Origin of the sequence: Pseudomonas graminis (assembly GCF_001705435.1) — a bacterium.
GTDB lineage: Bacteria > Pseudomonadota > Gammaproteobacteria > Pseudomonadales > Pseudomonadaceae > Aquipseudomonas > Aquipseudomonas graminis_B.
On the sequence record NZ_MDEN01000069.1, the window covers coordinates 1 to 226,225 of the forward strand.

Below are 226,225 nucleotides of genomic sequence, written 5' to 3' on the forward strand. Positions count from 1 at the left end.
TAGAGCGTTGGAACCACCTGATCCCATCCCGAACTCAGCAGTGAAACGATGCATCGCCGATGGTAGTGTGGGGTTTCTCCATGTGAGAGTAGGTCATCGTCAAGATTAAATTCCAAAACCCCATTTGCGAAAGCAGATGGGGTTTTGTTTTTGCGTGCGAAAAAGTTTCAGGCTGTACCAACAGCCAACAGCCAACAGCCAACAGTCGGCCAACTCACGCCCATAAAAAAGCCCCGCATCACTGCAGGGCTTTCTACTACCTGGCGACTTAGTTACTCGCTGAGCGTTTCAGTGGCTGGGGTTACTTTCACCGGAGCAACCTCGTCACGACGCTGAATGTATTTCCAGTCCGCCTCGTCGATGTAGATCCCGGCAGGCCCACTGCCGCCTTCAAGGTCAATCGCCACATGGGCCGAGACTTGGGGCTTAACGCTCGCCAGAATGGGGACAAAGCCCAGCTGCAAGCTTGTTTCCAGCAGTGCTGCCTGGTTTCTTTCATCGATGTCAGCGGCTTCGTCGAGGTAGTAGGGCAGACGAATTCGCCCGGCCTGCTCGCGATCCATGAGGTGCAGCAAGAGGTACATGTTGGTCAGTGCCTTGATGGTCATGGTCGTGCCGTTGGACGCGGCGCCATCAATGTCGGTGTGGATAACCGGCTGGCTGTTGACCTTGGTGATCTCGAATGCAAGTTCAAACAAGTCTTTCAGACCGAGCTGGTTGTGGTTAGCCGCAACCAGGCGTGCCAGATACTCCTTGGCCTCCTCGTTCTTGTTGTCCTGCTCGGCGCTCTGGCTCAGATCGAACACCGACAGTGTTTCGCCCTCTTCGTACTGACCGGCGCTGTGAATGATCTGGTCGATGTGCTTGAGTGCTTCCTTGTTCGGCGCGAGAACAATGCGGAAGCTCTCCAGGTTGGAAACCTGCCGGCGATTGATCTCTCGATTGAATAACGCCAATTGGTGCTCGAGGCTGTCGTAGTCGCTGCGGATGTTGCGTAGCGTCCGCGCGATGTCGGTCACAGCAGCACGCCGCGCCTTCCCCAAGGTAAGGGCCTCATCAGTGCGGTGAGCATAAGCGTTGATCAGCAATTGCAGACGTCGCTCCATGTCGTCTTCGCTGTCGAACTTCGCAACGCCTTTCAAACGAACCTGCGCGTACAGTGCTTCGATCTGACCATCGCAGCGCAAGAGGCCCTGCCAGCTGTCTTGGTAGTCATTGAGCAGCGGCAGCAAGTTCTCCAGCGAGTCATCCACCGGCTCCATGAACGGCGTACCGAAGGGCAGATCGGCGGGGAGCAGCTGTCGACGACGCAGCGCGTCATCCAGCGTGCGTTGCTTGGATTCGAGATCGCCGATCTGACGACCGATCAGCTGCAGCTTGGCTGACAGCTGTTGAACACGCTCGGTGAAAGCATCACTGGCGCGTTTGAGTTCGTCTTGCGCCGCTTCCATCTGAGCCAACTGCTCAAGCTTCTCGCCCTCTTCTGCGCTCAAGGTCTGAGCGCGGCGGAAGTCTTCGAGCGCTTTCTGCGCATCCAGCACTTGCTGGTACAACGCCTCGGTCTGGGTTTTGCTGGCCGCGCGGTCGGCCGCGACGGCTTGTTGAGTCTTGAGTTGCTTGAGCTCCTTCTCCAGGCGCTCCTTCTGATCGCGCAGCGCGGCGCGATCGGCCAGCGCCTGGAGGGCAGGGGGCTCGATGTTCGACAGATTGACCGTCAGGCCGGGTACTTCGAAGCGCTCGCCCTTGAAACCATCGAGAATCGCTTCGAGGGATTTGACCCACGCGTCGCCATCATCCAGCGCGATGCCTTGCTCGCCCAGTGGCAAGCTGAACAGCGCGCTGTTGAACAGGCGCATGAGGCGCTCGACATCAGGTTGCGAGAACTCTTCGCGCAGGCGGGCATAGCTGTTGTTGTCCGCATGATCGAGCTGTTGCTTCACTGACTTCAGACGTTTTTCCAGATCACGAAGACGCTCATCCAGATCCTCGGCGCTGAATTGGCGCGACTGCGCAAGGGCACCGGCCAGTTCATCATGAGCATCTTTTGCAGCCAGTAGCTGCTGTTCCAGACTCCTGACGTCGTCGACCAGCGCGAAGCGGTTCTTCAGGACCGCCAGTTCGCCGATCCAGCGCTGGATGTTGCTGATTTCGCGCTCCAGCCGCATCAGCTCTTGCGTGCCGCCGCGCTGATCGTTCTGCAGCGAATCCTGTTCGTTACGGTAGTGCTCGCTCTGGATGACCAGCTCTTCTTTGCGCGCATTGGAGTAGTCCTGCCATGTGCCCAGCAACGAGTCGAGCAATGGCGACAGGCGATGCAGCTTGCCCCGCAGGATGTCGCGCTGTCTGACGCCATTGGCCAACGCTTCGACCAGCGGCCCGGCGAGCACCAGGGCGTTGTAGTCTTGCTCCATGCGTCGTACGTCACGGAACGCTTCTTCGCACGCTGCTATGTAATCGACGCTGCCGGAACGCAGGCTGTGCTCGAAGGCGTCGAGGAACAGCTGCTTGAGTTTGGCAGCAGTGATCTCGCGCATGTGCAGCAAGTTGATGAACAGTGCGCGGAAGGTCTTCAGGCTCTGTTCACTGGTCGAGCGCAGGGGAATCAGCGTCAGGTCCAGCGGAATCGACGTGTGGCCACCGACCAGCAAACGGCGCAGTTCATCGGGCTTCAGCTCATAGGCTTTCAGGCCCTGGCTTTCCAGATTGGCAAACAGCTCCTTCTGGCGCAGGCAGGTGTCGTTCTTCTGGTAGTGAGCCAAGTCCAGTTTGCCGGCATAGGCGAAGAACTGGTGACCGAAACCGCCGCCCGGGCCGCGACCGACCACGCCAATCACATGGGGGCCGTGGGGCAGGGAGACCTCGACGAGGATGTAGCTGGTATCAGAGGCGAAATAGAAGCGGCGCGATTGATCAAGGCTGTATTTGCCGAAGCTCATGTCCGACATGCGCGCGAGAATCGGGAACTGCAAAGCGTTGATCGACGCACTCTTGCCCAAGTTGTTCGCGCCGTAGACCGACAGCGGATGCTCCAGTGGGAACAACCCGAGGCTGTAACCGGCCGTGTTCAGCAGCGCGAAACGGCGTATGCCGTAGCGTTCCTGGCTCATGCGTCATGCTCCTGTTCTTCAGCGATCGCCCGGGCTAGCGCTTGCTCTTCGGTTTCTGCGGGTTCATCGAATTCGGTGAGGTCCAGCGGATCGTCGGTTTCCAGCAGTCGCTCATCGCTGTCATCGTCGATCAACACCGGGGCTGGCAACGGCAGTGCGCTATGCAAGCTGGCCGCCAGATCACGGTCTTGCTGTACGGACAGGCAGACGTCGAGGAAGCGATGCATGGGCGGCAGGAAGCGATAGATACCGACTTCTTCTGCGGCGAATCCCAGCTGGGTCATGCGGCGCATGATTTTTTCTTCCAGCTCTTCCTGGGTCTGTACTTCAGCTTGCAGGAACAGATCGCGGTACTTTTCCAGCAGCGAGGGCAGCTCGTCACGGCCCAGGCTGCCGCCATCGAGCACAGCGACCGGGTCGCGGCCCTGATCGGCCAGGTGCTCGACGAGGATGAACGTGAACAGCGCCAGACGTTGGGCCGTTTTGTTGACCTGGGCGGCCGCCAGATCAGGCACGAAGTAGTAGAAACCACGGGTGTCGCAGACCAGTTCGAAGCCCAAGGCCTTGAACAGGCCACGGTACTGGTCCTGCAGATTGGACAGCTGCGCGTACAGTTCGGGGTCGCGGCGGCTGACGTGGTAGCCCTTGAACAGCTCGCGGAAGATCGGCGCCAGCTGGGTCATTTCGGATAGATCAAGATGCATGGGCGGTGCCCTCGGAATTCTCTGGGGTGGCGTCTTTGCTCGAGAGCAGGGCGAAGGAGCGCAGGCTGACGCGGTGCTCCCGGGTCAGGTATTCGCGGCGCTCCAGGCGCTCGCGCTTGAAGCGTTTGTCCCGCGACAGGCGCGAAAACCAGTACAGCAATTCGTCAGTTGCACCGGTGGGCTCCTGTTCCAAAAGCCAGACCATCAGATCCGGCATTGGCAGGGCGTCTTCGCAGCGCTCCACCATCTCTTTGACCGTACGCGGCGCGCGCGGCGACTCGCCGTTTCGGGTGATGTTGGCCTTGGGGAACCGCGCGGGCTTGGGCTCGAAGCGCGCCAGCGCATACACGTACGCTTCAACCTGATTGGCACTGCCGAGGAAGGTGCTTTGCGGGCGGGTGAACATTGGCATCGCTGCTTGCGGCACAGCGTCCAGGCCTCGTCGACGAATCGCCGACAGCGCGAGTGCCGCGCCGCGGGTCACGGCATTGTGGCGACGGGCCTCCTCACGCAGCGGCAACAGAAGCTCACGTGCATGGCGCAAAGTCAGTTGCGCGCTGGTCTGCATTTCGAGAATGCGCGCGTGGGTGCGCAGCAGCATGTCGTCGTCCACCAGATGACCGAGCCGCTGCTGGTCGGTGAGCATGCGCAGCAGCACGTTCTCGACCTTGCGCACGCCCTGTTCGAAGGCGCCATCGGCGTTCACCAACTGGATCATCGGCTCGACGTATTCATCCCAGGTCGCCAGCACTTCCGCGTAACGCTGACGCAGTGGGATCTGCCGGTCGCTGGTCTTGGCACGTTCGGCCACGGCCACCAGCGCCTGCTCATCGTTGGCGAGCTTCTTCAGTACATCGCGCACGCGCATGTCGAGCAGGCGCAGTTGCCGGGCCAGGTCACTGGCGTCGCGGGCGTCGAAGGCTTCCTGTATGTAGCCGGCCAGCCGTTCGAGGTGGCGCAGGTACGCTTCGATTTCCAGGCACAAGCCCAGCCGATGCTCGCGACGCAGGTACGACAGGAAGTCGTGGATCTGCGCGTTCAGCTCAAAACGGTTCGGGCTTTTCGCCACCGGGACCAGAATGTCGAGCCGAATCCAGACGTCCAGCAGAGTGGTGATGTCCTGGGGCGTGCTCTCCAGTTGCTGGGCCGCCAGCTGCAAGCGCAGTTCGCTCAGGCTCAGAGTGCCTTGGTCGAAATGCTCGCAGAGTGGCTCGAGAAGCGCCCAGTGCTCGGCAAGGGCGCGCAGGACGCGCTTAGGTTCGATCATCGGATGGTCGCTGACTGGCAAATAAAAGCGGCGATTGTACTGCATCGCCGGGATCGTTTTTCACCCTCAGTCGATCAACAGCGGCGGGAAGCGATGAAGGCCTGTAGAATCTCCCGCCTGACTTTATCCACAGGTAGCTGACCTTTGCTCAACGAGCCTCGCCGTCGCGCTTATCTGACCGCCATGCAGGTGGTCAGCTGGCTGCCGCGCACTGAATTGCCTTTCGCCGCGCCGTCGCGTCCCGAGCTGCTTGCGCCCGTACCGCAGATTGAGGAGGCGCCTGCGCCGGTGGTTCAGGCGGATGCGCCTCGCGCGCCGGATCGCGATTCGCCCTCCGTCGCGCCGACACCCGTTGTGCGTACCGTCGAGCGGCCGAAGATCGATATACCCCGCCCATCCAGTGCGCCCAAGCCAAAGCCTGTGCACGAAGAAGAGGCCGCACCGGTCGTGGTCAAAGCGCCTGTAGCGCCGCCGCCACGGTTTGCCCTGCAACTGCTGCGCGCCGGGAGTTGCCTGTTGCTGGTGGAGTTGGTGACCGGCGAGCCGTTTCAGAGCCGCGACCCTTCCTATCTGTTGCTCAAAGACATGCTGCGCGCCGCCGGTTTGCCGGACAGCCCGCAGATCATCGGCGAGCCTGTGCGCTGGCCGCTGTTGGTGCGCGGGCAAATGGATCAAGGTCCGGAAGCGGCGCGCGATTTCGTCCAGGGTTTTCTGTACGCCCGGGTCGAAGAACAACCCTGCACCTGCCTGTGGCTGATCGGACTTCCGGCGCTGCGCTTTGCGGCTGAAACGGATGCGGAATCCTTCAATCTCGAACTCCAGGTTGACGGCCTGGGCTTGGCCTGGGCGCTGCCAGGTCTGGAACTATTGATGGACGAGCCGCAGCGCAAGGCCGAAGTGTGGCGCTCCATGCGTCAGTTGATGGGCCGTTGGAAGACCGTAGATGAATGATGCAGTAACGTTTCGCCGAATGACCGAAGCTGACCTCGATGCCGTCCTGAAGATCGAATACGCCGCATTCAGCCATCCCTGGACGCGGGGCATTTACCTTGATGCGCTGAAGTCATACGAAGTCTGGCTGATGTTCGAAGGCAGTCAACAAGTGGGGCACGGGGTGATCAACGTGATCATCGATGAAGCGCACTTGCTCAATATCACCGTCAAGCCGGAGAGTCAGGGGCGCGGCCTGGGGCTGGTGCTGCTTGAGCAACTGATGAAGCGCGCCTATGAGATGAATGGTCGGGAATGCTTTCTTGAGCTGCGTGACAGTAACCGATCGGCCTACCGTCTATACGAACGTTATGGGTTCAACGAAATAGGCCGACGTCGGGACTATTACCCTGCAGTGGGCGGACGTGAAGACGCAATCGTCATGGCCTGCACGCTGTTCGAAGAGTAGGTGGCCTTCATGGGGCGAACCGGGTTCGCTCCCACGAGACTGAAGACGCTGATCAGACGCCAGGCTTGCCGTCCAGCGGATCAAGAATGGCCATTTCTTCCTCGTCCAGGCCATCGCCACCGCCAATGTCATCTTCATCGACGATGCTCAGGTCCAGATCAGCCGGGCCACCTTCGCCAGCTTCACGAGACGATCGTGCGCCGTCCTCCCGGATCAGTGTTTCCGGGCTCATGTCGTCGTCGGTCGGGTTGTGATCATCGGTGGAGGCACCGGTCAGCCCGGCTTCACGTACGCGTTCATCAGGGATCAAGGTCTCAAGCTCATCTTCAGGAATAACGTCGCCAATGCGCCCGCTCGGCTCATTGTTGTCGTTGAAGTTGAGCTCCTCCATCGATCCCATGCGGTCTTCGTTGTCATCGATGGGCTCAGGTTGAGTGGCATCGAATGGACGGCGTGAATCGTTCATGGCAAATCCTCAATAATGTCGGGCCTAATGGGTGGACCGGACGACATGGCGAAGATTCCATTCAGTTCCTGATCGGTGCCGCACATCGGTCGATCACTGCGCGTGACTCGAAGCGCCGAGCCCCAGTCATAGCTGAGCATCATTTCCGAGGCATCAACGCATGAACGAACTACAAGACTTGATCGACAACAACGAACGTTGGGCTGCCGCCATCAAGGAAGAAGACCCCGAGTTCTTTGCCAAGCTGGCACGCCAGCAGACGCCAGAATTCCTATGGATCGGTTGTTCGGACGCCCGTGTACCCGCCAATGAAATCGTCGGCATGTTGCCGGGCGATCTGTTCGTGCACCGCAACGTGGCCAACGTCGTGCTGCACACCGACCTCAATTGCCTGTCCGTGATTCAGTACGCCGTCGATGTGCTCAAGGTCAAACACATCCTCGTCACCGGTCACTACGGTTGCGGCGGCGTGCGCGCCTCGATGCAGGATCGCCAGTTCGGCCTGATCGATGGCTGGCTGCGCACCATTCGCGATCTGTACTACGAAAACCGTGAGCTGCTGGCAAAACTGCCGACGGAAGAAGAACAAGTCGACCGGCTGTGCGAGCTGAACGTGATTCAGCAGGTCGCCAACGTCGGCCACACCAGCATTGTGCAAAACGCCTGGCATCGCGGGCAGAAGTTGTCGGTCCACGGCTGCATCTACGGCATCAAGGATGGGCGCTGGAAGAGTCTGAACGCGACCATCAGCGGCCCGGAGCAATTGCCGCCGCAGTATCGTCTGCGTCCGCAGGGAGAGTGATCGGGTAGGGCAAGCGTCCATCCAATGGTAGGAGTGAGCTTGCTCGCGATAGCGTTAGTCAGGCTCATCTATGTGAGTTGAAGACAACGCGAGCAAGCTCACTCCTAGGATCGATGCGTTAAAGCTGAGCGCTCTTCATCTGGGGCAGCGGCTTCTGCAGCTGCTTGATCTGCCGCGACACCTCGCCTGTCCGGCACTTCGCTGCCGCCTGATCCGGCGTCAACTTGCGGACCGTGGTGAAGAACAACTTGCAGGTTTCAACCTTGTTGGTCACCTGCCAGTGGGTCGTGCACTGGTTCAACAGCGCCGCCGGGTCGGTCGTTGGTTTTTGGCCCATGCCCGCTTGCCAGCACGCCGCGCTCAGGTCTTGGCCCATGACCTTCAAACCGGCTTCATCCGCCTTGGCTTCGTCCCCGCCGTAATTGCTTTTGTCCGCTGCATTCCAGATATAGCTCGGGTGATTCGAACCCAGCACCGCGACGCTTTGCCCGCCAGCCGGGCTGATGCTCGCCAGACCTAACACCGGAACCGTCACGTTGTACTGCTGCTTGAGCCAGGCGCGTACCGGCGCACCGAACGCGACCATTGGCAGCGATGAGCCCGCCGCGCTTTGCGTCAGCTGCTTGACCATGTTCGTCTGGTAATCGGTAAAGTAGCTGTAAACGTTTTCGAGGTCCTTACCGGCGTTGGAGGGCGCAGCAATGGGCGCGATGTCGATGATGGTCTGATAGGCCGGCGTCTGCTCTTTGGGAATCCCGTTATCCGTCAGCAGCTCGGACCAGCGGTCGGTCGTGGCCGAGAACAGATAGTCCTGGGCCTGAGTCAGCGAGTAGTCCGGAGGGAAATGCAGCAGCTCGACGCTCTTGCGATTTTCCAGCGCCATGCCCAGCGGCAGAAACAGATACCAGTTGTAGGCAAATTTGTTATCGGCGTTGAGTTTGCTTGCGCCGGCGTAGGCCAGGTCGCCGGCGTCGAGCAGCGCTGAAAGTGGTTTGTCGTAGCCTTCCGGCACCCCGCTGATGTCGGCGTAGATCACGTCGTTGTCGTTGTGTACCGCAACCTTGGCCGCGCCGTACCCGTCACGCTGCACACTTTGTGTGAGGTAGTGCTCGACGGTCTGTTCGAGCGTCCAGTTTCGGAAGCAGATGACATTGCAGTTATTCGGGTAGGCAAACAGGTGTGTGACGCGTTCCTTGCTCCCCAGTTTTACGCTGACTTCAGCCTGGGCGGTGATGCTCAGCGTCAATGCGGTCAGGGCGATGCTCAATACGGCTGTTTTTTTCATGCTCATGTCCTTGTTGGCGTAGACACCCCTCTGCGTGGGTGGTGTTTCGATCATGAAACACTTGGACAGGGCTGGGAATGGGCAGCGGCGGTTGCGGCGGATTTATATTCGAAGGCACGCCTGTAACGCGGCGTGCCAGAACTGGCCCACTGTTCTGCCAGCCGTCCAGGGCCCGCATTACTCTGGCGAGTGGCTCACAACACAAACCGCTGAACCATCGTGTTCAGGTCGGTTGCCAGCATCGACAGCGCATTGCTCGCCACCGTGGTTTGCTGAGCGCCCGACGCCGATTGCGTCGACAGGTCACGAATGCTGCTCAGGTTGCGATCAACTTCGTTAGCCACTTGCGCCTGTTGTTCGGCGGCGCTGGCGATCAGCATGTTCCGGTCGCTGATGGTCGAGGTTGCGCTGATGATGACGGTCAGTGCGTGACCAGTGGCAGCGGCTTGCTCCAGGGTTAGATTGGCCTGGGCCGCGGTGACGCGTAACGTTTGCGCGGTTTCCTGAGTGCTTTTCTGCACATCGTTGATCAGGGTCTCGATCTCGGTGGTCGACGCGCTGGTGCGTTGGGCGAGTGAGCGGACTTCATCAGCCACCACCGCGAACCCGCGGCCCGCTTCACCCGCCCGTGCGGCTTCGATGGCGGCATTCAGTGCAAGCAGGTTGGTCTGGTTGGCGATCGCCCGGATGACCTCGAGAATCTTGCTGATGCTCAGCGTGCGCTCGGCGAGACCGTCGGCCTGGTGAGAGGAATCAAGAACGTTGTCGGTCAGCTCCTTGATCGAATCGATGGTGCCGGTCAGGCGCATACGCCCTTCGGCGGCCGCTTCGTTGGACGCCTTCGATTCGCTCGACGTGCTGCTGGCATTGTCGGCGACTTCCCCGGCAGCCTGACTCATCTGGTTCACGGCAACTGCCGCCTGCTCGATCTCATCGCTCTGCAGTTGCAGGTTTTTGGCACTGGCATCGGCAATCGCCCCCATCTCTTGGACGGACTGGCTTAGCTGGCGAGCTGCGGCATAAATCTGATCGATCGTGCCGTGCAGATTGGCGCGCATCAGGCCCAGGGTTTTCAGCAATTGAGCCGTTTCATCCTTGCCTTCCGGAATCGGCTGCGGGCTCAGATCGCCTTGGGCAATGGTGCTGGCAATGTGCAGCGACTGACGCAGGGGGCGGATGATGCTCAGGCTGAGCCGCCATGCGAGTAACAAGGTGAGCACCAGCGCCACCACGATGGCGCTGACGGCGATGATTCGGGTCTGCTGGAACCGCGCGCCGGCCGCTTCGACGGTGCCCGCCGCACTTTGCTTGTTCAGCTCGCGCAGCAATTGCACCTGCATGTCCATCAGGTCGCCCTGCAGGCTCAGCGTGGTGTTGAGCAGCATGCGCGCGTCGTCGAGTTTGCGTTGCTCGATCAAAGCGATTTCGTCGTGCAGCCCCGGCATGAAAGCGCCATAGGCGTCTTGAAGGGCCTTGATGGAGTCTCGCTCGGTGCTGTCGGTGGCGTGGGCAAGATAATCGGCGAAGCCTTTTTCGACTTCGTTCTTCAGCTGCTCGACGTTGATTTTGCTGGTCACTACCGCGCCGGGGTCGTCGGCATTGGCGATCAGCCTGGCGCTCTCGCCACGCAGCTTGATCAGGTCGATGGCGATCGCGTCGGCCATGGCAATACTGGGCAGCGATCCACTCTCAACCGTTTCACCCTGATCGCGGATGCTCTGCATCTGCAAAAGGCAGAACACACCAAGCGCCACCAGCAACAGCGCGGTCACCCCGAAGCACAGCACCAACCGCTGGGTAATCCTGAAACGACGCAGGAAAGCAGGCCTGGAAGAAGGACGGACCACACGACGCAATAACCTTTTCACTGCCACCCATCCCATCGACGAAAACACCGGAGAGATGGTTATAGAGGTGTTCCGTGATGTCTTTGTGACATTGTTGGAGATGTTTCTGAATTGTTGCGGTACGGTCAGATGCTGGAGGCCAGCGTGACGTCAGCAGGGATACGAGTGGGCATTGTCAGCGCTGATTGTGGGATACGTCTTTGCAAGCCTCGGCGGCCTTGCTCCGTTATTTGCTGTACATACAATAATTCAATGCAGATAATCTTCGACATTGCAAAACGCGACATCACCTTTCTGAAGCGTGGCCTCGACTTTGGGGATGCCGGCTTGGTATTCGCCGGCAGGCATTTGACCCTCGAAGATTGCCGGCAGGACTACGGGGAAACCCGATATATCACGGTTGGAGTGTTGTCAGAACGTATGGTTGTCCTGGTCTGGACACCGCGCGGCGCGGCTCGCCGTATCATTTCCATGAGAAAGGCCAATGAGCGTGAACAAACCCTCTACCGGCACCGACTGGGTTGATCCCGGCGATGCACCCGAATTGTCAGATGCATACTTCGATCATGCTGATGAATATGTGGGTGACCAATTGGTCAAGCGTGGCCGACCACGTTCTGTGATTGTGCGGGAGCGAATTACCATTCGCCTGGAGCACGACGTGGTGGAGCAGTTCCGGGCATCAGGACCCGGCTGGCAAACGCGTATGAATGCTGCACTGGTCGACTGGCTAAAAACCCATGAGCCGTCCGAAATATCGCTATGACCTTCCACGCACCCTACGCACCAATCTCTTCCATAAACTCCCGCAAGAACCGCTCGGCCCGTGCATGCCTGACCTGCGCCATGTTGCGCCCCGCGGCCGTTTGAAAGCCCTGCGCCAAGGTGAAGATCTTGGTTGTGAAGTGATCGACGGCGAAGCGTTTGTCGTCCAGATCGCGCTGTTGCGCCTGCGGATCGACCGGGTCGTAGAGGTGGCTGCCCATGCGCCCGGACACGTAGAACAGCCGCGCCACACCGACCATGCCAAGGGCGTCGAGACGGTCGGCGTCTTGCAGGATCTTCGCTTCCAGCGAGGTGGGCGTGATGTTGGCCGAATAGCTGTGGCACTCGATGGCGTGGGCGACGGCCTGGGTCCGCTCTTCGTCCCAGCCCATTTCTGCGAGCAGTTCGGTCGCCTTCGCCGCGGCCAGGCGTGAGGCGCTTGAGCGAAAGGGCGAGTTCTTTTCCACGGAGACGCAGTCGTGGAGCAGGGTGGCGGCGAGCAGGATCTGGTGATCGCCTCCCTCCGTGTCACGAATGGCGCAGACGTTGCTCCAGACCCGGTGCAGATGGGATACGTCGTGGGAGCCGTCGAGCCTCTCTGCCACGGTGTGGGGAATCAGGAGGTCGGCGAGGGGCTGAAAAGGCGCGAAGGAGAGGGCGGTCATGGATCATCCTGTCGATGTCGGCGAACGGGGCGCCAGCATACAGATTGACCCGCATCAGCGCTGCCGGTTCGCTGAGCCGGGTTGCTGATCCCTGCCACGCACGTCGCGCAGCAGAGATCAGTCAGCCGTTGCGACGTTGCATCACTGACCTTTCATGGCCGCCGCCAGCTTGTCCACGTTGTAGCGAAACATCGTCACATAGGTGGCCGCCGGGCCGTCGGCCGGTGACAGCGATTCCACATACAGCTCGCCGCCCGGGTGTGCGCCGCTGGCTTTGGCGATCTGTTGCACCAGGCGCGGGTCGCCAGAGTTCTCGAAGAAGTAGGCGCTGACGTGCTCCTGCTTGATCTGATTAATCAGCTTGCCGACGTCAGCCGCCGAGGCCTCGGTTTCAGTGGAAAAGCCCAGCGGTGAGAGGAAGGTCACGCCGTAGGCATCGCCGAAATAGCCGAAGGCGTCGTGGGACGTGAGCACCTTGCGCTGTGCGACCGGGATAGTGCTGATCTGCGCGCGGGCGTAGGCGTCCATGTCCTGGAGTTGGGCGATGTATTTCTCACCGTTGGCTTGGTAATCGGCGGCATTTTCAGGATCGGCTTTCTGCAGGGCCTTGATGATGTTTCTCACGTAAACGACGCCGTTTACCGCGCTGTTCCAGGCATGGGGGTCGGTGATCTTCTTGCCGTCTTCTTCCATGCTGCGGGTCATGATCCCGTCAGACAGCACGACGGGTTGGCCTTTGTAGCCGGAGGCGGTGATCAGCCGATCCAGCCAACCCTCCAGATGCAACCCGCTGACGAACACGACGTCGGCTTTTTTCAGTGCCTGGGCGTCATTGGGCGTGGGCTCGTAGACATGAGGGTCGCCATTGGGCCCGATGAGCGAGGTCACGTGCACGTGATCGCCACCGACGTTGTGCACCATATCGGCGATAACGGTGAACGAAGCGACAGTCTCCAGGGTTTTTGCCTGGGCGAAGTTGGCCAGGCCCGACAACGCCAGCGCGGCGGTCAGAAGCGTAAAACGTTTCATGGTGGTTTCCTTGCGGTAAGAGGACGATCAGCCGGACAGATGAACCCTCGGGAACAGTCGGCGTACAAAACCGCTGCGTCCAAAGAACAGTGAGAACCCGTAAAAGGCGCTGGCGGTGAGCACGATGGCCGGGCCCGACGCAACGCTGGCGTGGTAGGAAACGATCAGCCCGATGAAGCCCGAAAGCGTCGCCACTGCGGTCGAAACCACGATCATGCCGGTGAGCGAGCGAGCCCAGAATCGTGCGACCGTGGCGGGCAGCATCATCATGCCGACGGCCATCAGCGTGCCCAACGCCTGAAACCCCGCCACCAGATTGAGCACCACCAGCAGCAGAAACAGCACGTGATACAGCGAACCTCGACCGCCCACTGCGCGCAGGAAACCCGGGTCGAAGCATTCGAGGATCAACGGGCGATAGATCAGCGCCAGCAGAATCAAGGTGAACGAGGCGATGCCGCCGACCATGAAAATCGCCTGATCGTCGATCGCCAGGATGGTGCCGAACAGCACATGAAGCAGGTCAACGTTGGAGCCGTGCAGGGAAACGATCAGCACGCCGGCAGCCAGCGACGTCAGGTAAAAGCTGGCGAAGCTGGCGTCTTCACGCAATGTTGTGTAACGGCTCACCAACCCCGATAGCAACGCAACGGCGAGGCCTGCGATCAGGCCGCCAAAGCCCATCGCCGGGAGTGACAACCCCGCAAACAGAAAACCCACGGCGGCACCCGGCAAGACCGCGTGACTCATGGCGTCGCCCACCAGGCTCATGCGGCGAAGCATCAGCAGCACGCCGACCGGGCCGGAGCCGATGCCCAGCGCCAGGCACGCCACCAAAGCGCGGCGCATGAAACCAAAATCGACAAAGGGCTGGATCAACAGGCTATAGAGCGTCACAGGGTTTGCTCCGCATCGGCGTCGCACGGCTGCGCGTCAGGGTTCCAGTGCTCGGCCATGTTCTTGGCGCGGCGCAGGTTTTCGTCGTTGAGGATGTCGGCGGTGTCGCCCCAGGCAATGATTTCCCGGGCCAGCAGCAGCGTGCTCGGGAAGTGCTGACGCACCTGCTCGATGTCATGCAGGACGGCGATGACGGTGCGCCCTTGGCCGTGCCAAGTGCGGATCAATTCCAGCAAGTCCCGCGTGGTGCGTGCATCGATGGCGGTGAAGGGCTCGTCGAGCAGAATCACCGAAGCGTTCTGTAATAACAGCCGGGCGAACAGCACGCGCTGAAACTGCCCCGACGACAGCGAGCTGATGCTGCGTTGCTCGAATCCCGCCAAACCCACGGCACCCAGCGCCTCCTTGGCCTGTTGAGCGTGCTGGCGCGTGGCGCCGCGGAACGCGCCGATGCTGCGCCAGGCGCCCATCATCACGGTGTCGGCCACGCTGAGCGGAAAGCTGCGGTCGATCTCGGCGGCTTGGGGCAGATAACCGATGTGCCGCGTTGCCAACTGGTTGCGCTCGACGCGCCCGACCGCGGGTTTGAGCGTGCCGGCGATGGCTTTGATCAGCGTGGACTTACCGGCGCCGTTGGGGCCGACGATCGCCGTCAGGCTGCCCGCCGCGAATCGGCCGTTGGCGTGATGCACCGCTGGCCGGCGTTCGTAGGTCAGTGTCAGGTCGTGGAGGTCGATGGCAGCGCTCATGGAATCGCTACCGCCCAGGTAACGCCGATCCACAGCACGACCAGCACGGCGAGGGAAATCATCACGCGCTTGCTGGCCGATTGAGCCAGTGCGGACGTTGCAAGGGAGGGAGGAAGCCGGGGATCGCGTTTCACAACAAGGACTGCCTGAAATAATTTGTTATAGTATTACATCACCTTTAGCGTGATCTGCAAAGTGTGATTAGGGTGAAGTTCAGGGAGGCGACAGTTTCCATCGCGCTGGGGAGGGTGGCGTTTCCCCAGCACGAGAAACCCTGTAGTTTTCGATGACTTTTCTCTTTGCCAGGATGATTGCCATGACTGTTTCTCACCGGCGTCCGGTACCCCTCGCCAAATGCTACCGCTTGCTCAACCACGGTCCGACGGTCTTGATCAGCGCTGCCCACGACGGGCAACGCAACATCATGGCGGCAGCGTGGGCGATGCCGCTGGATTTCCAGCCGCCGAAAGTCACGGTTGTGCTGGATAAGTCCGTCTGGACGCGGCAGTTGCTCGAGGGCTCCGGGACGTTTGTAATCAACGTGCCGACCCTCAGCCAGATCGATATTGTTGAAACGGTTGGCTCGACCTCAGGGCTGGACATCTCCCATGAGCAAGGCCTGGATAAATTCAAAGCGTATGGACTGGAGACCTTCGCGGGCTCCCACGTTGAAGCGCCGCTGCTGGAAGGTTGCGCAGGCTGGCTGGAGTGCAGATTGATTCCCGAGCCACATAATCAGAGCGCCCACGACCTGTTCATCGGCGAAGTGGTTGCGGCGTGGGCGGATGAACGCGTGTTCTCCGAAGGGCACTGGCATTTCGAGGGGCATGACGCGCTGCGCACCCTTCACCATGTGGCGGGCGGGCATTTTCTGGTAATCGGTGATGGGGTGGACGGCAAGGTGCTGCAGCGATCCGCTGACTGACCCACGCCCGGCTTGGAAGCGCGCGCCCCGGATTGGAAGGCGCGCGGTGAAGCAGCTTCAGTGGCCGGCGTTGATGCCGCTCAGTCCTTTGACAGCTCGCCGTTGACCAGGCGCCAGGCCTTCAGCGGATTACTGGATTTCAACGCAGGTGGCAGCAGCGAGTCCGGCACGTTCTGGTAACACACGGGACGCAGGAAACGATCAATGGCCGTTGCGCCCACCGAAGTGCTGCGGCTGTCGGAGGTTGCCGGGAACGGGCCGCCATGGACCATTGAATAGCTCACTTCGACGCCGGTCGGAAAGTCATTGAACAGAATCCGTCCCGCCTTGCGTTCCAGGATCGGCAGCAGCGACTGAGCAGTCGCTTCGTCGCCGTCGTCGAACTGCAACGTCACGGTCAGTTGCCCATCGAAGCTGGCAGCCACTTTCTGCAGATCGGCGACGTCGGAGCAGACGATCAGCAGCGCGCTTGGGCCGAAGTTCTCGTCCTCCAGCGCGGGGTTGGCGAGGAACGTGGCTGAGTCGGTGCGGAACAAGGCCGGGCGGGCCTGGAATGAACCGTCGGCCTCCTGACCTTCAGCCACCAGCGTCACGCCGGATGCGCTGTGCAGGTTATTCAGGCCGTTGCAGTAAGCGCCGTGGATGTTCGGCGTCAGCATGGTGGTCGGCAGCTTGTCAGACAGCGCCTTGGCCGAGGCCGACACGAATGTTTCCAGCGCGTCGCTTTCCAGTGCCAGCAGGATGCCCGGGTTGGTACAGAACTGCCCGGCGCCCATGACCAGCGACTCGACAAACCCCTTGGCGATGGTTTCGGCGCGGGCCAGCAAGGCAGCCGGCAGCAGGAACACCGGGTTGATGCTGCTCATCTCGGCATACACCGGGATCGGCACCGGACGGGCCTGGGCGGCCGCCACTAGCGCCAAACCACCACGACGCGAGCCAGTGAAGCCCACTGCTTGAATCAAGGGATGACTGACCAGCGCCTGGCCGACAGCAATGTCCTTGTCGATCAGCAGTGAGAACACGCCTTCCGGCATGCCGGTGTCGCGCGCCGCTTTCTGGATCACGCGTCCCACCAGTTCGCTGGTGCCCAAGTGGGCCGGGTGCGCCTTGACGATGACCGGGCAACCGGCCGCCAACGCAGAAGCGGTATCGCCGCCGGCAACCGAGAAGGCAAGGGGGAAGTTGCTCGCACCGAACACCGCCACCGGACCAAGACCGATGCGCCGCAGACGCAGGTCGGCGCGCGGCAGTGGTTGGCGCTCCGGCATCGCAGTGTCGACCACGGCACCGTGCCAGCGTCCGTCACGCAGCAGACTGGCAAACAGTTTCAGCTGATTGACCGTGCGCATCCGCTCGCCTTCCAGGCGTGGCTTGGGCAGGCCGCTTTCGACATGAACGCGCTCGGTCAGCACATCGCCCAGATCCACAAGGCCTTGGGCGATGGCTTCAAGGAAGCTGGCGCGCTGGTCGTCACTCAGTTGCCGATAACGGTCGAATGACGCTTCGGCCAGTTCACACGCAGCGTTTACATCCTCCAGCGTGCTGGCACCAAACGACGGCGTCAGGGGTTCACCGGTGGCGGCGGCGAGGGCGAAAACTTCTCCGCCCTGACCTTGTACAGCGCGTTGTCCGATGATCGTTTCACCAAGAATCTGCATTGCTCAACACCTCTCGAGGGCGGCGACCGCCAGTGGGTACCGCTGTGGCCAGCCATTGAGGTTACATCATGGCGCTGCGATCGCCACCGGTGCGGGTGTTGAGCTTGCTGTTGAGCTTATGGACGCGCCTATGGCTGCAGCTTATTGCTGAACGGCGCTGAATCCCTCAAACGCAGTTTGCTGCTGGATCGCGCTGACAATGTTCTTGCGCGTGGCCGGCTGCTGGTTGCCGTCCTTGTCCACGAACACTTCGCTCTGCAGCTCGGCGTCATCGCCTTCACCGATGAACGAGAAGCCGAGGAATTCAAAGGCTTCGCGGTCCGCGTTGGCTTTCGAGCGCGGCGTGCGCAGGGGCAGGGTGACGCTGGCGCCGTCCTTGCAGATGACGAAAACCTCGGCTTCCTTCTTCGGCCGCGCCGCTTTGCTCTTGCCGCCGCTCGGGTTGCTGACCGCTTGATGCGTCTGATTGAGCACCTTCAACGCCAGGCTGTAGACGAGCTCCTGAAAACTCGGGTCGTCTTTATAGCTGGAGAGAATCCGGCTGATCGGAAACTTCGCGCTCAGGTCTTCGAGCGCGGCCATGTCGGCGGCTTCGGCGTCCTTGAGCTGCTTAAGCTGACCCATCAGCTCGTAGGCCTGGTCATCATCGAATCGGTCATGGGCGGCGCGTATGGCCAAGCGCAGATCGCGAATCTGGTCGCTTTCCTTGGCGCTCTGGAATGCGTCCAGCACCATCTCGCTGATGGTTTTGGCCTGTGGCACATGTTGTGAAAGGTTGATGGCTTCTTCGTAGGCTTGCTTCGACGACACGGCGTTTGCCGCCGGATCGGTATGGGAATCAGACATTGAACATCCACTGCTTCGTTAACTGGGGTTGAGGCGCGAAAAGCTCGGGGCGTTTCGAGGGGCGTAATCTATTGGACGAGGGCGCCGTTGTCACGGATTGCCGTCTTTGCCCGGACCGCAGGGCGATTGGCGTTGGATGCGCGCAGACTACGGAATCAAAAAGCCCGGCAATTGCCGGGCTAGTCTTACACGCAGGTGCCACCTTTATGGTGTGAGCCCGTCCCGCCTGTTGGATGCGTCCCTTTCGGACACGCCGACGCGGAAAGTGAAACGATTGAAAGCAGAGCGACCAGTCCAGCGATAGCGATCTTTTTCATATTGCCTCCGTGCACTGCGAGATGCAGTACAGGGCTATCGGCGATTTGGGATCCCGCCTTAGGCACAGAACGCCAGAAACAACAAAGCCCGCACAAGGCGGGCTTTGTTGAGGTACTTGGTGGCTACACAGGGACTTGAACCCCGGACCCCAGCATTATGAATGCTATGCTCTAACCAACTGAGCTATGTAGCCAAGTGGCGCGCATTATTCGCTCAGATCACATATGTGTCAAGCGTCTCTTTGAAAAAATTTATCCACACGATCAATCGGTTAGCCTCCCGGCTCTTCTACCATTTTCTCATCCCTGCACGCTGGTGACAGTTTCACTCCTTGGGCTGAGTGCTTTCGCCCCACTTTCGCGCACTCAGCGTGCACTGTCCTCGATCTCGTGCCCGGTTTGATGGCCTCGTGCTATCGGTCCGGTTCTTGCTTATGCCTGCCGCAACGCTGCCGTTATAGAACTAGGTGGCTGGGGATTTCGATAAGTCTGAGTGCGGCCCTCGTTCAAAAGATGGGCGGTTATCGTTTTTAAAACACAGACATGGCATTTTGCCGGTAAAAATGTAAGGCAGCGCAGCGATGATTATTCGTCGCGCAGCGTCTGTCGGTGAGGAGTGGTTGGCTATGCAGAGTCTTTTGTCGCCAGGCATCCGCCTGCTCGGACGTCTCGGGTTCGCGCGCAAGTTTCAGGTGCTCTTCTTTCTGTTCATCTTGCCGCTCGCGGGCAGCCTGTGGATGATCGGCCAGGATTACCGCAGCAAGCTGGAGGTGATTTCTCAGGAGCAAGCCGGTGTGCGCCAGCTCATGGCACTCGATGCGCTGGATGTGCAACTGACAGCACAGCGCAACCGCGCCGCGCGCTGGAAGGCTGCCGACATTCTTCGTGATCCGACGCCGGCCGCGAAGGCAGCCATGAACGCGCTGGATGCCGCCAACCCTGACCTGACCCGCACCCTGGCGTCCCTGGGCGATGAACTCAAGGCACAGAACGCCAGCGCGGACATCATGACGCGGTATCAAGCGCTGCAGGCCTCGGTCAAAGGCATGGATTCGGAATCTCTGCGCAGCGTCGGCTGGTGGCCGGACGGCTACGATCGTTTTACCTCTGCCCTTACGGCGCTGCAGAGTCTGCGTGAACAGATCGCCATGGACAGCGGCTTGATCCTTGATCCCTGGCTTGAAACCTACTTGCTGATGCAAATCGCCACACAGCAGGCGCCGGAACTGGTCGAGCGAGTAGGGCGGATGGCGAGTATCGGCCAGTCGTCGATCGCATCAGGGCAGTTCTCGTTGCAGAGCCGTCTTCAGATGCGCGACCTGCGCAGTCGCATCGGTGACGCCCGTGATCAACTGGTCAAAGCCGTGAGCTCGCTGAAATCGAAAGCGTACCCGGGCATGGAGGTCTGGACGCGTCAGTATGAAGACAGTCTTCAGCGCCTTGATAACGAATTGAAAGTGCTCGACGACGGCGTGTTCGGCGGCAGCATCAAGCTCGACCCTGCTGCGTTCGAGCGCAGCGTCGACAGTGTCAGCGATGGATTGGCGGCCTTACGCAAGCAATCGCTCTCATCATTGACCAGCCGGCTCGATTATTACCATGAGCAGTCCACTCTGCAGTTCGTGCCGATCGCTGCGATTTTCAGCATTCTAGCGCTCGCGGCGCTGTATCTCTTCATGTGCCTCCAGGCATCGATCCAGCGCAGCGCCAAGGGCATAACGACCCTGGCCGAGTCGCTGCGTGACGGCAATCTGTGCGTCGAGGTCGCCGTTCAGGGGCGTGACGAACTCGCAGCCATCAGCACCGCCCTCAACGTCGCGGTGGTGCAACTGCGCACCAGTCTCTTGGGTGTCAACCACGAAACCCAGCAACTGGGCTCTGCGGTGCTGACCCTCAATGCGCAGTCAGGCAGCACGCTCAACGAAGTTGAAGATCAACAACAGCAGATCAGCCAGATCGCCGCTGCGGCCACCGAGCTGGCCGCGACGTCCATGGGGGTTGCCCGCAGTTGCGAAGCCGCATCCGGCAGCGCCCAGGCCACCCGACGCATCGCCGAAGACAGCAGCCGCGACAGTCAGCGCACCACGGCGAGTATCCAGCAACTGAACCAGAAGTTGACCGACACTGCTAATGCGTTGAGCAAGGTCAGTGAGCAGGGGCAGCAGATCCAGTCCGTGGTGGACACCATTCGCGGCATCGCCGAACAGACCAACCTGCTGGCGCTCAATGCTGCCATTGAAGCGGCGCGTGCGGGCGAGCAAGGCCGTGGCTTCGCCGTGGTCGCTGACGAGGTGCGCAGTTTGTCCCAGCGGACACAGGCTTCCACCGCGCAAATTGCCGGGACCGTGGACAGCCTGCGGTCGACCGTCAGCCAGGCCGTTAGCCTGATGGAGGCGGCGTGTGGTCAGGCGGTGAGTGACGCGCAGTCGGTGACCGGCTTGGGCGAGCGGCTGGAAGAGATCGCCAGCGCGGTGCAGATCGTTACTGACACGCTGGCGCAGATCGCCACCGCAGTCGAAGAGCAGGCCGCGACGGCGGACGAGGTTAGCGGCAATATTCAGCAGGTGGATCAGGCCGCTGGCCGCTTGCTTGACGGTGCGCGTGCGGTAAATCACGCCGCAGACACCCTGACCAAAGGCAGCCGGGCCTTGAGCGACAACACCGCGAGATTCCGGTTGGGGTAAGCCGCGCAGGCGAAGCGTGAGGGTGATCGGCCTGCGATTGCATGCGCGCAATCATGCCGCACCCTGCGCCGTGGGTTGAAAGAAGAACGGCTGGCGACGTATAAGATTCGTCGCCTTCTCATCGTCTTCTGATACCCATCGCCGTAGGGGATTTCTCCATGACCGACAGCAGTGCCGCAGGTGCGGCGGTTTATTCGCCCCTGACGTTAGCGTTGTACGACGCCTGGGTGTTGGGCATTTCCAATCGGTATGCCTGGCGCTGCCCAACCGATGAGGTGCTTTTGCCGTTCTTCCGCGCCAATGTGCGTGCCCACCATCTGGATATCGGCGTCGGCACGGGTTATTACCTGGCGAAAGCCAAGCTGCCGCCGAACACCCGCATCACCCTCATGGACCTCAATCCAAGCAGCCTCGCCGCCGCTAAAAGCAGGATCGGCCGGCCAGACACGCACACCCTTCAGCATGACGTAATGACGCCGATCCCGGGCAACGAACGCTTCGACTCGATATCGCTGTTTTACCTGCTGCACTGCCTGCCAGGCCCGACGGATGCCAAGGCGGCGATCTTCGCTCAGCTCAAGCACAACCTGAACCCGGACGGCGTTTTGTTTGGCGCAACGATTCTAGGGGACGAGGCGGGGCACGACGGCTTCGGTCGCAAGCTGATGGCGGTCTACAACAAGAAAGGCATTTTCGGAAATAGCGGGGACACTCAGGCCGGCTTCGAAGTGCATTTGCGGACGCACTTTCGCGAGGTCACGCTGAAGCGCGAAGGCGTGGTGCTGCTGTTTCGCGTAGCGCAGCCGATTGTCTGAGTTGCACTAAAACCACAAAGCCCGCGGATCACTGAGTGATACGCGGGCTTTGACGTTCAACGAGGTTCGTGGAGGTCCACGAGGGCGTTAGACGTTGAAGCGGAAGTGCAGAACGTCGCCGTCCTTGACGATGTAATCCTTACCTTCCAGACGCCATTTGCCCGCTTCCTTGGCACCGGCTTCACCCTTGTACTGGATGAAGTCGTTGTAGGCGACGCACTCGGCGCGGATGAAGCCTTTTTCGAAGTCGGTGTGGATCACGCCGGCGGCCTGTGGCGCGGTGGCGCCGACACGGACTGTCCATGCACGCACTTCTTCGACGCCGGCAGTGAAGTAGGTCTGCAGGTGCAGCATTTCGTATCCGGCACGGATCACGCGGTTCAGACCAGGTTCTTCAAGGCCCAGAGCCTCCAGGAACATGTCCTTTTCTTCGCCGTCGTCGAGTTCGGCGATTTCCGCTTCGATCTTGTTGCAGACCGGCACCAGCATGGCGCCTTCTTCTTCGGCGATCGCGCGAACCACGTCAAGGTGAGGGTTGTTCTCGAAACCGTCTTCAGCGACGTTGGCGATGTACATGACCGGTTTGGTGGTCAGCAGATGGAAGCCCTTGATGACGGCTTTCTCATCGGCGCTCATGCTCTTCATCAGGCTGCGCGCGGGTTTGCCCAGCGTGAAGTGAGCGATGAGTTGCTCCAGCAGGCCTTTCTGGACCACTGCGTCCTTGTCGCCGCCCTTGGCATTGCGCGTGACTTTCTGCAGTTGCTTCTCGCAGCTGTCGAGGTCAGCAAAAATCAGTTCCAGGTCGATGATCTCGATGTCGCGCTTCGGGTCGACGCTGTTGGAGACGTGAATCACGTTCTCGTCTTCGAAGCAGCGCACCACGTGAGCAATGGCGTCGGTCTCGCGGATATTGGCGAGGAACTTGTTGCCCAGGCCTTCACCTTTGGATGCACCGGCTACCAGCCCGGCGATGTCGACGAACTCCATGGTGGTCGGCAGGATGCGCTTCGGGTTGACGATGTCGGCCAGGGCCTGCAGGCGCGGGTCCGGCATGGGCACGATGCCTGTGTTCGGTTCGATGGTGCAGAAGGGAAAGTTCTCCGCCGCGATACCGGATTTGGTCAGGGCGTTGAACAGGGTGGACTTGCCGACGTTGGGCAGGCCGACGATGCCGCAGTTGAATCCCATGGTGTTTCCCCTCGAGTGATGTCAGGCCTTCTGGCTGTGCAGGACGCGCATCGCCTTGGCGAAGTCGCCAGCGAGTACATCCGGCAGCACGCCGAGGGCAAAGTCGATGCTGGCATCCAGTTTTTCCTGCTCGGCGCGTGGCGCTCGACCCAGGACGAAGTTGGACACCAGACTGGCGTCGCCCGGGTGGCCGATGCCAAGCCGCAGGCGGTGGAAGCCGTTCTGGTTGCCGAGCTGCGCAATAATGTCGCGCAACCCGTTATGCCCGCCGTGCCCGCCACCCAGTTTGAGTTTGGTGACGCCCGGAGGCAGGTCGAGTTCGTCGTGGGCCACCAGAATGGCTTGCGGAGGAATCCGGAAGAAACCCGCCAGAGCTGCCACGGACTGGCCGCTGCGGTTCATGTAGGTGGTGGGGATCAGCAGACGAACGTCTTGGCCCTGATGACTGAATTTAGCCGTCAGGCCGAAATATTTGCGGTCAGCGGTCAGATTGACACGCTGTGCGCTGGCAATGCGCTCAACGAAAAGAGCCCCTGCGTTATGCCGGGTCTGTTCGTATTCGGGGCCTGGATTTCCCAGGCCGACGATCAGTTGGATGGCGGTCACGTCAGGGGCTCTTCCTTGGGTCGAGTGTGATGATGGCGAGCATCATCACGGGTTCAACCGGCTAGCGAGTAATAATTACTCTGCTTCGCCTTCTGCGGTGCCTTCTTCTTCGTCCTGGACGATGCGAGGAGCGTGGACGTTAGCGATGTCCAGGTCCTTGCCGTGCGCCAGAGCAACGAATTCAACACCTTTAGGTGCTTTAACGTCGGACAGGTGAACGTTGTCGCCGATTTCCAGAGCGCCCAGGTCAACTTCGATGAACTCAGGCAGGTCTTTCGGCAGGCAGGTCACTTCCAGCTCGGTGGTGGTGTGCGAGATCTCGCCGCCTTTCTTGACCGGTGCTTCTTCGTTGATGAAGTGCACTGGAACGATAGCGGTCAGTTTCTGGCCAGCCACGACGCGGATGAAGTCAGCGTGCATGATGAACTGCTTGGCAGGGTGACGCTGCATCGCTTTAACGATGACGTTCTGCTTGGCGCCAGCAATGTTCAGCTCGATAACGTGGCTGTAGGCAGCTTCGTTTTCGAACATTTTTGCCAGTTCTTTGGCTTCGATGGTGATCGAAGTTGCTTCCTGGCCACCACCGTAAACAACGGCTGGGACGGAGGCGGCGAGACGACGCAGGCGGCGGCTCGCACCTTTCCCCAGGTCAGTACGCGCTTGGGCGTTCAGAGTAAATTCGTTCATTTTGCATCTCCAATATAGCCATGACCGAGCGGCGTTTGCGACCAGCGCCAGACACGGTATGGGCAAAAAAGCCCCGCCCCGGCATTGAGTGTCGGGGCGGGGCGCTTTTCGTCAACGGATGGTTCGGCAGGGCAGGGCCCTTATCGGAACATCGCGCTGATCGATTCTTCATTGCTGATGCGACGCATCGCCTCAGCGACTACCGGTGCGATATCCAGTTGACGGATACGGTCACAGGCCTGTGCTGCAGCGGACAACGGGATGGTGTTCGTCACCACCAGTTCGTCCAGCACGGAATTTTCGATGTTCTCGATTGCACGGCCCGACAGAACAGGGTGTGTGCAATACGCGAAAACCTTGGCAGCGCCGTGTTCTTTCAGCGCCTTGGCCGCGTGGCACAAGGTGCCGGCGGTATCGACCATGTCGTCGACGAGAATACAGGTACGGCCTTCGACATCACCGATGATGTGCATCACTTCGGAGTGGTTGGCCTTCTCGCGGCGCTTGTCGATGATGCCCAGATCGACGCCCAGGGACTTGGCAACAGCACGTGCACGCACGACGCCGCCGATATCCGGGGAGACAATCATCAGGTTTTCGAAGCGTTGGTCTTCGATGTCATCCACCAGAACCGGGGAGCCGTAGATGTTATCTACCGGAATATCGAAGAAGCCTTGAATCTGGTCGGCGTGCAGGTCGACAGTCAGCACACGGTCGATACCGACGACGGTGAGCATGTCCGCAACCACTTTAGCGCTGATAGCCACACGGGCGGAACGCGGACGGCGATCCTGGCGGGCATAACCAAAGTAAGGGATTACAGCAGTGATACGAGTGGCCGAGGAGCGACGGAAGGCGTCAGCCATCACGACGAGTTCCATCAGGTTATCGTTGGTCGGAGCGCAGGTCGGCTGGATAATGAAGACGTCTTTACCGCGAACGTTTTCATTGATCTCAGCGGTAATCTCACCGTCGGAAAACTTTCCAACAGAGATGTCACCGAGAGGGATATGCAGCTGACGTACGACACGCCGAGCCAGATCGGGGTTGGCGTTCCCCGTAAAGACCATCATCTTGGACACGCGCAGTACCTGGAGGCTTAGGGTATGCCTGGATGACTATAGGAAAATGGCAGGGGCGGCTGGATTCGAACCAACGCATGGCAGGATCAAAACCTGCTGCCTTACCGCTTGGCGACGCCCCTGTATCTGTTGCACGAGTGCCTGGCACTCGGTTCCTTTTAGAGCAGCGTTTGTAACTTCCGGTGCAACATCGAGATGTTTGCGCCTTTTGCTACAAACCCCGTAAGGGTCTCTGTAAGAAGGGCCGAGACTTTATCAGCTTCAGCTTTGCTTGGGAAGGCCCCAAACACACAACTTCCAGTTCCGGTTAATTTTGCTTCGGTAAATTTACCTAGCAAATTCAAAGCGTTACCAACTTCTGGATACCGCCTCGTTACAACCGGTAAGCAGTCGTTTCGACTGTTTCCCTTGGGAACGGGGCGCACTTTAATGGGCGGAGTGTCACGTGTCAACAGCGGATCTGAAAAAATTTCTGCTGTACTTACAGATACTTGCGGCACCAGCACCAGATACCAAGGTTCTTCGGGGGTTACGGGGGTCAGTATCTCGCCGATGCCCTCGGCAAAAGCGGCATGTCCACGCACGAAAACCGGCACGTCTGCCCCAAGCTTGAGGCCCAGCGCCGCTAGCCGATCTTCATCCCAGCCAAGCTGCCAGAGATGATTCAGGCCGAGCAATGTCGTTGCCGCATCGGAGCTTCCGCCGCCAATGCCGCCACCCATGGGCAGGACTTTTTTCAGCCAGATATCAACGCCAAGCGAGCAACCGGATTGCTCTTTGAGGGCGCGAGCCGCTCTGACGATCAGATTACTGTCGTGGGGGACGTCGGCGATTTCCGTCTGAAGGCGCACCTCTCCGTCGTTCCGAAGCGCGAAACTGAGCTCATCGCCGTGATCGAGAAACTGAAACAACGTCTGCAGTTCGTGATAACCGTCAGCGCGGCGCCCGGTGATGTGCAGCATCAGATTCAGTTTGGCAGGGGCGGGCAGTGTCAGTCGTGGTTGCGACATGCTCATTGGCCCAGTTTGCGAGGTTGCCAGTCCTTGATGACCAGCGTGACGTCCAGGTCCTGCCCGTGCAGCTTCATGCGTTCAGGCAGCCAGAAACCGTTCTGCTGGGTGTAGCTCAGGTATTCGATCTGCCAGCCATCCTGCGCCAGGCTGGACAAGCGACTGTCACCGTCGAGCGTCAGGCTGCTTTTACTGTCCGGGGCGGGCAAGCCGCGCACCCACCAGACCAGATGGGACACCGGCAGTTTCCAGCCCAGTTGGTCCTTGAGCAGGGTTTCCGGATCCGGCGCGTCGTAGCGGCCCTGATTGGCCACTTCCAGTGAGACTGCGCCAGGGCGACCGGTCAAGCGGGCAGCACCGCGACCCAGCGGGCCGGACAAGCGAATGTCGTAGTAATCCTGGCGTTGCAGCCAGAACAGCGTGCCGCTGCCGGAATCCTTTGGTGCGCGGATGCCAACCTTGCCGTTGATCTGCCAGCCATCAAGGCTGCTGAGTTGTTCCTTGTTCGCACGCCATTGACTGGCGTCGCCCTTGCCTTGTACGGCTTCGCGGGAGGACATGCCGGCACAGCCAGCGAGCAGGGCGATCAGACTGAATACGAGTACGTGGCGCAATTGCATAAATTCAAAGAGTCTCGGCGCCGGTCAGGCGTTTGATGGTGCTGCGCAGGACCGGGCTGTCAGGTTGTTGTTCAAGGGCCTTGGCCCACACTTTGCGGGCTTCACGCTGCTCGCCTTTGGCCCAGAGGACTTCGCCCAGGTGCGCAGCGACTTCGTGGTCCGGAAAACGCTCCAGCGCCTGGCGCAGCAGACGTTCGGCCTCATCCAGATTGCCCAGGCGGTAATTGACCCAGCCGAGGCTGTCGAGCACCGCCGGGTCTTCCGGATTGATCTTGTGCGCGCGCTCGATCAGTTCCTTGGCTTCGGCGTAGCGCGTCGTACGATCCGAGAGCGTGTAGCCCAGCGCGTTCAGCGCCATGGCGTTATCCGGCTCGCGTTTGAGAATCGCCCGAAGGTCGCTCTCCATCTGTTTCAGATCGTTGCGCTTCTCCGCCAGCATCGAGCGGGTGTAAAGCAGATTCAGATCGTCCGGGTACTGCTTGAGCGCCTGGCTCAACACTTGCCAGGCGCGATCACTCTGGTTGTTGTTGGCCAGGGTCTCGGCTTCGACCAGAAAAAGCTGAATGGCGTAGTCGGGTTGGTCGGCGCGGGCCTGAGCCAGCCGCTTCGAGGCTTCGGCGCTGTTGCCGTTGCTCATGAGGATATCGGCCTGACGCAGTTGCGCAGGCAGGAAGTCATTGCCGGGGCCCACCTGAGCGTATTCGGCCAGCGCCGTCTGTGGGTCGCTGCGCTCTTCGTAAATGCGACCGAGGTTGACGTGGGCTGAGTCGACGTGACTGCCGCGGGCGACGAGGTCTTCGAGGTAACCCTGCGCTTCGTCCCATGCCTTGTTTTCCAGGCACACGAGGGCAAGGGAATAGCGCAACTCGTCGTCATCCGGGTACTGCTGGACCAGGCTGGAGAACTGCACTTTGGCGTCTTCCATGCGGTTCTGTTCCACCAGCATGCGCGCATAAGTCAGGCGCAGACGCTTGTCGTCCGGGTATTTCTTGATGCTTTTTTCCAGCAGCGGGATCGCTTCCTTGCCGCGGTCCATGCTTTGCAGCAAGCGAGCACGCAGCAGGATCGGCGCCACTTCGCCTTCGCCCGGCGGGTTGTCTTCGAGCAGTTTCAGGGAGGCGGCACTGTCGCCTTCCTGCTGAAGGAGCAACGCCTTGCCGAAGATCAGCTGGCCGTTTTTCGGGTACTTCATCAGCAGGCGATCAAAGCTGGTGATCAGCCCTTTGCGCGTATTGGAATCGGTTTCCGACGCCGACAGCGCGAGAAAATCAAAATGCGTATCGCCCTGTCCCTGAAGGACTTTCTCCATATAGCGCATGGAGTCGTCGTAGCGCCCGGCCCGCGCCAGCTGGATCGCTGCCGCGCGCTGTGCCTCGAGATTGCTCGGATCGTTTTTCGCCCAGATCATCGATGTGTCGAGGGCCGCCTGATCGGCGCCCAGATACTCGGCGATGCGGAAGGCACGCTCGGAAATCCCTGGATCCTGTGTCTGAATCGCCTGGGTCACATAGTTGTCCAGCGCGATGTCGAAACGGTTGCGCTGGCCGGCAAGTTCGGCTGTCAGCAGGCTGACGACGGTTTCCTGAGTAAACGAGCCGTACACCTGAGGTTTGGCATCGGGTGCGGGCGGCGCTTCTTTCGCCGGAGCGGAGGGCTCCGTAGAAACGGAGGCCGTAGACTGGCAGCCACTCAGAGCGACAAGGGCAAGGAACAGCGCGGAGGATTTATTCATATAGAAGAGGGGCGGCTTACCTGCGGTTTGGAAGCATCATGACACAAGGCCGGGAGCAAACCCACAGCCCGCGCGAAATCTGGATACGCTCAATCTACAGCCTGCGCGCGGACATTTTGTCGCAGGCCGGACGCGGTGATACGCAATCTGTATAGGGACAATAGCGGGCTGCGGACGTTCTGAATGTATTGCGGTGGTTGTCCTCCCTCTATCGAAGTAGGACAATTGCCGGCTTCACGTCACCATCAGCGACCTTGAATGGCCTTTCTTGCTCTGGGTATCAACCATAAGACTGCATCAGTCGATGTCCGCGAGCGCGTGGCATTTACGCCTGAACAGCTGGTTGAGGCGCTGCAGCAGCTTTGCCGCCTGACCCGAAGCCGGGAAGCGGCCATTCTCTCCACCTGCAATCGCAGCGAACTGTATATCGAGCAGGATCAGCTGACCGCCGAAGCCGTGTTGCGCTGGCTGGCGGATTATCACCACCTGAATGTCGATGAGCTGCGCGCCAGTGCCTATGTGCATGAAGACGACGCGGCGGTGCGGCACATGATGCGCGTGGCGTCGGGGCTGGATTCGCTGGTGCTCGGCGAGCCGCAGATCCTTGGTCAGATGAAATCGGCATATGCCGTGGCACGGGAGGCCGGCACGGTTGGGCCGTTGCTCGGGCGACTGTTTCAGGCCACCTTCAGCGCTGCCAAGCAGGTGCGCACCGACACAGCCATCGGCGAGAACCCGGTCTCCGTCGCTTTTGCCGCCGTCAGCCTGGCCAAGCAGATTTTCAGCGACCTGCAGCGCAGTCAGGCGTTGCTGATCGGGGCAGGGGAGACCATCACTCTGGTCGCGCGTCACCTGCACGATCTCGGGGTCAAGCGTATCGTCGTTGCCAACCGCACCCTCGAACGCGCGAATATTCTCGCCGAGCAGTTCGGTGCCCACGCGGTGCTGTTGGCCGACATTCCGGCCGAGCTGGTCAACAGCGACATTGTCATCAGTTCCACGGCCAGCCAGTTGCCGATTCTGGGCAAGGGCGCCGTTGAAAGTGCGCTGAAACTGCGCAAGCACAAGCCGATCTTCATGGTCGACATCGCCGTGCCGCGCGACATCGAGCCTGAGGTCGGCGAGCTCGACGACGTCTACCTCTATACCGTGGACGATCTGCACGAAGTCGTCGCCGAAAACCTCAAGAGCCGTCAGGGCGCGGCGCAGGCGGCCGAAGAACTGGTCAGCGTGGGCGTCGACGATTTCATGTCGCGGCTGCGCGAACTGGCGGCGGTCGACGTGCTCAAGGCGTATCGTCAGCAGAGCGAACGCCTGCGTGACGAAGAACTGCAAAAGGCCCAGCGCATGCTCGCCAATGGCAGCAACGCCGAAGACGTGTTAATGGCGCTGGCACGGGGCCTGACGAATAAATTGATGCACGCCCCCAGCGTGCAACTAAAAAAGCTGTCCGCTGAAGGCCGCGTCGATGCGCTGGCCATGGCCCAGGAACTTTTTGCCCTCAACGAGGGCTCCACGGATAAATCCCCGCAATGAAAGCTTCACTGCTTAATAAGCTGGACGTGCTCAGCGACCGTTTCGAGGAATTGACCGCGCTGCTCGGCGATGGCGAAGTCATCTCTGATCAAACCAAATTTCGCGCGTACTCCCGCGAGTACGCCGAAGTCGAGCCAGTGATTCAGGTGTACCGGCAACTGCAGAAAGTGCAGGCCGACCTCGAAGGCGCGCAGGCGCTGCTCAAGGACAGCGATCCCGACATGCGCGAAATGGCAGTCGAAGAGGTGCGCGATGCCAAGGATCAGTTGCTGGTGCTTGAGGCTGATCTGCAGAAAATGCTGCTGCCCAAAGACCCGAACGATGGCCGCAACGTGTTTCTGGAAATCCGCGCCGGCACCGGCGGCGACGAAGCAGCGATTTTCGCCGGCGACCTGTTCCGCATGTATTCCCGCTATGCCGAGCGACGTGGATGGCGTGTCGAGATCCTGTCCGAGAACATTGGCGAACATGGCGGCTACAAGGAAGTCATCGCGCGGGTCGAGGGCGAGCATGTCTACGGCAAGCTGAAATTCGAGTCGGGTGTGCATCGTGTTCAGCGCGTCCCGGAAACCGAATCCCAGGGCCGAATTCACACCTCCGCGTGTACGGTGGCTGTGTTGCCAGAGCCTGACGAACAGCAGACCATCGAGATCAACCCTTCCGACTTGCGCGTTGACACCTATCGCTCATCCGGCGCCGGTGGTCAGCACGTCAACAAGACCGATTCGGCCATCCGCATCACGCACTTGCCGTCCGGCATTGTGGTGGAGTGTCAGGAAGAACGGTCGCAGCACAAGAACCGCGCGCGGGCCATGTCCTGGCTGTCGGCCAAGCTCAACGATCAGCAGACCGCTGCGGCGGCCAACGCTATCGCCAGCGAGCGCAAATTGCTGGTAGGTTCCGGGGATCGCTCGGAACGCATTCGTACATACAATTTTCCACAGGGGCGAGTCACGGATCACCGCGTGAACCTGACGCTCTATTCCCTTGATGAAGTTCTGGCCGGCGGGGTCGATGCAGTGATAGAACCGTTACTTGCCGAGTATCAGGCAGATCAACTTGCGGCACTGGGTGATTAAATGACCATCATCGCCAGCTTGTTAAGAAGCGCCGAGCTGCCGGACTCTCCGACAGCGCGTCTGGATGCAGAATTGTTGCTGGCCGCTGCCCTGGGCAAGCCGCGCAGTTTTCTCCACACTTGGCCCGAGCGTATTGTCAGCACCGAAGCGGCGCATGCCTTCGACGGCTATCTCAAGCGTCGACGGACCGGCGAACCCGTCGCGTACATCCTGGGCCTGCAAGGGTTCTGGAATATCGACCTGGAAGTCGCGCCCCATACGCTGATCCCGCGGCCTGAAACCGAGATGCTGGTGGAAACCGCGCTGGAGCTTTTGCCCGGTGCGATTCCCCACACGCTGCTCGATCTCGGCACTGGCACCGGCGCCATCGCGCTTTCGCTGGCCAAGGATCGTCCGCAGTGGAACGTCACGGCGGTGGATCGCGTTGAAGAGGCGGTCGAGCTTGCCGAGCGCAATCGTCAGCGCCTGCACCTCGATAACGCCAAGGTCTTGCACAGCCACTGGTTCAGTGCTGTCGAGGGTCAGCGTTTTGACCTGATCCTAAGCAACCCGCCTTATATTGCCTCCAACGATCCGCACCTGGTCGAAGGTGACGTGCGCTTCGAGCCAAGCAGCGCGCTGGTCTCCGGCACCGATGGCCTGGATGATCTGCGTCTGATTGTGTCGCAAGCGCCCGCGCACCTTGAAGCCGGTGGCTGGCTGTTGCTGGAGCATGGCTACGATCAAGGCGCAGCAGTGCGCGAGCTGTTGCTTGAGCACGGGTTCGAAGAGATCAAGACCCGCCGCGATCTGGGCGACCACGAACGCATCACCTTCGGGCGGGTGCCGTGCTGACGGACGAGGAGCTGCTGCGCTACAGCCGGCAGATCCTTCTGCAACAAGTCGACATCGACGGTCAACTGCGCCTCAAGCAGAGCCGCGTGCTGATCGTCGGCCTCGGCGGACTGGGTTCGCCGGCAGCGTTGTATCTGGCGGCGGCCGGCGTCGGAGAGTTGCATCTGGCGGATTTCGACAGCGTCGATCTGACCAACCTGCAACGCCAGATCATTCATGACACCCCGAGCGTGGGCTTAAGCAAAGTCGATTCAGCCATCACCCGGCTGACCGCCATCAATCCACAGATCACACTGGTCGCCCATCGCGCGGCCCTTGATGTCGACTCACTGGCGGCAGCCGTTGCCGGGGTCGATCTGGTCCTGGACTGCTCGGACAATTTCTCGACGCGCGAGGCGGTCAATGCGGCCTGCGTCGCCGCGTGCAAGCCATTGGTCAGCGGCGCTGCGATCCGCCTCGAAGCGCAACTGTCGGTATTCGACCCGCGCCGTCCGGAGAGTCCTTGCTACCACTGCCTGTACGGGCACGGCAGCGAGACCGAACTGACCTGCAGCGAAGCCGGCGTGATCGGCCCGTTGGTAGGGTTGGTGGGCAGTTTGCAGGCCCTTGAGGCCCTCAAGCTGCTGGCCGGCTTTGGCGAACCAATGGTGGGGCGACTGCTGCTGATCGATGCCATGAGCACGCGATTCCGCGAATTGAAAGTCAAACGCGATCCTGGCTGCAGCGTCTGCGGTACCGGGCTCCGAGCTGCCGCCGAGCATGAATAGAGACAGCGATGCCCCGGTGGCGGTGTTCGATTCCGGCGTCGGCGGGTTGTCGGTGCTGGCGGAAATACAGCAGTTGCTGCCACGGGAATCGTTGCTCTACGTCGCCGACTGCGGCCACATCCCCTACGGCGAGAAAACCCCCGAATTCATTCGCGAACGTTGCGCGACGATTGCCGAGTTCTTCCAGCTTCAGCGCGCCAAGGCGCTGGTGATCGCCTGCAATACGGCGACGGTGGCGGGCATCGCTGACTTGCGCGCCCGCTATCCTGACTGGCCGCTGGTGGGAATGGAGCCGGCGGTCAAACCTGCGGCCGCAGCGACACGAACCGGTGTCGTGGGTGTGCTGGCGACCACGGGCACCTTGCAAAGCGCCAAGTTTGCCGCATTGCTCGATCGCTTCGCGGCAGACGTGCACGTCATCACGCAGCCTTGTCCGGGACTGGTCGAGTTGATCGAGACGGGCGATCTGGTCAGCCCAACGATTCGCCAGCTGCTGCAGGGTTACGTCGCGCCGCTACTCGCCGCGGGCTGCGACACCATCATTCTGGGCTGCACCCATTACCCGTTTCTCAAGCCGTTGCTGCGGGAAATGATCCCGGCGTCCATTACGCTCATCGATACCGGCGCCGCTGTAGCCCGGCAGTTGCAGCGGTTATTGGGTGAGCGCGAGCTGCTGGCGAGCGGTCATCCTCGGACTGCCCAGTTCTGGACGACCGGCGATCCAGAAGATTTCAGAAACGTCCTACGCGTGCTTTGTAACAACTCCGACAATGTGCGAAGCTTCGTTTCGTGAAAAAAACGTGAATCGCTTCGTCTGTGGGTGAACTAAAGTTCAGCCGCCGGCTTCTACAGCACTTCTGTCGATATAAAAAATTTCTAACTGCTTTCGAAAATAGGATGTTTCAGATGAAGCGACTGTTTTGTTTGGCTGCGATTGCGGCTGCTTTGTTGGGGCAAAGCGCAATTGCACAAGCTGATGGGGTCGAGTTTTCCGTAGGACAGACTGGCGAATCCACCATGACTTATCGTCTGGGCGCGCAGTTTGATTGGGATAAAAGCTGGTGGCAAACCGGTGTTGGTCGCCTGACCGGCTACTGGAGCGGTGCCTATACATACTGGGAAGGCGACAAGAATTCCAGTAATAACAGCCTGTCTTTTTCCCCGGTATTCGTTTATGAGTTCTCGGGTGAGAGCGTCAAGCCGTACATTGAGGCCGGTATCGGCGCCGCTGTATTCCAGCGCACCGAAGTGGAAGGCAACAAACTGGGCAGCGCGTTCCAGTTTGAAGACCGTCTGGGTTTTGGTCTGCGCTTCGCGGGCGGACATGAAGTTGGCCTGCGCGCCACTCACTACTCCAACGGCGGCATGACCACCAACAACGACGGTATCGAGAGCTACGCGATTCACTACACGATGCCGTTCTAAGCGTTTGATTGCGTATTGCGCGAGCGGTTTAACCGCACCTGCAACGTACCACCCGCTTCCTCCCGGCTGAGGCCGGTCCTACTGAAAAATCACCTCGTAGGACCGGCTTTGGCCGGGAATGTATCAGCCAACGCGGCTGGTGCAGGCGAACATCAACCCCCAGGCTTCCTGCTTGTCGCGACCATCACAAATAGGCCGTCGCAATCCCTTCTCTTTCGGCAATGCACTCCGGCGCACCCATTTCGAATTCCCTGCAAATCAACGGCCGACGGTCGTAGATCGTGCACATCATCGTGTCGCGATCCAGCGCTGCGCACCATCCATCGTCCAGGCGCAGCATGACTTCGCCGCCCCAGTCATCGGTGTCAATGTACCGCTCGGGCACGCCGGTGTCGGTGATCAGCATGACTTCCAGCTGACAGCAGCAGGCCGCACAGGTGGAACACGTGATAGCGGGTTCGGCAGGGAGTTGAAGCGAAGGGATCACAGTCGTCATGGGCGGCAGTTTAAATCACCGCGCAGCGGACGGCTAACCGGTGTGACGAATGCTCACCCATTCTCCTGCGTCTCGGCCTTGCGCTGGGGCAGCGACTTGAACGCTTGCAGCGCGCGTTCGCGGCTGGCTTTCAAATCGACGATGGGCGCGGGGTAACTTTCCACGCCGAACAGCCCGCCCTGAGCGGTGGGTTTATGGATGTCGCGCTTGTTCAACTCAGCCAGTTCAGGCACCCACTGCTTGATGAATCGACCTTCCGGGTCAAAGCGCTCCGACTGACTTTGCGGATTGAAGATCCGGAAGTAAGGCGACGCGTCGGTGCCGGTTGATGAACTCCATTGCCAGCCGCCATTGTTCGACGCGAGATCGCCGTCGATCAGGTGCTGCATGAAATAGCGTTCACCTTCACGCCAGTCGATCAGCAGATTCTTGGTCAGGAACATCGCCGAGATCATCCGCAGGCGATTGTGCATCCAGCCAGTTTCAAGCAACTGACGCATGGCTGCATCGACAATCGGCAGACCCGTACGGCCCTGTTGCCAGGCTTCCAGATCCTCCGGCGAATGGCGCCATTTCAGCGCTTCGGTTTCCGGCCGGAAGGCGCGATGACGGGAGACACGGGGAAAGCCTACGAGCACATGCTTGTAGAACTCACGCCAGAGCAGCTCGTTGATCCAGGTCACCGAACCCGAATTGCCGGTTTCAAACTCCCCATTGTTGCTGCGCAGCGCCGAATGCAGACACTGGCGGGGCGAAATCACACCGGCCGCCAGGTACGCAGACAGCTGGCTGGTGCCAGGCTTGGCAGGAAAGTCGCGCTCTTGATCGTAGTAATGCACTTGCTCGTCGGTGAAGTTGTGCAGGCGATCACGCGCCTCGTCCTCACCGGCAGGCCAGAGGGAGCGCAGGCTTTCGGTCGGCGCGGCGAAACCCTTGACCGCGTCCGGCACGACATCGCTTTTGATGGACAGCTTCTGCTGTGCCTTGGGCAATGCAACCAGCGCTGGCATGGAGTAATGCAAGCGGGCGTAACAGACCTTGCGAAATTGCGTGAAGACCTTGAAGTAACCGCCGCTTTTGGTCAGCACGCTGCCCGGCTGAAAAAACAGCTGGTCGAGGTGGCGATGAAACAGAATGCCCGCGCCGTCGAGTGCGCTCTCCACCTCACGATCACGTTTGGTCTCGTTGATGCCGTACTCGTCGTTGACGTGCACGCTGTCGACCCCGTGTTGCTGACACAAGGTAAGGATCGCCTTGGGTGCCTGCGCCCACGTGTCTGCCTGGACCATCAGCAGAGGGACGTTCAGCGCCGCAAGTGCCTTGCTTAACTCGCGGAGGTTGCGCAGCCAGAAATCGACTTTGCATGGGGCATCGTCATGGCTCTGCCACTGGCCCGGGCTGATCATGTACACGGCCAGAGTCGGGCCCTGCTCCATGGCAGCGCTCAGCGCGGTGTTGTCGTGCACACGCAGATCGCTGCGCAGCCATATCAATTGCATGGTTATTCCTTAGAGAAGCCCCAGCCGCTGCAACGCGGCCTGGGCGGTCAAAGGGTCTTCGGCGAGGGAGAGGCCGGAGACTTCAGCCTCGGCTGCGGATAATTCCGTCGAATGAATGCGCACCGCGGGCCCGACGATCAACTTCGGGCACTCGATGTTGTGCAGCAGACGAGGCAAGTGGCCGACATTCAGTGATTTGCTGGAATACAACAGCACTGCGCGTGGCTTGAGGTATTCGCAGGCCAGGGCGAGTTCGCCGGCGGGCAAAGGCCAGTCGAACACTTCAACCGGGCAATCGGCACTGCTGAGCAGCCACGCGGTCAGCCACAAATGCGGTTCGAGCGGCAGATCGGACTGGTTGACCAGCAGCAAGGGCGCGCCGCTGACCTGACGATTGTTGTGATACAGCCGGGCGCCGAACTTGCTGCGCAGCCACGAGTAGAAAAACACCCGCTCCAGCTGCGCGCCGAACTGGCCCTGCCAGCGCTGCTCGAGGGACGCCAGCAACGGCAGTAACAGTTGTTCACAGAGCGTGCGCGGTGGATACAGCGACATCGCGCGGTTGAGCGAATCATCCAGGCGTCGCTCGGCCAGGGCGCCGATGGCGTCCTGAAGGGTCTGGCGAAGAATGTCCCAATCGTTCTCGACACTCGGCGCGGGTGCCTGCTGATCATCGATCAGTTGCTTGACCTGACTGACCGACACGCCGCGGTTCAGCCACGTAAGAATGGTCAGCACGCGGTCGACATGCTCGTGGCTGTAGAGCCGGTGGCCCTTGGGCGTGCGGTGGGGAACGATAAGGCCGTAGCGGCGTTCCCAGGCGCGCAATGTCACAGCGTTTACGCCGGTCAGGCGGGCGATTTCGCGAATCGGCAGCCAGCCGTTTTCAAACGCGCTCGCGGGGTCCTGCGGGTCGCCTTCCGGCAGTTGTTGCTCATTAGGGGTCATGGTCAAATCGCGTTGCGCAGACTGAGGTTTTCCGGATGCGGCTGCAGATACACCTGCAGTGCAATGTACGGGTCGGGGTGTCGACGGAAATGGTGTTTGAGCAGCGTCAGCGGTACAACCAGCGGCACGATGCCCTGGTGGTACTGATTGATGAGGCCCTGGATTTCTTTCTTGTCGGACGCACTGAGTGTCTGGCGCAGATAGCCGCACAGATGCTGCAATACGTTGGTATGGGTGCGCCGTGTCGCCGGTTTCTTGAGCGCGCTCATCAACTGACTGAAATAGCGCGGGGCGATCTCGGCCGGGTCATTTCGGCCCATGGTGCCCAGCAGATTCCCCAGCGTCTTGTACTGGATGGGGTCGTTGGCCATCAGCTGGTATTTATAGCGGGCATGAAACTCGGTAAGCGCGCGGCGAGTGATGCCGTTTTTCAGTAGCGTCTGCCAGGCGGCATAGGCAAACACACGGGTAATGAAGTTCTCCCGTAGGACCGGATCGTTCAAGCGACCGTCTTCTTCCACCGGCAGATCAGGGTGGCGTGCGCAAAACGCCTGGGCATAAATGCCGCGTCCGCCGGTTTCAAACGGCACGCCGTTGTCGCGGTAAACCTTCACGCGCTCCAGGCCGCACGACGGCGATTTCTGCATGAAGATGTAGCCGCAGATGTCGGACATCTCGGTGGCCATGTGTTCGCCGTAATCAGCCAGTTGCTCGGTCACGTTCATGGCGTGGTGAACACTGCCGACCGCTTGGGGATGCTCCGGGTCACCCACCAAACGGATGGCTTCGCGAGGAATGCCCATGCCGATGGCGACTTCGGGGCACGCGGGCACGAAATCGAAATATTCAGTGAGGGCTCGGGTCAGAAGGTGAGATTCCTTATGCCCGCCGTTGAACCTGACCTCCACACCCATCAGGCAGGCGCTGACGCCCAACTTGGGTTTGGAGGCTTGATCTGATGAATGATCGAGTACAGCAGACATGGACAAACCCTCGATGGACTTCTTATACAGATTCGTTTCTCTGTACAACATTTGCCCATGATAGGTTTGTGGCAGTGCAAGTCAAATAATTTGTACAAGATCGCGGAATGAAACGACAAGATGCGGGGATTTAGCTGCAATTGCGGGGTGGTGGGACGATTTGGAGGGGATTATTTCCAGCCCATCTTCCAGCTCTGGTCATTTTGCAGCGTCTGCCAAGGCAGCTTCTGGCTGCGTTTGGTCATCACCGCCTGCAGCTCAATCTCCAGCACTGTGCCTTCTTCATCACAAAAAAGTTCGGTGACCAGAAAGTGCTTCTCACGATGTTGAGGGGATGCTGCCGTCCACTTCGACAGCAGCAGCTTGCGCGGATTGAGTCGATTCATTTGAGGTGTTCCAGCAAACGCCGTGCGGCTTCCTGGCCGCTCAGCCATGCGCCCTCGACACGGCCTGACAGGCACCAGTCGCCGCAGACGTAAAGGCCCAGATCCGCATCCGACAACGCGCCGACTTCGCGCCCGCCAGCCGGTCTTGCGTACAGCCAGCGGTGGGCAAGGGTGAACGCCGGGGCCGGCATTGCGCAATTCATCAGCTCGGCAAATGCGCCGTGCAACTGATCGATGACCTCTTCTTTGGGCATGTCGACATGCTGACGGCTCCAGGCGCTGGTGGCGTGCAAAATCCACGTATCCATCTGGCTGTCGCGTCCGGGCTTGCTGCGGTTGCGGGCCAGCCAGTCGATGGCGCTGTCCTGCACGAAGCAGCCTTCAAGTGGCGTATCCAGCGGGGTGTCGAAGGCCAGCGCGACGGCCCAGGTCGGCTCCATTTTCACGCCCGCCACAACGCTTGCCAGTTTCGGTGCGTCGGCCAGCAGGGTAGTGGCCTGGGGCGCGGGAATGGCGATGACGACATGACTGAACGGGCCATGGCTTTGGCCGTCGGCATCCAGCAGATTCCAGTGTTGTTCGCCACGAAAGACTTCGGTGATGCGGCAGGAAAACGTCACCGGCAGGTCGCCGAGCATGGCCCGGGTGATTGCACTCATGCGCGGCGCGCCGACCCAGCGCACTTGCTCATCGGGCGACAGGCTGAGTTTTCCACCATGAAAGTTGTAAAGCAGCGGCTTCCACTCGGCCACGTGGCCCTCGGCCTGCCACTGCTGCACGGCGGCGGCAAAGCGGCGATCGCGGGCGGTGAAGTACTGCGCACCCATGTCCAGTGCGCCGGCATCGCTGCGTTTGCTGGACATGCGGCCGCCACTGCCGCGGCTCTTGTCGAAGAGATGAATGCTATGCCCGGCGGCTTGCAGCGCCTGGGCGGCGGAGAGTCCGGCGATGCCGGTACCGATGATTGCAATGGGGACAGTCATAGGGGCCTCGTTACCTTGTCTGCACAGACTACGCCTCAGGCAAAAGCTGTACAATGCCGTTTTTCGGTATAAGTTGTCGCCCTGCAGAGGCAGGACGCGGACCTTCCAAGGGCTCGCTGACAAGTCTGACGCTTTGCTGCAATCGTTCAACTGCACGATCGGGCTGCCCTAAAGAACAGCGGTGGAGTGGAGCGCCGTAACTTGACCTAAAGTTGAGTGATCATTCCGCGCACGAGCTCATGGCTTGTGAAGAAATAGACTCCGCAATTGCGATGAACGCCACGTAAGGAACTCAGTCATGCACATCTTGCTGACCGGCGGTACAGGCTTGATAGGGCGTCGTTTGTGTAAACACTGGCTCGCGCAGGGCCATCAACTGACGGTTTTGAGTCGCAAACCCGAGGAAGTGGAGCGGCTATGCGGCGCCAGTGTTCGCGGGATTGCACACTTCGATGACATCGGCAGTCAGCACGTCGATGCGGTGGTCAATCTGGCCGGCGCGCCCATCGCGGATCGCCCGTGGACCCGCAAACGGAAAATACTGCTGTGGGACAGTCGCATTACCCTCACCGAGCAATTGGTCACCTGGCTTGAACGCCGCGACCAGAAACCCGGCGTGTTGATTTCCGGTTCCGCCGTTGGTTGGTATGGCGATGGCGGTGAGCGCGAACTCGACGAAGACGCGCAACCGGTCAGCGAGGATTTCGCCAGTCGCCTGTGCATTGCCTGGGAAGAAACCGCGCAACGTGCAGAAACGCTGGGCATTCGCGTGGTGCTGGTGCGCACCGGTCTGGTATTGGCCGACGAAGGCGGCATGCTGCAACGCCTGCTGCCGCCCTTCAAGATGGGCATGGGCGGGCCGATCGGCAACGGACGCCAGTGGATGCCGTGGGTTCACATCGAGGATCAAATCGCCCTGATTGATTTTCTGATGAACCGGGATGACGCACGAGGTCCATATAATGCCTGCGCGCCGTCACCGGCTCGCAATCGGGATTTTGCCAAGACGCTTGCGTCCGTGCTGCACCGACCATCATTCATGCCGATGCCGGCCGTAGCACTTCGCTTATTGCTGGGCGAGCTGTCAATCCTGCTGCTGGGCGGTCAACGCGCTCGGCCAGACCGTCTGCAAGAGGCGGGTTTCACTTTCCGATTCACTGATCTGCGCGCAGCCCTGGAAAATCTTCTGGGCCGCCACTGACATCAAGGTGTTGCATGACCGATCACGCTTTATTGCTGGTTAACCTGGGCTCACCGGCGTCCACGTCGGTCGCTGACGTGCGCCGCTACCTCAATCAGTTCCTGATGGACCCTTACGTTATTGACGTGCCGTGGCCAGTGCGTCGCTTGATCGTCTCGCTGATTCTGATCAAGCGCCCGGAGCAGTCGGCCCATGCGTACGCGTCAATCTGGTGGGACGAGGGTTCGCCGCTGGTGGTGCTGAGCAAGCGACTTCAGCAGGCCATGGTCAAGGAATGGAAACACGGCCCGGTCGAACTGGCGATGCGTTACGGCGAGCCCTCGATCGAGACCGTGCTCACGCGCCTGGCAGCCCAGGGCATCAAAAAGGTCACCCTGGCGCCGCTGTATCCACAGTTCGCCGACAGCACAGTGACCACGGTGATTGAAGAAGCCAAACGCGTCGTCAGTGACAAAAAGTTGAATTTCGACTTCTCGCTGCTGACACCGTTCTTCAATCAGCAGGAATACCTCGACGCGTTGGTGGCCAGTGTGCGACCGCATTTGCAGCAGGAATACGATCATCTGTTGCTGAGTTTTCACGGCTTGCCCGAGCGGCATCTCACCAAGCTCGACCCGACGGGCAATCACTGTTTCAAAAGCGGCAACTGCTGCGAAACAGCGTCGCCCGATGTCCTGGCGGTCTGCTACCGCGCGCAGTGCATGCGCTCAGCGGCAGAGTTCGCCAAGCTGATGGGGATTGCCGATGGCAAGTGGTCGGTGTCGTTTCAGTCGCGCCTGGGCCGTGCGAAGTGGATCGAACCCTACACCGAACCGCATCTGGAGGAGCTTGCTGCTCAAGGCGTGAAGCGACTGCTGGTCATGTGCCCGGCGTTTGTCGCGGACTGCATCGAAACGCTGGAAGAAATTGGTGATCGCGGGGCTGAAGTGTTCAGGGAAGCCGGGGGCGAGGAGCTGGTGCTTATTCCATGCCTCAATGACGACCCGAACTGGGCGAAGGCGCTGAATACATTGTGCGAAAAGGCACCGGCGATGGTGGTGTAATAACCTGAAATTAGGTGTTGTGTTCATTCCCCGTGGGAGCGACCGGGGTGGCGTTCCACCTTGCTCGCGAATGCGTCTGCTCAAGCGGCATTGATGAACCTGATGCGCCGCCTTCGTGAGCAAGCTGGTGTACGCCGCAAATCTAAGCTACTCCCACAGAATCCCAGAAAAAGGGGGCATCACGTGAATGATGCCCCCTTTTCATAACGCTGTAGAACTACGGCAGCTGATCATCCAGGTGCTTGTTCTTCCACGCGTCATTGCCCGGCAGGATCAGGTTCAGCACGATGGCCGTGACGGCGCACAGCGCGATGCCTTTCATGCCGAAATCATCAGGGCCGTTGCCGGTGCCGATCAGCACGCCGCCAATGCCGAACACCAGCGTGACGGACACGATCACCAGATTGCGCGCTTCGGCCAGATCAACCTTGTGGCGGATCAGCGTGTTCATGCCCACCGCCGCGATCGAGCCGAACAGCAGGCACAGAATCCCGCCCATGACCGGCACCGGAATGCTTTGCAGCAACGCGCCGAACTTGCCAATGAACGCCAGGGTAATGGCGAAGATTGCCGCCCAGGTCATGATCTTCGGGTTGTAGTTTTTAGTGAGCATCACCGCGCCGGTGACTTCGGCGTAGGTGGTGTTGGGCGGGCCACCGAAGGCGCCGGCCACGGTGGTCGCGATGCCGTCACCCAGCAATGTCCGGTGCAGGCCGGGCTTCTTCAGATAATCACGGCCCGTCACGCTGCCCACTGCAATCACGCCACCGATGTGCTCAATGGCCGGAGCCAGTGCCACCGGCACGATGAACAGGATGGCCTGCCAGTTGAATTCCGGCGCCGTGAAGTGCGGCAAGGCCAGCCAGGGTGCGGCGGCGATCTTCGCTACATCGACCACGCCGAAATAGAACGACAGCGCAAAACCCACCAGTACGCCCGAGATGATCGGCACCAGGCGAAAGATGCCTTTGCCGAACACCGCGACGATCAACGTCGTCAGCAGCGCCGCCATCGAAATGATGATGGCGGTGTTGTATGGGATGAGCTCAGCGGCTCCATCACCCGTCCGGCCCATCGCCATGTTGGCGGCAATGGGTGCCATCGCCAGACCGATGGAAATGATCACCGGGCCAATCACCACCGGCGGCAGCAGGCGGTCGATAAAACCGGTGCCTTTGACCTTCACGGCCAGGCCAAGGAAGGTGTAGACAAAGCCCGCTGCCATCACGCCGCCCATGGTCGCAGCAAGACCGAACTGGCCCTTGGCGAGGATGATCGGGGTAATGAACGCAAAGCTCGACGCAAGGAAGACCGGCACCTGACGGCCTGTCACCACCTGGAAGCACAAGGTGCCCACACCCGCCGTGAACAGCGCCACGTTGGGGTCGAGGCCAGTGATCAGTGGCATCAATACCAGCGCGCCGAATGCCACGAACAGCATCTGCGCGCCCGACAAGATCGTGCGCCAGAGTGGATCGTTGAACTCATCCGGCTTCATCAGGCGTCCTTCTGCTTGGTGCCGAAAATCTTGTCGCCGGCGTCGCCCAGGCCCGGAATGATGTAGCCGTGTTCGTTCAGTTGCTGATCGATGGACGCGGTATAGATGTTGACGTCCGGGTGGGCCTTCTCGACCGTGGCGATGCCTTCCGGCGCAGCCACCAGGACCATCGCGCGAATGTCGCGGCAACCGGCTTTTTTCAGCAGGTCGATGGTGGCAACCATGGAGGAACCGGTGGCGAGCATCGGGTCGATGATCAGCGCCAGACGCTGGTCGATCTCGGGAGCGAGCTTTTCCAGATACGTGTGGGCTTCGAGGGTTTCTTCATTGCGCGCGACGCCCACGGCACTGACCTTGGCGCCCGGGATCAGGCTGAGGACGCCTTCAAGCATGCCGATGCCGGCCCGCAGGATGGGCACCACGGTGATCTTCTTGCCGGCGATCTTCTCGACCTGAACCGTGCCGGCCCAACCCTGAATCTCGTAGGTTTCCAGCGGCAGATCCTTGGTCGCTTCGTACGTCAGCAGCGCGCCGACTTCCTGAGCCAGTTCACGAAAATTCTTGGTGCTGATATCGGCACGGCGCATCAGGCCGAGCTTGTGGCGGATCAGCGGATGGCGGATCTCACGAATGGGCATAGGGGAAAGGCTCCAGCGGGCGGGCAAAAAAAACGGCTTAGATTAATCTATTCAGCTGTAACTTGTCCTTACGGTTAGGTTCGGGCGCCGACATTTCTGGAACGGCAGTGCAACATTAGTCCAGAAACACTTGCCCTGATGTCGGCGGATGCGTACCTTTGCCCGCTTTTCCTTACACAGCCCCCTTGGAGAGCGTCATGTCCGCTGATCTCGAGCATATCCGTCAAGTCATGCGCGAGGCTGACTGCCTTTACAACGAGGCCGAAGTCGAGGCCTCCATCGCCCGCGTCGGCGAGCAAATCAATGGCGTGCTGGCCGACCGTAACCCGGTGGTATTTTGCGTCATGAATGGTGGCCTGATCTTCGCCGGCAAGCTGCTCACTCATCTGAATTTCCCGCTGGAAGCGTCCTACCTGCACGCCACCCGCTACCGCAACGAAACCAGCGGCGGTGACCTGTTCTGGAAAGCCAAGCCCGAAGTCTCGTTCATCGATCGCGATGTGCTGATCATTGACGACATCCTCGACGAAGGTCATACCCTCGGCGCGATCATCGACTTCTGCAAACATGCCGGCGCGCGCGCTGTTCACACCGCGGTGCTGATCGACAAGGACCACGACCGCAAAGCGCGTCCTGACCTGAAAGCCGATTTCGTCGGCCTGCCTTGCATCGACCGCTACATCTTCGGTTACGGTATGGACTACAAGGGCTACTGGCGCAACGCGGCCGGGATCTATGCCGTCAAAGGCATGTAAGACAAGCATCATCATAGTGTCGGGGTGAGCTTGCTCGCTCCACAAATGCCACAGTCAACAAAGATTTCGGGTGTTGCAGGGACCGGAGAGTGTGGAGGGGCGGCATGACTCCGCATGCTAGAGTGCCCCCCACTTTTTCGGGAGGCGCCCATGACGTTATCGTTTCGAAGTACCGCTGCGTTTATGTTGCTGTTGACGCTGCCACTCCCCGCCTTCTCTGAACCCATGCACGCGCAATACCTGCCGCCGGACGAGTTGTCCGTGCGCGAGGGCGAACCCGAGCAGCAGCAATTGCTGCAGATCACCGAGTATTCGGTGGTAGTCGGCAGCCAGCGGCAGTCGAATCAGCAGCCGATCCCGGTCACTTCACCGCTGATCCTGCGCCTCAAAGGCAAACCCATGAACAAGGGGGCGACCATTGCCGACGTGCTGATCCACTTCGACGGCGAAAGCAAAAGCCTGAAAAAACCGACCTACGACGAACCTTCGCGCACGCTGACGCTGTATTACCCGGCAACGCAATACCGCGTGCTCGTGGATTTGCTGCGTAACGAAAAGGTCTACTGCCAGTTCCTCAGCTATGCCAACGGTCACGTCTGGGCTGACCTGCACACCGGCAGCGTACGCGCGCGTTGAGCCCGCGGCCGGGCGGGGGGTAAACTGCCCGCCCGTGATATGTCCCGCAAGTCAGTTGGAGTCAGCAATGCGTAAAGATAAGAAGCAGGTGATTGGCGATGAAATCGGCGACGCCCAGATCAAGCTGTTCCTCGATTTCGAACCGGTCGACGCCACTTCGCCTTCGCTGCACAAGCTGATCAAGGCCTACCGTGGCCTGCGCGTCGACGACTTCGGGCGTTTTCTGACGTTCTTCAAGGAAGCCGGTTACGACCTCGACGGCAAAGACGAGCACGGCGATGACTTCGTTACGCTGATCAAGGATCAACGCAACGCCGAGGAATACATTGAGCTGATCAAGAACGCTAAAGGCTGAATCATGCAATTCCCGGGCGCCATCCTCCGGCGCCCAATGCTCCCCTCCGGTTATTCAGCAGGTTCCTGCTTCCAGCCCGTCACTACATAATCGAAAGACCCTTCCTACCGCAGCCTTCGGCGTTTGCGACTACCGAAAGCCGTGCGTCAAACCATAATCAGACCTGTGACACCGTTCACAAGGACGCGAGCAGGACGCTCGCCTTAATGATTGGAAAGGGAATTCATGACATGCAAACGATAGGAAATTACGTCACTCGCAGTATCGCCGTCATCACCATGATGGTTGCGGCAGTATCCGCTCAGGCGGCTTATCCCAGCAAAATCCAGCTCAACATCGAAATGTGGAATCAGTCTGGCACCGACCTCGCGCTGGTATGGGCCAGTTGGGCGTCGGCCAATGCCGATTACACCGGCTATGGCTTTTCGGCTGACGCACCCACCGCGTCTGTGTCCATCCCGCTGAAGAATCCGCGCAATGATGCAGCGAGCTTCCGCGTGAGCGGGGAGGGCAAAGTCTGTGAGTTCAGGGCGGCCCACTCAGTGACGTTCAGTTGGGTCTCGATCACGCCGGCGCCGGAGAAATCTGCAACGGGCACATCAATCGGGAAGGTCCCAGCCGAGTGCATTGCCTCGGTAATCAAAGGCACGAACTCGATGCAGGCCTATTCCGTCAGATTCGTGATGAAGTGATGTTCAAGCCGCAAAATTGCTTTGCGGCTACAGCCGATCCGGCCTAATGAAAAAAACAAAACCCCGCCTGATGTGGGGGGGTTTTGTTTTACAGCTTTCTTAGAGCAGGCCAGCGATCAGGCGAACGTTGCCGCTGCGCTGTTCTGCGCCAGATCCAGACTGGCGTCGCTCTGGGCACTGACGCGCTGATAAAGCTGCGCATCGGTTTCCAGTGCCTTTTCACGCGCCGGGAAGATCTCGTTCAGCTTGGCGGCCCACTCGGTGCGGGCTTTGTCCGGGAAGCAGCGCTCGATCAGATCCAGCATGATCGAGACGGTCACTGAAGCGCCTGGCGAGGCGCCCAGCAGTGCGGCGAGGGAACCGTCCTTCGCCGACACCAACTCGGTACCGAACTGCAAGACGCCGCCTTTTTTCGGGTCTTTCTTGATGATCTGTACGCGCTGGCCGGCCACTTCCAGACGCCAGTCTTCGGCTTTGGCTTCCGGGTAGAAACGGCGCAGTGCATCGAGCCGCTGCTCCATCGACTGCCGCACTTCGCTGATCAGGTATTTGGTCAGGTCCATGTTGTCGCGGGCCACCGCCAGCATCGGCGCGATGTTGGCCGCGCGGATCGACAGCGGCAGGTCCATGAGCGAACCGTGCTTGAGGAACTTGGTGGTAAAACCGGCGTACGGGCCGAACAGCAGGGAGGTCTTGCCGTCAACGACGCGGGTGTCCAGGTGCGGCACCGACATCGGCGGCGAACCCACCGCCGCCTGGCTGTACACCTTGGCCTGGTGGCGCTTGACCACTTCAGGGTTGTCGCAGCGCAGCCACTGGCCGCTCACCGGGAAGCCGCCGAAACCCTTGCCTTCCTCGATGCCGGACATCTGCAGCAATGGCAGCGCTGCACCGCCCGCGCCCAGAAACACGAATTTGGCGTCGATGTCACGGGTGCTGCCGTTGTTCACGTCTTTGATGGTGACGGTCCAGCCGTCGCCCTTGCGGCTCAGATCGGTAACCCGTTTGCAGTATTTGACCTGCGCATCGGGTGCGCTGGCCAGATGCTTGAGCAGCAGGTTGGTCAGGTTGCCGAAGTTGACGTCGGTGCCGTGCATGACCCGGGTCGCTGCGATAGGCTCATCGACAGGACGGCCAGGTATCATCAGCGGCATCCACTCGGCCAGTCTGGCTTTGTCTTCGGTGTATTCCATGGAGGAGAAGGCGTGGTGGGTACGCAGGGCTTCGTAACGCTTTTTCAGGTACGCCATGCCCTTTTCACCCTGAACGAAACTCAGGTGCGGAACCGGCGTGATGAACGAGCGCGATGAGCCAAACGTGCCTTTGCGGGCCAGGTAGGCCCAGAACTGCTTCGAGACCTCGAACTGGGTGTTGATGTGAATCGCTTTTTTGGTATCGATCGAGCCATCGGCCGCTTCCGGCGTGTAGTTCAGCTCGCACAGCCCGGCGTGGCCGGTGCCCGCGTTGTTCCAGGGGTTGGAGCTCTCTGCAGCACCGGAATCCATCAGCTCGACGACTTCAACCTTGAGGTTCGGGTCCAGCTCTTTGAGCAGTACGGCGAGGGTGGCACTCATGATGCCTGCCCCGACCAGCACTACGTCGACTGCTTCGTTATACGCCATTAACGCGTCTCCAAAATCTGCAGCACCAAATTGACGGCATGCGTTCCCGTGGTCAGTCGCCAGGTTCGGGCGGCGCGGTGTTCGCGCAGTGCCTCGTTCAACCTGGCCGGGATCGCCATGTCCGATTCTTCGCAATTTTTTGCATCTTCAGCGGACGCCACCGAACGAGCCTGGTTGATGCTTTTATGAGGCAAGCATGAACGCATTTTTCGGCCCGTGCAGCCATTCGACTATCGTCAAGGCGTCCGGTTGTGCAACCAAATCCGTAGCGGACAGGCTTCAGGCTCTTTTGACGGAGACTGCGTTGCGGTCGGTCCTTTGCAAGGGGGCTGGGTCAGACGCTAACGGTGCATTTACAAACGCGAAACTATTCATTTGCTTGCCACACTCTTGTGAAGTTGTGAAAACCCGTTTTTTTCACGCTCTTTTGGAGACGCGAACCTCAAAAAGGGCTGCGCGATGGCAGCTCTGGCAGATCAGGTTCATACGCGATGTGAGGCAAGGACTGGCGCAGGACGATCGAATGGATCGACGATCCGGCGTCTGCGCCGCGGCCACATCGGGCTGCACATGTCTGTGTGGAAGGCTCTCTGTGGGCGGTACGGAGGAGTCGACAGTGGTTATCGACGATGCTGCGAGGCCCGATCAGGAGACGTCCTTATAATCGGGGGAAGATTATAGCGATGAAACGGGCAGAAATGATCCAGGAAAAATGACTTTTATTCGGCTTTTGGTCAGATGCTGAGCATATGCCGGGCGGTAATCGCACGTGACCGGGAAGTCACGCGGGCGCTCGCAGGGAGCGGGCGCTGCAGCCAGCACAGGTTTGCCTCGTGGACTTCGACCCAGCCCTGACCGCAAGGCGTTTCGGCGCAGTGCTTGAACGCCAGGCAGATGCCGTGGGTGTCCAGACGTGCATAGTGGCGATGACGGCGGCGCAGCGAGAACAACGACCAAAGAAAGTCCATGGCAGGACTCCTTGCTGGAGAGTTGAAAAAAGTATGGCCGCCAGGCATGACACCGCTGTGACGTTGCGATTGCGCAATTGTGTTCATTTTGACCGCGGGAGCATTCCTGCCTGGCCGGAACCGCTGCAATGGCACTTTGTCGTATGTTTACCCTAGTGAGCGGCCTTGGGAGGTCGCTATACTGCGGCACATTTTGTGCCTTGGCCCATGGAGAAATGAGCATGTTGCGTCGCGTTCTGTTCGGTTTGCTTGCCGCTGGCAGTCTGACCCTGGCGGGCTGTGCCCACAGCCCGCAATCCCTCACCCCGGAACCCAAGCTGAACGCTCAACTGGCTCCGGTCGGTCACGGCCAGCAAGTGGTCGTGCGCGTGGTTGACGGTCGTCAGTCGCAGCAGCTTGGCACCCGTGGTGGCCTGTACCCGGAAACCAGTTCGATCACTGTCAACGGTCAGCAGTTGCTGCCAAGGTTGCAGGCTCAGGCTGAAGCAGGTGTGCGGTTGCTCGGTTTCACGCCCGTGCCGAACGGCAGTGGCCCGCAGTTGACCGTCACCCTGGCTGACCTGAAGTATCAGTCGCCGAAAGAAGGCCTGTACGTCACCGAAGCCAACATCAGTTCCACGTTCCGCGCTGACGTTCAGAATGGCGGTCGTAACTACAGCGGCCGTTATGCGGCTTCGATGGATCAACGTTTCGGCATGGCGCCAAACGAAGAGACCAATACCAAGCTGATCAGCGACGTGCTCAGCGACGCCCTGACTCGCCTGTTCCAGGATCAGACCATTGGCCGCACCCTCGGCCAATAAGCTCAACGCCTGATGCTGATAAACAAAAAGCCCCGGTTTCGCGAGAAGCCGGGGCTTTTGTTCATTCAGCGGGAGGGCACTCGGGATCTTCATCGCGGCGCATTCAAGCCGCCTGATAGAAATCCAGAAAACTGAAACCGGTTTGAAGATCCACTTCCGGCAGGTCGTTGTGCGCATGGCCGCCGAGGGCGCAATACACCAGCCAGTGCCTGTCCTGGACGTTGAACGCCAGCGCGTCGATCAATGCTTCCTGTTCGTCGCTGGGGGCGATGAGGTAAAGGCGGTCCTGGTTGTGGGCGTGCAGCATGACGCTCTCCGTGGCGGTGGGTCGGTTTGAGGTCCCACACAGTGCCCGGTTCAGGTGACGTTAAGGTGACAGCGATTAGTGTGAGCGGCAGATCCAAACCGAGTCTGCGGCGCCCAAGAACCAGGCGCCATCGAGGCACCATGTCGCTTATCCATCACGCCCCCGGCATCGCCATCAACCTCTGCGCCTTGCTCGCTGCCGGTCCCGGCATCTGGCTGCTCCATACCACCCGCACTCGCGAGCAGCGGGAGATGGCCCACTTGCACCACCTCACCGAGCAAGCCCCGATCGACGAGCCCATGCACCTGATGGATGTGCCCACCTTGCGCATGATCCGCCTGAGCTATCGGTTCGGCACGGCGTGCCTGGCGTTCGCGCTGTTGCTGTCGTGGGTGAGCACCAAGCTTTGATCGCTTAAAAAGCCAGCGTCACCCGCGCATTCAACGTCTGATCCGACGCATCGTTGCTCACCTGTCCGTTGTAGCTCAGCCCGACACTCAGCGTGTCGCTCAAGCCCAGATCGACACCTGCACCAAGGACCGCTGCGCTGCGGGCAATCGGTGCGCCGGAGAGTTCGAAAGTGTCGCCGCCGCTGAAGGCCGCACGGCTTTCTGGCGTCACGTCGCCGTAGGCTCGACGCCAGCCCAGTGTCGCGTTGGGTTTGATCGCGACGGTGCCAGCGTTCAACCGCGTGGCGGCACGCAGGCCGAGGGTGCTGAAGGTGATGTCGTTGTCCTGAGACTTGTTTTCCAGCCTGATCGCGTTGCTGTTCTCATCGAAGGAATCCGTGTCCAGTCGCACATGGGCGAGGTTGGCGAAGGGTTCAACCTGCGCGTTGCCCAGTTCGATGGCGTAACCCAGTTCGCCAAATACCTGATTGGTCGCTGCGTTGTAATCTTCCTTGAAACGCTCGGAAGCACCCGGCAAGTCCAGCGTGCGCTTGGCCGTCAGCTCGTGCCAAGTGCGTACCGCGCCGAGGCGCAGGCCCAGTTGGCCCCACTTGGCGCCCGCATAGACGCCCAGATGGTAGTTGTCGCTGTCAGTGGAACCGGAGGCATGGCGCAGGTCGAAGCTGCTGTTGCTGAAACCGGCCAGCGCACCCACGCGCCAGGTCTCGTCGAGCGGCACGTCAGCGCCGAACAACAAGCCGCTGGTGTGCGTATCGAGGCCCGAAACGTCACCGGTGCTGTCGGTTTTGCCGGTCGCGCCGATGGCCTGAGTCCACACCACGCCACGGGAATCATCTCCGGCGAGGGTCTGCGTCGTGCCGCGAAGTGCCGGTGCCGACTGCGTTTGCTGCAAGCGATCGTTCACCGCATTGCGCACCAGGCGGCTGTCTTCGATCAGCGCGGACTGGGTCGACGCATGCAGCTCATTGGACAGCGCCTTGAACGTGGCCTGCGCGGTCGACGCGTCGTCCTGCACCACCTGACCCCAGAGCGCGTTGCCAGCCCCTGCGCTGTCCAGCCCTTGCGCGACGGCTCTGGCATTGCGGGTCGTCGCCAGGCTGGCGAAGGTCTGTGCGTTGCGGTCCAGCGTCAGTCCGACATCGGTTGCCGTGTAGTTCAGCGTCGGGGTGAGAAACGCGAAGTTCGTTTGCACATTGGCAAATGCACCGCTGACGCCGCCGGCGGCCGAGAGAATCGAGTAACGGCTTGCGGCCACCCAGTTACCGCCCTCAACCAGCGACAGCGTACTGTTATTGAGGGTTGCACGGCCGCTGGCGACGATGCGGTCGGCTTTGCCGTTGGCGTCCGATTCGACCTGGTAGACCGAGCCCTGAGCAAGGTTCACGTCACCATTGACGTTGAGCTGCCCGACCGAATTACCCGGTGCCACCACGCCGCCCTGAGCGACATTGATGCCGCCGACCGTGCCATTGCCGCCCAACGTTGCGCCTTGCTGCACGCTGACGATGGAGTTGCCCAGATTGCCATTGACCGCCAGCCGACCCGCTTGCACCGTCGTTGCGCCGGACAGGCTGTTGTTCCCGGTCAGGTCCAGCGAGCCAACGCCCCGTTTGATCAACGCCCCGTTGCCCGCCAGGGTGCTGGCAAGGGTGTCGTTGGTCGACTGATCGAGTACCAGCGTCGCGTTGTCGGTGATCGTTCCGCTGCCGAATGCCTTGGCATGGCCGGTCAGCACGCCACCGTTGATCACCGTGCCGCCCGAGTACGTGTTGTCGCCCGTCAGGATCAGATTGCCGCTGCCGTTCTTGATCAGCCCGCCGCTGCCGCTGATGTCGTTGCGCCAGGCGTCGATGGCGTTATAGCCGCCGAGGCTGGCGTCCATGTTGACCGTGACGTTGGAGTTGAACGCCGCATAACCATCGCCCGCTGCGTACAGGTTCAGACGGCCGTAGCCCCCTGACTGATCGATCACCGCGTACCCGGACGTAATCTCGGTGGTTGCCAGAATCTCGCGGCGCTGACTGGCGTCCAGGTACGGGAAGCGGGTTTCCAGCAACACTTCGGCGTTGGTCGGCACCACGGCGGCCAGGTTGGTCGGGCCCACCGGATCGAAGCCATAGGTCATGCGCGAGGTGAACAGCGCCTTGTCCTGAGCGTGTTGAGACCTGCGATCGGTCGCCGGGTCGATGGTCGCCATGCAGTTTTTGACGTCACCGCCGCACTGCGCCGTGAAATAGCTCAGTGCCTGTGCGCGAGCATCGGCGCGCAGTTGGGCGTTGGCGGGGTTGGAGAGGTTATCGATGGCGAAATAGGTTGCGGTGATGCGCCCGCCCATCACGTCGAACGGCGAATGCATGCCGGCCTCAATGCGGTTGTCGCCAATTTCCGAGGCGCGCAGCATCAACTCGCTGAAACGCTCGGGAATCGCGTAGGCCAGGGCGTATGAAGACAGGTACGCGGCGTTGGTATGGCCGCTGGGGAATCCCGAGTCGCTGGCCGGCGTGGTGCTTTCTGCCGGGCGCAGGGAGGGCGCCACCACGAAGGCCAGACTCTGGCCGTCGAGACTTTGCCGCCACGGTCGCGGATACAAATAGTGGGATTTGGCGGGCGTGGTCGAGGCATCGTTGCGCACAGCGCTGACCAGGTCGACGACTTTGCCCAGTGCCGAAGACGAACTGCCTGCGCCGTTGCCTTTGTCGTCGTACTTGACGGTTTTGTTGCTGTCGTCGAACTGGGTGATGGTCGTGAAGGCTCCAGCGCCCGCTTTGTAGGCAGCGCTCAACGAGCCGAGGCCGCTGATTGCGCTATAGCTCTGGTCACGACGGTCATCGAAGTAGGCGGCGGTTTCCTGGGCGAGGGTGCGGGTGTTGGCGCGGTCGACCACGATTTGCAGGTTGCGCCGTAGCAGACTCTGACCCAGGGCGGTGGGTGTGCCCGTGTCCCAGGTCGCACCGGTCGTCCACAGCGTGTCGAATCCGGAAAGCAGGTCGACACCGTTGATGGCGTCGTCTCCCGCACGGCTCGCTGCCTGAACCGACACGGCGAGCAACGAAAGTACCAGGGAAGACACCATTACATGGGCAACCGGTTTGCTGGATCGCATAGCGTACGCCTTCACTCGTTTGGATAGGCGACGACCCTAGCAAGCCAGTCTTACGCTTGAGTGTGTCAGCGGTGACACATTTGTGAAGGCGGGGATCGACCACCAACGGAGGCGCACAACGAAAAACGGCGCCCTGAGAGCGCCGTTTATTCGTGGAAGGGAAGGCGGCCTTAAAGTGGCAAACCGGCCTTCACGCGGTACTGATTGCGTACCGGCATGGCGTATTGCTGAATCAGAAACGGACGGTGCTCGGCGGGGCAGCCATTGAGGCGGCGCTGCCATTCATCCTCCGCACGCTCCAGCTCGTCCGCCGGGAACACCTCGGCGGCCTTCGGCACCTTGAGTTCGGGGTCGGCGTCGGCCCACTGCGCGTACGCCAGGTAATGCACCGGGAACAGCCGATAGCCGCCGAGGATCTGCCGATCCATTTCGATGGCCAGCAATTTGGTGTCCTCGAACAGCTCGGTGATCGGCGGGGCAAAGTTCACGTGCACGCGGCCTTTGTAGCCGGTGATCCCCAGCGCAATGCTGACGTCGTCCTCGCCCGGCACTTTAGTGTAACTGCCGGTGGTGGCGCGGATGTACAGCTCCCGCGCCTTGGCGTGATCGCACGGATCGTACTCATAGCTGATCGACACCGGCGTCAGGTTCAACGACTGAATGACCTCGCCAAACGGCTCGTCCTTGCGGCTCATGTGGAACATCTTGAGGATGGCCGATTCGGTGCGGTCGTCGCCGTCTTTGGCGCGGCCCTCAGCCTGGGCGATCCAGATCGACTGGCAGTCATTGCGGATCGAATGATTGATGTACGCCGACAGCAACTGGTAGGCGGCCATCTTCTCCCGTCGCCCGATGATCGAGCGGTGCACGATGAAGCTCTTGTTCAGGCGCATCAGGTCGCTGACGAAGGGCTTTTGCAGAAGGTTGTCGCCAATGGCAATGCGTGGGGTTGGCAGGCCCGCGTGGTAGACCGCGTAGTTGACAAAAGCCGGGTCCATCACGATGTCGCGGTGGTTGGCCAGAAACAGGTACGCCACCCCCGACTTGAACTGCTCGACGCCGGTGTAGGTCACACCGTCAGTGGCGCGTTCGATGGTGTGGTCGACGTAATGCTCGACCTTGTCCTGCAAGGCCGCGACGGTATCGATACCGGCGAACTGGCGACGCAGCTTGCGCGCGATGGCCGGCTGCAGAATCCAGCCGAGGGAGCTGGCCAGACGCGGAAATCGGAAATGCGTGAGGATCGCGAGGAACGCCTTGTCACCCAGCAGCCGATCAAGCACGGCTTTTACTTCGGTGTCGTCGTACGGTCGGATGGCATCGAATTCGCCCATCATGCTCTCTTGTCGGAAACGGCTAAGGTAAAGGAGGTCGAGTCCGGTTGCAGCAGCGAGTCACGACAACACAGGCGTGGTGCCTGGGCGGCGGCCGCGCAACAAGGCGGCTTCGCTCAAGATGGCGACTCAGGCTGATGCCCGGATGCTGAGGAATAAAGCTCGACCCGCAAACAAGTCGGCGATTATACGCAAAACTGGGCCCGGAGACTGCGATGCAGGAAATACAGGATTACGACTGCCCTTATTGTGGCGAACCGGTGGAGGCGGTGCTGGATCTGTCCGGTGGCGATCAGACCTACATTGAGGATTGCCCCGTCTGCTGCCGGCCGATCGTCTTCAGTCTGCAGACCGATGGGGAAGACTGGTCGCTGAACGTGCGCAGCGAGAACGAGTGATGCGCAAGATTTATGAGCCCGAGCACCTCATGGAAGGCGAGCTGCTGCAGGCCATGCTGGCCAGTGAAGGCATCGAGTCCCACATCACCGGGCGTCATCTGTTGGGCGCGGTCGGGGATTTGCCGGCGTTCGGGTTACTGGGCCTGACGGTCGCTGACGACCAGGCCGAGCAGGCACGTCTGTTGATCACCGAGTACAATGCCGCCTTTCCGCTGCCCGGTGACGAGCCGGACAGCTACCCCGATGTGTTGCTGTGCTGAATCCGGTTCGCGCACGCCTCATTCGCTTTCAAAAAGAGTTGTGCTGAACCCATGTGTGGACGCTATGCGCTGTTTCGTTGGTCGCCTGCCTTTGCGGCCTTGCCCGGATTTCCGAGCGACCAGCAAGCGCAGTGGAATATTTCTCCTGCTGCCTCTGTCTTGATGGTCCGGGCAACGTCGGGCGAGGTCGAGGAGGACGCCGAGCGAGGGCGGGAGGTGGCGAGGGCACGCTGGGGGCTGACGCCGCCCTGGTTGACCGATATGTCGCGCACACCCGCCCACGCCCGCGCTGAAACCGTGGCCGAGCAACCGATGTTCAAGCAGGCCTTTCGGGAGCGACGCTGCCTGCTCCCGGCCAACGGCTTCTATGAATGGCGCGGCAGCGTGCGCAAACGGCCGTTCTGGCTAACGCCGGCCGAAGGATCGACGCTGTATTTTGCGGCGATCTGGGAAGCCTATCCCGTGGAAGGCCACACCTACCTGAGCGTTGCCGTGGTCACGCAGTCGGCCATGAACCAGCGCCGACCGTTGATTCTCGACGAGGAAGGTCAGCGCGCCTGGCTTGATCCGGACTGCCCGCTGATCACCTTGCAATCATTGCTCGCCGCCCCGCAGACGCAACTGCGCGAACGGCCTCTGGCCAATCTGGTGAATGATCCGAAGCTCAACGCCCCGGAATGCCTGACGCCGTTGTAGTGCTGTCTCTACCGAAGTGAATCGCGATCCGGATATTTCTTTCCTGTTACACGCCTGGGTTTTCTTGCGCCTTTTCGCATGGCAGACGGCTGGCATCTGGTGCTCGGCGTGCGTATTGCCTAGGATGGCGCGATTGTTTCAATGGAGATACGAAATGCGCGGGATTTTTGCTCTTTGTGGTGTGACGGCAGCTTTGTTGATCGCCGGGTGTCAGGCGGTCAATACCACCACCGGCGATTCGGTGGGTGTCGAGCGCAAGCAATACATGTTCAGCATGCTGTCGACTGACGAAGTCAACAAGATGTACGCCCAGTCGTATCAGCAGACGGTCAGCGAAGCCACGTCCAAAGGCGTGCTCGACAACGGCAGCGCCGAGGGCAAGCGCGTGCAGGCCATCGCTAAGCGGCTGATTGCTCAGGCGCCGAAATTGCGGCCCGACGCGGCGCAGTGGCAGTGGGATGTAAACCTGATCAAAAGCGATGAGCTGAACGCCAACTGCGGTCCCGGCGGCAAAATCATCGTGTACAGCGGCCTGATCGATACGTTGAAGCTCAGCGATGACGAACTGGCGGCGGTCATGGGCCACGAAATCGCCCACGCTTTGCGTGAACACGGTCGTGAAGCCATGTCCAAGGCCTACGGTGTGCAGATGGCGAAGCAGGGCGCCGGTGCCTTATTGGGGTTGGGGCAGGACAGTCTGGCGTTGGCCGACACCGTGGTCGACTACAGCCTCACACTGCCGAACAGCCGCGCGAATGAAAACGAAGCGGACTTGCTGGGCCTCGAACTGGCGGCTCGCGCCGGTTACAACCCGAATGCCGCGATCACGCTGTGGCAGAAGATGGAAGCTCAGGGCGGCGCGTCGCAGCCTGAATTCATGAGCACCCACCCGGCCTCGTCGAACCGGATCGCCTCGTTGCAGGCAGCGATCCCGAAAGTGATGCCGCTGTATCAGCAGGCCCCGAAGGGCTGATCAGCGCCAGATCCCTCTGGCAGACACGTTGTCATGTGGGAGCGAGCGTGCTCGCGAAGAGGTCGGGACATTCGCTGCATCTCAGCGCCTGGAACGCCGTCTTCGTGAGCAAGCTCACTCCCACATGGATTGAGCTTGCTGCACGACAGCGCGGCGTCCAGATGTCGGGAAGTCTCCCACTGGCTTTCTAGATCGTGGATCGGCCTACACCCAGCCGCTGATCTGCATCGCCTTGTACACCGCAACGATCGCCAGAATGAAAAATGCCCCTGCTGCCAGACGACGAATCAGCGTCAGCGGCAGTTTCTCCGCAGCGAAATTACCCGCCAGCACTACCGGCACGTTGGCCAGCAACATGCCCAGCGTCGTGCCCAGGATCACCAGCCACAAGCTTGGGTACTGCGCCGCCAGCATGACGGTCGCGATCTGCGTCTTGTCGCCGATTTCCGCGATGAAAAACGCGATCAGCGTGGTCAGGAAGGGGCCGTACTTGCGCCCGGTACTGGCTTCATCGTCGTCCAGCTTGTCCGGAACCAGCGTCCACAGCGCGGTGGCGGTGAAGCTGGCGGCCAGGATCCAGTGCAGAACGGCGTCTGAAAGGTAGCTGCTGAACCATGCGCCAACGGCACCGGCTGCGGCGTGGTTGGCCAGCGTGGCGGCGACAATCCCGGCGATGATGGGCCAGGGTTTGCGGAAGCGAGCGGCGAGCACGAGTGCGAGGAGTTGGGTCTTGTCACCGATTTCAGCCAGTGCGACGACGGTGGTGGGGACCAACAGGGATTCCAGCATCAGGGTTTTCCTAAGGGGCGGGTCAACACGGCTATGACACGTACAACCTCCCCGCCCCGGGTCAGGATGTTCGTGTCATAGGTCTTGTCAAACCACCGATCCGTCTGAGCGGATCTGGGGTCGCACGCACCATGGTCTGAGGACCAAGTATGTTGATGCGTGCCGGACGAGCATGGCGCTCGTGGGAGACTACTCCCCTAGGACGGAGCGGATTCTGCCTACACGTCTCGTGTTCGGCAAGCGCTAATTATCACGCACGTTTCGCGCGGTAAATCCGAAAACCCTGGCCCTCGGCCATGATCGCGCAAGGCCCCAGATGCGACTCGATGATCGGCTGATAGCGCAGGAAGCTATTGGCAACCAAGCGCAGTTCACCACCTTTTCTCAGATGTTCCCGTGCTTTTTTCAGCAGATTCTCGGTCGCGGCGTAGTCGGTATGCACGCCGGTATGAAACGGCGGATTGGTCAGAATCACGTCCAGGTCGTGCGGCGCGGCGTCGATTCCGTTGCCCGTCAGCACGTCGGCTTCGAGGCCATTGGCAGCCAGGGTCATGCGGCTGCTGGCAGTGGCGAACGCGTCGACATCCAGCATCGTCACTGTCGTTTCGGGGTAACGGCGTTTCACCGCCGCACCGAGAACGCCCGCGCCACAGCCGAAGTCCAGCAGATGGCCGGCGGGAAGCCGGTCGATGTTTTCCAGCAACAGAGCCGAACCCCGGTCCAGGCGGCCGTGGCTGAACACGCCTGGCAAACTCACCACCTTTAGCGCGCCGCCTTCGATTTCAATGTCGAAGCGTTTAGCCAGGCTGTCGAGTTCAACGGCTGGCGGAGGCGTTTCGACGGTGACTTGCCAGAGCTGGCAATGACGCGCGCTATCGAGCTTGCGCGTGCGCCCGAACGGGCTCAGCTGGCGGGCCGCGGCTTCAATGCCACCGCGTTTTTCGCCCACCAGAAACAGCTCACGTCCGGCCAGACGCGAAGCGAGCGCGTTAATGAGGTAATCAGCGAGGTCGCGGGCCTTGGGCAAAAACAGCACCGCAGCGTCAAAGGGTTCGGCCGGTGCTTCGGTGCCGAAGTGCACGCGCTCGGGAAACCGCGTACCGAGGGTGTCGAAGTCGCCAGCGTGCCAGCTCCAGCCACGTGCATTGGGCAGCGTGCCCAGCAAGTCGTCGGCGGGGAGGCCGGTCAGCAACAAGGAGCCCTGAAACAAATCGGCCTGCCGGAGTAACACTTCACTGCGCGGGTCCATGGTCGGCTCCTTAAAAAAAAGGGCGAAGTTTAACAGGCCTGCCGCGCCGCGCACGTGCCCTGTGCAACGGAGTGGCGGGCCTGCAAAGCGCTGCGTGTCAGCTCACGACCCGAACGGGTTCGCCTGCATAAAACGCCAAAGCGTTTTCGTTGATCTGGCCGACGATGCGCTGCCGCGCTTCCTGACTGCCCCAGGCGCTGTGGGGCGTGATGATCAATCGCGGAATATCGCCCGACAGCAGCGGATTGCCGTTGACCGGTGGCTCGACCGTCAGCACGTCGGTGGCCGCGCCGCCGAGATGACCGTTGCGCAGGGCATCGGCCAGTGCCGGCTCGTTGATCAAGCCACCCCGCGCGGTATTGACGATGAAGGCTTTGGGTTTGAGCAAGCTCAGCTCGTGGGCGCCAATCATGTCCCGGGTGTGCTCGTTGAGTGGGCAATGCAGGGTGAGGGCGTCGACCTGTGGCAGCAGCTCATTCAGTGGCACGCGATCAGGGCGGGCAGGACGACCGGGAATCTGACCCGACAGCACGCGCATACCGAAGGCTTCCGCCAGCTTCGCGACGGCGCCGCCCAGTTCGCCATGGCCCAGTAGCCCCAGTGTCTTGCCTTCCAGCTCGACGATGGGGAAGTCCAGCAAGCAGAACTGCTTCGATTTTTGCCACTGGCCCTGTTGAATCGCTTTTTGATAGTCAGGCAAGCGGGTGGCCATCGCCAGCAGCAACATCATTGCGTGTTGAGCTACGGAAGGCGTGCCATAGCCCTGACAATTGCTCACCACCACACCGTGTTTACGCGCGGCATCGAGGTCGACGTTGTTGACGCCGGTTGCGGTCACCAGCACCAGTTTCAGATTCGGGCAGGCGGCGAACGTGTCGGCATCGATCATGATCTTGTTGGAAATGGCCACGTCGGCGTCCTTCAAGCGCTCGGCCACCTGATCGGCCGTGGTGCTCGCGTGCAGCACCAGTTCGCTGAAGGTTTCACGCCACGGCGCGAGGTCGAGATCCCCCAGATCCAGAGAGGTGTGATCCAGGAAAACTGCTCGGCGTTGACTGGGCATCAGCTGTACCTTTTGCTCGGTGGGTGGGAAGCGTAATGTGACGAGCCTACCAGAGCCTGCCGCTCGCCATAACGCCTGGAGAACTTCAATGTACTGGCCCGAATTCTTAACCGTTGCGCTGATCCACCTGCTGGCCGTCGCCAGTCCTGGGCCGGACTTCGCGGTCGTGGTGCGCGAGAGCGTGACCCACGGGCGAAAGGCCGGCACCTACACCGCCATGGGTGTGGGCACCGCGATTTTCCTGCACGTCGGCTATTCGCTGCTGGGGATTGGCTTGATCGTTTCGCAATCCATCGTCCTGTTCAATGCCTTGAAATGGGCGGCAGCGGCTTACCTGATTTACATCGGCATCAAAGCACTGCGCGCCAAACCTGCCAGCGCATCGGATGCGCCCGTGGACATCGCCAAAGGCGAGCGCACCGCGCGCGGCGCCTTCACGGCCGGGTTCGTCACCAACGGCCTGAACCCGAAAGCGACGCTGTTTTTTCTGTCGCTGTTCACCGTCGTGATCAACCCGCACACGCCGATGTTGGTTCAGGCGGGCTACGGGGTTTACCTGGCATTCGCGACCGGCGCGTGGTTTTGCCTGGTGGCACGCCTGTTCAGCCAGCCCCGGGTGCGCGCGGGCTTTGCGCGGATGGGTCACTGGTTTGATCGGGCGATGGGTGCGGTATTGGTGGCGCTGGGTTTGAAGCTGGCGTTGACGGAAATGCATTGATTTTGGGTTTAGTGAAGTACCACAGTTAAAGGAATTAGATTGGGTACTACCTCCTTTAGACGGCAGGGATGAGTAAATGGATTTTCTAACCGATGTTCCCAGTTGGGACGATATAGCGCGTAATCTTGAGGAAAAGTTCAGCCATTTAAACCAGTCTTTAGATCAGGGCTGGGAAAGCACGCTTGGTCGTTGGGATGGTTTCACTCAACGCGTGAGCAACTAGGCCACTCTGGCCTACGGCAGTGTTGGCGGAAACCGCATCGAATCGGTCAGGTCGGCGATGGCCAAGTCCTATCCCATTGTCCAACTAGACCTCACGCGCAAATGGGCATCCATTAACATCGCCGATATCCTGCCTACCTTGCTGCAATTGGTCAAAGAGGTCGCCATGATCATGGGCGGCAGCGTAGCTGTAGGGGCCATTGCCGGTGGGGCGGCTGGATCGCTCGCCTTTGGGGCGGGTGCGTTACCGGGAGCTGTAGTGGGTGGCGGCATAGGCGCGCAAGTCGGCAACTTGATTCTGTTGGGGATGGGACTTTCAGCCATCGCCGATTATTTCTATCAAGGGCTACCTCCTTGTCTTGCAAGCATTTATGAGGGCATCGTCACCGCATGGACCGCTGAGGACGGTGTCAGACCTGCAGGCCTTGATCCTACAGGCGCATCCGCATGGATAGTTGACGAGCGTATAGACGCAGCAGCGAGAAAACTTGCCAGCGGTCAGGAGCAGTTGGTAATGCTGTTGCTGACAGCCATTGTTACTTATATCTCTAGAGGACAGATTAAGGCTGGAGTCGTGGGCAGTCTGGACGGCATTGCCGCGCGCAGCGCAAAACTTCAAGCAGACATGACTAACAAAGAGGTTGCTGGTTGGTTAGCTCGGAATGAACGAGGTTTGCTGGCACTTCCTGAATTGCGAGTAAGCGAACCAATGCCACTGGCTAAAAAAGAACTAGAACCCAGGGTTTCGAAGCAGCCACAAAGACCAGAAATAAACTCAAAAGAGCAAGAAACCGGTGTCCCGATACAGCCAGAAAGACCAAAAGCAAATAAAAGAGAGGACGAACAACATCCTAATGGGAATCCCGTTTTAGGTGTATTGGAAGACAGTGTATTCGCACAAAAAATGTCTAAGCCGGCCAAGGAGTTTAGCGACAAAGGAAAAGATATTTATTCTGAGGCTGCCGGGCATTCTATAATAACCGTGGCCGATCTTACGAGCGCTTTGGAAAAAGGTACTATTACCCCTCGCCAAGTACCTTTAGACTACGTTATTATCGACGGCCACAACGTAATAGCGAACACCCGGAGTTTAACAGCGCTTATAAGTGCTGGGATACCCAAAAGTCAATGGTATGGGGCTAATAAAACAGGAGTCATAGCTTACGATGATGTAACCTTTGATGAGCTTGTCAAAGCACAGCTTAGAAAAAATTACAACGGTTCCGTACTTGATGCCAGGAGATGATAGCTTATGAAACTCTTACAGCCCCAAAAGCTTTTGGATCTCGATACCGTTTTGCCTTCAGATGGTGAAGATTATGTTGAGATGTCTTGGGTCGATAACTCGCTCACACTTAACATCTATTACGATCCGGAGCTTCCCGGTATCGTGCGGGCAAAAAAAGCCTTTGTCTTTTTGTCGCCTAGCTATTTCGTAAAGACACCGTTCCCGGGGCATAGCTTTTTTAGTTGCCCTGACGACCGGGATTTATCGTTGCTGAGCTGTTTGGTGGAGTACAAAAGCTCAGAAATGCTGGATATCGCGAATAAGCCCCCCGGCTTGCCTAGATACCGGCATTTTCGGGTATACCTACACTCTGTAGGGGCGGCACTCCACATCGTTGCGCAGTCATTTGAAGTTATAGACTAGTCTTGAGAGGAAGCCACTCCGCAGGGACTTTATCGATTAGCCACACTGCGTTTTCGGCCTTATAAAACTTGAAGCCCATTTCATGCATTCGAAGGGCTTCAATTTTCAGGACAACTGGCTTGCCATAGCGAAGCCCTACGGAATGTGCAGTTTCTGGGCTTTCCGACAAGTGCACATGATGACGTACTCCCGGACTGAGTCCTTTCTCATAGATTGATTCCAAGAATCTGGTGGCCGTACCATGGTAGAGGAGTGTGGGCGGTATCATCTGCGTGTGTTGAAGATTTACTGTGCGAGTTGAATGACCTTGCGCGGCTCGGATAAGTTGTCGGCTTTCTGAAATAATAAATCTTTTCTTCTCGCTTTCGTTAACCACCTTTTCCAACAGGTCTCGGTCAATAACGCGATTATTTCTCGAGGCGCACAGGATTAGCGCATCGATATCGGCCCATCCATCTGAATCCAGCTCCAAGCCGATGGCTTCTGGTTCATGCCTTAAGACATAACTTAAAAACTTGCTGGTTTCGTCAAGTAATTTCTTGTCCACACCGATTCCTCATAATGGCCAGCATTAAACGTGAAAGCTAAAGCTTCATCCGAAGAAAATCAATCCTGACCTCTGCTGTATCGTTATTCAGCAACGTTGGAACATTCTTGAGCGGTTAGGTATTCCAATGACACCTTTCTTATGATCTCGGCGGCACCGAAAAAATTCTTTATATCGGTCCAGAATTTCCTAGGCCAAGTTGGTTTTTTTTAGGCACCTCAGACCAACAATTCATCCCTTCGGCTGATCCGATCGACGCGCCCAGGCCCTACAGTGCATATTTTCAAGCCCGCACCTGCACCGTGAAAAGGGATTCCTATGCTGCACACCCGCGTGATTCCGCCCGCCGAAGGGGCGTACCCGTACCCTCTGTTGATCAAGCGACTGCTGCTGTCCGGCGTGCGCTACGAAAAGACCCGTGAGATCGTTTACCGGGACCATTCGCGCTATTCGTATCAAATGCTCAACGAGCGCATCTGCCGGCTGGCCGGTGCGCTGACCGCGGCGGGGGTCAAGGCGGGTGACACCGTGGCGGTGATGGATTGGGACAGCCATCGTTACCTGGAATGCATGTTTGCCATTCCAATGATTGGTGCGGTGGTGCATACCATCAACGTGAGGCTGTCGCCCGAGCAGATCCTGTTCACCATGAACCACGCTGAAGACAAGCTGGTGCTGGTCAACAGCGAGTTTGTGCCCCTCTACAACGCCATCGCCGGGCAACTGACGACGGTGGAAAAAACACTGTTACTGACCGATACCGATGGCGCTACCACCGACCTGCCCAACCTGGTCGGTGAGTACGAAGCGTTGCTGGCCGCGGCGAGTCCGCATTATCAGTTCGAGGATTTCGACGAGAACTCGGTGGCGACCACGTTCTACACCACCGGCACCACGGGCAACCCAAAGGGGGTGTATTTCACCCATCGCCAGCTCGTGCTGCACACCTTGGCCGTTGCGACGATCATGGGCAGCGTCGAAGGCATCCTTGGCGGCGACAAGGTTTACATGCCGATCACGCCGATGTTCCACGTTCATGCGTGGGGCGTGCCGTATGCCGCCACCATGCTGGGCGTCAAGCAGGTGTACCCCGGCCGCTACGACCCCGAGTTGCTTGTGGCGCTGTGGCAAAAGGAGAAGGTCACGTTCTCGCACTGCGTGCCCACCATTATGCAGATGGTGCTCAACGCCAAAGCCGCCCAGGACATGGATTTCACCGGCTGGCACATCATCATCGGCGGCAGCTCGCTCAATCGTTCGCTGTACGAAGCGGCCAAGGCCAAGGGCATTCAGCTGTCTGCGGCCTACGGCATGTCCGAGACCGGGCCGTTGGTGTCGGTTGCGCACTTGAACGACGACCTGATGGCCGCCAGTGAAGACGAACGCACCACGTACCGAATCAAGGCCGGGGCGCCGGGCGTGCTGGTCGAGGCAGCGATTGTCGATGGCGAGGGCAACTTTCTGCCATCCGACGGCGAGACCCAGGGCGAACTGGTGCTGCGTGCGCCGTGGCTGAGCGAAGGGTATTACCGCGAGCCGGAGAAGGGCGCCGAACTGTGGGCCGGCGGCTGGCTGCACACCGGTGACGTGGCGACGCTGGACAGCATGGGCGGGATCGACATTCGCGACCGCATCAAAGATGTCATCAAGACGGGGGGCGAGTGGGTGTCTTCGCTGCAGCTGGAGGATCTCTGCAGTCGCCATCCCGGTGTCCGTGAAGTGGCTGTGGTCGGCATCGCTGATCCGCAGTGGGGCGAGCGCCCGTTTGCGCTGTTGGTCGCCCGCGAGGGTCACGTTCTGGATGCCAAGATCCTGAAAGAACACCTCAAGCCGTTTGTGGAACAGGGGCACATTAACAAGTGGGCGATTCCGAGCCAGATCGCCCTTGTTACCGAAATTCCCAAGACCAGTGTCGGCAAGCTCGACAAGAAGCAGATCCGCCAGAACATCCTCGAATGGCAGGGCAGCAACAGCGCTTTCCTCTCCACGCTCTGACGCTTTCCTTCGCGGCCATTTTCATCGTTCATTGCTTTGAAAATGTGCCGCGAAGGCTCTACTCCGGCGTCTTCCTTGCCAATTCTTCTTTTTCAGCCATGCTCCCCCTGCGATGTGATTGGCCACTCTGGCGTCGGCGTGCCAGAGGTGTTGGCGCTGTAAATCACACTTTAGAGGGATCAAGCAGCAGCACCTGCTGGCTATAGTCGGCAGTAGGTTGGTACCGGAGAAAAGCGCATCGATCGTTTCGCAGTTGATTGGCTGCCCGATCAGCGTTGACACCAGGCACTGCGGCCCGTCCGCCTGAGTCGTTTCCGGAAGCACCCACTGCCATAAAAATAAAAGCACATGGAGTAGCGTCGATGACATCAGCTAACCAGTTCTGGCGCCGGGCTAAATTGCCCTTGGCCGTCAGCCTCGCTTCCACGCTCGCCGGCCCTGCATTCGGCGTCAGTTTCAATATCGGAGAAATCGAAGGCAACTTCGACTCGTCGCTCTCAGTAGGGGCAAGCTGGTCCACCCAGAATGCCAACAAGAACCTGATCGGCTCCAACAACGGCGGTCACGGTCTTTCGCAAACCTCCGACGACGGTCACTTGAACTTCAAAAGCGGAGAAACGTTTTCGAAGATCTTCAAGGGCATTCACGATCTCGAACTGAAGTACGGCGACACCGGTGTGTTCCTGCGGGGCAAGTATTGGTACGACTTCGAGCTCAAGGACGAAGGCCGCGACTTCAAGGACATCAGCGATTCCGGCCGCAAAGAGGGCGCCAAGTCTTCAGGTTTCGAGCTGCTCGACGCTTTCGTCTATCACAACTATTCCATTGCCGATGAGCCGGGTTCGGTGCGTCTGGGCAAGCAAGTCGTCAGTTGGGGTGAAAGTACCTTCATCCAGGGCGGCATCAACAGCATCAACCCGGTCGACGTGTCCGCGTTCCGGCGTCCTGGCTCGGAAATCAAGGAAGGCCTGATTCCGGTCAACATGTTCTACCTGTCGCAAAGCCTGACCGAAAACCTGTCGGCAGAAGGCTTTTACCAGTTGGAATGGGACCAGACCGTCGTCGACAACTGCGGCACCTTCTTCTCGCAACCGGACGTCATCGCGGACGGCTGCAACAGCAACCTTGCCGTGCTGCGCACCCGCGACAGCCTCAATTCGGCTCTGCCAGCCGCGTTGCGTGGCCCCGTTCAAAGAACGCTGGCAGCGCGCGGCGTGAGTTTCGGCAGCCCTGACGAGGGCGCCGTGGTTGCCCGCGGCCCTGATCGCGATGCCCGGGACAGCGGCCAGTACGGCCTGGCCATGCACTATAACTTCGAGCCGCTGGACACCGAGTTCGGCGCTTATTACATGAATTACCACAGCCGTCTGCCGATCTTCAGCGGCAAGGGCGGGCCGGCGAGCGCCTACAGCGCAGCGGGTCTGGTGGGCGGTCTGGCGGCCAATGGCGTTCCTCGGGGTGTTGCTGCGGCCCTCGCGCCAACCCTGTTGCCCGTCGTGGTCGCCGGCAACTCCAGTTACTACGTTGAATACCCGGAAGACATCCACCTGTTCGGCCTGAGCTTCTCCACCACCTTGCCCACCGGCACGGCGTGGAGCGGTGAACTGAGCTACCGCCCGAACGCACCGGTGCAGTTGAACACCACCGACATTCTGTATTCCGGCCTGTCGCCGCTGAACTCGAACGTGTCGCTGCTGCAGGGCGCACCCGGCCAGGACCAGAAAGGCTATCGCCGCAAGGAAATCAGCCAGGCGCAGACCACTTTCACGCACTTCTTCGACCAAGTGATGGGCGCCGAACGTCTGACCGTGGTGGGTGAGGTCGGCTGGACCCATGTCGGCGGTCTGGAAAGCACCTCGAAACTGCGTTATGGCCGCGACCCGAGCTATGGCCCTGGCCCACTGCCGGGTGGTCAGTGCCAGACCCTCAACGCCAGCACCCTGGGCGCTGCCGCGCAGAACAACCTCAGCCGCTACTGCGAAAACGATGGCTTCACCACCACCGATTCGTGGGGTTACCGCGCCCGCGCCATCTGGGATTACAACAACGTCTTCGCCGGTGTGAACCTGCGCCCGAGCGTGGCCTGGTCCCACGACGTCGACGGCTACTCGCCGGGTCCTGGCGGCAACTTCGAGGAAGGTCGCAAGGCCGTGAGTCTGGGCCTCGACGCCGAGTACCAGAACACCTACACCGCCAACCTTTCCTACACCAACTTCTTCGACGGCAAGTACACCACCGTGGACGACCGCGACTTCGTAGCACTCAGCTTCGGCATGAACTTCTAAGGACAATAATGAAAATGAAAATCACGAAGGGTCTGTTGCATGTGGGCGTGTTGGGGCTGTCGTTGCTGGCGACCAGCGTGATGGCGGCGGTGTCCGACGCCGAAGCCGCCAAGCTGGGCACCACGCTGACGCCAATGGGCGCGGAGAAAGCCGGCAACGCTGCCAACACCATCCCGGCCTGGAGCCCGATGCCGACCAACGCGGGCGCGGTGGACGACAAAGGTTTCCTGGCCAACCCATACGCCAGTGAAAAAGCGCAGTTCACCATCACGGCGCAGAACGTGGATCAGTACAAGGACAAACTTGCCCCGGGCCAGTACGCGATGTTCAAGCGCTACCCGGACACCTACAAAATGCCGGTTTACCCGTCCCACCGTGGCGCCACTGTGCCGGCTGACGTGTTCGCTGCGATCAAGAACAACGCCACCAGGACCAAGCTGGTGGGCGGCGGTAACGGCCTGGAGAATTTCGAGACCGCGGTGCCGTTCCCGATCCCGAAAGACGGCCTCGAGGTGATCTGGAACCACATCACCCGTTATCGTGGCGGCAGCGTCTCGCGTCTGGTCACCCAGGCCACGCCGCAGACCAACGGCTCGTTCAACCCGGTGTACTTCCACGATGAGTTCGTCTTTCGCGACAAGATGAAGGATTTCGATCCAAAGAATCCGGGCAACATCCTGTTCTATTTCAAGCAGGAAGTGACGGCGCCAGCGCGTCTGGCAGGCTCGGTGCTGCTGGTGCACGAAACCCTCGATCAGGTCAAAGAGCCGCGTGCGGCGTGGGTCTACAACGCCGGGCAGCGTCGTGTACGCCGTGCGCCGCAAGTGTCCTATGACGGGCCGGGCACCGCCGCCGACGGCCTGCGTACTTCCGACAACCTCGACATGTTCAACGGCGCGCCTGATCGGTACGACTGGAAGCTGATCGGCAAACAAGAGATGTACATCGCGTCCGACAGCTACAAGCTCGACGATCCGAAATTGAAATACGCCGACATCATCAAGGCCGGCCACATCAATCAGGACCTGGCGCGCTATGAACTGCGTCGGGTCTGGCACGTGACCGCCACGCTGAAAGAAGGCCAGCGCCATATCTACGCCAAACGTGACTTTTTCATCGACGAAGACACCTGGCAGGCAGCGGTCATCGATCACTACGACGGTCGTGGTCAACTGTGGCGCGTGGCTGAAGCCCACGCCGAAAACTACTACGACAAGCAAGTGCCGTGGTACGCCCTCGAAGCCCTGTACGACTTGCAATCAGGTCGCTACCTGGCGCTGGGCATGAAGAACGAAGAGAAGAGGGCGTATGACTTCGGCTTCACCGCCACTGCCAGCGACTTCTCGCCCAACGCGCTGCGCCAGGAAGGCGTGCGCTAACGGCTGACCGTACAAGCGGAGAGCGTGCAATGTTGATCACAGCTACAGCGCACTGAAGTCCTCCGCTGTCTTACCCTATGGCTGATCCCCATGGAGCAGAAAGGAAACACTCCGAGCGATCGGGGTGTTTTTTTGCCCGCGCTGACAGAGTCCCGCCTTCAGGCGACCTGCGCAGCGATCCTTTGCCACATGCCGCATTCCCCCGACGGCGCCGAACGTACCTCCCCGGACATATAAACCAACATTCGCCCTGTTGATGGGATACGTTTTCTTACAGTCTTTCGTCTAACAATGTTCAAAAGGTTCCCCATAGCCGCTAGTCTCCCGACATCTGAACGCCGAACAACAAGCACTCCAACAAGAGCCGGCCATGACTGATCTGTCGCGTTTGCAAGGATTCGCAAATCACGCCGTCACTGCGTTGGAAGGCCGTTTCTTCCGTCCGCCATTGCCTGAAGGTTATGTATCGAGACCTCGATTGTGCGAGCGGCTGAGTGCGGGTCTGTCCGGGCGCCTCTTGTTGGTCAGCGCGCCGGCCGGGTTCGGTAAAAGCTCACTGGCGGTGGAGTTCTGCGAGAGCCTGCCCGATCAGTGGCAGAACCTCTGGCTGGGTCTGAGCCACCGGGACAGCGACCCGGGCCGTTTTCTCGAACGTCTTCTCTGCGGTCTCCAGCAGTTTTTCCCCCAACTCGGCGCCCAGGCGCTCGGCCTTCTGAAGATGCGTCAGCGTCACCAGCCGTTTGCCTTCGAAGAGTGGCTGGACGGTTTGCTGGACGAACTGGCGATGCACCTGATGCTGAGCAAACCGCTGCTGCTGGTGCTCGACGACTATCACTTGGTGCAGGGCCCCGTGCTGGATCGCTGCCTGCAATTTCTGCTCAATCATCTGCCTGCGGGCATGAACATCATGGTCACCAGCCGGCAGAGGCCGAACTGGCACCTGGCGCGGCTGCGGCTGTCCCGTCAATTGCTGGAGTTGTCCGAGCAGGACCTGCGTCTGACCGACGACGAGTCGCTTGCGGTGCTGGATCCGCAGCGCCATGGCTTGAGCGATGAAGCACTGCACGCCTTGCTGCAACGCAGTGAAGGTTGGGTGGCCGGCCTGCGATTCTGGCTGCTGGCGGCCAACGAAGCGGGGAGTAACGCGCTGACCCAAGGGCTCAACGGCGGGGAAGGGCTGATCCGTGATTACCTGCTCGAAGAGGTCATTGATTGCTTGCCTGCCGACGTTCAGGCCTTTCTCTATGAAACCGCGTGTCTGGAGCGCTTCAGCGGCGCCCTGTGCAATGCCGCACGTGACAGTCATGACAGCGATGAGATGCTTGGGTACCTGCAAGCCCATCAGGTGTTTCTGGTCCCGCTGGACGAGCATGGCCGCTGGTTTCGCTATCACCATTTGTTTTCTGACCTGCTGCGCGCGCGCGCCGGACCCAGTGTCACACCGCAACAACGGCGCGTGCACCTGAATGCCTGCCGCTGGTTCAGCGACCAGGGGCTGCTCGACGAAGCCATTGAGCAGGCGTTGCGCGCGGGACATCTGGATGTGGCGGCCAATCTGGTGCAGAACCTGTCCGAAGAACAACTGCTTGCCGAGCAAAACGTCGGCATGCTGCTGCGCTGGAAAATGGACTTGCCCGACAGCCTGCTGGTCAGCACGCCGCGTTTGATCGTGCTGTACGCCTGGGCCCTGGGCCTGGCGTGTCAGCTGGACGCAGCCGAGGAACTGGGCAACCACCTCAGTCGATTCCTGCCGGCCCCTTCCGCGACCGCGCAAAATTCAATGCTGGCCCAGTGGCTGGCGCTCAGCGGGATCATCGCCCGAGGCCGCGGCGACAGTGAAACGGCCCGACGTTATTGCAGCGAAGCGTTGGTCAGTCTGCCGCCCAAGCGGTACGGTCAGCGTTTGCTGTGCCTGTCGACGCTGGCGAATCTGGCCATCGCCGATGGAGATTTATGGCGCGCCCGGGCGCTGAACCGTGACGCCCTGGAGTTGGCGCAACGGGTGGCCAATCCGTTGTTTGAAGCACTGGCGCACTACGACCGGGCCCGCACGTTGCAGGCCCGTGGCGAAACGCTTCGCTCGATGGAGGAGGTGCGCCAGGGCTTAAGACGTTTGAACGGCCTGTCTTCACAAAAGTTATACGCGGTGCGCGCGCGACTGACGTTGTACGAAGGTTATCTGCTGGTGCAGTGCCTTCAACCGGAGGCAGGCCGTGAGCGCTTGAGCGCCGGACTCGCCGAGGCGCGCGCCTGCCGTGACATCAGCGTGCTGATCGGCCACTGCGTGATTGCCGGAATGGAGGGGCGCGAAGGACGCTACGCCGAAGCCTTCGCCGAGCTGGCCGAGGCCGAGCGGCTGATGCACATCTGGGACGTACCGCCGGTTTATTACCTGGCAATGATCACCCTCGCGAAATGCGAGCTGTGGCTGGCCCAGGGCCGTATCGACCTGGCCGACGCCTGGCTGCTGCGACTGGGACAGACCTATGGCGGCAATCAACCTGCCGCCGCCCCCGAATGCTCGCCGCAACTGCCTCAACAGATCGAAACGCTGCGGGCGGTTCTTGACCACGTTCAGGGCCGTACCGAAGAGGCGATGGCGCGGCTGCTCAGTCTGGTTGAGTACGCCCGGCGGATCGGCGCAGGACTGCTCGGACTCAATGCGCTGAGTCAGCGCATCCTGTTGTTGCTCGACACATCACGCGGGCCCGAGGCAGATGAGCTGTTTCAACAGAGCCTTCTGCTCGCCTCGGGCGGTGCGGTTCTGCCCTTCCAGCGCCTGATTCGTGGTCATCCCGACTGGCTGCGCGAGCAACTGCACAAACGCCCCCCATGCCGGCTGGTCGATTACCTGCTTCAGCAACTGCCTGAAGCTGCTCCCGGTCAGAGGCTGCCTTGCCTGCGCGTCACCCCTGAACCGCTCGGCTGCAACGGCGGCGACCACCTCAGCGCCCGAGAACTCAGCGTGCTGCAGTTGATCGCGCAAGGCTGTTCCAATCAGGAGATCAGCGAGCGCTTGTTCATTTCCCTGCACACCGTCAAAACCCACGCCAGCCACATCAACGGCAAGCTGGGCGTCGAGCGACGCACGCAAGCAGTGGCCCGGGCGCAAGAGCTAGGACTGCTGGGCTGAGCGATCGGCACTTAAATATCCTTTTCTTTCAAATACTACCCATTTTAGGCATTTAATTGCCTTTTATGCGCTCAGGCCCTAAGGTTTAGGCATTAAATTGCCGAGCGCCCTGTCATGCAGTTGACCCTCCAACTCTACCTGTCGGGACGATGGCACGATGCGATGCGTTTCGACATCGAGAAGCCAGAGTCAGGGCAGAACAGCCCGTGCAGCTTTGCGTATGAGCAGGCATTTCTAATTGACCACCTCGATGCGCTTGATCGTCCCACCTCGCCATCCGTAAGCGCTCGAATTCCACTGGGCTGGGATTTGTTCAGAACGGCGGGGCTGCCGGCGTTTTTGCATGACATCGTTCCCGCGGGAGCGGCACGCCGTTTCCTGCTGGCGCGTCTGGCAGTGCCTGAAGGCGAAAACACCCCGGCCGATCTGGTGCTCTTGCAGCGCTGCACCCCTGCGCCCGTCGGGCATCTGCGCATCAAGGAATCGTTCGAAGCTTTGCCCAAGGCCAGCAGCATCGGTTTTGACCGGGGTGAGGTCGTTGCTCGGGACAGCCGCTTTTTCGAATACGCGTATGAACAAGGCGCAGCCGTAGGGGGTGCGACGGGAGCGGGCGGCGAGGCGCCCAAGCTGTTGCTGGCCGAGGACACCGCAGGACTCATGCACCCTGATGCAACGCTCGCCGACAGCGAAGTCCGTCAACACTGGTTCGTGAAATTCTGTCGCAACAAAGGCAACGAGACGGATCGCACCATTCTCAGAAGCGAGTTCTGCTATTACCAGGCCCTCCAACGCATCGGTGAATACACCGTTCCCTGTGATGGCATGAGCCTTGAAGAGGCCCGCAAGCCCAGCCTGTGGATGAAACGCTTCGACCGCAGCGTCGATGAACAGGGCGTGCGCCGGCTGGCTGTCGAATCGGTGTACTCGCTCGCCGACATCACCCGCCCCGGCGCGTACATGACGCACGTGCAAGCCGTCGCCGCGCTGGCTAACGCCTGGTCGGCGAATGCTCAGCAGGGGGGCATCCCTCAAATGGTTGCCGAGTACGTAAGGCGCGACCTGATCAATCAGATTCTGGGAAACAGCGACAACCATGGGCGCAACACGTCGATCCTGCGCGATGAACAGCGACTCGCTCTGGCGCCGATTTACGACCTGGCGCCTATGGTCATGGACGACGAAGGCGTGACGCGCACCACCAAATGGCCTGACCCCATCGAACGCGCCGGCGAAGTGGACTGGCGTGAGGCCTGCCAGGCGTTATCCCCATGGGCCGACCCCGACGAATTGTTTGAGGGCCTCAGAACCGATGCCGAACGCCTGCGGGCATTGCCTGATTTGCTGAATGAAATGGGCTTGCCGCAAAAGACCTTGAATCATCCACGGATCAGGCTGGGGCAGCTGGATGCAACGCTCAAGGGATGGGGCCTGCGATGAACGACGACATACGCCAGCGCGGCATCATCCTCGACGAACTTCGGGAGCAGCTTTTGGACGGGACCGTTTCGATGGGCGCTGCCGTCAAACGGCTGCGGACCGAAATCACGGGATTGCGCCAGGAACAGTTCGCGCGCATGTGCAAAATCTCGTTGCGCACGCTGCGCCAGATCGAGCAGGACGAGGGGAATCCGACGGTGCAGACCCTCAACGCGGTGTTCAGACCCTTCGGCATGCAGGTCGGCATTATCCCGTTGCGACCCAGGCCGGCGGCGACCAGCCTTTGATGCATGATCGGCCCGACGGCACACTCAGGCGGCGGGCTGACCCGCCCACATGCTGACCACGTCCAGAAGGCCCCAGTCTTCAGCCAGTTCGAACTTGAGGATGCCATCGCTTACCGAGGGGCAGGCGAGGTTGATGACGTGCGGCTCGAAGGGCATGCGGGTCCGGGTAGACAGAAAAACCTTCACTTTCGGGTGCAGCAGGGACTTTTCATCCTGCTCGACCACCACGCCCAGACGCTCGCTTTTCAAACGAACCAACGCGCCCACGGGGTAGATACCGACGGTCTTGACGAAGTGCTGGAATACCGTCGCATCGAAGTGGCCTTTCCAGGATGCCATCTCGCGAACCGAATGCGCGGCGTCCCAGCCTTTCTTGTAGGGCCGGTCCGAAGTCACCGCGTCATAGACGTCACAGATAGCGCCCATTTTCGCCAGCAGACTGATCTCGTCACTTTTCAGCCCGTGGGGATAACCGCTTCCGTCGATTTTTTCGTGATGATGCAGGCACACGTCCATCACCAGTCGGGTCACCCGCTCGCAGCCCTGGAGGATTTCCAGACCGGCCTGCGGATGGTGCTTCATGACTTCGTATTCTTCGTAGGTGAGGCGATCAGGCTTATTGAGAATGGCCGAGTCGATCATCATTTTGCCGACGTCATGCATCAGCCCGGCGACGCCGGCTTCACGCACCTGATCCTCGTCCAGCTCCATCTGCCGCGCGAGCGCAACCATCAATGCGCACACCGCCACCGAGTGCATGTAGGTGTACTCATCGGTCGTCTTCAAGCGCGACAGGCTGATGAGTGCGTGGGGGTGGCGCATCACGGACGTGGCAATTTCCTCCACCAACAGATCGACGTCTTCGGTGTTCATCGCCCGGCCCATGCGGGCATCGCTGAACATGGTCATCACTAGCGCTTTCGCGCGCCCACAAATCAGGCGCGCGCGGGCCAGTTCCATTTCCAGGCTGCACGGCGCAGTTTCGGATGGGTCGGGACACTCAGGGAAGATCTGTTCGGCTGGCGAGCTGTCGGCAGGGCTTTTGCCAAGATGGGTATCGATCCAGACTTCACGGGTCGACGCCTGAATGTGCCGCAACACCGCGTCGTCGCTGAGTTCGCGTTCGACGTGCGCGGTCCAGAACGGATCGTTGATCCGGGGGCGGCAGAACTCGTGGATGTACATGCCCAGCGTGAGGTCGGAAACGGGGATTTTTCTTAGCATAGAGTCAGCTCTTGCGCGGTTATACAGCGCTGCCTTACCTGAAAGTGAGAGCGATCTTTGTTGAGTGCTTCATCACTGCGCTTTCCAGTACTTGCGCATTGCCAGTATAGGAAAGCGCTGGAGAAATTAAACCCTGTTAAATTTTGAGTGCATTAGGGTGGCGCTGCCATAAACGCATCTGCATCAATGATTTATGTAGATTCTGGGCAACCACCAAGGTTCGGATCAGTCAATAAATACGATGAACAGCATGTCAAAAACGCACCTAAATATTTGCTTTTGTGAGTAAAGTAATGCGGCCTTTGGTCGTGCACTGGCGGTTCAGCCCGCGTTAAGGAATTTTTGACGGGGTGCATGCTCTAATTGCTCAAATCGTCGGCCTTTATGTTTGGCCGTAGAAAAGCAAAACAGGAGCTCTCCTTGATGTTGACCTTTCGCCGTTTGATCATTGCTGCCACCGCACTGACCGTGCTTTCCGGATGCGCAACGCAGAACCCATACGACAATCAGGGGCAGGCGCAGAACTCCGGCGGCATGAGCAAGACCGCCAAGTACGGCGGCCTGGGTGCATTGGCCGGCGCCGTCGCCGGTGCTGCCATCGATCACAACAACCGTGGCAAAGGTGCGCTGATTGGCGCTGCCGTAGCAGGCGCGGCATCTGCCGGTTACGGCTACTACGCCGACAAGCAGGAAGCTGCACTGCGCGCCAGCATGGCCAACACCGGCGTTGAAGTTCAACGTCAGGGCGACAACATCAAGCTGGTGATGCCGGGCAACATCACGTTTGCCACTGATTCGTCGGCCATTGCCAGCAGCTTCTACTCGCCACTGAATAACCTGGCCGGTTCGCTGAAGCAGTACAACCAGAACATGATTGAGATCGTCGGCTACACCGACAGCACCGGCAGCCGTCAGCACAACATGGACCTGTCGCAGCAGCGCGCCCAGAGCGTCGCGACCTACCTGACCTCCCAAGGGGTTGATGCGGCTCACCTGTCGGTGCGCGGTGCCGGTCCTGATTCGCCGATCGCCAGCAACGCCGACGTCAACGGTCGCGCCCAGAACCGCCGTGTTGAGGTCAACCTCAAGCCGATTCCTGGCCAGCAATACCAACAGCAGCAATAAACGCGTGACGTGAAACCAAAAACCCCGGCCAGTGAGCCGGGGTTTTTGTTTGTGGTTTACAAGCGTTCAGCCTGGATACCGCTCATGCATCTGCGCGAGCAACGCGTCCTTGTCTTCCCATAGCCGATTGATCCACTGCTGAAACTCCAGGCGGTAGGCATCGTCCTGGTCGTAGCTTTTGCCAATGAACTGCGGCGGGATCTGCACTTCTTCGAAATGCGCGACCACTTCGCGCACGTTGCCGCAGAGCAAGTCCCAATACCCTGGCCGACCGGCCGGGTAATGAATGGTCACGTTGACGATGGATTCCAGCTGCTCGCCCATGGCGTCCAGCACAAAGGCGATGCCGCCTGCCTTCGGTTTCAACAGATAACGGAATGGCGAGTTCTGCTGTGCGTGCTTGGCTTCGGTGAAGCGCGTGCCTTCGACGAAGTTGAAAATGCCCACCGGATTGTTGCGAAACTTCGCACAGGTGCGGCGGGTGGTGGCGAGGTCCTTGCCTTTCTTTTCCGGGTGCTTGGCCAGATAAGCCTTGCTGTAGCGCTTCATGAACGGAAAGCCCAGCGCCCACCAGGCGAGGCCAATCACCGGCACCCAGATCAGCTCCTGCTTGAGGAAGAACTTGAGCGGGCGGATGCGCCGGTTGAGCACGTACTGCAGCACCATGATGTCAACCCAGCTCTGGTGATTGCTCGTCACCAGGTACGAGTGCTGATAGTCCAGCCTGTCCAGCCCACTCAGGTGCCAGCGGGTGTGACCGATCACGTCCATCCAGACGTTGTTATTGCTGATCCACGCTTCGTGGATGTGGCTCATCAGCCAGTCGGTCACCTTTTGCGCGGCCGGGAAGGGCAGGCATAGCTTGAAGATGGCAACGACGAACAGCGGCGTGCAGCAGAGAATTGTGTTGAGCGCCAACAGCAACGAGGCGATGACGCCGCGCAAAGGGGCGGGCAGGAAATCCATGTGAATCGAACTCCGGGGGGCAGTCGGCCGCCGGTGGGTCCCGGCGGGGTTATTGTGGGCAAGCGATATTGCAGCGCAATGTTATTGCGGCAACGTGGCCGCCTGAATCGCCGTCAGTGCAATGGTATAGACGATGTCGTCGACCTGAGCGCCGCGCGGCAGATCATTGACCGGCTTGCGCAGGCCTTGCAGCATCGGGCCGAGGCTTACGCAGTCCGCACTGCGCTGCACCGCTTTGTACGTCGTGTTGCCGGTGTTCAGGTCCGGAAACACGAATACATTGGCGCGACCCGCCACCGGGCTGTCCGGCGCCAGTTGCCGGGCGACGTGCTCGTTGGCGGCGGCATCGTATTGCAAAGGCCCGTCGATCAACAAACCACGCTGGGTCTCGCGCGCCAGTTGCGTGGCCTCTCGTACCTTTTCCACTTCTTCGCCGCTGGCGGAATTGCCGCTGGAGTAGCTGATCATCGCCACCCGCGGTGACAGGCCGAACGCCACGGCCGAATCCGCGCTCTGCACGGCGATCTCCGCCAGCTCGGTGGCGGTCGGGTGCGGGTTCATGATGCAGTCGCCGTACACCAGCACCTGCTCCGGAAACAGCATGAAAAACACCGATGAAACGAGGGTGCAGCCTGGCGCCGTCTTGATCAGCTGCAAGGCAGGCCGAATGGTGTTGGCGGTCGAATGGATCACCCCCGACACCAGCCCGTCTACTTCGTCGAGGGCCAGCATCATGGTGCCGATCACCACCGGATCCTCCAGTTGCTGCTCGGCCATCGGCGCATTGAGGTTTTTGCTGCGGCGCAGATCCACCATCGGCCCGACATAGCGCTCGCGGATCTGATCCGGATCGAGAATCTCCAACCCCGGCGGCAGTTCGATGCCATGGGCTCGCGCGACGGCGTTCACTTCTTCGGGCTTGGCCAGCAGCACGCAGCGGGCAATGCCGCGGGCCTGACAAATGGCCGCCGCTTGCACGGTCAATGGCTCTGCGCCTTCGGGCAGCACAATACGTTTGTTTGCCGCCTGGGCGCGCTGGATCAGTTGATAGCGGAACACTGCGGGCGACAGGCGCATCTCACGCGGCGTGCCGCAGCGCTGATGCAGCCAGTTGGCATCGAGGTGGCTGGCGACGAAATCGGTGATGATCTCCGCGCGTTCGCGGTCATCGATGGGGATTTCCTTGTTCAGCTGATTGAGCTGCGTCGCGGTCTCGTAGGAACCGGTGCTCACCGACAGGACCGGCAACCCGGCCTGCAGTGCGCCTCGGCACAGGTCCATGATGCGCGGATCGGGCAGGGTGTCGCTGGTCAGCAGCAGTCCGGCCAACGGCACGCCGTTCAGCGTCGCCAGGCTCACGGCCAGAATGATGTCATCACGATCCCCCGGTGTGACCACCAGCACGCCCGGCTTGAGCAGTTGCAGCGTGTTGAGCACCGTGCGGGCGCAGATGATGATCTTCGACATGCGCCGCTGTTCGTAATCGCCGGCGTTGATCACTTGCGCACCGAGCAGGTCGGCGACGTCACGGGTGCGCGGTGCGTTCAGGTCTGCCTGAAACGGAATGCAGCCGAGCAGGCGGAAATCACCGCTGCGCAGCAGTGGCGAGTGCTCCTTGAGCCGTGCCGAGAAGGCTTCCATGCTCTCGTCGGTGCGGACCTTGTTGAGGATCACACCGAGCACCTTCGGATCTTTCGGGCCGCCGAACATCTGCGCCTGCAGCTCCACGCGGCCGGAAAGCTCGGTCAGCACTTCGTTTTCCGGGGCCGATACGAGAATGACTTCCGCGTCCAGCGCCTTGGCCATGTGCAGGTTGACCCGCGCCGCGTAGCTGGCGCTGCGTGTCGGGACCATGCCTTCTACGATCAGCACGTCGCGGCCAATCGAGGCCTCTTGATACAGCTGGATGATTTCTTCCAGCAGCTCGTCGAGCTGGCCTTCGCCGAGCATGCGCTCGACGTGGCTCAACCCCAATGGCTTGGGCGGCTTGAGGCCGTGAGTGCGGGCGATCAGTTCAGTCGAGCGTTCGGGGCCCACGTCCCCGGGATGAGGCTGAGCGATCGGCTTGAAAAAACCAACCTTGAGCCCGGCACGCTCCAGGGTGCGCACCAGCCCCAGGCTGATGGACGTCAGGCCCACACCAAAATCTGTGGGCGCGATAAAGAAAGTCTGCATGCGGGCTTCTCGAAAATGAGCAGTGCAAGGGTCATGGCGCTATGAATTCAGCCATCGGACCGGATAAACCAGGACGCTGTTCAGTCGCAGCGTCTCAAGGGGGCCCAAGGTTATCGTTATCTGACCCCGACGCGCACCAGCCGCAGTGAAAGGACTGGCCGATTGTTGCCTGGCGCTGCGCCGGATCAAGCACCCAGGACCGGGATTGCCAAGGCGGGTCGTGGCGCAAATGCTGGGTGTGACCGCAGGACAGTTCAACCACCCAATGACCGTACTCGTCCTGAACAAAGCCGGTAATGATTGAATGGGGGGAGGGAGCTCTAGGGGATTCCAATCGGGGCCGTCCGTCTGAGTTGCGTTCGCTTTCGCGCGACTGCTTGGTTAGACTTGGCCGCTCATATCTATTTGCAAAAGGTCTCGCCCCATGCCGATCGCCGCCAACAAGGCTGTCTCCATCGACTATACCCTGACCAATGACGCTGGTGAGGTCATCGACAGTTCTGCCGGCGGCGCGCCGCTGGTTTACCTGCAAGGTGCAGGCAATATCATCCCGGGTCTGGAAAAGGCACTGGATGGCAAGGAAGTCGGCGACGAACTGAAAGTGGCCATCGAGCCTGAAGACGCGTACGGCGAATACTCCGCCGAACTGGTCAGCACCCTGAACCGCAGCATGTTCGAAGGTGTCGACGAACTGGAAGTCGGCATGCAGTTCCATGCCTCCGCTCCGGACGGCCAGATGCAGATCGTGACCATCCGTGATCTGGACGGCGACGACGTCACCGTCGACGGCAACCACCCACTGGCCGGTCAGCGCTTGAACTTCGATGTGAAGATCGTCGACATCCGCGATGCCAGCGAAGAAGAAGTGGCCCACGGTCACGTGCACGGCGAAGGTGGTCATCACCACTGATTGTCCTGCTAAGCTGAGTGAGCTGGCCAGGCGTCCTCGCGGTCTTGTGAAAACATTTGTTTTTGCAGTCTGACAGGGCGCCTTTTTCGGCCAAGGGTTTCTAGGGGAGTCGTCATGAGTGTATTTCACGAGCTGAAGTTGAAGGCTCTGGATGGCCAGGAGCTACCCCTCGCGCCGCTCAAGGGCAAAGTGGTTCTGGTGGTCAACGTCGCGTCAAAATGTGGCCTGACCCCGCAATACGCCGGGCTGGAAACCCTGTACCAGAAGTACAAGGATCAAGGCTTCAGCGTTCTCGGGTTGCCGTGCAATCAGTTCGCTGGTCAGGAGCCCGGTACTCAGGAAGAGATTCAGGCGTTCTGTTCGCTGAACTACGGCGTGACCTTTCCGCTGGGCGACAAGCTGGACGTCAACGGACCGCACCGGCATCGGCTGTACCAAATGCTCGCAGGCGAAGGCGCCGAGTTTCCCGGGGACATCACCTGGAATTTCGAGAAGTTTCTCGTCGGCAAGGATGGCCGCGTTCTGGCACGCTTCTCCCCAAGTACACTCCCGGATGACGCCAAGGTGGTGAGCGCGATCGAGAAGGCGCTGCCCTAGTATTTCGCTTTGCTGCGCGTCTTCTGAGCCTTAATCACTCCAGTCAATAGTGCTTCGTATCCCCTGCGCTTCGGCTCATTCTGTATGACCTTCATCATATTTCCAGAATGCCGAGGACGCCTGCATGCCTGCTCAAGCCTTGTTCAAACCCTTCCATATGGGCAGCCTCGAGTTGCCGACGCGCATCGTCATGGCGCCGATGACCCGCTCGTTTTCACCCGGCGGCGTACCCAATTCCAACGTCATCGAGTACTACCGTCGTCGTGCGTCTGCGGGCGTTGGTTTGATCATCACCGAAGGCACCACGGTCGGGCACAAGGCTTCAAATGGCTACCCCAACGTGCCGCAGTTCTTCGGCGACGCGGCGCTGGAGGGGTGGCGCAAAGTGGTGGAAGCGGTTCATGCAGAAGGCGGCAAGATTGTGCCGCAACTCTGGCACGTGGGCGCTGTGCGTCGGCTGGGCACTGAGCCGGATGGCACGGTGCCGGCCTATGGCCCGACCGAGAAGCTCAAGGACGGCAACGTTGTCGTTCATGGCATGAGCAAGCAAGACATCGACGAGGTCATCGCGGCGTTCGCCCAGGCGGCGAAAGACGCCAAGGCCATCGGCATGGACGGCGTCGAGATCCATGGCGCCCATGGCTATCTGGTCGATCAGTTCTTCTGGGAAGGCACCAATCAGCGCACCGACGAGTACGGCGGAGACCTCGCGCACCGCTCACGCTTTGCCATCGAACTGATCCAGGCCGTACGAGCAGCAGTGGGCCCGGATTATCCGATCATCTTTCGTTACTCGCAGTGGAAACAGCAGGATTACAGCGCACGGCTGGTGCAAACGGTGGAAGAGCTCGACGCCTTCCTCAAGCCCCTTTCCGACGCAGGCGTCGACATTTTCCACTGCTCGACACGGCGTTTCTGGGAGCCTGAGTTCGAAGGCTCCGACCTGAACCTGGCCGGATGGACGCGCAAGCTCACCGGTAAACCGACCATCACGGTGGGCAGTGTCGGACTGGACGGCGAGTTTCTGCAGTTCATGGTCAACACCGACAAAGTCGCTCAGCCCGCGAGCCTGGAAAACCTGCTCAAGCGTCTGGGTGACGAGGAGTTCGATCTCGTCGCAGTCGGCCGTGCGCTGCTGGTCGACCCGGACTGGGCCATGAAAGTGAAGGAAGGCCGCGAGCACGACATCCTGCCGTTCAGCCGCGAAGCCCTGGGCCGATTGGAGTGAAGGAAAGGGACTAGTGAAGGAAAGAAGTGCAAGAAAAGGGACTGCAAGAAAAGGGACTGATTTATTTACAGCGCTTCACCGTAAATTAATCTGTCCCTGACTGCACACATCGCTGGGTCGCTACTGTCCCGTTCACACCCCCAAAACAACTCCATCCCGCGTCTCGCTCGCAGCGCGCAAATAAGTCTCGAATGAGTCGATAATCCCGGCCCATCCCTGACGACTCGCGTGTTGCCGGGCATTCAGCCTGACCCGACGCAAGGTTTCTTCATCTTCCAGCATCCAGCGTGCGGCGTCGATGAACCCTTCCTCATCCCCGGGCATCGCCACCGCGCCATTGTGGCCGTGGCGAATATGTTGGGCCGCTGCGGCTTCGTCATAGGCGACCACCCCCAGCCCTGACGCCAACGCTTCCAGCACGACGTTGCCGAAGGTTTCAGTCAGGCTCGGGAACAGAAACAGATCACTCGACGCATAGTGCGCCGCCAGCGCATCACCGCGCTGGGTGCCGCAGAAGATGGCGTTCGGGAGCTGACGTTGCAGCGTCGGCCTGACCGGTCCGTCGCCGACAATCACCAGGCGCAGGTTTTTCTCGGGATAGGTGCTCACCAGTCCGTCAAAGGTGATTTTCAGCAGCGCCAGGTTTTTCTCCGCCGCCAGCCGTCCCACATGCAGGACTGCCGTATCGCCCGGTTCAAGGCCCCAGCTTTCACGTAGCGCACTCGAACGCTTCGACGGGTGAAACAACTGGCAATCAACGCCCCGGGACAGCAACTCCAAGCGCTCGAAGCCTCGGCGTTCGAGTTCGGTTTTCTGCGTGAAGCTGGGCACCAGGGTGGCGTTGGAGCGGTTGTGAAACCAGCGCAGGTAGGTCGTCAGCAGGCGCGTGACGAAGCTCAGCCCGTACTGCCGGGTGTATTGCTGGAAGTTGGTGTGAAAACCGCTGACGATGGCAATCCCCAGTCGCCGTGCGGCACGCAGCGCCGACAGCCCCAACGGGCCTTCCGTGGCGATATACAGCACGTCCGGACGATTGCGCTGCCATCGACGCAGGAGTTTGTGCATCGACGACTGCCCCCACTGCAACCCGGGATACCCCGGAATCGGCCAGCCACGGCACAACATCAAATCCTCCCCGGCCGCGCGCAGCTCGTCCTCGCTTTGCCGTGGCCGAATCACCTCAACCCGATGCCCCCGCAGGCGCAGACCGTCGCACAAACGGCTGAGCGTGTTGGCCACGCCGTTTATTTCCGGGGCATAGGTTTCGGTGATCAGGGTAATGCGCAGGGATTTACTCATGACATCAGTTTCTGAGGGGGTCGTTGCGCTTGTGTGGCGGTTCAGTGATGGATTTGTGACTGCAAATGACTGGCCGGGATTTGAAATTGGCGTCGCTCGAACCTGACCGATTTGAGAGCGACATCCGACCCGGTCAGGTTCGAATAAGACTGCGGTGACACGGGACGCGTCAGCCACCAACAGCGAAGGGCACAAGCCTCGACTCGCCGGTGCGTTCAAAGGCAGCCGGTTCTGGCACGTAATGGGTCTGCACCGGGTTCAGGCTGGTCAGTTGCAGGCGCGAACGGGGTTCTGCGGGCCTGGCAAGGTTCGCGGATTCAGCTTTGAGGGTGTTCGAAACGAACGGCTGAGTCGCCTGCGCCAGTGCCTGCATGAACGCAGGGGCATGGGGTTCCGGCTTCTTCTGTCGGGCCATTACAAAGGACGCAGGACTGACAGTGGTTTTGATCAGGGTGTTCAGTGGGGTTGAATCCATGGGCATATAACTCCTGCTGATGAACACGCCGGGCGATCGAACGCGGCGGCAAATGCTCGCCCGGAGTGGGCATGCCCATGGTTAAACAGGAAGGCTGTGGGACGTGGCGAATACTGTCGTAGGAATCGTCCTGATTTTCTCAAGGTTGATTAAAAGAGTGTTTCCGCCTTTAGCATGCGTCGCCTCACTTCTGGAGGAAACACTGTGTCCGAGCAATTCAACGCGCCACCTGTTGCCGATTTGACGGCTTTGCCTACAAGCGGCCCGCCGTTTTATACCGTGTCGCTGGTCAAGCTGACGGTGATGATGTTCATCACTTGCGGGTTGTATGGGCTCTACTGGTATTACAAAAACTGGTCGCGGTACAAAGCGTATTCGGCGAAACCGATCTGGCCGGTCCCGCGCGCCATTTTCGGACTGATTTATATGCCGTTCATGTTTGGCAAGGTTGACGCTTTGCTGAAAGAGAAAGGGCAGCGGGGGATGCCTTATTGGGGCACGCTTGCGGCAGGTATGATTCTTCTGGCACTCGCCCCGTCACTTGTTGTGTTCGTCCACAACATCGCAACAGGTTCGAAAGGCGTCGCTTCGGCAGGCCTTGGGCTTATCCCGCTAGGGATATCCGTCATTTCGACGTTCGCACAGTTCCTGATCATGCTCAGAGTGCAGTCGTTCATTAACCAGCTGAACCGCGACGCCGAGGGTAACTGCAAGTGTGGTTCTACCTTCGGTGAAGGTGTATGGGCGATGCTGGGCTTAATGTGCTGGGTCGTTGTGATAATCATCGTTGTCATGATTGAAGCTATCAGAATGTATTTTTCCAGCCGTGGCCTTTAGCCAGATGAGCGAGTGGCTACACTGATAGAACCCCTGCGTCTCACACAAAAAAGGCCTCACTCGAGGCCTTTTCTCTGCATCAGCGAATGCGCTCCGCCAGCGTCTCCGCACCACGCTCCCTCACCCAGAACAACGTCGCTCCTGCCACCGCCGCCGGCATCATCAGGATGTTGACCACCGGTATCAGCAGCACCAGATAAACAATCCCACCGAAACTCATGCTTTGCCACCGTTTGGCACGCAGCCAGGCGAGCATGTCTTGCCAGCTCATTTTGTGGTTATCGGCGGGGTAGTCGATGTATTGGATAGCCATCATCCACACGCCGAACATCAGCCACAGCGGCGCGGCGACAAGGTTCACCACGGGGATCCACGAAAGGATGAACAGGCCAATGGCGCGGGGCAGGAAGTAGCCCAGTTTGCGCATTTCCCGGCTCAGGGTGCGCGGCACCATTTCCACCAGCTCACCCCAGCTGAAGGCAGGAAAATCGTCCGTCCCGCGCAACACCACTTCCACCTTCTCGGCGAGAAATCCATTGAACGGCGCGGCGATGATGTTGGCGATCATGGTGAAGGTGAAGAACACCATCAGCGCCACAAGCACCACGAACAAAGGCCACAGGATGTAGTTGAGAAAGCTGAGCCAGCCGGGGAGGGTCGGCATGAAGGAGTCAACCCAGAGCCTGAATTCGTGGCCGGCGAAGTAGATCATGGCGCTGAACAGCACCAGATTAATAACCAATGGCAGCAGGACGAATAAACGCAGGCCGGGGCTAAGGACCAGTTTCAGGCCTTCGCGCAGGTATTGAGGGCCAGACAGGACGGGTGCAGGCATGTGTGCCTCCAGGCAGTGATATCGCGCCGACCTTACCGGCTTTGCGACGAGGGCGGAAGCGCCGCTGCAGGTGCGACATTCGCTGAAACAATCGTGCAGCGATAAAGTCTATGCAGGACTGCATGTGCAAAGCGGAGGACGCACATAGGGCTGGCCTATGAGCTGGATTGTGAAACGATATTTCCTTAATCTTCTCCGCCCCGATAAGCTTGCGGCCAACTTTCACCGTTGCTGTGCCCCGAGTGGCAGCTTCTCGTTTTCAGGATCGGCGGGCGCCCCGTGTAGCCACAGGCCCCGTCAGTCCCAACCCTCTCAACCGGTACGCCGGTTCAGACCCAGTGACTCCGACCACGCGTAACGATGGCCGGTCAATAGGAGTGTGTCATGTCTGATGTACGTCATTCGCGAGTGATTATTCTCGGCTCCGGCCCTGCCGGTTACAGCGCTGCAGTCTATGCCGCGCGCGCCAACCTCAAGCCGTTGCTGATCACCGGGATGCAGGCGGGCGGTCAATTGACCACCACCACCGAAGTCGACAACTGGCCGGGCGACCCCCATGGCCTGACCGGCCCGGCCTTGATGGAGCGTATGCGTGAACACGCCGAGCGTTTCGAGACCGAGATTGTGTTCGATCACATCAATGCAGTGGATCTGGCGGGCAAACCGTTCAGCCTGAAAGGGGACAACGCCACTTACACCTGCGACGCGCTGATCATCGCCACCGGCGCCAGCGCCCGTTATCTGGGTCTGCCGTCCGAAGAAGCGTTCATGGGCAAAGGTGTGTCGGCCTGCGCGACCTGCGATGGTTTCTTCTATCGCAACAAGCCGGTCGCCGTGGTCGGCGGTGGCAACACGGCCGTCGAGGAAGCCCTGTACTTGGCCAACATCGCCAGCAAGGTCACCCTGGTTCACCGTCGCGATACCTTCCGCGCCGAGAAGATCCTGATCGACAAACTGCATGCACGTGTTGCCGAGGGCAAGATCGAGCTCAAACTCAACGCCACCCTGGACGAAGTGCTGGGCGACAACATGGGCGTGACCGGTGCGCGCTTGAAGAACAATGACGGCACCCATTCAGAAGTGACCGTCGACGGCGTATTCATCGCCATCGGCCATACGCCGAATACCAGCTTGTTTGACGGTCAGTTGGCGTTGAAAGACGGCTACATGGTCGTTCAAGGCGGTCGCGAAGGTAATGCGACCGCCACCAGCGTTGACGGTGTTTTCGCGGCCGGCGACGTGGCGGATCATGTCTACCGTCAGGCAATCACCTCGGCTGGCGCAGGCTGCATGGCTGCACTGGACGTTGAGCGCTACCTGGACGGCCTGGCGAACGTTTCGTTCTGACCTGACCTCCAGTTGCAAAAAAACCGGCTCATTGAGCCGGTTTTTTTATGTCGGGCAAACGGCCCCATCAGCGTCGAGCGCGCGGTCAGGCCTTGGGCTTGAGCGGCTCGGCCGAGAACTTCACACCGGCCAGCCCGTTGGCAATCAGCGCGCGGATGTTGCCGTGGTCCGAACCGTCCGGTGTATCGAGCACAGAACGGTAGTGCTCGCCAAAAGCCAGAAGTGCTTCTTCATCGCTCAGGCCTTCCAGCAGCGCCAGGCCGAGGGTCTTGCACGAACCTTCGTTCTGGCCAGCGGCGTTTTCCACCGGGCCGTTGCTGAACGCCTGAGGCTGATAGTCGTAATGCGCGGCGATGAAGGCCAGGGTGTCTGCGAACAGATGATTGCCGCTGGCGAGGCTGGCGCGCAGGCCGGGCAGGTCAGTCATGCTTGGGTTCCTTGGCGAACGCAGCTTGCTGCTCGGTGCTGGCTTCTTTCTGGTACGTGGATTTCCACTCGCTGTACGGCATGCCGTAAACCACTTCGCGGGCGTCATCGAGCGTGATGTCGATGTGCTTCTCGTCGGCCTCGGCCTTGTACCACTTGGACAGACAGTTGCGACAGAAACCGGCGAGGTTCATCAGGTCGATGTTCTGCACGTCCTTGCGGCTGTCCAGGTGCGCAACCAGACGGCGGAAAGCGGCGGCTTCGAGTTCAAGACGTTGTTGCTCGGTCATGGTGTGCTCTGTGGGAAGTAAAGATGGGCGGATGATAAGAGTGGCAGGCAGGCCGGGCAAGCGTGGGCCTTCACCGGCGAGCGAAGGACTCAGCGGGCTGCCGCCAGAGTGATCGACACCGACTCGGCGAAACGCAGCGCGTGGGGCTTGTCCACTTCGACTTCGGCGTATTGCACCGCCTCATGGGTCATCACCAGGTCGAGCACTTCCTGGGTCAGGCGCTCAAGCAGTGCAAAGCGGTTGCTTTCCACGTGCTGGATGATGGCCTTGGTGATGGTCCGGTAGTTCAGCGCGTGATCAATGTCGTTGTCGCGCACCGCTTCCTGCGCCGCGTACAGGATCGTCAGGTTGATCAGCACGTCCTGCTTGTTGAGAATTTCGGCTTCGTTGATGCCGATAAACGTACGCAGGCACAGGTCTTTGACCCTGATGCGTGCGGTGCCGGGTTCGAGTCTTGCCATGGACTACTTGCTCCGTCCGATCAATTGCAGAAATTCCATGCGGGTCGTGGTCGACTCGCGGAAGGCGCCGAGCATCACCGAGGTGTTCATGGTCGAGTTCTGTTTTTCAACGCCGCGCATCATCATGCACATGTGCTGAGCCTCGATCACCACGGCCACGCCTGCGGCCTTGGTCACGTCCTGAATCGCATCGGCGATCTGCCGAGTGAGGTTTTCCTGAATCTGCAGGCGCCGCGCGAACATATCGACGATGCGCGCGATTTTCGACAGGCCAAGGACTTTCCCGGTGGGGATATACGCGACGTGGGCCTTGCCAATGAAGGGCAGCAGGTGATGCTCGCACAGCGAATACAGTTCGATGTCTTTGACGATCACCATCTCGTCGCTCGCGGAGGCAAACAACGCGCCGTTGACGATCCTTTCCAGTGTCTGCTCGTAGCCATGACACAGGTACTGCATGGCTTTGGCCGCGCGCTTGGGCGTATCCAGCAGGCCTTCTCGTTCAGGATCTTCACCCAGTCCGACGAGGATTTCACGGTAATGCTGTGGCAGTGACAGGGTCATCAATGGTTCCTCGGGGCGGCTTACTTGACGTGCCGTCCGCCGTTTACGGTCAGAGTGGTGCCGGTGACGTAGGGGTTATCCAGCAGATAGCGCAGGCTCTGGTAAATCACCTCGGCGCCGGGTTCGATCCCCAGTGCCGATTTTTCCAGCGTGCGCGCGCGGTATGCCGCATCGTCGTCGGGTTGAAACATCAGCATGGCCGGGGCAATGCCGTTGACCTTGATATGGGGCGCGTATCGGGCTGCGAAGGACAGGGTCAGATTTTCCAGCCCCGCCTTGCTGGCACTGTAAGCGATGTGCTTGCTGCTGCCCTTGCGGGTAACATCGTCGCTGATGTGAATAATGTCGGCCGTCTCCGAGCGCCGCAACAGCTCGGCGCAGTGCAGATTGATGAGATAAGGCGTCAGCATGTGGACGTTGAACATTTGCATGAAAACATCCGCCTCGTCCCCCGGCGTTTCGGCCAGCCAGTCGGACGCGTTGTGCACGATGGCCCTCAGGCTGTCGGTCTGCTCTTTGAGCCGGGCGATGAAGTCCAGCACGCTCGTCTCCGACGAAAAATCAGCCTGAAGTATCACCGCGCCCAGCGCCTTCAAGCGTTGCACGCCCGGCCGCTCACTGCGGTAGGTGATGATCACCGGCTGGCCTTCCGCCAACAGACGCTCGGCGCAATGCAGGCCGACGCGCTGGCTGGCGCCAGTGATCAAGACAGGGGCAGGGGAGCAGGCCATGGTCGTCACGCATTCATCAACGGGGGAGAGAGGTCGGGCGAGTCGGTGCTGAATGGCGAACAGTGGATGCTCGCGTGCACCATCGAAAACGACCGTGGGGCAAAGTTACCCCAACGGTCGGTTCTTGTACAACACCGACAGGGCTGTACATGTTTTTGAAGCGGCGCCACGCCGGGCAACTGCATCGCAGGTCGGCGGCGTCCAGATCGGGAAAGCGTTTGTCGCTGAGCGCTAGCGGGTAGATGCCGGCTCTGTTCCGCTGACCTGAGCAGGCACGTTGCTGTGCAGCCACCCCGCCAGAAGATGGGTCGAGAGCGGAATGAACCAGAACACCATCAGCGGCGTGAGGATCAACGTGCTGATCATGATGCGCGGGAACAGCTCCAGCTGACCGAGCAGTGGCCCCAGCACGAAGTTGAAGATCAGCGACACCGGAAAGAACGCCAGCCAGATGGCAACGGCTTGCTTCCAGCGCGGCGGACGCTGACCAGCGGCGCCGAACCAGCCGTCGATGCCGCTCACCCGGTGAACAGAATTCTTGGCAAACAATCCACTGCCGCGCACCAACCAGGAGCGTCGGGAGGCAGAATGCTCCCAAGCGTGCATGGTAGCTTCATCGGCGAAGCGGAAAATAATCTGGAATTCGTCATCCCCGGGCGGAGGAGCGAGCACACCTGACCCTAGATAGCCGGGGAAGTCTGTAGCGAGTTGTTCGCCTTCATGCAGCCAGGCAATCAGTTCCTGATAGCGGCCATGGGCGACGCGACGGGCAACCATCAGCGTGACGGGTGAGGTAGACATTGTGTATCTCCGATAAACAAGTGAACTTCCCGGGTAGGGAAATCACATGACAGGTCGCCGGGGTGGTGGCGATGCGTCAGCTTCACTGGGAAAAGCAAGCAAGGATTATTCCTGAAACCTGCGATAAAGCCAGAGGTGTTGGTCGGACGGAAGAGGGTGCCGGGAGGGATCGCCTGATCAGGCAATCCTAGAGGTGCATCGAGGGGTGAATCTTGCGGTGTTCCTGAAGGATGTACTGACGCAGACGTTCAGTGTCTTCTTTACTGTTCTGGCTCAACCGATACGCCGCAAGACCATGATGGTTCAGGCGTTCGAAGTTGCCACGCAGGGCGATGGGCGCATAGCCCTGAGGCGTGAACCACGCGGCGAATGACTTCGGCGGTTTGGTCTGCTTGCGCATCTCCAGCAGGATGCCTTTGAACGAGATTTCATGAACCCAGAGTGCGGTGAGCGAGCCCTTTGCGGTCTCCAGCGGAATCGGCTCAGGCAGGATCAGACGCCATGGGCGAATGCGCGGGCCTTCCTCGAAGATGCTTGGCGCACCCAGCTCCAGATGCAGCGCGTGAAACTCGTCTTCGACCAGATGCAGCGGGAAGGTCATTTGCTGATTATCGAACTGGGCCTGAATCGTGACTTGCTCATGGGCAGCGAGACGGGTCAGCAGATCTTGAATCTGCACGCCGCCGTTAACCACCAGACTGCTGGATTTGTCTCGCAAATTCAGCGTGGGGTTGTGCTGCATGTTCTGGATGAACTCCAGTTCATCCGGCGTGAGGATATTGTCGCGCTGCATGGCCAAGCTCGAATAACCGGTTATTGAGAGAGCAGACAGATGGTTCGCATGTTGGTTGCGACCGTTCGTCAGTTGCAGGATGTTACTCCTTCAGGATTTTCATCTCCAGCCGAGCGTGTGCCCGTTGATCATTTAACTCGAGGCTTTTCCACTCGGCGTGCCGTGGATCTGCGGCGACGATCTGAACGTGAACTGCTTGAGAGTATAGGACAGGGGATGACCGACATCGTTGAAAACCATTTGCATCAGCGGTGCTCTGATCACCTGGCGCTCCTATCAGGCATCATCGCGCCGCGCTGGGGCATAATGCCGCACGATTTTACCCGTCACAGGATTAACCCATGAAAGTCGCGATTATTGCGGGCTCGGTGTATGGCTCGGCTGAAGAGGTCGCCCGCCACGCCCAACAGATCATCAAGGATGCAGGGCACGAGGTGCTGTTCAATCCGCGCGCTGCCCTTGTCGATCTGCAGGCCTTTGCACCCCAGGCTCTGCTGGCAGTGAGCTCCACCACCGGAATGGGCGAGCTGCCGGACAACATTCAGCCGCTCTATCACCAGATCCGTGATGTACTGCCTGCTGGATGGCGCGGGCTGCCTGGCGGCGTCATCGCCCTGGGCGACGCGAGTTATGGCGACACGTTTTGTGCAGGCGGCGAGTTGATGCGCGAGCTGTTCGGCGAACTGGGGATCCGCGAGGTGCAGGAAATGCTGCGACTCGATGCCAGCGAAACCGTGACCCCGGAAAGCGATGCCGAGCCGTGGCTGGCGGAGTTCATTGGCCGGCTTGATAGCTGAATAGCTGAATGGCGCGCCCATGCCCCGTCTCTGCCGAGGCATGACAGAGCCATCCCCCGGCGTTATCGACCACCATTCAGCGTGTCCCCTGTTGATTGTGACCCGGCGCCGAGTCGTTGACACTCGACGACCATCACGCCCGCGTCTGCTGCCCTTCATGGCTCCTGATGAGTCAGGGGCCGTGGGCGCAGAGCCGGCTTCATCATCGGGGAGAGCAGCATGAGCGAGTCCGTACGTTTCGAAGACAAAGTGGTAATCGTCACCGGTGCGGGCGGCGGGTTGGGAAGAGCCCACGCATTGTTGTTCGCGAAACACGGCGCGCGGGTGATCGTCAACGACCTCGGCGGTTCGGCCCATGGCGAAGGGGCCAATGCCTCGGCGGCGGATCGGGTGGTCGCGGAAATCCGTGAAGCGGGCGGCGAAGCGGTTGCCAATCATGATTCGGTCACCGACGGCGACAAGATCGTCCAGAACGCTCTGGATGCCTTCGGCCGCGTCGACGTCGTGGTCAACAACGCCGGCATTCTGCGCGACAAAAGCTTCGCCAAAATGGAAGACGCCGACTGGGATCTGGTTTACCGCGTCCACGTCGAAGGCGCCTACAAAGTCACCCGCGCAGCCTGGCCCCATCTCCGGGATCAGGGCTACGGCCGCATCATCTTCACCTCGTCCACTTCCGGCATTTACGGCAACTTCGGTCAGGCCAACTACGGCATGGCCAAGCTCGGCCTATATGGTTTGACGCGCACGCTCGCGGTTGAAGGGCGCAAGAACAACATCCTCGTCAACGCCATCGCCCCCACCGGCGGCACACGCATGACCGAAGGCCTGATCCCCGCCAGCGTGTTCGAGCTGCTCAAGCCTGAACTGGTCAGCCCACTCGTGGTGTACCTGGGCAGCGAGCAGTGTCAGGACAGCGCCGGCCTGTATGAAGTAGGCGGCGGCTGGATCGGCAAGGTCCGCTGGGAGCGCAGCCTGGGCGCCGGATTCGACCCGCACGCAGGCTTTTCGCCGGAAGACGTCGCGGCGCAATGGCAAACCATCAGTGACTTCAGCGATGCGGTGCATCCGGCTGACAACGTCGAAGCGCTCAAGGAAATGATGGCCAATCTGCAGAGATTTGCCTAATCAGGCTTTGATCAATAAGCGGCCAGTTCGGCGATCGAACTGGCCGTTTTTGTAGGAAGGTTATTTGCCGCGACGTAGGAACGGTCTCTGAATGAGGCAATGATTCCGTCTTCACTTTTTCAGCCTAAACCCCGCCCCCAGTCGCCCGACATGCCTGAGGATCAACCGATTTTCAGGAGGTTTTATGATTGGCAATTTGAGTAAGGTGCAAGAGCGGCTGAGGGTATACAGCGCTGTCCCGGACAAGCAATTTAACGTGCGCTCCGGCCTCAACCCTCAAGAGGAAGCGGTGAAGCAGAAAGTACGTCAGTACTGGGCGGACAAGAGCATTCCTGATGTTAAAAAGCTGGAGGGCTTGAACATCAATCTGGCTGGATTTGATCCGCGTAAGACCAGTAACCGGCAGTTGAGGGATATCGGCGCTCTACTGGCCGAGCAAGGAATTATTGATGGAGACCTTATTGGCACTATGGGCGGCATCAATGTCGAGTTCGATGCGCTGGGAAAAGAAATCAATATCGACAAGGAGGTCAATGCGTACGAATTTTTTACCGACCACTTCGTTCGACTGCAGGGCGCTATCAAGCAAGGCAATGAGATGGCGAAAGGCGCCGTGGTGGATTTGAACACTGCGGTTTCTGTGCTGATGGCGCTGGAGGAGCATGCTAAGCGACCTCGCGAGCGTTCATTGGTGAATATTCGCGCCTGAGGATATGAGTTCGGGCTTGGGGCACCACTAGAGTGCCCCAAGCTTTCAGCTGTTACATGGGGACGACGTAACTCCCTGAGTAACTGGTCGGCACAGGACTTTGTACGTTGTCGATTACCAGTCGAAATGTGCCAGCGCCGAACAAGCCTGACGGGTCGTACGTTTTACCAGTCACCGAAGACCAACTGCCAGCTTGAAGCTGTTGGACGAACACAGGGACTTGTCCTGAAGCGCCGGTCACATTGAAGTGATGGGAAGTTGTCCCGCATGTGACCGTGTACGGACCATAGATCACCTGTTGCTCACCTGGGTTTACGGTGCCGGCCGGTATAGCGCCCGAAATTTTCGTGCAGAAATTCATCGTGCTTGCAATAGGTTGCGCTGCAGTTACACCAGCAAGCGACGCCAGGCTTGCCGCCAGGATCAGTGAAGTCATTTTTTTCTTGAACATGTTAGAGCTCCATTAGCCATTTATTGTTGGGTATCGTCGCGCGGTGTCTCCACCTCGCCGATGACTAATGTTTAAACAGAACGTTGCGTAGGAATGTCGCTAGATATGCTGTGGGATTTTTCTGAGCTTTGTTTTTGAGCGGAAGGATGGACCCTCAAGCATAAAAGGCTTCCGGAAATCGTTACTGACCCCAAAGCAAAAAAAAGCCGCTGCAATCGCAGCGGCCAAATAAGACGTTGAATCCAGGAGCTTCAAAACACAACGTCGGTGACGACGATTGAGCTCCCCCTTCCTTTGCCACGGTTGGCAGAGGGTGAGGGACTGCTCGGATGGCGCGAAGGTTAAGGGGTTTGCTGTAAGCGAAAAAGCGCAGTTTGTGACAAGCAGTGTTACCGCCGCAGCAACAGTAGGACGGCACCACAAAAAGGCGCTGTTCAACTTTATTTCCTGCACAACGGGTCGGCGCCTGTCGCTCATCTCAATCAATAGTTATTCCATCGTTCTGCGACTCAGCGGGTTAGATGACAGCTCATTTGGACTGTTCACGTTTTTCACACTTTGGCTGGATGCCTGGGTGGCGTGGATGGTTATCCTGGAGCTGTAAAGATGACTCATCGTTCTGTTGAAAACAGTGCCCGCCAGAATGCGGGCTCCCTGCTCGATCATGCAAAAAGCGAAGGCGAGCTGTCGGCGTCGATCGTCGAGCAACTGCGCCAAGCCCCCACCTTGCAGGAGGCAGCGAGGCAGATGCTGGTCGACGCCCTTGCTCGAAGCACCCGGTTTCCAAACCCTGACGCGCTGTTCATTCACAGGAAAAACACGGCCGGGTTCGATCCGCAGCCGCTTGCGCTGACTCAGGCGCTGCTGCACGCCTTTATCGGGGACCGCGCGTACCTCGACGATAAACAGGCCGTGGTGTCCACCCGTCGAGATTCTGCTCATCCTGCTCACGCCTTGCCGGGCTGGGACATCGAAGCCATCAGGACGCTGTTTCCGAGCCTGCTGAGCAAGCTGCCGGGTTTCTTCAAGTTCAGTCTCGACGAGTACTGGACCTTCGAGGAGCAGACCTTCACGCCCATTCCCGGCGAGGACGCTGTGACGGGTACGCGCGATGTTGTGCTGGAGAAGCTGCAGTCCTGGGTTTTCCACCATGCCATCCAGTTGGCCGTCGGCGAACGTGAGCTGGACGGGGCGGACCGGACTCGGCTGCGACAGGTGGTTGACGATGTTGATTGCAAAGGTCGTTATGCCGTGTCGTTGCGCACATCGGAAGGCGCTGCGCTTCCGCTGATCGGCGCTTTTGTGGCAACCGCTGAAAATACCGACAGCTCGTCCCTGGCTGCCGATGGAAACAGCTCACCCGTGTTCCTCATGACCCCGGCGGGCGGGGTGGAAAAGTTCGCCACGCTTGGGGCGATGGAGGCGTCTCTGTATCACCGCCTTGGCGAAGAGGACTCACGCGAACTCTTGGCGGGTTACCTCTCGCTCGAACACCAGTTGCTGATCGCCGAGGCCGCCCCGGGCTCGGTGCAGCTGAGTTACTCGCTGCTGAACGATACGCCCGCTGCGCGCTTTATCGCGAGCTTGCAAGAGAAGCAGATCAACGACTTCGATCACCTCAGTGCCCAGGCATCGCTGAGCGGTGGCGACTCGCAGGCACTGCTGCGGATGTTCGACGACGTCAGCCGCCTGGATGATCTGGAGCAGGCCCTGAATGTTCGCTATCTGGCTCTGCTGGCATTCGTGCAGGAGCGCAGCCTGCCGGATTGGCTCACGTCCGCCCCTGCTGCTGACCGTCAGCGCTATGACGCGCTCGCGCAAGAGCAGGCGCGTTGTGAGGAGGGTGTGCAGGCGCAACTGGTTGGCACCGAAACGGCTGAAATCTATGCGCGTCGAGAAATCGCCGCCTACCTCATGAAGCACTTGGGCTATACGTTCGATCCTTCCAGCCTGAGGATCAATCTACCGGATGAAATGTCCTTCTCTGATGAGCCGCTGAGAACCGTTTACACGAATACATTGCTTGGCTTTGCCCTCGAAGGCATGCCCGAGGTCGAGCTTCGCCTGGGGCCGAGTATTGAGATTGACCCCGCGTACTCCCATCTGCGCCTGAATTTCGATTTTGTCTGCCGTTTGGTGCGAGACCTCGATTTGAAGCGGCGCTACGGGCTCGAGTTGGAGCGCCGCTACCGCGAGCAGGACACCCTGAAAGCCCTGAGTGCCTTGCGCGCGAGCGATATCGCATTGAGTGCCTGCGCGGCAACGCTTCAAGGGCATCTGTCGGAACGCGGCCAGGCGCTGATTGAGCGCGTGCAGGCCAATCTAGGCAGAGACAGCACGTTGAAAATCGGAGCCTTGTACCTCAAGGGCGGCAACCGGAGGCTCGAGGATGTGGTTGTTCTGCGTGAGATCCGCGGCAAGGATGAATTCTATGTGCTTTATGCGCCCGGCCACCCGAGCGGCCGCGATCTGTTCGATTTCTCCACCTGGCGTGAATTGTCGTTTGAAATCCGCAGTTGGCTGGCGACCCCACAGGGCGCGCAGTACTTGCTGGATCAAACGGTCGTCAACCCGGATCATCACGTCGTCCCTTATATCGCGAGAGTTCAGTTGGTGCCCTCGGAGTGGACTGCCGACAGCGTGCAGTTCATCTCCATCAATGGCTCCTTCCTTACGGATGCACTGTCGGGCCTGAGTTATTACAAGATCGAGCAAATTCTGGCGCGGGATCCGAGTGTGTCCAGTGCGCGGATGCAGCACGTTACCGATCAGCAGCGGACCGCGCAGGTGTTGCTGGACCACCGGATTGAGGCACTGAATGCCGCTTACGACAAATTCGGCATCACGCCTTGGCGTGAAGCGGCCAGGCGTGAATGCGAACGCTTGATCACTGCGCACTTGAGGGCCTCCGGCATACCGGGAAGTATCGACCCGGATACCGTGTTCTGCGATCTGGAGAACGCAACGGCTGAGGGCCAGCCCGATTTTGGCCGCTATACCACGCTCAAGTGCCTGACAGATCTGTTCATGGTGGGTTACTCGGAGGAAGAGTACGCCTTTCACCCCGCCGCCACGTTGCACTCATCCATCGGCCAGGACCTTTCCGCACTTTCCGGCGCAATCGTTGACAGCATGATCCGCGGCTCAAATTACGCGGATGAGTACCTGACGCAGCTGCGCCGACATACCTGGAGCATTTCCAATTCCCCGCCCAAGACGATCGTCGCCTTGTTCTCCCGCAAGACTCATTACCAGATGCGCCGTGACGCGCTGGACGAATATGTCGCCGGGCGCCTTGCGCTCGATCAGTACAACTGGCTCGTACGGATGATTGCAGGGCTGGATGGCAGCATTGTCGGGAATACGGTGGAGACTCCGGGAACGTTTCATCGATTGGTGATGGAGCACAAGACACTTGTCGATATCTACCTCTTCAAACCGGACGCCACCCACGCCCGCTTTGGGACGCTGGCCTACACGCCTGACGCGCCTGATGGTCATCTGTTTCGTCAGGAGGACGACATTGTTCGCTCGATGTCGCGCCCTGGCATGAACCGGTATTACTACGACCGCGCGAACTTCAGGGCTCAGGGCACCATCGGCCCATTGCTGCAAAAACTTGAACAGTCGCCCATGGTGGGGAACACGTTCTACAAGGTCGCTCACTCAGTGCCGTCGGTCAGGAACTTCGAAGATCTGCACGACTTCATCGTGACCCACTTGATGGTGGACATTGATGCTCAGACCGAGAGTGTCAATGAGCGGCGCTTGCTCAAGACGTACAACTTTGTTCGCAAATACGGCGGCTATGTTGCAAATCTGAACCCGAAAACCAAAGCGGTGTGGACAGCCCTGCACGCGACGGTCGATCTGTTTCGGGGCATTTACGCCTACCAGGACGGCAACCATGAACGCGCGAAACGCTACTTCATCGATGCTGCGAAGGGCGCCTACAAAACCGCCAAGCAAGTCCGCAAGATCCGTAAGGCGGAGAAATTGAAGCGCCTGGGCAAGACGTCAAAGCCGTCGTCGGTTGGGCTGCCGCAGTTCCGATGATCAATGCAGCGCACCCATTCCGGGGAGCTGAACCAGACATTGAGTGAGCCGCACCCGTTGAACCGGGTCAGCACTCAACATCAACGCATGCTCCAGGTCGAAACGTTCGGCCTGGGGCAGTCCAGATGCTGGTACAGGCTGGCACGGGCGAGGTAATCGCTGGTGCTGGTCTGGCCCAGTTCTATCACTCGATTGGCGCTCTTGACTGAGGCAAGCCCGTCAGCAGTCGCAGCAGCGCAAACCAAACGTTGATTCAGGCGCTAACAATACAGCGTTGAGTGACTGCTTCAGCCATTAAGAAAAATCAGTCATTCATCAGACTTCAAACCCTCAACTTTGAATGCGCCCATCGATGTTTTCGGGGGCCGCAGACGGCTGGATTTCCGCTTTGCACTCTGACATCGCAACAGTAGGAGAAGACTCCAGTCAGTCGAATACGGTGTTCATTTCCTGCGAACTGCGTCCTTCCAGCCTGATTAGCCAAGCAATATGTACCGCTTACCAAGCTGAGCAAACGTCAGAAAATAGCCCGGTCGAACCGCTTACGTTGTACCCATTGGCCGGATGCCGGTGGGCGTGACGGTTCTTTATCGGAGCTGTATCCATGAATGATTTATCTGCTGCAATTCCCTTCAATAACCAAGGTGCGCTTCAGCAGCACGCCACCACCCGGCACTTTCTCGCCTTTACCACGGCGTGCTCGCAATGCACCTCGGTACTGGACAAGCTCCCCTCGCTTCGTGATGTCGCTTTTGACCGCCTTTCAAGCTTTCTGCGCGGGAATGTATCAGTGTGGAACCCGGACATTATTTTTCTGAACACCGCGTCCGCGTCCGGAGCGGTGCAAAGTTCGCGTTCACTTACTGATGCCCTGATTCAGGCGATGACGCAAGGGGCTAGCGCCTTCGATCAAGATTCCCAACGCCTGTATTACCGCCACGACAGCACCGAGGTGCAGCACCTGGTGGCAGAAAAAGATTTCTCCACGATCAAAAGTATTTTTGGCCAAGTGCTGGCGATGTTTCCCGGGGCTTATCACGCGGCGCTTGGCTGGGCATGGGACAGCCGTGAGCATTCCCCGGCGGGCGGCAATAGTGCGGCGCGCCACGAAATCGTCAGTGCGCATCATCATTCGGCGCTCAAGCACGACATTGAGTTTCAGGTTATTGAGCAGCGACTCAACGACGAGGAAAAAAAACGCCTGCTGCATGCATTGAGTCACCAACCCACTGGCGGGCTTTTCAAGATATCCCTGCGTCTGTCGCGCGAAATGACAGCACCGCTGCTCTCGGTCTTCGCGGTCGCGCGGGATGAACAGGCGGTCGATGTCCGCCACGCCTCCGGACCCTGTTATCTGGTCATGGCCGCAGGCGGAGTTGAGCGGTATGAGTCTTTTTCTGAGCTCAACAGCCAGCTGGCTCGGCGACTGTCCTGGCCATCGGGTAAGGAGCCGTTGCTGAAAAACCTTTATTTATCGGATCTTGCGGGATTGCCCGAAAATCACGTTTTCGGCAACGACGATCTTGAATACGAGCCTTGTATCGAGCCACTGCTGCACTGCCATGTTCAGGGACTTCGTAACAAGCAGGCCATGGACTTCGAGTTTCTGGTGCAACAGGCCAGAGCGAACAGCGAGGGCAATCACACCTTTTTGAAAAAAGTCAGTGAAGTGCAGGTGTGTGCTCATATTGATGAAGGGATGGGGCACCGATTCAGGAGCCTTTCCATTCGTGCCGAGGATCTCACTCAGCCTCAATGGCTTAAATACGCGGCCCCCGAGAAGCGCGAGCACTATGCGAACCTCAATAACCAATTCAGCGAACGCAATCGTGCAGTTGATGCGCTGTTTGAGGGGCTGGAATCGTTGGAAGTATTTGCCCGTCATGAGATTGATCGCTATGTGCGCAGGCATCTGGGCTATTCGATCGACGCGCAGCAAATAATGATCAGCGTGCCGGATGAGTTTGACCTTCAGGGCGGCACTTTTTCGGCGAACCACCGCAAGTCGCTGCTTGATTTCGCGATGCATGGCCTGCCGGCAGTTTCAGGTCCCGGCAAGGTGATCGTCCCTGCTGCGTATTCAAATCCTGCGTTTACATTCGAGTTTGTGAAAACAATGCTTGATGAGCTGGATGTGCAGCGCCGTTACCTGCAGCAGCTCAGGGCGCAGTTTACCCATGAGGAGACCTTGCGAGCCCTGACCCACAGGCGAGACGCCGCGTTGGCGCTGAGTGCTTGGGCTGCTGTGCTGCAAGGCCATCTGATGGACGACCGAAGCCAGGACCTCATCCATCTGGTGCGCGCCGACATTATTCAAGACGGTGCAGTGATGACGCTGGGCAGCCTGAAACTGGCTGTCAACGGCATGCGCTTCAAAGATCTGCTGGTGTTCCGTAAGCAGGATGCGGCAGGCGACGATCATTACGTTCTTTACGCACCCGGTGCGCCAGGCGGCCAGGATATGTTCGGGTTCAGCTCGTGGCGCCAGTTGTCCTTTGAAGTCGGCAGCTGGCTGGCGACCGATGCGGGCGGCAATTATGTGCAAGACCAGACGGCTTTAACCGCCGAGGCTGACCATTCCGATTTTCTGGAAAAAGTTCGTCTCAAGGGCACGTTGTGGGGTGAGTCCAGTATCGTTTTCCATGAGCTGGAAGGGGACAACTTCGAAGATCGTCTCTCAGATGCAATTCGTCATAAGGTCGACCGGACGCTGACTCGGGATGATGCTGATTTGTTGGGGTTCACCATGGAAACTGCTTATGCGAACCGTGGCGCCCTTGCATTGCTTGATCATCGGGTCAGCGAACTGAACAAGGCGTTTGTGCACACAACGCAGGCGATGGTGTCTTTCGAGCAATTCGCCAGGAGCGAAGGCAGCAAGCTGCTCAATGATTACATTGCCAGCCAAGGCATCAACGAGCGCGTCGATACCGATACGATCTTCGTGGATCTGGAGAACGCTGCGTACGTCGCGAATCCGGACTTCAGTGCGTACACGGGGCTGAGGTCCTTGACCAGCCTGTTCATGGAAGGGTTTTCCGACCAGTACGCTTTTACTCCTGCGGCGCCGATGTACTCCTCGGTAGGGCAGGACCTCAGGGCGCTGCCCTTGTACTTCGTCCAACGAGTGGACAAATCGTTGCGGGAAGCGGCGTTGGGTGAGCGTTACATCCAGTGGATCAGGAGAGAGTTCCTGGACACCTCTCACGAGCAGTATCGCTATCGCAGGGCTTTATTTGGCAGGCGTCTGCAGTTCGATATGCGCTCAGCTGCGATGCGAGAATTTTTGAAAGGCAATTTATCCACTGCGCAATATCAATGGTTGGTGCCATTGATTGTTTCGCTGGATAAGCAGGTGCTCGACAAAAACGAGGGGCTGCAACGCCGTATCAGCCGCAGCAGCGCTTCAATGTTCCGCTTTGCCGGTTACATTGTTCAAGGCGTTTATATGCTCCGGGATTTCAGCTCCTCGGATGGCGACTTCAATCTGTTATATACCCCTGATGCTCCCGATGGCGTCAGCTTCCGAAAGGTGACCGACTACGTGCAACTTATGCGCTCGCCTGCCATGCGCCACTATTACTACCTTCGTGTTCCCTACAAAGGACAGCCGAGTGTGGGGTCTCGTTTCGACGCCATGGACCGCAATCTCCCGGTGCAGTGGGTCCGCGTTGAAAACAGGGAGCACCAGAATACCGATCGAATCACTGACATCCATGAACTTTACAACGAACAAATCAGTCGCATCATTGCCGATGTCGATGCTCAGACCAAAAGCCGGACGAAGCGCTGGCTCGAGAAGGTTTATTCGGTTGTAAGGTTACTCGGCTCCGTGCTGCTGATGCCGTTTCCCGGTGGAGCGCTTGCATGGACAGTGCTTCACACCGCCATCGATATACAACGAGGCTTGCTCGCCTATCACGACGGAGACCGCGCGACCGCGTCCTGGTTTTTTGGATCTGCTGTCTTTGGATCAATACTGGGAGGCACCGGCGTCAAGACAGTCCTGACTCATGATAAGGCACTGGTCATCAAAGTCGGTCAGTGGGCGGTAAAAAAACTGGCAGCCCAGACCGTTTAATGGATGGCGCGCCCACTCGGCAGAGACTGCAGACGCTGCGTCAGGCGCAACTTCTGCAACGGGTCATCACTCAACATCAACGCATGCTCCAGGTCGAAACGTTCGGCCTGGGGGCAGTCCAGATGCTGGTACAGGCTGGCACGGGCGAGGTAATCGCTGGTGCTGGCCTGGCCCAGTTCCATCACGCGGGTTGCGTCTTTAAGTGCCGCGAGCAAATCATCGTTTAACTGATGCAGATAGCGCAGGTTTCGCGAGAGGCGTTGAAGCATGGCTGCAGGCGTCGCGGTTTTCATGTGCTCAGCCTTGAGCGGCATGTCCGCGCCGAACTGACGCAGGAGCAACTCACGGCAGTCCTTGGGGTAGAGCCTGCGTCCGCCGCATGGGTCCAGGGTATGGTCGGCGCTGGGCACCCGCAGCAGAAAATGCCCCGGGAAGTTCACGCCTTCGAGGGGAATCTCCAGTCGCTTCGCTATTTCCAGCGCAACCAGCGCCAGCCCCAGCGGCTGGCCGCGATGACGTTCAAGCACTTTGTGAATCAAGGCAGCCTGGGGTTTGGGCTGAGCGGCATCGTCTTGCTGGAACCCCAGCGTCGCCAGTTGCCGAAGCAAGGGCTGGGCAAGCTCGGCGACCGGCAATAAAGGTAATGCCGCACTGACACTGCGCTCCAGCGCGGCGAGCTGATCGCGAATAACCTTAACATCAACTTCCCCGTCGTGCTCCGCAGCGATCCATACCGCAGCGTCGAATGTGGAGGGCGGGTTCCGTTCTAGACAGGCAATGCATTGCTGGCGCGGATTCATCGACTTCTCCGGCAGGATAAGACGGCTGAGAAGAACTAAAGGATGACTCTGTTTTAGCCTTGGCCGCTGCCTTCGTCCAGCGTTGATTCATCGCGCGTGGCCAACAGCAGTCCGTCGTCCGGATCCGCTCGGCCCGACCTTCTTTTTTTCATTCAGCGCCTATACTCGCCAGTACGAAAAAGGGGAGCAGTGCCCATGTTCGCTCTCATGCAAAGCTCACGCGTGCAATCACTGCACATGATGGTTGAGCCGCGCACCGGCCTGAAAGCGGTGATCGCGATCCACAGCAGCCAGAAAGGTCCGGCGATGGGGGGCTGTCGCTACCTCTCCTACCCAAACGAAGAGAGCGCCATCGAGGACGCCATCCAGCTGGCAAGGAACATGAGCTACAAAGCCGTGCTCGCCGGATTGTCATTGGGCGGTGGAACGGCCGTGATCATGCGCCCGGCCCACGTGCCTGATCGCGCTGCCCTGTTCGAGGCGTTCGGACGGTTCGTGCAGACCCTTGACGGACGTTATGTCACGGCCATGGACAGTGGCACTTCCAGAGAGGACATGGACTGCATAGCCCAATCCACTCAGCATGTCACCGGCACCACGGCGGTCGGCGACTCTTCTGCGCACACCGCATTGGGTTTGTACGCGGGGATTCGGACCACGGCCATGGCCAGGCTGGGCAGCGATAACCTTGAAGGTTTGCGCGTGGCCATTCAGGGATTGGGGCATGTGGGTTATGCGCTCGCGGAACAGCTCCATGGGGCGGGCGCCGAGTTGTTGGTCGCAGATCTGGACAGCGGCAAGGTGCAACTCGCCATGGAGCAATTGGGCGCCAAGCCGATTGCCAGCGAAGCGTTGCTCAGCACGCCTTGCGACATCCTTGCGCCGTGCGGGCTGGGCGGCGTACTCAACAGCCACAGTGTCACCAAGTTGCGCTGCGCCGCCGTCGCGGGTGGCGCCAATAACCAGCTGAGCTGTGCCGCGATCGCCGACCAACTGGAAGCCCGCGGCATTCTGTATGCCCCGGATTACGTGATCAATTCCGGTGGCCTGATCTATGTCGCACTGCATCATCAGGGGCAAAGCCCGGGCAACATCACCGCGCATCTGTCTCAGATCGGCACGCGGCTGACCGAGGTGTTCGCCCATGCGCAAGCTGAAAAGCGCTCACCCGCGCGGGTGGCGGATGAGCTGGCAGAACGGCTGCTGGACATGGAGTGAATCGCCTTCGTGGCAAATCTGCCTCAACTGGCTGAAGCCAAAGTCGCTGGGCTGATTACTCAGCCTGCTCCGCCGCGGGTGCCAGCTCGTTGAGGGCAAGGGCGTTGCTCTTGAAAGCGGCAGCGAAGACGGCGCGGTTCTTCGCCATGAAAATACTCGCGTCTTCAGCGTGTTTTTCGGAGAGCCCGGCGACGTTCTTCATCAGCACATCGGTGAGCAGCTCTGCCAGTTCCAGCATCTGATCATGGGCATCGGCGAGTTTGCGGTCCACGAACGTAGTCTCCAAATCACGGGTACTGCGGTAAAGGGTTTCAACAGCCATTGTTGGCCTCGTCGTCATTTCCAGAGTTGTAAGGGATCAGCCCGGGCGCTCAACGCTTCGGCCGACGGATGATGCAAAGACAGCGTGCTCCGTCTTTTTACTGTGTATTTATACAGTGCGCAGCATAGGTGAATCGCCTCGGCTTGGGTAGGGGGTGAGCGCTCACTTTTTTTACCAGGCGCAGCCTTGCGACATCTGGTCACGTTCTCAACCTTAGCCGATGGCCCTATTAATGCTTGCCTACAACCAGGCTGCGCACGGGCAAATCGTCATGCGCGCGGCGCATCATCCCGTCCGGATCACCCAAGGAAGTACATCGTGAACATCAACGCGGCCAACGCCCTGCGTCGACAGATCCACCGCTGCGCTCAATCGCAGCGCTCGTTATGAACACTTTTGTTTTGGTCAGGGGAGGTGAGGGATGGCTGGTGTGAGATGGGCAGATCGAATGCGGGCGAAGCTTCACGGCGGCGCCAACAGCCTGGGTAATCTGGCCGTTGAAGCGTTTCACTATCTGGCGCTGTTCGGTATTGGGGCGGTCACCGCATACGCCGCTATAAAAGCGTTCATCGGCATGCTCGGGCAGGACTACATCGCGGTGGACGATATTCTGCTGTTGTTCATCTACCTCGAACTGGGCGCGATGGTCGGCATCTATTTCAAGACCAACCACATGCCGCTGCGCTTCTTGCTCTACATCGGGGTGACCGCTTTGATTCGCTTGCTGATCAGCGACGTGTCGCATCACAAAGCGCCGGATTTGGGGATTATTTATGTGTGCGGCGGCGTGCTGTTGCTGGCCTTCTCGATTTTGGTGGTGAGGTATTCCTCGTCGAGGTATCCGTCGGTGCAGGAGAAAGTGGAGTAGGGATGGGATGAGTCCTTATTGTTTAGGACTCATCTACCGTTTGCCCGGCATAGGTCTTGGCTTTTGGTATGTATGCGGTTAGCAGCCAACGCCGAGAAGTCACGGTACGTTTCCGCAGCGTTCATATCGGTCCACGATTGCCCGGATATAGCTCTTTTACATTCTTGCCTTTTTAGCAATTTCTTCTACCATTTTGAGCATGTCACGGCCTTCGATAAGTTCTATATAGAAATTGCTATACGCTCCAGAGAGATCACGATATTTTCGGAGGTTTGATTCATCCATAATTCGATGACCTGGTATGTCTCGTGCTTCGACCTGGGTATTAATCTCACCTCGCTCGGCGGCCGATATTAAAGGCTCCATATGCTCATACAACGCGAGTGCTGCCGGTTCCTTTTCTTTATACCGTTCTAATTGCTTGCGTAACTCGATTGCGGTCTGTTTCAGCGCTAGTATGTCCATACTGATTCCTAATTGTCGATTTCGCCAATGAGCTTTGCTGCGGACCATTCTTGCCGATTAGGCACTAAATATTGTGCCGCCCCGCCTGTTCTGGTGATTCTCCCGCCGAATTCCACTGTCGGTGCAACCGTGCTCTTGAAAACTTCGGTGGGCTGCAGTGGCGTAATTTCAAACACGTGATATCTAGCATTTTCACTCGTAACCGGTAAGCCGAGTGCATCCGCTAGAGTTTTATCGGATTTAGCCGCCGCTTGCAATTCTTCCATTGTGGTGAAGAATGGTGAGTAGGCAGAGACGCTTTCTTCTGTCACAGGTACGATTTTCACAAGCGGTGTTGTAATGCTGGTGGTGACCGGTACGGTACTTCCTGAGGCTACATGACTGATGGCTCTTTCCAAAATATCTGGAAATGGTAACTCAGGGTCTGCCTTTGCGATTTTAGCTATATATTTTTGTCCGTCAACGCTTTGCAGATAATCACGGACCTGCTGGTTACTTAAGCCCTTTGGCTCAAGTGTCTTCACAGAGTTTCGTTTATGCTCGACTGACACGAACTCTGGGTCTTGCTTGGCGTAAAAGTCACGCATTTTACTTTCCCGCGCCAGCTGCTCGACTGAAGTGACCCCCCTGATCTGTAATTCAGGATGTCCCAAAAGGTTCTCTTCGTTTTTTGTGAGCCATTCAACGATTGGTTTGCTGGAAACATCTGCTCGTAGCTTGGCACTCCTCGTCGCGATACTTTCCAAGCTGTTGAATACACCCGCTCTCATCTCCCCACGGGTCAGATAGGTGACAATCGCCATGAGCAACAGCAGCACCAACTGCTCTTGCCCTTGGGCCAGCAGCCGAGCTGCGCGCTCTATGCGGTCTTGGATCATCGCAGCGGAACCGCCAGTGGGGTCAAGGCCTGGATCTTTCAAGCCGTCTTCAGCTTGCCACGCAGTGCATAGCCCTTCGTATATCGTCGATAGGCATGGCCCGATACCTGCCGAGAAATAACCAGCGATTGCATATAACCCAAGCGCTGCCATGATCAAGTTTCCGACCTGCAACCCTACACTTGCGCCGATTGCCGCACCGGGCAAGGCTCAGCACCTAAAGCAAGTGAGCCGGCTGCGCCACCCATCGCAGCTCCCATCATTACGCTGCCGCCCACGATCATCACAACTTCCTGCAACAGCTTAATCAACTCCGGCAGAATTTCCTCAATATTGATCGACGCCCATTTGCGCCGAATGTTCATCTGCATGATGGGGGAGGATAAGTCCAGCGCGTGGCGAACATTATCGATCCTATGCCCACTCACGTATCCGTAGGCTTGAGTTGCGCCGTTACTGATGCGGCGGGTGAAGCCGTTCCAGCCGTCATCAACGCCCTGATTCAGCTCACTGAATTTTTGGTCGAGGTTTCGCTCGATGTCGCCCCAGCCAGGTAAATTAGCGAAAAAATCCATTTAGCGGTTAGGTCTCCATTGTTGGGCGGCATTTACGCCCAGATGGTGGCCCGACAGGACCACGGCATGCCGCTAATTTAGGACTACAGCCGCAAGAAGACAACTGAGAGTGGATTCTATCCTTCGCCATTAGCGCTACGACCAGTGATGCTTCAAGCAGTTGGTAGGTTGTTGCTGCAGCGGCGACCGAGATACTTTGCAAGATGGGATGGTCGTTCGGTACGAACTTGCCTCTCCCTTGTAATCGCCGCTTGCAATCAGCGAGCTGTTTTACGATGAGCTATCCACCAGCGAATCCAAAAAAAATGCCCCGTCTCAACGGGGCATCTTCATGTGCAAAGAACGGTCAGTTCACCCACACCCCAACGTGGTAATGCCAGCCATCGCCTCGACTTTCCCAGTACGGATGTTGATAACGATAGCCAGGCCGTACCGCTTCCCAGTGGCCGTGTTCGGCGACGTAGCGGTTGCCGTTCCAGCGCCAGTAGCCGCGGGACCAGACATAGCCCGGGCGCGGAGCCGGTTCTTCTTCGACCACGCGCACGGGCGGCGCTTGTGGGGCGACGACTTCGACGTATTCGGCGCGGGGCGCGGGTCGGTCGACCACTCGGCGTTCGTGCACCACTCTTTCTTCCACGCAGCCGGTCGCGAGCGCCAGCGCGCCAATCAGCGCTATGTATCGTAGAGACATATCGTCACCTCAGACTTGTCCAGACTCTGCTGCTCGCCGTTGTTGTGTAACGGGGCAGCCGGCTTGCTACAGGTTTGTTGCTACAGGTTTGTTGTAGCAGGTGCTTTCTGTCTGAGGGCTGAATCGGCGGGCATTACAGGGACGTTGGCGATCGTCGGCGGGGGACGGAGCGGGTTGAGAATGATGCCGCGAAAAGACTGCGCTGGAGAGGCAATCACTATCGCCTCATGCCCTGCGCATCAAAAAATCAGAGGCCGGCAGTCAACTGCGGACGGCCGAGGAAGCGGGTTCGGGTAGGCGGAGGCGAGAGTTGTTTGAGGTCGCCATCCGTCATGGCCGCCAGGATCTTGATGGCGCTATGGCCTTGTTCGATGGCGATGCCGAACTGGATGCTTTCGATCAAACGGCGCAGCCGCTTGGGCGAGTTGCGTTGCTCGGCACTGATCAGCCGTTTGGCGACCACACCTGACTCATTCGACAGCGTCAGCATGATGGTCCCGTCGAGGCCCTGGATACTCAGGTTGACCCGGTAGTCGGGATGGAAGGCGTCGGTGATCAGTTGAAAAGGGTTATCCATGGCCTGTTACCTGTTAACGATCTGCATGAATTGACTGGGGGTGAATCCCTTTAGTTCTCGAAGCCGATCAACGGTTAATGATTCCTGCCCTGGCCGCGCTCGCTGAAATCGCGGTGATTTCCATCAGTGGTCCGTTGAAACGTCGTCGTATTGAGCGAGTCACTGCGTCCGAGGCCAGCAGGCCTGCGGCGTGCAGGTGAGGTGTAAGCTCGACGATACAAAGCTTGCAGGGTTTGGGCCACAACGGACGAAAGGTGTAAATGGTCCCGATCGCTGGACCCAAGGGCCCGGAAACGAGAAGCAGGTCATGGTTTCAGCGTCCGTCTTGTACTGGCCAAGGGCTTGGCCCATTCCCGCTCGGCACCATTTGCGCGCCTCATGCGTTCTTTGTGTGCGAAAGGTCGGCCACTTGAATCGGCCACCCGTTTAGCGCGGCTCACCATTCAAGCGCTGGTTGCCTAATGACGGCGCAAAAAAAAGGGCGGGCCCGTTTCCAGGCTCGCCCCTCTTTCAATCGCTCAGTGTTTCATAGCTGCTGCATCAGCCGTGCAACGCTTCGTCCTTCTCGAGAAATTCTTCTTCGAGCAACGCGTCAGCACTGACCGGCTCGTCATCCAGATCGCTTTCAATCACCGGAGCCGCGCCGCGTTTGTTGCCGCGCAGTTTTCCAAAAAGATGTTCCAGGGCGTGGTCCAGTTTGACCGCTGCGCCATCCACTGCCTGATCGATCGAATCGGCCTTGTGGGTCACAGAAATGGGTTGGTGTCCTTTTGGCCGGGCTTCCATCTGGCAGCGGATGTCATGCGGGCCTGGCTTGTCGCCGTTTTCGTCGTTGATGTGGACCTCAACGCGGGTCAGATCCTCTTCGTATCGTTCGAGCGTAGTTTCAACCGTGGTTCGTACCCACTCCTCCAGACGGACGCTGTTTTCGATGTGGTTATCGCTGTTGACCTGGATTTGCATAGTTCTTCCCTTACTTTGGCTTGCTCGGGAGAGTCTGGACGAGGTGTTTTTCGTCTGCCCTCATTCACAGTGTTGGCGCCGATCCCCGAACAATTCAACCCCTTGGAACCGAGAATATATTTCGCGAAAGGGGGAACTCGACCGGCAAGTCCAGTTTTGCTGGGCCGCGCCTTTTTGGGGGCAACCTTCGGCCGCTGCAGATTTGTTGCGAGATTCGTCGGACATCTTTTGCGCATGAGAATATTTATCATTAATATCGCGCCTCGCATCCTCCCCCAGCCCGTGCCTGAATCATGATCGATCCGCCTCCTTCCTTGAACTCAGCGTGCCAGGACCTCGACCACGAGACTCCGAAGGCTGCACGCGCGCGGTTTCTGGAGGTGTTTCTGTCCCAGCGTCCGCAAATGGAGGCGCTGGTCAGCCGAAGGGTGGGTTGTCGGGCGACGGCGGCGGATCTGGTGCAGGACTTGTTTCTCAGGTTCTGGCGACGTCCGCTGGTGCAGGTCGAGGAGCTCAACACCTACCTGCTGCGCTGTGCTGGCAATATCGCCATTGACCATCTGCGCAATGAAAGCACCCGCGCCCGGCTCAGCGATGAGCGGCTGCCGGAATCGCACTGGACCGAGACTGACGAACCCCAGGCTGCGCTGGAAGCGAGCAACGATCTGCGCCACATCGAAGCGGCGTTGCGCGGATTGCCGGAGAAAACCCGGCAGATTTTCCTGCTCAACCGAATCCACGGGCGCAAGTACGCTGAAATTGCCAAGGCCATGTGCCTTTCGCAGAGTGCCGTGGAGAAACACATGATGCGCGCCCTGCAGGTCTGCAAGGCGAGCATCAATCAGGACGTCACTCGGGTTGCGCCGCTTGCCGGGAAATCCGGGGGCATACGCCGATGAATGCCGTTCCTGATCCGACTGCCCATCCCCATACCATGGCTCTGAATTGGCTCAGTGTGTTGCACAACCAGCCGACGATTGCCGATCAGGCGCGCTTCAGCCGCTGGTTGCACGCTGATCCGGCTCATGCCGAAGCGTACGCCCAGGCTCAGGTCGTGTGGGAACTGAGCGAAGAGCCTGCCGCCACACTGGCCGGCGAAGACGCCGCCGCACTCAATGCCTTGCTGCGGAAAATGGACGCACCCAAGCCGCGCAGGCTGCCGCGCTGGGGAGCGGCGCTGGCGATGGCGGCGTGTCTGGTGCTGATGATCAGCGCGGGGCTGGGCTGGAATCCCCAGCGCTGGGCAGAGGACTTAAATGCCGATTACGTGTCGGCGCCGGGGCAGGTCCGGACGTTGATCCTGTCAGACGGGTCGCAGGTAACGATGGACGCCGACAGCGCAATCGCCGTGCATTTTGGCGACGGAGAGCGGCACGTCGAGTTGCGCCGTGGCGCCGCATTCTTTCAAGTTACCCACACCGGCGAGCCGTTTGTGGTCGATGGCGGACGCGGCGAAACCCGGGTGCTGGGCACGCAATTCGAAGTACGGCTGCAGCCGCCTGGTGCGCAAGTCACTGTGCTGTCGGGACGTGTCGGGGTCAAAGCGGCCGCCGATGCCCCGCAGCAGATCCTGACGGCAGGTCAGCGGGTCCGTTATGACCGTGAGCGAACCGGCGCTCCGCAGTCTGTCGACAGCGAAAGCCAGTTGGCCTGGCGTCAGGGCTGGCTCAATTACGCCCGCGCCCCCCTCGCTGATGTGATCAGCGACCTGAACCGTTATTACCCGGGCCGGATCATTTTGCTCAACGACCAACTGGCCGCGAAGACCATCAGCGGCAGCTTCCCGAGCCGCGATCCGCAGGCCGTGCTGGCGGCGTTGAAGTCCGTCGTGGGTTTTAAGCAATACGAAGCGCTCGGGCGGATCATTGTGATCCGTTGATCGCAGGCGAGCTGTTGAGGTGTATCGCATTCAAACGGGGTGACCGATGTGAGAAGTGGGTTTGGCTTTTCGGTGGTAGCGGTCTGGAGCGCCTGCGCTCAGGCAGCCGCGCCGGCCTACGACTTTTCGATTCCGGCCAAACCGCTGTCCCAGTCGCTCAGGGATTTCAGTCGAGTCACAGGGCAGGGGGTTATTTACACCCAGGACGTGCCTTACGCGGTGGATGCCCCGGCATTGATGGGCTCGTTCAGTGCGGAACAGGCGTTACGTATTCTGCTGGGCACGTCTGGCCTCACATTCCGCCGTGCCACAGACGACACCTTCACGCTGCAATCCCGCCCCGTCGAGGGTGCGGTCACCCTTGGCGCGACGCAGATCGACTCCACTCTCAGTGCCGTTTACAGCTATCAGCCGCCTGCAGTGACATCGGTGATGCGCAGCGCGACACCGCGCCTTGAAACCCCGCAGGCGGTCAGCGTTGTTCCGGCGCAGGTGTTGAGGGATCAGGCGCCGCGCAATCTCGACGATGTGCTGGCGAACGTGAGTGGCGTAACCCAGGGCAACACCCTCGGCAGCACACAGGACACGCTGATGAAGCGGGGTTTTGGCGAGAATCGCGACGGTTCGATCATGCGCGACGGGATGCCGGTGGTCCAGGGCCGCAACCTCAATGTCACCGCCGAGCGCGTCGAAGTTCTCAAGGGGCCGGCGTCGCTGTTGTATGGCATTCAGGACCCCGGCGGGGTGATCAACGTGGTCAGCAAGCGTCCGCAGTTACAGTCGGCCAACTCGCTGACGGCACGGGGTTCAAGCTACGGCGCAGGCAAAAACGGCAGCGGCGGAACGTTCGATAGCACCGGCGCGATTGATGGCGCTGAAGGGGCGTCCACCGGGCTGGCATACCGCTTGATCGTCGACCACGAAGACGAAGATTACTGGCGCAATTACGGCGTACACCGTGAATCGCTGATCGCCCCATCGCTCGCCTGGTATGGCGATGACACCGAAGTGCTGGCGTCCTACGAACACCGGGAATTTCTCTCGCCGTTTGATCGCGGCACGGCAATCGATCCTCGCACAAACCGTCCGTTGAACATCCCCGCGACCCGGCGTCTGGACGAGCCCTTCAACACAATGGAAGGGCGCTCGGACCTGTATCGATTCGAGGTCGATCACACCTTCGACGACACCTGGAGAGGCCACCTCGGTTACAGCTACAACCGCGAGACCTACGACGCCAGTCAGGTGCGCGTGACCGCCGTCGATCCGGCCACCGGCACGCTGACCCGCTCCATCGACGGGACCGGCAACGCCCTGAGCACCGATCGCTTCACCACGCTCACGTTGAGCGGCGACACCTCGCTGGCGGGCTTGCGGCACGAGGTGCTAATGGGCGTCGACGACGAATACCGCAAAGTCGCGCGCGGTGAGCTGATCCGCCAGAAAAGCCAGAGCACGTTCAGCTACGTGAATCCGGTGTATGGCCAGGAAGCGGAGGGCACTCAGGTCAGTGCGGCGGACAGCCATCAGCTCGATATCCTGCGCAGCGACTCGGTGTTTGCTCAGGACTCCGTGCACCTCACCGATCGCTGGATTTTCGTCGCGGGCGCGCGTTATCAAGTCTTCGATCAGCAGGCTGGCAAAGGCTCGCCGTTCACGCGCAATACCGATTTGAACGGGCAAAAGTGGATTCCCCGAGCGGGCCTCGTTTACCGCTACAGCGATGAGCTTTCGTTGTATGGCAGTTACACCGAGGCGTTCAAGCCCAACTCCAGCATCGCTACGCTGGCGGGGGGCACCGTGCTGGATTCGGCGACGTTGCCCGAAGAATCGAAAGCGTGGGAGCTGGGCGCCAAGTGGGATTCCTCAGATGGCATCAGTGCGACGCTGGCGCTGTTCGACATCAGAAAGCGCAACGTGCTGGTGGCGAATTTCGACTCGCTGACGGCGAACACGGTGTACACCACGGCGGGTCAGGTGCGCTCGCGGGGTGTGGAGCTGGACGTGAGCGGGCAGCTGTCAGATCGCTGGAGTCTGATTGGCGGCTATGCTTTCACCGATGCCTGGGTGGTTGATGACCCGACCCTGAAGGGCAACCGCTTACAGAACGTACCCCGGCACAGCGGCTCGGTTTCGGCGGTGTATGACTTTGGCGCGGTGCTGGGCGCGGATCGGCTGCGGACGGGAGCTGGCGCCCATTACATCGGCGAACGCCCGGGCAATCCGGACAATGATTTTGATCTGCCCGGCTACACCGTCGCCGATGCCTTCGTGACTTACGAAACCCGTCTGGACGGGCAGAAAGTGAAGTTTCAGCTGAACGTGAAAAACCTCTTTGATCGCACCTACTACAGCTCGGCGGTGAGCCGTTATTTCGTGTCCCTGGGGGATTCGCGGCAGGTGGTGATGGCGACGACGCTGGAGTTTTAACGCGACTCAAACGCAGCCCGGTATTCGCCCGCCGTCGCGCCGACTGACTGCTTGAACCGGTTGCTGAAATGGCTGGCACTGGCGAAGCCGCATTCCAGGGCAATCTCGCCAAACGGCTTGCGGGTCGAGCGCAGCAGTTCGCGGGCTCGGTTGAGGCGTCGGGCGAGCAGGTATTGATGGGGCGGCAGGCCGAAGCTTTCGCGGAACATCCGCGCGAAGTGGTATTCCGACAACGCGCACATGCCCGCCAATTGCCCGAGGCTTAAGGGCTCGGCCATGTTCAGCTCAATGAAGTCCACCAAATGCCGTCGCAGGTGCGGCGCCAGTCCGCCTTTCAAGCGCAACCCTTCACGCAGCCCGACCTGGCGCAGAACCATGTGGTCGAGCAGCTCATGGGCCAGGCTGCTGGTGAGCATGCGCTCGCCGGGCTCTCGCCAATCCATGCGGATCAGGCGATGAAAACGCTCGGCCTGCAGCGGATCATCCAGAAACGTGTGCTCCTGCAACGCCAACTGGCGTGGCTCGCGATCCAGCAGCGTGACGCAGTTGAGGGCGAACTGTTCGGGGCTGATATACAAATGCGCCAGACGGATTTCACCGTTCACCACCCAGGAGGACTGATGGCCGGCGGGCAGCGTGCAGATCTTGTCCGGAGCGCCTTTCTTGCCCGGCTGATCGCGGCGGAATGTTCCCGTGCCGCCGTCGATGTAGCACGACAGCGTGTGGTGCGTCGGCGCGTGGTAGTTCTGCGCGTCATGACGGTTGTTCCACAGCGCCGCCATCACCCCGTCGCCCAGAGGCGCGCACTTCTCCAGCTGCGCGTGGGGCGAGCTGTTCAGGGATTGAAAGACCTGGATGGTTTCGAGTGACGACATGGGGACTCCTCTGCGCCTCGCATCCTACTCCGAGCGCTGCCCCCTGCCAGCGGGGTGACGATCAAATGCGCAAGTTTCTGCAAGTGAGGGCAGACCCGCGCCGCCAGACTGAGGCCTCACTGGGGAGCTCGACATGAACATCACGCTGTATCTGCTGACCGTTTTAATCTGGGGCACGACCTGGATCGCCTTGAAACTGCAACTGGGCGAGGTCGCCATCCCGGTGTCGATCGTCTACCGCTTTGGCCTCGCGGCGCTCATCCTCTTCGCCTTGTTGCTAGGGACCGGGAAACTGCAGAAGGTCAATCGCCGCGGGCAGCTCATCTGCCTGGCGCAGGGGCTGTGCCTGTTCTGCGTAAATTTCATGTGCTTCTACACCGCCAGCCAGTGGATTCCGACCGGTCTGGTGGCGGTGGTGTTTTCCACTGCGACATTGTGGAACGCGCTCAACGCCCGAATCTTCTTCAAGCAGCAAATCGCGCGCAACGTCGTGTTGGGCGGCACGCTGGGGCTGATGGGGCTGGCGTGCCTGTTCTGGCCGGAATTGGCCGGGCACAGCGCCAGCCGCGAGACCTTGATCGGTCTAGCGCTGACCCTGCTCGGCACGCTGTGTTTCTCTGCGGGAAACATGCTCTCCAGCCTGCAACAGAAGGCCGGCCTGCGTCCGCTGACCACCAATGCCTACGGCATGCTGTATGGCGCGACGATGCTGTGCGTGTATTGCCTGCTGAGCGGCACGCCGTTCGGGTTTGAGTGGAACGCGCGGTACATCGGCTCGCTGTTGTATCTGGTGGTGCCGGGATCGGTGATTGGCTTTACCGCCTATCTCACCCTGGTCGGCCGCATGGGCCCGGAGCGCGCGGCGTATTGCACGGTGCTGTTCCCGGTGGTGGCGTTGAATGTATCGGCGTTCGCCGAAGGCTATCAATGGACCGCCCCCGCGCTGATGGGGCTGGTGTTGGTGATGGCGGGGAACGTGCTGGTGTTCAGGAAGCCCAGGGTGATTGTGCCTGTGGGGGCGAAGCTGGCTTAAGGCGGGCTGAAACCTTTGATTGTTCCCACTGGGACCGTGGGAACGATCGTCACAGTGAGCTCAGCCCTTCCACACCTGCGCATTCACCAGGTCCTGCGGCTTCTCGCCCAACAGCGCGGCGCGCAGGTTGGCGTAGGCGCGGTCGGCCATGGCCTGACGGGTTTCGTCAGTCGCCGAGCCGATGTGAGGCAGCGTTACCGCATTGCTCAGCGCAAACAGCGGCGATTCAGCCAACGGCTCTTTCTCGTAGACATCCAGGCCGGCGCCGCGAATCGTGCCGTCCTGCAGCGCCTTGATCAGCGCCGGCTCGTCGACGATCGGGCCGCGCGCGATGTTGACCAGAATCGCGCTCTTCTTCATCAGCGATAGCTCACGGGTGCTGATCATGTGCTGGGTCTTTTCGCTGAGCGGCACCACCAGGCAGACGAAATCCGACTCGGCCAGCAACTGATCCAGCGTACGGAATTGCGCGCCCAATTCCTGCTCGATGGCGGTCTTGCGGCTGTTGCCGCTGTACAGGACCGGCATGTTGAAGCCCAGACGACCCCGCCGTGCGACTGCCGCGCCGATATTGCCCATGCCCACGATACCCAGCGTCTTGCCGTAGACATCGGTGCCAAAGTGCGGCGCCTCGATGCTGCGTTTCCAGTTGCCAGCCTTGGTGTAGGCGTCCAGTTCGGCGACGCGGCGGGCGCTGCTCATGATCAGCGAGAAGCCCAGGTCGGCGGTGCTTTCCGTCAGCACGTCGGGGGTGTTGGTCAGCATGACGCCGCGTTCGGTGAGGTAGTCGACGTCGTAGTTGTCGTAACCGACCGAAATGCTCGACACCACTTCCAGCTGCTTTGCATTCTCCAGTTGTTCGCGCCCCAGCTTGCGGCCAGCGCCGATCATGCCGTGGCTGTGGGGCAGGGCTTCGTTGAACTGCGCGTTCAGATCACCCTTTTTCGGGTCGGGGATGATCACGTTGAAGTCTTGCTGCAGGCGCTCGGCCATTTCCGGAGACACGCGGCTGAAGGCAAGGACGGTCTTTTTCATCGGATAGCTTCTCTCGGCAGTTCAGAAGGGCATTGCGTAGCACGCTAACATTCTTGCCGAGGGATTGGCAGGCTTCCGCCGTTGCGCTCACGTGATGACTAAACCGTCTCCGGCAACACATGGGTCTGCAGGTCCGCTTCGTGGGCCGCCATGATTTCCGGCAGCGAGCCGCGCAGGTACTCCACCCATGTTTTGATCTTCGCATCCAGATACTGCCGCGATGGGTAGATGGCGTACAGGTTCAGCTCGTGGGAGCGGTACTGCGGCAACACCCGCACCAGCGTGCCATTGCGCAGGCCTTCGATGGCCGAGTAGATCGGCAGAATCCCGATGCCCATGCCGCTGCTGATCGCCGCCTGCATGGCGTCGGCCGAATTCACCAGAAACGGCGAGTTGCCGATGGTCACGGTTTCCTGGCCTTCGGGGCCGTCGAAGGCCCACTTTTCCAGCGGGAACACCGGGCTGACCAGGCGCAGGCAGGCATGATTGAGCAAATCAGCCGGCCGGTGGGCCATGCCGAACGCCTTGATGTAGGCGGGCGAGGCGCAAACGATGCTGTAGGTGATGCCCAGTCGCTGGGAGACGAAGCCCGAATCCGGCAGCTCGCTGGCGAGCACGATGGACACGTCGTACCCCTCTTCGAGCAGGTCCGGGACGCGGTTGGTCATGGTCAGGTCGAACGAGACGTCCGGGTGATTGCGCCGGTAGCGGGCAATCGCGTCGATGACGTAATGCTGGCCCACACCGGTCATTGAATGGACTTTCAGCTGCCCGGCCGGACGCGCATGGGCGTCGCTGGCTTCGGCTTCCGCCTCTTCGACGTAACCGAGAATCTGCTCGCAGCGCAGCAGGTAACGCTTGCCCGCTTCAGTCAGGGCGATGCGTCGCGTGGTGCGGTTGAGGAGCCGGGTCTGCAGGTGGGCTTCGAGGTTGGAGACAGCGCGCGAAACGTTTGCGGTGGTAGTGTCCAGTTGAGCGGCGGCAGCGGTGAAGCTGCCCGCTTGCGCCACGCAAGTGAAGGCGCGCATGTTTTGCAGAGTGTCCATTGGCCGTTCTCAGATGAGATAGCAAATTGTGACATGAAGTAACTGATTCATGTCAGCCATACCAAAGGATTATCTCCGGTTCCGTAACAAAGATTCGCAGAAGTCCCGGCTTATCGCCGGGCTAGAGGCCCCCTAGAATCGCCGCATCATCGATTCCCCCTCCATTCAGGTAATTGCAGCAGTGCCGCGTCGTCTCGTCAGAGGGCTCAAATCCCTCAGTGTGTGCGCTTTAACGTTACTCATCAGCGGCTGCATCGGAACTGGCGGAATCGCCCCACAAGGCACAGCGTTGTCGCCCGACGCGCTGGCCACCGACGACGCCATCAAGGTGGCCGACAAAGACGCCCACTGGCCGGCTGGTCAGTGGTGGCGTGCCTATGGCGACGAACAACTCAATCGCTGGATCAAACTGGCCGCCATGGGCAGCCCCAGCCTGGCGATCGCTGCCGCGCGAGTGCGTCAGGCCAAGGCCATGGCGGGCATCGCGGAGTCGGCGGAATCCCTGCACGTCTCCGGCGACAGCAGCCTGAAACGGCACAACTGGCCGACGGATCAGTTCTACGGCCCGGGTGAGCTGTCGAACACCAGCACGTGGGACAACAACGCTTCGCTGGGCCTGAGTTATTCCCTTGACCTGTGGGGCCAGGAAAGCAATCACTCCGAACAGGCGCTGGACATGGCGCACCTGAGCGCGGCGCAGGAGCGTCAGGCGCAGCTGGAATTGCAGGACAACATCGTCCGCGCCTACATCCAGCTGTCGCTCAACTACGCCCAGCGCGACATCGCCGAAGCGACCCTCGCGCAACAGCAGCAGATCGTTGATCTGGCCCAGCGTCGTCTGAACGGCGGCATCGGCACCCATTTTGAAGTCAGCCAGGCGCAAACCCCGCTGCCCGAAACCCATCGTCAGATTGACGCCCTGGACGAGGCGATTGCCCTGAGCCGCAATCAGATCGCGGCGCTGGCGGGCAAAGGACCGGGCGAAGGCGCACGTCTGCAGCGGCCGACGCTGTCACTGAACGCGGCGTTGACGTTGCCCTCCGCGCTGCCCGCCGAATTGCTGGGGCAGCGTCCGGATGTGGTCGCCAGCCGCTGGCGAGTGGCGGCGCAGGCGCGAGGCATCGATGTGGCCCATGCCGGCTTCTATCCGAACGTTGATCTGATGGGCAGCCTTGGTTACATGGCCACCGGCGGCGGCATGCTGGAATTCCTCGCCGGCAAGAAATTCAACTACAGCGTGGGCCCGGCGATCACCTTGCCGATCTTCGACGGCGGACGTTTGCGTTCGGCGCTGGGCGTGGCGTCAGCGGGCTATGACGAAGCTGTCGCGCAGTACAACCAGACCCTGGTGATGGCGCTGAAGAGCATCTCCGATCAACTGATTCGTCGTGAGTCGATGGACAAGCAACAGCAGTTCGCCGATCAATCAGTGGCCGCCGCGCAGAAAACCTACGACATCGCGATGGTTGCCTATAAACGCGGCCTGACCGATTACCTCAATGTGCTCAACGCGCAGACGTTGTTGTTCCATCAACAGCAGCTGCAGCAACACGTCCAGGCTGAGCGCCTGACGGTGCATGCTGAGCTGGTGGTGGCGCTGGGCGGCGGGTTGATGGCCGGCAATGATTCCCCCGCACCGGCAAAGACCGCCGTGCCGAAAACGCCGGCGTCGCTGGCGGTGTTTGATCAATGAAACGCTCCGGCAGGGCCTGGCGATGAACGCCGCTTTTAACTGGCTCAAATCACTGGAGTGGCGTCGCGGCCTCAACGATTGGGCGCGCAGCGATGGCGTGACGTGGATCTACATCAGCAAGGTGCTGACTGCGGCATTCCTGACCTACTGGATCGCCATGCGCCTGGAGCTGCCGCAGCCGCGCACGGCCATGATCACTGTGTTCATCGTGATGCAGCCCCAGAGCGGTCAGGTGTTCGCCAAGAGTTTCTACCGCTTGCTCGGCACGCTCGCCGGCTCCGTGGTCATGGTCACGCTGATGGCGCTGTTCGCGCAAAACAGCGAGCTGTTTCTCGGCAGTCTGGCGATCTGGGTCGGCTTCTGCTGCGCTGGGGCCGCGCGCTATCGCAACTTCCGCGCCTACGGTTTTGTGCTGGCCGGCTACACCGCCGCGATGACCGGGCTGCCAGCGCTCGCTCACCCGGACACCTCGTTTATGGCCGCCATGTGGCGGGTGCTGGAAATCTCCCTCGGCATCGTCTGCTCGACACTGGTCAGCGCCGCGATCCTGCCGCAAAGCGCCGGCGCGGCGATGCGCAACACCTTGTATCAGCGCTTTGGCACCTTCGCTCAGTTCGTCATCACCGGCCTGCGCGGCGAGAGCGATCCGGCGTCGTTCGAGGCCAGTAACGTGCGCTTCATCGCCGATGCCGTAGGGCTCGAAGGCCTACGCGCGGTCACCGTGTTCGAAGACCCGCACATGCGCCGCCGCAACGGTCGATTGAATCGCCTGAACAGCGAATTCATGACCATCACCACGCGCTTCAACGCCCTGCATCAGTTGCTCGAACGCCTCCGTCGGCGGGGCGTGACGCCAGCTGTTCAGGCCATCGAGCCTGGCCTGAATGCGCTGACTGGATTGCTGGAGCCCTTTGCCGGGCGCGCGCTGACCAACGCCGACGCCGCACTGCTCGCCAATCGGTTGAGCGTGTACAAGGCCGACCTGCCCGAACGCGTGCGCAGCCTGCGGGCCGAGTTCGTCAAGACCGAGCCCAGCGACGCCGACCTGCTGGATTTCCACACCGCTTACGAATTGCTGTACCGCTTCGTCGACGACATGCACGACTACGCCCAGACCCATGCGTCTTTGGCCGATCACCGCCATGCGCGGGAGAAATGGGTCGAGCCCTTCGTGTCCACCACCAGTTGGCTGTCTTCGCTGGCCTCCGGCGTGCGCGCGACCTTTATTCTCGCGGTCATGTCGGTGTACTGGGTGGCCACGGCCTGGCCGAGCGGCGCGTCGATGACCCTGGTGTCCGCCGCCACGGTGGCGCTTTCCGCGACGACATCGAACCCGAGGCGCATGTCGTTTCAGATGGCGTGCGGGACCTTTCTGGGTGCGCTGCTGGGGTTTTTCATCACCTTTTTCGTGCTGCCGCGCATCGATGGTTTTCCGCTGTTGTGCATGGTGCTGGCGCCGGTGTTCGTGTTCGGCACGTTCCTGACCACGAGGCCGCAGTGGGTGGGATATGGTCTGGGGCTGCTGATTTTCTTCAGCATCGGTTCGGCGCCGGACAACCTCACGGTCTACAACCCCTATGCGTTCATCAATGACTACATCGCCATGGTCCTTGGCATGCTGTTGTGTGCGGCGGCGGGGGCGATCATTCTGCCGCCGAACAGTCGCTGGCTGTGGCAGCGGCTGGAAGGCAACCTGCGCCGACAAGTGAGTTTCGCCATCAGCGCGCCACTGCGCGGGATTCGTTCCAGTTTCGAAAGCCGCACCCGCGATCTGATGCATCAGGCCTACGGCCTGGCCGCCGGTAAGCCCGAGGTGCAACGCAACCTGCTGCGCTGGATGTTCGTGGTGCTGGAGATCGGCCACGCGATCATCGAGCTGCGCCGCGAGCAGGCCATTCTGCCGGTGCACCCGAGTTACGCCGAGTGGCAGCCCTGGCGGCAGGCGATTCGCGCCATGGGCCGCTCGTTGATTCGTCTGTTCATCCAGCCCGATCCCCACAATCTGGCGCGCAGCCTGTCGGCCGTCGATCACGCCATCATCTGCGTGCAGAACACCGACGAGCCCTTTGCTCCGCACTTCGACACCTCGGCGTTGCGCCGGGTGAAAAGCTACCTGCACTTCATCCGCACCTGCCTGCTGGACCCGCAATCGCCGCTGGCGGGCGTTCCGTCAGAGCCGGCGTCTGTGGCCTCGCCGCAAGGACAACTCAATGCCTCGTGAACTCGCCTTCCACGGCGTTTACATGCCGACCGTGACCGTCATGTTTCTGGTCGCCATGGTGCTTTCCTGGGCGCTGGACCGGTTCATGTCCGGCCTCGACCTCTACCGTTTCTTCTGGCATCCGGCGCTGCTGCGTCTGAGCCTGTTCAGCTGCATTTTCGGCGCCATGGCGCTCACTGTTTACCGTTGAGGCACGTTGGTTGAGATGAAAAAGCTCTTCAGTCTGATCGCGACTTTGTTGATTCTGGCCCTGGCCATCTGGATCGGCCGGCTGCTGTGGATTCACTACATGGACACGCCCTGGACCCGCGACGGCCGGGTGCGCGCCGACGTGATCAACGTCGCCGCCGATGTCAGCGGCGTGGTGATCGATGTGCCGGTGAAGGACAACCAGCCAGTGAAAAAAGGCGACCTGTTGATGCAGATCGACCCTGAGCATTATCAGCTGGCAGTGAAGCAGGCCGAGGCCATGGTGGCGTCGCGCAAGGCCACGTGGGAGATGCGCAAGGTCAACGCCAATCGACGCAAGGACATGGACGCCCTGGTGATCTCCGCCGAAAGCCGCGAGGACGCCAGCAATATCGCCACCTCTGCCCAGGCGGATTATCAACTGGCGGTCGCGCAGCTTGAAGCTGCGCAATTGAACCTGCAACGCACCAAGGTGCTGGCCGCGGTAGACGGCTACGTCACCAACCTCAACGTGCATCGCGGCGACTACGCGCGCATCGGCGAAGCGAAGATGGCCGTCGTCGACAGGAACTCGTTCTGGGTGTATGGCTTCTTCGAAGAGACCAAGCTGCCCCACGTCAGGATTGGCGATCCGGCGGACATGCAGTTGATGAGCGGCGAGGTGATGAAGGGCCACGTCGAAAGCATCGCTCGCGCTATCTACGACCGCGACAACCCGGAGAGTCGCGAGCTCATCGCCGACGTCAACCCGACCTTCAACTGGGTACGACTGGCGCAGCGCGTGCCCGTGCGCATCCACCTGGATCAGGTGCCGGAAGGGGTGGTGCTGGCGGCGGGGATTACATGTACGGTGATTGTGAATCCCGAAACGCAAGATTCAACGCGATAGCACGTTGAGCTGCGCGGTACGCCAGATGTGTCACGCCGGAGGATGTAGGAGCGTGGCTTATCCCGCGACCTGTTGCGCAGCGACAGTAATAACAGTGATTGCGGTGCATCAGTTATAACCGGGGCGCTTGGTCTTGCTGCCGCTTCGCGCCAGTTCGCGGGACAAGCCACGCTCCTACAGAAGCCGGCGGTGGCAGTCAGTATTTTTTATCCAGCTTGAAGCGCTTGCTCAGAATCCACTCCAGCAAGGCCTTGGGCAGCAGCCGTTCCATGAGTGGCAGCGCGCGGCTGCCGTTGCCGGAGCGCAACAGACGCGGTGGATGGCTGCGTTGCACGGCGTCGAGCACGTCTCGGGCGAAGTCGGCAGCGGGTGTCGGGTTGCCCTGTGACGCATTGGCCCGGGCGCGGATGCCTTCACGCCACGGCCACCACGGCGAATCCTGGTGAATCACCTGCTCGGCCTCGTGGCTGGCGTTTTGTGCGAAGTGGGTATCGATAGCGCCGGGCTGGACTTCCATCACCCGAATCCCGAAGGGTGCCAGTTCCATGCGCAGTGCTTCAGTCATGGCATGAACGGCGGCTTTTGACGCGCAGTACGCGCCCGCGAATGGGGTGACCAGCACGCCCGAAACGCTGCCGATATTCACCACCAACCCCTTGTTGCGGCGCAGCATCGGAAACAGCGCGCGCGTCACGCCGACCACGGAAAACACATTGGTTTCGAATTGTCTGCGCATGGCCTCGACACCGCCATCCAGCAGCGGGCCAATGCCACCGTAGCCTGCGTTGTTGATCAGCACGTCGAGCCCTTTGCCGTGTTGATCCAGCTCGGAAACCAGTCGATCAATCGCAGCGCTGTCATTGACGTCCAGGGCCACGGCACGAAAACCTGCCGCGGTCAGCGCTTGCACGTCGGCCGGCTTGCGTGCGGTTGTCCAGACTTCATGGCCCGCCGCTTTGAAGGCATCCGCCATGGCACGGCCAATGCCGCTGGAACAACCGGTGATCAACACCACAGACATGGTTCAGTCCTTGAAAAAAGAGAAAGGCGGCGCTCAGCCGGAGAACGTGCCTTGCAGGCGCTCGGCACGAAACTCCAGAGTCTGCGGCCGGTAACCTGGGCGCAACGGTGGCATCGGCAAGCAATCCTGCCACTGACTGCCGGGCAACAAATCGCCCGGCCCGCGATAACGCGGCGCGGTGTACGTGTCTTCGGCCAGATTGACGGTATCGCCCGGCGCGTAGGCCGCGATTTTCCAGCGCAGTTCGCTGAGCGAAACGGTGTTGCCGTTATCGATCAGTACCAGCAGCGGACGCCCCGTAGGACACTGTTGCGGCGCATAGTCCACGCGCAATTGCAGGCGCTCAAGGCGCTGTTCGTCGCGGCTGTCTTCCCAGACCACAAACGCCGCCACGACGCCCAGCCCGACTGCGGCAGCCAGGGAAACAGGCAACGCTTTGGAGGGATAGCGCAGAAGCAGGACCAGCCAGGTGAACAGGAGTACGGCGCCGAAAATCATCGTGTCGATCTCGCGATTGCAGATGAGGGCATCGTACCGAAAGGGGAGGAGTTGGGCTAATGGATTGGGCTCAACCGAACCGCTCAGCGCAACCGTCCAGCCGGACCGGCGGTCGGTCAGAAATCCGGAGCCAGACTAGTCTTAGGGTATTTCCTGCAACGGATTGCACAGTCATGGCTCATTCCTGCTCGCTACATACCCATACTCCGACACTCACGGTAATAGAGCCGCGCAGGCTACCTGTTCGTACGGTGTCCTTCCATGTGGCTCAAACGGATGCGCCCATGACCGCGCGGGTTGACCGCCTTGCCTATGACCCCGCAGGAAGGCAAACGGCGCGTTGGGACCCACGACTATGGGCTGCCGCCGATCTGGCATCGGACGCGACGAGCAATGTGAGTGTGGTCTTCTCGCTCAGCGGGGAGCGGCTGCTTTATGAGAGCGTCGATGCGGGGTGGCGCCTTCAATCAGTGGGGGAAGGCGGGCAGCGTGACGGGGGCTGGGACGGACGCGGAGTGGTTCAGCGGGTCGAATACGACAAGCAGCTGCGGCCGACTGCCTTGTTTGAAGAACAGGGCGCACGGGACGGTACGGCGCGAACCTGCGTCGAGCGCTTGAGCTACGGAGGGCCTGGTGAGCATCACGCCAACCAATGCAATCAAATAGTCAGGCATTACGATCCGGCCGGTTCGCTGTGCAATACGTCGTTCGATATAAACCGGAATGTGCTCTTGCAGGCGCGGCGTTTTCTCAATGATCCGAACATGTCCAGTTGGCCGGACGCCGCCGAAGCTTGCGACCAGCTTCTGGAACCCGGAGACGGCGCCCGGATGGCCTGGCGATTCGCTCCCACAGGCGAAATGTCCGAACAGCGCGATGCCATGGTAAACACCCAGTTTTTTGCCCAGACCGTCGCCGGGCTGCTCAAGCAAACCCGCTTGCAGCTGGCCGGCCTGCCAGCGGAAATGCTGGTAGGCGATATTCAATACGACGCCTTCAATCGCGCGGTTTCAGAAACCGCCGGAAATGGCGTCGTTACCTCTGCGGCTTATTCAACACAAGACGCTCGTCTGGTGAACGTCCAGTCGACGCTTCCCGATGGAGAAAGACGGCAGGATCTGCGTTACGCCTACGATCCGGTCGGCAACGTGATCAGCATTGCAGATGCTTCGCTCCCTCAAAGCCATTTCGTCAATCAGCTCACCAAGTCCATCAGCACATTCACGTACGACACGCTGTATCAGCTCATCGAGGCCACCGGTCGAGAGCTGGCGTCGGTCAATCGAGGCCCGGATCTCGCGGTGTTCCAATCGCCGATCGACCCCTCCCGACTGACGAATTACCGACAGAACTACGAATACGATGCGGGCGGCAATTTGCTCAAGCGCAGTCACGTTGGCGTGCAAGATCATTCGCAATGGCTGGCGGTGGCCAACGGTAGCAACCGGTCTCTGGCTCAACTGACTGACACGCCGCCAACTGACGCCGAGATTGCTGCCGCATTCGATGCCAACGGTAATTTGCAGCGGCTGGCGCCCGGGCAAAACATTGAGTGGAACCCGCGTAACCAGTTGCGCAGGGTAACCCTGGTAGCCAGGCCTTCGGGAGTGGATGACAGTGAGGTTTACGTCTATGACGCAACCGGCCTGCGTGTGCGCAAGATTCGGACGGTTCAGGCTAAAAATGTCGTCCATGTGAACGACGTACGCTATCTGCCGGGCCTGGAAATCCGCGCCAATAGCGCGACTGGCGGAACGCTGCACGTCATCACCGCTCCCGGCGGACGCAACGCGGTGCGGGTTCTGCATTGGGTAGAGGGCAAACCGGAGACGGTAGATAACGATCAGACGCGCTACACGCTGAGTGATCATTTGGGGTCAAGCCTGATGGAGCTGGATCAGCAATGCCGATTGATCAGTCAGGAAAGTTATTACCCCTTTGGAGGCACAGCCTGGTGGGCAGGCCGATGCCAAATTGAAGCGCACTACAAAACCGTGCGTTATTCAGGAAAAGAGCGGGATGCGACCGGGCTTTACTACTATGGCCTGCGGTATTACGCACCGTGGCTGATGCGCTGGATCAATCCGGATCCGACGGGTGAACAAGGCGGGGTGAATCTGTTTTGCTTTTGCAGTAACTCACCGATCCGCTATCGCGACTCCCAAGGCGCAGCCCCTTACGATGTTCCTCAGGTCGTGGTGGTAGCCGCAGGAATGGGGGATTTCAGCCCGCAACAGCAGGCGAAGATGAGGAAGGCGCTGGACGCTGCAAGTTATCTGGTGGCTGGAACGCGTGATCAACTTCGCGAAGCGTCACCCCGCCGGGATGTAGTCAAGGCCTTCGACGCGACGTTTGGTGAACTGCCGGCATCCATTCGCTCTGAAACGATAGAGGGCGTCGTAGAAAGCCTCGACAGTTATAGGAACATGTTGACGGCATTCGGTAAGCCGCACGCGGACCTTGATATCGAGCTTTTTGACGGTCCATCCATGGTTAAGGGACGTACTTTACTGGCGGGAGAGTTCGAAGATGTGGTCAAGAGCTTCGGAGTTTCACGCACCCATCTTGAGCAGGATCATGTGCTCAATGTTGCCTGGACGTTGATCCATGAAACTTCTCATGCAGTCAATTTCACCGTTGATAGCCATTATTACGAGCAGCCGAGACTCGAGGCCGATGCTACCCCTGAGGCTGTCGGAGGCTGGAGCAAACAAATAAGAAGGTCCTTGTCGCGAGTTGTCAGATCAGGTCCTTACGAGAAGCATGGCAGTGCTCCTGTATACGAGACCAGCATGCAAGGTTTAACAGATGACGCGGCTAACCGGCATCAACGCAAGGCCACCTTTGTGGGCAATGGGAGCGTGAGATCCTCGCTGTTACGGATGAATGCAGACACTTTTCCCGCGTTGGTCAACGCCACCCGATTTCCTGAAAGATGGTTGCGCAGGCAGGTCTGACAAATAGGCCAACATTCAGTCATTGGGCGTGACTGTGGCCGGTCAGCCCAAACAGGTTCGTGTGCAGTTGGCAGGGAAACGGGGCAGGGCTCTGGAGAGATAACGCAGAAGCAGGACCAGCCAGGTGAACAGGAGTACGGCGCCGAAAATCATCGTGTCGATCTCGCGATTGCAGATGCGGGCATCGTACCGAGAGAGGGGGGGGGAGACCAAATCGCTGATGTTGCCTTGACACGGTTAAAGAGATGCACTGAAACGGCGGAGCGAACCTGTTCGTGAAAAGCGTCATGCCATCCGATGCATGCCATCACCAGATAGAATGCATTCGCGTACAGGGGCGCTTCCACAGATCCTGCGTCCACTGGCAAATATGGGGCAAACGCCCAACTCCCGTCAGAGCTGTCGAAGGCTGCAATTCAGTACGTAGCGCCTTCATTTCGACTGGCGTTGAGCGTTGAAGGGTTTGATTTAGTCGATAACTTCGTACGGTGCTGATTTTTCACCGTATCCATGCGCACCCTCGCCTGACTCGGCTGAATAATTTTCTTGCAGCACTATGAACTTGATCGTGATGTCGGGGCCGGCGTCGATGTCGGGGGCGGTGATTGCCGTCATTTCCTCCACTGTCAGATTAAAGCGAGTCTCCTCATCGCGAACGGGCGCCTGATAGGGTTCTGTGTACATATTGTTTGCAAGTGTTCCATCGCTGTTCTCGCGATATATCACGATGCCGACGAAGGGAGGAACGATTACATCCGATGGGTATTTGGGCAACACAATCGTTGCCGCCTGATTTCGTTTGATTTTGAAATCATCAGCGCCTTCGAAGTTCGGAATAGGGCGGTTCTGTGCCTGAATCATTTTTTTTCTCCATGTATTTATGTGGTGCTAAAGGCCCACTAACGGCACAGATAAAATAAGCGTTTTAACTTCCAGTGATAACTGTCACTTATGACAGTGCTCAGTGCTCAGTCCTCTTCGCGATAAAACCGGTCACTTTAATAGCCAAGGTCCATATACCTTTTGCGCACAATAAAAAGCCCCCGAAAACCCTCTGCGGATGGGGAATACGCAGAGGATTGACGGGGGCTAGTACTACTGGGTGAAGCGGTATTAACGGGCGATGGTCTGGGTCTTCACGCCGGCTTCGATGCCTGGGGTGGAGCGGCCGTAGACGTCTTCGAAACGCTCGATGTCGTCTTCGCCCAGGTAGCTACCCGATTGAACTTCGATGATTTCCAACGGGATTTTGCCCGGGTTGCGCAGACGGTGAACCGAGGCAATCGGGATGTAGGTCGACTGGTTCTCGGTCAGCAGGAACACGTTGTCGTCGCAGGTGACCTGAGCGGTACCCGATACGACGATCCAGTGCTCAGCGCGGTGGTGATGCATCTGCAGCGACAGGCTGGCGCCCGGCTTGACGGAAATGCGCTTGACCTGGAAACGGCCGCCCATGTCCACGGAGTCGTACGAGCCCCATGGGCGATAGACTTCGAGGTGGTTCTGGGTTTCGCTGCGGCCTTGCTCGTTCAGCGTGTTGACCAGTTGCTTGACGCCCTGAACCTTGTCTTTGTGAACGATCATCATGGCGTCTTTGGTTTCGACGACAACGATATTGTCCAGGCCGATCACGGTGACCAGTTTGCCGTTACCCTGAATCATGCAGTTGCGGCTATCCTGGATAACGACGTCGCCCTTGGCAACGTTGCCGTTCTCGTCTTTGGCGTGCACGTCCCACAGGGACGACCAGCAGCCGACATCGCTCCAGCCCGCATCAAGTGGTACGACGCACGCGCGCTGGGTTTTTTCCATGACGGCGTAGTCGATGGAGTTGTCCGGGCAGCAGGCGAAGCTCGCCTCGTCCAGGGAGATGCTGTCGCCTTCCTGCTTGCTGCGCTCGAGGGTCAGCAGGCAGTTGTCGTAGATGTCCGGATCGTGCTTTTTCAGCTCTTCCAGATAACGGCTGGCACGGAACAGGAACATGCCGCTGTTCCAGTAGTAACCGCCGGCCTGGACGAATTCCTGAGCGCGTTGCTCATCAGGCTTTTCGACGAACTGCTGAACGCGGCTGACGCCTTCCGGCAGCAAGGCATCGGCGGTGGACTTGATGTAGCCGTAGCCGGTTTCAGGCTTGGTCGCCGGGATACCGAACAGCACCATTTCGCCGCGCTCTGCGGCGACGGTGGCCAAAGCCAGTGCGCGTTGCAGGGCTTTTTGATCATCGATCACGTGGTCGGCCGGCAGGACCAGCATCAACTCGTCGCGACCTTCGTTGGCGAGCATCATCGCAGTGATGGCAACGGCTGGCGCAGTGTTGCGGCCAAACGGTTCCATGATCACGGCCTGAGTTTCCAGACCCAGCGCACCGAGCTGCTCGGTGACGATAAAGCGGTGGTCCTTGTTGCAGACCACGACAGGGTGCTGCATGCCGTCGAATTGCAGGCGCTCGACGGTCTGCTGGAACAGGGTGTGTTCGCCGGTCAGCGCCAGGAACTGTTTAGGAAACTGTTTACGCGAAAGAGGCCAGAGTCGGGAACCGCTACCACCTGACAAGATCACTGGAATCATTTTGTTTCTCCGTTAAGCAAAAATCGTTCGAATGGGCTGTAGGTCTTTTCGGTCTTTCTGGTTTTTGTCTTGCATCGCCCGGCGTCCTCTTGGCGGTCTGCTTGCTCCGCAGTGCCTGACGCCGAACGCTTAATCCCGTAAATCCGTGGCAGCGCGCGAGTAACCCCGCGCGCTGCCTGCGGCCTCTCGGCCAGGTTCAAATCTGTTACTGAGTGCCGGTCGGGCGCTTGACCCAGACTGGCGACAGGCTGCTGCCGCTACCGGTCACGTACAGAACGGCGGCTTCACCGCGCTCCAGTGCAACCGGCTTCAGGTCAGCCACTTTCTTGTCGCCGTCAAACAGCGCGAAGCTGACTTTGACCGGGTTGATTTCACGCTCGCCGGTGCCCTTGGCAGACACAGCCTTGACCACGTCGGTCTTGCCATCAGCGGTTTTCAGGGTCAGCGCCTTGTCGCTCAGGTTCTGTACGCGAACCAGGGACTTCTGCTTGTTCTTGAACGGAGGCTCTTCAACCAGCTGAGGTGCGCCCGAGGTGTTGTTGACGATGGTGTAGTAGTGATCGCTGGCCAGTTTCACCGGCAGGGACTGGCTGCCGACTTTGGCGGTGTAGTCGCCCTGTGGCATGAAGCCGAAGTCACTGCTGGCCAATGGGCCGATTTCGTTGAGGCTGGTGTTGCCGACGCTGGCCGAGATTTCGCTGCTGCTGGCGTTGTAAACACGCACGAAGGTCGAGCCTTTCGGAGCGGTCGGGCCATACAGGGCGGCATCGCCACCGGCGAAGGCGGAAAGGGAGACGAAGCCCAGGCTCGCGGCCAGCACGCAGGTTTTCAGCAGGTTGGTTTTGCTCGAACGAACTGGCATCGGGTTCTGCGAAGTCATAGTCAAAGAGTCCTCTCAGTTTTGCGCCCGGGTGGGCGACTTGGAGTTGTTGGCGTTGTCCGCCAGATTCTGTTGGGGGTCACGGGCCTTTTTGAGTTCAGCGATCCACTGTGGGTCGAACTCGGTCAGGTCGTTGTGAGCGGGCAGGTAGCGTTCCGGAAATTCCCAGATCAGCACCTGCGGTGGGCTGCTCTTGAAGGCGTCGGTCTGCAGATACTTGAGCATCGGCAGGATCGGGCCATGGCCGTCTTCGGCGTAATTCACGACGTCTGCGTGCAGGGCCTGTTTAAGCGCACCGGCAAAGTTCCAGTTGGGGTTGGCGCTGTAGCTGGTGCCGACCAGACCCACTGCAACGGAATTGTCCGCGAACAGGGCATCATCGCTTTCGGCGCCAGCCTGAGCCGGGTTGGTGCTGCGCTGCTGCAGGTCATCCGGCTTGGGCAGCAGGTTGGTGAACAGCGGATCCAGCGGCAGGAAGTTGGTCAGATCGCCCTTGTAGGGTTCGGTCGTCTTGGCTTCGGTGACGAAGTTCTGCGGTTCAACGTTCAGCGGCACTTGCTTGCTGATCACGTCACCCAACTGCTGGGCGACGATTTCCGCGCCCATCGGCGTCCAGTGGGTGTCGGTGCGCAGGAACACCTGGCCCTTCTCCTTGGCGCTTTGCAGCGGCGTCAGCAGATCCGGGGCAAGGATGCCGGCCTGATTCACTTGAGCGTGGAACTGCTGATACAGATCGGTGTGCAGCGTGGCCGGTTTGTTGTCACCGACGTGCTCCGGGTACAGACGGGTCTTGGCCGGGATAATCGCCAGCACCAGTTGCGTGCCTTGCTTTTTCAGGGTGTCACGCACGCCCTGAATGATTGCCAGGTTGTCTGCTTCGTTCTGCTCGCTGTTGGCAACGGCGTCGAACTCTTCGTCGGTGTACAGCCACTGGTCTTTGCCCAGGATCACGCCCGGACGACCTTCGTTGAACAGCTTGTAGTCCAGCGCCGCCCAAAGGTTGGTGCCCAGACGCTTGATCGGAAATGCTTCGTCGTAGTGGGTTTCCACCGCCTTGGTCCAGTGACCATTCAGCACGGTGGTTTCCTTCGACGTCGAGAAGCCGACGAAGCTGCGCAACGACCACAGACCCAGGACCAGCAGAATCGCCAGGAACAGGAAGATGTAGAGGAAACGTAATGAACGGGTCATGTCAGGCTCCTCAGAACTGGAAGTAAAGGAACGGCGAGAAACTGGCCGCCGAGAGTTTCAGGATCGATGCAACGAACATCAGCAGGATCAGCGCGCGCATGGCATAGCGCGACCAGTCGGCGGTCCAGTAGGCAGGCTGAACCTGCGCTTCGGTGCCGACGATGTAACCCGGTTGATGAATGCTGCCCGGCTTGTCGCCCGGCACGGCCTTGATCAGGCCAGGCTCGGCAGCGGCAGGGCCATCGGCCTGCACGGCTTTGTCGGTCGGCTTGGCCGGCGCACGGTTGCGGTAGAAATCACGCAGGCCAAAGAAGGCGAGGGTGATGTATGCCACGACCAGCGTTGCTACTTGCAGGCCGGTGAGGCTGGCGCGGTTGAGCTCCGACAGACCGAGATCGCTGAAGCTGAACATGGCGCCGTACATGCGGGCGGCAACGTGCAGGTTTTCCGAGCGGAAGATGACCCAGCCCATGACCACCAGCAGGAAGGTGAAGGCCCAGCGAACGACGTTGAATGTGCGTGGCGCAGTGTTAAGGCCGATGGCTTTTTCAATCGCCAGCCACACACCGTGCCAGGCACCCCAGACGATGTAAGTGATGTTGGCGCCGTGCCACAGACCACCCAGCAGCATGGTCAGGAACAGGTTGCGGTAGGTCGCGACTTTGCCGCCACGGTTGCCGCCCAGCGTGATGTACAGATAGTCACGCAGCCAGGTGGACAGGCTGATGTGCCAGCGACGCCAGAACTCGGTGATCGACTGACTGATGTAGGGCTGTTTGAAGTTTTCCATGAAGCGGAAACCCATCATCAGGCCCAGGCCGATGGCCATGTCGCTGTAGCCGGAGAAGTCGAAGTACAGCTGAGCGGTGTACGCCAGCGCGCCGAGCCAGGCGTCACCCGTGGTCGGGTTCTGCAGGGCAAAGCAATGGTCGGCGACCACCGCCAGCGTGTCGGCAATAAAGACCTTCTTGATGAAACCCTGCATGAACCGCGTGCAGCCTTCGGAGAACTTGTCGAGGGTGTGCGTGCGGTTGTTGAACTGGTCCACCAGGTCGCGGAAACGCAGCACCGGTCCTGCGATCAGGTGCGGGAAAATCGCCACAAATGCTGCGAAGTCGATGAGGTTGCGCGTCGCCGGGGTGTCCCCACGGTAGACGTCGATGATGTAGCTGATGGACTCGAAGATGTAGAACGAGATACCGATCGGCAGCAACACATGGGTGAGGATGAACGGCTCAAGACCGATCGACGTCATCATCGCGTTGATGCTGTCCACGCCGAAGTTGGCGTACTTGAAGTAGCCAAGGATGCCCAGGTCGACCACCACGCCGAGCAGCAGCCAGCGCTGTGCCGGTTTGGTTCTGACCCCGGCAGCGCCTACGCGCAGGCCGATCCAGTAGTTCCACAGCGTCACACCTGCGAACAGTGCCAGGAAGTCCACTCGCCACCACGCGTAGAACACGTAGCTGGCGACCAGCAGCAGCAGGTTGCGATAGCGTTGCCCGCTCAGGTAGTACAAGCCGAGAAACACCGGCAAGAACAGGAACAGGAACACGTTGGATGAGAAAACCATCCTTTACCTCTCCATTTGTCCAACATCAAGGGCCGAAGCCCCCCCAAACCCCCCACGAAAAATGGAGGGCCGAAACATGTTCGGGTTAACCCGGAACTACCCTGTGGGAGCGAGCTTGCTCGCGAATAAACGGGTGCCGCTCATGGCCCCTTCGCGAGCGAACTTGCCCCCACATCCCGCTGCGCTTACGAGCCGCCCTTATCACCCTTGTCATGCGTCGGGTCATAAGTGCGGGTCAGGTCGCCGCCGAGGCGGAAGTTCTTGAACGGTTGCATCTTGTGTTTCTGTTCAAGCACATCCGGGCCGCAGTCATACAGCGAGCAATACGGTTCCAGCCAGGCGAATTTCATGTCGGTTTTCAGGTCCGTCATGTCCTGCTTTTCGCCGTCACGTGCTGCGAATTCGCTGCCTGAATTCTTCACGCCAGCCAGGACGCGATCACCCAGACGCTTGAGCGCACCGTTGTTTTCCTGACGCAGATCGACACCGTTGGCCTGGGCGAAACTCGCGATCATCGCCAACGGCGGAAGCGCATAGTTGTGGTAGGCCAGCGCGCGTTGCTTGCGCTTGAGCTCGTTCGGCAGGAACCCTTGCGGGTCGATCTGGTTGGCGCCGATCTTGAATTCCTTCACGGCCCAATCGAACAGGTCCTGGCGATTGGTCGCCACTGCCGTGGACATCACGGCCCAGGCGGCCCAGTACGAGTGGTTATTGGTCTTCTCAAGCGGCAGATTGTTCCAGTCGCTGACCACGTGATCCGCCAGTTTGCTGAACCAGGCTTCGATGACCTGCGTCTCCTGCTGGCGGGTAGCCAGAGGGTGCGACTCGGAGAACTTCAGGCGCAGATAAGCGGACGACATGCTGCCCAGTGCCCATTTGCGCATCGACTTGCCGGTGTGGTTGAAGTCGGTGGACTCCAGCGCATCGGCCTTGGCCCAGGTGGTCAGCATGTTCAGCGCGCAATCGAGCTGTTCCGGGCGACCGTCACGCATGTACTGCATCACCACCTTGCTGGTGGCACGCTCCATGGTGGTGATGTCTTTGGTCGCATCACGGAACGCCTGGTCCGAAACCATGTTCAACGTTGCGCGGGCCTTGTCCGAGCCTTCGTATTTGCTGCGAAACTGCAGCGGACCGGTGTAAGGCTGCGGGATTGAGTCACAGCTGAACTTGCCCTGGCCTGTCTTGAATTTCTCGACACCTTCGTAGTAACCCTGCGGCGGCACGAGTGTCGACGCAGCGCTGGCGCCGGTGGCGAACAGTGCCGAGGACATCATCGCCAGCGACAGAAGGGTAGGGAGCATCAGTTTTGGAGTGTGCATAGGAGCCTCATAACCCGGCTTGCGCGGTTTGATGCGCGACATTCGGGAACACGTTGCGTTTGCATACTTTCGCTTCGACCTGCTGTGGCGCAGTGCCCGCTTCCGGACCCTGCACTTCCAGTGCGAGCAATTGCTGGTCAGCCCAGTCTTTGTCATCGCGCAGTTCGAAGGAGAAGCGCCCGTCGGTTTCAGATGTTTCAGGTTTTTCGATCTTCAAGTCTTCGTGGCGACCGTTCATGTACCAGAGGCGCGCCTGAAGGGTTTTCACCGAGTTGTCGGCGAACTTGATGTCGATCTGATTACTGCCGTTGCGCACATCCTTGATGCCGTTTTTGCCGTTGACCAGCAACTCGTTGATCCCTGGTTTGAGGGTGGTGCTAGTGCTCATGATTGCCGGCTTGCCTTCACAGCCGTTGTCCAGCAGCGACATCATCTGGCGATAGATGGTCTCCTGGTCGAGGCGATAAAGCGGCGAGAATTCCCAGATGAGAATCTTCGGTGGGTGTTTCTGGAAGTCTTCGCTGCCCAGGTACTGCAGCATCGAACCTTCAAGGCCGCCGCCCGGGAAGGCGACGTTCAGCACATCAGCACCAATGTATTCCTGCAAAAAGCCGGCAAAGTTGTAGTTCTTGCCGCTGTGACTGGTACCGACCAGGGTGATTTCCGGGTTGCCGGAGTCACCAAACAGGTCGCCGTCGGCTGCTTCGCCTTTGGGTTCCGTCTCAAACTGGTCCATGTACTGGATGGCATAGCTCGTGCCGCACAATTGACCGGCCATATTGTGAAGAGTGCCCTTCTTGCCCATGCGACCTGACAAATGGGTCTCGAATTCACGGCGCGGAACGCCGGCAAAGGCCTGCATCTTCTTCACGGAATCAGCGACGATTTTAGCCGTGCGCTGAGCGCCGTACGGCGTCCAGTGCTGGTCACCGCGGAAGTAGAAATCGTGGGCCTGTTGCTCGTTGGTCAACGGCGACAGGTCCGGCACGGTGTAGCCCATTTTTGCGAAACGACCGAGCATGGCCTGGTAGTTGCGCAGTGCGGTGTTGTAGTCGAACTTGTCGCGTTCGGCCGGGAACAGCTTGTTGCGATCAACCAGCCCGCGGGTGGGTTGGTACACGACCACCAGCTCTACACCCTTGCTCTTGAAGGCGTCGTGCAGCATTTGCATGCGGCGATAGCCTTCAGGCGTGGTATCGAATTCGGTGCGCAGGTCTTCACGGGTCCGGAACAGCCAGTCGCCCTGGGCCTGAACCAGCGTGGTGAAGTTCTGCTGATAGCGGCTGACGTAGTTTTTTTCGTCATGCGCTTCTGGGCACAGACTGCAGCAAGGCTCGGCAGTGAAGGTCGGGGCTGTGGTGTCCGCTGCATACGCGCCATTGCTGGCGGCGAACAGTGCAGCGGTCAGGCCCGAGAGGCTGAGCAGTTTGATCAAATGTGCGTGCATAGAAATATCTTCCTCAGTCCCGGAGTTGTTTCTGGCTTTCGACCGGGTCGATCAACACGGCTTTCTGTTGGCGCACCAGCAGATCGAGGATTTCGTCCTGACGATCGCCCAGTACACCGTTGAAGCTGATCCCGCTGGCTTTGGTCGGTGCAAGCATCGACACCTTGTACAGCTCGACGCTCAGAGGCGAGTCGATGGACAGGGGGCCTGAACCGTTGGAGGTCAGTTCGCCGCCGACCATGATCAGCGAGACTTCGGCATCGAATGGATCGAGCTTGATGTCGCGGTCAGTGTCAGACAGGTCCTTGATGTGGCCGTAAACGCCCATCAAACCGTTACCGATGGCCAGGTTTTCGTACAGCTTGATGTTGGTGCTGTTGCGAACCCGGATGCCGTGACGCTTGTTGGCGAACACACGGTTACCCCACAGCAGGTTGTCGGCACTCTCATACAAGGTGATGCCATCGGTGTGGTTGCGGTAGATCTCGTTGTACGCCACCAGGTTGTTCACGCTGTTACGGTCAAGGACGATGCCGGACAGGTGGTTGTCGTAGCTTTTGTTGTTGATGATGAAGCTGTCGTTCACCTCACGGGAGACGATGATCCCGTGCTTTTTCTTGGTCCCGTACACCGTGTTTTCGGCAATGATCAGACCGTGGGAACGGTCATGGGGGTCGATGCCGTAGATGATGTTGTCGTGGTAGGTGCTGCCCTTGACCACGAAGTCACGGGTTTCATAGCAGTAGAAGCCGTACCACATGTCCGAGAATTCAGAGTTGACGATCCAGCCGGTTGGCTCGGCGCGATTCATCTGAGCCTTCATGTTCGGCGTGTACTGGGAAATACTGATCCCGTACGACTTGCTGTTGTTGTAACCCAGGCTCGCCACTTTGGTGTTGAACATGTAGGTCTGCGTACCGCCCCAGGACAGCAGGAACGGACGGAATTCCTTCGGCGCCTTGAACGTCGACGGGCCGTTGGATTTCTCGCTCCAGCCGGTCAGTTTGGTGTCCGACATGAACAGCAGGTTGTCGTTGACCAGAAACGCACCGGCGTCCTGAGACAGGCGCAGTTCGGTGGTTTTCTTGTCGACTTCGAGGATGCCGTTCTTGCCCACGACGATCGGCAGACGAGCCAGGAACACGCCCGGCGAGGTCTCGCTCAGGTACTGTTTAGGCACCTTTTTCGCGAGGTCCTGCAACGTCATGTAGCCGTCTTCGATGAAGATGGCCTGGGGAATGCCGTGCTGACGGGCTACCCATTCGGCCATCTTGTTGTCACCGCCGATGAATTCCTTCAGCGAGTCTTCCTGCATCATGCGTTTGATCGCGACCTTGCCCGGCTTGCTGCGCACGATCTTCTTCTGCATGGCCTGCTCGGTGTAACCCGAGAGGTCAGGCAGCTTGGGCTTGTCCATCAACAGCGGTTCGATGGGCGGGCTGCTGATGGTGTAGGTCTTGGCCTGATGCAGGCCCTTGACCACCACTTCCTTGTCATCCGCCGGATGCGCCGCAGGGGCAGGAACCGGCAACGGGTTGTTGGCCATGGCCGCAGTGCTGGAGAGCAGCATGACGCTGCTCAACACTGCGCATTTCAGCACAGAGCTTTCCAGCAAGGCATGCGGCCATGCCCGGTGACGCAATCTGCTTGATTGACTGTTCATCTCATTGCACTCCTATCGCGGCTTGCATCAGAAGCGCCAGATGACGTCGACGATGGCGCGGTGCATGTAATCATCTACACCGCTGTGATACGCATCGCCCGGTTTGAACACGCCTGCACGCAGACGAATCAGCGCCGACGGTTCGTCGAACGACTGGCTCACCGCAGCAGGCAGCAGGCCTTGCTTGAAGTACTTGGTGACGACGAGGTCCATTTCCTGGCCCAGGTCCTTGCGGCCGTCTTCAAGCGGCAGCGAGGCGAATGTGCTGACGCCATCGGAGTCGACATTTTCCTGAGCCGGGTTGATACCCGCGCCGCCGATGCCCGAATGGCCGTCGACACGACGGAACTTGTGGTAGATCAGCGAGGCGTCGTACTCGTCCTGCATCTGCCACGAAGCGAACAGCGAGCCGGACTCTACGTTGGCCATTTCGCCCTGGAACGCTTCACCGAAGCGATGCACGCGCGAGCGGGTACCGGTCCAGTTCGAGCGGTTGCTTTCCAGACCGTTCTGCTCGTAGTTCTTGCTGGCACGGGAGTAGGCGCCGCCCACTTGCCACATCGGATCCAGACGGAAACGCAGGCCCAGGTCGGTCGCCCAGCCGTTGACGTTTTCGCTGTTCTTCTCACCGGCCACGTACTGATCGCCAATGGCGTCATAGGTGGTGCCGATGCGGTCACGATCGCCGGTCAGCCAGGTCAGGCTGCCCCAATAGTTGACGGTGTTCAGGTTGCGGTAGTTGTACGCATCGCTGTTGGCCTGCAGACCCAGCCAGGTCAGGTCGCCACGCGAAGTCTTGTCCAGGTCGTCGATGGCCGAGCCCTGTTGTTTCAGGCTGCCGCCGTCATGACTGTGGTGCGCACGAACGCCTGCCCACTGGCCCGGCGTCCACTGGTATTCCACGTCGCCATAAAGGTGCGAGCGATCCTTGTCCTGTGCCGACAGTTCGGTCAGGTCGGTGCGGTATTCGCTGAAGCGCTGGGCGGCGCCCACTTCTGCCTTGAGCAGGGTGGTGTCGAAGGTCCAGTTCACCGCTTCGATGTTGGTGTCGTGCCACTGACCATCGTCATTGCGCAGACGCTGACGGCCGACTTTCAGGATCTCGCCGGGGTAGGGCGTGAAACCGCTGTAGCCGATCCAGAACTCACGCAGGGCCGCGTAGCTGTCATCGACTTTGCGGCTGTTCGACGTGCTGCGCGAGCGCTGGGCGCTTTGGCCGTTTGCGTCGGTGACCTGCTGGTCCAGCGGGTCGGTCTGGATGGTGTCGGTCGCGGTGACGACCTGGCCCATCGCGTAACCGCTCCAGTTGCCCCACTCGCCATACGCCCACGGACGCAGATCCAGACCGACACCGTTGACGTCGCCACCGCTGCGGGTGCCGAGGTCACGGTCGTCTTCCATCTGGCCGGTCGCTTTGACTTCGATGCCGAAATTCTGAGTGTCGGTCAGGGCGGCCAGTGTCGGCGTGGCCCAGATCAGGGAGAAGCCCAGGCCGAATCCGGCCGCCATCAGAGGGTTCAACTTAAGCTTCATAGAGGTGCGTCCCCGCCGTCTTTTTCTTCTTGCAGTGTCTGCAAGGCCAACGCGTTTTGCGCGGTTGTGCCGCGGACCTGCTGTTCTCGCTGGAGAAGACTCTGCGCCTGGGCGCGCTTCTCAGGCGGCAATTGTTCGTTCAGTTGTTGCGCAAGATCCGTCGCTTGCGGTGTGCCCTGGGCCAGTGCGAGCTGGCCGAAGACCCATGCGTTGACCGGATCAGGCTTGATACCTTTGCCTTGCGAGAACAACTGCGCGAGGGCGAAGTCGGCGCTGTTCTGGCCACCGCGTGCGGAGGTCAGCAACTGGTCGACCGCTTTCTGCGGGTCTGGATGGCCCAGATAGCCCCGGCGATACAGCTGACCCAGGTAGTAATGCGCGGAGATTTGCGTCGCAGCCGCCTTGGTCAGGTGCTCTTCGGCTTTCTTCGCATCCGGCAAGACCAGCTTGCCTTCGTAATACAGCTTGCCCAGCAGCAGCTCGGCGCGGGGTTGATCCGCAGCACGGCCGTTGTCCAGGTATTCCATCATCTTGTTGACGTCACCCAGCTCGGGGAAGTCGTACAGCAATTGCGCCAGGCTGACCCAGGAAGCGGGGTAACCGGGGGCAACTTTCTCCAGCAGCGACTGCGCGGTCTTTTCGTCCGGCTTGCCGAGGGTCGAATCCGCCAGCACGCGAGCGACGCTGTCGACCCGCATGGCAGGCACGCTGCCCATCGCGTAGCCGCTTTGCATCTGCTCGATCAGCGCCGCCTGTTTGTCGGCTTCGCCGCGCTTCTGATAGACCGTCGCCAGCTCGGTGTAGCAAACGTCAGTGGTGCGCAACGCTTGCTTGCAGATGCTTTCGACTTCAGCCAGATGCTGGTCGTAGGTGCCCTGGGTGCGATACAGCAGCACTTGGGCCAGACCCGCTTCCGGGTAACCGGTCGCGCGCCATTCGTTGATCTTCTGCTGCGCATTCACGTTCGGGAACGTGTGCGGGTACTGCAGATAGAGCATCGCCAGCGGGATCAGCGTGCCGGCTTCGCCATTGGCGAAGGCCTTCTTCAACAGACCTTCGGCTTCACGTTGCTCGGCTTCGGTGGAGTTCGGCTTGACCGCCAGCAACTTGCCCAGACGCGATTGCGCCCGAGGCGAAGTGGCGGCAGCAGCGCGATACGTTGCCTCGGCCTGCTTGATCAGCTCGGGGTCGCGAGTACCCACCTGGATGTCCGCAAGGCCGACCTGCGCATCGCTATAGCCCAGGTCCGCCAGTTGCCGATAGTTTTGCTCCGCCATCGCGGTGTCGCCGCGTTTCAGGGCTTCGTTGGCCAGGCGCTGATCGGGCAGGCCGGCACAGCCGCCCAAACCGATAGCGATCGCCAGGCTCAACACTGTAGGGGCTGACAAGCTTCGTAGTGGGCTAGCCATGTTTAGAAACCTGCCGCCGTGGCTTTATCGATCAACCAGTTCAGCGACGGGCCGCGGGTGCTTACCACTTCAACCGGACGACCTGCCAGGCTGCTGTTGATGGCTTCGTCAGGCTGGATCTGAACGCGGATGTCGGAAGACAGGTCAGCAGGGCTCAGAGCCGTGGCGCTGACGATCTTGCCGCTGTGGTCGCCGTCTTCGCCGGCAACCTGGAAGGTCACGCGAGCGCCCGGCTGTACATCGGCGAACTGACGGTAGGTGAAGCGAGCATCGACATTGGCGGCAACGTTGCGCGGGACCATCTGGAAGATGACCTGACCTTTGCTTGCGTACTGACCGTCGGCGACCAGTTGCTTGGCCACGACGCAATCGCACGGGCTGGTCATGGTGCCGGCCAGTTGACGACCAAACAGCTCTTCGATTTTGGCCGGCTGCATTTCGTCCGGGTCCAGGTTGCCTTTCAACATGTCCAGCATGCTGGTGTTGAAAGTCGCCAGCGGAGCGCCTTTGGCGACGTTGCCGTTTGGCGTTACCAGGCTGGTCACGGTGCCTTCACGAGGCATGGTGACATCCAGGCTAGGGACGCTGACCAGGCCCGAGGTGGAGTGGCTGACGAAGTACATGCCGTAGACCGATTTCGCGACGAAGCCGAACGCAATCAAACCGACAGCGAAGATACCGACGCTGAAGGTCACGGCGCGCAGGCGACCGAAGGCGCTCAGGCCGCTGCCGCCGTCTTTGGATTTGCGGGCCTTGGTGAAGTTGTCGCGCTGCAGGGTAGCCAGCACTTCGCCCATGCTGATGAGGTCGCCCGACAGGTGCGAAGTGATCAGGTGACGCAGCGTCGAGATGTCTTGGGATTCCAGATTCTGGAACTGGCAGCCGACACGGCCGGTGCTCGAATCGATGGTGCGCACTTGCAGGTCAACGTCCATTGCCAGACCGAGGTTGTCGATCAGGAACTGCAGACGACCCTTGATGACTTCACCGACGCCTGGACGCAGGTTGGCAGGAGCGACAAAGCTCAGACCGCCTGCGGAAAGGTCTTCGACACGCACCAGCGGGGCGTTCGGCTGACCATTGAGCAGTCGCAGTTTGGCCGGGATCTTGACCCGTGCGTGCTGACGCTGGGCTTCGGATTCATGTACGACATTGGCATTCACGGCTGTATTCATGGTGGTAATTCCTGATTAATCGAGTTGATCCATTGTTTCGGTCAAAGGCCCGGTCAGACCATTGTCAGCAGCACGGCAACGAAGATGCTGCCAGCCGAGAAAGTCATGGTCCGCGACGACCAGGTGTTGAACCAACCCTGGAAGCTGGCCATGTCGCGGCTCAGTTTTGTGTCCTGTCGGGTCCAGGACTGTCGGTCGAGACGGAAGAAGACGTAAATCTTCATCAGTGCGCCGACGATCTGGTTGTAATAGAGAATCATCGGATACGCCGGCCCGATCTTGTGCCCGCTGCACGACAGCAGCAGGGTCAGGATAAGACGGGTGATACCGATCCACAGCAGGTACGCCAGCAGGTATTCGATGCCGAACTTGAGGCTTGCCAGCATGGCAACGGTCAGGCCGAGGATCGATGTCCACATCGATACGCGCTGGTCGAACAGCACGATGCTGGTGAAGACCCCAAGACGACCGAAGCCCAGACCCAGCGCACGGGAGTTCTGCCGAAGGTTGTTGCCGTACCAGCGATACATCAGCTTGCGGCTGGCTTTCAGGAAGCTCTTTTCCGGCGGGTGTTCAACGGTGTTGATGGCGGCATCCGGCACGTAGAACGTGTCGTAGCCCAGGCGCATCAGGCTGAACCAGCTGGACTTGTCGTCGCCGGTCAGGAACTTGAAGCGGCCCAGACGCCAGTGCTGCAGCGAATCGCTTTCCACGTCAGCGATGAACATCGGGTCCGTCACCACGGTGGCGCGGAACACCGACATACGGCCGGTCATGGTCAGCACGCGCTTGGACAGCGCCATCGAGCACATGTTGATGTGACGCTGAGCGAAACGCAGCTTGTGCCACTCGCTCATGATGTAGCCGCCGCGTACTTCACAGAATTCGTTGGTGGTCAGGCCGCCGACGTTGCCGAACAGCTGGAACCACGGAACTGTTTTCTGCACCACGCCTTCAGCGAGAACGGTGTCGCCGTCGATCACCGCAACGACGGAGCGGTCGTCCGGCATGTGGCGGGAGATGGCGCGGAAACCGAACGCCAGACCATCACGCTTGCCGGTACCGGCGATGCGCACGAAGTCGAGCTTGACGTGCTCCGGCGGGTTGTACTTGGCCCACAGTGCCTTGACCAGCAGCTCGTCGGACATTTCCACCAGGGAGCACACGATGGTGGTCGGGAAGCCGCAGTTGATGGCTTCGCGAATCACCGAGCTGTACACCTGAGCGGTGGTCAGCGCATCGATACGAAAGCTGGTGACCATCAGGAACACGTGGGACGGATCGGCTGCCTTGCCCAGCTTGCGCACTTTGCGGCGCAGGTGCGGGTAGACGATGTACAGGAAGATCATGCCGCGCACGAAGTGCGTTGCGCCCATCGAGTAGCGCCAGATGCCGACGATACCGATCAGGAAAATGAAATCTTTGGAGTGCGAGTCAAACAGCGATGCAGGCAGCGCCATGGCAATGGCAGCCAGCAAAGTTAGATAAAACAGCCAACCTGCGGCCTGGAGGAAGCCGTGCTTCAGCCTTTGCATAGTGTGTATCCCTAAGTCAGTTGCAACCTCAAGCCGCAAGCTTCAAACCTCCCGTCGCAGGCGCTGACGCCCGGGACGGGAGGGATGAAGCCTGAAACTTGCAGCTCGTGGCTTGCAGCTCGCTGTGTGTTACCAGCAGATACCTTCGATTTGACCGTTTTCGGTGGTGGTGCCTTTCATGAAGCCCACCAGGTCAATCACACGCTTGCCGGCTGGCGCGTTGTTGGCGAGTGCACGGAAGCGCTCGTCGCGGTTACCCAGGATGATCACGTCGGAGTTGTTGATGACCGCGTCGAAGTCCGAGTTCAGCAGGGACGAAACGTGCGGGATCTTGGACTCGATGTAGTCCTTGTTGGCGCCGTGAACGCGAGCGTATTCGACGTTGCTGTCGAAGATGCTCAGGTCGTAGCCTTTACCGATCAGCATTTCTGCCAGCTCGACCAGTGGGCTTTCGCGCAGGTCATCGGTACCGGCCTTGAAGCTCAGACCCAGCAGGGCAACTTTGCGAGTGTCGCTGGCAGCAACGATGTCGAAAGCGTTCTGAACCTGGGAAACGTTGCTGCGCATCAGGGAGTTGAGCAGAGGTGCTTCAACGTCCAGAGTGCTGGCGCGGTAGGTCAGGGCGCGGACGTCCTTTGGCAGGCAGGAACCGCCGAAAGCGAAGCCTGGGCGCATGTAGTACTGCGACAGGTTCAGAGCCTTGTCCTGGCAGACCACGTCCATCACTTCGCGGCCGTCGACGCCGACTGCCTTGGCGATGTTGCCGATTTCGTTGGCGAAAGTGACCTTGGTCGCGTGCCATACGTTGCAGGTGTACTTGATCATTTCGGCAACGGCGATGTCCTTGCGGATGATCGGTGCGTCGAGTTCTTCGTACAGGGATTGCAGAACGTCACCGGACGCCTTGTCGAATTCGCCGATAACGGTCATCGGAGGATGGTCGTAGTCAGCGATCGCGGTGCTTTCACGCAGGAATTCAGGGTTGACCGCGACACCGAAGTCAACGCCGGCTTTCTTGCCCGAGCAGTCTTCGAGGATCGGGATGACAACGTTTGCGACGGTACCTGGCAGAACGGTGCTGCGCACGACGATGGTGTGACGGGTGCTCTTGTCACGCAGTACGAAGCCGATTTCGCGGCAGACCGATTCAATGAAGTCCAGCTCCAGATCGCCGTTCTTCTTGCTTGGCGTGCCAACGCAGATCATCGACAGGTCAGTGTCGCGGATCGCTTCGGAGAAGTCGGTGGTGCCACGCAGTTTGCCGGTCTTGATGCCGGTTTCCAGCAACTCGCCCAGACCTGGCTCAACGATTGGCGACTTGCCTTTGTTGATCAGATCGATCTTGGCAGCGGAGATGTCCACGCCAACAACATCATGACCACGCGCCGAGAGGCAGCCTGCGCAGACTGCACCGACATAGCCCAAACCAAAGATGCTGATACGCATAGTAATCTCCTCAATGTTTACGCCATTAGTTGGCCGAATATAAAAACTGTCTTACAACTTTTCGCGCACTCGTACGCACGGCAAATGAATGTCGCGTGACAAGCACAGGCAGAATTAAGGGTGAGTTACCTGGATGAAAGGTAAACCCGAATGTTACAGATCAAAAGTGTCGAGTAGCCCATACATATTTATATAGGTTCCCGATCTGGGATGTGGCAGGCACTCCGACGGATGATTTGCGCGTCATGCTCAGGCGATCAAGGGCAAGGCTTTTGGCCGTCTCCCGATGAATCTGCCCCGATTCACGACTGCGGGCACCCGAATGGTGCTAGCTCAATTCACTTCAACTAGTTTGGTGCGTGACTCCTTGTACGTACCACTTGACCCATGGGTCTAACTTCGTTGAGAAGCAACTTCCAGATCTGTCCATGTGCCATGTAAGAGATGTCCTACATGGGGGACGAGAATTGTTACGGGATGTAGGAGCGTGGGCAATCCCCATAAGTTCCGGGCCGCTCGTCCTCTTTTTGAGATTTTTCGTAACACTCGGTGCTTTCTGGCGGGATCCAGCGGGCTGGCGATCAAGGTTTGAGCCTTAGTTTATAAGGCTTTGGCCGGCCTGCAGGGTGGGGTGTCACTAGTTCAAATTCACGACCCGAAATCTGCAAAAAAAGTTGTTAATTTTTTGAGAAAAAAAAGAACCGTTAGTTTTCGACTGTTAGTTGGCGCCAATTAGCTGTCAGCACTACCGTTCGTCCGTGCAAACTGTAGCTTATGAACTAAGTAAGTGTGGGAATTTGCGAACAGAGTCACTGTTTTTGTTTGCTTTCGGTTGGATGGACAGACGCATTCGAATGATGGTGTTTGCCTGCTCGCACTAAAATCACGAGAAATGTGCGCTGAGCAGTGCACTGAAGTAGGGATGAAATGGCGTCGCGATGCCCGTCATTGGTTGAAGACGGGCAGGCATTTGGTCGCAGGAAAGGGCAGGTGCCAATCAGGCATCTTGCTCATCGCGCAGGAAAATGAGCTTGTCCGGGGAGGACAGTTCTTTGCTGTATCGATAGCCGTGGGCATCGAACTGGGCCAGGTCTTTGGGCTTGCTGATGCGCTCGGAAATGACGAAGCGGGTCATCATGCCCCGTGCTTTCTTGGCATAGAAGCTGATGATCTTGTACTGGCCGTTTTTCTGGTCGCGGAACTCGGTTTCGATCACGCGGGCATTAAGTGCCGGCCGCTTGACCGCCGAAAAGTACTCGTTCGACGCGAGGTTAAGCAGCACGTCGTCGCCTTGTTCTTTCAGCGCATCGTTCAGCCACTCGCTGATGCGGTCGCCCCAGAATGCATAAAGATCCTTGCCCCTGGCGTTCGCCAGTTTTGTGCCCATTTCCAGCCGATACGGTTGCATCAGGTCCAGGGGGCGCAGCAATCCATAGAGCCCGGACAACATGCGCAGGTGCTTCTGGGCGTAAGTCAGATCGGGTCCGCTCAGTGTGTCGGCGTCGAGCCCTGTATACACATCGCCCTTGAATGCCAGCAGCGCCTGTTTGGCGTTTTTGGGGGTGAACGCCGGATCCCAGCTGCCGAAGCGGGCGGCATTGAGGCCCGAGAGCTTGTCGGACAGGTGCATCAGCTCGCCGATCTGCGCGGGGGTCAGGTCGCGCAGCTGGCTGATGAGCTCCTGAGAATGATCCAGAAATTGCGGCAGGGTATGGCGCTTGGTGGTAGGCGGCGTTTCGAAATCGAGGGTTTTGGCTGGGGAAATCACCATCAGCATGGGCAGGTCTCCTTTAATCGTCGGGCGATTCTAGGGGTTGCGTGAGGTTCACTCCAGCTATGGTGTCGATAGGCGCAATCCTACGGAAGCCGTGCCCGAATCCGGCCATCTGGCCCTGGGCAAATCCGCTATAGTGCCTCGCCGGTTTTCGGCCTCTTTATCAAGGATTGGGAGCACGTCGTTTTGCGCATGCTGTTATTGATCGGAGCCTGTTTGCTGGGGCTCAACGCACAGGCGGCCACGGGGGATATCGCGATGCTGGATCGCGCAGTCTGGCCGGAGGCTCTGGAAACGCCGCAGCTGTTCGACGTCGCTTCTCGCGCCCAGATTCTCAGCTTCGCCCATCAGTTGCTGGAAAGCGAAAAGCTCAGCGATGCCCAGCTGAGTGCGCGCCTGGGGCTGCGCCAGATCAACCTGCCGACGGTGAACCTGATCCGCACACGGTTGTGGACGCGCCTGTTCGAGAACTGGACATTCGCTGAAAAAACCTGTGAAGCCGACGCCTCGTTCTGCGTGCTGGTCGACGACGTGCCGATGCTGCGTCAGCGCGCCGCCGAATACAAAGTGGCCGATGATTCCTTCTATGCGCAGTGGGCGGCGCCGGCCGATGCCTTCAGCCAGCGTTATCTCAACGAACTGTTGCGCATGGCCGCCCTGTTCCCGCAGACCAGCAGCGAGATCGAGCGCTATAACTCCGACGAACTCAGCGGCGAAGAAATGCCGGACCGGACCTTCCTGCTCAATTTCGAGAGCGGTCCGACGGTTGCTGATGGGGCCACGGACTGGCTGGCTGACTTCATGCGCCAACAGAAGATCACCGCGACCTTCTTCGTCCTGGGCAAAAGCCTGCAAAGTCGTCTCGACAGCACTTCAGCGCCAGCGCTGCAAAACGTCTACCGGCAGCAATGCGTCGGCCTGCAAGGCTGGGAGTTCAGGTCCCATGCCCACTGGCGCGACTGGCAAGACTCCATCCAGCGCACGGCCGCGCTGATTCAGCAGGTGTTGCCGGACAATTTCGTGCCGCTGTTCCGTCCGCCTTACGGGCATCGTCGTGCCGACAGCGCGCCGTTCTTCCGCGATCAGCAGCTGCGGGTGTCGCTGTGGAACATCGATTCCCAGGACAGCACCGGACGCATCAGCGCCGAGCAGGCTGCCAACCGGGTGCTGACGCTGATGCTGCTGTGGCGGCGCGGCAATGTGGTGTTTCATGACAGCACGGACAAGCCGCAACAGGCGGTCCCATGGCTGATGGCCAATACCGCGCAAAGCGGTGTGATCTGGGAGGATTGCCATATTTATCCGCAGCAGTTGGCGGACGAAGAAGATGTGCCGGATGAGGAAGATGACACGCCAGACGATGACGCCGCAGAAGAGCCCGCCGAGCAGCCGGGTGCAGCGACAGATCAGACGGCGCCGGCCGCGAAAGAAAAGGAATAGAGAGGGGGAGATGTCGGAAATTTCTGAGGATTTATCCCAGACCGGACTTCCGACTTTAAACGCGGTTGCCCCATCCGCCAAGGCCTAATTCGCCCCCTGAAAAATAAACTTCAAAAAGCGCTGAAACGCGTTTTTATGTCATCGGTTTTGCGGTATTACGACAACAGACCGCCGAACCCTGCAACACAGGTGGCGTCATTCCAGACCCCACTTTGCGCAATTTTCTCCTGCCTCAAGGGGAAAGCCTCGGCGGCCTTTTCGTGACGCAACATCGCTGTGTGTTGCGCCACCCGGCTACTACAAAGGTGAGCGAGTATGGATGACCACGGACGCACCCCTTCCTCTAACCAGCCAATCCTTTACGTGCTCGATACCAACGTATTGATCCATGATCCAAACGCGCTTCTGAATTTCGAAGAACACCACGTTGCACTCCCCATGACGGTCCTCGAAGAACTGGACAAGCTCAAGGCGGGCAAGCACTCGGTGGCTGCCGAATGTCGGCAGGCGATCCGTTTGATTGACAAGACACTCGGCGAAGCGACCCCGGAGGAGGTCGAAAAAGGCGTACCGATCGATCGCGGTACAGGTGTTTTCAAGGGCTATCTGTCCATCCTCATGAACAAGCGGCAAGAGCCCAACCGGGTGCTGCCCGACAACCTCAATGACAACATCATCATCAATCAGTTGATTGACCTGCATGCGCGGAAAAAGGACACGCGCATCGTATTGGTCACCAAAGACATCAACATGCGCCTCAAGGCACGTGCCTGCGGCATCGAGGCCGAGGATTACAGCACCGACCAACTGGTCGACGACGTGTCGATGCTGTCCCGCGGCTACCACACCATGACCGGCTCTTTCTGGGACCGGGTGAGCAAGGTCGATACCCGCCAGGATCACGGCCGTACCTGGCACAAAGTGCAGATGATCGAGCAGATTCCGTCTGTGCACATCAACGAATTCATCATCGATGAGCAAGGCTTCGTCGGTTGGGTCAAAGGCGTCAAGCCAGATGAGTTGCTGTTGCTGGACATGCATCAAGAGCCGCTGCTGCATCAGGAAGCATGGGGGCTGAAGCCGCGCGACATCTATCAAGGCCTGGCGCTATTCGCGCTGCTCGATCCGGACATTCATCTGGTCAACCTGTCCGGCGCGGCCGGTTCGGGCAAGACCATTCTCGCCCTGGCCGCTGCCATCGAGCAGACCATGGTCAGCAAGCGTTATCGCCGCATCATCGCCACCCGCAGCGTGCAGGGCCTCGACCAGGAGATCGGTTTTCTGCCCGGCACCGAAGCAGAAAAGATGGAGCCATGGCTTGGCGCGATCACCGACAACCTGGAAGCGTTGCACATGGACGATGAAAACACCCATGGCAGCGTCGATTACATCCTGAGCAAGGTGCCGCTGCAGTTCAAATCCCTCAACTACATTCGTGGCCGAAGCTTCCAGCAGAGCCTGATCCTGATCGATGAATGCCAGAACCTCACGCCGCACCAGATGAAAACCATCATCACCCGTGCCGGCGCCGGTTCAAAGGTGGTCTGCCTGGGCAACCTGGCGCAGATCGACACCCCTTATCTGTCGGCCACCAGTTCGGGGCTGACCTACCTGACGGAGCGTTTCAAGGACTTCCCCAACGGTGTGCACATCAGTCTGCAAGGTGTTCCACGCTCGATCCTGGCTGAATACGCGGAGAGCCATTTGTAACGTGACATCAGCTTCAAGCGTCTAGCCTCAAGCTGCAAGCCGACGGTCCGCTTAAGGTCGTTAGCTTGCAGCTTGCAGCTTGTGGCTTCTAGCCCTAACTCCCTACAATCCCCGCTCCTGTTCAGGAGTCATCCCGTGCTCACTCATCTCGATTCCCAAGGTCGCGCCCACATGGTCGACGTCACTGAAAAAGACGTGACGTTCCGTGAAGCCGTGGCCGAAGCGCGCGTGCGCATGCTGCCCGAAACCCTGCAAATGATCGTCGAAGGCGGGCACCCCAAAGGTGACGTATTTGCCGTCGCACGCATCGCCGGCATTCAGGCCGCGAAGAAAACCAGCGATCTGATTCCCCTCTGCCACCCGTTGATGCTCACGGGCGTAAAGGTCGAACTCACCGCCGAAAGCCCTGACACCGTGCATATCCTTGCCCGCTGCAAACTCTCCGGCCAGACCGGCGTGGAAATGGAAGCGCTGACCGCCGCCAGCATCGCCGCCCTGACTATCTACGACATGTGCAAGGCCGTGGACCGAGGCATGACCATCGAGCACGTGCGACTGCTCGAAAAACTCGGTGGCAAAAGCGGGCACTTCATCGCCGACGAGCAGGTGAACGCCCAATGACCATTCACGTGCAAGTCCAGTTCTTCGCGCGTTTTCGCGAAACCCTCGGCACCGAGAGTGAGACGCTCGAAGGCGCGTTCGCCACTATCGACGCCGTGCGCCAGCATTTGCTCGAGCGCGGCGGTGTGTGGGAGGTGCTCAGCGAGAAAGGCATCATGTGCGCCCGTAATCAGGAGCTGTGTTCCCTGGACACGCCTGTTGAGCCGGGCGACGAGGTGGCGTTCTTCCCGACCGTCACCGGAGGCTGATATGGGCGTGCGAGTGCAAGCCGCAGCGTTCGATCCCGGCGCGGAAGTGAATGCCATGCACGACGCCAACGTCGGCGTGGGTGCGGTGGTCAGCTTTGTCGGCTACGTCCGCGACTTCAACGACGGCCTTGAAGTGGCAGGGATGTTCCTTGAACACTACCCCGGCATGACCGAGAAAGCGCTGCTCAAGATCGTCGATGAAGCGCAGCAGCGCTGGCCGCTGCTCAAGCTGGAAGTGATTCACCGGGTGGGCGAATTGAAACCGGGCGAGCCTATCGTGTTCGTCGCAGCCGCCAGCGCCCATCGCCAGGCGGCATTCGAAGCCTGCGACTTCGTCATGGACTACCTGAAGACCCGAGCGCCGTTCTGGAAGAAGGAAAACACGTCAGAAGGGGCCCGTTGGGTGGAGGGCCGCGACAGTGACCACAAGGCCGCGGATCGCTGGAAATAAGCCGGTTTGAGAGGCCCGTTAAACAGGCGCTGTTTAGAGTGGTTGACGCCAGTAAGCTGGCGTCTTAGCATTGCGGCCGGATTGATATCACTGTGATATCCCTCAGGGAATGAGCTCGTCTATCAGGAACCGTATTCCGGTTCCTGCGCGTCAATCTCGTCAAAACCCCTCCGTTTGCCCCAAATCACCGCACCTTGCGGGCGATCAACCGTGCCTGTGCAGGCGCAGTTGAGGCCAACGGACGGACATGAATCTGAAAATACGGAGTGTGGGTGTGAACCGATTGCAGCAGGTGTTCGTTTCAGGGATGGCAGCGGCAACGCTGGTTGTAGTCAGCGGTTGTGCCACGGAGAGCTCGCGGGCGATGCCGGTGGAAAAGGTCGAGAGTTACAACACTCCCTACGCCGGCGTACGTACGCCGATCGCGGTGGGCAAGTTCGATAACCGTTCAAGCTACATGCGCGGGATCTTTTCCGACGGCGTTGACCGCCTTGGCGGACAGGCCAAAACCATTCTCATCACCCACATGCAGCAGACCAATCGCTTCAACGTGCTGGACCGCGACAACATGGCCGAGATCGGCCAGGAAGCGGCGATCAAAAAGACAACGCAGCGGCTCCGTGGGGCTGATTATGTGGTGACCGGTGACGTCACAGAGTTTGGCCGTAAAGAAGTAGGAGACCAGCAACTGTTTGGTTTGCTGGGTCGTGGCAAGTCCCAGATCGCCTACGCCAAGGTCGCCTTGAATATCGTCAACATCAGCACGTCCGAGGTGGTGTATTCCACTCAGGGCGCGGGCGAGTATCAGTTGTCCAACCGCGAGGTCATCGGTTTCGGCGGGACTGCCAGCTATGACTCGACGCTCAACGGCAAGGTGCTGGATCTGGCCATGCGCGAAGCCGTCAACAACATGGTGCGGGCGATTGATGCCGGTGGCTGGAAGCCGGTTGCCAACTGATCACTACAGGGAGTTCGTTTCACATGCAAAACAGTACCCGTCAGTTCCGGTTGATCGCGATGGCGGCAGCAAGCCTGTGGCTTGCCGGCTGCGCTCAACAACTCAAAACCCTGTACCAGTGGGGCAGTTATCAGCCCGAGGTCTACGAATACTTCAAGGGTGAATCCAAAGAGGCGCAAGTCGCCAAGCTGGAGGAAGACCTGCAGAAGATACGTTCCACCAACGGCAATCCGCCACCGGGCTACCACGCTCAGTTGGGCATGTTGTACGGCAGTCTGGGCAAGGATGATCAGATGGTGCAGGAGTTTCGGACCGAGAAGGGGCTGTTCCCCGAGTCGGCGACCTACATGGATTTTCTGCTTAGAAACGTCAAGACAGGAGTCGCCTCCAAATGAGCGCACGTTATCTGACGCTGGCCGCCAGCCTGCTTGCAGCCACCCTGCTGGGCGGCTGCGTAGCGCCGAAGACCGTCGATTATTCGGCCTTCAAGGAAAGCAAACCCCGCTCGATCCTGGTGCTGCCACCGGTTAACGAGTCACCCGACGTCAAGGCGACATACAGCCTGCTGTCCCAAGTCACGTTCCCGCTGGCGGAGGCCGGTTACTACGTCTTGCCAGTGGCACTGGTCGACGAGACGTTCAAGCAGAACGGCCTGACCAGCGCAAACGAGATTCAGGAAACATCCCCGGCCAAACTGCGGGAAATCTTCGGTGCGGATGCGGCGATGTACGTCAAGGTGACGCAGTACGGCACCAGTTACATGGTCATCAGCAGTCAAACGATCGTGGCGGCCACCGCCAAGCTGGTCGACCTGCGCAGCGGAACGACGCTGTGGACCGGCACTGCCAGTGCGTCCAGTGATGAAGGCGGCAACAATAGCGGCGGCGGCTTGGTTGGCATGCTGATCACTGCGGCAGTCAAGCAGATCATCAACAGCTCAACCGATGCAGGCCATCCTATCGCCGGTATCGCCAGCCAGCGTTTGCTCTCGGCCGGCAAACCCGCAGGTCTGTTATATGGCCCGCGTTCGCCTCGTTACGGCACTGACTGACACCGATCAGGCACAAAAAAAGCGCAACCCCTTCCAGGGTTGCGCTTTTTTTTTGCGGCTTACTCCGCCGCAGGAACCGCCCGCTGCACGCGCACGACTGGCCGCAGCAACACGGTCGATGGCGTTTCGCAGCTGATCTTGCGACCCAGCTTTTCTTCGATCGACGGCAGCTGATACGAATCGTCTTCACCGGCGAAGCTGATCGACACGCCATCTGCACCCGCACGACCGGTCCGGCCGATGCGGTGTACGTAGTCGTCCGGTACTTCCGGCAGGGTGAAGTTGATCACGTGGCTGATGCCGTCGATGTGAATCCCTCGACCCGCGACGTCGGTGGCCACCAGCACGCGAATCTTGCCTTCCCGGAAACCTTCCAGCGTTTTGATGCGCTTGTGCTGGGGCACGTCGCCTGAGAGCTGCGCGGCATTGATGCCGTCACGCACGAGGCGCTCCTCGATACGCCGCACTTCATCCTTGCGGTTGGCGAAGACCATCACCCGCTCCCAACCGTGGTCGTTGATCAGGTTGAACAGCAGCTTGTATTTGTCGGCGCCGGCGACGGCATAAATGTGTTGCTCGACGGTATCGCTGGCGACGTTCAGCGACTCGATCTCGACGATCGCCGGTTCTGTCGTCCACTGCTTGGCCAGGTTCATCACGTCGTCGGTGAAAGTGGCAGAGAACAGCAGCGTCTGGCGCTCGCCCTTGTGCGGGGTCTGGCGAATGATCGAGCGCACTTGAGGGATGAAGCCCATGTCGAGCATGCGGTCGGCTTCGTCCAGCACCATGACTTCAACCATGTCCAGGTGCACTTCGCCGCGCTGGGCGAAGTCCAGCAAACGGCCCGGCGTGGCGACCAGAATGTCGCAGTGGCGCGCTTCGAGGTGTTTGAGCTGCTTGTCGAAATCCATGCCACCAACAAACGTCATCACGTTGAGGTCGGTGTATTTGGTCAGCGCCTCGGCGTCCTTGGCGATCTGCACCACCAGCTCGCGAGTCGGCGCAATGATCAGCGCGCGGGGTTCACCCATGTAGCGCTCTTTCGGCGGAGGCGTCTGAGTCAGCTGCGTGATGATGGAAATCAGGAACGCGGCGGTCTTGCCGGTGCCGGTCTGGGCGCGGCCGATGGCATCGCGGCCTTTGAGGGTGTAACCCAGAACGCCCGCCTGGATCGGCGTGCAGTACGGGAAACCCAGGTCCTGAATGGCGTGCATCAGTTCGGGGGCGAGAGGGAAATCGTGGAAGCGGGTTTTGCCTTCCTGGGGTTCGACGACGAAGTCTTCGGGTTTCCAGGGAATGACGACGGGCTTGGGCGCACGTTCACGGCGCGGGCGTTCTGCCCTGGTAGGCGAAGTAACGACCGGCGCAGCGGCTGCCGAATGCTCTGGCACTGGCGCGTGCACTTCTGCTGCTGACGGTTCCCGCGAGACAGTTTCGGTCTGGCGCTGGGGGACGGGGAGGGGAGCAGCCGGCGCGAGCGGCTCAGCCTCGCTTTTTCCGAACATCTTTTTAAGTGCTTTGAGCACGGTGATCTCATCGATTGATTTAGGAATGTACGCCGGGGAGTGTAAAGCAAGAACCCGGCGCAGCGTAGTGTCCTAGCAAATCCGCAGCGCAATTGGAAGGATCAAATGAGTGGACTAGCGAAGCTTATCCGCGAGCCAGACACCTATGTCGGAAATTTCCTGCGGTAACACTTCGTGCTCCATTGGGTATTCCTGCCATGTCACGGTGACGCCCTGCGCTTCCAGATGTTCGTAAGCCGCGCGGCCCATGGCATGCAGAACCACCGGGTCATTGCTGCCGTGCAAGCAATAGGCCGGGATGCGTTGCTGGCTGGCGGACAGGCTCATCTCGTCGCCGAACGTCGGTGCGTACGTGGACAGCGCGAGCACGCCGCCAAGGGGGCCTTCCCAGCGAAGGAAGGCGGTGTGCAACACCACGGCGCCGCCTTGGGAAAACCCGGCCAGGAAGGTTCGGGCCGGGTCGATGCCGCTGTCGCGCTGCTGTTCGATCAGCTTGATGACGTCTTGCGCCGAGCCTTCCAGCTCGTCGCTGTCGATGGCGCGGGCCGGGCTCATGGCCTTGATGTCATACCAGCTGGGCATTGCGTAGCCACCGTTGATGGTCACGGCCCGGGTCGGTGCCTGCGGCAGTACGAAGCGCGTGGTCTTCAGCGTCTTCTGCAGCATCTCTGCCACCGGCAGGAAATCGTAGCGATCAGCCCCCAGGCCGTGCAGCCAGATCACGCAGGCATCGACTGCCAATTCCGGTTCGAGGATCAACGGTTCAGTCATGTGTGCTCCATTAGTGTGCGATGCCGTCGGCGCAGCGCTTTAAGGCGGTGCGTCGGGCTGTTGGCGGCGTTTGAAAGATGTCGCAAGGTTACAAGTTTTGATCTTGACCTGTCGCTAATTCGACATTGCCAGCATGGTGGTACGGGCTTTGCTACACAACCCGCGGAGTGAAGGCGCTCACCTCGGGCGGTAACACTAATAGGCTATCAAGCAGACAGCCGAGTGTTGCGTCAGAGGCAGCAAGGAATCATCGAACAGGATTCCCGGCACGATTCGCTTTGAACCTCGGGGTTCAAGGACATCATGGGGCTTCAGTCTGCTGGACTCGCCACATGCCGAACACGCGATGACCAGATGCCTGGCGCCGGTGGCGGTAAACGGGTTCAACGTCGCATGACCCAAAAACAAGCCAGCACGGGTCATGAATGCCTCACAAGGGTGCGACGGGGCTGAGGCTCCTACACAACAAAGAGCAAACTGGAGGTTCGAATGAAGATGTTGAAATCCACCCTGGCTGTAGTGGCCGCCGCTGCAGCGCTCGGTCTGACCGGGTTCGCTCAAGCGGGTGCCAAGCTGGACGCCATTCAGAAGAAGGGCTTTATTCAGTGCGGCGTCAGTGACGGTCTGCCAGGCTTCTCGGTTCCGGACGCAAGCGGCAAGATCCAGGGCATCGACGCCGACTTCTGCCGCGCTGTTGCTGCCGCAGTGTTTGGCGACGCGACCAAGGTCAAATTCAGCCAGCTGAACGCCAAAGAGCGTTTCACTGCGCTGCAGTCCGGCGAAATCGACATTCTGTCGCGTAACACCACCTGGACCAGCTCCCGCGACGCGAGCATGGGTCTGGTGTTCCCGGGCTTCGTCACTTATTACGACGGCGTTGGCTTCCTGGCCAACAGCAAGCTGGGCGTGAAAAGTGCCAAGGAGCTGGACGGCGCGACCATCTGTATTCAAGCCGGTACCACCACTGAGCTGAACGTGTCGGACTACTTCCGCGCCAACAACCTCAAGTACACCCCGATCACGTTCGACACCTCCGATGAAAGCGCCAAGTCGCTGGAATCCGGTCGTTGCGACGTACTGACCTCCGACAAATCCCAGCTCTACGCACAGCGCTCCAAGCTGGCCTCGCCGAAGGACTACGTCGTTCTGCCTGAAACCATCTCCAAAGAACCGCTGGGCCCGGTTGTCGCCCGTGGCGATGAAGACTTCAGCACCATCGTTCGCTGGGTCGGCTACGCGCTGCTGAACGCGGAAGAAGCAGGCGTCACCTCGAAAAACGTTGAAGCCGAAGCCAAGTCGACCAAGAACCCTGACGTGGCCCGCTTGCTGGGTGCCGACGGCGACTACGGTACTCAGCTGAAGCTGAAGAAAGACTGGGTCGTGCAGGTCGTCAAGCAAGTCGGTAACTACGGCGAAATGTTCGAGAAGAACCTGGGCGCAGGCACTCCTCTGGAGATTGCTCGCGGTCAGAACGCTCTGTGGAACGCTGGCGGCATTCAATACGCACCACCAGTGCGTTGATTGACCTGCGCCCGGCTGCGTAAATCGTAGCCGGGCGCTTTGTTGCATTTCTTCCGGGGCACTCCATGCAAAATCAAATCAGCGCACCCAAGCAGAGGCTCAGCCTCAGCGACCCTAAAGTGCGTGCGTGGCTATTTCAGATAATTACAGTTGTCGCCGTAGTCGCGATGGGTTGGTATCTGTTCGATAACACCCAGACCAACCTGCAACACCGGGGTATCACCTCAGGTTTCGGTTTCCTTGAAAACAGTGCCGGCTTCGGCATCGCGCAGCACCTGATTCCGTTCACGGAGTCGGACACCTACGCGCGGGTTTTCCTGATCGGTTTGCTCAACACGCTGCTGGTGACGTTCATCGGCGTGATCCTCGCGACCCTGCTGGGCTTCATCGTCGGCGTCGCGCGTTTGTCCAACAACTGGATCATCAACAAACTGGCAACGGTTTACGTTGAAGTCTTCCGTAACATTCCGCCGCTGCTGCAGATCCTGTTCTGGTACTTCGCGGTGTTCCTGACCCTGCCGGGTCCGCGGGCTGCCCACGGGTTTCTCGGTTCGTTCTTCGTCAGCAGCCGTGGCCTGAACATGCCGGCCGCGATTGCCACCGATGCGGCGTGGCCGTTCGTGATCAGCGTGGTACTGGCCATTGTCGCCATCGTGTTCATGACGCGCTGGGCGAACAAGCGCTTCGAAGCCACGGGCGTGCCGTTTCACAAGTTCTGGGCGGGCCTTGGGCTGTTCATCGTGATTCCTGCGCTCTGCGCGCTGGTCTTCGGTGCACCGGTGCATTGGGAACTGCCCGAGCTGAAGGGCTTCAACTTCGTGGGCGGCTGGGTGTTGATCCCTGAACTGCTGGCGCTGACGCTGGCCCTGACGGTTTACACGGCGGCATTCATCGCCGAAATCGTGCGCTCGGGCATCAAGTCCGTGAGCCATGGCCAGACTGAAGCAGCTCGCTCGCTGGGCCTGCGTCCAGGCCCGACGCTGCGCAAGGTCATCATTCCGCAGGCGCTGCGGGTGATCATCCCGCCATTGACCAGCCAATACCTGAACCTGGCGAAGAACTCCTCGCTGGCCGCCGGTATCGGTTACCCGGAAATGGTTTCGCTGTTCGCCGGTACCGTGCTCAACCAGACCGGTCAGGCCATCGAAGTCATTGCCATCACCATGAGCGTGTACCTGGCGATCAGTATCAGCATTTCCCTGCTGATGAACTGGTACAACAAGCGCATTGCGCTGATCGAGCGGTGAGGAAACGCGCATGACATCCCATACTTTCAAACCCGACATGCCACCGCCGAGCAAAGTCTTCGGCCCGGTGGCATGGATGCGCCAGAACCTGTTCTCGAGCTGGATCAACACGCTGTTGACCCTGTTCGCGATCTACCTGATCTGGCTGGTTGTTCCACCGCTGCTGAGCTGGGCCATCTTCGATGCCAACTGGGTCGGCACCACGCGCGCCGACTGCACCAAGGCCGGCGCCTGCTGGGTGTTCATCGAACAGCGCTTCGGCCAGTTCATGTACGGCTACTACCCGCAGGCACTGCGCTGGAGGGTTGATCTGACCGTCTGGCTGGCGATCATCGGCGTGGCGCCGCTGTTCATCAAGGTGATGCCGCGCAAGGCGATCTACGGCCTGTCGTTTCTGTTCATCTACCCGATCGTTGCGTACTTTCTGCTGCATGGCGGCGTGTTCGGCCTGGATCAGGTCGCCACCAGCCAGTGGGGCGGCTTGATGCTGACCCTGGTGATCGCCACGGTGGGTATCGCCGGCGCGTTGCCGCTGGGTGTGGTGCTGGCCTTGGGGCGTCGCTCCGAAATGCCGGCCATCCGCGTGATGTGCGTGACGTTCATCGAGTTCTGGCGAGGCGTTCCACTGATCACTGTGCTGTTCATGTCGTCGGTGATGCTGCCGTTGTTCCTGCCTGAAGGCATGAACTTCGACAAACTGCTGCGCGCACTGATCGGCGTGATCCTGTTTCAGTCGGCGTACGTGGCCGAGGTGGTTCGAGGCGGCATGCAGGCCATTCCGAAAGGTCAGTACGAAGCGGCTGCGGCCATGGGTCTCGGTTACTGGCGGCGTATGGGGCTGGTGATTCTGCCGCAGGCCTTGAAGCTGGTCATTCCCGGTCTGGTCAACACCGTGATCGCGTTGTTCAAGGACACGAGCCTTGTGATCATCATCGGCCTGTTCGACCTGCTCAACAGCGTCAAACAAGCTGCCGCCGACCCCAAGTGGCTTGGCATGGCGACCGAGGGTTACGTGTTCGCGGCCCTGGTGTTCTGGATCTTCTGTTTCGGCATGTCCCGCTACTCCATGCATTTGGAGCGTAAGTTGGACACAGGCCACAAGCGTTAGGAGTTTTGTGATGAGTGAAGCTATCAGTAAGCCTCTGGGCGCCGAAGGCATGATCCGGATGGAGGGCGTGCACAAGTGGTACGGCCAGTTCCACGTGTTGAAAGACATCAACCTGAACGTGCGTCAGGGCGAGCGCATCGTGTTGTGCGGTCCGTCGGGTTCGGGCAAGTCGACGACCATTCGCTGCCTCAATCGTCTGGAAGAACACCAGCAGGGTCGCATCGTGGTCGATGGCACCGAGTTGACCTCGGACTTGAAGCAGATCGAGACGATTCGTCGCGAAGTCGGCATGGTGTTCCAGCACTTCAACCTGTTCCCGCACCTGACCATCCTGCAGAACTGCACGCTGGCGCCGATGTGGGTGCGCAAGATGCCCAAGCGCAAGGCCGAAGAAATTGCCATGCATTATCTGGAGCGCGTGCGTATTCCGGAGCAGGCCCACAAATACCCGGGTCAGCTCTCCGGCGGTCAGCAACAGCGTGTGGCGATCGCCCGCGCGCTGTGCATGAAGCCGAAGATCATGCTGTTCGACGAGCCGACCTCGGCCCTCGACCCGGAAATGGTGAAAGAGGTGCTCGACACCATGGTCGGCCTGGCGGAAGAGGGCATGACCATGCTCTGCGTGACCCACGAAATGGGCTTCGCCCGCACCGTGGCCAACCGCGTGATCTTCATGGACAAAGGCGAAATCGTCGAACAAGCCGCGCCAAACGACTTCTTCGATAATCCGCAGAGTGATCGCACGCGCCTGTTCCTGAGTCAGATTCTGCACTGAGTCAGTAGCCGCTTCACAAAGAGCCCGGGCCCAAGTGCCCGGGTTTTTTACTTTGTGGGAGATTGCTGGCAGATAGATCAGCGGCGTCATCATGTTTGAGGGGTGTGGGCTTACGACACCGCAAAACTGTACCCAATCCCCGTAAAACTTGTGTTCTCTGCCGATCTCCAACAGGATTACCGCTTTGCGCAATGCGCTGCTACATCCTCCTGCCCCCACGAGAATCCCATGACGACCAAGGCGCCGACGGCGAGCAGTTCCCGTTCCAATGCTTCGACCCCTCACGACATCGACGAGCTGCTGATTGATGCAGAAGCCGATGACGAGCAAGTTCAGCAGCTACATCCCGTCCTGAAGCGCCCGTGGTTCCTGTTGTTGGGCCTGGTCCTGGTGGCGCTGAACCTGCGTCCGGCGTTGTCGAGCATGGCGCCATTATTGAGCGAAGTGTCACGAAGCCTGGGGCTTTCTGCGGCCACGGCCGGCTTGCTGACCACGCTGCCGGTGTTGTGTCTGGGCCTGTTTGCACCGCTTGCGCCGATTCTTGCGCGACGGTTCGGCAGCGAGCGCGTGGTACTCGGCATTCTGCTGACCCTGGCGTGCGGGATCGTTCTACGCAGCTCGCTCGGCGAGTTCGGTCTGTTTGCGGGCAGCATCATGGCCGGGGCCAGCATTGGTATCATCGGGGTATTGCTGCCCGGCATCGTCAAACGCGACTTCGCCAAACATGCCGGCGCCATGACGGGCGTGTACACCATGGCGCTGTGCCTGGGCGCTGCCGTTGCGGCGGGTTCAACGGTTCCGTTGAGCGAGGCGCTGGGTAACGGCAATGGCAGCGATTGGACCTTAGGCCTGGGCTTCTGGATCGTGCCGGCGATTCTCGCCGCGATCTTCTGGTGGCCGCAAACGCGTCAGCGTCATGGTCAGCATCAGGTGGCCTACCGGGTGCGCGGTTTGCGCCGCGATCCTCTGGCCTGGCAAGTCACCCTTTATATGGGGCTGCAATCGTCGCTGGCCTACATCGTGTTTGGCTGGCTGCCGTCGATCCTCATCGGGCGCGGACTGACTGCCACTGAAGCCGGGCTGCTGTTGTCCGGTTCGATCATGGTGCAACTGGTCAGCTCGCTCACCGCGCCATGGCTGGCAACGCGAGGCAAGGATCAGCGGGTCGCGATTGTGCTGGTGATGCTGCTGACCCTGGCGGGTCTGTTCGGCTGTCTGTATGCACCGCTTGAGCAATTGTGGGCCTGGGCCATCGTGCTTGGGCTGGGCCAGGGCGGGACGTTCAGCCTGGCGCTGACCCTGATCGTGTTGCGCTCGCGGGACTCCCACGTCGCCGCCAACCTGTCGAGCATGGCCCAGGGCTTCGGCTACACCCTGGCGTCGCTCGGGCCTTTCGCGGTGGGCGTCGTGCATGACTGGACCGGCAACTGGGACTCGGTGGGCTGGATCTTCGGCATCATCGGCATCGCCGCAATCATCGCTGGCCTTGGCGCCGGGCGCGCCCTGTACGTGGGCGTCACCAGCGAGAAAGTCTGAGGGCCGGCATTTCCCCTGCGAATGCTCGTGGCAAAACGCAGTGCGGCCGCTTATCGTGCATGCATCCTATTTCCATGGACGGCGTTCCCATGAGCGAGACCTTTACCAGCGAACACAACAGCGCGCTGATCACGCGCTTTTACGAGGCGTTCAGTCGTCTGGACGCCGAGGCGATGGCCGCGTGCTACAGCGAAGACGTGGTGTTTTCCGACCCGGTGTTTGGCGAGTTGCACGGGCGGGATGCCGGCGACATGTGGCGCATGCTGACGTCCCGCGCCCGTGACTTTTCGGTGGTGTTCGATCACGTCCGTGCCGACGCCACGACGGGCGCTGCCCACTGGGTCGCGACCTACCTGTTCAGCCAGACCGGCCGCACGGTGGTCAACGACATCCAGGCGCGGTTTGTTTTTCGCGACGGCAAGATCTGCGAACACCACGATCAGTTCGATCTGTGGCGCTGGGCGCGTCAGGCCCTCGGTACGCGAGGTGCATTGCTGGGCTGGGCGCCGTTTGTGCAAAATGCCATCCGTGCACAGGGCCAGAAAGGGCTGAAGGCTTTTCAGGCCAGTCGCTGACGCTTTGTTAAAATCCGCTCCCCTCGCTAATGCGCCACGGTCCTGCATGTCTGACGCCGAAATCGCCACCGCACCTGTGCCCGAAGCCGTGCCGGTCAAATCCTGGTTCGTGTACTTGGTGCGCGCGGCCAACGGTTCTTTGTACTGCGGTATCAGCAATGACCCGCAGCGCCGATTCGCTCAACATCAGAGCGGCAAAGGCGCGCGTTTCTTCAGCTCCAGCCCGGCGGTGGCGCTGGTTTACGTCGAGGCCTGTCGCGACAAAGGCGACGCGTTGCGGCAGGAGCGCCTGATCAAAAAGCTGCGTAAAAGCGCCAAGGAAATACTGGTCTGCAGTGGGCCAAGCGGCGGTCAGCCATCCTTCACCGCGCAATGACTTGATCTTCTTGATGGTACGAAAATGGCTGCTCTGAGCTAAGGTCCATGCGCACGATCGGCGCATAGCTACCGTTGGCAACAAGCTTTCGCTGAAAGTTTCGCGCCGTTTCGATGCCGCTATCGTAATGAGCTGAGTCGACTGAGTCGACGAAAACCGCAGAGATCAGGTCTTTCAGGCCATACCCATCATCCACGGTGGCCATCAGTAGTTCATTCCAGGCAATATCCCATAAAGGGTAGTGTTCCTGCATGGCGATCGAGTTACGCCATCCTTTCTGGCTATCTGCATTCCAGGAACACTGCGTCGAACTGGAGAACTGCATGTCGCCGGTATAGGCAATCCATCCTTCTAGCGTAGTAATGCCGAAGCTTTCGCATGAGCCCCACGCGTATTCACTATTCTTATGGGTCGCCTTAGGCTGCGGATAGACGCGATGCACCCCATTCCCCGGTTCCCTCGGTACACACCCATTGTGCCTCACATTCTGTCCGGTACCTGCGTCTTTTGGAAACAGGCAGATGAAGCCAGCGTCGTAACCTGGCAAGCCCAGACGATGACCTTCTACCGCGTTGCGCAGTATGAAGCCAGCTTGACGCATCACGGACCACTTAGGGTGGGCGTCCCGGCGTATCCAGGAAAACGACGTCGCGCCTCGATTCATCGAATTCGGACTATGTGTCCAGGGCAAGTAGTCGCCGTCTGTAGTCCCCCTTACGATTAATCCACTGCAGTAGTAATGACCACGACGAAGATCGGTGCCGATTTCTCTGCAGTCCTCGTTGATGTCGTTGTACTGGCGGTTAAGAGAGGCCACCAAAGCCTCAGACGATTGTTTTCCTTGCGCCGCATAAGACGCGTGCGTCTCAAGGCGTGCAGGGCTTTGCGGAGTGGCGGATTGGCAGCCTGTAACCAGTGAGCTGACGATCAGGGCTGTTATGAGGATTTTCATTTGGTTATTCCTTCCATGGTGATAACCAAAGCCTAGGCGTCTCCAGTCCTATCGGTGAGTAGTTCCTTGGATCATCTTGCGATAACGCTGACTACGGTTATCGCGAGTGTCTAAATTGGCAGTGTCGTCACTCGACGCACCCGCATAGAGGCATTAGGCTCAGCGCTCCCTAGAAGAGGCCTCGAGCGCAATGTCAGAACTTATCCTGCACCATTACCCGACGTCCCTGTTCGCCGAAAAAGCCCGGTTGATGCTGGGTTTCAAAGGCCTGTCATGGCGCTCGGTCAACATCCCGTCGATCATGCCAAAGCCCGACCTCATGCCCCTCACCGGCGGCTATCGCAAAACCCCGGTTCTGCAAGTGGGCGCCGATATCTACTGCGACACCGCGTTGATCGCGCGCCGGCTGGAGCAGGAAAAGTCTTCGCCGACCTTTTATCCCGAAGGTCAGGAGTTCACGGCGGCCAGCCTCGCGGCCTGGGCGGATTCGGTGCTGTTCCTGCACGCTGTCAGCCTGGTGTTTCAACCGGCCTCCCTCGCTGTGCGTTTCGCCAAAGTCCCGCCTGAGGCTGTGAAGGCATTCATTGCCGACCGCGCCACGCTGTTCGATGGCGGCAGCGCCAATCGCGTGCCGCTGGAAGTGGCGCAGCATCAATGGCCGACGCTGATGGCGCGTCTGGAAACCCAGCTGGAGCGCAACGGTGATTTCCTCTTGGGCGCGCCCTCGATTGCCGATTTCTCGGTGGCCCATACCCTGTGGTTCCTGAAGCAAACGCCTGTCACATCCCCCCTCGTGGACGCCTACCCGGCGGTGTTGAGGTGGTACGAGCGCGTTATTGGATTCGGCCATGGTGCACCGAGCGAGTTGAGTTCGGGCGATGCCGTTGAAATCGCGCGTGCGGCTACCCCGGCGCCGGTGCCCAACGAAGCGTTCACCGATCCCAATGGTTTCACCGTCGGCCAGCAGGTCACCGTGTCTGCCGTGGATTACGGCGTTGACGCGGTGGCGGGAGAGTTGGTGTTCAGCGGGCGCGAAGAGATCATCCTGCGTCGTGAAGATGAACGCGCAGGCGTCGTACATGTGCACTTCCCGCGCGTTGGTTTTCAAATCAAAGCCGCCTGAAAACAGACCCCGGCTCGTCATTCATGAGCCGGGGTGTTTCAGCTACTGCGCAACGGCCTGGTCCGCAGCGCTGTAGCTGAAGATATCCCCGCCGGCATTGGCGAAGTTCAGCCGCAGGATTGGCACGTTGTAGCCGGCGTTATTCATCTTCACCTGAAAGTTTCGGGCGGCGGCCAGCCCTCCCGCCTTGCTCACGTCATAAAAATAGGCGGCGATGTACTTTGGCATCTGCCCGCCATCGCCTAAATTGTTGAGCAGTATTTCGTTCCAGATCGACTGGAGCTGAGGGAAGTCGTCTCTGGAGGCAATCATGTTGTTCCAGCCGTGCTGACTGTCGATGTTCCAGGAACACTGTCTGTACATCTGTTGGCCAACGCTTTGAAAGTGTTGATCCCATTGGGTTGCGGTGGTGATGTTCATGCCTTCGCAAGAACCCCACGCGTAGGCAGAATTATCATCGTCAGGCTTCGCTGGTGCGCTGGGCGGGTACCGCTTGCCCCGGTAGCCGCAGCCCTTATGGCCGTTGGCGGTCGACGTCGACGCGTCATAGGGATACAGACAGATAAAGCCGGATTCCAGCCCCGGAAGACCGTATGCAATGGCATCAATGCGGTTGCGCAGGATAAACCCTGCAGGATGGTACAACCGGGTCTGAATCACGCCTCTGCGTAGCCATGAATAAGAAGTCGCGCCTATCGCCAGGGAGTTTGAGCTGTACATCCAGGGATTGAAATTACCGTCGTCCACGGTCCGCAACGTTACGCCGCTGCAATAATAATGACCGCGTGGTTTGTTGGTACCGTACTCACGGCAATCCGTGATGGTTTCTTTGTAGTTTTTATTGACGTCGGCGATAACTTGCTCGGGTTTCTGCAACTGTGCGCGGGGAGCATAGGCCGGCGCCTGTGTTGTTGATGGCGCAGGCGGTGGTGGCTCCATCGGGGGAAGGGGCTGATTGGAGCAAGCGCTCAGTATCAGCGTGAGCATTAACATATAGCGACTTGTTAATTGACGGATCATGGCCGGAATCCTTCTAGCGCGTTGATAGTCCTGGTATGTGGAATGAGCGCCGTGCATGAAGTTGCTCAGCGTTCGATAACGTCATTGCCTTCACGGATAAGCAATCTGGTCACTCGCCGAGTACCCGAAACGACTCGAGGGTGCGGCATTAAAGTTGATGGAGTAGATGGGCACTCGTCTGGCTTTTTTGCTTGCCAATTTGGACTGGAAAGCCCGAGCGTCATCGCGCGCTCCGGGTTTATTGGCGTCGTAGAAAAACGCCATCACTAAAACATCTTCGATGACTCCAACCGTCGGCACCAGAATCTCGTTCCACGATGTTTTGGCCGGAAAGCTTTCATGGGAAGCAATCATCGCCATCCAGTTGCTGGTTTTGCCGGACGACCAGGAACACTGCGAATACTCAGTTTGGCCGTTGCTTTGATAGTGAGCATTCCATTGGGCAGCGGTGGTATAGCCGAGTTTGTTGTCGCATGAGCCCCAGACAATGTAATGGGCTGGGTTGGGGGTGCCGGGTGCACCCGGTGCGCGCTCAAAGTCACACCCGTTATAGTTTCGGGGTTTTCTGACCGTGTAGGCGTCAAAAGGATAAAGGCAATTGACCCCGGACCAGTTGGCCTGTCCGTCGGAGTAATACTTATTGATGTCGTCGGGGTTCATCCGGATGTATCCGGCGCGGTGATAAAGGGTTTTGGTACTCAGGTCGTGCCTCAGCCAGGTGAAGGATGAGGAACCGAGCGCATTGGCACTCGAGCTGGCAGTCCAGGGGTCGAAGTTGCCGTTATCGACAGTTCTTAAAAACACGCCTGAGCATCGAAATAACGGCTGGTTTCCGCTGCACGCTGTTGAGTTGTCATTGTAGTTTTTATTCAGTAGAGGCAAGCCCACCGATGGCGCAAGGGGGGGGTTGTAGATATAGGTGCTAGCCACACGAGGCGCCACACTTCTGTTGGTTTGAGGGACGTTGGCTTCAGGGGGGTCGGCTTGACGCACGGCGGTACTGCAACCCACTAAAAAAGATAAAAGCAAGGCGAGTGCGCCGGGAAGAGTCTTCATGACGTCTGATCCATCAGAGTAAGATTTATTTGAATTAAGTAATCTTCCGGATGTTTGTCAAATCTGTAATTTAAGACCGAATGCCCGCTGACAGGAGGGTGAGTTTCCGTGAGCTGCCTTTTAATCGCTATTGGCGATTACAAGTAAGGTTGTTGATTTCGACGTTGCGTGTTTGTGGCAGCGGCAGGGTTATAGGCGTGGGCTTTACATCGCGAAATAAACTAACGATTGCGGCGCTGGCGAGAGTATTCAGCTTGAATGTTATAGCGAACGGCGATTGCCGCTGTCGCTGGAGGGCCTATGTGGGAAGCGTATTAAAATGAGGCGCTGTATCGGCTTCCCAACGTCTTTCAGGACTGAGATATCAGTAGACTGGCGCAGACGCCCGATTCAGCCTAGCGCGCCTACTTCAACGCCGCCAGAATCTGCTCTTCGCTAAACCCCCTGATCAACGTCCCATTCACGTCGATCAGGGGAATGCCGCGGCCACCCAGTGCTTCATAGGCTTTGCGCCCTGCGGCGTCTTTCTCGATATCGTACTCGGTGTAGCGAATGCCCTGGCTGTCGAGAAAGCGCCGGGTCTGTTTGCAGTAGCCACACCAGTCCGTGGCGTACAACGTCACCTTCGCATTGGCCTGCGCCTGCTCCGACAACGCGGAGGAGGGGTGAACCAGGTTTTCGATTTTGCCCCAGTTCTGGTAGACGACCACCACCAGCATGACGAGCAAGCACTTCTTCAGGGTACGAACGAACATGTGGGTCTCGGCTCCTCGGCAGGGGTCAGCGGCGTTTGAGCTGATCGGTCAACTGAGTGGGCAGCCCTTTGATGATCAGCGTGCCTTTCTCTTCGTCGTACTCAATCTTGTCGCCCAGCAGGTGCGCTTCAAAGCTGATCGACAGACCTTCGGCGCGGCCAGTGAAGCGACGGAACTGATTGAGCGTGCGCTTATCGGCCGGGATCTCGGGCGACAGGCCGTAATCCTTGTTGCGGATGTGATCGTAGAAAGCCCGCGGGCGATCCTCGTCGATCAGGCCCGACAACTCTTCCAGGGCGATGGGCTCGCCCATTTTGCTCTGGCTGCTCGCGTAGTCGACCAGCGCCTTGGTTTTCTCGCGGGTCGATTCTTCCGGGAGGTCTTCGCTCTCGACAAAATCACTGAAAGCCTTGAGCAGGGTGCGGGTCTCGCCCGGTCCGTCGACGCCTTCCTGACAACCGATGAAGTCGCGGAAGTACTCGGAAACCTTCTTGCCGTTCTTGCCTTTGATAAACGAGATGTACTGCTTGGACGCTTTGTTGTTCTGCCACTCGGAAATATTGATACGGGCCGCAAGGTGCAGTTGACCCAGGTCCAGATGCCGGGACGGCGTCACGTCCAGCGCCTCGTTTACCGCCACGCCTTCGCTGTGGTGCAGCAACGCGATTGCCAAGTACTCGGTCATGCCTTGGTGATAGTGCGCAAACAGTACGTGGCCGCCGACCGACAGGTTCGACTCTTCCATCAGCTTCTGCAGATGCTCGACCGCGATGCGGCTGAACTGGGTGAAATCCTTGCCCTGATCCAGGTATTCCTTCAGCCAGCCACTGAACGGGTGCGCGCCGGATTCGGCATGGAATAAACCCCAGGCCTTGCCCTGTTTAGCGTTATAGCTCTCGTTAAGGTCCGCCAGCATGTTCTCGATGGCCTGCGATTCGGCGAGTTCCGAGTCCCGGGCATGGAGCACGGCGGGCGTGCCGTCAGGTTTTTTGTCGATCAGGTGGACGATGGCGTGACGGATCGGCATGGAATTCTCGGCGGCTGAAGTGGAACTGAACGGGACCAGACCAGGCCCGTGCGAAAGTCGGCAAGTGTACCGCAGACGGGGTGCGGAACGCTCTGGAAGGGCCGAAAACGCTGACCTGAGCCCATTAATATGACTTTTTTACGCCTCTCGGGCGATAAAGCTGACCAAATGGGTAGGTAGGGGCGGATATTTGCGTTGCGCTGTGCTAGTTTTGCCCGGTCCTGAGCGCCCAAGCGCGCCAGGCGTGCAGTTTGTGGGCGTTCGGCCGAACCAAAGGCCGTTTACAGTATCTACATTTCGCGTCTGTACCACACTCTGCAAACCATTCGAATTTGATAGGGAAGGAACACCACCATGGCTCTGACTAAAGACCAATTGATCGCCGATATCGCAGAAGCAATCGACGCGCCGAAAACCACCGCGCGCAACGCTCTCGACCAATTGGGTCAAATCGTCGCTGACCAACTGGAAAACGGTAGTGAAATCACTCTGCCAGGCATCGGCAAACTGAAAGTCACCGAGCGTCCAGCACGCACTGGCCGCAACCCTTCGACTGGCGCAGCCATCGAAATCGCCGCCAAGAAAGTGGTCAAGTTCGTACCAGCCAAAGTACTGACTGACTCGGTCAACAAGTAAGCGAAAACGCTGCTTGGTTGAGGAAACCGTGTGACGGAGCGATCCGGACACGGTTTTTTTGTGCCTGCGATTCGGTTATCGCTTCGGTCGTCGGCTACCTAGCGCGGTGAAACCCAACGCGTTGCCCGCCAGGCGGCTTGCTGCGGCTTGTCCTGGAAGGTCCAGGCAACGAAGCGACTCTGCTTCTGCCCTTGCCCCATTTCGACCGTCTGGCTTTCGACCGCACCGGCTTTTTTCAGCGCGCTCTGAATCAGCGGCAGATTCGACGCTTTGGACACCAGCGTGCTGAACCACAGCACCTGTTTCGCGACGTGCGCACTTTCGCTGATCAACTGCGTCACAAAGCGCGCCTCGCCCCCTTCGCACCACAACTCCGCCGCCTGACCGCCGAAATTCAGCACCGGCAATTTGCGTTTGGGGTCTGCCTTGCCAAGGGCTCGCCATTTGCGCTGGCTGCCGCTCAACGCCTCCTCAGCGGAAGCGTGGAAGGGCGGGTTACACACGCTGATGTCGAAGCGCTCATCGGGCTGCAGCAAGTGGGTCAGGATGTGCTTTTGGTCAGTCTGATGCCGACAGCTGATGCTCTTGCTCAAGCCGTTGGCTTTGACGATGGTCGTTGCCGAGGCAAGGGCGACCTTGTCGATGTCCGAGCCCAGGAACGACCAGCCGTACTCGCCCTGACCGATCAGCGGGTAGATGCAGTTGGCGCCGGTGCCAATGTCCAGCGCAGTGACGGACGCCCCGCGCGGTATGACCCCGTCGTTGCGTTCCGCCAGCAGATCCGCGAGAAAGTGCAGGTAGTCCGCCCGTCCCGGGATTGGCGGGCAAAGGTAGTCCGCCGGAATATCCCAATGGGCAATGCCGTAGAACGCTTTAAGCAAGGCGCGGTTGAACACCCTCACGGCTGCAGGGTTGGCAAAATCGATGCTTTCTTTGCCATAGGGGTTGAGGATCACAAACGTGCCCAGTTCAGGGCTGCCTTTGATCAGGCGCGGAAAGTCGTAATGGCCTTGATGGCGGTTGCGCGGGTGCAGAGTGGCTTTCTCGCGTGGCGTGGAAGGCTTGGCCTGTTGAGCAGGTTTGGCTTTCTTGCGCGGGGGATTGCGTGGCGGTTTGGGGGCGTCGGGGCTGGTCATCGGTGATGCATTCTCATGAAAGCACAACCCCTGTAGGCGTGAGCTTGCTCGCGATCATCGTGTGTCAGTCAACGGTTAGGTTGCTGATAGACCGATATCGCGAGCAAGCTCACTCCTACAGGGGTCATGGTCGTCAACCGGCCTGCAATTCAGGCCGGCTGATTTGATCGGATTACAGGCTCGCGATCCGCGCGTGCTGCTCTGCCAGTTTGCCCAGCGCCTGTTCGGCTTCGGCCATCTTCGCGCGTTCCTTGGCGATTACCTCAGGCGGCGCCTTATCGACGAACGCGGCATTGGACAGCTTGCCACCCACCCGCTGTACTTCACCCTGCAGACGCTGGATTTCCTTGTCCAGACGCGCCAGTTCGGCGTCCTTGTCGATCAGGCCGGCCATCGGCACCAGCACTTCCATCTCACCGACCAGTGCGGTCGCCGACAGGGGTGCCTCAGCGCCGGCTTCCAGCACGGTGAACGATTCAAGCTTGGCCAGCTTCTTCAGCAGGTGCTCGTTCTCGTTCAGGCGGCGTTGGTCTTCGGCGCTGACGTTCTTGAGGAACAGCTGCAGCGGCTTGCCCGGGCCGATGTTCATTTCGCCACGGATATTGCGCACGCCGAGCATCAGGCTCTTGAGCCACTCGATGTCGCCTTCTGCTGCGACGTCGATGCGCGCTTCATTCGCCACCGGCCACGGTTGCAGCATGATGGTCTTGCCTTCAACGCCGGCCAGCGGCGCGAGGCGCTGCCAGATTTCTTCGGTGATGAAGGGCATGAACGGATGCGCCAGACGCAGTGCGACTTCCAGCACGCGCACCAACGTGCGACGGGTGCCGCGCTGACGCTCGATCGGCGCCGTCTCGTCCCACAGAACCGGCTTGGACAGCTCCAGGTACCAGTCGCAATACTGGTTCCAGATGAACTCGTACAGCGCCTGCGCCGCGAGGTCGAAACGGAACTGATCCAGCTGGCGGGTTACTTCGGCTTCAGTGCGCTGCAGCTGCGAGATGATCCAGCGATCCGGCAGCGAGAGCTCGAACGCCTCGCCGTTCTGACCGCAGTCCTCGCCCTTGTCGAGGACGTAGCGCGCGGCGTTCCAGATCTTGTTGCAGAAGTTGCGATAGCCTTCGACGCGGCCCATGTCGAACTTGATGTCACGGCCCGTGGAGGCCAGCGAGCAGAAGGTGAAGCGCAGGGCATCGGTGCCGTAGCTGGCGATGCCGTCGGCGAATTCGTCGCGGGTCTGCTTCTCGATCTTCTTGGCCAGCTTGGGCTGCATCATGCCGGAGGTGCGTTTCTGCACCAGGGCTTCAAGCTCGATGCCGTCGATGATGTCCAGGGGATCAAGGACGTTGCCCTTGGACTTGGACATCTTCTGGCCTTGGCCATCTCGCACCAGACCGTGAACGTACACGGTCTTGAACGGCACCTGCGCCGTGCCGTCTTCGTTCTTCACCAAGTGCATGGTGAGCATGATCATCCGGGCGACCCAGAAGAAAATGATGTCGAAACCGGTAACCAGCACGTCGGTCGGGTGGAAGGTTTTCAGGAAATCGGTCTGCTCCGGCCAGCCCAGGGTGGAGAACGTCCACAGGCCGGAACTGAACCAGGTGTCGAGCACGTCGTTGTCCTGCTGCAGGGCAACATCAGGACCGAGGTTGTGCTTGGCGCGGACTTCGGCTTCGTCGCGGCCGACGTAGACCTTGCCGGACTCGTCGTACCAGGCCGGAATGCGGTGGCCCCACCAGAGCTGACGGCTGATGCACCAGTCCTGGATGTCGCGCATCCAGGAGAAGTACATGTTTTCGTATTGCTTGGGCACGAAGGCGATGCGGCCATCTTCAACGGCGGCGATGGCAGGTTCGGCCAGCGGCTTGGTCGACACGTACCACTGATCCGTCAGCCACGGCTCGATGATGGTCCCGGAGCGGTCGCCCTTCGGTACTTTCAAGGCGTGGTCGTCAACGCTGACCAAAAGGCCGGCGGCGTCGAACGCAGCCACGATCTGCTTGCGCGCTTCGAAGCGGTCGAGGCCGGCGTATTCGGCGGGGAGGGTGCCATCGACGGTGTCGTTCAGCGTGCCGTCGAGGTTGAATACCTGGGCAGCGGGCAGAACGGCAGCGTTCTTGTCGAAGATGTTCAGCAGCGGCAGGTTGTGGCGCTTGCCGACGTCGTAGTCGTTGAAGTCGTGGGCCGGGGTGATCTTCACGCAGCCGGTGCCGAACTCAGGGTCGCAATAGTCGTCCGCGATGATCGGGATGCGACGGCCTACCAGCGGCAGCTCAACGAACTGGCCGATCAGCGCCTTGTAGCGCTCATCGTTCGGGTTCACGGCAACGGCCGCATCACCGAGCATGGTTTCCGGGCGGGTCGTCGCGACGATCAGATAGTCCAGACCTTCAGCGGTCTTTGCGCCATCGGCCAACGGGTAGCGCAGGTTCCACAGGTGGCCCTTCTCGTCGTGGTTTTCCACTTCGAGGTCGGAGATTGCGGTGTGCAGCTTGGTGTCCCAGTTGACCAGCCGCTTGCCACGGTAGATCAGGCCGTCTTCGTGCAGGCGCACGAAGGCTTCCTTAACGGCTTCGGACAAGCCGTCGTCCATCGTGAAGCGCTCGCGGCTCCAGTCGACCGACGAGCCCAGGCGACGGATCTGGCGGCTGATGTTGCCACCGGACTGATCCTTCCACTCCCAGACTTTTTCGAGAAATTGGTCGCGACCCAGATCGTGACGGCTCTGACCCAGGGCTTCGAGTTGGCGCTCCACCAGCATCTGCGTGGCGATACCGGCGTGGTCGGTGCCCGGCTGCCACAGGGTGTTGCGACCCTGCATGCGGCGGAAGCGGATCAGGGCGTCCATGATCGCGTTATTGAAACCGTGGCCCATGTGCAGGCTGCCGGTGACGTTCGGCGGCGGAATCATGATGGTGTACGAGTCGCCCGCGCCTTGCGGAGCGAAATAGTTTTCGGACTCCCAGGTCTGGTACCAGGAAGTTTCGATGGCGTGCGGCTGGTAGGTCTTGTCCATGCGAGGCGGGAACCTGATCTGCTTTGAGTCGGAAAAGCCGACGAGTATAGCTTTTCAAGGCGGCGTCAAGCTACAAGCGCTAGGTCGGGTGCTACGAGCGGTGATGCCCGGAATCGGCGCGGGCATCTGTAGGACTGCTCTTGCCCGCGATCCCGGGTCGGGAAAGAAACACGGGTTCAGCTGCTGTATTGGCTCAGCAGCCTTTCCATCCGCGCATCCAGACGGCGTTTGATCTCGTTCTCGATGTGCGGGGCGAAGTCGTCGATCACGTCTTGCATGATCAACTGCGCAGCGGCACGCAGTTCCCCATCCAGGTGCAGCAGCGCGTCAGCGTTCGGCGCCTTGGAGGTCGACGCGTTGGCCGCAGGTGCGGCAGGTGTAACCGCCGCGACCGGCTCGGGCGTGAGCAGGGGAATGTCATTGAGATCGGCTTCGTGCTCATCAAGCGTCACGACCTGGCCGGTAACCACGTCGAACAGCAGCGGGATCTGCTCGTCGCTGTGCACGGACTCGGTCAGCAGGGGAGGCTGGGCCGGGTCATCGCCCAACAGCTGGCGAATCGATTCGAGGTCATCCAGCAGGTGCGCTGAATCTTTCAGGTGTTTTGAATTATCCATCGTGTGCTCAAAGACGCTGCAGCCGGTGATCTTGCAGAGGATAGCCCTGTTCGCGGTAGAAGCGAAAACTCTCGCGTGCCGCGAGGCGGATGGCTGGATCCTCGACAACGATCTCGGCGACACGCGCGAATCGTTTGAAGAATTCCGGGATGCGCAGGTCAAGATTGACCAGCAGGTCCTGATGTTGGCCGGCGTCGCTGCCGATACCCAGCGCCACCGGAGCGTCCTGATCGTCTTCGACCGAGCCATGGGGCACGAACGCTTCGCCCCGGAAGCGCCACAGTCGGGCGTCCAGCTCCTCGCGTTGCCCGGCATCGCTGCAATGCAGGTACACCCGATGGCCGAGGCGCCAGGCCTTGTCGGTGAGTTTGCAGGCGAAGTCCAGGCGCGCGACAGGGTCGGCACTCGGCAGAATGTAAAAATCGACTTGGGTCATGGGTGATTCCAGAACGCTGAACGCGCCGACCGCGGAGGCCAGCGCGTTGGCAGCGGCTTAAACGCCGGCGCGGTCGATCAGGTATTGGGTCAGCAGCGGAACCGGACGGCCCGTTGCGCCCTTGTCCTTGCCGCCGCTCAGCCATGCCGTGCCGGCGATGTCCAGGTGCGCCCACTCGTAGGCCTTGGCGAAGCGCGAGAGGAAGCAGGCCGCGGTGATGGTGCCGGCCTTCGGGCCGCCGATGTTGGCGATGTCGGCAAACGGGCTGTCCAGCTGCTCCTGGTACTCATCGAACAACGGCAGCTGCCAGGCACGGTCGTCGGCGCGTTTGCCGGCTTCCAGCACTTGGCTGATCAAAGCGTCGCTGTTGCCCAGCAAGCCCGAGGTGTGACCGCCCAGCGCGACGACGCAAGCACCGGTCAGCGTGGCGATGTCGATAACGGCCTGTGGCTTGAAGCGTTCGGCGTAGGTCAGCGCGTCGCACAGCACCAGACGGCCTTCGGCGTCGGTGTTGAGGATCTCGACGGTCTGGCCGCTCATGGTCTTGACGATGTCACCCGGGCGGGTTGCGTTGCCGCTCGGCATGTTTTCAGCTGCCGCGACGATGCACACCAGGTTGATCGGCAGTTGCAGTTCGAGCACGGCGTTCAACGTGCCGAACACGCTCGCCGCGCCGCACATGTCGAACTTCATTTCGTCCATCCCCAGGCCCGGCTTGAGGCTGATCCCGCCGGTGTCGAAGGTGATGCCCTTGCCGACGAGCACGAAAGGCTTTTCGCTTTTCTTGCCATTGGAGTACTGCATGACGATCAGGCGTGGCGGCTGAGCGCTGCCTTGACCGACCGCCAGGAACGAGCCCATGCCCAGCTTTTCGATGTCTTTCTCATCGAAGATCTCGACCTTGAGGCCCTTGTTGGCTTTGCCCATCGCCTTGGCCTGCTCGCCCAGATAGGTCGGGTGGCAGATGTTCGGCGGCATGTTGCCCAGGTCGCGGGTCACCGCCATGCCGGCAGCGATGGCCTGTGCGTGTTTGGCCGCACGTTCAACGTCGGCGACGTTGGCTTTGGCGGTCAGCAGGGTGATTTTTTTCAGGGCGCGAGGATCGACTTTCTGACTCTTGAAGCGATCGAAGACGTATTCGCCATCGGCCAGGGTTTCGACCAGCAGGCGGTTCTTGCCATAAACATCGCGATTCTTGACGTTCAGCTGGTCAAGGTCGAAGCCGGCATCAACGCCACCCAGGCTTTTCAGGGTGCCGAGCGCGCCGCTGATGATTTTGCGGAACTGGCGATCGTTCAATTCCGGCTCTTTACCCGAACCGACCAGCAGTACGCGTTCAGCTTTCAGGTTGGGCAGGCTGTGCAGCAACAGGCTCTGGCCGATCTTGCCCGACAGGTCGCCGCGTTTGAGGACAGCGCTGATGGCGCCGCCGCTCAGGGTGTCGAGGGTGCTTGCGGTGTCGCTCAGCGTGCGGCCTTCACCGACGGCGACCACCAGTGTGGCGGTCTTCAAGGTTTCTGCACTGACGCTTTTAACAACCAATTCCATGTCGGGGTCCCCGAATAAACTGTGAGTTATCGCACTTGAGCACACGGCTCGGCAGCGGCGCAGAGGTATTTACACCGGCATGCCTGCGGCAAGGCCCGCAGTTTGACCCTGCGAGCCAATGGATGACAACCCCGTCCGGGTGCGCCGGTGTGCCGGTTACAGAAGTATCCCGCGCGCGCAGTGACAGACACACCCAATCACAGGATAATGCCGCATATTTTTTTGGTGGTTCGCCGTCGCGCGCATCATGGCTGATCCATTTCATTGTCATGCCGCCTTAGCGTGACAACCCTGGAGTGTCTGGTTTGATTGTCTTCCGTTACCTGTCCCGAGAAGTGCTGGTTACCCTGAGCGCTGTCAGTGCTGTGCTGCTGGTAATCATCATGAGTGGCCGCTTCATCAAATACCTGGCCCAGGCTGCATCGGGTGCACTCGATCCGGGTGTGCTGTTTCTGATCATGGGTTTCCGTCTGCCGGGCTTCCTGCAGCTGATCCTCCCGCTGGGGTTATTCCTGGGGATTCTTCTGGCGTACGGCCGGTTGTACCTCGAAAGCGAAATGACCGTACTGGCCGCCACCGGCATGAGCCAGCAACGTCTGTTGCTGATCACCCTAGCGCCGGCTGCGCTGGTGTCACTGCTGGTGGCCTGGCTCAGCTTCAGCCTCGCCCCCCAGGGCGCGACCCAGTTCCAGCTGCTGATCAACAAGCAGGACGCGATGACCGAATTCGACACGCTCGTGCCGGGTCGCTTCCAGCTGCTGCGTGACGGCAGCCGCGTGACCTACACCGAAACCATGAGCGACGACCGCATCAACCTGGGCGGCGTGTTCATCTCTGAAAAGAAACTCGACGAGAAGAAAGACCACGGCATCACCGTTCTGGTGGCGGAAAAAGGCCGGCAGGAAATCAAGCCCGATGGCACGCGCTACCTGATTCTGGACAATGGCTATCGCTACGACGGCAACCCCGGTCAGGCCGATTACCGCGCCATCAAATACGACACCTACGGCGCCTTGCTGCCCAAGCCGGACATCAGCGATGAGGTCACCGACCGCGACGCCATCTCCACCAGCGAACTGCTGACCGGCGAAGACAGCCTGCGCAACCGTGCCGAGCTGCAATGGCGGGTTTCGCTGCCGATTCTGGTGTTCATCGTGACGCTGATGGCGGTGCCGCTGGCCCGGGTCAACCCGCGTCAGGGCCGCTTCCTCAAGCTTCTTCCGGCGATTCTTCTTTATATGGCTTATCTCACCATCCTGATTGCTGCGCGCGGTGCGCTGGAGAAGGGCAAGATCCCGATGGGGCTCGGCCTGTGGTGGGTGCATGCACTGTTCCTCTCCATCGGACTGGCCTTGCTCTACTGGGAGCCTCTGCGCCTGAAGCTTGCGAGTCGCCGCAGCGTGTCGGGGGTGGCTCATGGTTAAGCTCGATCGCTACATCGGCAAAAGCGTGTTCATGGCGATCCTTGCGGTACTGGGGATCATCCTCGGGCTGGCCTCGCTGTTTGCCTTCATCGACGAGATGGCTGACATCAGCGACACCTACACCTTCTGGGACGCTGGCAGTTTCGTGTTGATGACCGCGCCGCGCCGGCTCTACGACATGCTGCCGATGGCCGCGCTGATCGGTTGCCTGATCGGTCTCGGCGCACTGGCCAGCAGCAGCGAACTGACCATCATGCGGGCCGCCGGTGTGTCCATCGGCCGTATCGTCTGGGCGGTCATGAAGCCCATGCTGGTGTTGATGGTGGCCGGGTTGTTGATCGGCGAATACGTCGCGCCGGTGACCGAAGCCTCGGCCCAGGCCGCACGTTCGCTGGCCCAAGGCACCGGCGACGCGCAGAGCGCCAGGCACGGCCTGTGGCACCGTCAGGGTGAGGAGTTCATCCACATCAACACGGTGCAGCCGAACGGCCTTTTGTATGGCGTCACCCGTTACCATTTCGACGACCAGCGCCACATGCTGACGTCGAGCTTCGCCAAGCAGGCCAACTTCAAGACCGATTACTGGTTGCTGAAAGACGTCACCACGACGGTCTTCCACGACGGTCGCACCGAAGTGGTCACCGCCCCTGAAGAACGCTGGAACGTTGCGTTGAGCCCGCAGCTGCTGAGCACGGTGGTGCTGCCGCCTGAATCGCTGTCGATGACCGGGCTTTACGGCTATGCGCGTTATCTCGCCGATCAGGGGCTGAACAACGGTCGTTACTGGCTGGCGTTCTACACCAAGATTCTTCAGCCGCTTGTGACGGTGGCGCTGGTGCTGATGGCGATCTCCTTCATCTTCGGGCCGTTGCGCTCGGTGACGCTGGGGCAGCGTGTGTTCACGGGCGTGCTGGTGGGCTTCACCTTCCGCATCGCTCAGGATCTGCTGGGCCCGTCGAGCCTTGTGTTCGGATTCTCGCCACTCTTTGCTGTGCTGGTGCCGGCGGGTGTGTGCGCCCTGGCGGGCATCTGGTTGCTGCGTCGCGCGGGCTGATACCTGCTGAGTATGAAAAGCCGACCCCAGGGTCGGCTTTTTTGTGGGCGGCTTACCGAGGTTCATTTTCTGATTCTGGGCACTCGCACCAATTGCGTCTCGGAATACAGGTCATGCCAGCAGCGTTTCTGTTTGTCGAACAGGCTCCAGAAGAAGCCTAGCCCGACGCACAGCCACGATGCGATGGCGACGATGAAGCGCAGCAGCGCCTGCCACAGGCCGATGGCCGTTCCGTCGGCGTTCTGCACGCGTATTCCCCAGACCTGCATGCCGAGGGTTTGGCCCGCGCGTGTCCAGAAATGGGCAAAGAAGCCGAACAGCGTGATCAGCAAAATCGAGGACAGCAACGGGTCGGCGTCGAGCGCGCCCGACTCGGAGAGCTGGCGCAGTCTGGTTTCGCCGACAAACCCCATCCAGACCAGTTTGTAGAGAAAGGCGGTGACTATCATCAGTGCCACACACAGCAGTGCGTCGTAGCTGATCGCAGCCATGCGCCGGCCCAATCCCACCGGAGGAAATTCGCCCTGGGGGCGTAAAACGTGTCGGATCATGGCGGCGCTCGTTTAATCGGAGGCGGGCAGTTTACGGAATCGCAGGCACAAAAAAGCCCCTGATGTTGGCCATCAGGGGCTCTTTGCGTCGGCTGATCAGGCCTCGGCTTGTACTTCGTCAGCCTGCATGCCTTTTTGGCCCTGCACCGCGACGAACGTCACTTTCTGGCCTTCTTTCAGGCTTTTGAAGCCGTTGCCTTGAATAGCGCGGAAGTGGACGAACAGATCCGGACCGCTTTCAGGGGTGATAAAACCGAAACCCTTTTCATCGTTAAACCACTTAACGGTGCCGCTCTGACGTGTAGACATTTTCTTATTCCTTGAAGCATTAAATTAATGACAGTCTCTTTCACATGAAAGAGTACTGGGGCTGGTTGCAGGAAGAAGAAACGTAGAACGGGATGTAGCATTGCTTTTGGCGCTACTGCCCGGGTCACGATCCCAGCGACCCATGCAAACACAGTCGAGAAACTCTACGCTAACTCTCGGCGAAAAAACAAGCCCCGTTTGGGCCAGTATTCATAGGGGTTTTCGGGTTTTTTAAAAACATTAACCACGTTCGCAAGATCGATAGTTTTTAATGTTTAGAGGGTTGTCGAAGTTCAATATTTTGACAGTTTTAATGCACTTAACGCTGGCGCCGGACTGCGGCATCCGCACAGTTTAATGCACTGTTGCGGTGCCGCATTTTTTGACGATGTTACTTAGCCGCGGAAGTAACGTGCCGGAACGAAAGGCATTTTCGTCACCTGCATGGGGACTTTCTTGCCGCGGACGATTGCCCAGACAGGTGTTTCCAGCGCGGTGAAACGGGCGTCGACATAACCCATTGCCAACGGCGCGCTCAGGGTCGGGCCAAAGCCGCCGCTGCAGACCGTCCCGATGGTCGTCCCCTCGGCGTCGACGATTTCAGCGCCTTCACGCACCGGCGTACGCTCTTGTGGCAACAGGCCTACACGTTTGCGCGCCGCACCGCTTTGGTGCTGGGCGAAGATCGAGTCGGCACCGGGGAAACCGCCGGCACGCGCACCGTCGGCGCGACGCACCTTGGACATTGCCCACAGCAGGCTGGCTTCGATCGGCGTGGTTTCGGTATTCATGTCGTGGCCGTAGAGGCAAAGGCCGGCCTCCAGTCGCAGCGAGTCCCGCGCGCCCAGGCCAATCGGCGCCACTTCCGGCTCCGCGAGCAGACGACGCGCGAGGGATTCTGCGTGGTCCGCCGGTACCGAAATCTCGTAACCGTCTTCACCGGTGTAGCCCGAGCGGCTGACGTAGCAGTCAATGCCGTCGATCTTGGTCGAGGTGTACTGCATGAAGGTCATTTTCGCGACTTCCGGGGCCAGCCGCGCCAGTGCGGTAACGGCCTGCGGACCTTGCAGCGCGAGCAATGCACGTTCGTCGAACAGCGGCGTGATATCGCACTGGCTGCCAATGTGCTGCTGCAGGTGCGCCAGGTCTTGGTTCTTGCAGGCGGCGTTAACCACCAGCATGAGCTGATCGTTACCCAGATTGGCGACCATCAAGTCGTCGAGAATGCCGCCGTTTTCGTTAGTGAACATGGCGTAGCGCTGCATGCCGACCGGCAGGTCGATGATGTCCACCGGCACCAGGGTTTCCAGCGCCTTCGCTGCGTTCGCGCCGCTCAAGAGGATCTGACCCATGTGCGAAACGTCGAACAGGCCGGCCTGATCGCGGGTGTGCAGGTGTTCTTTCATGACGCCGGCGGGGTACTGAACGGGCATGTCGTAGCCGGCGAACTCGACCATTTTCGCGCCGAGTTCACGGTGCAGGGCGTTGAGCGGGGTCTTCAGCAATTCGGTGGTCATGGGGTCACTCCTTGAAAGCGGTTCCGGGGTACCCGCGAAGGGCAGGGAACCCTATGAATGGGGGCTGATGTCAGCATTCGATGATGTTCACGGCCAGCCCGCCACGGGCTGTTTCCTTGTATTTGCTTTTCATGTCGGCGCCGGTCTGGCGCATGGTGCGGATCACTTTATCCAGCGAGACAAAATGCTGGCCGTCGCCGCGCAAGGCCATGCGCACTGCGTTGATGGCCTTCACCGAACCCATTGCATTGCGCTCGATGCACGGCACTTGAACCAGGCCGCCGATGGGGTCGCAGGTCAGGCCGAGATTGTGCTCCATGCCGATTTCAGCGGCGTTTTCCACTTGTTGAACGTTGCCGCCCAAGACTTCGCACAGTGCGCCGGCGGCCATGGAGCAGGCCACGCCGACTTCGCCCTGACAACCGACTTCGGCGCCGGAGATCGACGCGTTCTCTTTGTAGAGAATGCCTATCGCCGCCGCCGTGAGCAGGAAACGCACGACGCCGTCTTCGTTGGCCCCGGTGATGAAGCGCATGTAGTAATGCAGCACCGCCGGGATAATCCCGGCTGCACCGTTGGTGGGCGCGGTCACCACACGGCCGCCGTTAGCGTTTTCTTCGTTGACCGCCAGCGCGTACAGATTGACCCAGTCGAGCACCGACAAGGCATCACGCAGCGCGGCTTCCGGGTTTTTGCACAGTTGACGATGCAGTGCTGCCGCACGCCGCTTGACCTTCAGGCCGCCCGGCAAGATGCCTTCGTTGCGGCAACCCGCTTCGACGCAGTCCTGCATGACCTGCCAGATGTGCAGCAGGCCCTGACGGGTTTCGGCCTCGGGGCGCCACGCGGCTTCGTTGGCCAGCATGACCTGGCTGATCGAAAGGCCGCTCGCGGTGCAGTGCGCCATCAGATCCCGTGCGGTTTTGAAGGGATATAGCAGCTGCGTCTGGTCTTCCACGATGCGGTCTGCGCCAGCGGCTTGCTCATCGACCACGAACCCTCCGCCGACGGAGTAGTACTCGCGGCTGCGCACCTGTAGGCCGGAGGCATCGAAGGCACGGAAAATCATGCCGTTGGGGTGGAAGGCCAAGGGTTTGCGAATCATCGCCAGGTGATGCTTTTCGATGAATTCGATGCTGTGCCGGCCGAGCAGTTTCAGGCGTTCAGTGCTGCGGATCTGCTGCAGGCGAGCCGCGACGGTTTCGGTATCGACGGTGTCGGGATGCTCACCTTCAAGGCCCAGTAATACGGCCTTGTCGCTGCCATGGCCTTTGCCGGTGGCACCGAGCGAGCCGTAAAGCTCGACTTTGACGCAGATGATGGTTTCCAGCAGGCCATCGCGCTGCAAGCCTTCGGCAAACCGCGCCGCCGCCCGCATCGGGCCCACCGTGTGGGAGCTGGAGGGACCAATGCCGATCTTGAACAGGTCAAATACGCTCAGCGACATGATGGGGTTCCGGGAAGTGAAGCAGTAACAAGCAGCAAGCTACAAGCCGCAGGTAAAAGCTGATCGGCTTTCACTTGTAGCTTGCGGCTTGAAGCTCGTGGCTTGGTTAAGCGTAGTCTTCGATCGACGGGCAGGCGCAGACCAGGTTGCGGTCGCCGAACACGTTGTCGACACGGCCCACCGGTGGCCAGTATTTGCCTTCGATCAACGACGCCACCGGGTACACGGCCTGCTCGCGGCTGTACGGATGGCTCCATTCGCCCACCAGTTCAGCGGCGGTGTGGGGCGCGTTTTTCAGCGGGTTGTCGTCCTTGTCCAGCACGCCGCTTTCGACCGCGCGGATTTCTTCGCGGATCTTGATCATCGCGTCGCAGAATCGATCCAGCTCTTCCTTCGACTCGCTCTCGGTCGGCTCGATCATCAACGTGCCCGCGACCGGGAAAGACATGGTCGGGGCGTGGAAACCGAAGTCGATCAGGCGTTTGGCGACGTCATCCACGCTGATGCCGCTGGTTTCCTTCAGCGGGCGCAGGTCGAGAATGCATTCATGGGCGACCAGGCCGTTGCTGCCGGTGTACAGCACGGGGTAGTGCTCTTCCAGGCGACGGGAAATGTAGTTGGCATTCAGGATCGCCAGTTGCGAGGCGCGCTTGAGGCCTTCACCGCCCATCATGCGGATGTACATCCAGGTGATCGGCAAGATGCTCGCGCTGCCGAACGGCGCCGCGCAGACCGCGCCTTGCTTGCGGTCCATTCGGGCGTGACCCGGCATGAACGCCGCCAGGTGGGATTTCACGCCGATCGGGCCAACGCCCGGGCCGCCGCCGCCGTGGGGGATGCAGAAGGTTTTGTGCAGATTGAGGTGGGACACGTCACCGCCAAACTTGCCCGGTGCGCACAGGCCGACCATGGCGTTCATGTTCGCGCCGTCGATGTACACCTGGCCGCCGTTGTCATGCACGATGCCGCAGATTTCGCGGATGCCTTCTTCGAACACGCCGTGGGTCGACGGGTAGGTGATCATCAGTGCCGCGAGGTGCTCGCGGTGCTCGATGGCCTTGGCGCGCAGGTCTTCGATGTCGACGTTGCCGCGGGCGTCGCAAGCGGTCACGACCACGCGCATCCCGGCCATGTTGGCGGTCGCCGGGTTGGTGCCGTGGGCCGATGATGGAATCAGGCAGATGTCGCGACGCTCGTCGCCACGGCTCTGGTGGTAAGCACGGATCGCCAGCAGACCGGCGTACTCGCCCTGTGAGCCGGCGTTTGGCTGCAGGGAGATCGCGTCATAACCGGTGGCGGCGCAGAGCATCGCTTCCAGTTCGTCGGTCAATTGCTGGTATCCGGCGCTCTGCTGGGCCGGGGCGAACGGGTGCAGGTTGCCGAACTCGGCCCAGGTCACCGGAATCATTTCGCTGGCGGCGTTGAGTTTCATGGTGCACGAGCCCAGCGGGATCATCGTGCGGTCCAGTGCCAGGTCCTTGTCCGCCAGGCGACGCAGGTAGCGCATCAGCTCGGTTTCGGAGTGGTAGCGGTTGAACACCGGATGGCTGAGGATCGCCGACTGGCGCTTCAGCTCGGCAGGCAGGCGTGCTTCCACGCTGTCCGCCAGCGCGGCGAAGTCAGGCAGGGCCTGGCCTTCGGCAGCGAAGAGAGACCACAGCACTTCGATGTCGGCTTGCTTCGTGGTTTCGTCGAGCGAAACGCCCAGGCGCTCAGCGTCTACTTCACGCAGGTTGATTTCGTGTGCGCGGGCCTTGGCGTGCAGGTCGGCCGTTTTGGCGCCGGTGTTCAGGGTGATGCTGTCGAAGAAGAACGACTGCTCGGCCTTCAAGCCCAGCTGATTCAAGCCCTCAGCAAAAATCGCGGTCAGGTGATGCACACGGTTGGCGATGCGGGTCAGGCCGCGCGGGCCGTGGTACACGGCGTACATGCTGGCGATGTTGGCGAGCAGCACCTGCGCGGTGCAGATGTTGCTGGTGGCCTTCTCGCGACGGATGTGTTGCTCGCGGGTTTGCATGGCCAGACGCAGGGCGGTCTTGCCGAAGCGGTCGATGGACACACCCACCAGTCGGCCGGGCATGTCGCGCTTGTAGGCGTCGCGGGTGGAGAAGTAGGCCGCGTGCGGGCCACCGAAACCCAGCGGTACGCCGAAGCGTTGCGCACTGCCAATGGCCACGTCAGCGCCAAACTCGCCCGGTGGGGTGAGCAAGGTCAGGGCCAGCAGGTCGGCGGCCACGGCGACCAGGGCGTTGGCGGTGTGGAAGCGCTCGACCAGTTCGCGGTAGTCGAACACGTCGCCGTTGCTGGCGGGGTATTGCAGCAGCGCGCCGAAGAACTCGCTGACGTCGGTCAGTTGAGCTTCGTCCGCAACGACCACTTCAATGCCCAGCGGCTCGGCGCGGGTTTGCAGCACGTCGAGGGTTTGCGGGTGGCAATGGGCGGAGGCGAAGAACTTGTTGCTGCTTTTGTTCTTGCTCAGGCGTTTGCAGAAGGTCATGGCTTCGGCAGCGGCAGTGGCTTCGTCGAGCAGCGAGGCGTTGGCGATCGGCAGGCCGGTCAGGTCGCTGATCAGGGTCTGGAAGTTCAGCAGCGACTCCAGACGGCCTTGGGAAATTTCCGGCTGATACGGTGTGTAAGCGGTGTACCAGGCCGGGTTTTCCAGCAGGTTGCGCAGAATAGGCGCCGGGGTGTGAGTGTTGTAGTAACCCTGGCCGATGTAGGTTTTGAACAGCTGGTTCTTGCCGGCGATGGCTTTGATGTCGGCGAGCGCGTCGGCTTCGCTTTGCCCGGCGGACAAGCCGAGAACGCTGGTGCCCTTGATGGATTCAGGGATGACGCTGGCGGTCAGCGCGTCGAGGGAGTCATAGCCCAGGGTGGTGAGCATGGCTTTTTCATCAGCGGCACGCGGGCCGATGTGGCGGGCGATGAACTCGTTGGCGGTGCTCAATTCAATACGGTCAGTCATTGCGCGCTCCTCAGGCTTCGGCGTTGGCTTTGATCAGACGATCATAGGCGTCTTGGGTCAGCAGTTGGCCGACAGCATCGGGATTGGAAGGAATAAAGCGGAAAAACCAGCCTTGGCCGAGCGGGTCTTCGTTGACCAGTTCAGGGTTGGCGTCCAGCGCGGGATTGGTTTCGACGACTTCGCCATCGAGCGGCATGTACACGCCGCTGGCGGCTTTGACCGATTCGACGGTGGCCGCTTCCGCGCCCTTGTCGTAGGACTGCAGCTCCGGCAGTTGCACGAAAACCACGTCACCCAGTGCGTCCTGCGCAAAGGCGGTGATACCGACCGTGACGCTGCCGTCAGTTTCGGCGCGCAGCCACTCGTGGTCTTCGGTAAAACGCAACTCGCTCATGGAATCTCCCCAGATGGTAAATCGCCCGTTATGCCCGGGCGTGATGGGAGGAGTGCATAGCAAGTTTGCGGCCAAGGTAGAGAAGGGCGCGTAAACGTTGGGCGGTGGCGGTTTAAGTGGCTTGGAATTCGAAACTTGCTGGAACGAAATCGATACGGACCTTTGAGGCAAAAGCGGGATTCCGCCGCAGCGGCGTTATAGGACGCTGAGTCTGCGCTGTGGAATGTTTTCAATACAGTGTCGCGGTATCGTTACGACAGTGATGCCTTGAATGTTATGGACGTACGCGGATTTGTGGGAGCGAGCTTGCTCGCGAAGAGGCAGTACATTCGCTGAGTTTTAAACGGTCAGGATACTGCTTTCCTTAGCAAGCTCACTCCCAACTTCTATGGGCTCTTTAGCTTTTGCCCGGGATCCCGTACTTGCGCAGCCGATGGGCGATTGCGGTGTGTGACGTCTGCAGCCGCGCGGCCAATTGGCGCGTCGAGGGATACTGGCTGTAGAGCTTTTCCAGCAGCGACTTTTCGAAATCCTCGACCGCCCCTTCGAGGCTTTCGACTTCGCCATCACGGCCCCTCGCCACCGACGTACCGGCGATGTCCAGGTCGCCGATGTCGACCAGCGAGCTGTCGCAAATGGCCGCTGCGCGGAAGATCACGTTCTGCAACTGACGAACGTTGCCCGGCCAGCGATTGCCAAGCAGGGCTGGGTACGTGGTTGGCGCAAGTCGGCAGACCGGTCGCTGAATCTGCGTGCAGGCCTGCTCCATGAAATAGCGTGCCAGCATCAGGATGTCCTGACCCCGTTCCCGCAATGGTGGTACGTCCAGATTGAGCACATTCAGGCGATAGAACAGGTCTTCGCGGAAGGTGCCCTCGGCGACCATTTTCTCCAAGTCACGGTGGGTTGCGCTCAAGATGCGCACGTTGACCTGCACTTCCTTATCGCCGCCGACCCGCCGAAAGCTGCCGTCATTGAGAAAGCGCAGCAGTTTGGCTTGCAGGTACGGCGACATCTCGCCGATCTCGTCGAGAAACACGGTGCCTTTGTTGGCGAGTTCCATCAGCCCGGGTTTGCCGCCTCGCTGGGCACCGGTAAAGGCGCCGGGGGCGTAGCCGAACAGTTCACTCTCAGCGAGGTTCTCCGGCAACGCCGCGCAGTTCAGCGCAAGAAAAGGCGCCCCGTTGCGCGCGCTCACTGCATGACAGGCCCGCGCCACCAGTTCCTTGCCCGTGCCGGTTTCACCCTGAATCAGCAGCGGCGCATCCAGTGCAGCGACCCGTTGCGCCCTCGCCTTGAGGGTGCGGATCGGCGCGGAATCCCCCAACAGCGCGTCGAAACCTTCAGCGTGATCGTGGTGCAGTGCCGACAGGCGTTCGCCAATCCGGCTGGGCAGATACAGGGTCAGCAGCGCGCCCGCGTCGGTGATGGGGGTAGCGTCCAGCAGCAGCGCTTCGCCGTTGAGCGTGACTTCCCGCAGCGGCAGACGAAAGCCGTTTTCCAGCAGCGCCGATTGCAGACCCGCATCGGAAAACAGCTCGCCAATCGATTCGCCCGCCGGCTCCCGGCCATACAACGCAACCAGTGCGGGGTTTGCCAGCAGCACATGGCCGGCGCTGTCGAGGGCAAGCACCGGGTCGGTCATCGCTGCCAGCAAGGCGTCAAGTTGCAGATTACGGCGCTGGCCGGGGAGGATGTCGACCACCGTGATCGCTTCGACACCGCGCACGCGAAACAGCCGGTCCTTGAGTTCTTCAAGCACGTCATGGCTCAGCGTCGGAGCATCGATATAGACGTTGGGCGGTACCATTTCCACGGCATCGAGGTTCAGGTTGCGCGCGCCGAGGATGGCCAGCACTTCCTGGGTGATGCCGACGCGGTCAATGAACGTGACGTGAATGCGCATGGGGAAAGGAAGGGTTCGCGGGAATGAGGGGGGGCGATTATGCCAGTAATCTCATTGCCCATCCCGAGACCGTGAAAGCGAGCGGGCTATTCCAGATGCTCTGGCTTAACCGAGTCGCCGGATTTCATGTCGAGCTTGTGACGGATGTCTTCGAACATCTGGTCGTACTCGCCGTGCATCGCGTGCAGGTCGGTGGTTCTCGGCAGCCCATGCTTCTCAAGTCTGCGGGAAGCTTCGCTGGCGAAGTTGTACGCCTTGTCCTTCGGCAGCTCAAAGGTTTCGTTGACACTCTGGCCACTGATGTCACCTTCCAGCCTGAATTGCATGCCCGGCCCCGAATCAGTCTGGCTGACCTCGTAGCGGATATGAAGGTCGTAGCCGACGTCGTGTGGTTGCAGAGCGGGGTGGACGATGTGCAGATGACCTGGCTCGAACATGGCGGTGGCTCCTGAGAAAGTGATTGGACCTAGAGGGACAGACCCACGGGGCCGCCTCGGGTTCAGGCTCATGTGCTGCGCGCTGTGTGTGGAACCGGCTTTAGCCGGGGAGGCGTCAGGTGTCACGCCCCAGGATTGAGGGCGTTCAAACCGGCCTCTTCCCGGCTGAAGCCGGTTCTACATCTCACTTTTCCGGCTGAACCCGCGAAGGCTCAGGCCGTGACCAGATCCACAGATTGACCAGCACCATGCCGGCCACCGCGAAATAGATCCACCAATTATGTTTCAGTACTACCAGCATCATCATCGCGCAAATCAGCATGGTGACCGTGGCGCTGATCTTGGCCCTGCGCGCGATCATCTTGCCGTTTCGCCAGTTGCTCAGCATCGGTCCGAACACCCGATGATTCTCGAGCCACGCGCTCAGGCGCGGCGAGCTACGCGTCGCCGCCCATGCCGCCAGCAAAATGAATTCGGTGGTGGGCAGGCCCGGAATGAAAATCGCGATGATGCCGATCGTCAGGCTCACGTAGGCGAGAATGCCAAACAGGATGCGGGACAGTTTGCTGCCGGGTGGTGTACTGGTCATGGTCTCGGTAATGCAGAGTGAGCAGGTGTTGCGGGATTTTCACGTCCCGCAAAGGCGCTCAGCTTATCAGTGCCGGGCGCAAAAGGCCCGGCGTCAGGCGGGTTCCGCTTCAGACGCTGGAGCGTACGCGTGTTGCAGCAGCACATTGAAACGCTCGAAGGCCGCCACTGCTCCGCGGTCTATCGCGCGCTCCTGCTCAGCGTTGAACGGCAGATCGTCAATGACCCGGATAAAGCGCTTCCAGCCTTCGGCTCGACCTCCCGACGGTTCTCCCAGATGGCGGGCGCCGAAGGTCTCGCTGAGGTCAAGGGCCACGGCGCGTTTGATCAGAAACGCAGCACCCAGCTTCGAACCCTCCGAGACGAACAGCCAGCCCAGTGCCTCGGCAAGGCTGGGCTCCTCGACGGCGCCGGCGACAGGGCCGGGGATGCCAGCCTGAAGATCAAGCAAATCAGCCTTGGCCTGTTCGGCGCGGCATCGATCGGGCAGGTCGGCAATCAGCGCGATCAACTGTGGGTGCGTGTACAGCGTTTTCAGCTCTTCCTGAAAAAGGTACTGCGCGCTGAGGAATCGGCTGTAACTGGCCAGTGTTTCGAACGGCGCGTTGGCTTTCACCGCCTTGTCCAGTTGTTCATGGGGGGCATGGGTGATCTGGTTCAGTCGTTGCGAACGACGAATCGAGTTATCGGTCATGGGGTCTTCCTTGTTAAATGAGGCGCTTGATAACAAAACGAACGAACGTCGCAGGCGCGTAAAAAATCACGCTCCTGCAACGGGGATCGGTCAGATGTCCCACACCACGTTGACGGCGAAATTGCGTCCTGGCTGAGTCAGGCGGTCGAGGTTGGCGGGGGCGGTGGCGCCTGCGTCGCCGACGTTGTCGTAGCCGCGCACGTCGTCCCACAGCCAGTATTTTTTGTCCGCGACGTTGTACAGGCCGCCGCTGACCGTGACGTCATTGGTGACTTTGTAATAACCCGTCAGGTCAACGAGACCGAAGCCCGGCGTCTTGAACCGGGTGGCGCCATCCGGCGCGTAGTAGCTGCGGGTGTCGACCCGCGTTTTGCGCTTGACCAGGGTCCAGTTCAGCAAGCCGCCGTAGGTGTTCTGGTCATAACCCAGCCCGAATACGCCGGTCAGCGGGTTGATGCTGTTGATGGGCTGGCCGTTGTCATTGTTGCGGCCGTATAGATAGGCCAGCGAGCCTCGGGTGTAGAGGCCTTCGGGGGCGCCGAAGCTGTCCAGGTTCAGACGACCCTTGAGCTCGACGCCCTTGATCGTGGCGTGCTTGATGTTGTTGGACTGGAAGGTCGTGGTGGTGGAGTTGGCTGGAATCACCGCGTCCTCATTAATGAAGTCGCGGTACGTGTTGTAGAACGCAGCAACATCAAACGTGCCTTCGTCGAAGTGACCTCGCAGCCCGGTTTCGTAGCTCTTGCTCGTCTCCGGTTTCAAGTCGGGATTGGGCTCCACGACGTAATTGCCCCGGGTGTTCTCGAACCGGCCATACAACGCCTTGGCGCTTGGTGTGCGGAAACCCTCGGCGTACTGGCCGTACCAGGTGTAGGCGTCGTTGAACGCATACGTCAGCCCCAGCTTGGGTAACAGGCGATGCCATTTTTTCGTGCTGTCGTCGAACTCGCTCTTGCTTTTCAGGTTGACGCTTTTGAGGAATGAATCTGTGGCGTCTGGTTCGAGCGTGGTGTAGTCGTAGCGGGCGCCGGGCATGAAGGTCCAGTCGCCCCATTTGATCTGATCCTGGGCGAACAGCGCGTAGGTGGTGATCGTCGGGTTCGGGAAGTCGTTGGTGGGTGCCACGATGTCGTTCGCGCTGGCACTGACTGCACCGAGGGTGCGGCAGGTTCCGACGACCGACGCACAGGTGGCTGATCCTGTCCGAAGCCCTGTTATCTTCTGTTGCTTGAGGGTCGTGCCGTAGGTCAGCAGGTGCTGGGTGTCGCCGATGTCGAACGCCTTATCCAGCTGTGTGTCGAGGATCCATTGGCGCTCCTTGTAATGGGTGTCGCGGGTGCGCCAGACATCTCGCAAAACCGCCCCGCTTCTGGGGTCAGAGGGCAGATACCTTTCAAAGGTATTTTGATCCGTCTTGGCAATCTGGTAGTTCAGGCTCCACTGGGCGTTGTCAGCAAACACGCTGTCCAGCGCAAAGCTGTTTTCCAGGCCAAACCGCTCTCGGGTGATAACGTCGTTCCCTTCACGTGAGCCGTAGTAACCAAAACCACGACCGGCATAGAAAGGCCCGCCTACCACACTTTTCTGATTGGTATGGGTGTCGTCCTTGTACTTCTCGTAAGTGAACGCCAGACGATCATTGTCGCCGTAGTTCCAGCCCAGCTTGGCGAGCACATTGGTGGCGCGGGCGTCTTCCGGGTTCGCCTTCGTGCGTGAAAGCCCCGTGCCGCCATGCTCACCGTAGGACTCGGTCTCGTGGCCGTTGCGCTGACTGACGTGCAGCAAACCGTCGACATCCCCCGCGCGGCCGGCAACCGTAGACGAATTCAGCCAACTGTCGTCCGCCGAACTGTAGCCGGTCTTCAGGCGGGCGCCGACATCCTTGCCCGGCTTGATGATGTCCTCGGGATTGAGGGTGTAATAGCTCACGGCGCCGCCAATGGCGCTGCTCCCATACAACGCCGACGCAGGTCCGCGCAGGATTTCGACGCGCTTGATGATCTCCGGATCAACGTAATTGCGGAGGGTGTTGGCGAAAGGGCCCTGGAAGAAATTGTCCGGCACTTCCACGCCATCCACCTGGGTCAGGATGCGGTCGCCGTCGATACCGCGAATGTTATAGCCGCTGGTGCCCGCCCGCTGGCCGGCTCCGCCCACGGTGACACCGGGCTCGTCGCGTACCAGATCGCGAATGCTGTTGACGTTGCGCCGATCCAGTGCCGTGCGGTCCTGCACCGTCACCGTTCCGGGCACCGAATCCACCGACTGCGCCTGACGCGTGGCACTGACCGTAATCTGCTCCAGTTCCAGGGCATGACCCTGCTCGGCGGCAGCGATGGCGGGGCTGTGCAGGCTTGCGGCGAAAATGGCGATGGTCAGCAGCGAAAGCCCGACGTCGTGTGTGGCTCTGGGCGAGGCGGGCGGTGCGGGGTTGAAACTGGACAGCATGGATAGCGCTCCCTGTCGTGCGGGTCGTCATAGTTGTTGCGAGATGATTCAAATAGGAATCAGTTGCATTGGCTATGACTAGACGTACGGGCAGCGGCTATCGCGTAAAAATAATTAGGGTGAGTGCCAGAGCATCAGGTATTGAGCAACTGCATGCTGCTTTGCCAGCACATCACCCGGCGCTATGTTTTTTCCGCGCGGCCAGCAGCGCTGCGGCATCGAACACCGGTTGCGAATGCCACACGGCCTCGGCGCTGGCGAATACTTCGCGGTGGGAAGGATCGGCGTCGAGCCATTCCAGAAAGCGCCCATGCGTTTCGGCATCGGCAATGTCCAGTTCGATCAGCCAGGTCAGGGCTTGATCCATCGTCTCGGCGCGTGCCGCATCGGCTTGAGCGCGGCGGGGTGATTGGGCGTCCGTCAAGCAGCGTCCTCGGGGCCACGGTTTGGGCGGCAGTGTAGCGTCACTCTGTGGCACCAGCTGACGATTCTGACGGGCGAAGCTCAGTGATCCAGACGCGCGGCCACACTCAGGCAGACCGTCATGATCAGCTTCAGTTCTTTTTGCACGGTGCTGGTGGACACCCCCAGCTGTTTGGCGATCTCCAGATAACTCGCGCCGTGGAGCCGGCTGAGGGTGAAGATTTTCTGCTGCCGCGGCGTCAGGGTTTCCAGGCTCGCGCTGAGGCTTTCCAGCAACCGGTTGGCGTGGGCGGCATCCTCCAGCGCGGCGTCGGGGGCGACGACATCATGGATATCGCTGATCGGCGCATCATCGACGATGGTCCGCGCGTGAATGCGTCTGGCGCGCAGATGATCCAGTGCCAGATTACGCGCGGTCTGGAAGAGGAAGGGTTCGAGGTGCTCGATGGCTCGCTCGGAGAGCGCGCGGGTGACACGCAGGTAGGTTTCCTGAAGCAGGTCTTCGGCGGTGCTGTGGCTGCGGACCATACGCTGAAGCGTGCGCAGCAGCATGGTTCGCCGGGCGAGGAAGACAGTGTTGAAATGCGACTGAGTCACAGGGGCACCCGACCAGAATTCAGCAGATGATAATGCTTATCATCTAGAGGTCAGGTCAAGGCAGGGATTTGCACAGTTTGTAAGGGCGTTGTCCGGGGACGGAAGTCATTACTGAGGGAGGGAGTTGATCGCGAAGACCTTGGTAAATCCGCTGACTCTCCAGCGGATTGGATTCCGACTTCGCGAGCAAGCTCGCTCCTACATAGGGGGATCCCGTTACTTACTCGGCGTTCATCAACGCCAGGCAGTTATCCAGCATGCGGTTGGAGAAGCCCCATTCGTTGTCGTACCACGCCAGCACCTTCAGCAAGCGACCGCTGACTTTGGTGTGGTTCGCATCGAAGATGGACGACAGCGGGTTGTGATTGAAGTCGTGGGAAACCAGCGGCAGGGTGTTGTAACCGAGGATTTTCGAATGCTGCGCCGCTTCTTTCATGATCGCGTTGACCTCTTCGGCCGTCGCATCGCGCTTGAGCTGAATGGTCAGGTCGACCAGCGACACGTTGATCACCGGCACACGCACGGCCATGCCGGTCAGCTTGCCCGCCAATTCCGGCAGCACCAGACCGACCGCTTCGGCAGCGCCGGTCTTGCTCGGGATCATCGACTGCGTCGCCGAACGCGCGCGGTACGGGTCGGTGTGGTAGACGTCGATCAGGTTCTGGTCGTTGGTGTAAGCATGGATGGTGGTCATCAGACCGCTCTCGATGCCCAGCTCACGGTTCAGCACCTGGGCAACCGGCGCCAGGCAGTTGGTGGTGCAGGAGGCGTTGGAAATGACCTGATGGGACTGGCGCAGCACGTCATGGTTGACGCCGTAGACGATCGTCGCATCGGCGCCTTTGGCCGGAGCCGAGATAATGACTTTTTTGGCGCCGGCGGTGATATGCGCGGCGGCCTTGGTGCGGTCGGTGAACAGACCGGTGCATTCGAACACCACGTCGATGTTCAGGGATTTCCACGGCAGCTCGGCCGGGTTGCGGATGGCGCTGACCGCAATTCGGTCACCATTGACGGTCAGGCTTTCCTGATCGTGCTCAACGGTGCCGTCGAACGGCCCGTGCACGGTGTCGAATTTCAGCAGATGGGCGTTGATCTCGCTGTCGCCCAGGTCATTGATGGCGACGACTTGCAGGTCCTGACGGTAGCCTTGGGTATAGAGTGCGCGTAGGACGTTGCGGCCGATTCGGCCAAAGCCATTAATTGCGATGCGGAGAGTCATACACCCGTCCTCAAGAATTTGTTGTTGGAATTACAAGATTATTCTCATAAAAATAGAAAACAACCCCTTTTAGTGGCAGTATTTTGTTTTATCTACAAATAGAAACCCGTCTGGCCGTCACAACTGGCTCAAAATCAAGTGTTTGCCGCCGCTCCCGACCGAGCCCGGATTTGATCGCAGCCTGGTGAAAGCGCCTGAACGGGTGATCCCATCCGCTAGCCTGGAGTCCATGACATGCATCCCCGCGTCCTTGAGGTAACCGAACGGCTGATTGCTCGCAGCCGTGAAACCCGTCAACGCTACCTGCAATTGATCCGGGGTGCGGCGAGCGACGGGCCGATGCGCGGCAAGCTGCAATGTGCCAACTTCGCCCACGGCGTTGCGGCATGTGGTCCCGAAGACAAGAACAGCCTGCGCATGATGAATGCGGCCAACATCGCCATTGTCTCCTCCTACAACGACATGCTCTCGGCGCATCAGCCGTACGAACACTTCCCCGAACAGATTAAAAAAGCGCTGCGTGAAATCGGCTCGGTGGGGCAGTTTGCCGGTGGCGTTCCGGCCATGTGTGATGGCGTCACCCAGGGCGAGCCGGGCATGGAACTGAGTATCGCCAGCCGAGAAGTCATTGCGATGGCAACGGCGGTGGCGTTGTCCCACAACATGTTCGACGGCGCGCTGATGCTGGGCATCTGCGACAAGATCGTTCCGGGCTTGCTGATGGGCTCGCTGCGTTTCGGTCATCTGCCGACGATTTTTGTGCCGGGCGGGCCGATGGTCTCGGGCATCTCCAACAAGGAAAAAGCCGACGTGCGTCAGCGCTACGCCGAAGGCAAGGCGACCCGCGAAGAGCTGCTGGACTCGGAGATGAAGTCCTACCACGGCCCGGGTACCTGCACGTTCTACGGCACGGCGAACACCAACCAGTTGATTATGGAAGTCATGGGTCTGCATCTTCCGGGCGCCTCTTTCGTCAATCCTTACACACCGCTACGCGATGCCCTGACACGCGAGGCGGCGTTCCAGGTCACGCGTCTGACCAAACAAAGCGGCGACTTCATCCCACTCGGAGAGATTGTGGACGAACGTTCGCTGGTCAACTCGATTGTTGCCCTGCACGCGACGGGCGGTTCTACCAACCACACGCTGCACATGCCGGCCATTGCCCAGTGCGCGGGCATTCAGCTGACTTGGCAGGACATGGCCGATCTGTCGGAAGTCGTGCCGACCCTGTCCCACGTCTACCCGAACGGCAAAGCCGACATCAACCACTTCCAGGCCGCCGGCGGGATGTCGTTCCTGATCCGCGAGCTGCTCGACGCGGGCCTGATGCACGAAGACGTCAACACGGTCATGGGCCGTGGCCTGCGTCGCTACATCCAGGAGCCCTTCCTGGAAGAAGGCAAGCTGGTGTGGCGCGATGGCCCGGTCGAAAGCCTGGACGAAAACGTCCTGCGCCCGATCGCGCGTCCGTTTTCGGCCGAGGGCGGTCTGCGGGTCATGGAAGGCAATATTGGCCGTGGCGTGATGAAAGTCTCCGCCGTTGCCCTGGAGCACCAGATCGTCGAGGCCCCCGCCAAAGTATTCGAAGACCAGCAGGACCTCGCCGACGCCTTCAAGGCCGGCGAACTGGAGTGCGATTTTGTCGCGGTCATGCGCTTCCAGGGGCCGCGTTCCAACGGTATGCCTGAACTGCACAAGATGACGCCGTTTCTGGGCGTGCTGCAGGACCGTGGCTTCAAAGTGGCGCTGATTACGGACGGGCGCATGTCCGGCGCGTCCGGGAAAATCCCCGCTGCGATTCACGTTTGCCCGGAAGCTTCTGACGGCGGGCCGCTGGCGTTGGTGCGTGATGGGGATCTCATTCGTGTCGATGGCGTGAAAGGAACGTTGCAAGTTCTGGTCGAACCGGCAGAATTGGCCGCCAGAGAGCCGGCAGTCGGTCGCTTGTCCCATAACGTGGGCAGCGGGCGCGAACTGTTTGGTTTCATGCGCATGGCCTTCAGCTCGGCAGAGAAGGGCGCCAGCGCCTTTACTTCGAATCTGGAGACGCTCAAGTGACATTGGCGATGGTGGGTGATATCGGCGGCACAAATGCGCGGTTTGCCATTTGGGAAGACGAGCAGTTGCATTCGATCCGGGTGTTCGCGACGGTCGATTACGCCAGTCCTGAAAAGGCCTTGCTGGTCTATCTGCAGGACCTGGAATTGCAGCGCGGTGATGTCACCTCCCTTTGCCTGGCCGTGGCCGGGCCGGTGACCGGCGACGATTTCCACTTCACCAATAGTCATTGGAAGATCAATCGGCAGGCGTTCTGCGCCGAGCTGAAGATCGACCACCTGATCTTGGTCAACGACTTCACTGCCATGGCCCTGGGCATGACCCGCCTGAAGGACGACGAGTACCTGACCGTGCGTCATGGCAAGGGCGATCCTCGGGGTGCGCGGGTGGTGATCGGGCCTGGCACCGGACTCGGCGTCGGCACCTTGATCCGCAGCGGCGAAGCGCGTTGGACTGCGGTGCCGGGCGAGGGCGGTCACGTCGATCTCCCGATCGGCACGCCCCGCGAAGCCCTGCTGTGGATGCGGTTGATGGCGACCCATGAGCACGTCAGTGCCGAGACGATTCTGAGTGGCGCCGGGCTGTTGCTGCTGTATCAAGTCAGCTGCGGACTGGACGAAATCGAGCCTGAACTCAAGTCGCCTGCGGCCATTACCGCGGCGGCGCTCAAGGGTGACCCTGTTGCCAGCGCGGTGCTTGAGCAGTTCTGTGTATTCCTCGGCCGCGTGGCGGGCAACAACGTACTGACTGTCGGCGGACGCGGCGGCGTGTATATTGCCGGGGGCGTAATACCGCGGTTCGTCGACTTCTTCATGCAGAGCGGCTTCAACAAGGCGTTCGCCGAGAAGGGCTTGATGAAGGATTATTTCAAGGACGTGCCGGTCTGGCTGGTCACGGCCGAATATCCCGGCCTGATGGGCGCAGGCGTGGCGCTGGATCAATATGCGGCGAGCGCTAGCGGCAAGCTATAAGCTGCAAGCTGCAAGCAAAGACCGCGCACGTCACGCTGGCCGCTTTGAGCTTGAAGCTTGAAGCAGCCTTACCCAACCATTGCTCACAAGGACGACCATGTGAACGCTGTCAGTAAATCGATTCTGGTGGTCGACGATGACCAGGAGATTTGCGAGTTGCTGCAAGCCTACCTGAGCCGTTCCGGTTTTCAGGTGCGCACGGTTGGCGATGGGGCCGAGTTTCGACAGGCATTCAACGCAGAGGCCAGCGACCTGCTGATCCTTGACGTCATGCTTCCCGACGAAGACGGCTTCAGCCTGTGTCGCTGGGTCAGGCAACATCCGCGTCAGCCGCATATTCCCATCATCATGCTCACCGCCAGCTCCGACGAAGCCGACCGCGTCATCGGTCTGGAACTCGGCGCCGATGACTACATGGCCAAACCCTTCAGCCCCCGTGAACTTCAGGCCCGGATCAAGGCCCTGTTGCGTCGTGCCCAGTTCGGCCAGGAGCGCAGCGGAGGTGAAGTGCTGGTGTTCGATGAATGGCGGCTGGACATGGTCAGTCACCGGCTGTTCCACAACGACGGCGAAGAGGTGATTTTGTCGGGCGCCGATTTCGCGCTGCTCAAGCTGTTTCTCGACAACCCCCAACAAATTCTTGATCGCGACACCATCGGCAACGCCACCCGTGGCCGTGAGCTGATGCCGCTGGAGCGCATCGTCGACATGGCGGTGAGTCGTCTGCGTCAGCGTCTACGCGACACCGGCAAGGCACCGCGATTGATCCGCACCGTACGAGGCAGCGGTTACCTGCTGGCAGCCAATGTGCTGCCGCAAGCCGGCAACGGTTACTAGTCCTTGGTTACTTGCCCTTGATAGTGACCGACAAGAAGCGCCGCCTGCCGGTGCCGCGCTCGCTGCTTGGGCGCATGTTGTTGCTGACCTTGCTCGCCGTGTTGCTGGCGCAAACCCTGTCCAGCCTGATCTGGCTCTCGCAACTGCGCGCCACGCAGATGGAAGGGCTGGTCACCAGTGCCCGCAGTCTGGGTTTCTCCATGGCGGCAAGCGTCAGCTACTTTCGCTCGTTGCCTGTCGCGTTTCGGCCGCTGGTGCTCGATCAGTTGCGCAGCATGGGCGGCACGCGTTTCTTCGTATCGCTCAATGATCGTCCGCTGGAAATGCAGGTGCTTGAGCCTACTGCGCGCAAGACGGCGGTTATCGATGTGGTCGGTCAGGTGCTGCGGCAGAACCTCGGCGCCGACCCGGACATCCTCGTGCGCTTTGTGCGTCCCGAAGACCTGCGTATTTTCAACAGCGGCTTGAGGCTCGATGAGCTGCCACGCTCATGGGCCCATTACGCGCTGACCCTCGAACCGGTGAACCCGCCCGTGCTGGTCACGCAGATCGAACTGTCGCCCGGCGAATGGCTGTACATCGCCTCGCTGCTGCCCGAGCCCTACACCATGCTCGAGTCGGAAGGTCTGCCCTCGCAGCAAGTCTGGTTCATCGCGCTGACCAGTCTCTTTCTGCTGGTCTTCATCGGCCTGCTGGTGCACTGGCAGAGCGGCCCGCTCAAGCGTCTGGCCCATGCTGCGCGGGATCTGTCGTTGGGGGCCGACGTCGAACCGGTGGTGGAGGGCGGCGGCAGTGAAGTGGTGGAAGTGACCCGCGCGTTCAATACCATGCGCGATCGCATCAGCCGTTACCTGACCGAGCGCGGCCAATTATTCAGTGCAATTTCCCATGACCTGCGCACCCCGATCACTCGCTTGAGACTGCGCGTCGAGCTGCTCGAAGACGAGCAGATGCAGGCCAAATTCACCCGGGATCTGGATGAGCTGGAGCTGCTGGTCAAAGGCGCATTGCAGTGCGTGAAGGACACCGACATTCACGAGAACATCGAGCCGGTCGACCTCAACCACGCGCTGGATTGCCTGATCGAGCCCTATCTTGCCCCTGACGGCGCGGGCCGGGTCACGTTGCAGGGCAAGGCGATGTCGATGTACTACGGCAAGCCCCTGGCACTGCGCCGCTGCATGGGCAACCTCATCGATAACGCCATCAAATACGGCGACCGTGCGCACCTGTCCGTTGAAGACGATGCTGACGCGTTCATCCTGCATGTCGAAGACGAGGGGCCGGGTGTGCCGGAGCAGCGAATGGAACAGGTCTTTGAACCGCACTTCCGGCTGGCCGGCAAACACCAACAGGGCTACGGTTTGGGGCTCGGCATCGCCCGCAATATCGCCCATAGTCACGGCGGCGAAGTGACGTTGCAGAACATGCGCGAGGGCGGCCTGCGGGTGACGCTCTATCTGCCGCGTGGCGTTGAGTAATCCAGTCCCTTTGTTGAATGTCACAGCCTTGTGACATTCGCGCATCCCTTCGTTACCGTCCGCTCCGGGCCCTTGGTTAGAATCCACGCAGCGCAAGCGCCACGACTTGCACATGCATAACAACAAGAAAGGTCAGATATGAATTCGATTTCCCGTCTCGCTGCACTTATTTCCCTCGCCTCCTTGTTCCCTCTGAGCGCCATGGCGGCTGATGCCAAAGGCACGGTTGAAGTGGTGCACTGGTGGACGTCCGGTGGCGAAAAAGCCGCTGTTGATGTGCTCCGCGCGCAGGTTGAAAAAGACGGTTTCACCTGGAAAGACGGCGCTGTCGCAGGCGGCGGTGGTGCAACCGCTATGACCGTGCTCAAGAGCCGCGCCGTTGCTGGCAACCCGCCTGGCGTTGCCCAGATCAAAGGCCCGGACATTCAGGAATGGGCCTCCACTGGCCTGCTTGATACTGACGTGCTGAAAACCGTCTCCAAAGAGGAGAAATGGGACAGCCTGCTGGACAAGAAAGTCTCCGATACCGTGAAGTACGACGGTGATTACGTGGCCGTGCCGGTGAACATCCACCGCGTCAACTGGCTGTGGATCAACCCGGAAGTCTTCAAGAAAGCCGGTATCGAAAAAGCCCCTACCACCCTCGAAGAATTCTACGCAGCGGGCGACAAGCTCAAAGCGGCAGGCTTCATCCCTCTGGCCCACGGTGGCCAGCCTTGGCAGGACAGCACTGTTTTTGAAGCCGTCGTTCTGTCCGTCATGGGCGCCGATGGTTACAAGAAGGCACTGGTCGATCTCGACAACGCTGCGCTGACGGGCCCTGAAATGGTCAAGTCGCTGACTGAGCTGAAGAAAGTCGCGACCTACATGGATGCCGACGGCAAAGGCCAGGACTGGAACCTGGAAGCCGCCAAAGTCATCAACGGCAAGGCCGGCATGCAGATCATGGGTGACTGGGCCAAGAGTGAATGGACCGCCGCCAAGAAAGTCGCCGGCAAGGACTACGAGTGCGTAGCGTTCCCGGGCACCGACAAGGCGTTCACCTACAACATCGACTCCCTGGCTGTGTTCAAGCAGAAAGACGCGGGCACTGCTGCCGGTCAGCAGGACATCGCCAAGGTCGTGTTGGGTGAAAACTTCCAGAAAGTCTTCAGCATCAACAAAGGCTCGATCCCTGTTCGCAACGACATGCTGGCTGACATGGGCAAGTACGGTTTCGACTCGTGCGCCCAGACCGCTGCCAAGGACTTCCTGGCTGACGCCAAAACCGGCGGCCTGCAGCCAAGCATGGCGCACAACATGGCCACTACGCTGGCCGTTCAGGGTGCCTTCTTTGACGTCGTGACCAACTTCATCAACGACCCGAAAGCCGATCCGGCCGACGCGGCGAAGAAGCTGGGCGCTGCGATCAAGTCTGCCAAATAAAGGCCAGCGACTAGCGGCAGGCTGCAAGTCTCAAGCTGATCGATGATTGGCTTCTGACTTGCAGCTTGAGGCTTGCGACTTGCGGCCGCTTTCACTTTTTATTGGATTTTCACCATGAGTTCTGTTGCTGTGTTCAGCAAAGCCTCGCCGTTTGATGCACTGCAGCGCTGGCTACCCAAACTGGTGCTGGCGCCCAGCATGTTCATCGTATTGGTGGGCTTCTACGGCTATATCCTGTGGACGTTCGTTCTGTCGTTCACCAACTCGACTTTTTTGCCGACCTACAAATTCGTGGGTCTGGCGCAATACGCGCGGTTGTTCGACAACGACCGCTGGTGGGTAGCGAGCAAAAACCTCGCGGTGTTCGGTGGCATGTTCATCGGCATCAGCATGGTGGTGGGCGTGCTGCTGGCGGTCTTTCTGGACCAGCGCATCCGCCGCGAAGGTTTTATCCGCACCATTTATCTGTACCCGATGGCGCTCTCGATGATCGTCACCGGTACGGCCTGGAAATGGCTGCTCAACCCAGGCATGGGCCTGGACAAACTGTTGCGTGACTGGGGCTGGGAAGGCTTTCGCCTGGACTGGCTGATCGATCCGGACCGTGTTGTGTACTGCCTGGTCATCGCTGCCGTATGGCAGGCGTCGGGCTTCATCATGGCGATGTTCCTGGCGGGCCTTCGCGGCGTCGACCAGTCGATCATCCGCGCCGCGCAGATCGACGGTGCGAGCATGCCGAAAATCTACTGGAAGGTTGTGCTGCCAAGCCTGCGTCCGGTGTTCTTCAGTGCGGTCATGATTCTGGCGCACATCGCCATCAAGAGCTTCGACCTGGTCGCTGCCATGACGGCCGGTGGCCCGGGCTATTCATCCGACCTGCCGGCAATGTTCATGTACTCGTTCACCTTCAGCCGTGGCCAGATGGGCATGGGTTCGGCCAGCGCGATTCTGATGCTGGGCGCGATTCTCGCCATCCTTGTGCCTTATCTGTATTCCGAGCTGAGGGCCAAGCGCAATGACTAGTCTCGCCAATAAGCCCGCCCTCAGCCTGAGCCGCGTCGCGATTTATGCGGTGCTGATTATTGCCGTATTGCTTTATCTGGTGCCGCTGGTGGTCATGCTCTTGACCAGCTTCAAATCGCCGGAGGATATCGGTAGCGGCAACCTGCTCAGCTGGCCGACCGAAGTCACCGCCATCGGCTGGATCAAAGCCTGGGCGACGGTAAAAGGTTATTTCTGGAACTCGTTCCTGATCACCGTTCCCGCGGTGCTGATTTCCACCACCATTGGTGCGCTGAACGGCTACGTGCTGTCGATGTGGCGTTTCCGCGGTTCGCAGCTGTTCTTCGGCCTGCTGCTGTTCGGCTGCTTCCTGCCGTTCCAGACCGTCCTGCTGCCTGCGTCTTTCACCCTCGGCAAGATGGGCCTGGCCAATACCACGACGGGGCTGGTGTTCATTCACGTTGTCTACGGTCTGGCGTTCACCACACTGTTCTTCCGCAATTACTACGTCAGCATCCCAGAAGCACTGGTGAAGGCTGCACGTCTTGACGGTGCCGGCTTCTTCACCATCTTCCGTCGGATCATTCTGCCGATGTCGACGCCGATCATCATGGTCTGCCTGATCTGGCAATTCACTCAGATCTGGAACGACTTCCTGTTCGGTGTGGTGTTCTCCAGTGGTGATTCGCAGCCGATCACGGTCGCGCTGAACAACCTGGTCAATACCAGTACGGGCGCCAAGGAATACAACGTTGATATGGCGGCGGCGATGATCGCCGGTCTGCCGACCCTGCTGGTCTACGTGGTCGCAGGCAAGTATTTCGTGCGCGGGCTGACGGCCGGCGCAGTCAAGGGGTAATCATGGCAACGCTTGAACTACGCAATGTAAACAAGACTTACGGGGCCGGTCTGCCGGACACCCTGAAGAACATCGAACTCTCCATCAAAGAAGGCGAGTTCCTGATTCTGGTCGGCCCTTCGGGCTGCGGTAAGTCGACCCTGATGAACTGCATCGCCGGGCTGGAAAACATTACCGGCGGCGCGATCATGATCGGTGATCAGGACGTCAGCGGCATGAGCCCGAAGGATCGCGACATCGCGATGGTGTTCCAGTCCTACGCGCTGTACCCGACCATGAGCGTGCGCGAGAACATCGAATTCGGGCTGAAGATTCGCAAGATGCCTCAGGCTGACATCGATGCGGAAGTGGCGCGGGTTGCCAAGCTGCTGCAGATCGAACACCTGCTCAACCGCAAGCCGGGGCAACTGTCCGGTGGTCAGCAACAACGCGTGGCCATGGGCCGGGCGCTGGCCCGTCGTCCCAAAATCTACCTGTTCGATGAGCCGCTCTCCAACCTCGACGCCAAACTGCGCGTCGAGATGCGGACCGAAATGAAGCTGATGCACCAGCGCCTTAAGACCACTACGGTTTACGTGACCCACGACCAGATCGAAGCAATGACCCTGGGCGACAAAGTGGCGGTCATGAAGGACGGCATCATTCAGCAGTTCGGCACGCCGAAGCAGATCTACAACGATCCGGCCAACCTGTTCGTGGCGAGCTTCATCGGCTCGCCGCCAATGAACTTCATCCCGCTGCGCCTGCAGCGCAAGGACGGTCGCCTCGTCGCACTGCTCGACAGCGGTCAGGCCCGCTGCGAGCTGCCGATGAGCATGAACGACGCCGGTCTCGAGGACCGTGAGGTGATTCTGGGCCTGCGTCCCGAGCAGATCGTGCTAGCGTCCGGTGATGCTGCAGGTCTTCTGCCGACGATTCGCGCTGAAGTCCAGGTGACCGAGCCCACTGGCCCGGATACGCTGGTATTCGTTACCCTCAACGAGAGCAAGGTCTGCTGCCGTCTGGCGCCGGATATTGCACCTGCTGTGGGCGAGACCTTGACGCTGCAGTTCGATCCGGCGAAGGTTCTGCTGTTCGACGCGAAAACCGGCGAGCGCCTGGGCGTGCTGGCACCGAGTCAGTCGGTGGAGAACATGGGGAATGTCACGCGGCTCAACCGCAACTGATCCCGACGTGCAGGAGCACTGCACAAACGAGCACCTGTGACGGGTGGATGTCTGCCGTACAAAACCCGTCATGCACACGATGTACGTGGTTACAACGCTGTTCAAAAGCTAATAACAATAAAACGAGGATCCAAGGGATGAAAAAGGTACGTAACAAGTCGCTTAACCAGTTTCAGCTGATCGGTGGGTTGTCTGTCCTGAGCGCGTTGACGGTTTCCGGAACGGCGTTTGCAATGGAGCCCTTCAAAGCCAGCGAGCACATGACCGGTGACTGGGGTGGTCTGCGTCAAGAGCTGTACGACAAGGGTTACGACTTCCCGATCGAATACGTGGGCGAAGCCGCCTCCAACCTCAACGGTGGTTATAACGACGACCGGACCGGCCGCTACAGCGACCAGTTTGCGTTTGGCGTTCAGATGGACCTGCAAAAAATCCTCGGCTGGCACGACGCAGAGTTCAAGCTCGCGATCACCGAGCGTAGTGGCAACAACATCTCCAACGACCGTATCGGCGATCCGCGTGCCGGCACGCTCAGTTCCTCCCAGGAAGTCTGGGGCCGTGGCCAGACCTGGCGTCTGACCCAGATGTGGGTCAAGCAGAAGTACTTCGACGGCAAGCTCGACATCAAGGTCGGCCGTTTCGGCGAAGGCGAAGACTTCAACAGCTTCCCTTGCGACTTCCAGAACCTTTCGTTCTGCGGCTCGCAGGTCGGTAACTACGTCAACACCTGGTACAACTGGCCTGTCAGCCAGTGGGCTGCACGCGTGAAGTACAACATCACGCCTGAGTTGTTCGCCCAGATCGGCGTCTACGAGCAGAACCCTTCGTACCTCGAAACCGGCAACAGCTTCAAACTCAGCGGCAGCGGCTCGAAAGGCACCGTCGTACCGGTTGAAGTGGTGTGGTCGCCAAACGTCAACTCGCTGCCCGGCGAATACCGTCTGGGCTACTACGTGAGCAACCCGAGCGCTGACGATCTCTACGAGAACGAAAACGGTCAGCCTCAGGCAATCGCTGGCGGTGACTTCAAGTCCCACAAAGACAAGCACGGCTGGTGGGTCGTGGCTCAGCAACAGCTGACCGCTCACAACGGCGACGCATCCCGTGGTCTGAGCATTTTCGCCAACGCGACGGTGCATGACAAAGCCACCAACTTCGTCGACAACTACCAGCAGGTCGGCTTCGTCTACAAAGGCCCGTTCGATGCACGTCCGAAGGATGACATCGGTATCGGCGTCGCGCGTATCCACGTGAACGATGATGCCCAGGACAACCGTCGTCTGGTCAACGCCGTCAACGGTATCGAAGACTACGACAACCCAGGCTACCTGCCGATCCAGAAGACCGAATACAACTCGGAAATCTACTACGGCGTGCACGTCACCGACTGGCTGACCGTGCGTCCCAACCTGCAGTACGTGAAGAGCCCGGGCGGTGTGGACGACGTCCAGAACGCACTGGTTGCCGGCATCAAGATTCAATCGAAGTTCTAACTTAAAGCGGACGCTCCTCCGCGCTCCACAAACGATCAAGGGTCGTGTGTGCTTTACGGGCAGCCTGGCTGCCCGTTTTTTTTCCGCTATTTATTCCGCAGCAATGGCTCCGCATTCGGAGCATTTTTTCTCGCGTGACGAGTGACCGCTATCTGGAGCGCTACAACGATGCCCTTCAGGGATCCCGGCTCAACCGAGCATCCTCTCCAGCGTTTCTTCACCTCGGTGCGACCGCAACCGACCTTTCAGTGGGAACGCTACCAACAGCGTGATGTGCTGGTGATCAATCATGCGCAGTGCCAGGCCGTGTTCAGCCGGCAGGGCGCTCAGCTGTTGCATTTCGAACCTGCCGGGCAGAGACCCTGGCTGTGGTGCGCCGCGCACTGGCCTCTGGTCGGCGCGATCCGCGGCGGCGTGCCGGTCAGTTGGCCCTGGGTCGGGCGTCATCCCGGCGAGAGCGGCTGGCCGGCCAATGGCTGGGGTCGGCTGCTTGACTGGAAGCTGGTCGAAAGCCACGAGCACGAGGCGGGCGTGACATTGCGCTGGCAACTCAAGCTGTGGGACTGGCAGGCGGATCTCTACGCCGAGCTCGGCCAGGCGATGGACCTGCGCCTTGAAACGCGGCACGACGACAGCGAGCCTTGCCACTTCGGCCATGGCTTGCACGCCTACTGGCGTATCAGCGATGTGGCGGACGTCGCGTTGCGTGGGCTCGATGGTGCGCACGGCTATGACGAACTCAGCCGCAGCGCCTGCGAGCAGCGGGGCGAGCTGCGGGTACAGGGCAGTTGTCAGCGGGTGTTCGAGCACGCCGGCATGCTTGAGTTGCAGGACGACGCCTGGCAGCGGCGTTTGAACATCGACACCGGCGACAGCGACAGCACCGTGGTCTGGCACCCGGGCAACCGACCGTTGCTGGGCGTGGGTGGCGATGAAGCCATGGGTTTTTTGCGGGTCGAGGCGGCGTCAGGTGTGGATGATTGCCTGAGCCTGGCCCCCGGGCAGCACGCCAGTTTGAGCCTGCAGGCCAGTCTGGTTCACTGACCTGTTCCGACGCCTGTCTTGACAGGGTCCCGTCCGTCGATCAGTTCAATTCATCGTCCGCCGGATAACGGCTCGCGTTCAGGCTTTCCTTGATCTTGCGCAGGTGCGGCTGGAAATCGACGCCCCGACGCAGGGTCATGCCGGTCGCCAGCACATCCAGCACTGTCAGTTGGACGATCCGCGAGGTCATCGGCATATAGATGTCGGTGTCTTCCGGCAGCGGAATGTTCAGGCTCAGCGTGCTGGCTTTTGCCAGTGGCGAGTCGGCAGCGGTCAGTCCCAGCACCGACGCGCCATTTTCACGGGCGATGCGCGCCACTTCCACCAGCTCGCGGGTGCGTCCGGTGTAGGAAATGATCACGAACAGCTCGCCGGTGTGGGCCACCGAGGCCAGCATGCGCTGCACCAGCACGTCGGCGTGGGCCGTGACGGCGAGATTGAAACGGAAGAATTTATGCTGCGCGTCCAGTGCCACCGGCGCCGAAGCCCCGAGGCCGAAGAAGTGAATCTGCCGCGCCTGAATCAACAAGTCCACCGCTTTGCTGATCAGGTTGGGGTCAAGCACCTGGCACACGCTGTCGAGGGACGCGATGGCACTGCCGAAAATCTTGCGGGTGTAGGCCTCCGGGTTGTCATCGGCTTCCACCGCGCGGCTGACGTAGGCGGCGCCGCTGGCCAGGCTCTGGGCCAGTTGCAGTTTCAGCTCTGGATAGCCGCTGACATCGAATGAGCGGCAGAAGCGGTTGACCGTCGGCTCACTGACCTTGGCGGCCTGGGCCAGCGCAGCGATGCTGAACCGGGTGGCCTGCTGCGGATTGCTCAGAATCGCCTCGGCGACCTTGCGCTCGGCCTTGTTCAGCTCTTCCAGACGACTCTGGATCTGCTCCAGAAGATTGCGTACGCGGTCCATTGTTTGTCCTTCTGATGAAACGTCGACAGGCGGGTGAACAGGCCTTTATTTGAAGAGTGGGAATTGGGCCTTTAGCCTGTCGCAAAGGTGGCCTATCGTACTGAGGGCCTGTGGTGATCACCACTCTAATGTGGTTCTAGTGGGAATGTTGTGGTTATTACTACATTCGGCCTTGAGTAACGCCTTTAAAAAAGGTATTTGTAGCTTAACTTGATAAAAGAACCAACATTATGCTCTCGATTACGGTTGAACCGTGCACTTTTGCGTTGTTTGGCGCCTTGGGTGACCTGGCGGTACGCAAACTGTTTCCTGCGTTGTACCAGCTTGATCGAGCTGGACTGCTGCATGCCGAGACCCGAATTATTGCGTTGGCCCGTGAGGCGGGAACTCCTGAGGAGCACCTGGCCTACATCGATAAAAGCCTGCGTCGCTTCGTCCCCGAGGCGCAGCTTGAGACCGAGCACATGGAGCGTTTTCAGGCCCGCCTGAGTTACCTGCACGTGGACTTCCTCAAGGGCGAAGATTACGTCGCGCTCGCCGAAGCCGTGGGCGACGCGCCGACCATGATTGCCTACTTCGCGACGCCAGCGTCGGTCTATGGCGCCATCTGCGAAAACCTCGCGCTGGTCGGCCTTACCGATCGCACCCGGGCGGTGCTGGAAAAACCCATCGGCCACGACCTCGCGTCGTCCCGTCGCGTCAATGACGCCGTTGCCAGGTTCCTGCCTGAAACCCGCATCTACCGGATCGACCATTACCTGGGCAAGGACACGGTGCAGAACCTCATTGCCCTGCGTTTTGCCAACAGCCTGTTCGAGACGCAGTGGAACCAGAACCACATCTCCCATGTGGAAATCACCGTGGCAGAGAAGGTCGGCATCGAAGGGCGTTGGGGCTATTTCGACCAGGCCGGTCAACTGCGCGACATGATCCAGAATCACCTGCTGCAGCTGCTGTGCCTGATCGCGATGGACCCGCCCAGCGACCTGTCGGCCGACAGCATCCGTGACGAGAAGGTGAAAGTGCTCAAGGCACTGGCGCCGTTCACGCCGGAGCGTCTGGCCACCCAGGTGGTGCGCGGTCAATACATCGCCGGTTACAGCGACGGCAAGCCGGTGCCGGGTTATCTGGAGGAAGAAAACTCCAACACCCAGAGTGACACTGAGACGTTCGTCGCCATTCGTGCCGACATCCGTAACTGGCGTTGGTCGGGCGTGCCGTTCTATTTGCGGACCGGCAAACGCATGCCGCAGAAGCTGTCGCAGATCGTGATCCACTTCAAAGAGCCGCCGCATTACATCTTTGCGCCCGAGCAGCGCTTGCAGATCAGCAACCGCCTGATCATCCGCCTGCAGCCCGATGAAGGCATCTCGCTGCAAGTGATGACCAAGGATCAGGGCCTGGACAAAGGCATGCAGCTACGCAGCAACCCTTTGCAACTGAGCTTCTCCGACGCCTACCGCAGCGCCCGTGTGCCGGACGCCTACGAGCGGTTGTTGCTGGAGGTCATGCGTGGCAATCAGAACCTGTTTGTGCGCAAAGACGAAATCGAATACGCCTGGCAATGGTGCGACCAGTTGATCGCTGGCTGGAAAAAGGCGGGCGATGCGCCCAAGCCTTACCCGGCCGGTTCCTGGGGGCCGATGAGCTCCATTGCTCTTATTACGCGTGACGGGAGGTCCTGGTATGGCGATATGTGAACTTGAATTTCCGGCCGGTCTGAAGGCCCACGAATTCGATAACCCTGAAGTGCTGGCGAACGCGCTGGCCGATCAGGTGGCCGAACGTCTGACGGCGGCAATTTCCAGCAACCTTCACGGCACGGCCACGTTGGTGGTGTCGGGCGGCAAAAGCCCGGTGGCGTTCTTCAAGGCGCTGGCGCAGAAGCCGCTCGAGTGGTCGAAAGTCTGCGTGAGTCTGGCTGACGAGCGCTGGGTGCCGACCGAGCACGCCGACAGCAACGAAGGCCTGCTCAAGCGTTTTCTGCTTCAGGGCCCGGCGGCCGAGGCGGGGTTCTTCAGCCTGTACCGTGCGACCACCACAGTGGATGAGGCCGCAGCTGCAACGGACGAGGCGCTCAAGGCGCTGCCGAAGATCGACGTGCTGATTCTGGGCATGGGTGACGACGGGCATACCGCGTCGCTGTTCCCCGACAGCCCGCATCTGAAGGAAGCGCTGGATCTCAACAGCGACCGTCGTTGCCTGCCCATGCTCGCACCGACCGTTCCTCATCAGCGCCTGACCCTGACGCGTCCGGTGCTGGCGTGCGCAGCGACCACTATCCTGTCCGTCTCCGGTCAGGCCAAACTCGACACATTGCGCGCGGCACTGGCAGGCGATGACCTTGCCGAAATGCCGGTACGCGCGTTCCTTAACCCGTCTCTAGAGATCTACTGGTGCCCATAAGCAAAGGATCAGCCGCCATGGAAAATACCCAAGTGAAACAGCCGTTGAATAGCATGGCGAGCAAGATTGCCCAGATCGACGCACTCTGCGCGAAAGCAAAGATTCTGCCGGTCATTACCATCGCCCGCGAACAGGATGTCCTGCCGCTGGCCGATGCCCTGGCCGCAGGAGGCCTGAACGCGCTGGAAATCACCCTGCGCTCGGAGTTCGGCCTCAAAGCCATCCGCATGCTGCGTGATGCGCGGCCTGAGCTGAGCGTTGGCGCCGGCACCATTCTCGACCGCCACATGCTCAAGGCGGCGGAGGAGGCGGGTTCACAGTTCATCGTCACCCCGGGCAGCACTCAGGATCTGCTGGAAGCTGCCGCACTGAGCGAATTGCCGCTGCTGCCAGGCATCAGCAGCGCGTCGGAAATCATGATCGGTTACGCGCTGGGTTATCGTCGCTTCAAGCTGTTTCCGGCGGAAATCAGTGGCGGTGTCGGTGCAATCAAGGCACTGGGCGGTCCATTCCCGGAAGTGCGTTTCTGCCCCACCGGCGGTGTCAGTGCGGCCAACCTGAAAAACTACATGGCGCTGCCCAACGTGATGTGCGTCGGCGGCACCTGGATGATCGATAACGCGTGGGTGAAGAACGGCGACTGGCAGCGGATTACCGACGCCACTGCCGAAGCCATCGCGTTGTTCGACTGAGTCTGGATTCGCCGGTCAGGCGCACGCTTGGACAGCCCCCGTTCAACTGGGGGCTGGTCTACTGCTGAGCATGATCCGTTTATAGCGTCCCGCGGGGCGTTGCTGCAGAAGTCGTTGTTGCATGGCTTTTTTACGGTGTTCCTTGGTCGGGAACGCCGTTTTTTTTTGCGTCGTTTACACGCAATACATATGTACCGCACAGGCAGCGGCGGGAGCGCTTATCGTTGCCGCTCCTTTGTAGTTCGTTTCTCGATGGATTTACGGCGCCTTCGTCATGAAGGCGCCGTCTTTTTTCCACGATCCTGTCAGGGGCGTTGATCCCGTTGCAGCCTATAGAGCAGGGCTCACGCCAATGCACGAAGTGCCGCGACCAGCTGTTCAACGTCCTTTGCCGACGTGGTGAATCCCGGCGTGATGCGAATGCACGTCCCGCAGGCCGAGCCTTCCCGCGTTACTGCAAAAATGCCGTGCTCATCGAGCAGGCGCTTGACCATGAGTTCCTGATCTGCGTGACGGATGAACCGAAATGACGTGATCCCGCAATACAGTCGCGGGTCGTCCGGCGTCAGCACCTCGATGCCTTCCATACTGCGCGCCTGAGTGACCCACAGGTCTCGCAGATACGCCAAACGTGCACCCTTGGCCGGGGCGCCCCCCATGGCGCGATGCTCGGCGAACACTTTGGGCAGGGTCATCAGGGCGGGGATGTTCGGCGTCCCGTAAGGCACGCGGCCGAGGATGTCGTCCGCACCGTAGCGCTCGTCTGCCATGTCGGGGTCGATGGCGCTCAGGCGTTCCTGCTTCACGTAAATAAAGCCCAGGCTCAGCGGCGCGCCTATCCATTTCTGCAGGTTGAAGCCGGCGAACGACACGCCAAGGTCAGCAAGCTCGAAATCCAGCAGGCCCAAGGCATGGGCGCCATCCAGAATGACTTCAATGCCGTGGGCTTTGGCCAGCTCGGCGATGGCCTTCACTGGCATCACCAGGCCGGTCCGGTGAGTGACGTAGGTCAGCGCCACCAGCTTGAGTCGTGGGTGAGCGGCAAACGCTTCGCGGTAGGTCTCCAGCAGCCCGTCATGGCTCGCGGGGTGCTGATGAGTGATCTCGATCACCTCAACGCCACGGTTTTTCGCCAGCCAGCGCATGCCGGTCTGGACGCTGTTGTAATCCAGGTCGCTGATCAGCACCTGATCGCCTGCCACAAGGCCGTTGTAGTTGCGAATCAGCGCTTGCACCGACTCCGACGCGGAGCGGGTGAGGGCCACTTCGCGGGCCGGCACGTTCAGCAGATCGGCGAGGTCGGCGCGGATGATCTCGCTGTCTTCGGTATCGAACTTCTGCCGCACGTAGACCGAGTTGCTGCGATTGACGTACGCCAGGTTCTGCTCGTAATCCTTGAGTGCTGCGCGGGTCATGCGGCCGAAATAGCCGTATTCGAAATTCACCGGCCCCGGTTCGACGTCGTACTGCGCCGCGACCTGCTGCCAGAACGCTTCGTCCCGAGCCTGTTCATCCGCCCATTCCGTTATTGCGTATGCAGTGCTGTTCATCCGGCGGCTCGCTTTTATCAATGGATGTTTAGTTGAAGCGTATGGGTGTTTTCGACGGGCCCGGCCGCAGCGGTTCGCGAGGGCGGGTGCGCAGAGGATCCAGCAGCGCCGACAGGCCGTTGTGATCAATCTCGTGCATCAGTGCCAGCAGGCTGCCCAACTCGCCTGCCGGGAAACCCTTTCGAGCAAACCAGTTCAGGTAATCGCCCGGCAGGTCCGCCAGCAGTCTCCCCTGATACTTGCCGAACGGCATTTCGCGAGTCACCAACAGTTTGAGTTTTTCCGGGTTCATCCAAAAGCCGCTTATCCGTTCGAGTGAACTCAGACGATACGTGCATTCTGCAACTACGCAAACACACAGATCATGCAGAAAGCGCGGATGAACTGTCCCTTGATATTCATAAGCTATTGAAAAATAACACTATTTATTATCGGCAAAAGCTGGCACGCACAGTGCAATATTCCTTCTATCGAGTGTTTCGTTAACCAGACCTTTGATAAACCTGCCAAAAAGGAACCGCAAAATGTCGGATATCAACAAAGAAGCCATCTCTATCCTGAATGACTTGATCGAGACCAGCATTGACGGTGAGAAAGGTTTTCACACTGCTGCTGAAGACGCCAAGAACCCGGAAATCAAGGCCTACCTGCTCTCCCGTTCTTCTGGCTGCAAGACGTCGGTTGCCGAGCTTCAAGCTGAAGTACGTGCACTGGGCGGCGATCCAGAAGATTCCTCCAGCATCGCTGGCGGCGCACACCGCCTGTGGGTCAACCTGAAAAGCGCGTTGAGCGGCAAGAACGACGAAGCGGTCCTGAACGAAGTCGAAAGCGGTGAAGACCACGCGCTGAAGGCTTACAAAAAGGCTGCCCGGGAAGCTACCGAGAAGAACTTGCCAGTCAACGTCACTACCCTGATCCAGCGTCAGCTGCAGGGCGTGCAAGCGAACCACGACAAGGTTAAAGCCCTGCGTGACACCGTTCGTGCTGCCAACAAGTAATTCGCGGTAACGTCGAAAAACGCCAGCCAGTCTGGCGTTTTTTTATGCCTGCGATTCGGCAGAGGGCGCTACATAGGGTTCGAATTCCACGCGGTTCCTGCCTTGTTTCTTGGCCCGGTACAGGGCCCGGTCCGCGGCGTGAAACAGCGGCTCGGGCAGATCGTGGGTCGCCGGCAGGTGCGTGGCCACGCCGATGCTGACGGTGATGGGCACTGTGTCCTCGGCGAAAGGCGGAAGTGCTTCTATCACCAGACGCAGCTTTTCCGCGATCACACAGGCACCTGCCTTGTCGGTTTCCGGGAGCACCACCATGAACTCCTCACCGCCATAGCGCGCGGCGAGGTCACCCGGCCTGCGGATGCTGGCGGTCAGGGTCTGGGCAACGCTGCGTAATGCGACGTCGCCGCCATGATGCCCGTGTCGATCGTTGAAGGCCTTGAAGTGATCCACATCAATCATCAGGAGTGCCAACGGCCTTTCCGAACGCATGCCCCGCGCCCATTCCTGCTTGAGCACCTGATCCAGCCTGCGCCGGTTGGCCAGGCCGGTCAGCCCATCTGTGGACGCCAGCCCGGCCAGTTCACGCTCGGCGTTCTGGCGCAGGCGCAGTTGGCGGCCCAACAGCCAGGACAGCGAGAGGATCCCGAGGCACAGCAAACCGGTCGCGCTTGCCACCAGCAGCGCGTTGCGTTTCCACAGCGCGTAGACGTCGTCCCGGGATTGAGCGACCACGACGATCAATGGCAAGTCACCCACCCGTGAGAAGGTGTAAAGCCGCTCAGCACCGTCGAGTTCGGATATCGCCGCAAAGCTGCCGTTGACCTCCCTCAGAATGCGTTTGAAGTTGGGCCGCATGCTGAAGTTCTGGCCGATGAAGGTCCGGTTGTTGTCGTCGGGTTGCCGGGCGAGCATCACGCCATCCGCGCTGAGCAGGTTGACGGTGCTGGTGGGACCGATGTCCAGCGTGCGAAACAGTTGATCGAAGTACGACAGGCGCATTGATGCACTGGCAATGCCGACGAACTGGCCGTTGGCGGAGGGGAGACGGCGACTGAAACTGATGCACAGGTCCTTGAAGCCCCAGCGCGAAAGGAAGGGCCCGTCGACCACCAGCGCCAGTGAGCCGCTGCCCCGGTGTTTTTGAAAGCCTGGCCGGTCTGAGAAGTTGTCCAGCCGAGGCGTCAGCGAGGTGGAGTCGGCGACGATGCGCCCGGTGTCATCCAGCAGCACCACATCGCCCTTGAAGGGCGCCGCCGTGGCCCGGTCGAAGAGCACCAGCTGACGCAATTCCGGAGAGATCGTCATGACATCGGGCCGTCGCCAGGCCGCGATCAGGCCCAATAGGGAGGTGTCATACAGCTCGGCATTGCGCTGCACGTCAGCGTCGATCAACTGCACCACATTGTTTGCCGAGCGCACAGCGGCTTCGTTGGCCGTCCCCAGCTCCCGAAACAGCAACCAGGTCACGATGGCGAGTATGGCGGCCACCGCCACGGCGCTGCCCAGCATCAGCATCTTCTCGGAACCGGATCTGATCCCTCGGGAGAATGGAGGCTTGGCTGTCAGTGGCATCGATCATCTCTGACGGGGAAATGGAGGCGTCGTGCGGCGGTAGGCTTATTCGCCTTCGTCAAACTTGTTGTTGATCAGTTCCACCAGCCCCGCCAGCGCCGCATCGGCTTCTTCACCTTCGGTGGCCAGGTGGATCAGGGTGCCCTTACCGGCAGCCAGCATCATGACGGCCATGATGCTTTTGCCATCGACCATGGTTTCCGGGGTGCGGCCGACCCTGATCTGACACGGGTACTTGCCGGCAACACCCACGAACTTGGCGGCGGCCCGGGCGTGCAGACCCAGCTTGTTGATGATGGTGATTTCTAGAGCGGGCATCGCGATGGAGGTCCTTTCAGCTTAGGTCGCGGTGGCGGACCTGAACATTCTTGAGCGATTGCTGCAGGACCTGACCCAGACGTTCGGTCAGGTAGACGGAGCGGTGGTGTCCGCCGGTGCAGCCAATGGCAATAGTGACGTAGGCGCGATTGCTGGCGGCAAAGCGCGGCAACCACTTATTGAGATACGAGAAGATGTCCTGGAACATTTCTTCGACGTCGGGTTGTGCTGCGAGGTACTCGGCAACCGGCTTGTCGAGGCCCGACTGCTCGCGCAGTTCGGGTTTCCAGTACGGGTTGGGCAGGCAGCGCACGTCGAACACCAGGTCGGCGTCCACGGGCATGCCACGCTTGAAGCCGAAGGATTCGATGAGGAAGGCAGTGCCCGGTTCGGGTTTGTTCAGCAGGCGCAATTTGAGAATGTCGCGCAGCTGATAGAGATTCAGGTGCGTAGTGTCGACCGTCAGATCAGCCAGATCGATGATCGGGCCGAGCAGGGTCTTCTCGTCACGAATGGCTTCGGCCAGCGAGCGCGTTGCCGTGCTCAACGGATGACGGCGACGGGTCTCGGAAAAACGCTTGAGCAGGGTAGGTTCATCTGCATCGAGGAACAGCACGTCGCACTGGATGTGGCGGGCGCGTACCTCGGCGAGCATGCGTGGGAATCGGGTCAGGTGACTGGGCAGGTTGCGCGCGTCAATCGAGACCGCCAGTAAAGGCTCGGCCAGTTCGGTGTTGATCAGTGCGCGCTCGGCCAGCTCCGGGAGCAGGCCGGCGGGCAAATTGTCGACGCAGTAGAAACCGCTGTCTTCAAGGACGTCGAGGGCCGTGCTCTTGCCGGAGCCGGAGCGGCCGCTGACGATGATCATGCGCATGATCAGTGACCGTTCTGGACGTCGAGCACGACGCTGTAAAGCTCTTCGTCGGTTTTGGCGGCGCGCAGGCGCTTACGCACATCGTCACGGTCGAGCATGCTGGCGATCTGGCGCAGCAGTTCCAGGTGAGCATCGGTGGCCGCTTCCGGGACCAGCAGCACAAACAGCAGGTCAACCGGCGCGCCGTCGATGGCGTCGAAATCGATGGGTTTCTCGAGATGCAGCACAGCGCTGACAGGCGTTGTACAGCCCTTCAGGCGGCAGTGGGGAATGGCGATGCCATTACCGAAACCGGTGGAGCCGAGTTTTTCACGGGCAATAAGGCTTTCAAACACCACCTGTTCATCAAGATCGGGCACTTGCTTGCCGATCATGCTGGCGATGTTTTGGAGTACGGCTTTTTTGCTGCCGCCTGGCACGTTCACGAGTGAACGGCCAGGGGTCAGAATATTTTCAAGTCGGATCATGAGTGGGGAGTGTCAGCGAGCAGTCGCGCCTTGCAGCAGACTTTGCTGTTTTTCCTTATGTTTTTTGAGTTGGCGGTCAAGCTTGTCGGCAAGCAGGTCAATGGCTGCGTACATGTCGTCGTGTTCGGCGTTGGCAACCACTTCAGCGCCAGGAACGTGCAAGGTGGCTTCGATCTTCTGCTTGAGCTTCTCGACCTCCATCGTGACCTGCACATTCGTGATCTTGTCAAAGTGGCGTTCCAGTCGGGCGAGTTTCTCGCCGATGTAGGTACGCAGAGGTTCGGTCACTTCCAGCTGGTGTCCACTGATGTTGACTTGCATACAGCTTCTCCTTCGTTGCCAGTGCATTAAGAGGCAGGCGTAATGCCTGCCACTGGAACACTTTGACGTGTGACCTTTACATCAGTCGCTTGCGTTCGCTGGACGGCGAGATCCCAAGGGATTCACGGTACTTGGCGACTGTGCGACGGGCCACTTGAATGCCTTGTGCTTCCAGTAAACCAGCGATCTTGCTGTCACTCAACGGCTTTTTCTGATTTTCCGCAGCGACCAGTTTTTTGATGATCGCGCGAATCGCCGTGGACGAGCATTCGCCGCCTTCCGAGGTGCTGACGTGGCTGGAAAAGAAATATTTGAGTTCGTAGATCCCGCGTGGGGTGTGCATGAATTTCTGCGTGGTGACCCGGGAAATCGTCGATTCGTGCATGCCGACCGCCTCAGCGATGTCATGCAGAACCAGCGGCTTCATGGCCTCGTCGCCGTACTCAAGGAAGCCGCGCTGGTGTTCAACGATTTGCGTCGCCACCTTCATCAGCGTCTCGTTACGGCTTTGCAGGCTCTTGATGAACCAGCGCGCTTCCTGCAGCTGATTGCGCATGAACGTATTGTCGGCGCTGGTATCGGCGCGACGCACGAACCCCGCGTACTGCGGATTGACCCGCAGGCGCGGCACGGATTCCTGGTTCAGCTCCACCAGCCAGCGCTCGTTGTCCTTGCGCACGATAACGTCAGGCACAACGTATTCGGCTTCACTGGACTCGATCTGCGAGCCGGGGCGCGGGTTGAGGCTCTGGACCAGTTCAATGACCTGCCGCAGGTCGTCTTCCTTGAGCTTCATGCGGCGCATCAGTTGCGCGTAGTCGCGGCTGCCCAACAGATCGATGTAGTCGCTGACCAGCTTCTGCGCTTCCGCCAGCCACCTGGTTTTGGCCGGCAACTGACGGAGCTGCAGCAGCAGGCATTCGCTCAGGTTGCGAGCGCCGATGCCCGCAGGCTCGAACTGCTGGATGCGGTGCAGAACGGCTTCGATTTCGTCCAGCTCGATATCGAGCTCAGGATCGAAAGCGTCGAGCAATTCTTCCAGTGTTTCGTCGAGGTAACCCTGGTTGTTGATGCAGTCGATCAGCGTCACCGCGATCAGGCGATCGGTGTCCGACATCGGCGCGAGGTTGAGCTGCCAGAGCAGGTGGCTTTGCAGGCTTTCGCCAACGGAGGTGCGGGTGGTGAAATCCCACTCGTCATCGTCATTGCTGGGCAGGCTGCTGGCGCTGGTCTGATAGACGTCTTCCCACGCGGTGTCGACAGGCAACTCGTTGGGGATGCGCTCGTTCCAGTCGCCCTCATCCAGATTGTCGACGGTAGGCGCCGATTCCTGGTAGGTGGGCTCCTGAACATCAGCGTTGGGCTTTTGCTCTACGTTATCCGCCAAGGGGTCGGCGTTGTCGAAATCGTCGCCTTCCTCCTGCCGTTCCAGCATCGGGTTCGACTCCAGCGCCTCCTGAATCTCCTGTTGGAGATCCAGCGTCGACAACTGAAGCAAGCGGATTGCCTGTTGCAGCTGAGGCGTCATCGTCAGCTGCTGGCCCATTCTCAAGACTAGCGAAGGTTTCATGGCAGGGCTTAACACCTTATTCGCCGGCGCACTGCGCGCCATTTACTACCAGGGCGCCGAGGGCGCCAACTTAAGCAAATTATATGCCTGAAGCTGGAGGGTTTGCCTAGAGTGTGATGACAATTAAAAAACGAGGTCGGCGATAGCGCGCGTTGCGGCGTACCGCACAACCTCGTGTCATCACTGCGGTTACAGGCGGAACTCGTGACCCAGATAAACTTCCTTGACCAATTGGTTGGCCAGGATGGATTCGGCGTCGCCTTCGGCAATTAGCTGCCCATCGTTGACGATGTAGGCGGTTTCGCAGATATCCAGCGTTTCACGCACGTTGTGGTCGGTGATCAGCACGCCGATCCCTTTGGCCTTGAGGTGGTGAATGATCTGCTTGATGTCGCCTACGGAAATAGGGTCAACACCGGCAAAAGGTTCGTCGAGCAGAATGAATTTCGGCGAAGTGGCGAGGGCGCGTGCGATTTCCACGCGGCGACGTTCACCGCCCGACAGGCTCATGCCCAGGTTGTCGCGAATGTGAGTGATGTGGAATTCCTGCAGCAGGCTTTCCAGCTCCTTGCGACGGGCAGTGCGATCGAGCTCCTTGCGGGTCTCCAGAATCGCCATGATGTTGTCCGAGACGGAGAGCTTGCGGAAAATCGACGCTTCCTGTGGCAGGTAGCCAATACCGGCGCGTGCGCGGCCGTGCATCGGCTGGTGGCTGACGTCCTGGTCGTCGATCAGGACGCGACCCTGATCGGCCTGAACCAGGCCGACGATCATGTAGAAGCAGGTGGTCTTGCCGGCGCCGTTGGGGCCGAGCAGGCCGACAATCTGACCGCTCTCGATGGACAGGCTGACGTCACGTACGACCTGGCGGCTTTTATAGGCCTTGGCCAGATGTTGGGCTTTCAGCGTTGCCATTACTGGGCCTTCTGCTGGTCGGTTTTCTTTTTCGGCTGGATGACCATGTCGATGCGAGGGCGTGGTGCGGTGACCTTGGTGCCGTTGGCACGGCCGGCGTTCACGACCTGCTTGACGGTGTCATAGACGATTTTCTCGCCTTCGGACGTGTTGCCGTCGTTGACTACTTTGGCCTTGTCGATCAGCACGATGCGGTTCTGGGCCGCGAAGTACTGGATGGTGACGCCCCAAGCCTGAACGATCGGTTTGTCCACCGATGGCTTCTGCTCGTAATAGGCCAGGTTGCCCACGGACGTGAACACGTCCACGTCGCCTTGCGGTGTCCGGGTGATGGTCACGGTGTTGCCGGTGATCTTCATCGTGCCCTGGGTGATGATGACATTGCCTTTGTAAGTGGCGATGCCTTGCTTGTCGTCCAGTTGCGCGTCATCCGACTGGATGTGGATGGGTTGATCGCGATCCGTCGGCAGAGACCAGGCGCTCGCGCTTCCCAGTGCTGCGCCCAGGCCGAGCAAAAAAGGAAGGGTTTTAACGAGCCTCATACTGTCCTCTTACGTTGGATAGCAGGTTCATCCTGCTTTCTTTCAGATACGCTTTCATACCCGTGCCGGTCGTTACACCGCCAAGGCCGTCGATTCTAACGGGTTGGGCAGTCTCCGCATATTGCTTCTGCGGGAATACAGTCATGCGGCTGCTGGTGATGATGGTGGTGCGGTTCTTTTCATCGGTGCGGTTGATGCGCACCGAGTCGATCAGCTCGACGTGATCACCCCCCGGCGACACTTCGGCGCGAACGCTCTGTACGTGCCACGGGAAGGTCGAACCTCGATACATCTGCAGCACCGGCGTGGTCATCAGGGTGACGTCGGTGGCTTTCAAGTGCTCGACCTTGTCGGCGGTCATGTCGTACTGCATGGTTCCGTCGGGCAAGTACTGAATGCTGTGGGCGTTGGTCGCGTAATAATCGACAGCGCTTTCATCCACGGCAGCCTTGGGTTGATCGAGGAAGCTTTCCGGACTGATGTTCCAGTAGCCGACCGCTGCCAGCAGCAATGCCAGCACACCGAACAGCAGAAACGTACGAAACTTTTTGCTCAGCATAAATGCACTTCTATAGGTAGGCGGCATGAGCCGCTTCGAGGTTGCCCTGAGCCTTCAGGATCAACTCGCAGAATTCGCGGGCAGCGCCTTCGCCGCCACGTGCCTGGGTAATGCCATCGGCATGCTCGCGGACAAAGCTGGCAGCATTGGCAACGGCCATGCCCAGGCCGACCCGGCGAATGACCGGCAGATCAGGCAGATCGTCACCCAGATACGCGACCTGCTCGTAGCTTAGATTCAGTTGCTGCAAAAGCTCGTCGAGGACCACGAGTTTGTCTTCGCGGCCCTGATAAAGGTGCGCGATGCCGAGGTTCTTCGCTCGCCGCTCAACCACGGGGGTCTTGCGCCCGCTGATGATGGCAGTGGTCACGCCCGAGTTGATGAGCATCTTGATGCCCTGGCCGTCGAGGGTGTTGAACGTCTTGAACTCGCTGCCGTCTTCGAGGAAATACAGGCGCCCATCGGTGAGTACGCCATCGACGTCGAAGATCGCCAGTTTGATGTTCTTGCCGCGTTGCATCAGGTCATTCATATCGGCGCTCATTTACATGACGCCTGCGCGAAGCAGGTCTTGAAGGTTGAACGCGCCAACCGGGCGGTCGTTCTCGTCGACCACAATAAGTGCGCCGATCTTGTTGTCTTCCATGATTTTCAAAGCTTCGGCCGCGAGCATTTCCGGCCGTACAGTCTTGCCATGGACGGTCATCACTTCATCAATGGTGGCCAGGCGTATGTCGATCGGGCGATCCAGCGTGCGACGCAAGTCACCGTCCGTGAAGATACCGGCAAGGCGTCCGTCGCTCTCGAGGATGGCGGTCATGCCCAGCCCCTTGCGGGTCATTTCCATCAGCGAATCGCGAAGCGGCGTGCCCCGCGCAACCTGCGGCAGGTTGGCCCCAGTGTGCATCACATGCTCGACCTTCAACAGCAGCCGACGACCCAGCGCACCGCCCGGGTGGGAAAAGGCGAAGTCTTCGGCGGTGAAGCCTCTGGCGTCCAGCAGTGCAACGGCCAGGGCGTCGCCCATGACCAGCGCCGCCGTGGTGGAGGAGGTGGGCGCCAGATTCAGCGGGCAGGCTTCTTTTTCGACCCGCGCATTGAGGTTGACGTCGGCGGCTTTGGCCAGCGTTGAGTCCGGGTTGCCAGTAAGGCTGATCATCTTGATGCCCAGACGCTTGATCAGCGGCAGCAACGTGACGATCTCGGCCGTCGTGCCCGAGTTGGACAGGGCCAGAATGATGTCGGCGCTGGTGATCATGCCCATGTCGCCGTGGCTGGCCTCGGCCGGGTGCACGAAAAACGAGGGAGTGCCGGTGCTGGCGAGGGTCGCGGCGATCTTCTTGCCGATATGGCCCGACTTGCCCATGCCGACCACGACCACGCGGCCCTGACTGCCCAGAATCATGTCGCATGCGCTGACGAAATCGGCATTGATATGCGCAAGCAGACCTTCCACGGCTTCTATTTCAAGGCGGATGGTGCTCTGTGCCGATTCAATCAGATTGCGCGCATTGGACATATCGGAAGGGGTCGCTTGGTCAAAAGCCGGGGATTATAGCGGCAATGTTCAAAAGCCTCACGCTTCATCGTTGCTGTTTGTTTAATGAAAGGACACGTCCTTCAGCAACTGCGTGATAAAGGCTGGCGATGGGTACGAAAATTCCACACGGTCCTTAATACCCTTCTTTGTTTGCGACTTGACACGTTGAAGCTTGGGCGGCGTGCGAGAGCGGTGGTATAGTCCGCCGCTTGTTCGGCCCCTCCAAAAGTGTGTCGTTCGTCAAGAACGCGGCATCTGAGAGACAGGTTGCATCGCAAGGAGTTTAGATGAGTGCCGATAACGCCTACGCGGTCGAGCTGAAGGGCGTTTCCTTCAAGCGCGGTGCGCGCAGCATCTTCAATAATGTGGACATCAGCATCCCCCGGGGCAAAGTCACCGGCATCATGGGGCCGTCCGGCAGTGGTAAAACCACCCTGCTGCGGTTGATGGGAGCACAACTGCGTCCCAGCGCTGGCGAAGTCTGGGTCAATGGCCAGAATTTGCCCAAGCTATCGCGCAGCGATCTTTTCGACGCGCGCAAGCAGATGGGCGTTCTCTTTCAGAGCGGCGCACTGTTCACCGATCTCGACGTTTTCGAAAACGTGGCGTTTCCGCTGCGGGTTCACACCAAACTGCCTGAAGACATGATCCGCGACATCGTTCTGCTCAAACTGCAGGCGGTGGGGCTTCGTGGCGCAGTCGACTTGATGCCCGACGAGCTGTCGGGTGGCATGAAGCGTCGTGTTGCGCTGGCGCGTGCCATCGCGCTGGATCCCCAGATCCTCATGTACGACGAACCCTTCGTGGGCCAGGACCCTATCGCCATGGGCGTGCTGGTTCGGCTGATCAGGCTGCTGAATGACGCGCTGGGTATCACCAGTATCGTGGTGTCCCACGACCTCGCCGAGACCGCGAGCATCGCCGACTATCTCTATGTCGTCGGTGACGGTCAGGTGCTGGGGCAGGGCACGCCGCAGGAACTGATGGAGTCGGATAACCCTCGTATACGTCAGTTCATGACGGGCGATCCCGACGGGCCGGTGCCTTTCCATTATCCGGCACCGGATTATCGCGACGATCTTTTGGGGAAGCGCTGATGCGCAGAAAGTCTTTAATGGATCGCGTACGCCTGATGGGGCGTTCGGCGATCGATATAGTTGCAGTGCTGGGTAGTTCAGGGATTTTTCTGGTTCATGCGTTGCTCGGGCGTGGCGGAATCGGCGGCGGCTTTCAGCTGCTGCTGCGTCAGCTGCACTCGGTAGGCGTCATGTCTCTGGCCATTATTGTCGTGTCCGGCGTGTTCATCGGCATGGTGCTGGCGCTGCAAGGCTTCAGCATTCTCGCCAAGTACGGCTCCGAGCAGGCGGTGGGGCAGATGGTTGCCCTGACGTTGCTGCGTGAACTCGGTCCGGTCGTTACCGCTCTATTGTTCGCCGGTCGTGCAGGCTCTGCGCTCACCGCTGAAATCGGCAACATGAAATCCACCGAGCAGCTTTCCAGCCTCGAGATGATTGGCGTTGACCCGCTCAAATACATCGTCGCGCCGCGTCTCTGGGCAGGCTTCATCTCGCTGCCGGTGCTGGCGCTGATCTTCAGCGTGGTTGGCATCTGGGGTGGTTCGTGGGTGGCGGTCGACTGGCTGGGCGTTTACGAAGGCTCCTTCTGGGCCAACATGCAGAACAGCGTTTTGTTTACCGATGATGTACTCAACGGTGTCATCAAGAGCGTCGTGTTCGCTTTTGTCGTCACCTGGATTGCCGTGTTTCAGGGCTATGACTGCGAGCCGACGTCCGAAGGGATCAGTCGCGCCACGACCAAGACCGTGGTCTACGCGTCATTGGCCGTACTGGGCCTGGACTTTATTATGACCGCCTTGATGTTTGGAGACTTCTGATGCAAAACCGCACCCTCGAAACCGGTGTAGGCCTGTTTCTGCTGGCCGGTATCCTGGCTTTGCTCCTGCTCGCCCTGCGCGTCAGCGGTCTGAGTGCCAGCGCCAACACCGACACTTATAAACTTTACGCAAATTTCGACAATATCGCCGGTTTGACTGTCAGAGCGAAAGTGACCATGGCCGGTGTGAACATTGGCAAGGTCACTGCAATCGATCTGGATCACGATACCTTCACCGGTCGTGTGACGATGGAAGTGAACAAGCGGGTCAATAACCTGCCTTCGGATTCCACCGCTTCCATTCTGACCGCGGGCCTGCTGGGTGAAAAATACATCGGCATCAGTGTCGGTGGTGATGACCAGCTGTTGAAAGACGGCGGCACCATCCATGACACCCAGTCCTCGTTGGTACTCGAAGACCTGATCGGTAAATTCCTGCTCAATTCAGTGGGCAAAGACGCCAAATGAGGAGTTTTTTCATGATCTCGATTCTGCGCCGTGGCCTTCTGGTGCTGCTGGCCGCCCTGCCATTGTTTGCTAATGCAGCGGCGTCCGATGCTTCCGCCCACGACCTGGTTGATCGCACCACCAAGCAATTGCTGGCTGACCTGTCCGCCAACAAGGAAACCTACAAATCCAATCCACAAGCGTTCTACGATGCACTCAATGGCATCGTCGGCCCGGTCATCGACGCCGATGGCATTTCCAAAAGCATCATGACCGTGAAGTATTCGCGCAACGCCACCCCGGCGCAGATGCAGCGGTTCCAGGAAAACTTCAAGCGCAGTCTGATCCAGTTCTATGGCAACGCACTGCTTGAGTACAACAACCAGGGCATCACTGTTTCTCCTGCCAAGCAGGAAGGTGCTGATCGCACTTCCGTTGACATGTCGGTCAAGGGCAACAACGGCGCGGTTTACCCTGTTTCCTACACCCTCGTTAAAATCGGCGGTGAGTGGAAAGTGCGTAACGTGATCATCAACGGCATCAACATCGGCAAGCTGTTCCGCGATCAGTTCGCTGACGCCATGCAGCGCAACGGTAACAACCTGGACAAAACCATCGACGGTTGGGCTGGCGAAGTCGCCAAGGCCAAAGAGACCTCGGAAGCCTCCAGCGACAAGGTCGTCAAATGAGTCAAGCGTCCGTTACTGCCGCTGGCGGCGGAGAGCTGATGCTCTCCGGCGTGGTCGACTATCGGACCGGGCCCGCCTTGCGCGAGCAGGGCGCGGCGCTCATTAAGGCCAGCACCGAAGCGGCTTTGACGCTGGACTGCTCCGGCGTGGAAAAATCCAGCAGTGTCGGCCTTTCATTGCTCCTCGCATTCATGCGCGATGCTCAGGCGGCGGGCAAGTTACTCACCGTCCGGGCGTTGCCAGAAGACATGCAGGAAATCGCCAAAGTCTCTGAGCTCACCGAGCTGTTGCAGCACCATTAATTGCTTTCATCGATCAAGCCCCTCGTCCGCCCCTTGCAAAGTAGGGTTCGCAACGAGAGGGCTTTTTTGTATGATGGCCGACCCGCGCGCGTAGGGCGCCGATAGAGGTTAAGCATGCAGGCCGTAGAAGTTAAAAGCTTCCTGGAAGCTAAGTTGCCAGATATCCAGGTCGAAGTTGAAGGCGAAGGCTGTAATTTCCAGCTGAACGTGATCAGCGACGAACTGGCCGCACTGAGCCCGGTCAAGCGCCAGCAGCAGATCTACACGCATTTGAACCCATGGATCGCCGATGGCAGCATCCACGCGGTGACCATGAAATTTTTCAGCCGCGCTGCATGGGCCGAGCGCACCTGAGCCAAAACGGCGTCGAGATTCCAATGGATAAACTGATTATTACTGGCGGCATTCGTCTTGATGGCGAAATCCGCATCTCCGGGGCGAAAAACTCCGCCCTGCCGATTCTCGCAGCCACGCTGCTGGCTGATGGTCCTGTGACCGTCGCCAACCTGCCGCACCTGCACGACATCACCACCATGATCGAGCTGTTCGGTCGCATGGGGATCGAGCCGATCATCGACGAGAAGCTCAGCGTCGAAATCGATCCGCGCACTATCAAGACCCTG

The 226,225-nt window shown here is 59.8% G+C and carries 214 protein-coding genes, 2 tRNA genes, 1 rRNA gene, 5 pseudogenes and 1 riboswitch (1 of these 223 cut by a window edge); of the genes and pseudogenes, 99 read left to right on the forward strand and 123 right to left on the reverse strand.

Annotation, left to right across the window (positions count from 1 at the left end):
- Positions 1-105 (forward strand): 5S ribosomal RNA (gene rrf, locus BBI10_RS22075); the annotation flags it as partial.
- 167 nt (positions 106-272) lie between these two features.
- Here rrf and mksF read toward each other — a convergent pair.
- From mksF to mksB, 3 genes are read right to left on the reverse strand one after another with little or no spacing between them, the layout of a single operon-like run.
- The gene (gene mksF, locus BBI10_RS22080) at positions 273-3,107 is read right to left on the reverse strand and encodes an Mks condensin complex protein MksF (protein ID WP_065991759.1); all 2,835 of its coding nucleotides are present in this window, start codon (positions 3,105-3,107) and stop codon (positions 273-275) included.
- Positions 3,104-3,811, reverse strand: a complete 708-nt coding sequence (gene mksE / locus BBI10_RS22085; RefSeq protein ID WP_065991760.1) for an Mks condensin complex protein MksE — start codon at positions 3,809-3,811, stop codon at positions 3,104-3,106. The genes mksF and mksE overlap by 4 nt, the downstream gene beginning before the upstream one ends.
- Complete coding sequence (gene mksB / locus BBI10_RS22090) at positions 3,801-5,078, reverse strand: Mks condensin complex protein MksB (protein ID WP_065993138.1); 1,278 nt, start codon at positions 5,076-5,078, stop codon at positions 3,801-3,803. Before mksB ends, mksE begins: the two co-directional genes overlap by 11 nt.
- A 144-nt stretch (positions 5,079-5,222) precedes the next feature.
- Here mksB and BBI10_RS22095 point away from each other — a divergent pair, with 144 nt between their 5' ends.
- Together BBI10_RS22095 and rimI are read left to right on the forward strand one after the other, a co-directional pair.
- The gene (locus tag BBI10_RS22095) at positions 5,223-6,029 is read left to right on the forward strand and encodes an energy transducer TonB (RefSeq protein WP_065991761.1); all 807 of its coding nucleotides are present in this window, start codon (positions 5,223-5,225) and stop codon (positions 6,027-6,029) included.
- On the forward strand, positions 6,022-6,477 hold the full coding sequence (rimI, locus tag BBI10_RS22100; protein ID WP_065991762.1) for a ribosomal protein S18-alanine N-acetyltransferase: 456 nt from the start codon (positions 6,022-6,024) through the stop codon (positions 6,475-6,477). The genes BBI10_RS22095 and rimI overlap by 8 nt, the downstream gene beginning before the upstream one ends.
- Positions 6,478-6,529: 52 nt before the next feature.
- Here rimI and BBI10_RS22105 read toward each other — a convergent pair whose 3' ends face one another.
- The gene (locus BBI10_RS22105; protein ID WP_065991763.1) at positions 6,530-6,943 is read right to left on the reverse strand and encodes a serine kinase/phosphatase; all 414 of its coding nucleotides are present in this window, start codon (positions 6,941-6,943) and stop codon (positions 6,530-6,532) included.
- A gap of 160 nt (positions 6,944-7,103) precedes the next feature.
- Here BBI10_RS22105 and can point away from each other — a divergent pair, with 160 nt between their 5' ends.
- Positions 7,104-7,745 carry a carbonate dehydratase gene (can, locus tag BBI10_RS22110; RefSeq protein ID WP_065991764.1) on the forward strand — a complete coding sequence of 214 codons (642 nt, stop codon included), beginning with the start codon at positions 7,104-7,106 and terminating at the stop codon, positions 7,743-7,745.
- A gap of 118 nt (positions 7,746-7,863) precedes the next feature.
- Here can and BBI10_RS22115 read toward each other — a convergent pair whose 3' ends face one another.
- The 3 genes and pseudogenes from BBI10_RS22115 to BBI10_RS28765 form a co-directional block, all read right to left on the reverse strand.
- Positions 7,864-9,030 (reverse strand): hypothetical protein, encoded by a 1,167-nt coding sequence (locus BBI10_RS22115; RefSeq protein ID WP_065991765.1) that lies wholly within the window; start codon positions 9,028-9,030, stop codon positions 7,864-7,866.
- Positions 9,031-9,224: 194 nt separating this feature from the next.
- Positions 9,225-10,088 carry a methyl-accepting chemotaxis protein gene (locus tag BBI10_RS28760; RefSeq protein ID WP_432213771.1) on the reverse strand — a complete coding sequence of 288 codons (864 nt, stop codon included), beginning with the start codon at positions 10,086-10,088 and terminating at the stop codon, positions 9,225-9,227.
- A pseudogene (locus BBI10_RS28765) lies at positions 10,083-10,913 on the reverse strand (MCP four helix bundle domain-containing protein); the annotation flags it as partial. The pseudogene BBI10_RS28765 and the gene BBI10_RS28760, both read right to left, overlap by 6 nt.
- 216 nt (positions 10,914-11,129) lie before the next feature.
- On the opposite strand from BBI10_RS28765, the gene BBI10_RS26860 reads away from it, so the two are divergent.
- Together BBI10_RS26860 and BBI10_RS22125 are read left to right on the forward strand one after the other, a co-directional pair.
- Positions 11,130-11,402, forward strand: coding sequence for a BrnT family toxin (locus BBI10_RS26860; RefSeq protein WP_083233231.1), 273 nt, complete (start codon positions 11,130-11,132; stop codon positions 11,400-11,402).
- Positions 11,362-11,643 carry a BrnA antitoxin family protein gene (locus BBI10_RS22125; protein ID WP_065991766.1) on the forward strand — a complete coding sequence of 94 codons (282 nt, stop codon included), beginning with the start codon at positions 11,362-11,364 and terminating at the stop codon, positions 11,641-11,643. Before BBI10_RS26860 ends, BBI10_RS22125 begins: the two co-directional genes overlap by 41 nt.
- Positions 11,644-11,656: 13 nt before the next feature.
- Here the strand turns inward: BBI10_RS22125 and BBI10_RS22130 are convergent, their stop codons facing one another.
- The 5 genes from BBI10_RS22130 to BBI10_RS27640 all read right to left on the reverse strand — a co-directional run bounded on the left by BBI10_RS22130 (position 11,657) and on the right by BBI10_RS27640 (position 15,116).
- Positions 11,657-12,307 (reverse strand): HD domain-containing protein, encoded by a 651-nt coding sequence (locus BBI10_RS22130; RefSeq protein ID WP_065991767.1) that lies wholly within the window; start codon positions 12,305-12,307, stop codon positions 11,657-11,659.
- Between the two features lie 141 nt (positions 12,308-12,448).
- The gene (locus tag BBI10_RS22135) at positions 12,449-13,336 is read right to left on the reverse strand and encodes a metal ABC transporter substrate-binding protein (protein WP_065991768.1); all 888 of its coding nucleotides are present in this window, start codon (positions 13,334-13,336) and stop codon (positions 12,449-12,451) included.
- A 27-nt stretch (positions 13,337-13,363) separates the two neighbouring features.
- Entirely contained in the window at positions 13,364-14,233 is an 870-nt protein-coding gene (locus BBI10_RS22140) for a metal ABC transporter permease (RefSeq protein ID WP_065991769.1), read from the reverse strand.
- Complete coding sequence (aztA, locus tag BBI10_RS22145) at positions 14,230-14,982, reverse strand: zinc ABC transporter ATP-binding protein AztA (RefSeq protein WP_065991770.1); 753 nt, start codon at positions 14,980-14,982, stop codon at positions 14,230-14,232. The genes BBI10_RS22140 and aztA overlap by 4 nt, the downstream gene beginning before the upstream one ends.
- Complete coding sequence (locus BBI10_RS27640) at positions 14,979-15,116, reverse strand: hypothetical protein (RefSeq protein WP_167355827.1); 138 nt, start codon at positions 15,114-15,116, stop codon at positions 14,979-14,981. The genes aztA and BBI10_RS27640 overlap by 4 nt, the downstream gene beginning before the upstream one ends.
- Positions 15,117-15,298: 182 nt before the next feature.
- Between BBI10_RS27640 and BBI10_RS22150 the strand changes: the two genes are divergently transcribed.
- Positions 15,299-15,907 (forward strand): flavin reductase family protein, encoded by a 609-nt coding sequence (locus tag BBI10_RS22150; RefSeq protein WP_065991771.1) that lies wholly within the window; start codon positions 15,299-15,301, stop codon positions 15,905-15,907.
- An 80-nt stretch (positions 15,908-15,987) separates the two neighbouring features.
- On the opposite strand, the gene BBI10_RS22155 is transcribed toward BBI10_RS22150, so the two are convergent.
- From BBI10_RS22155 to BBI10_RS22165, 3 genes are all read right to left on the reverse strand, one after another.
- On the reverse strand, positions 15,988-17,568 hold the full coding sequence (locus BBI10_RS22155; RefSeq protein ID WP_065991772.1) for an aldehyde dehydrogenase (NADP(+)): 1,581 nt from the start codon (positions 17,566-17,568) through the stop codon (positions 15,988-15,990).
- Between the two features lie 141 nt (positions 17,569-17,709).
- Positions 17,710-18,414, reverse strand: a complete 705-nt coding sequence (locus BBI10_RS22160; RefSeq protein WP_065991773.1) for a hypothetical protein — start codon at positions 18,412-18,414, stop codon at positions 17,710-17,712.
- 434 nt (positions 18,415-18,848) lie between these two features.
- A tRNA-Met gene (locus tag BBI10_RS22165) sits at positions 18,849-18,925 on the reverse strand.
- A gap of 432 nt (positions 18,926-19,357) precedes the next feature.
- Here BBI10_RS22165 and BBI10_RS22170 point away from each other — a divergent pair.
- Entirely contained in the window at positions 19,358-21,415 is a 2,058-nt protein-coding gene (locus tag BBI10_RS22170; protein WP_065991774.1) for a methyl-accepting chemotaxis protein, read from the forward strand.
- 158 nt (positions 21,416-21,573) lie between these two features.
- Complete coding sequence (locus BBI10_RS22175) at positions 21,574-22,230, forward strand: class I SAM-dependent methyltransferase (protein ID WP_065991775.1); 657 nt, start codon at positions 21,574-21,576, stop codon at positions 22,228-22,230.
- An 87-nt stretch (positions 22,231-22,317) separates the two neighbouring features.
- On the opposite strand, the gene ychF is transcribed toward BBI10_RS22175, so the two are convergent.
- The 8 genes from ychF to BBI10_RS22215 all read right to left on the reverse strand — a co-directional run bounded on the left by ychF (position 22,318) and on the right by BBI10_RS22215 (position 29,155).
- Positions 22,318-23,418 (reverse strand): redox-regulated ATPase YchF, encoded by a 1,101-nt coding sequence (gene ychF, locus BBI10_RS22180; RefSeq protein ID WP_065991776.1) that lies wholly within the window; start codon positions 23,416-23,418, stop codon positions 22,318-22,320.
- Between the two features lie 21 nt (positions 23,419-23,439).
- On the reverse strand, positions 23,440-24,024 hold the full coding sequence (gene pth / locus BBI10_RS22185; protein ID WP_065991777.1) for an aminoacyl-tRNA hydrolase: 585 nt from the start codon (positions 24,022-24,024) through the stop codon (positions 23,440-23,442).
- 75 nt (positions 24,025-24,099) lie between these two features.
- A complete protein-coding gene (locus BBI10_RS22190) occupies positions 24,100-24,711 on the reverse strand; it encodes a 50S ribosomal protein L25/general stress protein Ctc (RefSeq protein ID WP_065991778.1) in 612 nt (203 codons plus the stop codon).
- 140 nt (positions 24,712-24,851) lie between these two features.
- Positions 24,852-25,793: a ribose-phosphate pyrophosphokinase gene (locus tag BBI10_RS22195; protein WP_037018241.1), complete on the reverse strand. Its 942-nt coding sequence runs from the start codon at positions 25,791-25,793 to the stop codon at positions 24,852-24,854.
- A gap of 47 nt (positions 25,794-25,840) precedes the next feature.
- Positions 25,841-25,915: transfer RNA gene (locus tag BBI10_RS22200), tRNA-Gln, on the reverse strand.
- Between the two features lie 36 nt (positions 25,916-25,951).
- Positions 25,952-26,803: a 4-(cytidine 5'-diphospho)-2-C-methyl-D-erythritol kinase gene (gene ispE, locus BBI10_RS22205; RefSeq protein WP_065993142.1), complete on the reverse strand. Its 852-nt coding sequence runs from the start codon at positions 26,801-26,803 to the stop codon at positions 25,952-25,954.
- 2 nt (positions 26,804-26,805) lie between these two features.
- A complete protein-coding gene (lolB, locus tag BBI10_RS22210; protein WP_065991779.1) occupies positions 26,806-27,423 on the reverse strand; it encodes a lipoprotein insertase outer membrane protein LolB in 618 nt (205 codons plus the stop codon).
- A 4-nt stretch (positions 27,424-27,427) separates the two neighbouring features.
- Positions 27,428-29,155 carry a tetratricopeptide repeat protein gene (locus BBI10_RS22215; protein WP_083233232.1) on the reverse strand — a complete coding sequence of 576 codons (1,728 nt, stop codon included), beginning with the start codon at positions 29,153-29,155 and terminating at the stop codon, positions 27,428-27,430.
- A 258-nt stretch (positions 29,156-29,413) separates the two neighbouring features.
- Between BBI10_RS22215 and hemA the strand changes: the two genes are divergently transcribed.
- The 6 genes from hemA (at position 29,414) to BBI10_RS22245 (ending at position 34,796) form a co-directional block, all read left to right on the forward strand.
- Positions 29,414-30,691, forward strand: coding sequence for a glutamyl-tRNA reductase (hemA, locus tag BBI10_RS22220; protein WP_065991780.1), 1,278 nt, complete (start codon positions 29,414-29,416; stop codon positions 30,689-30,691).
- Entirely contained in the window at positions 30,688-31,770 is a 1,083-nt protein-coding gene (gene prfA, locus BBI10_RS22225) for a peptide chain release factor 1 (RefSeq protein ID WP_065991781.1), read from the forward strand. The genes hemA and prfA overlap by 4 nt, the downstream gene beginning before the upstream one ends.
- Complete coding sequence (gene prmC / locus BBI10_RS22230) at positions 31,771-32,604, forward strand: peptide chain release factor N(5)-glutamine methyltransferase (protein ID WP_065991782.1); 834 nt, start codon at positions 31,771-31,773, stop codon at positions 32,602-32,604.
- Entirely contained in the window at positions 32,598-33,371 is a 774-nt protein-coding gene (locus BBI10_RS22235) for a molybdopterin-synthase adenylyltransferase MoeB (RefSeq protein ID WP_065991783.1), read from the forward strand. The genes prmC and BBI10_RS22235 overlap by 7 nt, the downstream gene beginning before the upstream one ends.
- Positions 33,364-34,164 (forward strand): glutamate racemase, encoded by an 801-nt coding sequence (murI, locus tag BBI10_RS22240; protein WP_065991784.1) that lies wholly within the window; start codon positions 33,364-33,366, stop codon positions 34,162-34,164. Before BBI10_RS22235 ends, murI begins: the two co-directional genes overlap by 8 nt.
- A gap of 113 nt (positions 34,165-34,277) precedes the next feature.
- Positions 34,278-34,796, forward strand: a complete 519-nt coding sequence (locus BBI10_RS22245; RefSeq protein ID WP_065991785.1) for an acyloxyacyl hydrolase — start codon at positions 34,278-34,280, stop codon at positions 34,794-34,796.
- 184 nt (positions 34,797-34,980) lie between these two features.
- Here the strand turns inward: BBI10_RS22245 and BBI10_RS22250 are convergent, their stop codons facing one another.
- The 6 genes from BBI10_RS22250 to BBI10_RS22275 all read right to left on the reverse strand — a co-directional run bounded on the left by BBI10_RS22250 (position 34,981) and on the right by BBI10_RS22275 (position 40,091).
- Entirely contained in the window at positions 34,981-35,292 is a 312-nt protein-coding gene (locus BBI10_RS22250) for a YkgJ family cysteine cluster protein (RefSeq protein WP_074883972.1), read from the reverse strand.
- Between the two features lie 53 nt (positions 35,293-35,345).
- Positions 35,346-36,791: a deoxyribodipyrimidine photo-lyase gene (gene phrB / locus BBI10_RS22255; protein ID WP_065991787.1), complete on the reverse strand. Its 1,446-nt coding sequence runs from the start codon at positions 36,789-36,791 to the stop codon at positions 35,346-35,348.
- Between the two features lie 9 nt (positions 36,792-36,800).
- Positions 36,801-37,739: a MerR family transcriptional regulator gene (locus BBI10_RS22260; protein WP_083233233.1), complete on the reverse strand. Its 939-nt coding sequence runs from the start codon at positions 37,737-37,739 to the stop codon at positions 36,801-36,803.
- A 2-nt stretch (positions 37,740-37,741) separates the two neighbouring features.
- Entirely contained in the window at positions 37,742-38,722 is a 981-nt protein-coding gene (locus tag BBI10_RS22265; protein WP_065991788.1) for a 2-thiouracil desulfurase family protein, read from the reverse strand.
- Between the two features lie 170 nt (positions 38,723-38,892).
- Positions 38,893-39,108, reverse strand: a complete 216-nt coding sequence (locus BBI10_RS22270) for a TIGR02450 family Trp-rich protein (RefSeq protein WP_065991789.1) — start codon at positions 39,106-39,108, stop codon at positions 38,893-38,895.
- Positions 39,105-40,091 carry an NAD(P)/FAD-dependent oxidoreductase gene (locus tag BBI10_RS22275; protein WP_065991790.1) on the reverse strand — a complete coding sequence of 329 codons (987 nt, stop codon included), beginning with the start codon at positions 40,089-40,091 and terminating at the stop codon, positions 39,105-39,107. Before BBI10_RS22275 ends, BBI10_RS22270 begins: the two co-directional genes overlap by 4 nt.
- A gap of 298 nt (positions 40,092-40,389) precedes the next feature.
- Between BBI10_RS22275 and BBI10_RS22280 the strand changes: the two genes are divergently transcribed.
- Positions 40,390-41,292 carry a TIGR01777 family oxidoreductase gene (locus BBI10_RS22280; protein WP_065991791.1) on the forward strand — a complete coding sequence of 301 codons (903 nt, stop codon included), beginning with the start codon at positions 40,390-40,392 and terminating at the stop codon, positions 41,290-41,292.
- A gap of 14 nt (positions 41,293-41,306) precedes the next feature.
- Entirely contained in the window at positions 41,307-42,335 is a 1,029-nt protein-coding gene (hemH, locus tag BBI10_RS22285) for a ferrochelatase (protein WP_065991792.1), read from the forward strand.
- Positions 42,336-42,552: 217 nt separating this feature from the next.
- Here hemH and BBI10_RS22290 read toward each other — a convergent pair whose 3' ends face one another.
- Both BBI10_RS22290 and upp read right to left on the reverse strand, forming a co-directional pair.
- On the reverse strand, positions 42,553-43,833 hold the full coding sequence (locus tag BBI10_RS22290; RefSeq protein WP_065991793.1) for a uracil-xanthine permease family protein: 1,281 nt from the start codon (positions 43,831-43,833) through the stop codon (positions 42,553-42,555).
- Positions 43,833-44,471: a uracil phosphoribosyltransferase gene (gene upp, locus BBI10_RS22295; RefSeq protein ID WP_065991794.1), complete on the reverse strand. Its 639-nt coding sequence runs from the start codon at positions 44,469-44,471 to the stop codon at positions 43,833-43,835. The genes BBI10_RS22290 and upp overlap by 1 nt, the downstream gene beginning before the upstream one ends.
- Positions 44,472-44,668: 197 nt before the next feature.
- Here upp and BBI10_RS22300 point away from each other — a divergent pair, with 197 nt between their 5' ends.
- From BBI10_RS22300 to BBI10_RS22315, 4 genes are all read left to right on the forward strand, one after another.
- Entirely contained in the window at positions 44,669-45,226 is a 558-nt protein-coding gene (locus tag BBI10_RS22300) for a hypoxanthine-guanine phosphoribosyltransferase (RefSeq protein ID WP_037018287.1), read from the forward strand.
- Positions 45,227-45,376: 150 nt separating this feature from the next.
- A complete protein-coding gene (locus BBI10_RS22305; protein WP_065991795.1) occupies positions 45,377-45,862 on the forward strand; it encodes a hypothetical protein in 486 nt (161 codons plus the stop codon).
- A 67-nt stretch (positions 45,863-45,929) separates the two neighbouring features.
- Complete coding sequence (locus BBI10_RS22310) at positions 45,930-46,217, forward strand: PA4642 family protein (protein WP_065991796.1); 288 nt, start codon at positions 45,930-45,932, stop codon at positions 46,215-46,217.
- 206 nt (positions 46,218-46,423) lie between these two features.
- Positions 46,424-46,909, forward strand: a complete 486-nt coding sequence (locus BBI10_RS22315; RefSeq protein WP_065991797.1) for a hypothetical protein — start codon at positions 46,424-46,426, stop codon at positions 46,907-46,909.
- A 116-nt stretch (positions 46,910-47,025) separates the two neighbouring features.
- Here the strand turns inward: BBI10_RS22315 and mqo are convergent, their stop codons facing one another.
- A complete protein-coding gene (gene mqo, locus BBI10_RS22320) occupies positions 47,026-48,531 on the reverse strand; it encodes a malate dehydrogenase (quinone) (RefSeq protein WP_065991798.1) in 1,506 nt (501 codons plus the stop codon).
- Between the two features lie 734 nt (positions 48,532-49,265).
- Entirely contained in the window at positions 49,266-49,499 is a 234-nt protein-coding gene (locus BBI10_RS22335) for a hypothetical protein (protein WP_065991801.1), read from the reverse strand.
- 221 nt (positions 49,500-49,720) lie between these two features.
- On the opposite strand from BBI10_RS22335, the gene BBI10_RS22340 reads away from it, so the two are divergent.
- Positions 49,721-50,302, forward strand: coding sequence for a YajG family lipoprotein (locus tag BBI10_RS22340; RefSeq protein ID WP_065991802.1), 582 nt, complete (start codon positions 49,721-49,723; stop codon positions 50,300-50,302).
- Positions 50,303-50,405: 103 nt separating this feature from the next.
- On the opposite strand, the gene BBI10_RS22345 is transcribed toward BBI10_RS22340, so the two are convergent.
- The gene (locus BBI10_RS22345) at positions 50,406-50,609 is read right to left on the reverse strand and encodes a hypothetical protein (protein WP_065991803.1); all 204 of its coding nucleotides are present in this window, start codon (positions 50,607-50,609) and stop codon (positions 50,406-50,408) included.
- 140 nt (positions 50,610-50,749) lie between these two features.
- Here BBI10_RS22345 and BBI10_RS22350 point away from each other — a divergent pair, with 140 nt between their 5' ends.
- Positions 50,750-51,019, forward strand: coding sequence for a hypothetical protein (locus BBI10_RS22350; RefSeq protein ID WP_065991804.1), 270 nt, complete (start codon positions 50,750-50,752; stop codon positions 51,017-51,019).
- A 4-nt stretch (positions 51,020-51,023) separates the two neighbouring features.
- Here the strand turns inward: BBI10_RS22350 and BBI10_RS22355 are convergent, their stop codons facing one another.
- A complete protein-coding gene (locus tag BBI10_RS22355) occupies positions 51,024-54,122 on the reverse strand; it encodes an autotransporter domain-containing protein (RefSeq protein WP_065991805.1) in 3,099 nt (1,032 codons plus the stop codon).
- A 170-nt stretch (positions 54,123-54,292) separates the two neighbouring features.
- Positions 54,293-55,456: a 1-acyl-sn-glycerol-3-phosphate acyltransferase gene (locus BBI10_RS22360; RefSeq protein WP_065991806.1), complete on the reverse strand. Its 1,164-nt coding sequence runs from the start codon at positions 55,454-55,456 to the stop codon at positions 54,293-54,295.
- 215 nt (positions 55,457-55,671) lie between these two features.
- Here BBI10_RS22360 and BBI10_RS22365 point away from each other — a divergent pair, with 215 nt between their 5' ends.
- The 4 genes from BBI10_RS22365 to BBI10_RS22380 all read left to right on the forward strand — a co-directional run bounded on the left by BBI10_RS22365 (position 55,672) and on the right by BBI10_RS22380 (position 57,783).
- On the forward strand, positions 55,672-55,854 hold the full coding sequence (locus BBI10_RS22365) for a CPXCG motif-containing cysteine-rich protein (protein ID WP_065991807.1): 183 nt from the start codon (positions 55,672-55,674) through the stop codon (positions 55,852-55,854).
- On the forward strand, positions 55,854-56,114 hold the full coding sequence (locus BBI10_RS22370) for a DUF2007 domain-containing protein (RefSeq protein WP_065991808.1): 261 nt from the start codon (positions 55,854-55,856) through the stop codon (positions 56,112-56,114). The genes BBI10_RS22365 and BBI10_RS22370 overlap by 1 nt, the downstream gene beginning before the upstream one ends.
- Positions 56,115-56,165: 51 nt before the next feature.
- A complete protein-coding gene (locus BBI10_RS22375) occupies positions 56,166-56,810 on the forward strand; it encodes an SOS response-associated peptidase (protein WP_065991809.1) in 645 nt (214 codons plus the stop codon).
- A 154-nt stretch (positions 56,811-56,964) separates the two neighbouring features.
- Positions 56,965-57,783, forward strand: a complete 819-nt coding sequence (locus tag BBI10_RS22380) for a M48 family metallopeptidase (protein WP_065991810.1) — start codon at positions 56,965-56,967, stop codon at positions 57,781-57,783.
- Between the two features lie 204 nt (positions 57,784-57,987).
- Here BBI10_RS22380 and BBI10_RS22385 read toward each other — a convergent pair whose 3' ends face one another.
- The 3 genes from BBI10_RS22385 to BBI10_RS22395 all read right to left on the reverse strand — a co-directional run bounded on the left by BBI10_RS22385 (position 57,988) and on the right by BBI10_RS22395 (position 60,884).
- Positions 57,988-58,572: a TMEM165/GDT1 family protein gene (locus tag BBI10_RS22385; protein WP_065991811.1), complete on the reverse strand. Its 585-nt coding sequence runs from the start codon at positions 58,570-58,572 to the stop codon at positions 57,988-57,990.
- Positions 58,573-58,661: 89 nt separating this feature from the next.
- Positions 58,662-58,783, reverse strand: a riboswitch (yybP-ykoY riboswitch).
- Between the two features lie 39 nt (positions 58,784-58,822).
- Positions 58,823-59,821, reverse strand: coding sequence for a class I SAM-dependent methyltransferase (locus tag BBI10_RS22390; RefSeq protein ID WP_065991812.1), 999 nt, complete (start codon positions 59,819-59,821; stop codon positions 58,823-58,825).
- A gap of 97 nt (positions 59,822-59,918) precedes the next feature.
- Positions 59,919-60,884: a 2-hydroxyacid dehydrogenase gene (locus tag BBI10_RS22395; protein ID WP_065991813.1), complete on the reverse strand. Its 966-nt coding sequence runs from the start codon at positions 60,882-60,884 to the stop codon at positions 59,919-59,921.
- An 88-nt stretch (positions 60,885-60,972) separates the two neighbouring features.
- Here BBI10_RS22395 and BBI10_RS22400 point away from each other — a divergent pair, with 88 nt between their 5' ends.
- The 3 genes and pseudogenes from BBI10_RS22400 (at position 60,973) to BBI10_RS22410 (ending at position 63,475) form a co-directional block, all read left to right on the forward strand.
- Positions 60,973-61,602: a LysE family transporter gene (locus BBI10_RS22400; RefSeq protein ID WP_065991814.1), complete on the forward strand. Its 630-nt coding sequence runs from the start codon at positions 60,973-60,975 to the stop codon at positions 61,600-61,602.
- Between the two features lie 76 nt (positions 61,603-61,678).
- Positions 61,679-63,070, forward strand: a pseudogene (locus BBI10_RS22405) (DUF6861 domain-containing protein).
- 6 nt (positions 63,071-63,076) lie between these two features.
- A complete protein-coding gene (locus BBI10_RS22410) occupies positions 63,077-63,475 on the forward strand; it encodes a hypothetical protein (RefSeq protein ID WP_065991815.1) in 399 nt (132 codons plus the stop codon).
- Here the strand turns inward: BBI10_RS22410 and BBI10_RS22415 are convergent.
- Positions 63,465-64,022 carry an RNA 2'-phosphotransferase gene (locus BBI10_RS22415; protein WP_065991816.1) on the reverse strand — a complete coding sequence of 186 codons (558 nt, stop codon included), beginning with the start codon at positions 64,020-64,022 and terminating at the stop codon, positions 63,465-63,467. The genes BBI10_RS22410 and BBI10_RS22415 overlap by 11 nt on opposite strands.
- Positions 64,023-64,340: 318 nt before the next feature.
- On the opposite strand from BBI10_RS22415, the gene BBI10_RS22420 reads away from it, so the two are divergent.
- From BBI10_RS22420 to BBI10_RS22445, 6 genes are all read left to right on the forward strand, one after another.
- Positions 64,341-66,017: a fatty acid--CoA ligase gene (locus BBI10_RS22420; protein ID WP_065991817.1), complete on the forward strand. Its 1,677-nt coding sequence runs from the start codon at positions 64,341-64,343 to the stop codon at positions 66,015-66,017.
- A gap of 362 nt (positions 66,018-66,379) precedes the next feature.
- Positions 66,380-68,302, forward strand: coding sequence for a DUF1302 domain-containing protein (locus BBI10_RS22425; RefSeq protein WP_065991819.1), 1,923 nt, complete (start codon positions 66,380-66,382; stop codon positions 68,300-68,302).
- 14 nt (positions 68,303-68,316) lie between these two features.
- Entirely contained in the window at positions 68,317-69,681 is a 1,365-nt protein-coding gene (locus BBI10_RS22430; protein WP_065993153.1) for a DUF1329 domain-containing protein, read from the forward strand.
- A 370-nt stretch (positions 69,682-70,051) separates the two neighbouring features.
- Positions 70,052-72,814: a LuxR C-terminal-related transcriptional regulator gene (locus BBI10_RS22435; RefSeq protein ID WP_065991821.1), complete on the forward strand. Its 2,763-nt coding sequence runs from the start codon at positions 70,052-70,054 to the stop codon at positions 72,812-72,814.
- Positions 72,815-72,928: 114 nt separating this feature from the next.
- On the forward strand, positions 72,929-74,251 hold the full coding sequence (locus tag BBI10_RS22440; protein ID WP_065991823.1) for a type II toxin-antitoxin system HipA family toxin: 1,323 nt from the start codon (positions 72,929-72,931) through the stop codon (positions 74,249-74,251).
- Positions 74,248-74,538 (forward strand): helix-turn-helix domain-containing protein, encoded by a 291-nt coding sequence (locus BBI10_RS22445; protein WP_065991825.1) that lies wholly within the window; start codon positions 74,248-74,250, stop codon positions 74,536-74,538. Before BBI10_RS22440 ends, BBI10_RS22445 begins: the two co-directional genes overlap by 4 nt.
- 24 nt (positions 74,539-74,562) lie before the next feature.
- Here the strand turns inward: BBI10_RS22445 and BBI10_RS22450 are convergent, their stop codons facing one another.
- On the reverse strand, positions 74,563-75,762 hold the full coding sequence (locus tag BBI10_RS22450) for an HD-GYP domain-containing protein (protein WP_065991827.1): 1,200 nt from the start codon (positions 75,760-75,762) through the stop codon (positions 74,563-74,565).
- Between the two features lie 423 nt (positions 75,763-76,185).
- Here BBI10_RS22450 and BBI10_RS22455 point away from each other — a divergent pair, with 423 nt between their 5' ends.
- Positions 76,186-76,887 (forward strand): OmpA family protein, encoded by a 702-nt coding sequence (locus BBI10_RS22455; RefSeq protein ID WP_065991834.1) that lies wholly within the window; start codon positions 76,186-76,188, stop codon positions 76,885-76,887.
- Between the two features lie 66 nt (positions 76,888-76,953).
- On the opposite strand, the gene BBI10_RS22460 is transcribed toward BBI10_RS22455, so the two are convergent.
- From BBI10_RS22460 to BBI10_RS26865, 3 genes and pseudogenes are all read right to left on the reverse strand, one after another.
- Positions 76,954-77,853, reverse strand: a complete 900-nt coding sequence (locus tag BBI10_RS22460; RefSeq protein WP_065991836.1) for an acyltransferase — start codon at positions 77,851-77,853, stop codon at positions 76,954-76,956.
- An 81-nt stretch (positions 77,854-77,934) separates the two neighbouring features.
- A complete protein-coding gene (gene pta, locus BBI10_RS22465; protein ID WP_065991837.1) occupies positions 77,935-80,028 on the reverse strand; it encodes a phosphate acetyltransferase in 2,094 nt (697 codons plus the stop codon).
- A 94-nt stretch (positions 80,029-80,122) separates the two neighbouring features.
- A pseudogene (locus BBI10_RS26865) lies at positions 80,123-80,484 on the reverse strand (DUF3565 domain-containing protein).
- Between BBI10_RS26865 and BBI10_RS22470 the strand changes: the two are divergent.
- From BBI10_RS22470 to BBI10_RS22480, 3 genes are all read left to right on the forward strand, one after another.
- On the forward strand, positions 80,453-80,938 hold the full coding sequence (locus BBI10_RS22470) for an FKBP-type peptidyl-prolyl cis-trans isomerase (RefSeq protein ID WP_065991842.1): 486 nt from the start codon (positions 80,453-80,455) through the stop codon (positions 80,936-80,938). The pseudogene BBI10_RS26865 and the gene BBI10_RS22470 overlap by 32 nt on opposite strands.
- Positions 80,939-81,052: 114 nt before the next feature.
- Entirely contained in the window at positions 81,053-81,535 is a 483-nt protein-coding gene (locus BBI10_RS22475) for a glutathione peroxidase (RefSeq protein WP_065991844.1), read from the forward strand.
- A 124-nt stretch (positions 81,536-81,659) separates the two neighbouring features.
- Positions 81,660-82,763, forward strand: a complete 1,104-nt coding sequence (locus BBI10_RS22480) for an NADH:flavin oxidoreductase (protein WP_065991846.1) — start codon at positions 81,660-81,662, stop codon at positions 82,761-82,763.
- 132 nt (positions 82,764-82,895) lie between these two features.
- On the opposite strand, the gene BBI10_RS22485 is transcribed toward BBI10_RS22480, so the two are convergent.
- Together BBI10_RS22485 and BBI10_RS22490 are read right to left on the reverse strand one after the other, a co-directional pair.
- A complete protein-coding gene (locus tag BBI10_RS22485) occupies positions 82,896-84,062 on the reverse strand; it encodes a glycosyltransferase family 4 protein (RefSeq protein WP_065991847.1) in 1,167 nt (388 codons plus the stop codon).
- 169 nt (positions 84,063-84,231) lie between these two features.
- The gene (locus BBI10_RS22490; RefSeq protein WP_065991848.1) at positions 84,232-84,537 is read right to left on the reverse strand and encodes a hypothetical protein; all 306 of its coding nucleotides are present in this window, start codon (positions 84,535-84,537) and stop codon (positions 84,232-84,234) included.
- Positions 84,538-84,741: 204 nt separating this feature from the next.
- Here BBI10_RS22490 and BBI10_RS22495 point away from each other — a divergent pair, with 204 nt between their 5' ends.
- Complete coding sequence (locus tag BBI10_RS22495; protein WP_065991849.1) at positions 84,742-85,374, forward strand: hypothetical protein; 633 nt, start codon at positions 84,742-84,744, stop codon at positions 85,372-85,374.
- A gap of 79 nt (positions 85,375-85,453) precedes the next feature.
- Here BBI10_RS22495 and cysZ read toward each other — a convergent pair whose 3' ends face one another.
- Positions 85,454-86,209, reverse strand: coding sequence for a sulfate transporter CysZ (cysZ, locus tag BBI10_RS22500; RefSeq protein WP_065991850.1), 756 nt, complete (start codon positions 86,207-86,209; stop codon positions 85,454-85,456).
- 384 nt (positions 86,210-86,593) lie between these two features.
- Between cysZ and trxB the strand changes: the two genes are divergently transcribed.
- Positions 86,594-87,556: a thioredoxin-disulfide reductase gene (trxB, locus tag BBI10_RS22505; RefSeq protein ID WP_065991852.1), complete on the forward strand. Its 963-nt coding sequence runs from the start codon at positions 86,594-86,596 to the stop codon at positions 87,554-87,556.
- 85 nt (positions 87,557-87,641) lie between these two features.
- On the opposite strand, the gene BBI10_RS22510 is transcribed toward trxB, so the two are convergent.
- The 7 genes from BBI10_RS22510 to BBI10_RS22540 all read right to left on the reverse strand — a co-directional run bounded on the left by BBI10_RS22510 (position 87,642) and on the right by BBI10_RS22540 (position 91,622).
- Positions 87,642-87,983 carry a HopJ type III effector protein gene (locus BBI10_RS22510; protein WP_065991855.1) on the reverse strand — a complete coding sequence of 114 codons (342 nt, stop codon included), beginning with the start codon at positions 87,981-87,983 and terminating at the stop codon, positions 87,642-87,644.
- Positions 87,976-88,272 carry a DUF1244 domain-containing protein gene (locus tag BBI10_RS22515; RefSeq protein WP_065991857.1) on the reverse strand — a complete coding sequence of 99 codons (297 nt, stop codon included), beginning with the start codon at positions 88,270-88,272 and terminating at the stop codon, positions 87,976-87,978. The genes BBI10_RS22510 and BBI10_RS22515 overlap by 8 nt, the downstream gene beginning before the upstream one ends.
- 89 nt (positions 88,273-88,361) lie before the next feature.
- Positions 88,362-88,733 (reverse strand): dihydroneopterin triphosphate 2'-epimerase, encoded by a 372-nt coding sequence (gene folX / locus BBI10_RS22520; protein ID WP_065991860.1) that lies wholly within the window; start codon positions 88,731-88,733, stop codon positions 88,362-88,364.
- A 3-nt stretch (positions 88,734-88,736) separates the two neighbouring features.
- The gene (gene folE / locus BBI10_RS22525; protein WP_065991862.1) at positions 88,737-89,297 is read right to left on the reverse strand and encodes a GTP cyclohydrolase I FolE; all 561 of its coding nucleotides are present in this window, start codon (positions 89,295-89,297) and stop codon (positions 88,737-88,739) included.
- A 20-nt stretch (positions 89,298-89,317) separates the two neighbouring features.
- Positions 89,318-90,028: a dihydromonapterin reductase gene (folM, locus tag BBI10_RS22530; protein WP_065991864.1), complete on the reverse strand. Its 711-nt coding sequence runs from the start codon at positions 90,026-90,028 to the stop codon at positions 89,318-89,320.
- A gap of 231 nt (positions 90,029-90,259) precedes the next feature.
- On the reverse strand, positions 90,260-90,829 hold the full coding sequence (locus BBI10_RS22535) for an antibiotic biosynthesis monooxygenase (protein WP_065991866.1): 570 nt from the start codon (positions 90,827-90,829) through the stop codon (positions 90,260-90,262).
- A gap of 187 nt (positions 90,830-91,016) precedes the next feature.
- Positions 91,017-91,622 (reverse strand): hypothetical protein, encoded by a 606-nt coding sequence (locus BBI10_RS22540; protein ID WP_065991868.1) that lies wholly within the window; start codon positions 91,620-91,622, stop codon positions 91,017-91,019.
- 48 nt (positions 91,623-91,670) lie between these two features.
- Between BBI10_RS22540 and BBI10_RS27385 the strand changes: the two genes are divergently transcribed.
- The 4 genes from BBI10_RS27385 to BBI10_RS22555 all read left to right on the forward strand — a co-directional run bounded on the left by BBI10_RS27385 (position 91,671) and on the right by BBI10_RS22555 (position 94,256).
- Positions 91,671-91,967: a hypothetical protein gene (locus BBI10_RS27385; protein ID WP_141695250.1), complete on the forward strand. Its 297-nt coding sequence runs from the start codon at positions 91,671-91,673 to the stop codon at positions 91,965-91,967.
- A complete protein-coding gene (locus BBI10_RS22545) occupies positions 91,964-92,419 on the forward strand; it encodes a flavodoxin (protein ID WP_065991870.1) in 456 nt (151 codons plus the stop codon). The genes BBI10_RS27385 and BBI10_RS22545 overlap by 4 nt, the downstream gene beginning before the upstream one ends.
- 219 nt (positions 92,420-92,638) lie before the next feature.
- Positions 92,639-93,547 carry an SDR family oxidoreductase gene (locus BBI10_RS22550; protein ID WP_065991873.1) on the forward strand — a complete coding sequence of 303 codons (909 nt, stop codon included), beginning with the start codon at positions 92,639-92,641 and terminating at the stop codon, positions 93,545-93,547.
- Between the two features lie 184 nt (positions 93,548-93,731).
- Entirely contained in the window at positions 93,732-94,256 is a 525-nt protein-coding gene (locus tag BBI10_RS22555) for a hypothetical protein (RefSeq protein ID WP_065991875.1), read from the forward strand.
- Between the two features lie 52 nt (positions 94,257-94,308).
- Here BBI10_RS22555 and BBI10_RS22560 read toward each other — a convergent pair whose 3' ends face one another.
- The gene (locus BBI10_RS22560; RefSeq protein ID WP_065991877.1) at positions 94,309-94,707 is read right to left on the reverse strand and encodes a hypothetical protein; all 399 of its coding nucleotides are present in this window, start codon (positions 94,705-94,707) and stop codon (positions 94,309-94,311) included.
- A gap of 579 nt (positions 94,708-95,286) precedes the next feature.
- Here BBI10_RS22560 and BBI10_RS22570 point away from each other — a divergent pair.
- Positions 95,287-98,763 (forward strand): dermonecrotic toxin domain-containing protein, encoded by a 3,477-nt coding sequence (locus BBI10_RS22570; protein ID WP_141695251.1) that lies wholly within the window; start codon positions 95,287-95,289, stop codon positions 98,761-98,763.
- Here the strand turns inward: BBI10_RS22570 and BBI10_RS27390 are convergent.
- Positions 98,764-98,984 (reverse strand): annotated as a pseudogene (locus BBI10_RS27390) (hypothetical protein); the annotation flags it as partial. It lies immediately after the preceding gene.
- A gap of 383 nt (positions 98,985-99,367) precedes the next feature.
- On the opposite strand from BBI10_RS27390, the gene BBI10_RS22575 reads away from it, so the two are divergent.
- The gene (locus BBI10_RS22575; RefSeq protein WP_141695252.1) at positions 99,368-102,844 is read left to right on the forward strand and encodes a dermonecrotic toxin domain-containing protein; all 3,477 of its coding nucleotides are present in this window, start codon (positions 99,368-99,370) and stop codon (positions 102,842-102,844) included.
- Here BBI10_RS22575 and BBI10_RS22580 read toward each other — a convergent pair.
- Positions 102,841-103,644, reverse strand: a complete 804-nt coding sequence (locus BBI10_RS22580; RefSeq protein ID WP_065991882.1) for a SirB1 family protein — start codon at positions 103,642-103,644, stop codon at positions 102,841-102,843. The genes BBI10_RS22575 and BBI10_RS22580 overlap by 4 nt on opposite strands.
- 195 nt (positions 103,645-103,839) lie before the next feature.
- Between BBI10_RS22580 and BBI10_RS22585 the strand changes: the two genes are divergently transcribed.
- Complete coding sequence (locus BBI10_RS22585) at positions 103,840-104,862, forward strand: Glu/Leu/Phe/Val dehydrogenase family protein (RefSeq protein ID WP_065991883.1); 1,023 nt, start codon at positions 103,840-103,842, stop codon at positions 104,860-104,862.
- 55 nt (positions 104,863-104,917) lie between these two features.
- Here the strand turns inward: BBI10_RS22585 and BBI10_RS22590 are convergent, their stop codons facing one another.
- The gene (locus tag BBI10_RS22590; RefSeq protein WP_065991884.1) at positions 104,918-105,184 is read right to left on the reverse strand and encodes a YebG family protein; all 267 of its coding nucleotides are present in this window, start codon (positions 105,182-105,184) and stop codon (positions 104,918-104,920) included.
- A gap of 448 nt (positions 105,185-105,632) precedes the next feature.
- Between BBI10_RS22590 and BBI10_RS22595 the strand changes: the two genes are divergently transcribed.
- Positions 105,633-106,052 carry a phosphate-starvation-inducible protein PsiE gene (locus tag BBI10_RS22595; protein ID WP_410928410.1) on the forward strand — a complete coding sequence of 140 codons (420 nt, stop codon included), beginning with the start codon at positions 105,633-105,635 and terminating at the stop codon, positions 106,050-106,052.
- 156 nt (positions 106,053-106,208) lie between these two features.
- Here the strand turns inward: BBI10_RS22595 and BBI10_RS22600 are convergent, their stop codons facing one another.
- The 6 genes from BBI10_RS22600 to BBI10_RS22620 all read right to left on the reverse strand — a co-directional run bounded on the left by BBI10_RS22600 (position 106,209) and on the right by BBI10_RS22620 (position 110,201).
- Positions 106,209-106,517 carry a hypothetical protein gene (locus tag BBI10_RS22600; protein WP_065991887.1) on the reverse strand — a complete coding sequence of 103 codons (309 nt, stop codon included), beginning with the start codon at positions 106,515-106,517 and terminating at the stop codon, positions 106,209-106,211.
- An 8-nt stretch (positions 106,518-106,525) separates the two neighbouring features.
- Entirely contained in the window at positions 106,526-107,602 is a 1,077-nt protein-coding gene (locus tag BBI10_RS22605; protein WP_432213767.1) for a DUF6861 domain-containing protein, read from the reverse strand.
- Positions 107,572-107,970 (reverse strand): DUF6861 domain-containing protein, encoded by a 399-nt coding sequence (locus tag BBI10_RS28770; protein ID WP_432213768.1) that lies wholly within the window; start codon positions 107,968-107,970, stop codon positions 107,572-107,574. The genes BBI10_RS22605 and BBI10_RS28770 overlap by 31 nt, the downstream gene beginning before the upstream one ends.
- A gap of 346 nt (positions 107,971-108,316) precedes the next feature.
- Entirely contained in the window at positions 108,317-108,661 is a 345-nt protein-coding gene (locus BBI10_RS22610; protein ID WP_065991889.1) for a YXWGXW repeat-containing protein, read from the reverse strand.
- A 247-nt stretch (positions 108,662-108,908) separates the two neighbouring features.
- Positions 108,909-109,238, reverse strand: a complete 330-nt coding sequence (locus BBI10_RS22615) for a DUF3509 domain-containing protein (protein ID WP_065991891.1) — start codon at positions 109,236-109,238, stop codon at positions 108,909-108,911.
- A 540-nt stretch (positions 109,239-109,778) separates the two neighbouring features.
- Positions 109,779-110,201: an HPF/RaiA family ribosome-associated protein gene (locus BBI10_RS22620; protein WP_065991892.1), complete on the reverse strand. Its 423-nt coding sequence runs from the start codon at positions 110,199-110,201 to the stop codon at positions 109,779-109,781.
- A 293-nt stretch (positions 110,202-110,494) separates the two neighbouring features.
- On the opposite strand from BBI10_RS22620, the gene BBI10_RS22625 reads away from it, so the two are divergent.
- The 3 genes from BBI10_RS22625 to BBI10_RS22635 are packed head-to-tail and all read left to right on the forward strand — an operon-like array spanning position 110,495 to position 114,510.
- Positions 110,495-111,100: an RNA polymerase sigma factor gene (locus tag BBI10_RS22625; RefSeq protein WP_083233235.1), complete on the forward strand. Its 606-nt coding sequence runs from the start codon at positions 110,495-110,497 to the stop codon at positions 111,098-111,100.
- Entirely contained in the window at positions 111,097-112,080 is a 984-nt protein-coding gene (locus tag BBI10_RS22630) for a FecR family protein (protein ID WP_065991893.1), read from the forward strand. Before BBI10_RS22625 ends, BBI10_RS22630 begins: the two co-directional genes overlap by 4 nt.
- A gap of 48 nt (positions 112,081-112,128) precedes the next feature.
- Positions 112,129-114,510, forward strand: coding sequence for a TonB-dependent siderophore receptor (locus BBI10_RS22635; RefSeq protein ID WP_065993157.1), 2,382 nt, complete (start codon positions 112,129-112,131; stop codon positions 114,508-114,510).
- Here BBI10_RS22635 and BBI10_RS22640 read toward each other — a convergent pair.
- Complete coding sequence (locus BBI10_RS22640) at positions 114,507-115,385, reverse strand: helix-turn-helix domain-containing protein (protein WP_065991894.1); 879 nt, start codon at positions 115,383-115,385, stop codon at positions 114,507-114,509. The two genes, BBI10_RS22635 and BBI10_RS22640, sit on opposite strands and share 4 nt — an antisense overlap.
- Positions 115,386-115,518: 133 nt before the next feature.
- On the opposite strand from BBI10_RS22640, the gene BBI10_RS22645 reads away from it, so the two are divergent.
- Positions 115,519-116,418, forward strand: a complete 900-nt coding sequence (locus tag BBI10_RS22645; RefSeq protein WP_065991895.1) for a DMT family transporter — start codon at positions 115,519-115,521, stop codon at positions 116,416-116,418.
- 60 nt (positions 116,419-116,478) lie between these two features.
- On the opposite strand, the gene BBI10_RS22650 is transcribed toward BBI10_RS22645, so the two are convergent.
- Both BBI10_RS22650 and BBI10_RS22655 read right to left on the reverse strand, forming a co-directional pair.
- Entirely contained in the window at positions 116,479-117,453 is a 975-nt protein-coding gene (locus tag BBI10_RS22650; protein ID WP_065991897.1) for a 2-hydroxyacid dehydrogenase, read from the reverse strand.
- A 98-nt stretch (positions 117,454-117,551) separates the two neighbouring features.
- Positions 117,552-118,499, reverse strand: a complete 948-nt coding sequence (locus BBI10_RS22655; protein ID WP_065991899.1) for a LysR family transcriptional regulator — start codon at positions 118,497-118,499, stop codon at positions 117,552-117,554.
- Positions 118,500-118,680: 181 nt separating this feature from the next.
- Between BBI10_RS22655 and BBI10_RS22660 the strand changes: the two genes are divergently transcribed.
- From BBI10_RS22660 to BBI10_RS22675, 4 genes are read left to right on the forward strand one after another with little or no spacing between them, the layout of a single operon-like run.
- Positions 118,681-120,192, forward strand: a complete 1,512-nt coding sequence (locus BBI10_RS22660; RefSeq protein ID WP_065991901.1) for an efflux transporter outer membrane subunit — start codon at positions 118,681-118,683, stop codon at positions 120,190-120,192.
- A 22-nt stretch (positions 120,193-120,214) separates the two neighbouring features.
- Entirely contained in the window at positions 120,215-122,413 is a 2,199-nt protein-coding gene (locus tag BBI10_RS22665; RefSeq protein ID WP_065991904.1) for an FUSC family protein, read from the forward strand.
- On the forward strand, positions 122,403-122,603 hold the full coding sequence (locus tag BBI10_RS22670; RefSeq protein WP_065991906.1) for a DUF1656 domain-containing protein: 201 nt from the start codon (positions 122,403-122,405) through the stop codon (positions 122,601-122,603). The genes BBI10_RS22665 and BBI10_RS22670 overlap by 11 nt, the downstream gene beginning before the upstream one ends.
- 15 nt (positions 122,604-122,618) lie before the next feature.
- Positions 122,619-123,491, forward strand: coding sequence for an efflux RND transporter periplasmic adaptor subunit (locus BBI10_RS22675; RefSeq protein ID WP_065991907.1), 873 nt, complete (start codon positions 122,619-122,621; stop codon positions 123,489-123,491).
- A gap of 196 nt (positions 123,492-123,687) precedes the next feature.
- On the opposite strand, the gene BBI10_RS22680 is transcribed toward BBI10_RS22675, so the two are convergent.
- Together BBI10_RS22680 and BBI10_RS22685 are read right to left on the reverse strand one after the other, a co-directional pair.
- Entirely contained in the window at positions 123,688-124,512 is an 825-nt protein-coding gene (locus BBI10_RS22680) for an SDR family oxidoreductase (RefSeq protein WP_065991908.1), read from the reverse strand.
- Positions 124,513-124,545: 33 nt separating this feature from the next.
- Positions 124,546-125,010, reverse strand: a complete 465-nt coding sequence (locus BBI10_RS22685; RefSeq protein ID WP_065991909.1) for a multidrug transporter — start codon at positions 125,008-125,010, stop codon at positions 124,546-124,548.
- Between the two features lie 284 nt (positions 125,011-125,294).
- On the opposite strand from BBI10_RS22685, the gene BBI10_RS22690 reads away from it, so the two are divergent.
- Entirely contained in the window at positions 125,295-127,967 is a 2,673-nt protein-coding gene (locus BBI10_RS22690) for an RHS repeat domain-containing protein (protein WP_244160419.1), read from the forward strand.
- Between the two features lie 468 nt (positions 127,968-128,435).
- On the opposite strand, the gene BBI10_RS22695 is transcribed toward BBI10_RS22690, so the two are convergent.
- The 14 genes from BBI10_RS22695 to yaaA all read right to left on the reverse strand — a co-directional run bounded on the left by BBI10_RS22695 (position 128,436) and on the right by yaaA (position 147,486).
- Positions 128,436-128,828, reverse strand: a complete 393-nt coding sequence (locus BBI10_RS22695) for a hypothetical protein (protein WP_065991914.1) — start codon at positions 128,826-128,828, stop codon at positions 128,436-128,438.
- Positions 128,829-129,080: 252 nt separating this feature from the next.
- Positions 129,081-130,535 (reverse strand): mannose-1-phosphate guanylyltransferase/mannose-6-phosphate isomerase, encoded by a 1,455-nt coding sequence (locus BBI10_RS22700; protein ID WP_065991920.1) that lies wholly within the window; start codon positions 130,533-130,535, stop codon positions 129,081-129,083.
- 205 nt (positions 130,536-130,740) lie between these two features.
- The gene (locus tag BBI10_RS22705) at positions 130,741-131,397 is read right to left on the reverse strand and encodes an alginate O-acetyltransferase AlgF (RefSeq protein WP_065993158.1); all 657 of its coding nucleotides are present in this window, start codon (positions 131,395-131,397) and stop codon (positions 130,741-130,743) included.
- A gap of 33 nt (positions 131,398-131,430) precedes the next feature.
- Positions 131,431-132,606, reverse strand: a complete 1,176-nt coding sequence (locus BBI10_RS22710) for an alginate O-acetyltransferase (RefSeq protein WP_065991925.1) — start codon at positions 132,604-132,606, stop codon at positions 131,431-131,433.
- A 10-nt stretch (positions 132,607-132,616) separates the two neighbouring features.
- Entirely contained in the window at positions 132,617-134,179 is a 1,563-nt protein-coding gene (locus BBI10_RS22715) for an MBOAT family O-acyltransferase (RefSeq protein ID WP_065991926.1), read from the reverse strand.
- Between the two features lie 185 nt (positions 134,180-134,364).
- Positions 134,365-135,501 (reverse strand): mannuronate-specific alginate lyase, encoded by a 1,137-nt coding sequence (locus BBI10_RS22720; protein WP_065991927.1) that lies wholly within the window; start codon positions 135,499-135,501, stop codon positions 134,365-134,367.
- A gap of 7 nt (positions 135,502-135,508) precedes the next feature.
- Positions 135,509-136,948, reverse strand: coding sequence for an alginate O-acetyltransferase (locus BBI10_RS22725; protein WP_065991928.1), 1,440 nt, complete (start codon positions 136,946-136,948; stop codon positions 135,509-135,511).
- 13 nt (positions 136,949-136,961) lie between these two features.
- Positions 136,962-138,611: a mannuronan 5-epimerase AlgG gene (gene algG / locus BBI10_RS22730; RefSeq protein WP_083233237.1), complete on the reverse strand. Its 1,650-nt coding sequence runs from the start codon at positions 138,609-138,611 to the stop codon at positions 136,962-136,964.
- Between the two features lie 27 nt (positions 138,612-138,638).
- Entirely contained in the window at positions 138,639-140,144 is a 1,506-nt protein-coding gene (locus tag BBI10_RS22735; RefSeq protein WP_065991930.1) for an alginate export family protein, read from the reverse strand.
- Complete coding sequence (gene algK / locus BBI10_RS22740) at positions 140,141-141,553, reverse strand: alginate biosynthesis TPR repeat lipoprotein AlgK (protein ID WP_065991932.1); 1,413 nt, start codon at positions 141,551-141,553, stop codon at positions 140,141-140,143. The genes BBI10_RS22735 and algK overlap by 4 nt, the downstream gene beginning before the upstream one ends.
- A gap of 2 nt (positions 141,554-141,555) precedes the next feature.
- A complete protein-coding gene (locus BBI10_RS22745) occupies positions 141,556-142,728 on the reverse strand; it encodes an alginate biosynthesis protein Alg44 (protein ID WP_065991934.1) in 1,173 nt (390 codons plus the stop codon).
- Positions 142,729-142,781: 53 nt separating this feature from the next.
- Positions 142,782-144,263, reverse strand: a complete 1,482-nt coding sequence (alg8, locus tag BBI10_RS22750) for a mannuronan synthase (RefSeq protein ID WP_065991936.1) — start codon at positions 144,261-144,263, stop codon at positions 142,782-142,784.
- A 129-nt stretch (positions 144,264-144,392) separates the two neighbouring features.
- Positions 144,393-145,709, reverse strand: a complete 1,317-nt coding sequence (locus tag BBI10_RS22755) for a nucleotide sugar dehydrogenase (protein WP_065991938.1) — start codon at positions 145,707-145,709, stop codon at positions 144,393-144,395.
- A gap of 997 nt (positions 145,710-146,706) precedes the next feature.
- Entirely contained in the window at positions 146,707-147,486 is a 780-nt protein-coding gene (gene yaaA, locus BBI10_RS22760; protein WP_065991940.1) for a peroxide stress protein YaaA, read from the reverse strand.
- Between the two features lie 183 nt (positions 147,487-147,669).
- Here yaaA and BBI10_RS22765 point away from each other — a divergent pair, with 183 nt between their 5' ends.
- The 8 genes from BBI10_RS22765 to BBI10_RS22800 all read left to right on the forward strand — a co-directional run bounded on the left by BBI10_RS22765 (position 147,670) and on the right by BBI10_RS22800 (position 153,962).
- A complete protein-coding gene (locus BBI10_RS22765; protein ID WP_083233238.1) occupies positions 147,670-148,923 on the forward strand; it encodes a polysaccharide deacetylase family protein in 1,254 nt (417 codons plus the stop codon).
- A 315-nt stretch (positions 148,924-149,238) separates the two neighbouring features.
- A complete protein-coding gene (locus BBI10_RS22770) occupies positions 149,239-150,633 on the forward strand; it encodes a PhoH family protein (protein WP_065991946.1) in 1,395 nt (464 codons plus the stop codon).
- 135 nt (positions 150,634-150,768) lie between these two features.
- Entirely contained in the window at positions 150,769-151,254 is a 486-nt protein-coding gene (moaC, locus tag BBI10_RS22775) for a cyclic pyranopterin monophosphate synthase MoaC (protein ID WP_065991948.1), read from the forward strand.
- Entirely contained in the window at positions 151,251-151,502 is a 252-nt protein-coding gene (locus tag BBI10_RS22780; protein WP_065991950.1) for a MoaD/ThiS family protein, read from the forward strand. The genes moaC and BBI10_RS22780 overlap by 4 nt, the downstream gene beginning before the upstream one ends.
- A 1-nt stretch (position 151,503) precedes the next feature.
- Positions 151,504-151,953, forward strand: a complete 450-nt coding sequence (gene moaE, locus BBI10_RS22785) for a molybdopterin synthase catalytic subunit MoaE (protein ID WP_065991953.1) — start codon at positions 151,504-151,506, stop codon at positions 151,951-151,953.
- A 307-nt stretch (positions 151,954-152,260) separates the two neighbouring features.
- The gene (locus tag BBI10_RS22790) at positions 152,261-152,911 is read left to right on the forward strand and encodes a CsgG/HfaB family protein (protein WP_083233272.1); all 651 of its coding nucleotides are present in this window, start codon (positions 152,261-152,263) and stop codon (positions 152,909-152,911) included.
- A gap of 23 nt (positions 152,912-152,934) precedes the next feature.
- Complete coding sequence (locus BBI10_RS22795; RefSeq protein WP_065991955.1) at positions 152,935-153,306, forward strand: DUF4810 domain-containing protein; 372 nt, start codon at positions 152,935-152,937, stop codon at positions 153,304-153,306.
- A complete protein-coding gene (locus BBI10_RS22800) occupies positions 153,303-153,962 on the forward strand; it encodes a DUF799 domain-containing protein (RefSeq protein WP_065991957.1) in 660 nt (219 codons plus the stop codon). The genes BBI10_RS22795 and BBI10_RS22800 overlap by 4 nt, the downstream gene beginning before the upstream one ends.
- 59 nt (positions 153,963-154,021) lie before the next feature.
- Here the strand turns inward: BBI10_RS22800 and rhlB are convergent.
- Together rhlB and BBI10_RS22810 are read right to left on the reverse strand one after the other, a co-directional pair.
- Positions 154,022-155,305: pseudogene (gene rhlB / locus BBI10_RS22805) on the reverse strand (ATP-dependent RNA helicase RhlB); the annotation flags it as partial.
- A gap of 297 nt (positions 155,306-155,602) precedes the next feature.
- A complete protein-coding gene (locus BBI10_RS22810; RefSeq protein ID WP_065991962.1) occupies positions 155,603-156,259 on the reverse strand; it encodes an alpha/beta hydrolase in 657 nt (218 codons plus the stop codon).
- Between the two features lie 489 nt (positions 156,260-156,748).
- Here BBI10_RS22810 and BBI10_RS22815 point away from each other — a divergent pair, with 489 nt between their 5' ends.
- From BBI10_RS22815 to BBI10_RS22845, 7 genes are all read left to right on the forward strand, one after another.
- Complete coding sequence (locus tag BBI10_RS22815) at positions 156,749-157,780, forward strand: amino acid ABC transporter substrate-binding protein (protein WP_065991973.1); 1,032 nt, start codon at positions 156,749-156,751, stop codon at positions 157,778-157,780.
- Positions 157,781-157,845: 65 nt separating this feature from the next.
- The gene (locus tag BBI10_RS22820; protein ID WP_065991974.1) at positions 157,846-159,027 is read left to right on the forward strand and encodes an amino acid ABC transporter permease; all 1,182 of its coding nucleotides are present in this window, start codon (positions 157,846-157,848) and stop codon (positions 159,025-159,027) included.
- 10 nt (positions 159,028-159,037) lie between these two features.
- Positions 159,038-160,135: an amino acid ABC transporter permease gene (locus BBI10_RS22825; RefSeq protein ID WP_065991976.1), complete on the forward strand. Its 1,098-nt coding sequence runs from the start codon at positions 159,038-159,040 to the stop codon at positions 160,133-160,135.
- A gap of 10 nt (positions 160,136-160,145) precedes the next feature.
- Complete coding sequence (locus tag BBI10_RS22830; protein WP_037014923.1) at positions 160,146-160,910, forward strand: amino acid ABC transporter ATP-binding protein; 765 nt, start codon at positions 160,146-160,148, stop codon at positions 160,908-160,910.
- A 228-nt stretch (positions 160,911-161,138) separates the two neighbouring features.
- On the forward strand, positions 161,139-162,446 hold the full coding sequence (locus BBI10_RS22835) for a CynX/NimT family MFS transporter (protein WP_065991978.1): 1,308 nt from the start codon (positions 161,139-161,141) through the stop codon (positions 162,444-162,446).
- Between the two features lie 89 nt (positions 162,447-162,535).
- The gene (locus BBI10_RS22840; RefSeq protein ID WP_065991979.1) at positions 162,536-163,021 is read left to right on the forward strand and encodes a nuclear transport factor 2 family protein; all 486 of its coding nucleotides are present in this window, start codon (positions 162,536-162,538) and stop codon (positions 163,019-163,021) included.
- Positions 163,022-163,067: 46 nt separating this feature from the next.
- Positions 163,068-163,397 carry a GIY-YIG nuclease family protein gene (locus BBI10_RS22845; protein WP_065991980.1) on the forward strand — a complete coding sequence of 110 codons (330 nt, stop codon included), beginning with the start codon at positions 163,068-163,070 and terminating at the stop codon, positions 163,395-163,397.
- Here BBI10_RS22845 and BBI10_RS22850 read toward each other — a convergent pair.
- Positions 163,384-164,349 (reverse strand): hypothetical protein, encoded by a 966-nt coding sequence (locus tag BBI10_RS22850; protein ID WP_065991982.1) that lies wholly within the window; start codon positions 164,347-164,349, stop codon positions 163,384-163,386. The two genes, BBI10_RS22845 and BBI10_RS22850, sit on opposite strands and share 14 nt — an antisense overlap.
- 190 nt (positions 164,350-164,539) lie before the next feature.
- Here BBI10_RS22850 and BBI10_RS22855 point away from each other — a divergent pair, with 190 nt between their 5' ends.
- Positions 164,540-165,472 carry a glutathione S-transferase family protein gene (locus tag BBI10_RS22855; RefSeq protein WP_065991984.1) on the forward strand — a complete coding sequence of 311 codons (933 nt, stop codon included), beginning with the start codon at positions 164,540-164,542 and terminating at the stop codon, positions 165,470-165,472.
- Positions 165,473-165,514: 42 nt separating this feature from the next.
- Here the strand turns inward: BBI10_RS22855 and BBI10_RS22860 are convergent, their stop codons facing one another.
- The 4 genes from BBI10_RS22860 to yejK form a co-directional block, all read right to left on the reverse strand.
- Positions 165,515-166,492 (reverse strand): hypothetical protein, encoded by a 978-nt coding sequence (locus BBI10_RS22860; protein ID WP_141695254.1) that lies wholly within the window; start codon positions 166,490-166,492, stop codon positions 165,515-165,517.
- 90 nt (positions 166,493-166,582) lie between these two features.
- Positions 166,583-167,548 carry a hypothetical protein gene (locus tag BBI10_RS27395; RefSeq protein WP_141695255.1) on the reverse strand — a complete coding sequence of 322 codons (966 nt, stop codon included), beginning with the start codon at positions 167,546-167,548 and terminating at the stop codon, positions 166,583-166,585.
- 404 nt (positions 167,549-167,952) lie between these two features.
- Positions 167,953-168,303, reverse strand: coding sequence for a glutaredoxin family protein (locus BBI10_RS22870; protein ID WP_065991995.1), 351 nt, complete (start codon positions 168,301-168,303; stop codon positions 167,953-167,955).
- Between the two features lie 25 nt (positions 168,304-168,328).
- Positions 168,329-169,330 carry a nucleoid-associated protein YejK gene (gene yejK, locus BBI10_RS22875; RefSeq protein WP_065991997.1) on the reverse strand — a complete coding sequence of 334 codons (1,002 nt, stop codon included), beginning with the start codon at positions 169,328-169,330 and terminating at the stop codon, positions 168,329-168,331.
- A 354-nt stretch (positions 169,331-169,684) separates the two neighbouring features.
- Here yejK and BBI10_RS22880 point away from each other — a divergent pair, with 354 nt between their 5' ends.
- Positions 169,685-169,966: an HU family DNA-binding protein gene (locus tag BBI10_RS22880; protein WP_037014905.1), complete on the forward strand. Its 282-nt coding sequence runs from the start codon at positions 169,685-169,687 to the stop codon at positions 169,964-169,966.
- 98 nt (positions 169,967-170,064) lie between these two features.
- On the opposite strand, the gene rlmF is transcribed toward BBI10_RS22880, so the two are convergent.
- The 5 genes from rlmF to BBI10_RS22905 form a co-directional block, all read right to left on the reverse strand.
- Entirely contained in the window at positions 170,065-171,102 is a 1,038-nt protein-coding gene (gene rlmF, locus BBI10_RS22885) for a 23S rRNA (adenine(1618)-N(6))-methyltransferase RlmF (RefSeq protein ID WP_065991999.1), read from the reverse strand.
- Positions 171,103-171,274: 172 nt separating this feature from the next.
- Positions 171,275-174,121 carry a valine--tRNA ligase gene (locus tag BBI10_RS22890; protein WP_065992001.1) on the reverse strand — a complete coding sequence of 949 codons (2,847 nt, stop codon included), beginning with the start codon at positions 174,119-174,121 and terminating at the stop codon, positions 171,275-171,277.
- A 176-nt stretch (positions 174,122-174,297) separates the two neighbouring features.
- On the reverse strand, positions 174,298-174,738 hold the full coding sequence (locus BBI10_RS22895; protein WP_065992005.1) for a DNA polymerase III subunit chi: 441 nt from the start codon (positions 174,736-174,738) through the stop codon (positions 174,298-174,300).
- A 7-nt stretch (positions 174,739-174,745) separates the two neighbouring features.
- A complete protein-coding gene (locus tag BBI10_RS22900) occupies positions 174,746-175,174 on the reverse strand; it encodes a DNA polymerase III subunit chi (RefSeq protein WP_065992007.1) in 429 nt (142 codons plus the stop codon).
- 57 nt (positions 175,175-175,231) lie between these two features.
- On the reverse strand, positions 175,232-176,722 hold the full coding sequence (locus tag BBI10_RS22905) for a leucyl aminopeptidase (RefSeq protein ID WP_065992008.1): 1,491 nt from the start codon (positions 176,720-176,722) through the stop codon (positions 175,232-175,234).
- Positions 176,723-177,027: 305 nt separating this feature from the next.
- Between BBI10_RS22905 and lptF the strand changes: the two genes are divergently transcribed.
- Both lptF and lptG read left to right on the forward strand, forming a co-directional pair.
- A complete protein-coding gene (gene lptF / locus BBI10_RS22910) occupies positions 177,028-178,146 on the forward strand; it encodes an LPS export ABC transporter permease LptF (RefSeq protein WP_065992010.1) in 1,119 nt (372 codons plus the stop codon).
- On the forward strand, positions 178,139-179,200 hold the full coding sequence (gene lptG / locus BBI10_RS22915; protein WP_065992013.1) for an LPS export ABC transporter permease LptG: 1,062 nt from the start codon (positions 178,139-178,141) through the stop codon (positions 179,198-179,200). Before lptF ends, lptG begins: the two co-directional genes overlap by 8 nt.
- Before the next feature lie 62 nt (positions 179,201-179,262).
- On the opposite strand, the gene BBI10_RS22920 is transcribed toward lptG, so the two are convergent.
- The 14 genes from BBI10_RS22920 to gap all read right to left on the reverse strand — a co-directional run bounded on the left by BBI10_RS22920 (position 179,263) and on the right by gap (position 194,698).
- On the reverse strand, positions 179,263-179,751 hold the full coding sequence (locus BBI10_RS22920) for an RDD family protein (RefSeq protein WP_065992015.1): 489 nt from the start codon (positions 179,749-179,751) through the stop codon (positions 179,263-179,265).
- A 96-nt stretch (positions 179,752-179,847) separates the two neighbouring features.
- A complete protein-coding gene (locus BBI10_RS22925; protein WP_003227496.1) occupies positions 179,848-180,060 on the reverse strand; it encodes a cold-shock protein in 213 nt (70 codons plus the stop codon).
- 395 nt (positions 180,061-180,455) lie between these two features.
- Entirely contained in the window at positions 180,456-181,577 is a 1,122-nt protein-coding gene (gene gcvT / locus BBI10_RS22930) for a glycine cleavage system aminomethyltransferase GcvT (protein WP_065992016.1), read from the reverse strand.
- 70 nt (positions 181,578-181,647) lie between these two features.
- Positions 181,648-183,024, reverse strand: a complete 1,377-nt coding sequence (locus BBI10_RS22935) for an L-serine ammonia-lyase (protein WP_065992017.1) — start codon at positions 183,022-183,024, stop codon at positions 181,648-181,650.
- Positions 183,025-183,130: 106 nt separating this feature from the next.
- Positions 183,131-185,989: an aminomethyl-transferring glycine dehydrogenase gene (gcvP, locus tag BBI10_RS22940; RefSeq protein ID WP_065992019.1), complete on the reverse strand. Its 2,859-nt coding sequence runs from the start codon at positions 185,987-185,989 to the stop codon at positions 183,131-183,133.
- A 10-nt stretch (positions 185,990-185,999) separates the two neighbouring features.
- Positions 186,000-186,383 (reverse strand): glycine cleavage system protein GcvH, encoded by a 384-nt coding sequence (gcvH, locus tag BBI10_RS22945; protein ID WP_065992021.1) that lies wholly within the window; start codon positions 186,381-186,383, stop codon positions 186,000-186,002.
- Positions 186,384-186,780: 397 nt separating this feature from the next.
- On the reverse strand, positions 186,781-188,289 hold the full coding sequence (locus BBI10_RS22950) for a sigma-54-dependent transcriptional regulator (protein WP_065992023.1): 1,509 nt from the start codon (positions 188,287-188,289) through the stop codon (positions 186,781-186,783).
- An 86-nt stretch (positions 188,290-188,375) separates the two neighbouring features.
- On the reverse strand, positions 188,376-188,726 hold the full coding sequence (locus tag BBI10_RS22955; protein WP_065992027.1) for a DUF5064 family protein: 351 nt from the start codon (positions 188,724-188,726) through the stop codon (positions 188,376-188,378).
- Positions 188,727-188,910: 184 nt separating this feature from the next.
- Positions 188,911-189,315: a YbaN family protein gene (locus BBI10_RS22960; protein ID WP_065992029.1), complete on the reverse strand. Its 405-nt coding sequence runs from the start codon at positions 189,313-189,315 to the stop codon at positions 188,911-188,913.
- Between the two features lie 93 nt (positions 189,316-189,408).
- On the reverse strand, positions 189,409-190,008 hold the full coding sequence (locus BBI10_RS22965; RefSeq protein ID WP_065992031.1) for a biliverdin-producing heme oxygenase: 600 nt from the start codon (positions 190,006-190,008) through the stop codon (positions 189,409-189,411).
- A 90-nt stretch (positions 190,009-190,098) separates the two neighbouring features.
- Positions 190,099-192,456, reverse strand: a complete 2,358-nt coding sequence (locus BBI10_RS22970) for a TonB-dependent hemoglobin/transferrin/lactoferrin family receptor (RefSeq protein ID WP_083233240.1) — start codon at positions 192,454-192,456, stop codon at positions 190,099-190,101.
- 172 nt (positions 192,457-192,628) lie between these two features.
- A complete protein-coding gene (locus BBI10_RS22975; protein WP_141695256.1) occupies positions 192,629-192,880 on the reverse strand; it encodes a FecR/PupR family sigma factor regulator in 252 nt (83 codons plus the stop codon).
- Positions 192,881-192,960: 80 nt separating this feature from the next.
- Positions 192,961-193,476, reverse strand: a complete 516-nt coding sequence (locus BBI10_RS22980) for an RNA polymerase sigma factor (RefSeq protein ID WP_065992034.1) — start codon at positions 193,474-193,476, stop codon at positions 192,961-192,963.
- A 220-nt stretch (positions 193,477-193,696) separates the two neighbouring features.
- Complete coding sequence (gene gap, locus BBI10_RS22985) at positions 193,697-194,698, reverse strand: type I glyceraldehyde-3-phosphate dehydrogenase (protein WP_065992035.1); 1,002 nt, start codon at positions 194,696-194,698, stop codon at positions 193,697-193,699.
- A gap of 234 nt (positions 194,699-194,932) precedes the next feature.
- Between gap and edd the strand changes: the two genes are divergently transcribed.
- The 10 genes from edd to BBI10_RS23035 all read left to right on the forward strand — a co-directional run bounded on the left by edd (position 194,933) and on the right by BBI10_RS23035 (position 207,037).
- Positions 194,933-196,759, forward strand: a complete 1,827-nt coding sequence (edd, locus tag BBI10_RS22990) for a phosphogluconate dehydratase (protein ID WP_065992037.1) — start codon at positions 194,933-194,935, stop codon at positions 196,757-196,759.
- A complete protein-coding gene (locus BBI10_RS22995; RefSeq protein ID WP_065992039.1) occupies positions 196,756-197,730 on the forward strand; it encodes a glucokinase in 975 nt (324 codons plus the stop codon). Before edd ends, BBI10_RS22995 begins: the two co-directional genes overlap by 4 nt.
- A gap of 99 nt (positions 197,731-197,829) precedes the next feature.
- On the forward strand, positions 197,830-198,567 hold the full coding sequence (locus tag BBI10_RS23000) for a response regulator (protein WP_065992040.1): 738 nt from the start codon (positions 197,830-197,832) through the stop codon (positions 198,565-198,567).
- A 74-nt stretch (positions 198,568-198,641) separates the two neighbouring features.
- Positions 198,642-200,048, forward strand: coding sequence for an ATP-binding protein (locus BBI10_RS23005; protein ID WP_141695268.1), 1,407 nt, complete (start codon positions 198,642-198,644; stop codon positions 200,046-200,048).
- 138 nt (positions 200,049-200,186) lie between these two features.
- Complete coding sequence (locus tag BBI10_RS23010; protein WP_065992042.1) at positions 200,187-201,473, forward strand: ABC transporter substrate-binding protein; 1,287 nt, start codon at positions 200,187-200,189, stop codon at positions 201,471-201,473.
- Positions 201,474-201,587: 114 nt separating this feature from the next.
- Positions 201,588-202,496 (forward strand): carbohydrate ABC transporter permease, encoded by a 909-nt coding sequence (locus BBI10_RS23015; RefSeq protein WP_037014845.1) that lies wholly within the window; start codon positions 201,588-201,590, stop codon positions 202,494-202,496.
- A complete protein-coding gene (locus BBI10_RS23020; RefSeq protein WP_065992044.1) occupies positions 202,489-203,334 on the forward strand; it encodes a carbohydrate ABC transporter permease in 846 nt (281 codons plus the stop codon). The genes BBI10_RS23015 and BBI10_RS23020 overlap by 8 nt, the downstream gene beginning before the upstream one ends.
- Before the next feature lie 2 nt (positions 203,335-203,336).
- Positions 203,337-204,500 (forward strand): ABC transporter ATP-binding protein, encoded by a 1,164-nt coding sequence (locus BBI10_RS23025; RefSeq protein WP_065992046.1) that lies wholly within the window; start codon positions 203,337-203,339, stop codon positions 204,498-204,500.
- 137 nt (positions 204,501-204,637) lie between these two features.
- Entirely contained in the window at positions 204,638-205,993 is a 1,356-nt protein-coding gene (locus BBI10_RS23030) for a carbohydrate porin (protein WP_065992048.1), read from the forward strand.
- 168 nt (positions 205,994-206,161) lie between these two features.
- Positions 206,162-207,037 (forward strand): D-hexose-6-phosphate mutarotase, encoded by an 876-nt coding sequence (locus BBI10_RS23035; RefSeq protein ID WP_065992050.1) that lies wholly within the window; start codon positions 206,162-206,164, stop codon positions 207,035-207,037.
- Between the two features lie 40 nt (positions 207,038-207,077).
- Here BBI10_RS23035 and BBI10_RS23040 read toward each other — a convergent pair whose 3' ends face one another.
- The gene (locus BBI10_RS23040; RefSeq protein WP_065992054.1) at positions 207,078-207,947 is read right to left on the reverse strand and encodes a MurR/RpiR family transcriptional regulator; all 870 of its coding nucleotides are present in this window, start codon (positions 207,945-207,947) and stop codon (positions 207,078-207,080) included.
- Between the two features lie 230 nt (positions 207,948-208,177).
- Between BBI10_RS23040 and zwf the strand changes: the two genes are divergently transcribed.
- The 3 genes from zwf to BBI10_RS23055 are packed head-to-tail and all read left to right on the forward strand — an operon-like array spanning position 208,178 to position 211,045.
- Complete coding sequence (zwf, locus tag BBI10_RS23045) at positions 208,178-209,647, forward strand: glucose-6-phosphate dehydrogenase (protein WP_065992056.1); 1,470 nt, start codon at positions 208,178-208,180, stop codon at positions 209,645-209,647.
- The gene (pgl, locus tag BBI10_RS23050; protein ID WP_065992058.1) at positions 209,634-210,353 is read left to right on the forward strand and encodes a 6-phosphogluconolactonase; all 720 of its coding nucleotides are present in this window, start codon (positions 209,634-209,636) and stop codon (positions 210,351-210,353) included. The genes zwf and pgl overlap by 14 nt, the downstream gene beginning before the upstream one ends.
- 17 nt (positions 210,354-210,370) lie before the next feature.
- Positions 210,371-211,045, forward strand: a complete 675-nt coding sequence (locus BBI10_RS23055; protein WP_065992060.1) for a bifunctional 4-hydroxy-2-oxoglutarate aldolase/2-dehydro-3-deoxy-phosphogluconate aldolase — start codon at positions 210,371-210,373, stop codon at positions 211,043-211,045.
- A gap of 344 nt (positions 211,046-211,389) precedes the next feature.
- Here the strand turns inward: BBI10_RS23055 and BBI10_RS23060 are convergent, their stop codons facing one another.
- Positions 211,390-212,595 carry an aminotransferase class V-fold PLP-dependent enzyme gene (locus BBI10_RS23060; protein WP_065992062.1) on the reverse strand — a complete coding sequence of 402 codons (1,206 nt, stop codon included), beginning with the start codon at positions 212,593-212,595 and terminating at the stop codon, positions 211,390-211,392.
- A gap of 28 nt (positions 212,596-212,623) precedes the next feature.
- A complete protein-coding gene (locus tag BBI10_RS23065; RefSeq protein ID WP_065992064.1) occupies positions 212,624-212,887 on the reverse strand; it encodes a DUF3820 family protein in 264 nt (87 codons plus the stop codon).
- A gap of 232 nt (positions 212,888-213,119) precedes the next feature.
- On the opposite strand from BBI10_RS23065, the gene BBI10_RS23070 reads away from it, so the two are divergent.
- Positions 213,120-213,593, forward strand: coding sequence for a PA2169 family four-helix-bundle protein (locus BBI10_RS23070; protein ID WP_065992066.1), 474 nt, complete (start codon positions 213,120-213,122; stop codon positions 213,591-213,593).
- A gap of 42 nt (positions 213,594-213,635) precedes the next feature.
- Here the strand turns inward: BBI10_RS23070 and BBI10_RS23075 are convergent, their stop codons facing one another.
- The 11 genes from BBI10_RS23075 to BBI10_RS23125 all read right to left on the reverse strand — a co-directional run bounded on the left by BBI10_RS23075 (position 213,636) and on the right by BBI10_RS23125 (position 222,250).
- Entirely contained in the window at positions 213,636-215,165 is a 1,530-nt protein-coding gene (locus BBI10_RS23075) for a sensor domain-containing diguanylate cyclase (RefSeq protein WP_065992068.1), read from the reverse strand.
- A 45-nt stretch (positions 215,166-215,210) separates the two neighbouring features.
- Positions 215,211-215,483, reverse strand: a complete 273-nt coding sequence (locus tag BBI10_RS23080; protein ID WP_065992070.1) for an HPr family phosphocarrier protein — start codon at positions 215,481-215,483, stop codon at positions 215,211-215,213.
- A 16-nt stretch (positions 215,484-215,499) separates the two neighbouring features.
- Complete coding sequence (gene rapZ, locus BBI10_RS23085) at positions 215,500-216,357, reverse strand: RNase adapter RapZ (protein WP_065992073.1); 858 nt, start codon at positions 216,355-216,357, stop codon at positions 215,500-215,502.
- A gap of 2 nt (positions 216,358-216,359) precedes the next feature.
- Complete coding sequence (ptsN, locus tag BBI10_RS23090; protein WP_065992075.1) at positions 216,360-216,824, reverse strand: PTS IIA-like nitrogen regulatory protein PtsN; 465 nt, start codon at positions 216,822-216,824, stop codon at positions 216,360-216,362.
- A gap of 12 nt (positions 216,825-216,836) precedes the next feature.
- Positions 216,837-217,145, reverse strand: coding sequence for a ribosome hibernation-promoting factor, HPF/YfiA family (gene hpf / locus BBI10_RS23095; RefSeq protein WP_037014798.1), 309 nt, complete (start codon positions 217,143-217,145; stop codon positions 216,837-216,839).
- Positions 217,146-217,221: 76 nt separating this feature from the next.
- Entirely contained in the window at positions 217,222-218,715 is a 1,494-nt protein-coding gene (locus tag BBI10_RS23100; protein WP_065992077.1) for an RNA polymerase factor sigma-54, read from the reverse strand.
- Between the two features lie 189 nt (positions 218,716-218,904).
- Positions 218,905-219,630 (reverse strand): LPS export ABC transporter ATP-binding protein, encoded by a 726-nt coding sequence (lptB, locus tag BBI10_RS23105; protein ID WP_065992079.1) that lies wholly within the window; start codon positions 219,628-219,630, stop codon positions 218,905-218,907.
- Positions 219,630-220,172 carry a lipopolysaccharide transport periplasmic protein LptA gene (gene lptA / locus BBI10_RS23110; RefSeq protein WP_037014791.1) on the reverse strand — a complete coding sequence of 181 codons (543 nt, stop codon included), beginning with the start codon at positions 220,170-220,172 and terminating at the stop codon, positions 219,630-219,632. The genes lptB and lptA overlap by 1 nt, the downstream gene beginning before the upstream one ends.
- The gene (gene lptC / locus BBI10_RS23115) at positions 220,159-220,731 is read right to left on the reverse strand and encodes an LPS export ABC transporter periplasmic protein LptC (protein WP_037014789.1); all 573 of its coding nucleotides are present in this window, start codon (positions 220,729-220,731) and stop codon (positions 220,159-220,161) included. The genes lptA and lptC overlap by 14 nt, the downstream gene beginning before the upstream one ends.
- Positions 220,732-220,741: 10 nt before the next feature.
- A complete protein-coding gene (gene kdsC, locus BBI10_RS23120) occupies positions 220,742-221,275 on the reverse strand; it encodes a 3-deoxy-manno-octulosonate-8-phosphatase KdsC (protein ID WP_065992081.1) in 534 nt (177 codons plus the stop codon).
- A complete protein-coding gene (locus tag BBI10_RS23125) occupies positions 221,276-222,250 on the reverse strand; it encodes a KpsF/GutQ family sugar-phosphate isomerase (RefSeq protein WP_065992085.1) in 975 nt (324 codons plus the stop codon).
- Positions 222,251-222,558: 308 nt separating this feature from the next.
- Here BBI10_RS23125 and BBI10_RS23130 point away from each other — a divergent pair, with 308 nt between their 5' ends.
- From BBI10_RS23130 to murA, 7 genes are all read left to right on the forward strand, one after another.
- Entirely contained in the window at positions 222,559-223,368 is an 810-nt protein-coding gene (locus BBI10_RS23130) for an ATP-binding cassette domain-containing protein (protein WP_065992087.1), read from the forward strand.
- Positions 223,368-224,165 carry a lipid asymmetry maintenance ABC transporter permease subunit MlaE gene (mlaE, locus tag BBI10_RS23135; protein WP_065992089.1) on the forward strand — a complete coding sequence of 266 codons (798 nt, stop codon included), beginning with the start codon at positions 223,368-223,370 and terminating at the stop codon, positions 224,163-224,165. Before BBI10_RS23130 ends, mlaE begins: the two co-directional genes overlap by 1 nt.
- Positions 224,165-224,632 (forward strand): outer membrane lipid asymmetry maintenance protein MlaD, encoded by a 468-nt coding sequence (mlaD, locus tag BBI10_RS23140; RefSeq protein ID WP_065992091.1) that lies wholly within the window; start codon positions 224,165-224,167, stop codon positions 224,630-224,632. The genes mlaE and mlaD overlap by 1 nt, the downstream gene beginning before the upstream one ends.
- A gap of 11 nt (positions 224,633-224,643) precedes the next feature.
- A complete protein-coding gene (locus BBI10_RS23145) occupies positions 224,644-225,300 on the forward strand; it encodes an MlaC/ttg2D family ABC transporter substrate-binding protein (protein ID WP_065992093.1) in 657 nt (218 codons plus the stop codon).
- Entirely contained in the window at positions 225,297-225,602 is a 306-nt protein-coding gene (locus BBI10_RS23150; RefSeq protein WP_065992094.1) for an STAS domain-containing protein, read from the forward strand. The genes BBI10_RS23145 and BBI10_RS23150 overlap by 4 nt, the downstream gene beginning before the upstream one ends.
- A 114-nt stretch (positions 225,603-225,716) precedes the next feature.
- Entirely contained in the window at positions 225,717-225,956 is a 240-nt protein-coding gene (locus tag BBI10_RS23155) for a BolA family protein (RefSeq protein ID WP_065992095.1), read from the forward strand.
- Between the two features lie 23 nt (positions 225,957-225,979).
- Positions 225,980-226,225, forward strand: partial view of a UDP-N-acetylglucosamine 1-carboxyvinyltransferase gene (murA, locus tag BBI10_RS23160; RefSeq protein ID WP_065993161.1) — the start only. Its footprint extends 1,020 nt past the window's final position; 246 of the gene's 1,266 nt are visible here — the first part of the coding sequence; it begins with the start codon at positions 225,980-225,982; its stop codon lies off the right edge, out of view.

Coding starts and splice junctions, on each gene's coding strand:
- prfA (WP_065991781.1), top strand. CDS start 30,688: ATGAAAGCTTCACTGCTTAATAAGCTGGACGTGCTCAGCGACCGTTTC.
- BBI10_RS22260 (WP_083233233.1), bottom strand. CDS start 37,739: ATGACCCCTAATGAGCAACAACTGCCGGAAGGCGACCCGCAGGACCCC.
- BBI10_RS22825 (WP_065991976.1), top strand. CDS start 159,038: ATGACATCCCATACTTTCAAACCCGACATGCCACCGCCGAGCAAAGTC.
- BBI10_RS22340 (WP_065991802.1), top strand. CDS start 49,721: ATGTTGCGTCGCGTTCTGTTCGGTTTGCTTGCCGCTGGCAGTCTGACC.
- BBI10_RS22790 (WP_083233272.1), top strand. CDS start 152,261: ATGGCAGCGGCAACGCTGGTTGTAGTCAGCGGTTGTGCCACGGAGAGC.
- BBI10_RS22335 (WP_065991801.1), bottom strand. CDS start 49,499: ATGGACTTTCTTTGGTCGTTGTTCTCGCTGCGCCGCCGTCATCGCCAC.
- BBI10_RS28770 (WP_432213768.1), bottom strand. CDS start 107,970: ATGGATTTTTTCGCTAATTTACCTGGCTGGGGCGACATCGAGCGAAAC.
- BBI10_RS22425 (WP_065991819.1), top strand. CDS start 66,380: ATGACATCAGCTAACCAGTTCTGGCGCCGGGCTAAATTGCCCTTGGCC.
- BBI10_RS22780 (WP_065991950.1), top strand. CDS start 151,251: ATGACCATTCACGTGCAAGTCCAGTTCTTCGCGCGTTTTCGCGAAACC.
- BBI10_RS22135 (WP_065991768.1), bottom strand. CDS start 13,336: ATGAAACGTTTTACGCTTCTGACCGCCGCGCTGGCGTTGTCGGGCCTG.
- kdsC (WP_065992081.1), bottom strand. CDS start 221,275: ATGAGCGCCGATATGAATGACCTGATGCAACGCGGCAAGAACATCAAA.
- yaaA (WP_065991940.1), bottom strand. CDS start 147,486: ATGCTGATGGTGATTTCCCCAGCCAAAACCCTCGATTTCGAAACGCCG.
- BBI10_RS23075 (WP_065992068.1), bottom strand. CDS start 215,165: ATGCCACTGACAGCCAAGCCTCCATTCTCCCGAGGGATCAGATCCGGT.
- BBI10_RS22470 (WP_065991842.1), top strand. CDS start 80,453: ATGCCGATCGCCGCCAACAAGGCTGTCTCCATCGACTATACCCTGACC.
- BBI10_RS22170 (WP_065991774.1), top strand. CDS start 19,358: ATGCAGAGTCTTTTGTCGCCAGGCATCCGCCTGCTCGGACGTCTCGGG.
- yejK (WP_065991997.1), bottom strand. CDS start 169,330: ATGCCGATCCGTCACGCCATCGTCCACCTGATCGACAAAAAACCTGAC.
- lolB (WP_065991779.1), bottom strand. CDS start 27,423: ATGCAATTGCGCCACGTACTCGTATTCAGTCTGATCGCCCTGCTCGCT.
- hpf (WP_037014798.1), bottom strand. CDS start 217,145: ATGCAAGTCAACATCAGTGGACACCAGCTGGAAGTGACCGAACCTCTG.
- BBI10_RS22725 (WP_065991928.1), bottom strand. CDS start 136,948: ATGCACGCACATTTGATCAAACTGCTCAGCCTCTCGGGCCTGACCGCT.
- BBI10_RS22810 (WP_065991962.1), bottom strand. CDS start 156,259: ATGACTGAACCGTTGATCCTCGAACCGGAATTGGCAGTCGATGCCTGC.
- BBI10_RS23030 (WP_065992048.1), top strand. CDS start 204,638: ATGAAAAAGGTACGTAACAAGTCGCTTAACCAGTTTCAGCTGATCGGT.
- BBI10_RS27395 (WP_141695255.1), bottom strand. CDS start 167,548: ATGAAGACTCTTCCCGGCGCACTCGCCTTGCTTTTATCTTTTTTAGTG.
- BBI10_RS22715 (WP_065991926.1), bottom strand. CDS start 134,179: ATGGTTTTCTCATCCAACGTGTTCCTGTTCCTGTTCTTGCCGGTGTTT.
- BBI10_RS22385 (WP_065991811.1), bottom strand. CDS start 58,572: ATGCTGGAATCCCTGTTGGTCCCCACCACCGTCGTCGCACTGGCTGAA.
- BBI10_RS22155 (WP_065991772.1), bottom strand. CDS start 17,568: ATGCAGATTCTTGGTGAAACGATCATCGGACAACGCGCTGTACAAGGT.
- BBI10_RS22595 (WP_410928410.1), top strand. CDS start 105,633: ATGCGGGCGAAGCTTCACGGCGGCGCCAACAGCCTGGGTAATCTGGCC.
- BBI10_RS22735 (WP_065991930.1), bottom strand. CDS start 140,144: ATGAAGCTTAAGTTGAACCCTCTGATGGCGGCCGGATTCGGCCTGGGC.
- edd (WP_065992037.1), top strand. CDS start 194,933: ATGCATCCCCGCGTCCTTGAGGTAACCGAACGGCTGATTGCTCGCAGC.
- BBI10_RS22540 (WP_065991868.1), bottom strand. CDS start 91,622: ATGCAGCGCGACAATATCCTCACGCCGGATGAACTGGAGTTCATCCAG.
- BBI10_RS22950 (WP_065992023.1), bottom strand. CDS start 188,289: ATGCGCATTCACGTCACGTTCATTGACCGCGTCGGCATCACCCAGGAA.
- mlaD (WP_065992091.1), top strand. CDS start 224,165: ATGCAAAACCGCACCCTCGAAACCGGTGTAGGCCTGTTTCTGCTGGCC.
- BBI10_RS22755 (WP_065991938.1), bottom strand. CDS start 145,709: ATGCGTATCAGCATCTTTGGTTTGGGCTATGTCGGTGCAGTCTGCGCA.
- BBI10_RS22160 (WP_065991773.1), bottom strand. CDS start 18,414: ATGTCTGATTCCCATACCGATCCGGCGGCAAACGCCGTGTCGTCGAAG.
- BBI10_RS23015 (WP_037014845.1), top strand. CDS start 201,588: ATGAGTTCTGTTGCTGTGTTCAGCAAAGCCTCGCCGTTTGATGCACTG.
- aztA (WP_065991770.1), bottom strand. CDS start 14,982: ATGAGCGCTGCCATCGACCTCCACGACCTGACACTGACCTACGAACGC.
- BBI10_RS22685 (WP_065991909.1), bottom strand. CDS start 125,010: ATGATTTTCGGCGCCGTACTCCTGTTCACCTGGCTGGTCCTGCTTCTG.
- BBI10_RS22670 (WP_065991906.1), top strand. CDS start 122,403: ATGCCTCGTGAACTCGCCTTCCACGGCGTTTACATGCCGACCGTGACC.
- lptC (WP_037014789.1), bottom strand. CDS start 220,731: ATGCTGAGCAAAAAGTTTCGTACGTTTCTGCTGTTCGGTGTGCTGGCA.
- BBI10_RS26860 (WP_083233231.1), top strand. CDS start 11,130: ATGCAGATAATCTTCGACATTGCAAAACGCGACATCACCTTTCTGAAG.
- BBI10_RS23020 (WP_065992044.1), top strand. CDS start 202,489: ATGACTAGTCTCGCCAATAAGCCCGCCCTCAGCCTGAGCCGCGTCGCG.
- BBI10_RS22460 (WP_065991836.1), bottom strand. CDS start 77,853: ATGGATTTCCTGCCCGCCCCTTTGCGCGGCGTCATCGCCTCGTTGCTG.
- BBI10_RS22310 (WP_065991796.1), top strand. CDS start 45,930: ATGCGTAAAGATAAGAAGCAGGTGATTGGCGATGAAATCGGCGACGCC.
- BBI10_RS23145 (WP_065992093.1), top strand. CDS start 224,644: ATGATCTCGATTCTGCGCCGTGGCCTTCTGGTGCTGCTGGCCGCCCTG.
- BBI10_RS22480 (WP_065991846.1), top strand. CDS start 81,660: ATGCCTGCTCAAGCCTTGTTCAAACCCTTCCATATGGGCAGCCTCGAG.
- BBI10_RS22960 (WP_065992029.1), bottom strand. CDS start 189,315: ATGACCAGTACACCACCCGGCAGCAAACTGTCCCGCATCCTGTTTGGC.
- BBI10_RS22390 (WP_065991812.1), bottom strand. CDS start 59,821: ATGGACCCGCGCAGTGAAGTGTTACTCCGGCAGGCCGATTTGTTTCAG.
- mksF (WP_065991759.1), bottom strand. CDS start 3,107: ATGAGCCAGGAACGCTACGGCATACGCCGTTTCGCGCTGCTGAACACG.
- BBI10_RS22420 (WP_065991817.1), top strand. CDS start 64,341: ATGCTGCACACCCGCGTGATTCCGCCCGCCGAAGGGGCGTACCCGTAC.
- BBI10_RS23035 (WP_065992050.1), top strand. CDS start 206,162: ATGCCCTTCAGGGATCCCGGCTCAACCGAGCATCCTCTCCAGCGTTTC.
- BBI10_RS23080 (WP_065992070.1), bottom strand. CDS start 215,483: ATGCCCGCTCTAGAAATCACCATCATCAACAAGCTGGGTCTGCACGCC.
- lptG (WP_065992013.1), top strand. CDS start 178,139: ATGGTTAAGCTCGATCGCTACATCGGCAAAAGCGTGTTCATGGCGATC.
- BBI10_RS22280 (WP_065991791.1), top strand. CDS start 40,390: ATGCACATCTTGCTGACCGGCGGTACAGGCTTGATAGGGCGTCGTTTG.
- algG (WP_083233237.1), bottom strand. CDS start 138,611: ATGAACAGTCAATCAAGCAGATTGCGTCACCGGGCATGGCCGCATGCC.
- hemA (WP_065991780.1), top strand. CDS start 29,414: ATGGCCTTTCTTGCTCTGGGTATCAACCATAAGACTGCATCAGTCGAT.
- BBI10_RS22925 (WP_003227496.1), bottom strand. CDS start 180,060: ATGTCTACACGTCAGAGCGGCACCGTTAAGTGGTTTAACGATGAAAAG.
- BBI10_RS23010 (WP_065992042.1), top strand. CDS start 200,187: ATGAATTCGATTTCCCGTCTCGCTGCACTTATTTCCCTCGCCTCCTTG.
- BBI10_RS22585 (WP_065991883.1), top strand. CDS start 103,840: ATGTTCGCTCTCATGCAAAGCTCACGCGTGCAATCACTGCACATGATG.
- BBI10_RS23060 (WP_065992062.1), bottom strand. CDS start 212,595: ATGAACAGCACTGCATACGCAATAACGGAATGGGCGGATGAACAGGCT.
- rapZ (WP_065992073.1), bottom strand. CDS start 216,357: ATGCGCATGATCATCGTCAGCGGCCGCTCCGGCTCCGGCAAGAGCACG.
- BBI10_RS22245 (WP_065991785.1), top strand. CDS start 34,278: ATGAAGCGACTGTTTTGTTTGGCTGCGATTGCGGCTGCTTTGTTGGGG.
- BBI10_RS22265 (WP_065991788.1), bottom strand. CDS start 38,722: ATGTCTGCTGTACTCGATCATTCATCAGATCAAGCCTCCAAACCCAAG.
- BBI10_RS22645 (WP_065991895.1), top strand. CDS start 115,519: ATGAACATCACGCTGTATCTGCTGACCGTTTTAATCTGGGGCACGACC.
- BBI10_RS22380 (WP_065991810.1), top strand. CDS start 56,965: ATGCGCGGGATTTTTGCTCTTTGTGGTGTGACGGCAGCTTTGTTGATC.
- gap (WP_065992035.1), bottom strand. CDS start 194,698: ATGACTCTCCGCATCGCAATTAATGGCTTTGGCCGAATCGGCCGCAAC.
- BBI10_RS22800 (WP_065991957.1), top strand. CDS start 153,303: ATGAGCGCACGTTATCTGACGCTGGCCGCCAGCCTGCTTGCAGCCACC.
- BBI10_RS22630 (WP_065991893.1), top strand. CDS start 111,097: ATGAATGCCGTTCCTGATCCGACTGCCCATCCCCATACCATGGCTCTG.
- BBI10_RS22215 (WP_083233232.1), bottom strand. CDS start 29,155: ATGAATAAATCCTCCGCGCTGTTCCTTGCCCTTGTCGCTCTGAGTGGC.
- mksE (WP_065991760.1), bottom strand. CDS start 3,811: ATGCATCTTGATCTATCCGAAATGACCCAGCTGGCGCCGATCTTCCGC.
- BBI10_RS22700 (WP_065991920.1), bottom strand. CDS start 130,535: ATGATTCCAGTGATCTTGTCAGGTGGTAGCGGTTCCCGACTCTGGCCT.
- BBI10_RS22290 (WP_065991793.1), bottom strand. CDS start 43,833: ATGAAGCCGGATGAGTTCAACGATCCACTCTGGCGCACGATCTTGTCG.
- BBI10_RS22655 (WP_065991899.1), bottom strand. CDS start 118,499: ATGGACACTCTGCAAAACATGCGCGCCTTCACTTGCGTGGCGCAAGCG.
- ychF (WP_065991776.1), bottom strand. CDS start 23,418: ATGGGATTCAACTGCGGCATCGTCGGCCTGCCCAACGTCGGCAAGTCC.
- BBI10_RS27385 (WP_141695250.1), top strand. CDS start 91,671: ATGTTGGTTGCGACCGTTCGTCAGTTGCAGGATGTTACTCCTTCAGGA.
- BBI10_RS22395 (WP_065991813.1), bottom strand. CDS start 60,884: ATGCCCAGTCAACGCCGAGCAGTTTTCCTGGATCACACCTCTCTGGAT.
- BBI10_RS22510 (WP_065991855.1), bottom strand. CDS start 87,983: ATGACTGACCTGCCCGGCCTGCGCGCCAGCCTCGCCAGCGGCAATCAT.
- BBI10_RS22550 (WP_065991873.1), top strand. CDS start 92,639: ATGAGCGAGTCCGTACGTTTCGAAGACAAAGTGGTAATCGTCACCGGT.
- BBI10_RS22880 (WP_037014905.1), top strand. CDS start 169,685: ATGGCTCTGACTAAAGACCAATTGATCGCCGATATCGCAGAAGCAATC.
- BBI10_RS22485 (WP_065991847.1), bottom strand. CDS start 84,062: ATGAGTAAATCCCTGCGCATTACCCTGATCACCGAAACCTATGCCCCG.
- mlaE (WP_065992089.1), top strand. CDS start 223,368: ATGCGCAGAAAGTCTTTAATGGATCGCGTACGCCTGATGGGGCGTTCG.
- BBI10_RS28760 (WP_432213771.1), bottom strand. CDS start 10,088: ATGCGCGCCAATCTGCACGGCACGATCGATCAGATTTATGCCGCAGCT.
- BBI10_RS22855 (WP_065991984.1), top strand. CDS start 164,540: ATGTCAGAACTTATCCTGCACCATTACCCGACGTCCCTGTTCGCCGAA.
- BBI10_RS22130 (WP_065991767.1), bottom strand. CDS start 12,307: ATGACCGCCCTCTCCTTCGCGCCTTTTCAGCCCCTCGCCGACCTCCTG.
- BBI10_RS22175 (WP_065991775.1), top strand. CDS start 21,574: ATGACCGACAGCAGTGCCGCAGGTGCGGCGGTTTATTCGCCCCTGACG.
- BBI10_RS22360 (WP_065991806.1), bottom strand. CDS start 55,456: ATGGGCGAATTCGATGCCATCCGACCGTACGACGACACCGAAGTAAAA.
- gcvT (WP_065992016.1), bottom strand. CDS start 181,577: ATGACCACCGAATTGCTGAAGACCCCGCTCAACGCCCTGCACCGTGAA.
- BBI10_RS22720 (WP_065991927.1), bottom strand. CDS start 135,501: ATGCACACTCCAAAACTGATGCTCCCTACCCTTCTGTCGCTGGCGATG.
- ispE (WP_065993142.1), bottom strand. CDS start 26,803: ATGTCGCAACCACGACTGACACTGCCCGCCCCTGCCAAACTGAATCTG.
- BBI10_RS22895 (WP_065992005.1), bottom strand. CDS start 174,738: ATGGATAATTCAAAACACCTGAAAGATTCAGCGCACCTGCTGGATGAC.
- BBI10_RS22610 (WP_065991889.1), bottom strand. CDS start 108,661: ATGTCTCTACGATACATAGCGCTGATTGGCGCGCTGGCGCTCGCGACC.
- BBI10_RS22815 (WP_065991973.1), top strand. CDS start 156,749: ATGAAGATGTTGAAATCCACCCTGGCTGTAGTGGCCGCCGCTGCAGCG.
- BBI10_RS22695 (WP_065991914.1), bottom strand. CDS start 128,828: ATGATTCAGGCACAGAACCGCCCTATTCCGAACTTCGAAGGCGCTGAT.
- BBI10_RS22445 (WP_065991825.1), top strand. CDS start 74,248: ATGAACGACGACATACGCCAGCGCGGCATCATCCTCGACGAACTTCGG.
- BBI10_RS22770 (WP_065991946.1), top strand. CDS start 149,239: ATGGATGACCACGGACGCACCCCTTCCTCTAACCAGCCAATCCTTTAC.
- BBI10_RS22705 (WP_065993158.1), bottom strand. CDS start 131,397: ATGCCAGTTCGTTCGAGCAAAACCAACCTGCTGAAAACCTGCGTGCTG.
- pta (WP_065991837.1), bottom strand. CDS start 80,028: ATGCAGACTTTCTTTATCGCGCCCACAGATTTTGGTGTGGGCCTGACG.
- BBI10_RS22190 (WP_065991778.1), bottom strand. CDS start 24,711: ATGAACGAATTTACTCTGAACGCCCAAGCGCGTACTGACCTGGGGAAA.
- BBI10_RS22435 (WP_065991821.1), top strand. CDS start 70,052: ATGACTGATCTGTCGCGTTTGCAAGGATTCGCAAATCACGCCGTCACT.
- BBI10_RS22305 (WP_065991795.1), top strand. CDS start 45,377: ATGACGTTATCGTTTCGAAGTACCGCTGCGTTTATGTTGCTGTTGACG.
- BBI10_RS22560 (WP_065991877.1), bottom strand. CDS start 94,707: ATGTTCAAGAAAAAAATGACTTCACTGATCCTGGCGGCAAGCCTGGCG.
- BBI10_RS23005 (WP_141695268.1), top strand. CDS start 198,642: ATGTTGTTGCTGACCTTGCTCGCCGTGTTGCTGGCGCAAACCCTGTCC.
- BBI10_RS22400 (WP_065991814.1), top strand. CDS start 60,973: ATGTACTGGCCCGAATTCTTAACCGTTGCGCTGATCCACCTGCTGGCC.
- BBI10_RS22350 (WP_065991804.1), top strand. CDS start 50,750: ATGTCGCTTATCCATCACGCCCCCGGCATCGCCATCAACCTCTGCGCC.
- BBI10_RS22850 (WP_065991982.1), bottom strand. CDS start 164,349: ATGAAAATCCTCATAACAGCCCTGATCGTCAGCTCACTGGTTACAGGC.
- rimI (WP_065991762.1), top strand. CDS start 6,022: ATGAATGATGCAGTAACGTTTCGCCGAATGACCGAAGCTGACCTCGAT.
- BBI10_RS22375 (WP_065991809.1), top strand. CDS start 56,166: ATGTGTGGACGCTATGCGCTGTTTCGTTGGTCGCCTGCCTTTGCGGCC.
- BBI10_RS22535 (WP_065991866.1), bottom strand. CDS start 90,829: ATGTCTACCTCACCCGTCACGCTGATGGTTGCCCGTCGCGTCGCCCAT.
- BBI10_RS22545 (WP_065991870.1), top strand. CDS start 91,964: ATGAAAGTCGCGATTATTGCGGGCTCGGTGTATGGCTCGGCTGAAGAG.
- BBI10_RS23155 (WP_065992095.1), top strand. CDS start 225,717: ATGCAGGCCGTAGAAGTTAAAAGCTTCCTGGAAGCTAAGTTGCCAGAT.
- cysZ (WP_065991850.1), bottom strand. CDS start 86,209: ATGCCTGCACCCGTCCTGTCTGGCCCTCAATACCTGCGCGAAGGCCTG.
- BBI10_RS23125 (WP_065992085.1), bottom strand. CDS start 222,250: ATGTCCAATGCGCGCAATCTGATTGAATCGGCACAGAGCACCATCCGC.
- moaE (WP_065991953.1), top strand. CDS start 151,504: ATGGGCGTGCGAGTGCAAGCCGCAGCGTTCGATCCCGGCGCGGAAGTG.
- BBI10_RS23040 (WP_065992054.1), bottom strand. CDS start 207,947: ATGGACCGCGTACGCAATCTTCTGGAGCAGATCCAGAGTCGTCTGGAA.
- BBI10_RS22430 (WP_065993153.1), top strand. CDS start 68,317: ATGAAAATCACGAAGGGTCTGTTGCATGTGGGCGTGTTGGGGCTGTCG.
- BBI10_RS22275 (WP_065991790.1), bottom strand. CDS start 40,091: ATGACTGTCCCCATTGCAATCATCGGTACCGGCATCGCCGGACTCTCC.
- BBI10_RS22955 (WP_065992027.1), bottom strand. CDS start 188,726: ATGTTCGAGCCAGGTCATCTGCACATCGTCCACCCCGCTCTGCAACCA.
- BBI10_RS22475 (WP_065991844.1), top strand. CDS start 81,053: ATGAGTGTATTTCACGAGCTGAAGTTGAAGGCTCTGGATGGCCAGGAG.
- gcvP (WP_065992019.1), bottom strand. CDS start 185,989: ATGACTGACCGTATTGAATTGAGCACCGCCAACGAGTTCATCGCCCGC.
- upp (WP_065991794.1), bottom strand. CDS start 44,471: ATGCCCATTCGTGAGATCCGCCATCCGCTGATCCGCCACAAGCTCGGC.
- BBI10_RS22935 (WP_065992017.1), bottom strand. CDS start 183,024: ATGTCGCTGAGCGTATTTGACCTGTTCAAGATCGGCATTGGTCCCTCC.
- alg8 (WP_065991936.1), bottom strand. CDS start 144,263: ATGCAAAGGCTGAAGCACGGCTTCCTCCAGGCCGCAGGTTGGCTGTTT.
- BBI10_RS23065 (WP_065992064.1), bottom strand. CDS start 212,887: ATGAACCCGGAAAAACTCAAACTGTTGGTGACTCGCGAAATGCCGTTC.
- BBI10_RS22300 (WP_037018287.1), top strand. CDS start 44,669: ATGTCCGCTGATCTCGAGCATATCCGTCAAGTCATGCGCGAGGCTGAC.
- BBI10_RS22965 (WP_065992031.1), bottom strand. CDS start 190,008: ATGACCGATAACTCGATTCGTCGTTCGCAACGACTGAACCAGATCACC.
- BBI10_RS22515 (WP_065991857.1), bottom strand. CDS start 88,272: ATGACCGAGCAACAACGTCTTGAACTCGAAGCCGCCGCTTTCCGCCGT.
- BBI10_RS22870 (WP_065991995.1), bottom strand. CDS start 168,303: ATGTTCGTTCGTACCCTGAAGAAGTGCTTGCTCGTCATGCTGGTGGTG.
- BBI10_RS22450 (WP_065991827.1), bottom strand. CDS start 75,762: ATGCTAAGAAAAATCCCCGTTTCCGACCTCACGCTGGGCATGTACATC.
- BBI10_RS22860 (WP_141695254.1), bottom strand. CDS start 166,492: ATGATCCGTCAATTAACAAGTCGCTATATGTTAATGCTCACGCTGATA.
- BBI10_RS22365 (WP_065991807.1), top strand. CDS start 55,672: ATGCAGGAAATACAGGATTACGACTGCCCTTATTGTGGCGAACCGGTG.
- BBI10_RS22680 (WP_065991908.1), bottom strand. CDS start 124,512: ATGTCTGTGGTGTTGATCACCGGTTGTTCCAGCGGCATTGGCCGTGCC.
- folE (WP_065991862.1), bottom strand. CDS start 89,297: ATGACCCTGTCACTGCCACAGCATTACCGTGAAATCCTCGTCGGACTG.
- folM (WP_065991864.1), bottom strand. CDS start 90,028: ATGGCCTGCTCCCCTGCCCCTGTCTTGATCACTGGCGCCAGCCAGCGC.
- hemH (WP_065991792.1), top strand. CDS start 41,307: ATGACCGATCACGCTTTATTGCTGGTTAACCTGGGCTCACCGGCGTCC.
- BBI10_RS22125 (WP_065991766.1), top strand. CDS start 11,362: ATGAGCGTGAACAAACCCTCTACCGGCACCGACTGGGTTGATCCCGGC.
- can (WP_065991764.1), top strand. CDS start 7,104: ATGAACGAACTACAAGACTTGATCGACAACAACGAACGTTGGGCTGCC.
- zwf (WP_065992056.1), top strand. CDS start 208,178: ATGCTCTCGATTACGGTTGAACCGTGCACTTTTGCGTTGTTTGGCGCC.
- murI (WP_065991784.1), top strand. CDS start 33,364: ATGAATAGAGACAGCGATGCCCCGGTGGCGGTGTTCGATTCCGGCGTC.
- BBI10_RS22890 (WP_065992001.1), bottom strand. CDS start 174,121: ATGGACAAGACCTACCAGCCGCACGCCATCGAAACTTCCTGGTACCAG.
- BBI10_RS23070 (WP_065992066.1), top strand. CDS start 213,120: ATGTCGGATATCAACAAAGAAGCCATCTCTATCCTGAATGACTTGATC.
- BBI10_RS22620 (WP_065991892.1), bottom strand. CDS start 110,201: ATGCAAATCCAGGTCAACAGCGATAACCACATCGAAAACAGCGTCCGT.
- rlmF (WP_065991999.1), bottom strand. CDS start 171,102: ATGACCAGCCCCGACGCCCCCAAACCGCCACGCAATCCCCCGCGCAAG.
- pgl (WP_065992058.1), top strand. CDS start 209,634: ATGGCGATATGTGAACTTGAATTTCCGGCCGGTCTGAAGGCCCACGAA.
- BBI10_RS22650 (WP_065991897.1), bottom strand. CDS start 117,453: ATGAAAAAGACCGTCCTTGCCTTCAGCCGCGTGTCTCCGGAAATGGCC.
- folX (WP_065991860.1), bottom strand. CDS start 88,733: ATGGCAAGACTCGAACCCGGCACCGCACGCATCAGGGTCAAAGACCTG.
- BBI10_RS22490 (WP_065991848.1), bottom strand. CDS start 84,537: ATGGATTCAACCCCACTGAACACCCTGATCAAAACCACTGTCAGTCCT.
- BBI10_RS22270 (WP_065991789.1), bottom strand. CDS start 39,108: ATGAATCGACTCAATCCGCGCAAGCTGCTGCTGTCGAAGTGGACGGCA.
- BBI10_RS22410 (WP_065991815.1), top strand. CDS start 63,077: ATGAAACTCTTACAGCCCCAAAAGCTTTTGGATCTCGATACCGTTTTG.
- BBI10_RS22675 (WP_065991907.1), top strand. CDS start 122,619: ATGAAAAAGCTCTTCAGTCTGATCGCGACTTTGTTGATTCTGGCCCTG.
- BBI10_RS22665 (WP_065991904.1), top strand. CDS start 120,215: ATGAACGCCGCTTTTAACTGGCTCAAATCACTGGAGTGGCGTCGCGGC.
- BBI10_RS22640 (WP_065991894.1), bottom strand. CDS start 115,385: ATGTCGTCACTCGAAACCATCCAGGTCTTTCAATCCCTGAACAGCTCG.
- BBI10_RS22345 (WP_065991803.1), bottom strand. CDS start 50,609: ATGCTGCACGCCCACAACCAGGACCGCCTTTACCTCATCGCCCCCAGC.
- BBI10_RS22840 (WP_065991979.1), top strand. CDS start 162,536: ATGAGCGAGACCTTTACCAGCGAACACAACAGCGCGCTGATCACGCGC.
- BBI10_RS23055 (WP_065992060.1), top strand. CDS start 210,371: ATGGAAAATACCCAAGTGAAACAGCCGTTGAATAGCATGGCGAGCAAG.
- BBI10_RS22115 (WP_065991765.1), bottom strand. CDS start 9,030: ATGAAAAAAACAGCCGTATTGAGCATCGCCCTGACCGCATTGACGCTG.
- ptsN (WP_065992075.1), bottom strand. CDS start 216,824: ATGATCCGACTTGAAAATATTCTGACCCCTGGCCGTTCACTCGTGAAC.
- BBI10_RS22745 (WP_065991934.1), bottom strand. CDS start 142,728: ATGAATACAGCCGTGAATGCCAATGTCGTACATGAATCCGAAGCCCAG.
- BBI10_RS23100 (WP_065992077.1), bottom strand. CDS start 218,715: ATGAAACCTTCGCTAGTCTTGAGAATGGGCCAGCAGCTGACGATGACG.
- BBI10_RS22555 (WP_065991875.1), top strand. CDS start 93,732: ATGATTGGCAATTTGAGTAAGGTGCAAGAGCGGCTGAGGGTATACAGC.
- BBI10_RS22625 (WP_083233235.1), top strand. CDS start 110,495: ATGATCGATCCGCCTCCTTCCTTGAACTCAGCGTGCCAGGACCTCGAC.
- gcvH (WP_065992021.1), bottom strand. CDS start 186,383: ATGAGCGAGTTGCGTTTTACCGAAGACCACGAGTGGCTGCGCGCCGAA.
- BBI10_RS22900 (WP_065992007.1), bottom strand. CDS start 175,174: ATGACCCAAGTCGATTTTTACATTCTGCCGAGTGCCGACCCTGTCGCG.
- BBI10_RS23130 (WP_065992087.1), top strand. CDS start 222,559: ATGAGTGCCGATAACGCCTACGCGGTCGAGCTGAAGGGCGTTTCCTTC.
- BBI10_RS22590 (WP_065991884.1), bottom strand. CDS start 105,184: ATGGCTGTTGAAACCCTTTACCGCAGTACCCGTGATTTGGAGACTACG.
- phrB (WP_065991787.1), bottom strand. CDS start 36,791: ATGCAATTGATATGGCTGCGCAGCGATCTGCGTGTGCACGACAACACC.
- BBI10_RS22355 (WP_065991805.1), bottom strand. CDS start 54,122: ATGCGATCCAGCAAACCGGTTGCCCATGTAATGGTGTCTTCCCTGGTA.
- BBI10_RS22455 (WP_065991834.1), top strand. CDS start 76,186: ATGTTGACCTTTCGCCGTTTGATCATTGCTGCCACCGCACTGACCGTG.
- BBI10_RS22370 (WP_065991808.1), top strand. CDS start 55,854: ATGCGCAAGATTTATGAGCCCGAGCACCTCATGGAAGGCGAGCTGCTG.
- mqo (WP_065991798.1), bottom strand. CDS start 48,531: ATGGCGTATAACGAAGCAGTCGACGTAGTGCTGGTCGGGGCAGGCATC.
- BBI10_RS22440 (WP_065991823.1), top strand. CDS start 72,929: ATGCAGTTGACCCTCCAACTCTACCTGTCGGGACGATGGCACGATGCG.
- BBI10_RS22580 (WP_065991882.1), bottom strand. CDS start 103,644: ATGAATCCGCGCCAGCAATGCATTGCCTGTCTAGAACGGAACCCGCCC.
- BBI10_RS22575 (WP_141695252.1), top strand. CDS start 99,368: ATGAATGATTTATCTGCTGCAATTCCCTTCAATAACCAAGGTGCGCTT.
- BBI10_RS23150 (WP_065992094.1), top strand. CDS start 225,297: ATGAGTCAAGCGTCCGTTACTGCCGCTGGCGGCGGAGAGCTGATGCTC.
- BBI10_RS22795 (WP_065991955.1), top strand. CDS start 152,935: ATGCAAAACAGTACCCGTCAGTTCCGGTTGATCGCGATGGCGGCAGCA.
- BBI10_RS22250 (WP_074883972.1), bottom strand. CDS start 35,292: ATGACGACTGTGATCCCTTCGCTTCAACTCCCTGCCGAACCCGCTATC.
- BBI10_RS23025 (WP_065992046.1), top strand. CDS start 203,337: ATGGCAACGCTTGAACTACGCAATGTAAACAAGACTTACGGGGCCGGT.
- trxB (WP_065991852.1), top strand. CDS start 86,594: ATGTCTGATGTACGTCATTCGCGAGTGATTATTCTCGGCTCCGGCCCT.
- BBI10_RS22820 (WP_065991974.1), top strand. CDS start 157,846: ATGCAAAATCAAATCAGCGCACCCAAGCAGAGGCTCAGCCTCAGCGAC.
- BBI10_RS22920 (WP_065992015.1), bottom strand. CDS start 179,751: ATGATCCGACACGTTTTACGCCCCCAGGGCGAATTTCCTCCGGTGGGA.
- BBI10_RS22150 (WP_065991771.1), top strand. CDS start 15,299: ATGACTGTTTCTCACCGGCGTCCGGTACCCCTCGCCAAATGCTACCGC.
- BBI10_RS22830 (WP_037014923.1), top strand. CDS start 160,146: ATGAGTGAAGCTATCAGTAAGCCTCTGGGCGCCGAAGGCATGATCCGG.
- lptB (WP_065992079.1), bottom strand. CDS start 219,630: ATGGCAACGCTGAAAGCCCAACATCTGGCCAAGGCCTATAAAAGCCGC.
- algK (WP_065991932.1), bottom strand. CDS start 141,553: ATGGCTAGCCCACTACGAAGCTTGTCAGCCCCTACAGTGTTGAGCCTG.
- BBI10_RS22835 (WP_065991978.1), top strand. CDS start 161,139: ATGACGACCAAGGCGCCGACGGCGAGCAGTTCCCGTTCCAATGCTTCG.
- BBI10_RS22105 (WP_065991763.1), bottom strand. CDS start 6,943: ATGAACGATTCACGCCGTCCATTCGATGCCACTCAACCTGAGCCCATC.
- prmC (WP_065991782.1), top strand. CDS start 31,771: ATGACCATCATCGCCAGCTTGTTAAGAAGCGCCGAGCTGCCGGACTCT.
- BBI10_RS22710 (WP_065991925.1), bottom strand. CDS start 132,606: ATGACCCGTTCATTACGTTTCCTCTACATCTTCCTGTTCCTGGCGATT.
- BBI10_RS22970 (WP_083233240.1), bottom strand. CDS start 192,456: ATGCTGTCCAGTTTCAACCCCGCACCGCCCGCCTCGCCCAGAGCCACA.
- BBI10_RS22600 (WP_065991887.1), bottom strand. CDS start 106,517: ATGGACATACTAGCGCTGAAACAGACCGCAATCGAGTTACGCAAGCAA.
- lptA (WP_037014791.1), bottom strand. CDS start 220,172: ATGAGGCTCGTTAAAACCCTTCCTTTTTTGCTCGGCCTGGGCGCAGCA.
- BBI10_RS22690 (WP_244160419.1), top strand. CDS start 125,295: ATGACCGCGCGGGTTGACCGCCTTGCCTATGACCCCGCAGGAAGGCAA.
- BBI10_RS22315 (WP_065991797.1), top strand. CDS start 46,424: ATGATTGGAAAGGGAATTCATGACATGCAAACGATAGGAAATTACGTC.
- mksB (WP_065993138.1), bottom strand. CDS start 5,078: ATGATCGAACCTAAGCGCGTCCTGCGCGCCCTTGCCGAGCACTGGGCG.
- BBI10_RS22845 (WP_065991980.1), top strand. CDS start 163,068: ATGTCTGACGCCGAAATCGCCACCGCACCTGTGCCCGAAGCCGTGCCG.
- BBI10_RS22615 (WP_065991891.1), bottom strand. CDS start 109,238: ATGGATAACCCTTTTCAACTGATCACCGACGCCTTCCATCCCGACTAC.
- BBI10_RS22905 (WP_065992008.1), bottom strand. CDS start 176,722: ATGGAATTGGTTGTTAAAAGCGTCAGTGCAGAAACCTTGAAGACCGCC.